General features: G+C 46.5%; 192 protein-coding genes and 1 pseudogene. 82 read left to right on the top strand and 111 right to left on the bottom strand.

Annotated features, from left to right (window positions below):
• Window positions 1–235 precede the first annotated feature (235 nt).
• A complete protein-coding gene (gene gspE, locus OKC24_RS06240; RefSeq protein ID WP_265464884.1) occupies window positions 236–1723 on the bottom strand; it encodes a type II secretion system ATPase GspE in 1488 nt (495 codons plus the stop codon).
• 100 nt (window positions 1724–1823) lie between these two features.
• On the opposite strand from gspE, the gene OKC24_RS06235 reads away from it, so the two are divergent.
• Window positions 1824–2645: a DUF432 domain-containing protein gene (locus OKC24_RS06235; protein WP_130143635.1), complete on the top strand. Its 822-nt coding sequence runs from the start codon at window positions 1824–1826 to the stop codon at window positions 2643–2645.
• 9 nt (window positions 2646–2654) lie between these two features.
• A complete protein-coding gene (locus tag OKC24_RS06230) occupies window positions 2655–3578 on the top strand; it encodes a mechanosensitive ion channel family protein (protein ID WP_131277742.1) in 924 nt (307 codons plus the stop codon).
• A 100-nt stretch (window positions 3579–3678) separates the two neighbouring features.
• Here the strand turns inward: OKC24_RS06230 and OKC24_RS06225 are convergent, their stop codons facing one another.
• Window positions 3679–6390, bottom strand: a complete 2712-nt coding sequence (locus tag OKC24_RS06225) for a DUF2339 domain-containing protein (RefSeq protein ID WP_130143636.1) — start codon at window positions 6388–6390, stop codon at window positions 3679–3681.
• A gap of 178 nt (window positions 6391–6568) precedes the next feature.
• Here OKC24_RS06225 and polA point away from each other — a divergent pair, with 178 nt between their 5' ends.
• On the top strand, window positions 6569–9334 hold the full coding sequence (polA, locus tag OKC24_RS06220) for a DNA polymerase I (RefSeq protein WP_265464883.1): 2766 nt from the start codon (window positions 6569–6571) through the stop codon (window positions 9332–9334).
• 146 nt (window positions 9335–9480) lie between these two features.
• Here the strand turns inward: polA and OKC24_RS06215 are convergent, their stop codons facing one another.
• Genes OKC24_RS06215 through ppx form a run of 5 tightly spaced genes read right to left on the bottom strand, consistent with a single transcriptional unit; the run spans window position 9481 to window position 14599 of the window.
• Window positions 9481–10050, bottom strand: a complete 570-nt coding sequence (locus OKC24_RS06215; protein WP_005007580.1) for a YggT family protein — start codon at window positions 10048–10050, stop codon at window positions 9481–9483.
• A 27-nt stretch (window positions 10051–10077) separates the two neighbouring features.
• The gene (proC, locus tag OKC24_RS06210; RefSeq protein WP_130143638.1) at window positions 10078–10908 is read right to left on the bottom strand and encodes a pyrroline-5-carboxylate reductase; all 831 of its coding nucleotides are present in this window, start codon (window positions 10906–10908) and stop codon (window positions 10078–10080) included.
• Window positions 10905–12284, bottom strand: coding sequence for a tRNA lysidine(34) synthetase TilS (tilS, locus tag OKC24_RS06205; protein ID WP_130143639.1), 1380 nt, complete (start codon window positions 12282–12284; stop codon window positions 10905–10907). Before tilS ends, proC begins: the two co-directional genes overlap by 4 nt.
• Entirely contained in the window at window positions 12221–13045 is an 825-nt protein-coding gene (locus OKC24_RS06200) for an acetyl-CoA carboxylase carboxyltransferase subunit alpha (protein ID WP_005007576.1), read from the bottom strand. The genes tilS and OKC24_RS06200 overlap by 64 nt, the downstream gene beginning before the upstream one ends.
• A 33-nt stretch (window positions 13046–13078) precedes the next feature.
• Window positions 13079–14599, bottom strand: a complete 1521-nt coding sequence (gene ppx, locus OKC24_RS06195) for an exopolyphosphatase (RefSeq protein WP_005007574.1) — start codon at window positions 14597–14599, stop codon at window positions 13079–13081.
• A gap of 264 nt (window positions 14600–14863) precedes the next feature.
• Here ppx and trxA point away from each other — a divergent pair, with 264 nt between their 5' ends.
• The 3 genes from trxA (at window position 14864) to OKC24_RS06180 (ending at window position 17461) form a co-directional block, all read left to right on the top strand.
• Entirely contained in the window at window positions 14864–15190 is a 327-nt protein-coding gene (trxA, locus tag OKC24_RS06190; RefSeq protein WP_005007571.1) for a thioredoxin, read from the top strand.
• A 327-nt stretch (window positions 15191–15517) separates the two neighbouring features.
• Window positions 15518–16786, top strand: coding sequence for a transcription termination factor Rho (rho, locus tag OKC24_RS06185; protein WP_005007569.1), 1269 nt, complete (start codon window positions 15518–15520; stop codon window positions 16784–16786).
• Window positions 16787–17197: 411 nt separating this feature from the next.
• Window positions 17198–17461 carry a hypothetical protein gene (locus OKC24_RS06180; RefSeq protein ID WP_130143640.1) on the top strand — a complete coding sequence of 88 codons (264 nt, stop codon included), beginning with the start codon at window positions 17198–17200 and terminating at the stop codon, window positions 17459–17461.
• 149 nt (window positions 17462–17610) lie between these two features.
• Here OKC24_RS06180 and OKC24_RS06175 read toward each other — a convergent pair whose 3' ends face one another.
• From OKC24_RS06175 to pheS, 3 genes are all read right to left on the bottom strand, one after another.
• Window positions 17611–17907 carry an integration host factor subunit alpha gene (locus OKC24_RS06175; RefSeq protein ID WP_005007563.1) on the bottom strand — a complete coding sequence of 99 codons (297 nt, stop codon included), beginning with the start codon at window positions 17905–17907 and terminating at the stop codon, window positions 17611–17613.
• Window positions 17904–20285, bottom strand: coding sequence for a phenylalanine--tRNA ligase subunit beta (pheT, locus tag OKC24_RS06170; protein WP_131277746.1), 2382 nt, complete (start codon window positions 20283–20285; stop codon window positions 17904–17906). Before pheT ends, OKC24_RS06175 begins: the two co-directional genes overlap by 4 nt.
• Window positions 20286–20427: 142 nt before the next feature.
• Entirely contained in the window at window positions 20428–21408 is a 981-nt protein-coding gene (gene pheS / locus OKC24_RS06165; protein ID WP_130143642.1) for a phenylalanine--tRNA ligase subunit alpha, read from the bottom strand.
• A gap of 158 nt (window positions 21409–21566) precedes the next feature.
• On the opposite strand from pheS, the gene OKC24_RS06160 reads away from it, so the two are divergent.
• Complete coding sequence (locus OKC24_RS06160; protein WP_130143643.1) at window positions 21567–22589, top strand: hypothetical protein; 1023 nt, start codon at window positions 21567–21569, stop codon at window positions 22587–22589.
• A gap of 49 nt (window positions 22590–22638) precedes the next feature.
• Here the strand turns inward: OKC24_RS06160 and OKC24_RS06155 are convergent, their stop codons facing one another.
• The 7 genes from OKC24_RS06155 to rpmI form a co-directional block, all read right to left on the bottom strand.
• Window positions 22639–22851 carry a hypothetical protein gene (locus OKC24_RS06155; protein ID WP_005007554.1) on the bottom strand — a complete coding sequence of 71 codons (213 nt, stop codon included), beginning with the start codon at window positions 22849–22851 and terminating at the stop codon, window positions 22639–22641.
• A 117-nt stretch (window positions 22852–22968) separates the two neighbouring features.
• Window positions 22969–23502 carry a P-loop NTPase family protein gene (locus OKC24_RS06150; RefSeq protein WP_171457681.1) on the bottom strand — a complete coding sequence of 178 codons (534 nt, stop codon included), beginning with the start codon at window positions 23500–23502 and terminating at the stop codon, window positions 22969–22971.
• Between the two features lie 95 nt (window positions 23503–23597).
• The gene (locus OKC24_RS06145; RefSeq protein ID WP_131277750.1) at window positions 23598–23975 is read right to left on the bottom strand and encodes a hypothetical protein; all 378 of its coding nucleotides are present in this window, start codon (window positions 23973–23975) and stop codon (window positions 23598–23600) included.
• A 169-nt stretch (window positions 23976–24144) separates the two neighbouring features.
• Complete coding sequence (locus OKC24_RS06140; RefSeq protein ID WP_252151935.1) at window positions 24145–25833, bottom strand: ShlB/FhaC/HecB family hemolysin secretion/activation protein; 1689 nt, start codon at window positions 25831–25833, stop codon at window positions 24145–24147.
• A 199-nt stretch (window positions 25834–26032) separates the two neighbouring features.
• Window positions 26033–29713, bottom strand: coding sequence for a YDG domain-containing protein (locus tag OKC24_RS06135; RefSeq protein WP_265464882.1), 3681 nt, complete (start codon window positions 29711–29713; stop codon window positions 26033–26035).
• 175 nt (window positions 29714–29888) lie between these two features.
• A complete protein-coding gene (gene rplT, locus OKC24_RS06130; RefSeq protein WP_004867327.1) occupies window positions 29889–30248 on the bottom strand; it encodes a 50S ribosomal protein L20 in 360 nt (119 codons plus the stop codon).
• Window positions 30249–30260: 12 nt separating this feature from the next.
• Window positions 30261–30455, bottom strand: a complete 195-nt coding sequence (gene rpmI / locus OKC24_RS06125; RefSeq protein WP_004278281.1) for a 50S ribosomal protein L35 — start codon at window positions 30453–30455, stop codon at window positions 30261–30263.
• 230 nt (window positions 30456–30685) lie between these two features.
• Between rpmI and OKC24_RS06120 the strand changes: the two genes are divergently transcribed.
• Both OKC24_RS06120 and OKC24_RS06115 read left to right on the top strand, forming a co-directional pair.
• Entirely contained in the window at window positions 30686–31939 is a 1254-nt protein-coding gene (locus OKC24_RS06120; RefSeq protein WP_131277754.1) for an MFS transporter, read from the top strand.
• Between the two features lie 101 nt (window positions 31940–32040).
• Complete coding sequence (locus OKC24_RS06115) at window positions 32041–32784, top strand: TonB family protein (RefSeq protein WP_130143647.1); 744 nt, start codon at window positions 32041–32043, stop codon at window positions 32782–32784.
• A gap of 59 nt (window positions 32785–32843) precedes the next feature.
• Here OKC24_RS06115 and OKC24_RS06110 read toward each other — a convergent pair whose 3' ends face one another.
• A complete protein-coding gene (locus OKC24_RS06110; protein WP_130143648.1) occupies window positions 32844–33266 on the bottom strand; it encodes a YqaA family protein in 423 nt (140 codons plus the stop codon).
• Between the two features lie 7 nt (window positions 33267–33273).
• Complete coding sequence (locus OKC24_RS06105; RefSeq protein WP_005007532.1) at window positions 33274–33585, bottom strand: hypothetical protein; 312 nt, start codon at window positions 33583–33585, stop codon at window positions 33274–33276.
• 270 nt (window positions 33586–33855) lie between these two features.
• Between OKC24_RS06105 and OKC24_RS06100 the strand changes: the two genes are divergently transcribed.
• Window positions 33856–34173: an energy transducer TonB gene (locus OKC24_RS06100; RefSeq protein WP_228257525.1), complete on the top strand. Its 318-nt coding sequence runs from the start codon at window positions 33856–33858 to the stop codon at window positions 34171–34173.
• Window positions 34174–34209: 36 nt separating this feature from the next.
• Here the strand turns inward: OKC24_RS06100 and OKC24_RS06095 are convergent, their stop codons facing one another.
• The gene (locus OKC24_RS06095) at window positions 34210–34827 is read right to left on the bottom strand and encodes a glutathione S-transferase N-terminal domain-containing protein (protein WP_005007528.1); all 618 of its coding nucleotides are present in this window, start codon (window positions 34825–34827) and stop codon (window positions 34210–34212) included.
• Between the two features lie 322 nt (window positions 34828–35149).
• On the opposite strand from OKC24_RS06095, the gene OKC24_RS06090 reads away from it, so the two are divergent.
• A complete protein-coding gene (locus OKC24_RS06090; RefSeq protein WP_130143649.1) occupies window positions 35150–35605 on the top strand; it encodes an Hsp20 family protein in 456 nt (151 codons plus the stop codon).
• Window positions 35606–35717: 112 nt separating this feature from the next.
• Here the strand turns inward: OKC24_RS06090 and infC are convergent, their stop codons facing one another.
• Together infC and thrS are read right to left on the bottom strand one after the other, a co-directional pair.
• Window positions 35718–36269, bottom strand: a complete 552-nt coding sequence (infC, locus tag OKC24_RS06085) for a translation initiation factor IF-3 (RefSeq protein WP_130143650.1) — start codon at window positions 36267–36269, stop codon at window positions 35718–35720.
• A gap of 5 nt (window positions 36270–36274) precedes the next feature.
• A complete protein-coding gene (gene thrS, locus OKC24_RS06080; protein WP_130143651.1) occupies window positions 36275–38197 on the bottom strand; it encodes a threonine--tRNA ligase in 1923 nt (640 codons plus the stop codon).
• Between the two features lie 870 nt (window positions 38198–39067).
• Here thrS and OKC24_RS06075 point away from each other — a divergent pair.
• Window positions 39068–40711 carry an acyl-CoA synthetase gene (locus tag OKC24_RS06075; RefSeq protein ID WP_130143652.1) on the top strand — a complete coding sequence of 548 codons (1644 nt, stop codon included), beginning with the start codon at window positions 39068–39070 and terminating at the stop codon, window positions 40709–40711.
• Window positions 40712–40804: 93 nt separating this feature from the next.
• Here the strand turns inward: OKC24_RS06075 and yjgA are convergent, their stop codons facing one another.
• The 9 genes from yjgA to mazG form a co-directional block, all read right to left on the bottom strand.
• Window positions 40805–41338 carry a ribosome biogenesis factor YjgA gene (gene yjgA, locus OKC24_RS06070; protein ID WP_005007519.1) on the bottom strand — a complete coding sequence of 178 codons (534 nt, stop codon included), beginning with the start codon at window positions 41336–41338 and terminating at the stop codon, window positions 40805–40807.
• A gap of 2 nt (window positions 41339–41340) precedes the next feature.
• The gene (locus tag OKC24_RS06065; protein WP_067666356.1) at window positions 41341–41610 is read right to left on the bottom strand and encodes an HPr family phosphocarrier protein; all 270 of its coding nucleotides are present in this window, start codon (window positions 41608–41610) and stop codon (window positions 41341–41343) included.
• Window positions 41607–42458 (bottom strand): RNase adapter RapZ, encoded by an 852-nt coding sequence (rapZ, locus tag OKC24_RS06060; protein ID WP_005007515.1) that lies wholly within the window; start codon window positions 42456–42458, stop codon window positions 41607–41609. The genes OKC24_RS06065 and rapZ overlap by 4 nt, the downstream gene beginning before the upstream one ends.
• Window positions 42459–42481: 23 nt before the next feature.
• Window positions 42482–43330 (bottom strand): pantoate--beta-alanine ligase, encoded by an 849-nt coding sequence (panC, locus tag OKC24_RS06055; RefSeq protein WP_130143653.1) that lies wholly within the window; start codon window positions 43328–43330, stop codon window positions 42482–42484.
• A gap of 3 nt (window positions 43331–43333) precedes the next feature.
• A complete protein-coding gene (gene panB, locus OKC24_RS06050; protein WP_130143654.1) occupies window positions 43334–44143 on the bottom strand; it encodes a 3-methyl-2-oxobutanoate hydroxymethyltransferase in 810 nt (269 codons plus the stop codon).
• A 43-nt stretch (window positions 44144–44186) separates the two neighbouring features.
• The gene (gene folK / locus OKC24_RS06045; protein WP_130143655.1) at window positions 44187–44675 is read right to left on the bottom strand and encodes a 2-amino-4-hydroxy-6-hydroxymethyldihydropteridine diphosphokinase; all 489 of its coding nucleotides are present in this window, start codon (window positions 44673–44675) and stop codon (window positions 44187–44189) included.
• Window positions 44672–46135 (bottom strand): polynucleotide adenylyltransferase PcnB, encoded by a 1464-nt coding sequence (pcnB, locus tag OKC24_RS06040; protein WP_130143656.1) that lies wholly within the window; start codon window positions 46133–46135, stop codon window positions 44672–44674. Before pcnB ends, folK begins: the two co-directional genes overlap by 4 nt.
• 145 nt (window positions 46136–46280) lie before the next feature.
• Window positions 46281–46706 (bottom strand): ComEA family DNA-binding protein, encoded by a 426-nt coding sequence (locus OKC24_RS06035; RefSeq protein WP_130143657.1) that lies wholly within the window; start codon window positions 46704–46706, stop codon window positions 46281–46283.
• On the bottom strand, window positions 46684–47478 hold the full coding sequence (gene mazG / locus OKC24_RS06030; RefSeq protein WP_130143658.1) for a nucleoside triphosphate pyrophosphohydrolase: 795 nt from the start codon (window positions 47476–47478) through the stop codon (window positions 46684–46686). Before mazG ends, OKC24_RS06035 begins: the two co-directional genes overlap by 23 nt.
• A gap of 112 nt (window positions 47479–47590) precedes the next feature.
• Here mazG and OKC24_RS06025 point away from each other — a divergent pair, with 112 nt between their 5' ends.
• On the top strand, window positions 47591–48361 hold the full coding sequence (locus OKC24_RS06025) for an SDR family oxidoreductase (RefSeq protein WP_131277756.1): 771 nt from the start codon (window positions 47591–47593) through the stop codon (window positions 48359–48361).
• 76 nt (window positions 48362–48437) lie between these two features.
• On the opposite strand, the gene der is transcribed toward OKC24_RS06025, so the two are convergent.
• The 20 genes from der to OKC24_RS05925 all read right to left on the bottom strand — a co-directional run bounded on the left by der (window position 48438) and on the right by OKC24_RS05925 (window position 69936).
• Window positions 48438–49847: a ribosome biogenesis GTPase Der gene (gene der, locus OKC24_RS06020; protein WP_005007489.1), complete on the bottom strand. Its 1410-nt coding sequence runs from the start codon at window positions 49845–49847 to the stop codon at window positions 48438–48440.
• 169 nt (window positions 49848–50016) lie between these two features.
• Entirely contained in the window at window positions 50017–51165 is a 1149-nt protein-coding gene (gene bamB, locus OKC24_RS06015) for an outer membrane protein assembly factor BamB (protein ID WP_005007487.1), read from the bottom strand.
• A complete protein-coding gene (locus OKC24_RS06010; RefSeq protein WP_130143661.1) occupies window positions 51162–51860 on the bottom strand; it encodes a YfgM family protein in 699 nt (232 codons plus the stop codon). Before OKC24_RS06010 ends, bamB begins: the two co-directional genes overlap by 4 nt.
• A gap of 30 nt (window positions 51861–51890) precedes the next feature.
• A complete protein-coding gene (gene hisS / locus OKC24_RS06005; protein WP_131276174.1) occupies window positions 51891–53186 on the bottom strand; it encodes a histidine--tRNA ligase in 1296 nt (431 codons plus the stop codon).
• The gene (ispG, locus tag OKC24_RS06000) at window positions 53183–54298 is read right to left on the bottom strand and encodes a flavodoxin-dependent (E)-4-hydroxy-3-methylbut-2-enyl-diphosphate synthase (protein WP_131276175.1); all 1116 of its coding nucleotides are present in this window, start codon (window positions 54296–54298) and stop codon (window positions 53183–53185) included. The genes hisS and ispG overlap by 4 nt, the downstream gene beginning before the upstream one ends.
• A gap of 22 nt (window positions 54299–54320) precedes the next feature.
• On the bottom strand, window positions 54321–55109 hold the full coding sequence (locus OKC24_RS05995) for a helix-turn-helix domain-containing protein (protein WP_131276176.1): 789 nt from the start codon (window positions 55107–55109) through the stop codon (window positions 54321–54323).
• The gene (pilW, locus tag OKC24_RS05990; RefSeq protein WP_131276177.1) at window positions 55100–55876 is read right to left on the bottom strand and encodes a type IV pilus biogenesis/stability protein PilW; all 777 of its coding nucleotides are present in this window, start codon (window positions 55874–55876) and stop codon (window positions 55100–55102) included. The genes OKC24_RS05995 and pilW overlap by 10 nt, the downstream gene beginning before the upstream one ends.
• Before the next feature lie 45 nt (window positions 55877–55921).
• Window positions 55922–57157 (bottom strand): dual-specificity RNA methyltransferase RlmN, encoded by a 1236-nt coding sequence (gene rlmN / locus OKC24_RS05985; protein ID WP_265464881.1) that lies wholly within the window; start codon window positions 57155–57157, stop codon window positions 55922–55924.
• A 123-nt stretch (window positions 57158–57280) separates the two neighbouring features.
• On the bottom strand, window positions 57281–57712 hold the full coding sequence (gene ndk, locus OKC24_RS05980) for a nucleoside-diphosphate kinase (RefSeq protein WP_004647460.1): 432 nt from the start codon (window positions 57710–57712) through the stop codon (window positions 57281–57283).
• Window positions 57713–57822: 110 nt separating this feature from the next.
• Window positions 57823–58023, bottom strand: coding sequence for a Fe-S cluster assembly protein IscX (iscX, locus tag OKC24_RS05975; RefSeq protein ID WP_005007475.1), 201 nt, complete (start codon window positions 58021–58023; stop codon window positions 57823–57825).
• Between the two features lie 87 nt (window positions 58024–58110).
• On the bottom strand, window positions 58111–58662 hold the full coding sequence (locus OKC24_RS05970; protein WP_286364035.1) for a phosphatase PAP2 family protein: 552 nt from the start codon (window positions 58660–58662) through the stop codon (window positions 58111–58113).
• Window positions 58663–58696: 34 nt separating this feature from the next.
• Window positions 58697–59971 (bottom strand): glycosyltransferase family 4 protein, encoded by a 1275-nt coding sequence (locus OKC24_RS05965; protein ID WP_265464880.1) that lies wholly within the window; start codon window positions 59969–59971, stop codon window positions 58697–58699.
• A 235-nt stretch (window positions 59972–60206) separates the two neighbouring features.
• Window positions 60207–60617, bottom strand: coding sequence for a hypothetical protein (locus tag OKC24_RS05960; protein WP_130143668.1), 411 nt, complete (start codon window positions 60615–60617; stop codon window positions 60207–60209).
• Window positions 60618–60627: 10 nt separating this feature from the next.
• On the bottom strand, window positions 60628–62907 hold the full coding sequence (locus tag OKC24_RS05955) for a fimbria/pilus outer membrane usher protein (RefSeq protein WP_228257526.1): 2280 nt from the start codon (window positions 62905–62907) through the stop codon (window positions 60628–60630).
• Between the two features lie 43 nt (window positions 62908–62950).
• The gene (locus OKC24_RS05950; protein WP_130143670.1) at window positions 62951–63655 is read right to left on the bottom strand and encodes a fimbrial biogenesis chaperone; all 705 of its coding nucleotides are present in this window, start codon (window positions 63653–63655) and stop codon (window positions 62951–62953) included.
• A gap of 122 nt (window positions 63656–63777) precedes the next feature.
• Complete coding sequence (locus tag OKC24_RS05945) at window positions 63778–64296, bottom strand: hypothetical protein (protein WP_005007452.1); 519 nt, start codon at window positions 64294–64296, stop codon at window positions 63778–63780.
• 962 nt (window positions 64297–65258) lie between these two features.
• A complete protein-coding gene (locus tag OKC24_RS05940; RefSeq protein WP_130143671.1) occupies window positions 65259–66086 on the bottom strand; it encodes an XAC2610-related protein in 828 nt (275 codons plus the stop codon).
• A 510-nt stretch (window positions 66087–66596) separates the two neighbouring features.
• A complete protein-coding gene (ilvC, locus tag OKC24_RS05935; protein WP_005007441.1) occupies window positions 66597–67613 on the bottom strand; it encodes a ketol-acid reductoisomerase in 1017 nt (338 codons plus the stop codon).
• A gap of 107 nt (window positions 67614–67720) precedes the next feature.
• Entirely contained in the window at window positions 67721–68212 is a 492-nt protein-coding gene (gene ilvN / locus OKC24_RS05930; protein WP_005007440.1) for an acetolactate synthase small subunit, read from the bottom strand.
• The gene (locus OKC24_RS05925; RefSeq protein WP_086212846.1) at window positions 68209–69936 is read right to left on the bottom strand and encodes an acetolactate synthase 3 large subunit; all 1728 of its coding nucleotides are present in this window, start codon (window positions 69934–69936) and stop codon (window positions 68209–68211) included. Before OKC24_RS05925 ends, ilvN begins: the two co-directional genes overlap by 4 nt.
• 711 nt (window positions 69937–70647) lie before the next feature.
• On the opposite strand from OKC24_RS05925, the gene OKC24_RS05920 reads away from it, so the two are divergent.
• From OKC24_RS05920 to holA, 4 genes are all read left to right on the top strand, one after another.
• Window positions 70648–70971 (top strand): DUF4124 domain-containing protein, encoded by a 324-nt coding sequence (locus OKC24_RS05920; protein ID WP_130143672.1) that lies wholly within the window; start codon window positions 70648–70650, stop codon window positions 70969–70971.
• A 131-nt stretch (window positions 70972–71102) separates the two neighbouring features.
• Window positions 71103–73724: a leucine--tRNA ligase gene (leuS, locus tag OKC24_RS05915; RefSeq protein WP_130143673.1), complete on the top strand. Its 2622-nt coding sequence runs from the start codon at window positions 71103–71105 to the stop codon at window positions 73722–73724.
• Between the two features lie 233 nt (window positions 73725–73957).
• On the top strand, window positions 73958–74491 hold the full coding sequence (locus OKC24_RS05910) for an LPS-assembly lipoprotein LptE (protein WP_130143674.1): 534 nt from the start codon (window positions 73958–73960) through the stop codon (window positions 74489–74491).
• 14 nt (window positions 74492–74505) lie between these two features.
• Window positions 74506–75504, top strand: coding sequence for a DNA polymerase III subunit delta (gene holA / locus OKC24_RS05905; RefSeq protein WP_265464879.1), 999 nt, complete (start codon window positions 74506–74508; stop codon window positions 75502–75504).
• On the opposite strand, the gene OKC24_RS05900 is transcribed toward holA, so the two are convergent.
• Complete coding sequence (locus OKC24_RS05900) at window positions 75501–75950, bottom strand: bacteriohemerythrin (protein WP_018572776.1); 450 nt, start codon at window positions 75948–75950, stop codon at window positions 75501–75503. The genes holA and OKC24_RS05900 overlap by 4 nt on opposite strands.
• Before the next feature lie 589 nt (window positions 75951–76539).
• Between OKC24_RS05900 and OKC24_RS05895 the strand changes: the two genes are divergently transcribed.
• Genes OKC24_RS05895 through OKC24_RS05885 form a run of 3 tightly spaced genes read left to right on the top strand, consistent with a single transcriptional unit; the run spans window position 76540 to window position 81273 of the window.
• Complete coding sequence (locus OKC24_RS05895; protein ID WP_130143675.1) at window positions 76540–77877, top strand: MacA family efflux pump subunit; 1338 nt, start codon at window positions 76540–76542, stop codon at window positions 77875–77877.
• A gap of 2 nt (window positions 77878–77879) precedes the next feature.
• Window positions 77880–79859, top strand: coding sequence for a MacB family efflux pump subunit (locus tag OKC24_RS05890; RefSeq protein ID WP_130143676.1), 1980 nt, complete (start codon window positions 77880–77882; stop codon window positions 79857–79859).
• A 10-nt stretch (window positions 79860–79869) separates the two neighbouring features.
• Window positions 79870–81273, top strand: a complete 1404-nt coding sequence (locus OKC24_RS05885) for an efflux transporter outer membrane subunit (protein WP_265464878.1) — start codon at window positions 79870–79872, stop codon at window positions 81271–81273.
• A gap of 108 nt (window positions 81274–81381) precedes the next feature.
• On the opposite strand, the gene OKC24_RS05880 is transcribed toward OKC24_RS05885, so the two are convergent.
• From OKC24_RS05880 to orn, 3 genes are all read right to left on the bottom strand, one after another.
• Window positions 81382–83202, bottom strand: a complete 1821-nt coding sequence (locus OKC24_RS05880; protein WP_130143678.1) for a tetratricopeptide repeat protein — start codon at window positions 83200–83202, stop codon at window positions 81382–81384.
• 112 nt (window positions 83203–83314) lie between these two features.
• A complete protein-coding gene (locus OKC24_RS05875; protein ID WP_130143679.1) occupies window positions 83315–84085 on the bottom strand; it encodes a tRNA threonylcarbamoyladenosine dehydratase in 771 nt (256 codons plus the stop codon).
• 151 nt (window positions 84086–84236) lie between these two features.
• Window positions 84237–84794, bottom strand: a complete 558-nt coding sequence (gene orn / locus OKC24_RS05870; protein WP_005007410.1) for an oligoribonuclease — start codon at window positions 84792–84794, stop codon at window positions 84237–84239.
• A 123-nt stretch (window positions 84795–84917) separates the two neighbouring features.
• On the opposite strand from orn, the gene rsgA reads away from it, so the two are divergent.
• The 4 genes from rsgA (at window position 84918) to secB (ending at window position 87251) form a co-directional block, all read left to right on the top strand.
• Window positions 84918–85976, top strand: coding sequence for a ribosome small subunit-dependent GTPase A (rsgA, locus tag OKC24_RS05865; protein ID WP_130143680.1), 1059 nt, complete (start codon window positions 84918–84920; stop codon window positions 85974–85976).
• A gap of 94 nt (window positions 85977–86070) precedes the next feature.
• A complete protein-coding gene (locus OKC24_RS05860; protein ID WP_130143681.1) occupies window positions 86071–86478 on the top strand; it encodes a rhodanese-like domain-containing protein in 408 nt (135 codons plus the stop codon).
• Window positions 86479–86497: 19 nt separating this feature from the next.
• Window positions 86498–86752, top strand: coding sequence for a glutaredoxin 3 (gene grxC / locus OKC24_RS05855; protein ID WP_005007405.1), 255 nt, complete (start codon window positions 86498–86500; stop codon window positions 86750–86752).
• A 40-nt stretch (window positions 86753–86792) separates the two neighbouring features.
• The gene (gene secB, locus OKC24_RS05850) at window positions 86793–87251 is read left to right on the top strand and encodes a protein-export chaperone SecB (protein ID WP_005007402.1); all 459 of its coding nucleotides are present in this window, start codon (window positions 86793–86795) and stop codon (window positions 87249–87251) included.
• A 193-nt stretch (window positions 87252–87444) separates the two neighbouring features.
• On the opposite strand, the gene OKC24_RS05845 is transcribed toward secB, so the two are convergent.
• The 5 genes from OKC24_RS05845 to OKC24_RS05825 form a co-directional block, all read right to left on the bottom strand.
• Entirely contained in the window at window positions 87445–88251 is an 807-nt protein-coding gene (locus tag OKC24_RS05845; protein WP_130143683.1) for an enoyl-ACP reductase FabI, read from the bottom strand.
• Window positions 88252–88353: 102 nt separating this feature from the next.
• Window positions 88354–89181: a TatD family hydrolase gene (locus OKC24_RS05840; protein ID WP_131276183.1), complete on the bottom strand. Its 828-nt coding sequence runs from the start codon at window positions 89179–89181 to the stop codon at window positions 88354–88356.
• Entirely contained in the window at window positions 89181–90125 is a 945-nt protein-coding gene (locus OKC24_RS05835; RefSeq protein ID WP_131276184.1) for an RsiV family protein, read from the bottom strand. The genes OKC24_RS05840 and OKC24_RS05835 overlap by 1 nt, the downstream gene beginning before the upstream one ends.
• A gap of 54 nt (window positions 90126–90179) precedes the next feature.
• Window positions 90180–91004, bottom strand: coding sequence for a hypothetical protein (locus tag OKC24_RS05830; RefSeq protein WP_130143686.1), 825 nt, complete (start codon window positions 91002–91004; stop codon window positions 90180–90182).
• Between the two features lie 96 nt (window positions 91005–91100).
• Window positions 91101–92693 carry a peptide chain release factor 3 gene (locus tag OKC24_RS05825; RefSeq protein WP_130143687.1) on the bottom strand — a complete coding sequence of 531 codons (1593 nt, stop codon included), beginning with the start codon at window positions 92691–92693 and terminating at the stop codon, window positions 91101–91103.
• A gap of 224 nt (window positions 92694–92917) precedes the next feature.
• Between OKC24_RS05825 and OKC24_RS05820 the strand changes: the two are divergent.
• Window positions 92918–93556, top strand: a pseudogene (locus tag OKC24_RS05820) (transposase).
• Between the two features lie 53 nt (window positions 93557–93609).
• Here OKC24_RS05820 and OKC24_RS05815 read toward each other — a convergent pair.
• Window positions 93610–95667 carry a putative bifunctional diguanylate cyclase/phosphodiesterase gene (locus OKC24_RS05815; protein WP_130143688.1) on the bottom strand — a complete coding sequence of 686 codons (2058 nt, stop codon included), beginning with the start codon at window positions 95665–95667 and terminating at the stop codon, window positions 93610–93612.
• A gap of 343 nt (window positions 95668–96010) precedes the next feature.
• Window positions 96011–98212: a carboxy terminal-processing peptidase gene (locus OKC24_RS05810; protein WP_131276185.1), complete on the bottom strand. Its 2202-nt coding sequence runs from the start codon at window positions 98210–98212 to the stop codon at window positions 96011–96013.
• Between the two features lie 199 nt (window positions 98213–98411).
• Between OKC24_RS05810 and nagZ the strand changes: the two genes are divergently transcribed.
• Window positions 98412–99437 carry a beta-N-acetylhexosaminidase gene (nagZ, locus tag OKC24_RS05805; protein ID WP_131276186.1) on the top strand — a complete coding sequence of 342 codons (1026 nt, stop codon included), beginning with the start codon at window positions 98412–98414 and terminating at the stop codon, window positions 99435–99437.
• A 144-nt stretch (window positions 99438–99581) separates the two neighbouring features.
• Window positions 99582–100454 carry a class I SAM-dependent methyltransferase gene (locus OKC24_RS05800; protein WP_130143692.1) on the top strand — a complete coding sequence of 291 codons (873 nt, stop codon included), beginning with the start codon at window positions 99582–99584 and terminating at the stop codon, window positions 100452–100454.
• A 28-nt stretch (window positions 100455–100482) separates the two neighbouring features.
• Here OKC24_RS05800 and OKC24_RS05795 read toward each other — a convergent pair whose 3' ends face one another.
• A complete protein-coding gene (locus OKC24_RS05795; RefSeq protein WP_130143693.1) occupies window positions 100483–101814 on the bottom strand; it encodes an alpha/beta fold hydrolase in 1332 nt (443 codons plus the stop codon).
• A gap of 303 nt (window positions 101815–102117) precedes the next feature.
• Between OKC24_RS05795 and OKC24_RS05790 the strand changes: the two genes are divergently transcribed.
• From OKC24_RS05790 to pta, 4 genes are all read left to right on the top strand, one after another.
• Entirely contained in the window at window positions 102118–103383 is a 1266-nt protein-coding gene (locus OKC24_RS05790; protein WP_131276187.1) for a glutamate-5-semialdehyde dehydrogenase, read from the top strand.
• A gap of 321 nt (window positions 103384–103704) precedes the next feature.
• Entirely contained in the window at window positions 103705–103860 is a 156-nt protein-coding gene (locus tag OKC24_RS05785) for a hypothetical protein (protein ID WP_165381086.1), read from the top strand.
• 320 nt (window positions 103861–104180) lie between these two features.
• Window positions 104181–105395 carry an acetate/propionate family kinase gene (locus OKC24_RS05780; protein ID WP_130143695.1) on the top strand — a complete coding sequence of 405 codons (1215 nt, stop codon included), beginning with the start codon at window positions 104181–104183 and terminating at the stop codon, window positions 105393–105395.
• 58 nt (window positions 105396–105453) lie between these two features.
• Window positions 105454–107595: a phosphate acetyltransferase gene (gene pta / locus OKC24_RS05775; protein ID WP_131276188.1), complete on the top strand. Its 2142-nt coding sequence runs from the start codon at window positions 105454–105456 to the stop codon at window positions 107593–107595.
• 812 nt (window positions 107596–108407) lie between these two features.
• Here pta and OKC24_RS05770 read toward each other — a convergent pair.
• On the bottom strand, window positions 108408–109019 hold the full coding sequence (locus tag OKC24_RS05770; RefSeq protein ID WP_130143697.1) for a class I SAM-dependent DNA methyltransferase: 612 nt from the start codon (window positions 109017–109019) through the stop codon (window positions 108408–108410).
• A gap of 347 nt (window positions 109020–109366) precedes the next feature.
• Here OKC24_RS05770 and OKC24_RS05765 point away from each other — a divergent pair, with 347 nt between their 5' ends.
• From OKC24_RS05765 to OKC24_RS05750, 4 genes are all read left to right on the top strand, one after another.
• Window positions 109367–109510, top strand: a complete 144-nt coding sequence (locus OKC24_RS05765) for a hypothetical protein (protein WP_165381088.1) — start codon at window positions 109367–109369, stop codon at window positions 109508–109510.
• Window positions 109511–109537: 27 nt separating this feature from the next.
• The gene (locus OKC24_RS05760) at window positions 109538–111064 is read left to right on the top strand and encodes a fumarate hydratase (RefSeq protein WP_130143698.1); all 1527 of its coding nucleotides are present in this window, start codon (window positions 109538–109540) and stop codon (window positions 111062–111064) included.
• Window positions 111065–111232: 168 nt separating this feature from the next.
• Window positions 111233–111508: a hypothetical protein gene (locus tag OKC24_RS05755; protein WP_228257527.1), complete on the top strand. Its 276-nt coding sequence runs from the start codon at window positions 111233–111235 to the stop codon at window positions 111506–111508.
• Window positions 111505–111618, top strand: coding sequence for a DUF2059 domain-containing protein (locus OKC24_RS05750; RefSeq protein ID WP_228257528.1), 114 nt, complete (start codon window positions 111505–111507; stop codon window positions 111616–111618). The genes OKC24_RS05755 and OKC24_RS05750 overlap by 4 nt, the downstream gene beginning before the upstream one ends.
• A 750-nt stretch (window positions 111619–112368) precedes the next feature.
• Here the strand turns inward: OKC24_RS05750 and OKC24_RS05745 are convergent.
• The 5 genes from OKC24_RS05745 to OKC24_RS05725 form a co-directional block, all read right to left on the bottom strand.
• Window positions 112369–113085, bottom strand: coding sequence for a DUF2846 domain-containing protein (locus OKC24_RS05745; protein WP_130143699.1), 717 nt, complete (start codon window positions 113083–113085; stop codon window positions 112369–112371).
• A gap of 163 nt (window positions 113086–113248) precedes the next feature.
• Window positions 113249–114562 carry an ATP-dependent protease ATP-binding subunit ClpX gene (clpX, locus tag OKC24_RS05740; RefSeq protein WP_005007363.1) on the bottom strand — a complete coding sequence of 438 codons (1314 nt, stop codon included), beginning with the start codon at window positions 114560–114562 and terminating at the stop codon, window positions 113249–113251.
• 29 nt (window positions 114563–114591) lie between these two features.
• Entirely contained in the window at window positions 114592–115197 is a 606-nt protein-coding gene (gene clpP / locus OKC24_RS05735) for an ATP-dependent Clp endopeptidase proteolytic subunit ClpP (protein WP_005007362.1), read from the bottom strand.
• 196 nt (window positions 115198–115393) lie between these two features.
• Entirely contained in the window at window positions 115394–116725 is a 1332-nt protein-coding gene (gene tig, locus OKC24_RS05730; protein WP_265464876.1) for a trigger factor, read from the bottom strand.
• Window positions 116726–116861: 136 nt separating this feature from the next.
• On the bottom strand, window positions 116862–116993 hold the full coding sequence (locus OKC24_RS05725; protein ID WP_265464875.1) for a hypothetical protein: 132 nt from the start codon (window positions 116991–116993) through the stop codon (window positions 116862–116864).
• 262 nt (window positions 116994–117255) lie between these two features.
• Here OKC24_RS05725 and OKC24_RS05720 point away from each other — a divergent pair, with 262 nt between their 5' ends.
• The 8 genes from OKC24_RS05720 (at window position 117256) to OKC24_RS05685 (ending at window position 128505) form a co-directional block, all read left to right on the top strand.
• Window positions 117256–119478 (top strand): TonB-dependent receptor, encoded by a 2223-nt coding sequence (locus OKC24_RS05720; RefSeq protein ID WP_131276191.1) that lies wholly within the window; start codon window positions 117256–117258, stop codon window positions 119476–119478.
• 438 nt (window positions 119479–119916) lie between these two features.
• Entirely contained in the window at window positions 119917–122220 is a 2304-nt protein-coding gene (locus tag OKC24_RS05715; protein ID WP_131276192.1) for a catecholate siderophore receptor Fiu, read from the top strand.
• A 92-nt stretch (window positions 122221–122312) separates the two neighbouring features.
• On the top strand, window positions 122313–122996 hold the full coding sequence (locus OKC24_RS05710; protein ID WP_130143703.1) for a Fe2+-dependent dioxygenase: 684 nt from the start codon (window positions 122313–122315) through the stop codon (window positions 122994–122996).
• Window positions 122993–124096 (top strand): alpha-hydroxy acid oxidase, encoded by a 1104-nt coding sequence (locus tag OKC24_RS05705; RefSeq protein WP_265464874.1) that lies wholly within the window; start codon window positions 122993–122995, stop codon window positions 124094–124096. Before OKC24_RS05710 ends, OKC24_RS05705 begins: the two co-directional genes overlap by 4 nt.
• A 267-nt stretch (window positions 124097–124363) precedes the next feature.
• On the top strand, window positions 124364–126061 hold the full coding sequence (gene leuA, locus OKC24_RS05700; RefSeq protein ID WP_131276193.1) for a 2-isopropylmalate synthase: 1698 nt from the start codon (window positions 124364–124366) through the stop codon (window positions 126059–126061).
• 103 nt (window positions 126062–126164) lie between these two features.
• Window positions 126165–127325, top strand: a complete 1161-nt coding sequence (metX, locus tag OKC24_RS05695) for a homoserine O-succinyltransferase MetX (protein WP_131276194.1) — start codon at window positions 126165–126167, stop codon at window positions 127323–127325.
• Complete coding sequence (gene metW, locus OKC24_RS05690; RefSeq protein ID WP_005007344.1) at window positions 127325–127918, top strand: methionine biosynthesis protein MetW; 594 nt, start codon at window positions 127325–127327, stop codon at window positions 127916–127918. The genes metX and metW overlap by 1 nt, the downstream gene beginning before the upstream one ends.
• Entirely contained in the window at window positions 127915–128505 is a 591-nt protein-coding gene (locus OKC24_RS05685) for a tetratricopeptide repeat protein (RefSeq protein WP_130143707.1), read from the top strand. The genes metW and OKC24_RS05685 overlap by 4 nt, the downstream gene beginning before the upstream one ends.
• A gap of 39 nt (window positions 128506–128544) precedes the next feature.
• On the opposite strand, the gene OKC24_RS05680 is transcribed toward OKC24_RS05685, so the two are convergent.
• The gene (locus OKC24_RS05680; RefSeq protein WP_228257529.1) at window positions 128545–129090 is read right to left on the bottom strand and encodes a GNAT family N-acetyltransferase; all 546 of its coding nucleotides are present in this window, start codon (window positions 129088–129090) and stop codon (window positions 128545–128547) included.
• A gap of 60 nt (window positions 129091–129150) precedes the next feature.
• Here OKC24_RS05680 and rdgB point away from each other — a divergent pair, with 60 nt between their 5' ends.
• On the top strand, window positions 129151–129774 hold the full coding sequence (gene rdgB, locus OKC24_RS05675) for an RdgB/HAM1 family non-canonical purine NTP pyrophosphatase (protein ID WP_131276196.1): 624 nt from the start codon (window positions 129151–129153) through the stop codon (window positions 129772–129774).
• A 257-nt stretch (window positions 129775–130031) separates the two neighbouring features.
• A complete protein-coding gene (locus OKC24_RS05670) occupies window positions 130032–130157 on the top strand; it encodes a hypothetical protein (RefSeq protein ID WP_265464873.1) in 126 nt (41 codons plus the stop codon).
• A 51-nt stretch (window positions 130158–130208) separates the two neighbouring features.
• Here OKC24_RS05670 and OKC24_RS05665 read toward each other — a convergent pair whose 3' ends face one another.
• Window positions 130209–131087, bottom strand: coding sequence for an AEC family transporter (locus OKC24_RS05665; RefSeq protein WP_131276197.1), 879 nt, complete (start codon window positions 131085–131087; stop codon window positions 130209–130211).
• A 183-nt stretch (window positions 131088–131270) separates the two neighbouring features.
• On the opposite strand from OKC24_RS05665, the gene tatA reads away from it, so the two are divergent.
• The 4 genes from tatA (at window position 131271) to OKC24_RS05645 (ending at window position 134889) form a co-directional block, all read left to right on the top strand.
• A complete protein-coding gene (tatA, locus tag OKC24_RS05660; protein WP_130143710.1) occupies window positions 131271–131489 on the top strand; it encodes a Sec-independent protein translocase subunit TatA in 219 nt (72 codons plus the stop codon).
• A 16-nt stretch (window positions 131490–131505) separates the two neighbouring features.
• A complete protein-coding gene (tatB, locus tag OKC24_RS05655) occupies window positions 131506–131940 on the top strand; it encodes a Sec-independent protein translocase protein TatB (protein ID WP_130143711.1) in 435 nt (144 codons plus the stop codon).
• Complete coding sequence (tatC, locus tag OKC24_RS05650) at window positions 131937–132719, top strand: twin-arginine translocase subunit TatC (RefSeq protein ID WP_130143712.1); 783 nt, start codon at window positions 131937–131939, stop codon at window positions 132717–132719. The genes tatB and tatC overlap by 4 nt, the downstream gene beginning before the upstream one ends.
• A 160-nt stretch (window positions 132720–132879) precedes the next feature.
• Window positions 132880–134889, top strand: coding sequence for a PhoX family protein (locus OKC24_RS05645; RefSeq protein ID WP_130143713.1), 2010 nt, complete (start codon window positions 132880–132882; stop codon window positions 134887–134889).
• Window positions 134890–134938: 49 nt separating this feature from the next.
• Here OKC24_RS05645 and OKC24_RS05640 read toward each other — a convergent pair whose 3' ends face one another.
• Window positions 134939–135718 carry an NRDE family protein gene (locus tag OKC24_RS05640; RefSeq protein WP_130143855.1) on the bottom strand — a complete coding sequence of 260 codons (780 nt, stop codon included), beginning with the start codon at window positions 135716–135718 and terminating at the stop codon, window positions 134939–134941.
• Window positions 135719–135811: 93 nt separating this feature from the next.
• Here OKC24_RS05640 and lgt point away from each other — a divergent pair, with 93 nt between their 5' ends.
• The 3 genes from lgt to OKC24_RS05625 all read left to right on the top strand — a co-directional run bounded on the left by lgt (window position 135812) and on the right by OKC24_RS05625 (window position 137515).
• Window positions 135812–136624: a prolipoprotein diacylglyceryl transferase gene (gene lgt / locus OKC24_RS05635; protein WP_005007317.1), complete on the top strand. Its 813-nt coding sequence runs from the start codon at window positions 135812–135814 to the stop codon at window positions 136622–136624.
• Window positions 136625–136751: 127 nt separating this feature from the next.
• Window positions 136752–137138 (top strand): hypothetical protein, encoded by a 387-nt coding sequence (locus OKC24_RS05630; protein WP_131276254.1) that lies wholly within the window; start codon window positions 136752–136754, stop codon window positions 137136–137138.
• On the top strand, window positions 137138–137515 hold the full coding sequence (locus OKC24_RS05625; RefSeq protein WP_131276198.1) for a hypothetical protein: 378 nt from the start codon (window positions 137138–137140) through the stop codon (window positions 137513–137515). The genes OKC24_RS05630 and OKC24_RS05625 overlap by 1 nt, the downstream gene beginning before the upstream one ends.
• 55 nt (window positions 137516–137570) lie before the next feature.
• Here the strand turns inward: OKC24_RS05625 and OKC24_RS05620 are convergent, their stop codons facing one another.
• Together OKC24_RS05620 and OKC24_RS05615 are read right to left on the bottom strand one after the other, a co-directional pair.
• Entirely contained in the window at window positions 137571–138095 is a 525-nt protein-coding gene (locus tag OKC24_RS05620) for a peptidoglycan amidohydrolase family protein (protein WP_131276199.1), read from the bottom strand.
• 203 nt (window positions 138096–138298) lie between these two features.
• Window positions 138299–138880, bottom strand: a complete 582-nt coding sequence (locus tag OKC24_RS05615) for a peptidoglycan amidohydrolase family protein (RefSeq protein ID WP_131276200.1) — start codon at window positions 138878–138880, stop codon at window positions 138299–138301.
• 315 nt (window positions 138881–139195) lie between these two features.
• Here OKC24_RS05615 and thyA point away from each other — a divergent pair, with 315 nt between their 5' ends.
• The 5 genes from thyA to msrA all read left to right on the top strand — a co-directional run bounded on the left by thyA (window position 139196) and on the right by msrA (window position 142922).
• Complete coding sequence (gene thyA / locus OKC24_RS05610; RefSeq protein WP_130143717.1) at window positions 139196–140038, top strand: thymidylate synthase; 843 nt, start codon at window positions 139196–139198, stop codon at window positions 140036–140038.
• A gap of 99 nt (window positions 140039–140137) precedes the next feature.
• Window positions 140138–140650, top strand: a complete 513-nt coding sequence (locus OKC24_RS05605) for a dihydrofolate reductase (RefSeq protein WP_130143718.1) — start codon at window positions 140138–140140, stop codon at window positions 140648–140650.
• A gap of 27 nt (window positions 140651–140677) precedes the next feature.
• Window positions 140678–141727 carry an Lnb N-terminal periplasmic domain-containing protein gene (locus OKC24_RS05600; RefSeq protein ID WP_130143719.1) on the top strand — a complete coding sequence of 350 codons (1050 nt, stop codon included), beginning with the start codon at window positions 140678–140680 and terminating at the stop codon, window positions 141725–141727.
• Window positions 141728–141830: 103 nt separating this feature from the next.
• A complete protein-coding gene (locus tag OKC24_RS05595) occupies window positions 141831–142286 on the top strand; it encodes an META domain-containing protein (protein WP_265464872.1) in 456 nt (151 codons plus the stop codon).
• A 111-nt stretch (window positions 142287–142397) separates the two neighbouring features.
• Window positions 142398–142922 carry a peptide-methionine (S)-S-oxide reductase MsrA gene (gene msrA, locus OKC24_RS05590; protein WP_131276202.1) on the top strand — a complete coding sequence of 175 codons (525 nt, stop codon included), beginning with the start codon at window positions 142398–142400 and terminating at the stop codon, window positions 142920–142922.
• A 64-nt stretch (window positions 142923–142986) separates the two neighbouring features.
• On the opposite strand, the gene OKC24_RS05585 is transcribed toward msrA, so the two are convergent.
• The 5 genes from OKC24_RS05585 to OKC24_RS05565 all read right to left on the bottom strand — a co-directional run bounded on the left by OKC24_RS05585 (window position 142987) and on the right by OKC24_RS05565 (window position 146823).
• Complete coding sequence (locus OKC24_RS05585) at window positions 142987–143391, bottom strand: ExbD/TolR family protein (protein WP_130143722.1); 405 nt, start codon at window positions 143389–143391, stop codon at window positions 142987–142989.
• Window positions 143391–144011 (bottom strand): MotA/TolQ/ExbB proton channel family protein, encoded by a 621-nt coding sequence (locus tag OKC24_RS05580; protein ID WP_130143723.1) that lies wholly within the window; start codon window positions 144009–144011, stop codon window positions 143391–143393. Before OKC24_RS05580 ends, OKC24_RS05585 begins: the two co-directional genes overlap by 1 nt.
• A 26-nt stretch (window positions 144012–144037) precedes the next feature.
• Window positions 144038–144802 carry a TonB family protein gene (locus OKC24_RS05575; RefSeq protein WP_130143724.1) on the bottom strand — a complete coding sequence of 255 codons (765 nt, stop codon included), beginning with the start codon at window positions 144800–144802 and terminating at the stop codon, window positions 144038–144040.
• 213 nt (window positions 144803–145015) lie between these two features.
• Window positions 145016–145882, bottom strand: coding sequence for a formyltetrahydrofolate deformylase (gene purU, locus OKC24_RS05570; RefSeq protein ID WP_130143725.1), 867 nt, complete (start codon window positions 145880–145882; stop codon window positions 145016–145018).
• Window positions 145883–146121: 239 nt separating this feature from the next.
• Window positions 146122–146823: a TetR/AcrR family transcriptional regulator gene (locus tag OKC24_RS05565; RefSeq protein WP_005007293.1), complete on the bottom strand. Its 702-nt coding sequence runs from the start codon at window positions 146821–146823 to the stop codon at window positions 146122–146124.
• Between the two features lie 115 nt (window positions 146824–146938).
• On the opposite strand from OKC24_RS05565, the gene OKC24_RS05560 reads away from it, so the two are divergent.
• The 5 genes from OKC24_RS05560 to OKC24_RS05540 all read left to right on the top strand — a co-directional run bounded on the left by OKC24_RS05560 (window position 146939) and on the right by OKC24_RS05540 (window position 151246).
• Complete coding sequence (locus OKC24_RS05560) at window positions 146939–148387, top strand: coniferyl aldehyde dehydrogenase (RefSeq protein ID WP_130143726.1); 1449 nt, start codon at window positions 146939–146941, stop codon at window positions 148385–148387.
• Window positions 148388–148547: 160 nt separating this feature from the next.
• A complete protein-coding gene (gene rpmB, locus OKC24_RS05555) occupies window positions 148548–148784 on the top strand; it encodes a 50S ribosomal protein L28 (RefSeq protein ID WP_000048256.1) in 237 nt (78 codons plus the stop codon).
• A gap of 12 nt (window positions 148785–148796) precedes the next feature.
• Complete coding sequence (gene rpmG, locus OKC24_RS05550) at window positions 148797–148952, top strand: 50S ribosomal protein L33 (RefSeq protein ID WP_003654787.1); 156 nt, start codon at window positions 148797–148799, stop codon at window positions 148950–148952.
• A gap of 138 nt (window positions 148953–149090) precedes the next feature.
• On the top strand, window positions 149091–150809 hold the full coding sequence (locus OKC24_RS05545; protein WP_130143727.1) for a cation:proton antiporter: 1719 nt from the start codon (window positions 149091–149093) through the stop codon (window positions 150807–150809).
• A 194-nt stretch (window positions 150810–151003) separates the two neighbouring features.
• Window positions 151004–151246 carry a hypothetical protein gene (locus OKC24_RS05540; RefSeq protein ID WP_130143728.1) on the top strand — a complete coding sequence of 81 codons (243 nt, stop codon included), beginning with the start codon at window positions 151004–151006 and terminating at the stop codon, window positions 151244–151246.
• Between the two features lie 72 nt (window positions 151247–151318).
• Here the strand turns inward: OKC24_RS05540 and OKC24_RS05535 are convergent, their stop codons facing one another.
• From OKC24_RS05535 to OKC24_RS05505, 7 genes are all read right to left on the bottom strand, one after another.
• A complete protein-coding gene (locus tag OKC24_RS05535; protein ID WP_005007287.1) occupies window positions 151319–151597 on the bottom strand; it encodes a hypothetical protein in 279 nt (92 codons plus the stop codon).
• Window positions 151598–151701: 104 nt separating this feature from the next.
• The gene (locus OKC24_RS05530; protein ID WP_005007284.1) at window positions 151702–152205 is read right to left on the bottom strand and encodes a DUF6586 family protein; all 504 of its coding nucleotides are present in this window, start codon (window positions 152203–152205) and stop codon (window positions 151702–151704) included.
• Window positions 152206–152280: 75 nt separating this feature from the next.
• Window positions 152281–152643 carry an ASCH domain-containing protein gene (locus OKC24_RS05525; RefSeq protein ID WP_130143729.1) on the bottom strand — a complete coding sequence of 121 codons (363 nt, stop codon included), beginning with the start codon at window positions 152641–152643 and terminating at the stop codon, window positions 152281–152283.
• A 98-nt stretch (window positions 152644–152741) separates the two neighbouring features.
• On the bottom strand, window positions 152742–152993 hold the full coding sequence (locus OKC24_RS05520) for an RNA recognition motif domain-containing protein (protein ID WP_265464871.1): 252 nt from the start codon (window positions 152991–152993) through the stop codon (window positions 152742–152744).
• A gap of 92 nt (window positions 152994–153085) precedes the next feature.
• Complete coding sequence (locus tag OKC24_RS05515) at window positions 153086–155074, bottom strand: ATP-dependent helicase (protein ID WP_265464870.1); 1989 nt, start codon at window positions 155072–155074, stop codon at window positions 153086–153088.
• 249 nt (window positions 155075–155323) lie between these two features.
• Window positions 155324–155653 carry a hypothetical protein gene (locus OKC24_RS05510; protein ID WP_130143732.1) on the bottom strand — a complete coding sequence of 110 codons (330 nt, stop codon included), beginning with the start codon at window positions 155651–155653 and terminating at the stop codon, window positions 155324–155326.
• A gap of 19 nt (window positions 155654–155672) precedes the next feature.
• Window positions 155673–156803, bottom strand: a complete 1131-nt coding sequence (locus OKC24_RS05505) for a glycerate kinase family protein (protein ID WP_131276203.1) — start codon at window positions 156801–156803, stop codon at window positions 155673–155675.
• A gap of 91 nt (window positions 156804–156894) precedes the next feature.
• Between OKC24_RS05505 and OKC24_RS05500 the strand changes: the two genes are divergently transcribed.
• Complete coding sequence (locus OKC24_RS05500; RefSeq protein ID WP_130143734.1) at window positions 156895–157344, top strand: carboxymuconolactone decarboxylase family protein; 450 nt, start codon at window positions 156895–156897, stop codon at window positions 157342–157344.
• An 80-nt stretch (window positions 157345–157424) separates the two neighbouring features.
• Here OKC24_RS05500 and OKC24_RS05495 read toward each other — a convergent pair whose 3' ends face one another.
• The 7 genes from OKC24_RS05495 to OKC24_RS05465 form a co-directional block, all read right to left on the bottom strand.
• Entirely contained in the window at window positions 157425–157994 is a 570-nt protein-coding gene (locus tag OKC24_RS05495) for an HdeD family acid-resistance protein (protein ID WP_130143735.1), read from the bottom strand.
• Window positions 157995–158134: 140 nt separating this feature from the next.
• Window positions 158135–158893 (bottom strand): hypothetical protein, encoded by a 759-nt coding sequence (locus tag OKC24_RS05490; protein ID WP_130143736.1) that lies wholly within the window; start codon window positions 158891–158893, stop codon window positions 158135–158137.
• A gap of 23 nt (window positions 158894–158916) precedes the next feature.
• A complete protein-coding gene (locus OKC24_RS05485) occupies window positions 158917–159369 on the bottom strand; it encodes an NUDIX hydrolase (RefSeq protein WP_005007268.1) in 453 nt (150 codons plus the stop codon).
• A 99-nt stretch (window positions 159370–159468) separates the two neighbouring features.
• Window positions 159469–162108, bottom strand: a complete 2640-nt coding sequence (topA, locus tag OKC24_RS05480; RefSeq protein WP_130143737.1) for a type I DNA topoisomerase — start codon at window positions 162106–162108, stop codon at window positions 159469–159471.
• A 37-nt stretch (window positions 162109–162145) separates the two neighbouring features.
• Window positions 162146–162595, bottom strand: a complete 450-nt coding sequence (locus tag OKC24_RS05475; protein WP_005007266.1) for an ammonium transporter — start codon at window positions 162593–162595, stop codon at window positions 162146–162148.
• A 71-nt stretch (window positions 162596–162666) separates the two neighbouring features.
• Window positions 162667–163662 carry a hypothetical protein gene (locus OKC24_RS05470; protein WP_130143857.1) on the bottom strand — a complete coding sequence of 332 codons (996 nt, stop codon included), beginning with the start codon at window positions 163660–163662 and terminating at the stop codon, window positions 162667–162669.
• A gap of 115 nt (window positions 163663–163777) precedes the next feature.
• On the bottom strand, window positions 163778–164023 hold the full coding sequence (locus OKC24_RS05465; protein WP_005007264.1) for a SlyX family protein: 246 nt from the start codon (window positions 164021–164023) through the stop codon (window positions 163778–163780).
• A 35-nt stretch (window positions 164024–164058) separates the two neighbouring features.
• Here OKC24_RS05465 and abc-f point away from each other — a divergent pair, with 35 nt between their 5' ends.
• The 4 genes from abc-f to OKC24_RS05445 all read left to right on the top strand — a co-directional run bounded on the left by abc-f (window position 164059) and on the right by OKC24_RS05445 (window position 169110).
• Window positions 164059–165957: a ribosomal protection-like ABC-F family protein gene (gene abc-f / locus OKC24_RS05460; protein ID WP_130143739.1), complete on the top strand. Its 1899-nt coding sequence runs from the start codon at window positions 164059–164061 to the stop codon at window positions 165955–165957.
• Window positions 165958–166165: 208 nt separating this feature from the next.
• Entirely contained in the window at window positions 166166–166927 is a 762-nt protein-coding gene (locus tag OKC24_RS05455; protein ID WP_130143740.1) for a 3-oxoacyl-ACP reductase, read from the top strand.
• Between the two features lie 89 nt (window positions 166928–167016).
• Complete coding sequence (locus OKC24_RS05450; protein ID WP_131276204.1) at window positions 167017–167952, top strand: LpxL/LpxP family acyltransferase; 936 nt, start codon at window positions 167017–167019, stop codon at window positions 167950–167952.
• Between the two features lie 51 nt (window positions 167953–168003).
• Window positions 168004–169110, top strand: a complete 1107-nt coding sequence (locus OKC24_RS05445; RefSeq protein ID WP_130143742.1) for a glycosyltransferase family 4 protein — start codon at window positions 168004–168006, stop codon at window positions 169108–169110.
• Window positions 169111–169216: 106 nt separating this feature from the next.
• Here the strand turns inward: OKC24_RS05445 and OKC24_RS05440 are convergent, their stop codons facing one another.
• Genes OKC24_RS05440 through OKC24_RS05430 form a run of 3 tightly spaced genes read right to left on the bottom strand, consistent with a single transcriptional unit; the run spans window position 169217 to window position 171023 of the window.
• A complete protein-coding gene (locus OKC24_RS05440; protein WP_130143743.1) occupies window positions 169217–169534 on the bottom strand; it encodes a hypothetical protein in 318 nt (105 codons plus the stop codon).
• A gap of 37 nt (window positions 169535–169571) precedes the next feature.
• Window positions 169572–169838 (bottom strand): hypothetical protein, encoded by a 267-nt coding sequence (locus OKC24_RS05435; RefSeq protein ID WP_131276205.1) that lies wholly within the window; start codon window positions 169836–169838, stop codon window positions 169572–169574.
• A gap of 57 nt (window positions 169839–169895) precedes the next feature.
• Window positions 169896–171023 (bottom strand): endonuclease/exonuclease/phosphatase family protein, encoded by a 1128-nt coding sequence (locus OKC24_RS05430; protein WP_131276206.1) that lies wholly within the window; start codon window positions 171021–171023, stop codon window positions 169896–169898.
• A gap of 185 nt (window positions 171024–171208) precedes the next feature.
• Between OKC24_RS05430 and asd the strand changes: the two genes are divergently transcribed.
• The 5 genes from asd (at window position 171209) to truA (ending at window position 177083) form a co-directional block, all read left to right on the top strand.
• A complete protein-coding gene (asd, locus tag OKC24_RS05425) occupies window positions 171209–172327 on the top strand; it encodes an aspartate-semialdehyde dehydrogenase (RefSeq protein WP_131276207.1) in 1119 nt (372 codons plus the stop codon).
• A gap of 161 nt (window positions 172328–172488) precedes the next feature.
• Window positions 172489–173892 (top strand): type IV pilus assembly protein FimV, encoded by a 1404-nt coding sequence (locus OKC24_RS05420; protein WP_130143747.1) that lies wholly within the window; start codon window positions 172489–172491, stop codon window positions 173890–173892.
• 69 nt (window positions 173893–173961) lie between these two features.
• Entirely contained in the window at window positions 173962–175254 is a 1293-nt protein-coding gene (fimV, locus tag OKC24_RS05415) for a T4P machinery localization factor FimV (RefSeq protein ID WP_130143748.1), read from the top strand.
• Window positions 175255–175300: 46 nt separating this feature from the next.
• Window positions 175301–176266, top strand: a complete 966-nt coding sequence (locus tag OKC24_RS05410) for an asparaginase domain-containing protein (RefSeq protein ID WP_130143858.1) — start codon at window positions 175301–175303, stop codon at window positions 176264–176266.
• Window positions 176267–176285: 19 nt separating this feature from the next.
• A complete protein-coding gene (gene truA / locus OKC24_RS05405; protein WP_130143749.1) occupies window positions 176286–177083 on the top strand; it encodes a tRNA pseudouridine(38-40) synthase TruA in 798 nt (265 codons plus the stop codon).
• Between the two features lie 149 nt (window positions 177084–177232).
• Here the strand turns inward: truA and OKC24_RS05400 are convergent, their stop codons facing one another.
• Window positions 177233–178240: an AraC family transcriptional regulator gene (locus tag OKC24_RS05400; protein ID WP_005007236.1), complete on the bottom strand. Its 1008-nt coding sequence runs from the start codon at window positions 178238–178240 to the stop codon at window positions 177233–177235.
• 231 nt (window positions 178241–178471) lie between these two features.
• Between OKC24_RS05400 and infA the strand changes: the two genes are divergently transcribed.
• Window positions 178472–178693 (top strand): translation initiation factor IF-1, encoded by a 222-nt coding sequence (gene infA / locus OKC24_RS05395; RefSeq protein ID WP_001284370.1) that lies wholly within the window; start codon window positions 178472–178474, stop codon window positions 178691–178693.
• Between the two features lie 62 nt (window positions 178694–178755).
• On the opposite strand, the gene OKC24_RS05390 is transcribed toward infA, so the two are convergent.
• Window positions 178756–179118, bottom strand: coding sequence for a lysozyme inhibitor LprI family protein (locus OKC24_RS05390; RefSeq protein ID WP_130143751.1), 363 nt, complete (start codon window positions 179116–179118; stop codon window positions 178756–178758).
• A 266-nt stretch (window positions 179119–179384) separates the two neighbouring features.
• On the opposite strand from OKC24_RS05390, the gene OKC24_RS05385 reads away from it, so the two are divergent.
• Window positions 179385–179789 carry a hypothetical protein gene (locus OKC24_RS05385; protein WP_130143752.1) on the top strand — a complete coding sequence of 135 codons (405 nt, stop codon included), beginning with the start codon at window positions 179385–179387 and terminating at the stop codon, window positions 179787–179789.
• A 130-nt stretch (window positions 179790–179919) separates the two neighbouring features.
• Here the strand turns inward: OKC24_RS05385 and leuB are convergent, their stop codons facing one another.
• From leuB to OKC24_RS05360, 5 genes are all read right to left on the bottom strand, one after another.
• Window positions 179920–180999, bottom strand: a complete 1080-nt coding sequence (leuB, locus tag OKC24_RS05380; RefSeq protein WP_130143753.1) for a 3-isopropylmalate dehydrogenase — start codon at window positions 180997–180999, stop codon at window positions 179920–179922.
• Between the two features lie 41 nt (window positions 181000–181040).
• The gene (locus tag OKC24_RS05375; RefSeq protein WP_130143754.1) at window positions 181041–181607 is read right to left on the bottom strand and encodes a hypothetical protein; all 567 of its coding nucleotides are present in this window, start codon (window positions 181605–181607) and stop codon (window positions 181041–181043) included.
• A 103-nt stretch (window positions 181608–181710) separates the two neighbouring features.
• Window positions 181711–182361: a 3-isopropylmalate dehydratase small subunit gene (gene leuD, locus OKC24_RS05370; RefSeq protein ID WP_130143755.1), complete on the bottom strand. Its 651-nt coding sequence runs from the start codon at window positions 182359–182361 to the stop codon at window positions 181711–181713.
• 25 nt (window positions 182362–182386) lie between these two features.
• Window positions 182387–183820, bottom strand: coding sequence for a 3-isopropylmalate dehydratase large subunit (gene leuC, locus OKC24_RS05365; RefSeq protein ID WP_130143859.1), 1434 nt, complete (start codon window positions 183818–183820; stop codon window positions 182387–182389).
• 609 nt (window positions 183821–184429) lie between these two features.
• The gene (locus OKC24_RS05360) at window positions 184430–184621 is read right to left on the bottom strand and encodes a hypothetical protein (protein ID WP_005007222.1); all 192 of its coding nucleotides are present in this window, start codon (window positions 184619–184621) and stop codon (window positions 184430–184432) included.
• A gap of 173 nt (window positions 184622–184794) precedes the next feature.
• Between OKC24_RS05360 and OKC24_RS05355 the strand changes: the two genes are divergently transcribed.
• Window positions 184795–185010: a DUF2061 domain-containing protein gene (locus OKC24_RS05355; protein ID WP_005007218.1), complete on the top strand. Its 216-nt coding sequence runs from the start codon at window positions 184795–184797 to the stop codon at window positions 185008–185010.
• A gap of 83 nt (window positions 185011–185093) precedes the next feature.
• Here OKC24_RS05355 and OKC24_RS05350 read toward each other — a convergent pair whose 3' ends face one another.
• Window positions 185094–185255 carry a hypothetical protein gene (locus tag OKC24_RS05350; protein WP_165381089.1) on the bottom strand — a complete coding sequence of 54 codons (162 nt, stop codon included), beginning with the start codon at window positions 185253–185255 and terminating at the stop codon, window positions 185094–185096.
• Between the two features lie 121 nt (window positions 185256–185376).
• Between OKC24_RS05350 and OKC24_RS05345 the strand changes: the two genes are divergently transcribed.
• Window positions 185377–186243, top strand: a complete 867-nt coding sequence (locus OKC24_RS05345; protein WP_130143756.1) for a LysR family transcriptional regulator — start codon at window positions 185377–185379, stop codon at window positions 186241–186243.
• Window positions 186244–186347: 104 nt separating this feature from the next.
• Here OKC24_RS05345 and OKC24_RS05340 read toward each other — a convergent pair whose 3' ends face one another.
• From OKC24_RS05340 to OKC24_RS05330, 3 genes are all read right to left on the bottom strand, one after another.
• On the bottom strand, window positions 186348–186590 hold the full coding sequence (locus tag OKC24_RS05340; RefSeq protein WP_005007213.1) for a DUF2789 family protein: 243 nt from the start codon (window positions 186588–186590) through the stop codon (window positions 186348–186350).
• A gap of 100 nt (window positions 186591–186690) precedes the next feature.
• Window positions 186691–187161 carry a DUF2628 domain-containing protein gene (locus OKC24_RS05335; RefSeq protein ID WP_130143757.1) on the bottom strand — a complete coding sequence of 157 codons (471 nt, stop codon included), beginning with the start codon at window positions 187159–187161 and terminating at the stop codon, window positions 186691–186693.
• Window positions 187162–187252: 91 nt separating this feature from the next.
• Entirely contained in the window at window positions 187253–187903 is a 651-nt protein-coding gene (locus OKC24_RS05330; protein ID WP_130143758.1) for an HAD family hydrolase, read from the bottom strand.
• Window positions 187904–188086: 183 nt separating this feature from the next.
• On the opposite strand from OKC24_RS05330, the gene OKC24_RS05325 reads away from it, so the two are divergent.
• From OKC24_RS05325 to OKC24_RS05315, 3 genes are all read left to right on the top strand, one after another.
• Window positions 188087–188566: an RNA pyrophosphohydrolase gene (locus tag OKC24_RS05325; RefSeq protein ID WP_005007208.1), complete on the top strand. Its 480-nt coding sequence runs from the start codon at window positions 188087–188089 to the stop codon at window positions 188564–188566.
• Between the two features lie 84 nt (window positions 188567–188650).
• A complete protein-coding gene (ptsP, locus tag OKC24_RS05320; RefSeq protein WP_131276209.1) occupies window positions 188651–190948 on the top strand; it encodes a phosphoenolpyruvate--protein phosphotransferase in 2298 nt (765 codons plus the stop codon).
• Between the two features lie 80 nt (window positions 190949–191028).
• The gene (locus tag OKC24_RS05315; protein ID WP_228257530.1) at window positions 191029–191481 is read left to right on the top strand and encodes a hypothetical protein; all 453 of its coding nucleotides are present in this window, start codon (window positions 191029–191031) and stop codon (window positions 191479–191481) included.
• 12 nt (window positions 191482–191493) lie between these two features.
• Here OKC24_RS05315 and OKC24_RS05310 read toward each other — a convergent pair whose 3' ends face one another.
• On the bottom strand, window positions 191494–191673 hold the full coding sequence (locus tag OKC24_RS05310) for a DUF7230 family protein (RefSeq protein WP_130143760.1): 180 nt from the start codon (window positions 191671–191673) through the stop codon (window positions 191494–191496).
• Between the two features lie 182 nt (window positions 191674–191855).
• A complete protein-coding gene (locus OKC24_RS05305) occupies window positions 191856–192470 on the bottom strand; it encodes a LysE family translocator (RefSeq protein ID WP_130143761.1) in 615 nt (204 codons plus the stop codon).
• Between the two features lie 150 nt (window positions 192471–192620).
• On the opposite strand from OKC24_RS05305, the gene OKC24_RS05300 reads away from it, so the two are divergent.
• Entirely contained in the window at window positions 192621–193073 is a 453-nt protein-coding gene (locus OKC24_RS05300) for an Lrp/AsnC family transcriptional regulator (protein WP_130143762.1), read from the top strand.
• A gap of 278 nt (window positions 193074–193351) precedes the next feature.
• The gene (locus tag OKC24_RS05295) at window positions 193352–194488 is read left to right on the top strand and encodes a DUF389 domain-containing protein (protein WP_130143763.1); all 1137 of its coding nucleotides are present in this window, start codon (window positions 193352–193354) and stop codon (window positions 194486–194488) included.
• Between the two features lie 5 nt (window positions 194489–194493).
• On the opposite strand, the gene OKC24_RS05290 is transcribed toward OKC24_RS05295, so the two are convergent.
• On the bottom strand, window positions 194494–196155 hold the full coding sequence (locus tag OKC24_RS05290) for an acyl-CoA dehydrogenase family protein (protein WP_131276210.1): 1662 nt from the start codon (window positions 196153–196155) through the stop codon (window positions 194494–194496).
• A 91-nt stretch (window positions 196156–196246) separates the two neighbouring features.
• On the opposite strand from OKC24_RS05290, the gene OKC24_RS05285 reads away from it, so the two are divergent.
• Window positions 196247–196888 carry a TetR/AcrR family transcriptional regulator gene (locus OKC24_RS05285; protein ID WP_265464869.1) on the top strand — a complete coding sequence of 214 codons (642 nt, stop codon included), beginning with the start codon at window positions 196247–196249 and terminating at the stop codon, window positions 196886–196888.
• Window positions 196889–197134: 246 nt separating this feature from the next.
• Here the strand turns inward: OKC24_RS05285 and OKC24_RS05280 are convergent, their stop codons facing one another.
• Entirely contained in the window at window positions 197135–197299 is a 165-nt protein-coding gene (locus OKC24_RS05280; RefSeq protein WP_165381092.1) for a hypothetical protein, read from the bottom strand.
• Between the last annotated feature and the right edge of the window lie 58 nt (window positions 197300–197357).

Genomic DNA, 197357 nt, shown 5'->3' with positions numbered 1-197357 from the left:
TTTTAAATGGTTTATCGCATAGACATTTTAATTGGTGAATAACATTAATTTTTTATTTAATATAATTCAATATCTTAATTATATGTGAAAAGCCCAAGAATGCGTATTTGAGCTTTTTTAATGATTTATCACGTTCCACGATTAATGCTTAATCAATGTTCCATGATTTTAATTAGGCTTGTTAAACAGCACGCTCTGCCATCAGCAATGAAAAAATAAAGTGATATTCCTTTCATCACTCCGCCGCTTCATTGGTCACACGCAACACTTCTTCCAGCGTTGTTTTTCCCTGCAATACTTTACGCAAGCCATCATCACGGATAGAACCAGATTGTTTGCGGGCATACGCTTCCACTTCAAACTCGGCTGCATTGCCATGAATTAAGCGGCGCATCGACTCATCCACAGGGACAATTTCATAAATCGCGGTACGGCCATTAAAGCCTGTATGCGAACAATGCTCACAGCCATTCGGCTGAGGCAACTTTAAGTGCGCGTCATGCTCAATATTGGCAAACAGCTGTTCTTCAAAATCATCCGCTTCATGCCAAGTTGCACAGTGTGAACACAAAGTCCTCACCAAACGCTGCGCAATCACTCCAATCAAAGAACTCGACAATAAAAATAGTTCAATGCCCATATCTTTTAAACGGGTCACTGCGCCTACCGCAGTATTGGTATGCAGGGTGGATAACACCAAATGGCCCGTCAGCGAAGCTTGAACTGCAATTTCCGCCGTTTCCAAATCTCGAATCTCACCGACCATCACCACATCTGGATCTTGACGCAGCATGGCTTTTAACGCACGGGCAAAAGTCATATCGACTTTGGTGTTGACCTGTGTCTGGCCAATGCCTTCCAGTTGATATTCAATTGGGTCTTCAGCTGTCAAGATATTTTTTGAGCCGTCATTTAAGTCTGATAAAGCCGCATACAGCGTGGTGGTCTTACCCGAACCCGTTGGGCCCGTCACCAAAATAATGCCGTGCGGACGGTGCACCAAAAGCTTAAGACGCTCATAGTCATTATTCATCAGGCCTAAATGCGTCATGTTTAAACGCCCCGCCTGCTTATCCAGCAAACGCATCACCACGCGCTCGCCATAAGACGACGGCAAGGTCGACACACGCACATCCACTTCACGGCCCGCTAAGCGCAGCGAAATACGGCCATCCTGCGGAATGCGCTTTTCAGCAATATCCAGTTTGGCCATGACTTTAATCCGCGACACCAGCAGCGGCGCCAATTCGCGGCGCGGCTGCACAATTTCACGCAGCTGACCATCGACCCGCAGGCGCACTGATAATTTTTTTTCAAAGGATTCAATGTGAATATCGGAGGCGCCAACACGGATGGCTTCGGATAGCAAGGCATTGATGAGGCGTACTATCGGCGCATCATCTTCCTGATCCATCAAATCTTCAGCTTCAGGCACAGAGTCTGCAAGGCTGAGTAAATCAGGATGATCTTCCAAGCCTGCTGCCACTTGCTGTGATTCCCCAGTATCCCCGGCAAAACTGGAACTCAGCAGCTGATGAAATTCCTGATCTGTGCACAGCTGATACTGCGCGGCATGCCCCAAAAACCGCCGCGCTTCCTGCAGCGCCAGCATAGGTGTGCTTTCACGCCGCACAATATAGGCTTGATCGCCTTCATAACGGAGCAATACGCCATGCCGCTTTGCAAAACTATAGGGTATTTGTAATTGTTTGAGTACTTGCATCAAAGTTTATAATGATGGAAAAAGTGTTTTGAGTGTACTCTAAGCACATGACAGCGTGAAGTCTGTTTTTTCAGCTTTTAATGATATAGGGAAAATTGCATTGTCTTTAATCAGTGATGTACTGCAAACGGAAACGCCTAAACTCAAGTGGTGGGGTGAGCATCATTTTGAGCTGCACCGCCCTAAAGCTTGGCAATTCGGCTCACTGCTGTTCCGCCTGACCCGCGGCCTGCAGGAATGGCGCCTGGAATACCATCGCCCGACGGTACAGTATGACTATGAACAGCAATGGCACCATATTGATGATCCTGAATTTGCTTTTCCGCCGCCGGTGCATATTGAACGCTATATGTTTAAAAATACGCATGAAAATATTCAGATTATGCCAAGGCTGGCCGACCGCTCCGTGGTGATCCGCCCAGTCGACCCGATTTATATCCCTGCCGGCCAGCGCGGTACGCTGTACATCAGCACGCCATTATGGATTGCGGGATTTGTGGAAGGCCAAAGAGACCCGCTGTTTGATATTCCTGTCATTTTGCCCAAAGACACATGGTTTGGCCCCAATAAGCGCATGGGTGAAATCTGCTATGCCACTGCAGTCGATGGACGCACAGAGCTGCATCAGCTGAAAGTCCGCGCCTTTCGCGCCATTACCCCGATTGAATTTCACAACACCAGCCATGAACAATTGCGCTTTGACCGCATGAATGTGCCGGTTCCCGCCTTGCCGCTGTTTTACAGTGAAAGTACTGGGCGCTTATGGACCTCGCAGATTAAAGTGCAGCATGAAGGGCCTGACCGACCGCCGCGTATCCGCATAGAAAACCGCACACCGCCGCATGCAGGGGAAGTGATGTATATGCATCCGCCGCGTGAAACGGCTGGGGCTTTATTTAACATGTTTGATTCATTTTTCTAAGAGGCAGCCATGGCGAATACCAGTATTTCTAGCGAAGTCACCAGCAGCCTCACGGGGATTGTGAAGAATCTGAACACTGACCGGATCACAGAGCTTTTGGTTGCCGTGATTTTGGCCTTGATTGGTTTTTTAATTGCGCGTTTTGTGTCCAACGCCTTTATCCGAACAATTGGCGTGCGCTTCAATGCACATCAGCGCTTGGTCTGGCGGCGCGGCATTTTTTATTTCATTTTCATTATCTTTATCATGGCCAGCTTGAAAGAAGCCGGCTTTAAGCTCAGTGTGTTTTTAGGCGCGGCGGGCATCCTGACGGTGGCTTTAGGTTTTGCCTCACAAACGTCCGCGTCCAACCTGATCAGCGGGATTTTCCTGATTGGCGAAGGCTCTTTTGAAATTGGCGATACCATTCAAATTACCCTGATCCGCGGCCATACCATTGAAGGTGAAGTCATCTCGATTGACTTGCTGTCCGTTAAGCTGCTGACGCAGGACAATGTCTATGTGCGCCTGCCGAATGAACAGCTGATCCGCGCGCCGGTGCATAATCTGTCAAAATTTCCGATACGGCGCATTCCCATTACACTGGCGATTAACTTCCATGAAGACATCATTAAAGTCCGCGAAGTGCTGCTGGATGTTGCTGGCAAATATCCGCTGGTGCTGGCTGACCCCAAACCTGCGGTCACGGTGACGGCATTCCGGGAATCATCAATTGAGCTTCTGTTTGCGGTATGGTGCCAGCAGGAGAACTTTCTAAGAGTGCGCGATGAAATGCAGGAACGCATCCGCAACGGCTTTTTGGATAATCAAATTGAAATTCCAGTACCGAAAATGGGCTTTGTTGACCACCCTGCTGTATCGCCTTTGCAAAATGAAGAGCTGGATCAATATGCTAATGCGCAAGAAATTAAGCGTGAACCGGACTTAAAATAGCGCGTCTGCTTTTCTGCGTTTAAATGGCAGGCATTCAAAAATCCAGCAGGATGAGGCAGGCGCTTTCCTTCGTGGAAAGCCGCATGCAATAAAAGAAAAATCAGCGCTTCTGCGCCTCTGGCATAGGCGCAATATAGGCAATTATCAGCATGACAAAACCTGCGCCTAAGAATGAAATGACCCGGCTCAGCGTGCCGATATGCGAAAGGTCAAACAGCACTAATTTTAAAGTGACCAAGACCAAAATACTGCCGCCAAAGATCCATAACGAACGTAAATGCCGTTTCGCTGCCGTCAGCATGCAGATGAAGGCTAAGCTGACCCACAGCAAAGTGAAACTCAGCTGCACCGTGGCATTTTCCCACATCTCCCAGACATTGTACGGCGTGCCCAGATACACATGCAGCGCGCGCAGCACCACATAGCTGCTGAGCCAAAGCAGCCCCAACATCATCAAAACGGCGCCTAAGCTTTTTTCCAAGCCTGCTTTCATCTGCACATTCAGCATCCAGATAAAACCCGCCTGCATCGCGATGCTGATTAAGTCAAAAGGATTCAGCACAGGCAGCAGATACAGCTGAAACGCCTGCTGGCTGAAAATCTGCGAAAAAATAATCCACAGCAGCATCAGCATCAGCGTATTTCGCGCCTGCCAGAACATTTTCCAATCGGGATTGGGCTGGCGATAACACCAAAGCGCAAACAGCAGCGGTAAAATCACCACACTTAAAAACGGCATGCTTGGTATTAACGTTAAGCTGGCGAACGCCAAACTGGCCAGCGCTCCTAAGCTGACCCACTCTTTTTCTGCTTTCACGCCCAGCATCGGGCGCAGCCACAGCAGAGTCAGCAGCGCGCCGCTCAAAGCAAACAGCAATCGGTCGGTCAGATTGTGCCACAGCAGCTTGCCGTCATGGCTTAAATCGACTGCCATATACAGCGCCAAGCCATACACAGGAATTAACCCAATCCATTTCGGCAGCAGCCATGACCATGCGGCGCCGCGGCGCAGCAGCCATTCATTGAAGATGCTGTAAAGCATGGCAATGCTCAGCAGGCAAATGAAGGCTTGGCTTGGACTGTCAATTTGCTCCAGCAGCAGCACGAACAGCATGACCGTAGCTGACAGCATCTGCATGCATTGAAAGGCAACCGCCGAACTGCTCAGCTGCTTCCGGAACTCAGCAGTGCTGTTCGCAATCAGCACCGTCAGCAGATAACTGATGCACAGCACCCAGTACACATTGCTTGGAAAAACGTTTTGCACTGAAAAATAGTACAGGCTGGAAAAACCCGCCATCATCATCAAGCCCATGCCGACATAACGGCTGAGCACAGAATGGCGGTACAGGCCATACGCAAAGACAGCGGCGCCTTCAACCGCCCAGCCCGCCACACTCCAGTGTTCGTACAGCAGTATCGGCGGAATGAATGCCATAAAGATCAGCATCAGACTGAAATAGCTTTGCGAAATAATGCGGATCGCCTGATGGCGCTTTGACAGCAGATATAAAACGCCATAGATTCCGGCAAAAATCAAACTGAAACCCGCCTGCCAGCGCTGTTCATCAAAATACATCAGATATAAAAAGCCATAACTGACAATCGGCGCGCCAAAAATCAGCGCCAGATCCAGTACCGGTTTCAATTGAAAACGCATCAGATTTTCTTGGGCCAGCAGCTGGCTGAAACGGAATCCGAGCCAAATAAAAATCGCCGCATGCGCATAAATTAAATAACTGAGTGCAGTTCTTTCCTGCTCTTCGCCTCGGTAAAAAGCATACGCGCCGCCCACCAGCACGGTCATTAAAAATGAAATCTGATTGAGAATTTTCCACGGCCTTAACGTGCTTAAAACCGCCACGGCTAAATTGATGCAAAGATAATAAGCAATCAGCTCAGCAGCGGTGGCATTGCGCACAGGCAGAGTAAAAGGCGCAATATAGGCGATCATCATCGCCATCAGCGCCAATTCAATACTTTGCTGTTTCAGGCTGAGCCAAATGGCGGGCAGAAGAATGGCGGCAAAGCACAGGCTGGCGATTGGCAAATTTGGAATGACCTGATTGTAATAGGCAAAAAATAAGGTCAGCGACAAGCTTGCCAGCCCCAAGCCCTCTAAAGCCAAAGCAAAACCCCGGTTGCGCTGCTTCAGCATATAGCCCAATAGCGTGATGCCGGCACTGACCGCCGCCACCAGCCATAATTTAACCGCAAGGCTGAGCTGCCAATGCTCAGTGGCAAAACGCAGCAGCAGGATCACCCCAATCACCAAAACAGCAATAGCGGCTTTTAATACCGGGTTGCCTTTAAACAGCCATTGCTGCAGCTGATCCATCAGACTGATGGAAACATCAGAGGCAATGAGCGCCTCAGATGGACTTGCTTCACCTGGACGCCGTGATTCCGCCTGCCGGCTCAGATCAGGCCTTGCGTGAAGTTGACGCTGCAGCGACAGCACATTGCGTTCCAGCCGCTTCAGCCAGCGCAGGAAAAAGAAAATCCAGGCAGAAATGCCTAATCCGGTTAAGATGCCAATATGGCCGATACCGCCGACCAGCGTCATGATCGAAGCGATATACAAAGGCACTTTTGACGTCGCTGCAAGCGGCAAGCCCGCTTCAGCCGCCAATTGGTCTGCCGGCTTTTGCAGGTCATCGACATAGTGCATCACGCTCACAGCAAATGCAAAACCGCATAAATAGCTGAAAATTTTCAGATCCGAAAACCAGCAGCCCACCCCGGCAATAATCAGCGCCATCAGCCAGATCATTCTGATTTCGTTATTTCTGTTCCGCTGTGCGTTCAGCATGCCTGCCCTTTTTTTTCAGTTTTAGCTGATGATACCGCAGCGGCCGGCAGAAGTTCCGCTGCTTTATCAGATTTTCGGTAACTGCTGCCAGACAATCACAGCGCCGCGCCATCATGCCTCAGCGCAGAGCGGAAAAATCACGTACAATAAAACCGTTATCTGGATTAGGAATTTTTCAATGCCGCCATTTGTCTTGGTCGATGGGTCATACTTTTTATTTCGCGCCTTTCACGCACTCCCCCCTTTAACCACGTCAACTGGATTGCATACCAATGCCATCCGCGGAGCCATTTCCGCCATTCAAAAGCTCATGCGCCGCACCCAGCCGACTCACATGGCGGTGATTTTTGATACGCCTGAACCGACGTTCCGCCATGAGCTTTCGCCCATCTATAAAGGCGACCGCCCAAGCATGCCGGAAGAGCTGGCAGAACAGATTCCTTACCTGCATGCGCTGATCCGCGCACTGGGCATTCCGCTGCATATGCTGCCGGGCGCAGAAGCCGATGATATTATCGGCACGCTGGCAAAACGCGCAGAAGCGCAAGGCCATCAGGTGCTGATTTCGACTGGCGATAAGGACATGGCGCAGCTGGTCACCGACAAAGTCACGCTGGAAGACAGCTTTAAAGACAAGCCTATGAATGTAAACGGCGTCTTTGAGAAATTCGGGGTTTGGCCCAACCAGATTATTGACTATCTGACCTTAATGGGCGATGCATCTGACGGCATCATGGGTGTTCCAGGCGTTGGCGCAAAAACAGCGGCAAAACTGCTGACCGAATACGGCTCAATTGGCGGCATTTTAGAGAATGTCGACAGCATTAAAGGCAAAGTCGGTCAAAATATTAAAGACAATGTGGAAGGGATTGCGCTGGACCATCAGCTGGCCAGCATCGTCTGTGATTTGGATATGAACCTGACTTATGATGACCTGAAATTAGCTGATCCAAATATCGAACAGCTGCGCAGCCTGTATACCGAATTAGAATTCCGCAATCAGCTGCAGTCTTTAGATCATCCCAATAATCCAAATGGCGCAGCGTATAAGCAGAATTCAAAAGCCATTCTTAAAGATGCCCATGCGGAAGAAAAAACGGTTACTGAAGATCAGGCGTCCATTACCAGCACCGATGATGTCTTGGGCCAAGCCAATTATCATACCGTTTTAGCGCAAATGGACTGGGACAATTTATTTAAACGCCTCAGCACCGAAAAGCGCTTTGCCTTTGATACGGAAACCACCAGCCTCGATTACCGCGTTGCGCAAATTGTCGGTTTCTCTGTGGCTTTTGATGCGCATGATGCCTATTACGTGCCGCTGGCGCATGATTATGAAGGCGCGCCTGAGCAGCTGAGCCGGGACCTTATTCTTGCGCAAATCAAGCCGATTTTAGAAGACAAATCGGTTGAAAAAATCGGCCATCATTTAAAATATGATGCGCACGTGCTGAAAAATCACGGCATTGAGTTGCAAGGCTGGTATTTCGATACCATGCTGGCCTCATATGTGCTCAACTCGGTTGCCACCCGCCACGGTATGGATGATGTTGCCCGCCTGTACTTAAGCCATTTAACCACAACGTTTGAGCAAGTGGCGGGCAAAGGCGCGAAACAGAAAAGCTTTAACCAGATTGAGCTGGAAACCGCTTCACACTATGCAGCCGAAGATGCACATGTGACTTACCGCCTGTATGAAGTGCTGGATGCCAAATTGCACAAGCATCCTGAACTGGTCAATATTCTGCACAATGTGGAAATGCCAGTGGCGCGTGTGCTGACCATGATGGAAGAGAACGGCATTGAGCTGAATCTGGACTTTCTGGATCAGCTGGGCAGCGAATTTGCCAAAACCATTCAGGATTTGGAAAATCAAATTACGGAACTGGCAGGCCAACCTTTCAATGTCAGCTCACCTAAACAAGTCGGCGAGATCCTGTTTGACAAGCTGGGCTTGAAAGGCGGCAAGAAAACCTCGACGGGCCAATACAGCACCAGTGAAAGCGTGCTGGAAAAAATAGAGCATCCAATTACCGATCTGATTCTGGAATACCGCGGCCTGTCTAAGCTGAAAAGCACCTATACCGACGGCCTGCTGAAGCAAGCCAATAATGAGACGCACCGCGTGCACACCAGCTACCATCAGGCGCTGACGGCCACCGGCCGTTTGTCATCAACCGATCCGAACCTGCAGAACATTCCTGTGCGTGAAGACATTGGCCGTCAAATCCGTAAAGCCTTCATTGCGCCGAAAGGCCGCGTACTGCTGGCCGCCGATTACTCGCAAATTGAATTGCGTTTAATGGCGCATTTTTCACAGGATGAAGCCTTGGTGGATGCCTTCAATCACGGTCAGGATGTGCATCGCCGCACAGCAGCGGAAGTTCTTGGCATTGCATTGGAAGATGTAACCGGCAATCAGCGCCGCCAAGCCAAAGCCGTCAATTTCGGCCTGCTCTACGGCATGTCTGAATTCGGCCTCACCCGCCAATTGGGCTTTAGCCGTGAAGAGTCACGCAGCTATATCGGCAAATACTTCCAGCGCTATCCTGGCGTGTTGGAATATATGGAGCGTACCCGCCAAGTGGCCCGTGAACAGGGTTTTGTCGAAACCATTTTAGGCCGCCGCCTGTATACGCCAGATATTATGGCCAGCAATAAAATGATCAAGCAAGGTGCAGAGCGCGCAGCGATTAATGCGCCGCTGCAAGGTTCGGCTGCAGACATCATTAAAATGGCCATGATTGAAGTGGAAAAAATGCTGCCAAAAGGCCAAGCCAAAATGCTGCTGCAGGTGCACGATGAATTGGTCTTTGAAGCCGATGAGGACATTGCGGATGATTTGGCAGTGAAACTGGCGGATGTTATGCAGTCTGTACTGAAAATTTCTGTGCCGCTGGTCGTAGAAGTCGGCAAAGGCAGCAACTGGGATGAGGCTCACTAAAGCACTTGCTCCTTCCTCCTCCCAGGAGGAAGGCTGGGATGGAGGTCATTTGCCTCCTAGAAGAAATATCAATGTCTTCACCTAAAAATTGCAGCCATAAAAAAGGACTCGTAATCGAGTCCTTTTTTACAATTGGGTTTCAGCACTTATAGGCCTGTCAGCAGCACAATCGCCACTTCTTTCATGATGGTTTCCGCCAGCAGCAAAGCAAAAATTGCGACAATCGGAGACAAATCAATCATGCCCATATTCGGCAGAATACGGCGGAATGGCGCCAGCAGCGGCTCTGCCAATTCTTGAACCACCTCAATATAAGGTGAACGCGATTGGCTGAACATCACCACCCAGCTCAAAATAATTGAAGCAAAAATCAAATAGCGGCAGAAGCGGATTAAGTCCTGAATCATGGTCACGAAGGTCATAATGATTAAATGCACAGGACTGTTAACGGATGCCCCGGACAAATGCATCACTCCAAACATTTTCAGAATATACAGCACCACCAATAAAATTAATGCCGCTGTATTCACCCGGCCTTTACCGACCGTCGGGAAAATCCGGCTGAACATATCTACAATTTTTGTGGCTTTCGCAGTAGAAAGCACCACAGGATTGTATGGACTTACTGCAGCCAATTGCATTAAAAACCGGAAGAAAACGAGCAAAATTGCGACGTTAATGATAATGCCAAAAATTAGCGCAGAATTTGCACCCATACTAGAACATTCCTAAATAAAAACGAATTACTTGATGCTGTCACTTAAATCTTGCGCAAGCTCTTGACTACGCTTTTGCGCAGCCGCCAAAGCCGCCTGAATATTTTGTGAGATATGCGCATGATCAAACACTTCAATCGCTGCTTGCGTTGTGCCATTTGGCGAAGTCACATTTTTGCGCAGTTCTGCTGGACTGCTGGAGCTGGTGATTGCCATTTGCGCTGCGCCCAAAGCGGTTTGCAAGGTCAGCGCTGTCGCCACTTTTTCATCCAGGCCCAAATTTTTGCCTGCACGGATCATGCTTTCCATCATATAAAAGAAATATGCTGGGCCTGAACCTGAAACAGCGGTAACCGCATCAATTTGCGCCTCAGATTTTACCCAAATTGTCAGGCCAGTTGAAGCCAAAACTTGGCTGGCCAGCTCACGGTCTTGCGCATCGACAGCATCATATGCAAACAATCCATGAGCGCCGGTCTGCACCAGAGCAGGCGTATTCGGCATGACGCGGACAATGCGGTCAGTTTCTAAAATTTTTGAAATTGTGGCAATTTCCGCGCCGGCCACAATCGAAATCACCAACTTGCCGTCAAGCAGGCCTTTTAACGGCTTTAAAATACTGGCAAAAACCTGCGGCTTCACCGCAAACAGCACAATATCAGCATCACGGATTGCCAGTGCATTGTCATCCGTCACATGCACATCTTTTTCAGCCAGCAATTCACGGACTTTCTCGACAGGATCTGAAACTGTAATGCGGGTTGCGGGCAGTCCGCGCGCAATTAAACCGCCGATTAAAGCTTGCGCCATATTGCCGCCGCCAATAAAAGTGATATTACAATTTAGAACTGCGCTCATGATGAAGATCCGCTCTTGCTGTTATCTGAAGAAACCAATTGGGGCAGCCATCCCGCCTGAATGCAATACGGTGACTCTGCCAGCCAAAAGCCTTTCGGCGTAAAAACGCCTAGCATAACATTATCTATGCTTAATATTTGAATTCGATGACGCAGCCAAGGAAAAATTTGCGCCTGCTGAATGGCTTTTTTTAAGGGCCATGACCCAGTACGCCCATGCAGATGAATTTTTTCGCCGCCCTGACGCTGAGTTAATGTCAGCTTCTGTTCCAACAAAGCAAAAGACAGGCCAAAGCCCTCTCCCGCCTGTATCTGAAAACAGCCTGACAGTGCCGTAAAACTGTTCGCTAATTGAATTTGAATGTGCTGCGGCTCAGCCTGCTCATATTCTGAGGAGAGATATTCCGCCGCAGCTAAACGGTACAGCCGCTTAGCGAAACGCACATAATAAAAACCATTCCAGTGCAAAGCCGCCTGTGAATCTACTTTCGATTCAATCACTTCATGCATTAAACGCTGCACCATATCAAAAGATGGCCGGTATTGCGCCTGCCCTCTCATCCATGCCGATAACAGCTGGCGCTGCCTAGGCGGCGCTAAAGCCTGCAGTTTTTCCAGCTGCAAAATGTCAGATGTTCCACATGAAACCAAATCAAAGGTCAGCACATCAGCCAAAATATCTTCTGCGTCCTGCATTAAATAGCTGCTGCGACTTAATGCCTGCTGCATTTTTGGAAAACGTGACTGCAGCACAGGCCATAGTTCTTCCCTGCTCCATGCACGGTCATATTCTGTATTAAAATTGGTGGGGTCCTGAATATTTTGCACATTCAATTCTGCCGCCCATTGGCAAATTTGCTCACGGGAAAGATTCAGCAACGGCCGCCAAATCGTCATCAGATCCCGCTGGTCGACCTGACGCATCGCCGCCAAGCCATGAATCCCTGCGCCGGACAGCAGCCGCAGCATTAACGTCTCGGCCTGATCCTGCTGATGATGCGCCAAGACCAATATGTCATGAGGCAGAAGATGTTGCTGATAAGCCTGATAACGCGCTGTACGCGCTTGGTTTTCTAAATTGCCTTCCGAAACATGCACCGCTTCTACAATACAAGGCACATTTAATGATGCGCAGGCTTGCGCCACAAATTGGCCCCAATCTGCACTATTTTCCTGCAGCTGGTGGTTAACATAAATAGCGCGGATTTTTTGCGGGTATAAAAAAGACATCAGGTGCAAAAGCAGCATGGAATCCATGCCGCCGCTGCACCCGATTAAGAAGGAAGCCTGATCAGAAAATACGTCTGACTGGCTTAAGCAGTCAGACCTAAATTGTCGCTGCCAAATTTCATTAAACGCTGATAGCGTGCTTCGCATCGTTCTTTTGCATCCATTGGCGTTAATTCATCTAAAGCCTGTTTCAGCACAGTTTTTAAACTCTGCATTACCTGTTCAGGATTCAAATGCGCGCCTTCGCCTTCATCTACCACATATTCAACAATGCCGATTTTTTGCAGCTTGTCAGCCGTCAATGCCAGCGCTTCACTGGCCTGTTCCGCCTTCTCTGCCGTTTTCCACAGAATTGAAGCGCAGCCTTCAGGAGAAATCACGGAGTAGATACTGTGCGACAGCATGACCACACGGTCTGCAACACCAATGCCCAATGCGCCGCCTGAACCGCCTTCACCTAAAACCGTAGCAATTACGGGAACTTTTAAGCTCGACATCTGTGCAAGGCTGGTCGCAATCGCTTCTGCCTGGCCGCGCTCTTCTGCGCCGACGCCAGGATATGCGCCCATCGTATCAATAAAGGTAAATACCGGCAGGTTAAAACGCTCCGCCATATCCATCAGGCGCTGCGCTTTGCGGTAGCCTTCAGGATTGCTCATGCCGAAGTTATGCTGCAGCTTTTCACGTGTGCTGCGGCCGCGGTGCTGGCCGACCACCATAACAGGCTGACCTTCAAAACGCGCTAAACCGCCCACCATTGCACCGTCATCGCCAAATAAGCGATCACCATGCAAAGCATCAAATTCAGTGAAGATCTCACTGACATAATCCAAATATTGCGGACGATCCGGATGACGTGCAATTTTAACTGTAGCCCATGCTTTAGATTGCGCTGCTTTATTTTTCATAGGTCGACCATTATCCCTGAATTAACCAATGTGTTAATCGATAAACTGTTCCGACTGAATATTCAACTCAATATCCCAATGCTTGAACTGCACTTGTTCATCATGCAAGTCCGCAACAAGCAATGGCCATTGTTTGGCATCGCCAGAAACGCTAAGCTGCCATTGTTGCGCATTCTCGGCGCTTAATTCAATGGCAGGAAGCATCTCATCGCTGCGGCTGTGATTCAGCAAAACTGCTAAACGAAGCAATAGACATAAGTGCACAAGTTTGCTACCGCCGACTTTCATCACATCCATGCGAGCATCGCTGCGCAGCTTGCGGCGGTGATGCGCCACCAAATGTGACAAATGGTTCTGATCAATTTGCGAGAAGCCGGGAATATCGGAATGCTGCAGCAAATATGCACCATGGCGGTGATAGCCACTGTGGCTGATCGCCAGGCCTATTTCGTGCAAATATGCAGCGCGGCGCAGCAAGTCACTGTCATCACTGTTTAAATTCAGCTTTTGCGCAACATTATCAAACAGCTGCTGTGCAGTCGCCACCACGCGTTCAGCCTGTTTGGAATCCGCATTGTAGCGGCCCAGCAAAGCATGCACCGAACGGTCTCGAACATCTTCATGCTGGAACCGGCCCAGCAGATCGTACATCACCCCTTCACGCAAAGCGCCATCAGAATACACCAGCTTATCTATGCCCAGTACATCAAATACCGTGCATAAAATGGCAATGCCCGCTGGCAAAACTGCCCGTCGGTCTTCTTTCAGCCCATCAAAATCCATTTCAGAAACATGCTTAAATTTAAGCAGTTTGTCTTTCAGTTTTTCTAAACCTTCACGGGTCAGCTCTTCCCGCTCATTGCTCCAGCCCATATTGACGGTAATTTGACGGCAGGCTTTTATTGTACCGCTGGAGCCGACGACCGTATCCCAGCCGGCTGCTTTATAAGTATTGGCAATTCCTGACAGCTCTTTGCGCGCCGAATTTACCGCCTTGTCAAAACTTTTCTGATTGATTTCACCATCAGCAAAAAATGCTTTGGTAAAGGCAACGCAGCCCATTTGCACCGATTCGGTATGAATCGGCTCAAATTCTTCACCGATAATCAGTTCGGTTGAACCGCCGCCGATGTCAATCACCAAGCGGCGGCCGCTGTTGGCCATAGTATGAGAAACACCTAAGTAAATTAGCCGCGCTTCTTCCCGGCCCGCAATGATTTCAATCGGCTTCGGTAAAATTTCTGCGGCTTTTTGAATAAAATCCTGCCCATTTTTGGCCTGACGCAGCGCATTCGTCGCCACAATGCGCAGGCGGTTCGGCTGTACTGAACCCAAACGGCCGACAAAGCGCGCCAAACACGCCAAGCCGCGCTGCTGAGCCGCTTCGGTTAAGTTTTTATTTTCATCCAAACCAGCCGCCAGCTGAACTTTTTCTGACATTGAAGCAACTTTTTTTACTTCACCATGGTCTACACGCGCGATCGCCAAGTGAAAGCTGTTTGACCCCATATCAATGGCGGCAAGCAATTCTTCATCAATCAAAAAATCAGACATGATTCAATACAAACCTATACAGAATTGTGCTTAGAGTAATTCACAACCATGCAATTTAAAAGCCATTTATGTACCCGCTTCGCAGACAAGCTGAATTTCAGGCATCGATGACAATTGTGTTATACGATCACAGCTATCGTGAGCATCAATTAGACAATTCCGCATTAAAAGCCGAAAATTTACATAACCCCCTACATTGTTCAGGATGGCTATGTAATACTTATAGTTATAGAGTCATCTTAAAATTATTTTGGAGCAACAGCCATGTCAGGCAATATTGTAAATACAACTGATGAAAACTTTGATGCAGACGTCCTGAAATCTGACGTGCCTGTATTGGTCGACTTTTGGGCAGGCTGGTGTGCGCCATGTAAAGCAATCGCGCCAGTTCTAGAAGTCCTCGCAACTGAATATGAAGGCAAAGTTAAAGTTGTTAAAGTAGATGTGACTTCTTGTGAAGCGACTGCTGTCAACTACAATATCCGCAACATTCCTGCTTTGCTGATGTTCAAAAACGGCGAAGTTGTTGCACAGCAAGTGGGCGCTGCGCCAAAATCAAAACTGACTGCTTTCATTGATGACAACATCTAATCCAAGCCCAGTTTAAATTGCAGAAAATGCGCTATTTTTATGGCGTATTTTTTTGCTGATAAATTGACAAACCTGTATTTCTCTCTTATATTGCTAACTCAAGAAATAAAGGATCTCAAATCCTGTCATTTTCTTACAAGACACAACACATAAGATCGCCGCCCGGCAATAGAAATTGTTTTTACACATTTTTCTTCAAACAATGAATCAGCTCTCTGAATTATTATTGTGCAAATACAATCGCGTAATCTAATTGTCTGCATGCGGCTCAATGTTGCTCCCTTTCCATCCCGTATACTAGAATTTTTGATTCTTATCTGACCTCCTATGAATTTAACCGAACTCAAGAAAAAACCGATTGGCGAACTCATCAAAATTGCCGAGTTTATGGGCCTTGAAGGAATGGCGCGTAACCGCAAGCAAGACATTATTTTTGCCATCTTAAAACGCCATGCAATGAATGGCGAAGAGATCTTTGGTGATGGCGTTTTGGAAATTCTGTCAGATGGCTTTGGCTTCCTACGCTCTGCAGCCGGCTCTTACCTTGCAGGCCCTGACGACATTTATGTCAGCCCTTCACAAATCCGCCGCTTCAACCTGCGTACAGGCGACACCATTACCGGCACCATCCGCCCGCCCAAAGAAGGCGAACGCTATTTTGCATTATTAAAAGTTAATCAAATTAACTACGACACTCCAGAAAACTCACGCAATAAGATTTTGTTTGAAAACTTAACACCGCTGTTCCCAACTGAACAATTGGTCATGGAGCTGGGCAACGGCACAACTGAAGACTTGACTGCGCGTGTAGTCGATTTAGTTGCACCGATCGGTAAAGGCCAGCGCTCTATTATTGTTGCGCCGCCAAAAGCCGGTAAAACCATGCTGCTGCAAAATATTGCGCAATCCATTGTGCGCAATAATCCAGAATGTTTCTTGATTGTTCTTCTGATTGACGAGCGTCCTGAAGAAGTGACCGAAATGGAGCGTACCGTACGCGGTGAAGTGATTGCCTCTACATTTGATGAATCGCCTGCCCGTCACGTGCAAGTCGCTGAAATGGTCATCGAAAAAGCGAAACGCTTAGTCGAGCACAAAAAAGACGTTGTGATCTTGCTCGATTCGATCACCCGTTTAGCGCGCGCTTACAACACCGTGATTCCATCTTCCGGCAAAGTACTGACAGGCGGTGTGGATGCCCATGCGCTTGAACGTCCTAAACGCTTCTTCGGTGCTGCGCGAAACATTGAAGAAGGCGGTTCATTGACCATCATTTCTACAGCCCTGATTGAAACAGGCAGTAAAATGGATGAGGTGATTTACGAAGAATTCAAAGGTACAGGCAACCAGGAAATCACCCTTGACCGCCGTATCGCTGAAAAACGCGTATTCCCGGCAATGAACATCAAGAAATCCGGCACTCGCCGTGAAGAACGCTTAATGTCAGAAGACAATCTGCGTAAAGTCTGGATTCTGCGCAAGCTGCTGCATACGCAAGATGAGCTGGCAGCCATGGAATTCCTGCTGGACCGCATGAAAGAAACCAAAACCAATGATGATTTCTTCGATCAAATGAAGCGTAAAGCGACGAATTGATTTCAGCAATCTTAAAAAGAGCCATCGATCACGATGGCTTTTTTATTTGGTTGACATGACTTACACAACAAAACAATTGCTGCCAGTTTCTGTTAACTTATTTTCAAGTAAATGATTATAAAAATATTTTGTTAAAAAACCCTAGTAGTTTTAGGGGCTTATTTAGTACTTATCCAATATATCCGCTCCCTTTGATTGTTATTTTCTGTTAAAAAAAGCCATTTTTTAACCATTTTTTCGCGTTTTGCCCCTATGAAGCAGTAGCAATTCAAAATGCGCAGTGATAGCATATTCGCATACCAGTTAGGCTGCATCTGCATTATTATTTACCTAAGAAAAATTAGGCATAATAAAAGCATAAAACAGTGCTAACTCAGGTTTTTTTTAATCTCATATTTAGAGAGTGATGCCATGTTATTCAAAAAAATCGCTATTGCTGCTGCAGTTGCTACTACTTTAGCTTTCGTTGGTTGTGCTAAAAAAACTGAAGAAGCTCCTGCTGCATCTGAAGCTGCTGCATCTGAAGTAGCTGCTGCTTCTGAAGCTGTTGACGCTGCTGCATCTGAAGCTTCTGCTGCTGCTTCTGAAGCTACTGTTGCTGCTTCTGAAGCTACTGTTGCTGCTTCTGAAGCTACTGCTGCTGCTTCTGAAGCTTCTGCTGCTACTGCTAAATAATCTAACGATTATTCAGTACAAAAAAGAGAGCCCTTGGCTCTCTTTTTTTTTGCCTGCTTTTCGCAATGCAGAACAATACAGCTAAAATAGCTCTGCTCAATAGCGACCAAAACCGCTCCGGTTTATTTAGATCAGCATAAAAAAGCAGATCAATCGATCTGCTCATTTCCTACGCGCTGACGGAACTTTTGTCCAGCGCGGAAGGTTACTACGCGGCGGGCAGAAATCGGAATTTCTTCACCCGTCTTCGGGTTGCGGCCTGGACGCTGGCGCTTGTCACGCAGTTCAAAGTTGCCAAACCCTGATAATTTCACTTGCTCCCCTGAGATCAGCGCTTGACTGATCTCTTCGAAGAACAACTCGACCATTTGTTTTGCTTCACGACGGTTTAAACTCGTGAGCTCACTTAAATGATCAGCCATTTCTGCTTTAGTTAGTGCTGTCATGAAGCCCTCAATGTCGCCTGATAAGTGTTTTCCAACACGTGTAGAATATTATCCATACCGGATTTGATTTCAGCATCTTCAAGTGTCCGCGCTGGATGCTGCCAAAGCAGTGCAAATGCCAGTGAGCGCTTGCCTTGTTCAACACCTTGGCCAGTGTACACATCAAATAGCCAGACAGAATCTAAAAGCTCTCCGCCAGTTTTTTCGATAAGCTGCTGAATTTCGCTAACATTAATCTTATCACTAATTAAAAGCGCAATATCACGTCTAACCGATGGAAAACGTGATAATTCTGTAAAATTAGATACATAAGTTTGCAAAACAGCCAGTTGATCCAATTCGGCAACCCAGGTCGTGCTTAAATCCAGCTCACTCTCTAAAGATGGATGCAAACGGCCTAGATAACCAATCGATTTCCCATTTGCTAAAATTTCAGCAGATTGGCCAGGATGCAGCCAAGCGCGCTCTGACCGTACAAATTCAACTTGCAACCGCCCAGCCGCCAGGACTTCTTCTACATCACCTTTAAAGTCAAAGAAATCCATTGGTGCAGCTTTGCCATGCCAAGATTCCGCAGAACGCGGGCCAGTTGCAATCATGGCAAAGGTTGGAATTTGTTTCAAATCATGAATGCTTGCAGCGCCTTGATAATCGAAGCGCAGACCCAGCTCAAAGAAGCGCACACGGCTTTGCTGACGGTTGACATTGTATTGAACACATGGAATCAAACTAGACAGCAGCGTCGAACGCATGACAGCTAAATCGCTTGAAATCGGATTGGCCAAAGCCAATGGCTGAACTTGAGGATTTAACTGCTTTTCCAGTTTCGCATCCGCAAAGCTGAAGCTGATCGCTTCCTGATAACCTAAAGTCACCACGGTTTGACGCAATTGCGCAAGCTCGAATTGATCCTGATATTTTGCCAGTTTCACATCAATCACAGGCAGGCTGATTTGAATATTGTCATAACCGTGAATACGGGCAACTTCTTCAATCAAGTCCTGATAAATCGCCATGTCATAACGGTGTGATGGCGGAATAACCGTCCATTCACCTTCCGATTTCACTGTGACGTCACAGCCTAAACGCGTTAAGGCATCAGTAATAAATGCAGCTTCAACGGTATAGCCTAACAGCTGATCCACCTGCGCCTGATTCAATTCAATCGCTTCACGTGTCGGCAGCAAATCCGCCCGTTCAGCCACCGTAATCGGACCAAACTCACCGCCCGCCAGCTCAGCAATCAACTGCGACGCACGGTGCATGGCAATGATCGGCAATTCAAAATCCACACCGCGTTCATAACGCTGTGACGCATCGGTGTGCAAGCCAAAGCTGCGCGCACGGCCTGCAATTGCGAGCGGTGCAAAGAATGCGGATTCAAGGAAAATTTCAGTGGTTTCATCGGTCACAGATGAAGACAAGCCACCCATGATGCCTGCAATAGCCAAGGCTTTTGCATCATCCGCAATCACCATCACTTTTTCGTTCAGTTCCACTTCTTGCTCATTCAGCAAAACCAATTTTTCATTGGCAGTGGCCTGACGCACATGTACGGAACCTTGAACCTTTCCGCCATCAAAGGCATGTAAAGGCTGCCCCAATTCCATCAATACATAATTGGTGATGTCGACAAGAATACTGTGCTGACGGATGCCTGAACGGACTAAAGCCTGTTCCATCCACTCAGGGGTCGCTGCTTTAGTGTTGACGTTTTTAATCACACGGCCCAAATAGCGCGGGCAGCCTGCTGTTGTAACGACAACTTGTTTCTGATCGGCAATGCTCGCAGCAACTTCTTTAATTTCAGGCGCTGTGACTGCCAATTGGTTAATCACCCCAATTTCACGCGCAATGCCGCGGATACTGAAACAGTCACCGCGGTTTGGCGTGATGCTGATATCGATCACATGATCATCAAGATTGAGGTATTCACGGATATTGGCGCCTACAGGCGCATCCGCAGGAAGTTCTAAAAGGCCATCAATTTTATCTTCAAGGTCAATTTCCGAAGCGCCGCACAGCATCCCTTGTGATTCAATACCGCGCAGTTTGCCTTTCTTGATTTTAAAATCACCTGGCAATACTGCACCAATGGTCGCTACAGGCGCTTTCATGCCTGCACGTACATTCGGTGCGCCGCACACAATCTGCAAAGGCTCAGCTGTACCGATATTCACGGTCGTTACACGCAAACGGTCTGCATCTGGATGCTGCTCTACCGTTAAGACTTCACCGACCACCACACCAGTAAATGGTTTAGCTGCAGGCGTTAAGTCATCCACTTCCAGACCCAGCATCGTCAGCTGGTCAGACAAGGTGTCGCTGTCGATGGCTGGGTTAACCCAAGTGCGAAGCCAATTTTCGCTAATTTTCATACATTCAATTCCTTAATCTCCCCTAGCCCCTCTTTTAAAAAGAGGGGAAACACATCCGCCGTTTTAAAGGCAGGAAAGTCCCCCTTTATCAAAGGGGGATTTAGGGGGATTCTACTTATTTCCAAATAACTGTTTAAATTGTTTAAGCAAATTGGCGTAAGAAACGCACATCATTCTGGTAGAACATCCGCAAGTCATTGATGCCATAGCGCAGCATCGCAAAACGTTCCACACCTAGGCCAAATGCAAAGCCTTTGTATTTTTCAGGATCAATGCCCGCAGCTTGCAGCACATTAGGATGCACCATGCCGCAGCCTAAAACTTCCAGCCATTTGCCGCGTTCATCCATAATATCCACTTCGGCGCTTGGCTCTGTGAATGGGAAATACGAAGGGCGGAAACGCACGGTTAAATCTTTTTCAAAGAACTCATTCAGCAAATTCACCAGCAGGCCTTTGAGTTCAGCAAAGCTGGTATTTTCCGCAACGTACAGACCTTCGATTTGATGGAACATCGGCGAATGAGTCTGATCCGAGTCGCAGCGGTAAACACGGCCTGGGCAGACAATGCGGATTGGCGGCTGGCTGGTTTCCATGGTGCGGATCTGCACACCTGATGTGTGCGTGCGAAGCAAATGATTCACATCAAAATAGAATGTATCATGCATGGCGCGCGCAGGATGGTGGCCCGGAATATTCAGCGCTTCAAAGTTGTGATAGTCGTCTTCAACTTCAGGACCCGTTGCCACAGTAAAGCCTGCTTTGGTAAAAAACTGGCAAATACGGTCTTGCACCTGTGTCACAGGGTGAATGCTGCCGATGGTTTGACCGCGGCCCGGCAAGGTAATATCAATGGTTTCACTTGCCAGCTTTTGTTCCAGCGCCGCTTTTTGTAATTGAGTTTGGCGTTCTGTTAAAGCAGCATTGATTGCTTCACGGACGGCATGAATGGCTGCGCCTTGAACTTTGCGCTCTTCAGGGTCCATTTTACCCAATGCTTTAGACTGTTCCGCGAGCTGGCTTTTTTTACCCGTAAATTGCACTCGAACTTGATCAAGTGCTGCAAGGTCTTGAGCTGCTGCAATCGCAGCGAGCGCTTCAGTGGTCAGGGCTTCCAGTGACATAGTAACTCTCAAAGCAACAATTTAGAAAAATATAAAAACCCCATATTCTAACAGTTTTTGAACGTTATGATGAAGCGCATTCACAAGTAAAAATTGCGATAGCATCCAGAATTAAAAAAAGTATAAGATAAGCGCAATATCAATGAGATCAAACAACTATGGCGCTCGATCAAATTTGGAAGCAGCAGCTGACTTTAGTGACGTATGGAAATGAGTTTTTAACCCAAAATTTAAGTTTTCAGCGTTGGGTGCAGCACGCAATTTTTGATCAGCACCGTTTTTTATTCCGTGATCTTATCTCTCAGCACCTGCTGGCGCAGCACTTTCAGATTTGGCTGGAAGGCTTAAAAAAACAAGGCATCCAGCGTATCAGCCTGCACAGCTCCGGCATTTTAAATGACGAACAGAATCCCAACAGCAATGTTGAACTTCTGCCGATTGCGCATTTTATTGTGAGCCATGAGGCAAATAAAAAGCAGGCATGGATTTTCGGTAAAGAATTAGCGGAATGGTACAGAGCAGACAATGACTATGAAGCCCCTGCCTCGCAGCAGCCCGGCCTGCGGCTGGAAACCTTTTGGCGCTTTGAACTGAATTCAAAATTAGCAAAACGCGTCGATGCGGATTTGCAGCAGCCCAATTGGGATGATATTCAGGCCTATACAGACAATGAATTGTTTGACAGCAAATTCGCGGCAGGCTTCAGCGAACCCGCGCATTTAGATTTACCGTATTACGGCAAGGCATTGCAAAACACTGAAACCGATTCAGTTCAATTGGCTTTGCTTCCTGCAGAATATCCAGCGGATTATGCCCATAGAACGCTGCGCCGCTTAGACGCTTTGGCAGAATTCATCCAAGCAAAAATCCAGCATCCCTATGATGAAAATGGCGAAGCGCTGAGCCCTGAAGAACAATTGAATCTGCGCCATTTTTCACAAAAACTGGATGATTTAAGCGCCAAATTTATTGTTAAAGCAGCGAATCATTATAAAACAGCCCGTTTAACAGCAAAGCAAGTCAGCTCACCATTTGACAGCAGCGCGGCGCCGCAGCTGCAAAGTTCAGCGGCAAAGCCAGCAGCCTCTCATGCAGAACACAAATCAGGGAAAAGCGGCGTATTTGCTTTAATTATTGTGACCATCCTGATCTGCCTCTTTGCCTACTATTTTGGCCTTTAAACGCTTAAAGCTGAAAAACGCCTGAATTCAGGCGCTTTTCATGACGGGCTTATGCTGTAATTAAATAATTAAAGGGCCGAATTTCAATTTGCACTTTGTGCTCATTGGCATGCTGATTGATATAGTGATTGACTGCAACCACCTCACCTTCCAGCTGAGCATCTGGGCCGTACATGATTTTCACGGATTCGCCTTTGCGCGGAATCATTTGCAATTCAAGCGTAATACTTCCCTGCTCCATACCTCTAATTTCTGCCAGCATCTTATTGTCCTTATCCGTTTGTTTTTCATTATTAAGCAGGCCAATAGCCACAGATTAAAGCATATTTATGTAACTTCAATTCGATCTTAAAGCTCATTTTCGGGAGCCGCATCTGCATCAAGGCAATTGCTGCAAGAATTGATCTATCTCTTTTTGACTTTTTAAATGAATCCAGCGGATACTTGAATACTCTGGCGCACTCATCATCTGCATATATTTTTTCCGGTTTCTGCGGTGCGTGGCAATCATCCACCGGACTACAGAATCACGCCCGAACATCCGCTGCAGGCTTTCCCGGTTATTCGAATTGGACCATAAGTCCTGCTTATGCCATGCACGCTGAACTGCGCGCTTGATCGAACGGTAGAGATTCACTGGAAACGGCAAGTCCAGCCAAATCACCGTATCAATTTCACTCCATTTCACAGGAATCGTCCGGGTATAGTTGCCATCTATCACATAGCCGTCTGCGGCTTTCTGCATTTCAGCTTCAATTTTGGCAAAGAAAATTTCATCCGGGCACTCTTGCCAGTCATCCAGCCAAAATAAATTATCCAGCTCAATATAATGCAGGCCCAGCCTTGCAGCCAATGCTCTGGAAAAGGTCGATTTTCCTGTGGCGGAGGTGCCGACAACATTAATTTTTTTCATTTCAGTCATATGCTGCGCTGCCTTAGAGCATGTTATTGATGCAGATCTCTTTTCAATTAATACACGATATTAAAGCTATTCACCATGCATAAAGCTTAATCGTCATAATCCAAAGCATCTTCATCTATATTGATAAAATCAGGCAGCGGGGTTTGCTCAAATTGCACAGCATGAATGCGCTCACATTTCAGAAGCGCAGCTTTAGCCACACGGTGCATGCCATCCATAACTTTGCCTTCTGCACATAAAATAATGGGATAACTTAAATCAGCTTTTTCAATCAATTGAATGTGATCAATAATTTGCTGTGTTGTGGGATGCGTATCTGGAAACCAATAGGCCTCGTTTAACTCCTGAATCTCGAATAAACACACATTTTTTATCTGAAAATTTGCACTTAGTTCTACCAGACGGTGAACGTTCCAGATGAAAGTGTCTTCACCGGCCTGACGAAAATGATATTGTTTTCGCATGTTGTTTGTTCCAGCTGCACGCTTTCCACAGGGTAGTATTCCATCACTTTAAAAGCTGTGCTGCTTCTTTTCAAATCATTAGAACAATAAAAAGACTGCCAGGCAGCCTTTTTAAAACATTGATTCAGACTTTCATGCTTCAGCCATCTTTTGATATACCGCAAATCAGTTAAAAGGTTTTTTGCCAGTTTAGCCAAAATTGATGATCATCACGCTGACTCAACTGCACTGGCGTATCCCCTAAAGCAAAACCAGCTAGCGCTTGGAAGCTTCCAGCAAAACGGTTATCCCATGTCAGCCCAGCTCCTGCGCTTCTCAAGGAGGCCGTATTCTTTTCAGTCGAACCTTCCCATGTTTGTGCATTTAACTTCAATTTTGCCATATCAAAAAACAGGGTTCCGTTCAGTTGATTCAGCGCATCAGACCATAAACCCTGCCTAAATTCTACACTCGACGCGATCCCCTGTGATGCTGAAAATACACTGCTTTTATAACCGCGCATAAAACTTGGACCTCCAACATAGTACGCTTCCGCACTGTCCAGATTGTCTGGACTGTAAAAGCCTTCAGCCGAAATATAGAGCTGATTGCTGCCGGTAATTTTCTGCAAGCGCGATCCTTTGACGAAGACACTGAGATAGTCGCCATCGGTTTTCCGAGTTAATGCATCAATAGCCTTAATATCTGCATTTCTTATCTGCAGCTGCCCAAAAGTTGCTGTTGCGGCCAGCTGATTCATTCCGATACCCAAAAACTCATCCAGAAACATATGCGTGAGCCCCAGCTGAAGACTGTCCATTTTACGGTGGTTCAGGCTTTCAGCGACCATCACGTCATCTTCAAGCTGCCTATTGGTATAAGCCAGTCTCAGTACAGTCTGCTCTCTTAATCTCTGTACAACTGATTGCTGTACCCAAAGCGAGGCTTCTTTTGCGCTCCCCTTATAGCCCAAATTTTTCAGATCTTTGCCCAATTCATAAGTCAAATAAGAATAGCTGCCCCCCAGCTGTGTACCCAACCCATACACCTGAGCCGTGTAGCCAATTTTTCCATAATTCATATGCTGACCGCTGCTCAAGGCATCTATGGAGAGCTGATCACCCAGCCCCAGCAGGCTGTTCACCCGCATACCGCCTGTGCCGCGTACTTTACCGGTATACTTTCCGCCCATATTATCCGCCCCAACATAGGCCTGATATTTTTGGATGGGCTCCAGATCTACCTTCAGCACTGTTTCATTTTTTGCCTGGCCTGCTGTAAATGCAAAACTGCTTTTCACGCCTTTCAATAAATCCAAACGCGATGCAATTTCTTCAAGCTGCCGGTCAGAAAATATTTGCCGGGGCTCGAGCGGTTCAATAATTGACTGGATCAGCCAAGGCTGGGTATTTGTATTATTCTGGATCTGCACGCCATTTAAGACAGCTTCAAGCACCTGAATAGTCACCTGCCCCTGATTCAGATTTTGTGCGGGCAAAAAAGCATAGCTATAGCTATATCCTCTGTCCGCATAATACTTGCTGATCTGATTCGCGGCCTGCTGCAATTCATTGAAAGATAGATTTTTAGCTTCATATGATGCAATTAACTGATGCAGCGTTGCCGTTGAAAATATACTGTTGCCCTGTATTACAAACTTTTGCACCATTACTGTCTGCTGCCCTTCAATAGCCACAGGGGCAACAGGAGCGGCAGGCAATGCAGCATTTTTTGTTTCAGGCAGCTGTAGGTTTTTCTGTTCCTGCAATAACTGGCCTGCATTTGGAATATTTTCTGCAAAACACAATTGCCCAGTCAGCAGCAAACAGCACCATAATAATGTCTTTGGCATATTGGCTGCCATTTGTTCCCTATTCATTTTTACCCCATAGCCTGTTCAAAGCAGGCTTTTAAATTTAAATCATTCAATAACTGAAATATGCACAGACAGCCGTTGCATGCAGAGGCTGCCTGTATAAGCCGGTTTCCCCATGTTGACTGCTTTCGGATGCATGCAGAAGATCCGTATCAGTCACCTTGGACAATCTTAAAACTCAAAGAATGTCTGCACCCTGCTATCAAAATACAGGCGCCCCAAAAACGCCTCTCAGCCCCTGATTGAGATCACTTTGCCTCCACTGAGAGCCACTGAATACATTCATCTCGCTTACGCCAGGTACGTCTCGGCTAAAAATTGTCGCACGCGTTGATGAGCCGAAAACGCCGCCATCACCGCCGCCAAATCCTAAAAATCCACCGCCATCGCCGCCGCCCAAAGATCCTGAATCAGATGAGCCAAAAACCTGTGCTATAAATGCTGGCGCAGATGAACCGCTGCCTAAAAAAATAGTCCCCAGCGGCCGTAAATCCCCTCCGACGGTGCGCACCTCAAATAAACTAGGGGCCTGTACAAAAATTCCCGAAACAAAAGGCGACTGGGATAATTCAATATTTGCCCGCACGATGGGCTGAAGATCCGCCAACTGATAGTTCTGAGCATCTGCCCCTGTCAATATAAGCTGTTGTATATTAACCTGTTTATTATTACCAGCAGTGCTGTCAACAAAGGCGCCTATCCCCTGCACACCAAGCTGATCACCTGCCAGCATCCCGCTCAGCACCGCATTGCCAGTATTCAGCGTGGCAGCCGTTGTCCCGTCATGCATTTTATTCTGCGCCTGAATTCCTTCCACTCCGGTGATCAGCGCTTTCATAATAGTGCCCTTCAGCGTATAAGGCTGGCTGACAAATGTATAATTTCCAGCATCCGCACCGGATAAAGCGAGGTTATGCAACGTGACTGTTTTATCCGCTCCGGCATTTTTATTGTCAAAATTTGCATCGGCAGTAATGCTTAACTGGTCTTGACCAATCCTGCCCAAATAAACGGCGTGATCGCTGTTTAGAACAGCCGCCGCTGTGCCGTCATAAACTTTATCCGCAACCTGAAGGCCTGCAATATTTTCAATCATCTTTTTAAAAATATTGGCTGAATCCGTTAATTGAGCGGCAAGCTGATAATTATCCGCATCAGCTCCTGTCAGCGTGACGTTCAATAAATTAACCGTTTTATCCTGTCCTGCATTTTTATCAGCAAATTCAGCGCGTCCAATCTGCACCGTTAAATCATCACTGCCAATCTTTCCAGTCAGCACGGCATTCGATGCATTGGTTTGGGCTTCTGTTGCACCATCATAGGTCTTGTCAACTGCAACATCTCTTATCTGCGTAATAGTGGCTTTATCAATGATGACATTGCCCTGTTCAAATGACAGGTCATAACCATTTTGCCCTGAATATAACCCGCTGATTGAAGAGGCATGCATACCTGCATTTTTACCGCCGCCGGCATATACAGCCGCGCCTAAAATTTTTGAACCGTCTGCCTGCTGCACTGAATTGGCATAGCTGCTGCCAGTTTGATTCACACCATTGTAAACACCTGCGTAATCATCCGCCTTCACCGCCAATGGTGTTAAAAAAGCTTTCAGTAGCGGGCCTGTCTGCCCCTCATAAATACGCCATGCTGTATTTTGACCAGCTGCATTACTGATGCTCCAGTCCAAATCTGCATATGTCTGTTTCAGTTTAATCTGCCCAGCGCTTAAAGCGCTTTCATTCCCCTGACGATCCCAAGCCGTTACAGAACCATCTGCCTGAGTAAAATAGGCGTTGCTTAATGTGCTGTCCCAATTATCGCCAATCAGTAAAGCGGCCCCATTATCCGACCTGACCTGAACATCGCTATAAACCTGATCGACAGTGCTGAAATAACTGCCTCCGGCCAAGCCGCCGATATAATTTCGGCCAGTCACTGTTCCTTGTACAAAGCTATTGCTGAGTGTCGAGTTGCTCATGCTGCCGATCAGTCCGCCAACAAACTCATCGCCTTGAACCACCGCATTGATTAAGCCGACATTGCGGATATCCGCACCCTCAATCTTGCCGAACATCCCCCAGCTGCTGCCTTGCCCATTGCCAACCACTGGCGCTTTAACCGTCAGATTCTCAATGACATGGCCTAAACCATCAAACAGTCCTGTAAATGGGCGGTTTCCTGTATTTGGGCCGCTGCCTTCAATCATTGTCCCGATGGGTGCAAAATTGCTGATGCTGCCCGCATTGATATTACTGCCCAAGGCATAATAACCCGACAGATTATTCTGCATATTCTGCAAGGCAGTGGCATCAGTAATAACCTGAAATTCTTTTAGATTGGCGGCGTCACTGCCGCGCTGAACACTGAAATTCAATCCCTGCTGCAGATGCACAGGCGCTTGAATAAAATAGCCCGCGTACGTTGGCTGATTTTGGCCAGAACTGGCACTGTAAACTTCGCCATTGCGCCCATCCGCGCTTTGCTGCCCGTATTTCAGCACCAGTTTGCCGCCTGCGCCCTGACCCGCATCAACGACATGATTGATATAAATATTGTTATCAGCATCGAGCGTCAGTGTCTTTCCACTGTCCCATTTGACAGCATCATTTATGGAAATGCTGCCCTGCCCCTGTGCATTTGTTGTCAGCGATGGATCTGCAGATGCTGTTGCTTCTGTATCTGTCGTCTGAATGGTGACATCGGTATTTTTCAGTGCTGCATTTAATGCCGCGCCTGTCATGTTGCCGCCTGCTGCAGCCACAATAAAGTCTACAGGGTCGATCAGCCATTTCCCCGCTTTTCCGCCTGCTTCTGCTTGAGTGCTTACATGCGCTGTATCGGCAATATTAACCGTTGCCGCAGAGGTTTCAATAAAACCGCCAGCCTGGCCATTTTTACCTTCGGAAACTAAGCTGCCCGAGATATTTGCAGCACCATTCGACACATCGCCTAAGAGTACAATTTCACCTTTAGCATTGGTTTCCAGACGGTTCGCCTGAATATAGCCGGTATGATTGACTACAGCCCTACCCAGCTGCAGCTCTGCTGCTGCAGTCAAATGCACAACACCGTTATCGGCAATAATGGCACCGCTATTTTCAACCAAGCCCTGCAAAGTGCCCTGATCGATGTCGTAGCTTATGAGCTGTCCATTTTGCAAGCTCACACGGACTTTATCCGCAGCCGTTAATTCAACTCGCCCATTTTCCGCGCTAATCGAACCTGTGTTTTTAACGATAGGCGCAATCAGCGCAACCGTTCCGCCATTTTGCGCTTGAATATTGCCATGGTTCTCGACTGAACCGCTTTTTCCGCTGCCTGTGAAAGTAAATTTACCGTCAAGTACATCCTGCTGCTGCAAATCCAGTGTAGAGGCGACAATCCCGCCAACATTGACCTGCGCTGTTTTAGAAAACACCACACCATTTGGGTTGATTAAAATGACCTGACCATTGGCATTCAGCCGCCCCATAATCTGACTGGCATTGTTGTCCAGTACACGGTTGACCGCAACAGAAGATTGATTCAGCTGATTGAAATTAACCGCTGCATTGCTGCCGATATTAAAAGTATTCCAGTTTGTTGCTAGATGCTGTGAATGCTGATTAATATTCAGAGTATTCCCTGCCTGAGTAAAATCAGCACTCCCGGATTTAATCTGCTGCCCTGCGGGCAAAGCATTATCATGGATCGCAGCAGACACACTCAGTGACAAAGTTAATGCCGCCACACCCGCAGCATATGCAACAGCATTTTTTTTTCTTCTTTTATCATATGCTGTTTTGACGCTGCTTGCGCCAGAATGGCTTTTTGCAAATTCTGACACGGCTTGCCAGCACTGCAGCCTCGCGTTCCATACGACTTTATACAATTTGTTCATATCAATCCCCAAATGAAATGCTTCAAAATCAAAAAAATGATTAAAACATGTACAGGGCAGCATAAAAATCACTGAAACTGGGGATTTTATTTAGGAGAAATGGCAGAAATAAATGATATGAAAGTCAAAAAAAAAGACCGCTAAAAGCGGTCTTTTTTTAATCATCTGCAGATGATTAAGCAGCTAATGCGCCTTTAGCTTTTTCAGCTAAAGCAGCAAATGCAACTGCGTCATGCATAGCGATGTCAGCAAGTACGCGACGGTCGATGATCACTTGAGCTTTTTTCAAGCCATCGATCATACGGCTGTACGACAAACCATTTTGACGAGCACCAGCATTGATACGCGCAATCCATAGAGCACGGAATTGACGTTTCTTTTGACGGCGGTCACGGTAAGCATATTGACCTGCTTTGATTACCGCTTGGAACGCTACACGATAAACACGTGAACGCGCGCCATAGTAACCTTTAGCACGAGCAAGAATTTTTTTATGACGGCGATGCGCCTGTACACCACGTTTTACACGAGCCATTTATAAATCTCCTTAGATGTATGGGCACATACGGCGAACTGAAGCAACGTCACTTACGTGAACCATTACACAGCCGCGTAATTGACGGATACGCTTAGCAGATTTTTTGGTCAAAATGTGGCGTTTGAACGCTTGTTTACGCTTAAAACCGTTTGCAGTCGCTTTAAAGCGTTTAGCTGCACCACGGCGAGTTTTCATCTTAGGCATAACAACCTCTTTTGAACACCTGTTCGGAACGTTTGCACCATTGCAAAACGACCTGCAGGTAAGGGAGCAAGTATTCTAAAGCATCTCCGGTTAAAACAAAAGCACCATCGAGAATTAAAATTTACCCATCCGCGCTTTAGCCTTATTCTCTATAAACTTTGCATGATGAAATGATAAGCACTCGCAAACATGACTTTATAATCAGCGCATCCTATAGAAAGAAAATGTTTATGAAGCCTGCACATGACGCCTTTGCAGCCCTGCGCTACCGTGATTTCTCCATAATCACCCTCAATCAGTTCTGCTTGACTTTGGCGATTTTAATTCAGGAAATCATTGTTGCTTACTCCCTATATCAAATTACCAAAGATCCGCTGACCCTCGGCTTAATTGGCCTGGCGGAAGCAATTCCGTTTATCGCGCTGTCTTTATTGGGCGGCTATTTTGCCGACCGTTTCAATAAGCAGACCATCATGAAAATCTGTTTATTCTTTGCCATTCCAATGCCGCTCATTTTATGGTCGCTCTTCCATGCTTACGGACAAGCGCATATCAGCATTTCATCATTGTCATGGGGAATCTATGCAGTAATTTTCGGGCTGGGTACCATTCGCGGCTTTTACAATCCATCCGCCACTTCGTTAAAGCCGTTTTTAATTCCGCGCGACCTGTACGCCAATGGCGCAACGTGGACCTCAATCGGCTGGCAAAGCGGCGTGATTATCGGCCCGATGCTGGGCGGGTTCATGCTGGCATATTTAGGCCGTGAAAGCAGCTTATTTGCGGTAGCCGGATTATTGGCGGCGTGCTTTGTGCTGATCAGTTTACTCAGCAAGCGCAGCTTCCCTAAAATTGAAACGGATAATCTTTGGGACAGCCTTGGCGACGGTTTCCGCTTTATCTGGAAAACCAAAATTGTCCTATGGTCTATTTCACTGGATCTGGCATCCGTCTTGTTTGGCGGGGTCATTGCCCTGTTGCCGATCTTTGCCGAAGACATTTTAAAAATCGGCCCAGAAGGTTTAGGCTATTTACGGGCAGCGCCGTCGATAGGCGCACTCCTCACCATGATTGCCTTAACTAAATTTCCGCCGACACAGCATGCCTGGCGCAATATGCTGCTGGCTGTAGCGGGTTTTGGCCTTTTCACTGTTTTATTCGCATTCTCCCATCACCTATGGCTGTCTTTATTCGCCTTAGCCATGACGGGCGCCTGCGACAGCATTTCCGTGGTGATCCGTCAAACTATTCTGCAGATCTATCCGCCGGAGAATATGCGCGGCCGTGTCGCCGCAGTGAACGGCATGTTTGTGTCCAGCAGCAACGAACTCGGCGCTTTTGAGTCTGGCCTTGCTGCCAAATATATGGGCACGATTACAGCAACACTTTTAGGCGGCTGCATGACCATGGCGGTCGTGGCTGTCAGCTGGGCAAAAACCAAAGACTTATTTAATATTGATATTGGCAAAGGTATAGAAAAATAAGCAATATTCGAGATTTAGACTTGCCAGTATTTCCAATTCAGGAAATACTGCGCTTCAATATTGACCATGAATCCTCTTTGAGTGATTGAAGCCTTTAACCTATGAAAAAAATTCTGTGCTTGTCTGTTTTGATGAGCTTGCCGCTAAGCGCAGCCTACAGCGCCTCACCTAAAAAAGTTCATCAGCTGCCCACACAAACGATTGATGTGCTGCCGGCGCATTTAACCACCCGCATTCAATGGTCGAAATTTCCGCAACCGAATTACAGCAATCAAGACTTAAATAAAAAGAACCGCGCTGCCATAATCCGTATTTTTGCCGATGCGCATGGTGAGGTTCAAGAGGCAACCGTAGAAGAAAGCACCGGCATCCAAAGCCTGGATCAGCTGCTGCTTCGCGCTGTCGAAAAAGCGGAAGTAAAGCCGCATATTGATGCAGATGGCAAGGCGGCTCCGCAAATTGGCTATCAGGCCTTTAATTTGAAGCTGACAGCTCAAGATGCAAAAAACTGTGACTTTGAGTTTAATTCAAAAGTTTGGCAAGCCCAGCAAAATGGCAAAAAAACTGCATTTCAATACGCTAAACAGCCGCCGCTTGAACTCAATACGGCGCAACTGAAAGAGCATGACCGTAAAATTAAATTCAGCTTTAAAACAGACAAACACGGCAGCGTGAAAAAAGTCAAAATTAAACAAGGTTCGGGGATTTATGCGCTGGATCAGCAAGTGATTCAAGCCGTGTCTGGCAGTCAAATCAAGGTGAAACGTACCGCCAGTACGCTATGGATGTATAAAAAATCCAGCTTTAAAGACGAAATCCAATTTAAGCTGAATGAATGTAAGTAAAATTCGCAGATTAAAAAAAACCGAAGGCTTATCCTTCGGTTTTTTATTGCTGACTGCATTCAAAATAAAGCGTACATGCCATAGATAAACAAATAGCGCCCTGTCTTCGCTACACTGACCAGCAGCAGAAAACGCCAGAAATTTTCTTTCAGCAGCCCTGCAATCAATGTAATCGGATCACCGATAATCGGAGTCCAGCTCAGCAGCAGAGACCAATAGCCGTATTTTTGATAGATTCCCTGCGCCTGCAGCATTTTTGCTTCAGAGACTGGAAACCATTTTTTATTTTTATAATGTTCAATTTTCAGCCCGAGCCACCAATTCACGCAAGAGCCTAGAATATTGCCCAGACTGGCAATCGCAATCAAGATAAGTGCGGCATATTCCCCCTGCACGAACGCCCCCAGTAAAACCGCTTCTGACTGCAAAGGCAGCAGCGTTGCTGCGCCAAATGCCGAGATAAACAGCAGATACAGCATCATGCGAAGCCTACTTTAGACCCAGCTGCTTTTTGGTTTTACGGTACTCCGCGGTTGACCAGAACACCATGGCTGCAATTGCTAAAACACGTGACCATGTATAACGCGAAACAATCGGCTGTATCAGCTCATTCAATAAAAGCTGATCTTTGGTATGCGCAGCTTCAGCTATTTTTTGAATATGCACCGCTTCGGCAATAAACAGCATCAAGCACAATGCAATACCAGCAATAACGGCGAAATATACCCGCGGGTTAGCTTCAACAATACGGGTGAGGTTTAAAAAGAAATTTTTCATCACGTTATCATCCAACTTAGCCATTCAAGATAAAGCTCCTTGAGGCAAGCCCGCATTCTAGCACAGCGTCCTGAATATGCTTTGGTTTGTTATTTTGATTGTGATTGGGCGCATACATTTATCTTAGCAGGGTGATGCTTTACATTCATTTTAAGCTCAGTTAACCTGTACAGAAATTTAGTGAATATATAATAAGTATTTGATAAAAAAATATTTTTATTGAGTTTTTTACTCTGCTTACACAGCCTAAACCTTACTCAGGCAAACAATCTCACTCATCCAGCCAAACAAGAAATGGCATCACGCAGCCCTGTGGGCTGGGCAAACAGACCCATCTTAAATATTAGCAATGATGATTTACAAAATCAAAATCGCAGCATAGCGTTTAAACTGTACGTTTTGGATACAGGAATCATCGTAAAAACTGAAGTGGTGCAAAGCTCAGGCTTAGCCGCTTTAGACCAAAAAGTAGAAAGAGCATTACTCAAGGCTAAATTCAAACCTTACATACAAAATGATACCGCTTATCCGTTTATAGCAGTCCAGCCCTTTTCATTTCAGGTCTTAGAAGACACCCTGCCTTGGTGGAAAAGGTTTTTCGGTCTTCATTAAAAATAATGAGCATGGCCGGCATGCTCAACCACTCATTTAGACTTTAATCGCCAGCGCTTTCTGCACTGCAGGGCGCGCAGTCATACGCTCAACATACTCTTTGACATACGGATAATCCTCCAGCTGGATTTGCTGCCATTCATAGCGCAGAATCCAAGGCAGAATCGCCATATCGGCAATTGAATATTCGCCTGCGACAAATTTCTGCCCAATGAGCTGATTATTCAAAACCTTGTATAAGCGCTTCGTTTCATTCACATAACGCTCAGTGGCATAGGGAATGCGTTCTGGCGCAAAACGGCTGAAATGATGGTTTTGACCCAGCATTGGCCCCAATCCGCCCATTTGCCACATCAGCCATTGCTCGACTTCAACCCGTTCAAACTCATCTTCAGGATAAAACAGCCCCGTTTTACGCCCCAAATACTGCAAAATCGCCCCTGATTCAAAGACTGAAATCGCTTCGCCCCGCGGCCCATCCTGATCCACAATCGCAGGGATTTTATTGTTCGGTGATATTTTCAGGAAATCAGGCTGAAACTGATCATTCTCCAAGATATTAATGGGAAAAATTTGATATTCGAGTCCCATTTCTTCTAAAGCAATGGTAATTTTATGCCCATTGGGGGTTCCCCAATAATACAAATCTATCATGTAAGAATCCTGTTGCTTTTCTCGTTTTAGTTTACATTGTCGAGTTTTCATACCGTTTATAGCATGCTTTCAGTAGAGAAACATTAAGTTAAACTGAAATTAGAATCTTAAAATATGCATAGCAGGCTTTATATCGTTAGATAAATTATCAAATAAAGAGAATAGAAAAAATCATTAAATTTTTCCTTGAAATTTTTCGAAGCATACCGATATAAAAAATACAGCAATAATTGGTTGATATTGCTGAGAGTACAACCAATGCCTAGATGGGCGCAGAGGTTGCTTATTCATATCACTTTTCTGAATGCAGGAGGTTTTATCAATGAGTAATTTAAGCTTAACTCCATTATTCCGCCGCAGTATCGGCTTTGACCGTTTAAACGATTTATTTGATCATGCGATGCTCAGTGAAACACCGCACTACCCAGCGTACAATATTGAAAAAACAGGCGATAATGATTACCGGATTGTCGTTTCTGCAGCCGGTTTTAATCAGGATGAACTGAGCATTCATTTAGAAAACCAAGTTCTGAGCATTTCTGGCCAACATTCGGATCAGGCCAAAGATGATACAGCTGAGTACTTGCATAAAGGCATTGCGCGCCGTTCATTTAAGCTGTCATTGCGCTTAGATGAGCACATTGAAGTTCAGCACGCTAATTTTGAAAATGGCTTGCTGACTATTGAATTGAAGCGGATTGTCCCAGAAGAAAAAATGCCTCGCCAAATTCCAATTGGCCAGAAGCTGTTAACAGCTGAACATGCCGCAAAAGAATAAAATGCTCAGAATCAGGCCACAGTTAAAAGCCCTTTGATGATGAAGGGCTTTTAACACAGCAAATATAAAAAAAGCACTGCGGATGCAGTGCTTTTTTTATGTCTATAGGCGCTTACTTTTTCTTTTTAGGTCCAAGCAGCATCCCCATTTGACGGCCTTCCATTTTCGGTGTTTGTTCAACAACACCGTATTCAGCCACGTCCGCTTCAATCTTTTGCAATTGAGCCAAACCTAACTGCTGGTGAGCCATCTCACGGCCGCGGAAACGAAGCGTGATTTTAACTTTGTTGCCTTCCTCAAGGAACTTGATGATGGCGCGGAGTTTTACGTTGTAATCACCGACATCCGTACCAGGGCGCAGCTTGATTTCCTTCACCTGTACTTGATGCTGTTTTTTCTTCGCTTCTTTCTGCTTTTGCTTCAGATCAAACAAATGCTTGTTGAAGTCCATAATCTTACAAACTGGCGGCTCAGCGTTTGCTACGATCTCTACAAGATCAAGCTCTACGCTTTCTGCTGCACGTAAGGCGTCAGCCAAGCTTACGATGCCTTTTTGCTCGCCATTTTCGTCTACAAGACGGACTTCTTTTGCACGAATTTCATCATTCAAGGCAGGACGGTTTGATTTGCTACCGCCCTGTTGATTACGGTCAGGCTGTTTAATCGCTGTTACTCCACAATGTACCGGCCGCGTTCGGCAACGGCTGCTTTTACCAAGTCAACGAAAGCATCGATTGACATAGTACCCAAATTTTTTCCAGAGCGGGTACGGACATTCACAGTACCTTCCTCTACTTCACGGTCTCCAAGTACCAGTAAGTAAGGAATACGCTCTAATGTGCGTTCACGAATCTTAAAGCCGATTTTCTCATTTCTCAAGTCTGAAATCGCGCGGATACCGCTTTCTTTAAGTTTAGCGACCACTGACTCACATGCTTCCGCCTGTGAATCGGTAATATTCATCACACATGCTTGAACAGGAGACAGCCAAGGCGGCATGAAACCCGCATAATGTTCAATTAGTATACCAATAAAACGCTCAAAGCTGCCAAGTATTGCGCGATGAAGCATTACAGGCTGATCGCGGTCATTGTCTTCAGTCACATAAGATGCATCTAGACGTTCTGGCAAGTTGAAGTCGCACTGGATTGTACCACATTGCCATACACGCCCTAAGCAGTCTTTCAAAGAGAATTCAATTTTCGGACCGTAGAACGCGCCTTCACCCGGCTGCAGCTCCCACTCCAGGCCTGCTGCATCTAAAGCGTCTGCTAAAGATTTTTCCGCCATATCCCAAAGCTTGTCATCACCTACACGCTTTTCTGGACGTGTCGACAATTTCATCTGCACTTCTTCAAAGCCGAAATCTTTATAAACATCTAAAGTCAGCTTAATGAAATCCGCAACTTCAGTGCCAATTTGCTCTTTAGTACAGAAGATATGCGCATCATCCTGAGTAAAGCCGCGGACACGCATAATGCCATGCAGTGAACCTGATGGTTCGTTACGGTGGCATGAACCGAATTCCGCCAAACGGATTGGCAAGTCGCGGTATGATTTCAAGCCTTGGTTGAACACTTGTACGTGACAAGGACAGTTCATCGGTTTGATTGCATAGTTGCGGCTTTCTGAATGCGTTGTGAACATGCCATCGGCATAATTGGCAGCATGGCCTGATTTTTCCCAAAGGGTGAAATCAACCACTTGCGGTGTGCGGATTTCAAGGTATCCATTGTCCTGCTGCACTTTACGCATGTACTGTTCAAGCACTTGGTAAATGGTCCAGCCATTTGGATGCCAGAACACCATACCCGGCGCTTCTTCCTGCATATGGAACAAATCAAGCGCTTTACCAATTCTGCGGTGGTCGCGTTTTTCAGCTTCTTCAATACGCTTTACGTATGCTGCCAGCTGTTTTTTGTCTGCCCACGCTGTACCGTAAATACGCTGCAGCTGTTCGTTTTTCGCATCACCGCGCCAGTAAGCGCCAGACATTTTAGTCAGTTTGAATGCTTTTAAGAATTTAGTATTGGGTACGTGCGGACCGCGGCACATATCCAAATAGTCTTGGTGATAGTACAAGCCCATTTCAGTTTCATCAGGCATGTCTTCAATCAGACGTAATTTATAATCTTCGCCACGCTTCGTGAATTCTGCAATCACTTCATCACGCGGAGTCATTTTTTTGATGACGTCATAATCTTGATCGATGAGCTTTTTCATACGCTCTTCGATGGCAGCCATATCTTCTGGTGTAAATGGCTTTTCACTGAAGATATCGTAATAGAAACCATCTTCAATGACAGGGCCAATTACCATTTTTGCTTGTGGGAACAATTGCTTAACTGCATGACCCACAAGGTGTGCACAAGAGTGACGAATGATGTGAACACCATCTTCATCTTTAGGCGTAATAATTTGCAGGGTTGCATCTTCTGTAATTAAGTCGCTAGCGTCGACAAGCTTGCCGTTTACTTTTCCGGCAACTGTATTTTTTGCAAGACCCGGACCGATGCTCAGTGCAACGTCCATCACAGATACGGCGTGATCAAATTGTTTTTGATCACCATTTGGCAAAGTGATAATTGGCATAAAAAATCCTTAAGGAGTGATGCCCCGTACCATGGAGCATATCACCGCGAGATTATGATCGAGGGAGAACCTCAAAAGATAAAAACGGTGGATAAATAAAAATCGCTTAGAATTTTACACTGCTTAGCTTGATGGATAAACCTTTTTGGCCGAAAAAAGATGCCGAACGTAAAATTGGCGGCTATTTGCGCAAAATAAGCCATATTTGGTAATAATTCGCCAAGAATAATATCAGCTGATTATTCTTGTTCGCATTGAGCATGGCAAATACTTTCTCTGCAGCAGGGCTCTTGTCATCAATAAACTGCCTGAAAAATCTCAAGCCGCCAGCTCCTGATGCAGCAACTCTTCTTTCTCAGCGCTCAATATCATGAACTGCCGTTCAATATGCAAATATAACGGCCATTTTAACATCAGCACATCTAAATGCAGTGCAGCGTGTAAATCAAGAGAGCCGCAGGAAAACGCAGATCAGGCTATTTTAAATCAACTTAAGCTGTTGATTATCCAAACCATTCAAACAACAGCGCCCATCTATAGCATAGCGGTTTCACCTATTCACCGTACAAAGCATGTGAAAAATATTCAGATCGCCGCGGAAACCGCATCAGCGCTTATTATCGGGTTGGGGAAACAGCCTCTTTCAATTGTCTGCAAAGCCGTTTTTTCGATCTAATTTATTTAGATCCGAAAATCAAATTTTAGAACTGCAGGGTTCACTTTCAGTATTTTTAACTTTTTAAATTTCAATATTTTCAGCATGTTACAAATTTAGTGCAAATACTCGACTAAAGCATTAATGCAAGTTAGCCTGAGACTGCATATTGTTGAGAAAATGACAAAAAGCAATACAGACAGGGAGTTTCTGAGATGGTTAGTGCATATGATGAGTTGCCACGGACACCGGCCAATTTTGTTGCCTTATCGCCGCTGCGCTATTTAGAGCGCGCGGCTTATATTTATCCGCACCAAGATGCCATTATCCATGGTTCGCGTCATATCAGCTGGCGGGAAACCTATCAGCGCTGCTGTCAATTTGCGCATCAGCTGCAGCAGCTGGGCATTGGTAAAAATGATACAGTATCGGTGCTTTTGCCCAATATTCCAGCTATGATTGAAGCGCACTTTGCTGTACCCATGGCAGGCGCTGTACTGAATACCATCAATACGCGTTTAGATGCAAAAACGATTGCATTTATGCTCGAACATGCTGAAACCAAAGTCTTATTGGTCGACCCTGAATTTGCAGCAGTTGCTCAAGAAGCGCTGGCTTTAGTCAAGCAGGATATTTTTGTCATCGATGTCGATGACGCCGAATACCAGGACAGCAGCCCTGCGCCAATCGGCAAAATCGAATATGAAACTTGGCTGGCAGACGGCAATCCGCATTTTGAATGGCACCTGCCACAAGATGAATGGGATGCCATCAGCCTAAACTACACATCGGGCACGACAGGCAACCCGAAAGGCGTAGTCTATCATCACCGCGGTGCCTACATTAATGCCGCCAGCAACATCATTGCCTGCGGCATGACGCCTCGCGCAACTTATTTATGGACGCTGCCGCTGTTCCACTGCAACGGCTGGTGCTTTGCATGGACTATGGCAGCCAATGGCGGCACCAATATCTGCCTGCGCAAAGTCGATCCTGAACTGATTTATAAACTGATTGCAGAACACAAAGTGGATTACTTCTGCGGCGCACCGATTGTATTGTCGATGCTGATCAATACGCCAGAAGAGAAAAAAGTCAAAATTGACCACCGCGTAGAAGTGATGGTGGCAGGCGCTGCGCCCCCAGCAGCCATCATTGAAGGCATGCGCAACATCGGCATTAATGTGACTCATGTCTACGGCTTAACGGAAACCTATGGCCCTTCTGCGCTGTGCGCGTCACAGGCAGGCTGGTCTGACCTGTCTATCCAAGAACAGGCGCAGCTGCATTCACGCCAAGGCGTGCCGTATCCGCTGCAGGACGGCATGAAGGTCATTGATCCTGAAACCATGCTGCCTGTACCGCATGACGGCAAAACCATGGGGGAAATTATGTTCCGCGGCAATATTGTCATGAAAGGCTATCTGAAAAACCCAGAGGCCACCGCAGAAGCCTTTGCCGGCGGCTGGTTCCATACAGGCGATTTGGCTGTTTGCCAGCCGGACGGCTATGCCAAAATTACTGACCGCTCTAAAGATGTGATTATTTCCGGCGGTGAAAATATTTCGTCCCTTGAAGTTGAAGAAGTTCTGTATCAGCATCCTGCAATATTAACCGCAGCCGTCGTGGCTAAGCCCGATCCGCGCTGGCAGGAAGTGCCGTGCGCCTTTATCGAGCTAAAGGCTGGCAAAGAGGCAACACCGGAAGAAATCATTGAATTCTGCAAACAGCATTTAGCCCGTTTTAAAGTCCCCAAAGATGTCATCATTACTGAAATCCCCAAAACATCGACGGGCAAACTGCAGAAATTCATTTTGCGCGACTGGGCCAAAGAGCGCGCAACAGGCGAGTTTAGCTAAACTGCCCTCTGCTCCGGCACTTGCGCAAAAAAGAAAGGCAAGGCAATAAAAAAAACGGCTCTTAGGAGCCGTTTTTTGCTTTGTCATAAGCAATCAATTATCTGAAATCAATGCCACTTGCTGTAAATAGTTAAACATATTCAACTTAGATGCCTTCACCGCTTCTTCTGGCGCTTGATTTTTAAGATCACGGTGCACACGGAGATAATGCTGGCGCAAAGTATGGCGTTCAGTCGCATTATACGTTTTGGTAAATTCATTAATCGCAGGGTCGCCATCTTTAATAATGCGCTCGACCCAGCGCTGCAGCTGCGCTGTTTTTTTCAGCCCTTGTTTTGGGGTTAAATATGACAAAATGACCGTTTCATTTTCATTACGCAACAGTTTACCAATACGTAAAAATTGACGGCGGCGCGCTTCATGTGAGCTAATCTGCTGCACATCAAGCAGCGCTTCAATTAAACGCTCTTCAACAGGCAAATTTTTAATTTGCTTCGCACTTAGCTCAGCCAGCTGTGAACCTAAAGCAGCCATACGCTGAACAGCCTTTTTCTGTTCGGTTTTACTTGCACGTCCTTCTAAAGAATCAAAATCTTCATCAGTTAAGCTCTTCGATCGACTTGCCACGATTAATCTGCCTCGTAAAATTTCGCTGCGAACAGTGCCTGAACTTCAGATAAAGCTTTTTCTTCATCTGCGCCCTCAATCACTATCCGTAAAGTTGTGCCCTTGCCTGCACCAAGCATAAGCAGGGACATAATATTTTTTGCATCTACCAATTTATCACCTTTGCCGATCTGAATCGATGAGCTGAATTTGGTGGTGACTTCAATCAGTTTGCCAGACGCACGCGCATGTAAACCTAGTTTATTAATTACGTCAACAGTTGTGTCTATCATGACCAGTGCTTCATTTCTCTATGTAAGACCTGAATAGACCATTTTGCCTCAAGGGCTTTTTTTAGTCTATCCACAATATAAACAGAACGATGCTGGCCGCCAGTACATCCGATTGAGACCGTCATATAATGGCGGTGACCCTCCGAAAATGCCGGCAGCCATTTGTCCAAAAAGTGATAAATGTCCTGAAACATTTCTTCAGTTTGCGGACTCTGTTCTAAAAATTTCTGTACAGGCTCATCCAGACCTGAATATTTTCTTAATTCTAAATCCCAATGCGGGTTCGGCAGATGGCGCACATCAAAGACGTAATCTGCATCCAGCGGTATGCCATGCTTAAAGCCAAAAGACTGCAAAATTAAAATCAGGTTGTCGGCCTGCCCCAGCTTCGTCAGCAGGACATGCTTTAAATCATGCACACTTTTATCGGTGGTATCAATATGCACAGTCGAGCGCAGCTGAATCGGCAGCAGCAGCGATTTTTCTTCCTGTATGCATTCATTCAGGCTTTTAAAGCGGCTGGATAAGGGATGCGGGCGGCGCGAAGCGCTGAAACGTGAAATCAGTTCCTGATCCCGCGTGGTCAGGTAAATAATATCGACTGAACCATGGCGCTGCAGTTCATGGAAGACCTGATCAAACTCCTGCAGGTCAGCCCGCGTGCTGCGCACATCCACCCCTAAAGCCAGCTGTTCAAGGTTATTTTCCTTGTCCAGCTTTTCCACAATTTCCGGCAGCAGCGCCAAAGGCAAATTATCTATACAGTAATAGCCAAGATCTTCAAGCACCTGCAATGCAGAGCTTTTTCCAGAACCAGATTGACCTGTAACAATTAAAATGCGTTTCATTGCATGACTGCCCTTTTATAGCGCTAAGACGCAGTATATTTTACCTGCAGGTTGTCGATGAGGCGGGTTGCACCTAATTTTGCTGCCACAAACAGCACAAGATCTTCATTAAATTGTTCAACTTTTTGAAGTTCTGTGGTGCGGGCTTCTACATAGTCCACAACAAAACCGGCGCCTGTCAATGCCGATTTCATATCTTCTAGCACTTTAGGCAATGCATCCCCAGACAGCAGCGCCTGTTCCGCAGCCTTCAAATTTTTATAGATCGCCGGCGCAGCGGCGCGGTTTTCCGCGCTTAAATAGCCATTGCGCGAACTGAGCGCCAAACCGTCTTCCGCTCGGGTAATCGGCACGCCAATCACTTCCAGCGGAATATTCAAATCACGGACAAACTGCCGGATGACCGCCAGCTGCTGATAATCTTTTTGGCCAAAGAAAGCATAGTTCGGCTGCACAATATTAAACAGTTTGGTCACCACCACCGCAACGCCATCAAAATGGCCGGGGCGCTGCAAACCGCATAAATCATTCGTGATATCGCTGACTGAAATATTGGTCAAGCGCGGCTTGCTGCCATACATTTGTTCAACGGTTGGCGCAAATACAATGTCACAGCCCACGTCTGCCAATAACCGCTGATCCTGCTCTAAAGTCCGCGGATAATTATCAAAATCTTCGTTTGGGCCAAATTGAATTGGATTGACAAAAATGCTGACCACAACAATATCGCAAAGCTTGCGCGCTTCACGCACGAGGTTTAAGTGGCCTTCATGCAAATTGCCCATCGTTGGAACAAAACCAATAATTTTCCGGGCTGCGCGCGCTGGATTCAATGACGCAGCTAAACCTTGAATCGTTGTTTCAGTTTTCATATCTCAGAGCTCAATTTGAAAAGTGTGTTCTACGGCAGGGAATGATCCATCCTGCACTGCGGCGTGATAGGCTTTAAATGCATCTAAAATTGCAGTTTCACCCGCCTGTTCTTTCATAAAATTGCGGACGAATTTAGCCACATGGCTAAAGTTCAGCCCCAGCATGTCCTGCACCACCAGCACTTGGCCATCTGTTTCTGCTCCAGCGCCGATGCCGATCACCGGCGTATTCGGGAACAAATTGCTGATCTCTTTGCCAACCTGCGCTGGAACACATTCCAGCAGCAGTACGGCAGCTCCGGCATCAACTACAGCTTTACAGTCTGCAATCAGCTGATCGGCTGCGGCCCGAGTGCGCGCCTGCACTTTATAGCCGCCAAAGACATGCACTGACTGCGGCGTTAAGCCTAAATGCACACAGACAGGAATGCCATTCCGGGTCAGCACCTGCACAGTTTCAGCCAGCCATTCTCCGCCTTCCAGCTTCACCATATGCGCGCCCGCCTGCATGATGGTTTTAGAGCTGCTCAATGCATCGTTCAGGGTGGCATAACTCATAAACGGCAAATCCGTTAAAATGAACGCATGCGAGTTGCCGCGGCGCACTGCGGCAGTATGATATGCCATATCGCTGACATTCACAGGCAGTGTCGAATCACAGCCTTGAATGGTCATGCCTAAAGAATCGCCGACCAAAATAGTATCAATTTCAGCGACTTCCATGGCTTTCGCCATGCTTGCATCATAGCAAGTCAGGCAGGAGAATTTGCGGCCTTCCACTTTAAATTTTCTTAAGTCACTTAGACTAATCATCTAGAGGTTCCTCTGATGGCCCTATCTCAGAGCCATTAAACATTTAAATCTTTGCCCAATTTCCAGTAGCCAGCACATCGAGCGCCGGATGCTCTAAAATCGGCAAATCTTTTAATAATTGTCCTTTCAGCTGCAATCCTGCATCCAAGTCCAACAGTGGGATCAAAACAAAATCACGCTCCATGACGCCTGCATGCGGCACGGTCAGGCGTTCATTTTGAATCTGCTCCTGTCCATAAATCAGCAAATCTAAATCCAGTGTGCGCTCCCCCCAATGGCGAAGGCGTACACGCCCAGATTCCTGTTCAAAGCGCTGCAGCTCATCCAGCAGGGCCAATGGAGCTAAATCGGTTGTCAGCTGCACCACGGCATTTAAGTAATTCGGCTGATCCTGCGGCCCCATCGGCGGGCTTTGATACAGTTTAGAGGTTTTCACAGCGCCTAAGGCGGCCAGCTTATGGACGGCTTCAGCCATAATTTGCAATGAATCACCTAAATTGCTGCCTAAACCAATATAAGTCACTATGCTCATTGAGTCGGCCCAAAAACCACTTGGCTTAAATCACGCTGCACACGCTTACGCTTTAAGATCGGGTGATCTGCGCTAATGCCTTCCGCAACCTCCGCTGCCGGCTGGCGGCGTGAATCTGAGGCTGACTTGGCTTTTCTGGCGCGGCGGCTGCGCGGCTCAGGCTCATTGACCAAAGGCTCAATCTCTGCCTGCTGAATAGATGCAGTTTTGATTTCTTCTGCAGGCGCCCGAGACACTTTGCGGCGGCTCTTGGCGCGCTGACGGTTATAATCTGCAATTGCGCGCTCGCGCTCATCCACAGACAAGGTTTGATAGTTTTCCCACCAAATCCCCATGCCTTGGGTATCGTTATCACCAGATTTTTCACGCAGCAATAAAAAGTCAAAGCCGGCGCGGAAACGCGCATGGCTGGACAAAGCTTCAATCTGCTGCGGCTTAGGGTTCAGCAAACGGGTTTGCATTTCCCAGACTTCACGGATAAATGTTTCGGCAAAACGCGGAATGATCGTGCGTGTCGCTTGGCGCTTCAACACATCTAAACCCGCTTGCGCGCGGGCTTCTGCCGCAACAACGCCCTTGCTTAAGTAGAAGTCACAGCGTTCAAGAAAAGGCTTCCACAGCAGCACTGCATAGAAAAATGCGGGATTGATGGTTTTACCAATCGAAATCCGCTGATCGGTATTTTTAGCGGCGCGCTCAATAAACGGCGTAATTTCCGGCGTAATTTCCGCAAACAGCTGGCGCCAAATGCCAAAATCAATCAGCATCGGCATCACCCGGTTTAAATGCCCCATGGTGAACAGTTTTTGCGATTCATCATATAAACGGTGCGGTGATACATCGCGCAGCAGCAGCGTGATTTCAGGCGTAAAAATGTTGAGTATTTTTTCATCAATACTGAAATTCAGCTTAGCCGCAAAGCGCAGCGTCCGCAGCATGCGCACAGGATCTTCCTCAAAACGCTGCAGTGGATCGCCCAGCAAACGCAATGTTTTGTGTTTGATGTCGTCAACCGCATTGCAGAAATCCAGCACTTCATTTTTACGCGGCTGGTAATACAAAGCATTGATCGAAAAATCACGGCGGGCAAAATCCTGTTCGATGGTGCCCCAGTTGTTGTCCCGCAAAATCATGCCTGCAGCGGAAGTCACTTCTTTTTTAGGCGGCGCACGGAAGGTTGCCACTTCAATCAGTTCACGGCCAGAATAGACATGAGCAAGCTCAAAACGGCGGCCGATGATGCGGCAGCGACGTCCGAAAACTTCTTTCACCTGAGATGGAGTAGCATTGGTGACAGCATCATAATCCTTTGGATTTAGCCCCAACATTAAGTCGCGTACACCGCCGCCGACGATATAAGCTTCATAGCCTGCCTTAGTTAAGGCATCAATCACATCCAATATGGAAGAAGGTAATTGTGCAGTTGATAAACCGCATTTTGACGCGCGCAAAGTTTGCAAAAGACGCTGTCTCCTACGTCTAAACGTAATATCTTAAGATGTCGCTAATCATATCTCTAACACAATCAAAGGGCAATTTGATTCTCCCGATACACATTGCCTAACTCAGCTGCCTTTCGCACTTTTTTCATCTTCCCGCGCTGTTTTACAAGGCAAGGCGCTCTTTATTTTTGCTGAAAATAGCCGGGCCAATGCCTTTGACCTCCTGAATTTCCTCAATACTTTTAAATTTTCCATTTTTATTGCGGTAATCCACAATTGCTTCTGCTTTCTTTTGACCAATGCCGCTGAGCTGCTGAAATTGCTCGGCGCTGGCGGAATTCAGCCTGATTTTTTGACTCGCGCTGTTAGACGCCGCACTGAGCGCAGGCTTGGATAAATAATAATTTTTAGATGCGGACGCTGAAGAATGGCTGACTGATGCACTTTTAAGCTGGCTGTCCTGTGTTTGCTGGTCCGATTTCCATTGCTGATACGCGGCATTTGACGGCGCCGCTGCGCTAGCCCAAGCAATGCTGATAGTAACTAGCAGGATAAAGAGCTGAAATTTATTCAAGTTGCGGTTTTTCATATAAAGCCTGTTGTTTAAATTGTTGTTTTGCCTGCTCCCAAAGCTGATCCATCTCAGCCAATGACAGGTCTTCTATATTTTTATTCTGCAATGCTGCCTGCGTTTCAATGTAGGCAAAACGGGTGCGGAATTTATGGACAGTGCCCAATAACGCCATTTCACTCGAGATGCTGAGTTTACGGCCAATATTCACCAGAGAAAATAAGCAATCACCAAACTCTTCCATAATTTCGTCGGAATTCTGATTTTTAAGCGCCTGTTTAAATTCAGCAAGTTCCTCTTCTAATTTGCTATAGGCATCTTCAGATGTGGCAAAATCAAAGCCAATTTTAGCCGCATTTTTTTGAATTTCTTCCGCCTGCTGCAAGGCAGGGCCATGCTTAATCTGATCTAAACGTGACTGAGCTTTACCCGTTTTTTCTTTGCGCTTAATGTCCTGCCACAACACAGCCACATCATCAGCGCTTAATTGTGAAAACTGTTCGGCTTGAAACACATGGGGGTGCCGGCGAACCAATTTACCGCAAATGGCCTGTACCACATCCTGAAAATCAAATGCGCCCTGCTCACTGTACATTTGAGACTGAAACACCACCTGCAGCAGCAAATCCCCCAGCTCATCACGCACATCTTCCGCTTTGCCATCACGCACAGCTGCTTCGACTTCATAGGCTTCTTCTATGGCATAACGCGTTAAAGACTCAGGCGTCTGCTGCTGATCCCAAGGACATTTTTCACGTAATTCACGCATGATGCTCAACAGCTGTTCCATAATCTGCCTCTTTATTTAATTTAGATTTCTGCTCGATTGCATCTTTTCCCCCCCAATAATTTGGTATGCTCAAAATCAATATAAGGAAGAAAAAGACAGGGAGAAGAATAACATGCCGAGCATCTTGATTAGCGGCGCAGGCCAAGGCATTGGCGCTGCAGCAGCCAAATTATTTTACCAGCAGGGCTATAAAGTCGGTATTTATGACATTAATGCAGTGCAAGCGCAGAAACTGGCGCAACAGCTGGGCGAGAATGCCAAAGCAGGACTGCTGGATGTTGCCAACATGGAACACTGGAAAAATGCCCTGACAGAATTTACACAATGGGCCGGTGAGCTGAATGTTTTGGTGAATAATGCCGGCATTCTCTATTCAGGCGCTTTTGAGCATACCGATATCGCCTCGCATCACCGCACCATTGATATTAATGTAAAAGGGGTGATAAACGGCTGCTATGCGTCTTTGCCTTATTTGCAAAAAGCGGCGTTTGCACGGGTGATTAACTTATCTTCCGCCTCTGCCATTTATGGCCAAGCCGACTTGGCCACGTATTCCGCCAGTAAATTTGCTGTGCGCGGCCTAACGGAAAGCCTGGATATTGAATGGCAAAAATACGGCATACGGGTGCTGGATGTTATGCCGCTGTTTGTGCAAACCGCGATGGTGAAAGAAATGGATGCAGAAAGCATCCGTAAAATGGGGGTAAATTTGACGCCTAATGATGTCGCCGAGCAAATTTTGAGTTTGGCGACACTTAAAGCCCATGCCTTTACTCCAACACATCGCGCCGTGGGTTTCAAAACAAAGGTTCTGTTTAATTTATCTAAAATCAGCCCTCAGTTTGTAAACCGCTTAAGCAATTTATGGATTGCTCAAAAATAATCGGCCTTAGAAAAGTAGTTCAATCCACCAAATAAAAAACCGCCATATGGCGGTTTTTTATCAACACTGAATAAGATTAGCGTTTAAATTTCTTCTCCGCTTTTTTGAACTTCTGTACATAACGGCGCTTACGGGCAGCTGTGCGTTCATCCATTTGCGATTTACGGCCTTCAAATGGGTTTTCGGAGGTCTTAAATTCAATACGGACCGGCGTGCCTTCAAGCTTGTACACTTTACGGAACACGTTTTCTAAATAACGGCGGTAATCCGCAGGGGTTTTATCCACCTTGTTGCCGTGCACTACAATTGTTGGCGGATTTTGCCCGCCAATATGCGCATAGCGCATTTTAATGCGGCGGCCGCCCACCATTGGCGGCTGATGCGCTTCTGTCGCATCACTTAAAATTTGGGTAATTTTTGCAGGTGAAACTTTCAAATGCGAAGAGTCATAAGCGCGGTGGATTGATGGATAAAGATCGCCAACCCCAGTGCCATGCAATGCAGAAATCAAATGAATTTTTGCCCAGGGAATAAAATCAAAGCGGCGTTCCACATCCAGCTTGCATTGCTTGCGGTCGTACTCGGTCATGTTGTCCCATTTATTGACTGCAATCACCATCGCGCGGCCGGCTTCCAGCGCATAGCCAATCAAATGCAGATCCTGTTCAACAATCCCGTCACGGGCATCAACCACAACCACAACCACATGCGCATCTTTCATGGCTTGCAGTGTTTTCACAATTGAGAATTTCTCAATCATTTCATCTACTTTGCCTTTACGGCGCACGCCAGCGGTATCAATCAGCGTATATTTACGCCCATCCCGCTCAAAGGGGATATACACAGAGTCACGGGTAGTGCCAGGCTGGTCAAATGCAACCACACGCTCTTCGCCAAGCAAGCGGTTAACTAAGGTCGATTTACCCACATTTGGACGGCCGATAATCGCCAAACGCAGACCGGTATCCCGGTCATGCAGTTCAGGATTCTCGTCTTCCGGCACAGAAGCAAGCACTTCTTCCAGCATTTGCTGTACACCGCGGCCATGACTGGCTGCGACTTGCAACGGCTCACCCATGCCAAGCTTGTAAAATTCAACCAATGCCGCTTCCGCATGCACGCCATCCACTTTGTTGGCAACCAGAAATACCTTTTTGCCGAGTGTGCGCAAATCACGGGCAATCTGCTCATCAGACGCCAGCAATCCTGCACGGGCATCCACAACAAACATAATCATGTCTGCTTCATGGATGGCTGTTTTGGACTGCTCGGCCATGTACGAATCAATACCGCCTTCTGTTTCACCGATACCGCCAGTATCAACTACAATGAAGGATTTATTTTGGTAAGTCGCATCGCCATATTTACGGTCACGTGTCAGACCGGCAAAGTCAGCAACGAGCGCATCCCGGCTCTTGGTGATCTGGTTAAACAACGTTGATTTTCCGACGTTCGGACGACCAATGAGCGCAATTACGGGTTTCATAGATTAACCTTTATTCAAGATCAGCCAGTTTGGTCTGGTCTGAACATCAGAAAGTATTGGAAGAATAAGGATTAGGACAAATGCCTAAATAAAAACACGGGGCATTGACTGTTCAATCCCCCGCGTTCAAAAAATTCGGTTGCACTTATTTTAACATAAGCTGCAAAAATTAACGATTCTGCCAAACACTCATTGCACCTTTACGTGTTGACACATAAAGCTGATTATCAATGACACGCAGCGTGCGCACTTCACCGCTGGTTTTGGAACGGCCAATGATTGCACCGGTGCTTGGGTCAATTAGATGCAGTACGCCATCCAAATCACCAACCACCAAATCATTGCCCAGCATCACTGGGTTGCTCAGCTGACGGTTCAGCAGCTGGTCATTTTCCCACAGCTTGTTGCCGGTGGTAATTTCATAAGCTGTAATCTTACCATCAGTTTGCGCAACAAACACCCCATTGCCTTTCACTTCCGGGCGCTGAATGCTGCTGGCATCCTCACTCCATACAACCTGCTGTGAAGCCAGGTCCAGTACCGTCACTTGTCCCTGATAGCTGGTGGTGACAACAAACTGGCCGGCTACAGCTGGCTCACCGTCAATATCAATCAAGCGCTGAATATCTGAACGGCCTTCTGAAACAGCAACACGGCGCTGCATCTTAGGCGTGCCGCTAATAGCATCAATGGCATAAATATAAGCATTTGCAGAAGCAATCAGCACATTGCGCGCATCTAAAGCAACAGGCGCTGCCTGACCGCGCAAGCTGAACTGTACATTCGGCAGATTATAGGTCCACGCCTGTTTGCCGGTTTCCACTTCATGCGCAAACACAGTCCCGTCATTCGCAACAGTAATAACACGGCCAGCATGAATCAGTGATGGCGCAAGAATAGCGCCAGACAGCTGCGCTGTCCATTTAGTTTCACCCGTTGCCTGATCTAAAGCGAACAATTGGCCTTTTGGGCTGCCGACAACCACTAAGCCGTCTTTCGCTTCCACACCCGAGCTTAAGCCCTGTTTTGAAATTTTCTTTTGCCAAAGTCGCTGCTTGCCTTGGAAGGCCTCGACTTCACCGTTTGGATTGATTACAAAAATAACGCCATGATCTACATCTAAACGCATGCGCAAGGGATCTGCTTCATCCGTCGAAGCCACATTTTGAGAAAATACAGGAACCAGTGTTTTCGCCTGTTCAAGTTTCGGCAGCGGACTCGGCTTTGCCTCTTCGACTTTAACGCCTTTATTTGCACAGCCTGCAAGCGCCAGCGTTAAAACTGTCAGTGCACACGCAATTTTGTATTGTCTATTCATTCAGTTTCTTCCACTTGGGTCTCTAAAATCGGGCGTTCGATTTCAGGATCATCGACTAAAACGCCTACACTTTCGAGTTTAATTTGTAAAATTTGACGTTCTTCTTTACGTTCAACCAATGCATCCCATGCACTTTGATATACTTTTTTTGCATTTTCAATATCATTTTTGGCAACATACACATCACCGCGCGCTTCATCAGCCGTCGCTTTAAATGCAGGATCTGTTACTGCTTCTAATGTTTTCAGCGCTTCATCATATTTCTTTTGCGCCAGCTGCGCATAAGCCAAGCGCAGTTTTACAATTTGAATCAAGCCGTCATCGCCGGCTTTGACGTTTTCAACTTTCTTCAAGGCTTTTTCAGCGCTGGCGTAATCAGCTTTATCATAGGCCAATTTAGCCATGACCAGTTGCGCCTGAATCGCTTGAGGAGAATCTGGAGCTTCTTTCATGATGCTGTCCGCAGATGTGGACAGCTGCGAAAATGCATCGCCCTGCGCTGATTTAGCGCTGTCCATCAACTGCTGCACTTTAGCCGTCGCCGTCTGTGACTCAGCCAAAGTTTTCTTCTGCCAATATTCCCATCCGAAAAAGGCAATCAACGCAATTAAAATCCCGCTAATAATGGCCGAACCATATTTTTTAGAGAAAGATTTTAAATTATCAAGTTGTTCATCATCACTTAATGCGTTCATTTGTCGATCCTTTTCCTTATGTTTTCTGACTTATTTTGAAGAAAGTTTTTCAATAATAAACGGCACAAAACCGCCTACCGCAACTTCAGCCTGTTCTGCCGTCGCCAATTCTTTAACCAGAATTTGCTGCGCTTCCTGTTCACGCTCACCAAAGATGACTGCAAACAAAGCGCCAGCCTGATCCGCTTTTTTCATTTGCGACTTCATTGACCCCTGTGAACCGACTTTGAGGCGGATGGCGCTGTTTGCATTTTCAAGCTGGTCACGGATCTGTTCTGCCAATACCAGCGCTTTGCCTTGCGTAGCCGGATCAGACACCAAGAAGATTTCACAGTCACGCACTGGCGCATGGTCTTCCACTTGTTCAAGAAGCAGCAGCAAACGCTCCATGCCCATCGCAAAACCAACTGCAGGCACAGTTTGATCCGCCTTTCCTTTGAGCTGGCCAACCAAGCCGTCATAACGGCCTCCAGCACAGACAGTGCCTTGTGAGCCCAGCAATGTTGTGGTCCATTCAAATACTGTTTTATTGTAATAATCTAAACCGCGGACCAGTTTTTGATTAATCACAAATTTAACGCCTGCAGCCGTTAAAAATTGCTGCAATTGGGCAAAATGCGCGAGGGTTTCTTCACCCATAAAGTCGTGAAGTTTCGGTGCATTTTCTAGAATATTTTGTGTTTTAGCATCTTTAGAATCCAAAATACGCAGTGGATTTGTGGTCAAACGGCGCTGTGAATCTTCATCTAAATCAGCTTTGTGTGATTCTAAAAATTCAACCAAAGCTGCACGGTAAGCTGCGCGCTCATCCGACTCACCCAAAGTATTCAGCTCAAGCTGCACTTTGTCGGCAACACCCATACGCTTCCATAGACGCGCTGTCATCAAAATCAGTTCTGCATCCTGATCTGGAGTAGACACACCAAATGTTTCCACACCAAACTGATGGAACTGGCGGTAACGGCCTTTCTGCGGCTTTTCATAGCGGAACATCGGCCCGACATACCAGACACGCGGCGCCGCGCCGCGCAGTAAGTTATGCTCCAGCATTGCGCGTACACAGCCAGCTGTGCCTTCTGGGCGCAAAGTCAAAGACTCAGGCGGATTGCCCTTATCTAAGAAGGTATACATTTCTTTTTCAACGATATCCGTTGCATCACCGATAGAGCGCTTAAACAGATTGGTCTGTTCAACAATCGGCAAGCGGATTTGCTGATAGCCGTAAGCATCCATTAATGATGCTAAATGCTGCTCAAGACGTCTCCACGCAGGTGTTTGCGTAGGGAGGATATCGTTAAAACCTTTAATTGCGACAATTGAACTCATGATTTACTGCGTATAATTTCTTTAGATTTTGCTTCTTCAAGCGCCTTAACTCGTTGACGAACCATCGTTTCGATTTCATCAACCAACTGATTTGTGTCAATTAAATGACTTTTCTCGCCATTACGATACACGAGAGAACGCGGACTTGCACCTACCACGCCGATATCGGCTTCTTTGGCCTCGCCCGGACCATTCACTTTGCAGCCAATCACTGAGACATCCATGGGCGTGCGCACATCTTCCAAACGCTCTTCCAAGGCTTGCATCACTTTAATGACATTAAATTCCTGACGTGAGCAGCTTGGGCAGGCAATAAAGTTAATGCCATTTGAACGCAGTCCCAGTGATTTTAAAATATCAAAACCGATTTTAACTTCTTCTTCCGGCTCGGCCGCAAGCGAGATGCGCATGGTATCGCCTATGCCTTCCATCAACAGGCCGCCTAAAGCGATGGCAGACTTCACGGAACCTGTACGGTAAACACCAGCCTCAGTCACTCCCAAATGCAGTGGATTATCAATTTGCGCCGACAGCAAGCGATAGGCATCCATGGTTAAAAATACATTCGATGCTTTGACTGAAATCTTAAACTCCTGAAAACCCAAGCGGTCGAGAATATCAATATGGCGCATGGCGGATTCCAGCAATGCCTGTCCTGTCGGCTCGCCATATTTTTTCTGAATATCTTTTTCTAGAGAGCCCGCGTTCACGCCAATCCGCATAGAAATATCATTATGGCGGGCAGCGGCCACCACTTCGCGGATTTTCGCTTCAGAACCAATATTGCCGGGGTTGATACGCAAGCAATCTGCACCCAAGTCTGCAACACGCAGTGCAATTTTATAGTCGAAGTGAATGTCTGCAACTAACGGTACAGTGACACGTTTGCGAATCTCGCCAAAAGCTTCAGCCGCTTCCATACTCGGTACAGAAACACGCATGATATCTGCACCGACATCAGCGCAGCGCTGAATTTGCGCTACGGTCGCATCAACATCGCAGGTTTCTGTATTGGTCATGCTTTGAATGCTGATCGGAGCATCACCGCCCACATATACAGAACCGACACGGATTTTTCGAGTTGGACGGCGTTGAATTGGATTTACAATCATTATTTCACTCTACCCCTAGCCATTAACGAGATAAACGGAAGTCAGCTTTGCCGTTTACGGTATATGGCGACAATGAAATACTTTCATTATTTAAACTTAATGACACAGCTTCCGCATCATCCAGACGGATTTGAAATGGCGCTTCGCCATTTAAACTCAACACAGAAGCTTGACGGCCAGTTGCCAGCACTTTACCCGTAGAATCGACAATATTCACCGATGTTGGACGGCTAAATGTCAAACTGAGCTGATCACCTGAAACTGCTGCTGTACCATCGACATTTAAAACCTGTACTTCTGGCACTGCAGGCTCTGAAGCATTTTCAACATCTGAACTGCCTGACATGTTCTGAACAAAAGAGATAATACCTGCCAGCACTGCAATCGCAACTAGCACTATAAGTCCTCGCTTGATCCATTTACGGTTGCGGTCACGGTTTGAACCTGGAAGCTTACCCATGATTTTAATTGGAGAATTATTCAGGGCATGATTTGGCATCAAGCCAGTATCATTGGCGTAGATATCGTCAAAACGCTGAATAATACTGGTGGCATCCACTTTCAAGTATTTGGCATAGGTGCGGTAATAACCTTTAATAAAGGTCGCTTCTGGCAATGATTTATAATCATCCTGCTCAAGTGCAGTCAGCGTTTTCACTGGAATATTCAGCTCAGTGACCACTTGGCTCAACTCAAGCTTTTGCGCAATACGAATCTGACGCAAGTACTCACCTGGACGCTGAACATTTCCTAACGCATTGGGAGCTGCGCTCGAAGGATTCGATTGCGGTGAATTAGGATTTACTTCCATACGGCCTCAGTACTGTACTGTAATTGCAAATAACGCTGGTATTCAGGGCTTTCCGGGTAAAGCGCGCGAAGCTGATTTACCAGCACCTGCATCCCCATTTTGTCCCCATTCGCACGTGCGATGCGCATACCAAGCCAAAGCGCTCGAGCGCCTTGGTTCTGCTGCCCCACTGCACGTACGAACTGTTCATACATTTGCGTTGCGGCAGCGGTTTGCTGGTTCAAATAAAAAATTTCCGCCAACTCTAGCATTGAAACATAAGAATCACGATTGGCTTGCAAAGCCTGTTTGAATGTTTTTTCTGCATTCGCAACATCGCCCAGTTTCAAGTAAATTCGGCCTGCGTTTTCAAGCGATCTGGAGCGCTGATCATAGCCTAATGTGGCGCCAGCAATGATCAATTGCTCGAGCGCCTCATTATAACGTCCAACTTGATATAAATACGTACCATAGTTGTTACGCGCCTGCGCATTTTTTGGCTCCAGAGAAATGGCACGCCGGAAATAACCATCGGCTTTTTCCAAATTCAGCTTGCTGCCTTCCTGCTGTAATAAAACGCCCATCATCATATTGGCTTGCGCATCCCGCGGATTCGTTTCCAATGATTGATCCAGAGCACGCTTGGCAGCATCCAAATCTCCAGATTTAATATACTCTACAGCCAATTGAGTACGCACTTTGGCTGCTTTTTCCGGATCTTTTTTTCCCAGAGAATCTGGTGTCTGACATGCAGTCAGCACTGCTGCCGACAGGCAGAAAGATGTCATCAAAGCAAATTTATACGTAAAGGTTCTCAATTGACGGCCTCTTTATTATCCTTGCGAACGCAGAATCTCATTTTGCTGCGCCACTTTTTTCTTCCACTGTTCTGCACGGCGGGTACGGTCTGCAACTTGCCCCACAAGCTGTCCGCACGCAGCATCAATATCATCGCCGCGTGTCTGACGAATCGTACACACAAAACCTGCATCAGACAAAGTTTTTTGGAAAGAAATAATCCGGTTGCGGCTCGAGCGACCATACGGCGCATGCGGAAATGGATTAAATGGAATTAAATTAATTTTGCTTGGCAGGTTTTTCAGCAGCTTAATCATTTGCTGCGCATGTTCAGGATGGTCATTGACGCCATCCAGCATCACATATTCAATGGTAACGTGTTTGCGTGAACTTTCGTTGCCATCTTTTTCGATATAACGCTTGCAAGCAGCAATCAATTGTTCTAACGGATACTTTTTATTGATTGGCACCAGCTTATTGCGCAGCTCGTCATTTGGCGCATGCAATGAAATGGCCAAAGCCACATCTATGTCTTTAACCATCTGGTCGATTTTAGGCACTACACCCGAAGTCGATAACGTTACACGGCGTTTTGACATGCCATAAGCAAAGTCATCCAACATGGTACGCATAGAGTTCAATACTGCATCATAGTTGAGCAATGGCTCACCCATGCCCATCATGACCACATTGGTCACCGAACGTTCGCGTTCGAGTACAGGCACATCTTCCATATAAGAATAGTTGGCCATCCACAACTGGCCAATAATTTCAGCTTGGTTCAAATCACGCTGAAAACCTTGTTTGCCCGTCGAACAGAATGAACAGTCCAGCGCACAGCCTACTTGTGAGGAAATGCATAAGGTACAGCGCAAGCCGCTGCGATGCTCAGCTGGAATCAGCACAGTCTCAACCAATGAACCTTCGCCATCGCCAACACGGAATACCCACTTGCGGGTGCCGTCTTTGGAATAATTTTTATGCACCACTTCCGGCGCTTTAATTTCACAAATTTTTTCTAATTTTTCACGCAACTTGCCAGAAATATTGGTCATTTCAGCAAAATCAGTCACGAAGAACTGATGAATCCATTTCATCACCTGTCCTGCACGGAATTTTTTCTCGCCCATGTCTTCGAAGAATTTTTCCATTTGCGGACGCGACATGCCGAGTAAATTCACTTTCTCCACAGCATTTTGCTGCGCAGGAGCGGATGGAGATTGCTGCTGTTCAGCCGAAACCGCAGAGACAGCGACTACTTCAGTACTCATGTGTAATTACCTAAACCATGTCTAAAGATGAAAGGAGAAGCTCAATAAACGAGCAAAGTTTTATTCAAGGAATAAAAAAACCAGATAAGCATGATAACACTTATCTGGCTTGAATACTTCGAATTAACGAGTACGCGGAGCAATCTCAGTTTGAGCGAAGAAGTAGTTCACTTCACGGTCAGCAGATGCTACAGAGTCAGAACCGTGAGCAGCGTTTTCGTCGATGCTTACAGCGAAGTCAGCGCGGATAGTGCCTGGAGCAGCTTCTTTAGGGTTAGTTGCGCCAAGGATGTCACGGTGAGCAAGAACTGCATTTTCGCCTTCAAGAACAGAAACAACCACTGGGCCAGAAGTCATGAATGCAACTAGGTCAGCAAAGAAACCGCGCTCTTTGTGCTCAGCATAGAAGCCTTCAGCTTCAGCTTGAGTCAAGTGTTTCATTTTAGTTGCAACGATTTGAAGACCCGCTTTTTCAAAACGAGCAAAAATGTCGCCGATGTGGTTTTTAGCAACTGCGTCTGGTTTAACGATAGATAAAGTACGTTCGATAGCCATGATAGGCTCCTTAAGTCATAATGTTGACAGGAAAATTTGGCGCATTATACCGAATAATGCGCTATTTTCTGCTTTTCAAATGTAAAAAAATTGCTTTTTTCGATGAGCCCCTAGCTGGCTTCATCAATCCAAGCCATTTGAATCGCTTCCAGCAAACCTTCTGTTGATTTATCCGGGTTGTCTGAAAAATCAGGCAAAGCGCACACCCAAGCATGCAGATCTGTAAAGCGGATCCATTGCGGATCCACATCCGGATGCGCTTCATAAAGCTCAATCGCGATGTCAATGGTATCTGTCCAGCGTAAACCCATGGGTCTTCCTAACATCTTTAAATGATGCCGTACTTTAACAAAATTTTCGAAAACTGCACCACCTTCAAAATGCATTCATGCCATTTTTTATAGCGCAATATTGCACAGCGGCGCGCTGAGAACGATGACGCTGGCAACCGCTCCGCCAATCATGGCGCCAACCGCGACATCGCTTGGATAATGCAGCCCCAGCACCATGCGGGACAGCGCCACCAGCACCGTGAAAGGCAGCATTAAAACCAGCAGAATCGGCTGCACATAACCCAAAACCGTCGTCGTCATCACCGCATGCAGCGTATGGCCGGAAGGAAAGCTGAAATGATCCAGCGGGCGCTCGCCCAAACGAATCACCTGATGCACTTGATAAGGCCGCGGACGCACTGTTTTCTTTTTTAACAGTTTATAAATACTGGTTCCGACTGAACCGCCCAGCATTAAATACAGCATTTGCAGTCCATACATCAGCCCTTGCAGTATCCACACGGCAGCCAGCATAACATACCAGAACATGCCATCCCCCAGACGGCTGATGATTTTAAAAAATTGCGCCACCCGTTCTGAACGGGAAAAAGTATTGAGATAAATACAGCCTTTTAAATCGAGATCAAGCATTCTTATTTTTGCATTTTTAAGTTTCACTGTTCTCTCCTCGAGTGCTTTGGCTTGGCTTAAATCATTGCAGGATCGCCTTTGCCGCTGAATACAGCGCCTGTTCGAATTGCTGAACTGGATATTGCCAGCCAATATCCTGAATATCCTCTCTTGCTTTCAACCCCATGCGCTTCAGCGCCTGCCTGTCAGGCAATTGGTGAATGCGCTGGATAAATGCAGCCGTATCGCCTAATTTGCACAGCCATCCCGTCTGCTGGCGCACGTGCTGCTGTGCGCAGGCATAATCATAGGCAATAACGGGCAAACCGCTTGCCATCGCTTCCAATACCACATTGCCAAAGGTTTCGACCTGGCTGGCAAAAACAAAAACATCTGCACTGGCATAGGCTTCCGACAACTTTGCATCACTTAAGCTGCCGGTAAAAATCACTTGCGCCGCAGGATTTAAACGCTGCAATTTTTGACGCTCAGGACCATCTCCTACAATTACCAACACCGTTTTCTGCCTGCTGATTTTTTGCATTGCAGTAAATGCATTGACAATCACATGCACTTCTTTTTCAGGCGACAGCCTGCCGACATACAGCAGCACCTTGGTCTGTTCATCTGCGCCCCACTGCTGGCGCAGCTGAGATGAAGCGTGCTTAGGATGAAAACAATCTACATCCACCCCGCGGCCAACCACAGCCATTGGGCAGCGCACCCCTAAACCTAGCAAAGATTGTGCCGTATCTTTGCTTGGCACACAGGTCAATTGTGTATTGTTATGAAACCAGCATAGATAGTGCTGAATCGGCTTCAGTAAGAATGCCAAATCGAAGAACCGGCTAAAATCATGGAATGCTGAATGAAAACCGCTGGACACTGGGATGTTCCTAACTTTTGCCGCTTGCAGCGCCGCTAAACCCAGCGGCCCTTCCGTGACAATATGCACCACATCAGGCGAAAACTCACTGATGGCGCTGGATACTTTTAAAAACTGCGGCCAGCCAAATTTGAGAGAAGGATAACGCGGAATAGCCTGCGCCACCACCAAACATTCCTTATTCGGTGAAAAATGACCGCTGTCCCGTTTCTGCTGCGGACGGATTAAAAGAATTTTATGCCCCTGCTGCTGCAGGCCTTTGCATAATTGCAGCAAAGATAAGGCGACACCGTTAATTTCAGGCGGCCATGTTTCAGTTACGACAGCTATTTTAAGCCGCGGCCGCACCAGATCATTCAGCACGCGGTGCTCATTTTGAATATATTGCGTATTTTTATTCTTAAAATAGAATTTAAAATTTTCTGGAACGTCTTGTTGTTTTAAATGACCGAATGCAGATAGCTGTTCCATATCTTACCTATCATTTGAGTTTTACCCCAAGTATAGGAAGCGTTTCTTTCAATTTAATGATGTTTCGATGACAGTTCCAATATGGTTTGACGGCGCAAAAATGCTCCTCAATTAAAATTCCGTATAGCGCTCCTTAAAAAAACAGCCGCCCCGCATAGGCATAGGCGACTGCTGATCACTAGGGCTAGATCAAAAGAGGAACCTTACCGCAGATCAAACCAATATAAACAGTTTCTTAAAAAATTAAGCTGATATATAAATCATCCGTATAGTCGCCCGCCGGCGTCATAGCGTTTGGCCGCTCAATCAACTGAACAGTGACAGTATACTGATCAGAGCCTGATTGACTCATAGGTGCCCCCCAGCGGGAACCAGAACCTCCTGAAATATTCATCTGCGTTTGCAAACGCCCTAAACGGCCATTGGTTAAATAGCTTCTGCCCGATACGCCCTCAGCATTGCGCGTTCTAAACTGAATCGCATATTTCAAATCACAATTCACCTTAAAAGATAGCGCTGACCGTGTTTGCGACGTTGCATTCAGCTGAAGCTGACTCGAACTCATTCGATCAATTTGGCATTGCTGGGCATGACTGCTTGCAGCAATCACCAGCCCAGCCAAACCTAATAAATATTTAATGTTCATCACGCACTCCTTACTTACAGACAACACGCAACGGTTGAGAACTTGCTTCTGCCTCTTTCGCCTCCTTCTCAGTAATATTCACATCAAATGAACAAGTTGCGTTATCGCCATATAGAACTGACATTGTATGGGTTCCAGCAGTCATGCCATATACAGTCACCGATGCATCCGATGTAATTGGATATACATCCCCATTCGCTAAATGAAGTTCAGAACCCGGTTTAAAGTTTGCGCCATTGATATCTTGCGGATGCAGCGTCAGGATAAACGTATGCTGAATTGGAAAATCAACCACATAGCCGCGCTGATTTAGTGTCGTTAATGGTTTAGATGAAACCTCATATTTTTCTTCTATTGGCAGCTGATTTTCATCAAAACCAATATCATATTTAATATAAGGAACAATATCATGCACAAAGGCATAGCCTTTCTTATTGGTTTTTTCCACGTGGTTTAATGCGCTTAATACATCAATATCTGAGTAATTGCCCACCTTAACCAAAGCAAATGCATTATTAATGGATTTCGTAAAATTAACTTGCCCATCCAAAAATGCGATTGCTCCGCTGTATCCTATGGTTGAATCTGTTGCATGTTCATACTGATAATGCTGAATGCTGAGGTCGCCCGCGCGGGTTTTTGCAACCACGTTCAAACTGGCAATATTTTCATCCTGACGGCGGTTGGCGCCAATGGCATAATCCAAGCCAACTTGGCGCCCGCTGTCATGCACATATTGCACACTGGCATTATTATTCTCTGATGCATAGTTCAAATAGACTTTATTTCGGGTATCAAAATTATAAGTTATGTTTAAAATACCGCCGCTGTCCTTAATCGCACCAAAGCGTTCAAAGTAGCCTAATCCGAACGAAATATTATTCCCTATTTGCCTGTTAAAACCGATATTGAAAATTTTGTCGTCATTAAAGGGGTTGCTGCCGCCCTGATAATATTTTTGCTCTGCATAACTCATGTTTATATTTTGAAGAAAAGGCACTTCGCTAAAGGTGACATAGGCAAAGTTTTCAAATTTAGGCACTGCATTATCCTGCAGCGGATCATCCCCGACATATCTAAAATTATCTTCGGCATATTTGGAGCTGATCCCCAAGGACATCCGGCTGAATTCTTTACTTAAAGACAGGCCATATAAAAATCTTGAACCGTCATTGGAATGCGCATTGATAGCAAGGGCGTCTAAAACCACAAAATACGGCAATCCTTGTGTCCAAGTGATACCCGTATTTTGCAAATCCTGCGTATATGAGATATTGGTGCCCAAAGAGGTGGTTTCACTTAGCCCTCTGCGGTAGTAAAGATTAGCTAGAAAATCCCGATAATCATTGCTTGAGGTGTAATAGTTATAGCGAAGTTTTCCTAAAGCGATATTGTATTCACTCAGCCCTTTACGCAGCAGTTTATTATTAATGAGGATGGGCAATGTCCTAACGCTTCGATTGCCCAGCACATCCTCAACAACAATCTGCGCATTGCCGGTGTAGTTGATCTGTGAACCCGTCTGCAGTACATAATCACCGGGACTGACCTTTTGATTATATATTTTCACACCATTCATATACAGCTCTACAGTGGATGGCAATCTTGCTGTACCTTGCAATTGCGGCGTATTCCAATAAACAAAGCCAGGGCGTTCTAAATAATTTGTGCCCCAGTTAATCCCGGCAAACCGCAGCGAATTGAAAAATGGATTAGAAACTGTGGTTGCATCACCTAAAGTTAATTTGGTGAGCTTATCTGGAAAATCAAAATCGAGGCTGGTGCCGATACGCACGGTTTTTTCATTCATCGCCTCGCTGTTATACAGCATTGAATTTTTAAAAAACCAATAGTCCTTAAAAATACCAAGATCGACCAGTCCATTATATCCAGTCAAAAACTCAGAATTGTTATATTGCACTTCATAATTAATGAACCCACCGAAGTTAGCCTTTTCCGGCCGGTCAAATTCATAAAGCCCGTAACGGCTAGTTAAAAAAAACTGACTGGGGATGGTCAGCTTAATCGCCTGGCTTTCTTCATCAAAATCAGCTTTCAATTGGTCATTTGAGACTAAACAGAAGTCATTGGCGCCGTCCAGATGGCTCAACAATTTAGCATCCACATTGCGTTCAGTCAGCAAGGCGCATTCAATATAATAATTTGCATCCCGCTTAATTAATGTTGCATCTATATTTTGATTAAGATTATTTATCCATAAATTGGCAATAAATTTTTCAGATGGCAAATCACCGGCATGAGCGCTGACTACCAAAAAAAAATTAACCATGACTATTATTTTTTTATTTATAGCCATATTGATTCTCCCAATATTAGTTAAATAATTTCATCTCAACTGCTTTTTTCGAGTTATTTGTTTCTAGTACTACGCTATATTTTTTTGGATCTGTTAAATTGATATTTTTTAAATCATAAAATATTTTGTGCTTAGCCAGCACATAAGCCATTGTATCGTTGTTGAAAATTACTTTTCTTTGCTCATCCAACAGTTTCAGATTAGTCACTTGCACATGGGAATTTGCAAGGTTATTTAAAATCAGGTGCCCATTTTTTACCTCAAAATTAACTTTAAGATTATCCTGCTTGCCCACAAACAAGGGTAAATTAAAGTTAACTAAAAATTTCACCATCATTTGATTGCCCACTGGGGTAATTTCATCGATGATAATCCGCCATGCCTGCTCCTCTGCCACATTTAAACCTTGAGCAGCTGACGGTGTAAAACCGACCCGTATCGCTTGTTTTTTATTCGGCTGTAAAATAAAATTTTTAGGATTGATAATAATATTATTATCAGGTTCCAGGACGTTTTCACCCTGTTCTGTTTGCGTCCACTTAAATACCTTGACTTCAAAAACCCGCTTCTCTGTTTCATCAACAGATTCCAAAGTCAGTGTTGTCGATTTCAGCTTATTCGGGTTGTCTATAAACATCTGTACAGGCGAGACTGAAACCCCAGCAAAAGCTTTGATGGCAAACAACAGCGATGTCATAAAAACCAATAAATTTTTTTTCATTATTTCGCTCTTTTTTTTAATTGTAATCAATCTGACTCATTGCTGGCAACAAGTCAGATTTTGCATTCTGCTTTATTATTTATACTGTACTAAAACTTACTGTGTTCAGTAAATAGCCACTTTTAGTAATATACACGGATTTTGTATGTATCAGTGTAATCACCAGCAGCTGCGGTTGCTGGAACAGCAACTTTGGTGCGCGCTGTCACAGTGAAATTATCAACTGACATGCCTGCATAGTTATTGTTACCCCAAGTTGGAGCAGCTGGGCCGGCACTGCCTGAAGTTTTCGCAGTCGTAATCACTGTGTCAATTGTATTGCTGCCATTCTTCACAAACGTATTGTTGCTGGTATTGGCATTTGCTGTGGTTAAGTTCAAAATATAATGCGTATTTGTGGTTACGCTATAGCTTGAAGTCACATTGCTTGCATCTGTTTTTAACACCAGATCTTTCGGATCAGAAATAGTGCATTTTTTAGGCACGGTTAATTTAATTGGAATATCTCGGCTGCAGCCTAGATCAGTACAGCCCTGCCAGCGATCGTTATCGCCGCCTTTAGCAGCATCATCTGCAAAAGCGCCTGCTGAACATGCACCTAGTACTAATGCTGCTAGAGCAGCTTGTGTCATTTTATTCATGATGGATTCTCCATAAATTTATTATCTAGCCACCGCTTATTCGAATAGGATTGTTTAGCGATACTGATCATTAAGTCATTTAATCTAATCAATCTTCATTTCTTCCAAGGGCATAACCATTGTTCAACAAAATTTATAAAAAATAATTTATATTGCATTTTTCACACAATGTGTGAAATTCATCACACTTTTATAAAAATAGTGTGGTAATTTTCATGTTTATTATAGATTTATGAATTTGTTTCGCAATATTTCGATCAAAAGCTTGATAAAAAAAAGAATGCGCAAATGTTTTATTGATTTTTTCGGCGCCTAAATAGATGTTATTTCATTAATAAGTTTTTCCATTTAAATTACATTAAATTACATTAAACCCCGATTTTTCTTCATTTTTCGCTTATTCACATTTATTTTACTTTACTATTCATCTATTATTTTAAACATTTCCTATCATGTATTAAATGTTGATAAGTTTAATAAATACGAATACCCAAAATTAGGGATTGTTTATTGAACAAAACTTGATATTTTTAGACCAAAGAATACACAATATGTCACAAATTTACAAAATTATTTGAAGTCTTTCAAACACCACATAAAAAACAAACACAGAGAAATTTTAAAAGCCGCCTTTCATTTAAGTGAAAAATACTGCATTTATTTACTATCAACAGCACGCTTGGCTTATTTTTTCCCTTCCCGCCTCAAACAGCTATTCTCTAATCTTCAGCGCTTGCATTTAAATACCCCGCTGTACTGCAGTCATTTTAAGCAAGCACAACCATTGACTCTTGCTAGCCTCAATAAATTTCGTACCCTACAAAAGCCGATACGATCAAAATCCCCCTGCATGTTCACCCTTATGACAATAAAAAACGCAGATTTGAACTGACAAATCTGCGTTTTACAAAAAAAAGCATGAAAATCAAGCAATACAACTTTAACTCACACAGGATTCCATCTTATTCTTGAATACGGTTCAATAGGCCATTTTGCACTTGATACAACTGGGCATTTCCAAAATCTATCTGCTGCTTTTCGCCATGCAATGCAGGAAAGCCAACTATTTTTTCTAACTGCGGTGAGCGCTGAAATTGCTTGGTTTTTGGATTATACATCCAATAAATAAAGCGCTTATCCTCAACTTTCCGGCTGTCAGAAGTATCCGCCAGCACAACATCATAATAGCCATCAAAATTAACATCCAGAAAGCCAATACTGCCTGCATAGGCCGTAAATCCCGTTAAACTCTGCATCACAGAATTATTGGCTTTATTAATAATATCCAGCCGCTTTAAAGCTTTGCCATAGGGCTGACTTTCACCTTCGGCGCCATAAAATTTAAATACAATGATCGGCTTATCAGCCGCCTTGAATGCTGGCTCAAAGTGTATAGCGGCATTTTCTGTTTCATCTGATGATGTTAGTACAGATGTCATTAAACCCGTATTGGCGTCCAGCTTGCCACTCAATTCATATTTGGGCGCAGACTCATCCATGCTGTCTACGCTGACTGATTTAAGATTCAGCTGATCCCCTTTTTGATTTCCCTTAAAAGCAATGCTTTTAGTTTCCGCCAAATCTTTCAGCACCCCATGCGGATTCCATATGCCCGCATATAAATCTAAAAAGTAACGCCCATCGGTTGATCGCAGCATTCTCTGCATAGATACCCGGACACCGCCAATTGATTTCAGCTGTTCATTGCCTGATGGAACAGCAGGGCTCTCGGCGGAACTCAGGCTTGAAAAAGCTAATGCAGCAATACACAGGAGAGTTTTTTTATTCATTGCGGAGCTACACTCAAAAAAAGAATGATTTATGAGTAATGTATCACAACATTTTTACAACAGCGTAAAGCGCTTTTTATGAGTTTTGCAGCAAAAGCATAGCGGTTCGACTTATATTTTTTTTCAAGCATCCATTTTCAACGTCCGTGCAATACCTTGCAGTTCTAAATGCATAAAATCCGCCAATTCAAAATTGCAGATTACACAAAGCATTCTGCGAGATTTTCAGCTCTTAAAGAGAAATGCCGTACCGTAAAAGCTGATTGAATCCTCCAAATCTGATGCATCTAAACCTTAAGCTTCCAATAGCTTCAAGCCCTCATCAACATCCACATGTTGATAAGAAACGTTCTTTTTACAGTTTTAAAATCAACTCAATCAAGAACTGCATTTTTTTCTTGGTCTAAAATCCTGCCCGCTTGACTCTTTTAAGGTACGTAATTTTGTTCTTTTCATCCCTATAAAAAAACCCACTCAATCGAGTGGGTTTTTTTAAAAGAAAACTAAAACTTAGTTTTTTTCTTTATCTACGATTTTGTTCGCTTGAATCCAAGGCATCATTGCACGCAGCTTGTTACCAGTTACTTCGATACCGTGAGCAGCATTTTGACGGCGGCGCGCAGTCATCGATGGGTAGTTCAACGCACCTTCTTGAATGAACATCTTCGCATATTCACCAGATTGAATACGTTTAAGCGCATTGCGCATTGCTTCACGAGACTGTTCATTGATCACTTCAGTACCCGTTACATATTCACCGTACTCAGCATTATTAGAAACTGAGTAGTTCATGTCCGCGATACCGCCTTCGAACATCAAATCAACGATTAACTTAAGTTCATGCAAGCATTCGAAATAAGCCATTTCTGGTGCATAACCAGCTTCAACCAAAGTTTCAAAGCCCATTTTAACCAATTCAACCGCGCCGCCGCAAAGAACTGCTTGCTCACCGAATAAGTCAGTTTCAGTTTCTTCACGGAACGAAGTTTCGATGATGCCTGTACGGCCGCCGCCTACGCCTGAAGCATAAGAAAGTGCAACGTTACGCGCATTACCAGAAGCATCTTGATGAATCGCGATTAAGTCAGGAACACCTGAACCGCGCTGGTATTCAGAACGCACTGTGTGGCCAGGCGCTTTCGGAGCAACCATAATTACATCTAAGTCAGCGCGCGGCACAACTTGGTTATAAAGAATAGAGAAACCGTGAGCAAATGCTAACGTTGCGCCTTCTTTAATGTTTGGTTCGATCACGTCGCGGTAAAGCTGAGATTGGAACTCATCTGGAGTCAAAATCATTACCACATCAGCTTGCGCGACAGCAGCAGGAACTTCAGCAACTTTAAGACCTGAATTCTCAGCTTTTTTCCAAGAAGCAGAATTAGCGCGCAAACCTACAGTTACGTCTACGCCGGAATCTTTAAGGTTAAGCGCATGTGCATGACCTTGAGAACCGTAACCAATAATCGCTACTTTTTTACCTTGGATGATGGATAAGTCTGTGTCTTTATCATAAAAAATTTGCATTGCTGTCTCCGCTTAAATGCTTTGTTTCCTGACTTAATAAGTGAGTTCTTATTTTCACTCAATTAAGTTCCTCTCTCTAAAACAAGAGAGGATGTATTTGTTAAAAATTAGATTGTTAAAACTTTTTCGCCGCGTGCGATACCAGATACGCCTGAACGAACGACTTCCAGAATGGTATTTTCAGCCAAGGCATCAATAAAGCCATCAATTTTTTCAGTCGTACCCGCAATCTGGATGGTATACGTCGTCGGCGTTACATCGACAACTTGCGCACGGAAAATATCCGCTGTGCGTTTAATTTCTGCACGTGCTGCGCCTAAAGCTTTCACTTTAATCAGCATCAGCTCGCGCTCAATGTGCGCGCCTTCAGACAAATCAACCACTTTTACCACTTCAACCAACTTATTCAGCTGCTTGGTAATCTGTTCAATTTTGTGGTCATCGCCGTAAGTGGTCAGCGTAAGACGAGATAATGTCGGATCTTCAGTCGGTGCAACATTTAAAGTCTCAATGTTGTAATTGCGCTGAGAAAACAGGCCAACCAAACGGGAAAGCGCGCCAGCTTCGTTTTCTACGAGTACAGAGATAATGTGTCTCATTGTGTACGCTCCCCTTTGCCTAACCACATATCCTTCATTGACTGACCAGCAATCAGCATTGGATATACATGCTCTGAACGGTCAACCATCACGTTAATAAATACGCACTTGTCATTGATCGCCATGGCTTCAGCCAACTTAGACTCAAGCTCATCCGCATGGTCAATTTGAATACCAACGTGACCATAAGCTTCCATCAGTTTTGCAAAGTCAGGCAATGACTCTACATAAGAACTTGAATGGCGGCCTTCGTAGTTCATATCCTGCCATTGTTTTACCATGCCAAGCGCACGGTTGTTTAAGCACAAGATTTTCACATTCAAGCCATACTGCTTACAGGTAGACAGCTCTTGAATACACATCTGGATTGAAGCTTCGCCAGTGATACACACTACTTGCTGATCCGGGAACGCAAGCTTGGCTGCCATCGCATATGGCAAGCCCACACCCATCGTACCTAGGCCACCTGAGTTGATCCATTGACGTGGACGCGTATATTTATAGTACAGCGCGCCAAACATTTGATGCTGGCCAACGTCTGAAGTAATAATCGCTTGGCTATTGGTAATTTTGTCTAAAGCGGCAACGACTTGCTGCGGCTTCATTGTACCGTCAGTCGTTTTCTCATACTTCAAGCCATGAACTTGACGCCATTCATCAATTTGCTTCCACCAATCCGCAATGATTTCTGGATTTGGCTTAGATACATTCAACTGTTTCAATTGCGCCAGCATTTCCTGCAATACAGGTTCTACCGCGCCCACAATTGGGATGTGCGCCATGATGGTTTTCGAAATTGTCGCAGGATCAATGTCAATATGAATGACTTTAGCGTTTGGACAGAATTTCGCAGGGTTGTTAGTTACACGGTCATCAAAACGCGCGCCGATACACAGAATCACATCTGCATTGTGCATCGTCATGTTGGCTTCGTATGTACCATGCATGCCCAGCATACCGATAAATTGCGGATCATTGCCCGGGAACGCGCCTAGGCCCATCAAAGTATTTGTTACTGGGTAACCTAGCAAATGCGCAAGTTCAGTCAATTGCTCAGAAGCATTGCCCTGAACCACACCGCCGCCTGAATATATAACAGGACGCTTCGCGTTAATCAGCTCATCAATCGCTTTGCGGATTTGGCCTGAATGACCGCGGTGAGGCGGCTGGTATGAGCGCATCTTCACTTTTTCAGGATATTCGTAAGCGAATTTTTCTGCAGGATTGGTTGCATCTTTAGGAATATCAACAACAACAGGTCCTGGACGGCCTGAAGAGGCAATGTAAAATGCTTTTTTGATAATTGCAGGAATTTCACTTGCATGGCGGACTTGGAAGCTGTGCTTCACGATTGGACGTGAAATGCCGACCATATCTGTTTCCTGAAACGCATCTTCACCAATTAAATGCGAAGCAACCTGACCAGACAAAATCACCATCGGGATTGAGTCCATATAAGCTGTTGCGATAGGAGTTACAGTATTTGTTGCGCCTGGGCCTGATGTGACAAGCACCACACCAGTTTTACCTGTCACGCGTGAGTATGCATCTGCCATATGTCCGGCAGCTTGCTCGTGGCGCACGAGGTAATGGTTAATTCGTTCTTGTTGAAATAGCGCATCGTAAATATGCAGTACTGCGCCGCCTGGGTATCCAAAAACATGCTCAACGCCTTCGTCCGCCAATGCGCGAACGAGCATTTCACCACCAGATAAAAGTTCCAACGTGATTCACCCTAATCTTTTTTTCGCCGCCAAATGAGAGACACCTGGGACGCTTCATTCATTAACTGTCTGCACTGTTATAGCACACATAATTCATAGTTTTCATGGCAATAGGAAAAATTTGCGATCTGACTGCTGTTTGAGCAATATGAGATCTAAAACCTGCTGGGATAAGCATGTTTTATTCACTTTGTTCAGCTTCTCGGCTAGAGAAGTTGTCCATTGCATGACATGACACTTATTCGAAGGGTGATCGACTAAGGCATTTAAAACTAAAACAGCATTTTTGTTGTTTCGACTATTAAAGTCAAGTTTAAAAATTAGCTTTTTTCTGTTTATTTACAGACCGTTTATTTTTTAAGCTTTGGATAATCTGCCAGCGCCGCTTTTATTTTTAGCTTTTTAAGAAGAAAACGCCAAATGATTAAATTATTTTATATATTAGATAAATATATTTAATCAATATAAGCCGGTGAAACGGCCCGCTTAACGTATTCGCGCGAGACCTGAAGCTAACCTGCAGGAATTCCTGGCTGATTTTTAGCCGCATTCTGCAATTTCTGCAATTTCTGCAGCACAGCATTCTATCTGCGCCATTTATCCCAGCCGCTTCAAAAATTGATAGCATCAAAGTAAAAAAAAGCGCAAAATTTTATTTTTTAATGCAGGCTAAAACTGCATTTTGGATACAGTCAAGGAAAAGAATTCATCATGAAAATGACTTTTTTAAAATTGGGGAATGCACTTGCAGCACTTGTGCTGATTTTCACCGCACAAAGCAGTTTTGCACAGAATTTTTATAAATGGGTGGATGCTAAAGGTTCGACGCATTACACCGCCACTCCGCCGCCAAAATCGGCCAGTAAAAAAGGGAAAGTTGAAACCTACGGCTGGAAAAATTCATCAGCTGCGCCTGCTGCACATAATGAAGCCAGTCCTGCCGCAGAAGCGGCAGTAAAAGAAGCTGAAAAAGCGGCCCAAGAAAATAAGCCTGCAAATATTCCTCAAATTCCTGCTGAAGAGATGCCAAAGTAGTTTTCTGAATTTAATTCCGCCGCAAGCTGCAGCCCCAATCGCAGAAAAGCATGGCGCAAAATTCACTTTTCAATGCATTTTGCGCTATGCTGTACCACACAGTTTTTTAACCATTACGCTCAAATACATTTATGACTACTCATATTGACCCTGAATATCAAGCAAGTGCGATTGAGCCCCAAGTCCAGAAAGACTGGGAAGATCGCAAATCGTTTAAAGTTGCAGACACGGTAGAAGGCCCTCATCGTTATATCCTCTCGATGTTTCCTTATCCAAGCGGCAAACTGCATATGGGTCATGTGCGTAACTACACCATTGGCGATGTCATCAGCCGTTTCCACCGCCTCAAAGGTGAAACAGTCCTGCAACCGATGGGCTGGGATGCTTTCGGTCTGCCTGCTGAAAACGCGGCGATTGCCCATCAAGTTGCACCAGCAAAATGGACATTTGAAAACATTGCCTATATGCGTGACCAATTGAAAAAATTGGGGCTTTCAGTCGACTGGGATCGTGAATTTGCGACTTGTACTCCTGAGTACTATCACTGGGAACAATGGTTATTTGTTCAGCTGTATAAAAAAGGTCTGATCTACCGCAAACTGTCTACAGTGAATTGGGATCCAGTGGATCAAACCGTTCTGGCCAATGAGCAAGTTGAAAATGGTCGCGGCTGGCGCTCTGGCGCATTGGTTGAAAAACGTGATATTCCAATGTATTACTTCCGCATCACTGACTATGCTCAAGAACTATTAGACGATTTAGACACTTTAAAAGATGGCTGGCCGCAGCAAGTCTTGACCATGCAGCGCAACTGGATTGGCCGTTCACAAGGGATGGAAATCACTTTCCCTTCAGCAAATCCTGAAGTTTATGCAGATGGTTTAACGGTGTATACCACACGTGCGGATACCCTAATGGGTGTGACTTATGTTGCGGTTGCTGCGGAACATCCATTGGCTATGAAAGCGGCTGAAAGCAATGAAACTTTAAAAGCCTTCATTGAAGAATGCCGCATGGGTTCTGTGGCAGAAGCTGACCTTGCCACTGCTGAAAAGAAAGGCATGGCAACTGGCCTTTCTGTGAAGCATCCTGTGACAGGTGAAGAAGTGCCAGTCTGGATCGCCAACTACGTGTTAATGTCTTACGGTTCAGGCGCAGTGATGGCTGTACCTGCACACGATGAGCGTGATTTTGAATTTGCCAATAAATACAATTTGCCAATCCAGCAAGTGATTGATGCTAAAGGCGCTGATGATGCTGAGTATTCTGCAACTGAATGGCAAGAATGGTACGGTTCTAAAGAAGGCAAATTGGTCAATTCAGGCGAATTTGACGGTCTAGAGTTCCAAGCTGCATTTGATGCATTCCTGGCTAAATTAGAACCACAAGGCTTGGCAAACGCTAAAGTTCAATTCCGCTTACGTGACTGGGGCGTTTCCCGTCAGCGTTACTGGGGTTGTCCAATTCCAATGATCAACTGCGATAAGTGCGGCCAAGTGCCAGTGCCAGAAGAACAGCTTCCTGTTGTACTTCCGACTGACGTCGTTCCTGATGGTTCAGGCAACCCATTGAATAAAATGCCTGAATTCTATCAGACGACTTGTCCATGCTGCGGCGGCGATGCACGCCGTGAAACCGATACTTTGGATACGTTCGTAGAGTCTTCTTGGTATTATGCACGTTACGCGTCACCTGACTTTACCGGCGGTTTAGTTAAACCTGAAGCAGCCCAATCATGGTTGCCGGTGAATCAATATATCGGCGGTGTAGAACATGCGATTCTGCATTTGCTTTATGCACGCTTCTTCCACAAATTGATGCGTGATGAAGGCGTAGTGCAAGGCAATGAACCATTCACCAACCTTTTAACTCAAGGTATGGTGCTTGCAGATACCTTCTATCGTGAAGCTGAATCAGGCAAGAAAACTTGGTTTAACCCTGCCGATATCGAACTTGAACATGATGAAAAAGGCCGTGTTCTTTCTGCAAAATATACAGGCGATGGTCAAGAAGTTGTCGTTGGCGGTCAGGAAAAAATGTCGAAATCGAAAAATAACGGTATCGACCCGCAAGCGATTATTGATCAGTACGGCGCAGATACGGCGCGTGTATTTATGATGTTCGCTGCGCCGCCTGATCAGTCACTTGAATGGTCAGATGCCGGTGTTGAAGGCTCTAACCGTTTCTTGAAGCGGGTATGGCGTTTAGTTTCTGGCTTCCTTGAAAAAGGCAACCAAGCATCTGCGATTGATGTGATTCAGCTTTCAACTGAAGCGCAAGACCTGCGTCGCAAAACACACGAAACCATTCAAAAAGTGGGTGATGATATTGAACGCCGCCATGCATTCAATACCGCCATTGCCGCAATGATGGAATTGCTGAATGCAAACAACAAGTTTGAAGCAAAAAATGACAATGATGTTGCGGTTGCCCGCGAATCAATTATCACTTTGCTGACTTTGCTTGCGCCTTTTGCACCGCATTTAAGTCAGACTTTATTGGCTCAATTCAATATCGATTTAACTTCAGTGCTGTTCCCGGCTGTGGATGCGTCTGCGTTAACGCGCAATACGCAAACCATCGTGGTTCAAGTCAACGGCAAACTGCGCGGCAAATTGGAAGTATCAGTTGATGCCTCTAAAGATGACATCTTGGCGCAGGCGAAAGCACTGCCTGAAGTGCAGCAATTCTTGACGGGTCCAACCAAGAAAGAAATTGTGGTGCCGAATAAATTAGTGAATTTGGTGGTTTAAAATCCTTACGCCCCTTCTCCCTATGGGAGAAGGCTGGGATGAGGGTTGTTAAATCAATTAACCTCTCCCTAACCCTCTCCTAAAAGGAGAGGGAACTTAAAGAATAAAACAATTCCCAAACAAAGCCCGTTGCCAGTCAGCGGGCTTTGACTTTACAATCCCATGCATTGAACAAAACAATATTCATCTCAAAACTGCCTATAAGTTTGAGAAAACCTATCAGAGGATACCGCATGCATTTGGTTCAACGCGCTGCAGCAATCGTATTAACCTTGGGTCTAGGTGCAGGCTTGACGGGCTGCGGCTTCCATTTAAAAGGCACCAATCCTAATGTTGCGCCGGTCACTTATGCCAACATGAAACTGGCTTTGCCCAAAGATACAGAAGAACTTGAAGAAAAATTGAATATTTACTTAGGCGCTGCCGGAGTTAAAATCAATAACGACGCGCAGGCCTATACGCTGCGCGTACTGGACTATACGCCGCGCCGCATGGAGCTGAATGGCAAGCTGGTTGAAACACTGCTCCGCCTGAGTGTCACTTTCCGCATTGAAGATGCGCAAGGCAACCCGGTCACTGAACCGCGCACGGTTATGGCGACACGCACCTATCAATATGATGTCGCAACAGTGAATACTGACGATCAGGAACAGAAATTCCTGAATCAGGTGATCATTGATGATGTGGCTCAGCAAATTGCCCGCCAAATTGCATCGAACCGCCTGCCGCTGGCAATTCAGCGCACAGCAGCGCCAGCTGCCAAATAAGCTGAACTGTATTTATGAAGCTCGATTACCTGCAAGCGCTTAAGCGTGTCGATGAAGCCCGCGGCGCATGGGTGCTGCATGGTCAGGAACCGCTGCTGGAACAGAATCTGATTGATGCATTCCGCGCCAGCTGGCACAAGCAGGATATCGAACGTCAGCGCTATGACATCAGCAGCGTCAGTGACTGGAAAACCGTGTTTAATGCGCTGAACAGCCTATCGCTGTTTTCCAGCCAGCTGGCCATTGAAGTTCATGGCAGCATTAAGCCTGATGCCAACGGCCTCAAAGAGCTGAAAAGCTATATTCAGCACAATGAGCACAACCTACTGCTGGTTGTGATGCCCAAACAGGATGCCAGCAGCCTGAAAACGGCATTTTTTCAAGTCATTGACGCCAATGGTGTGAATGTCGCGCTCACGGCAAACTATCCCAAAGACCGTCAGCAAATTTTAGCTGCCGAAGCGCAAAAGCTCGGGATCAAGCTGGCCAATGATGCATGGCAATGGCTGGAACAGCATCATGAACATAACCTGCTGGCGGCTAAAAACAGCCTGATGCGGGTCAGTGACACATTTTCAGATATCGAGATCATTCAAATTGATCATCTGTATTCTTGCCTGCAGGATCAGTCCCGCTACACAACTTATGATATGAATGACGCGCTGCTGCAGGGAAACTTGGCGCAGGCTGTTAAAATTTTTCAGTACCTGATCGCTTCTGGCGAACCGATGTCACTCATCCTGTGGAGCATCAGTAAAGAAATGCGCCTGCTGATGGCGCTGTTTGAGCAGCCGCAAAATGCATTGCAGCTGGGTATTTGGAAAACCAAAATCAGCCTGTATCAGCAGGCATTGCGCCGCTTGGATGCCAATGTTTTCTTGACTTGGCCAGCCCTGCTGCTGCGCATTGATGCCTCCATCAAAGGCCTAGGCGATGAAAACCCTGAACATTTGGTGCTGCAAGCGATTGCCAGTCTATGCGGCAAAACGTTATTCGCACCGTCAATGGCTTAACTGAAGAAACGCGAAAACCAGCTTTTGCCTTTTTTCTGTTCCTGCGCACGCAAGTAGTGCAGCATATTGTCTCGCACACTATCCACATAGTCCTGATCATCATGCTGAATATGGTTAATCAGCCACTTTGACAATAAGCGGTACAAGTCATTTTCGATCGATTCCCCAAGCTCAAATTTTTGACGGTAATCATTCAGCCGCTTGACAAATAATTCGTGAATGCCTCTGTGGGAGGGCAAATACTGATAATGCACTTGCTCCAGTAAATTTTCTTCAAAGCTGAAATGCGATTGCGTATAGTCAATCAGATCGTTTAAGACCTCTCTGATCTTATCGCGCTCTCCGCTGACTCTAATTTGATCCAAAGCATTAATATAATCTAAAATTTGGCGATGCTGATGATCAATCACATCGATGCCGATATTATAACTGTCATTCCACTCCATCATTTACCCCTTATACATTTCCATATTCAAGAAATATTTCCTGCACAATCGTTATGCAAATCTTTCTTATTTTAATCCCATAATTTTTTTATGGGATTTGATCTTACAATTTTTTATTCTTGAAAGCTATAGAGATAAGATATAATTTTCAAACTCCTTCAACTGGATTAAGCGCCAGATTTTTCGCCATAAATTCAACAACAAAACCCCGAATACAAAATAGTTTGAGCACCAGCCATTCAACACAATCAGAATTTTTTGTTCTGAATTTAACTTCCGCCTCAACAGCACTCCCTATCGCAGATACCGGTTCATCACAGTTTTTCTGCCTGCTTTCACAATCAGGCTCAAGCAGCCATTCATAATGGTCTGATGATGCTTCCAGAGAAGTTCTTCTAAATTTTCTGGCATTTCTATTGTGCGGTCAGCAACCATGCAAAAAAAGTGAGAAAAACGATCTTAACAAGGGCTTTACCAATTCAATTCGCTCCTTAAAATAATAATCATTTCTGTTTGGAATAAAAAATTCACGGTTTATCCGCATTTCGAACTTATAATCTAAAAATTACACTTTTCATGCCTGTCCCATATGCCAAAAATAAAACCAACCAAAATTATGCTTGCGATTGTCTGCACTCTGGCTGTTGCCCTCACCGCCTGGTATTTTTTAAAGCCCAAGCAGGAACAGCCGCAATACATCACCGCTGAAGTTTCCCGTGCTGATTTAGAAAACTCGGTATTGGCGACAGGTGTTCTTGAAGCGGCCAAAATGGTCAGCGTCGGCGCGCAGGTCTCTGGGCAGGTTAAAAAGATGTATGTGCAGCTGGGTGACCAAGTCAAGCAGGGCCAAGTGATCGCGCAAATTGACTCTGTCCGCCAAACCAATGATTTAAAAACCGCTGAAGCCAGCATTAAAAATCAGCAGGCGCAGCTGGCTGTAAAAAATGCCAACTTAGCCAAAGTCGAAGCTGAATATAACCGCCAAAAAGCCATGTATGCGCAAGATGCGACCTCACGCGCTGAATTGGAATCGGCCTTAGCCAGCTTTAAAACTGCACAGGCCGATATTGATGCCATTAACGCGCAAATCGAACAGTCGCGCCTGACTTTGGCCACAGCAAAAGAAGATTTAGGCTACACCCAGATTGTAGCGCCTATGGATGGCACAATTGTGGCGATTGTGACTGAAGAAGGCCAAACCGTGAACGCCAATCAAAGCGCGCCAACCATCGTTAAATTAGCAAAATTAAACGATATGACCATCAAGGCTGAAATTTCAGAAGCCGATGTTATGAAAGTTGAAAAAGGCCAGCGTGTATATTTCACCACCTTAGGCGACAGTGAAACCAAACATTATGCAGCTTTGCGCCAAGTTGAACCTGCACCCTCTTCAATCAACAATGAAACCAGCAACAGTTCAACCTCTTCTTCCAGCACAGCGGTGTACTACAACGCTTTGTTTGATGTGCCAAATGAAGACGGCAAACTGCGTATTGATATGACTGCGCAGGTTTACATTATTTTAGACGAAGCGAAAAATGCGCTGACGATTCCAGCCGCAGCCATTCAAGCATCCAACCGTCCTGACCGCAAAAATAAAAGCAGCGCAGGCGGTGATAACGCAGCCAGCCAAGCTGCGGCCAGCAATGATCCGGCTAAAGCCAGCCGCCCAAAACGCTTAGAACTGTCTGATACAGAAAAAGCCTTAATCCAGCAAGGCAAAGCCTCTATGGCGATGGTGCGTGTGGTTCAGGCGGACGGCTCAGCAAAACCTCAGCCGGTGCTCATCGGCTTAAATAACCGTGTTACTGCGCAAGTGCTGAAAGGCCTGAAGCTAGGTGAAAAGGTGGTGATCGCCGATGGTTCAGACACCAGCAATGATTCTGCAAAACGCAGCAACCGCAACGCCGGCCCAATGAGAATGTAATCATGAGTCAACATCAGCAGCCTCTGCTTGAGGTGAAAGATCTGACTCGTGAATTCCCCGCAGGGGAAAGCACGGTTCAAATCTTAAAAGGCATAAATTTAGCAATTTATCCTGGCGAATTAGTCGCGATTGTCGGCCAGTCCGGTTCAGGAAAATCGACCTTAATGAATATTCTCGGCTGCCTGGATCAGCCGTCCAGCGGCAGCTATAAAGTTAAAGGCCGTGAAACCCGCCAGCTTGAACCCGATGAACTGGCGCAATTGCGCCGTGAGTACTTTGGCTTTATTTTCCAGCGCTATCATCTGCTTGGCGATTTAAACGCGGCCGGCAACGTAGAAGTGCCTGCGGTTTATGCAGGTGTGGATGCGGCTGAACGCCAGCAGCGCGCCAAAGACCTGCTGACCGACTTAGGGCTAGCTGAAAAGACCCAAAACCGCCCCAGCCAGCTGTCAGGCGGCCAGCAGCAGCGGGTTTCCATTGCCCGCGCGCTGATGAATGGCGGCGATGTCATCTTAGCCGATGAACCCACAGGCGCATTGGACAAAAACAGCGGCATTGAAGTGATGCGCATTTTGCGCGAGCTGAATGCCAAAGGCCATACCATTATTTTGGTCACGCATGATCACAATGTGGCAAAAAATGCGACACGGATTATTGAGATCAGTGACGGCAACATTATTTCCGACCTGCCGAATGTGCCTGAAACGGATGATGAGCCTTTAGAAAAGCAGGAATTGCAGCCGGCCATCAAAAAAAGAACGCCGGCATGGCGTTCTGCAGCTGACCGGTTAAGCGAAGCCTTCCGCATGGCGCTTTTGGCCATGAATGCGCACCGCATGCGTACGTTCCTGACCATGCTGGGGATAATTATCGGCATTGCTTCGGTGGTCTCAGTTGTGGCGCTGGGCAATGGCTCGCAAAAGCAAATTCTAGAAAATATCAGCAGCCTCGGTACCAATACCATTACGGTGTACCAAGGGCGCGGCTTTGGCGATAACTCACGCTCGGCTCAAGTGAAAACTTTGGTTCCCGCCGATGCCACCGCCCTGTCTGAACAGCCCTATGTAGACGGTGTCAGCCCAACCGTCAGCAGCAGTGTTACTTCGCGTTTTAAAGATACCGAAGCCTCTGCAACGGTAAATGGCGTCAGCGCAGATTACTTTTATGTTAAAGGCTTGACCTTTGCTTCCGGTCAGCCTTTTGATCAAGAAAGCGTTACTGAGCAGTCTCAGGATGTGGTGATTGATGACAATACCAAAAAAACATTTTTCAGTGACGGAACCAACCCAGTCGGGCAAGTCATTCTGCTGGGCAGCGTCCCGAGCCGCATTATCGGGGTCGTAGAAGCACAAACCGGCATGATGGGCGGCAATGACAGCTTAAATGTCTATCTGCCTTACTCTACTGTGATGAGCCGCATGCTGGGGCAGGCCAATGTGCGCAGCATCATTGTGCGGGTGAAGGATGAATATCCGAGCGCAGCCGCTGAAAATGCTATTTTGAACCTGCTGGTGCAGCGACATGGCGCACAAGACGTGTTTACCCAAAACTCTGACAGCATCCGCGAAACCATTCAGCAAACCACGCAAACCATGACGCTGCTGGTCTCTGCCATTGCAGTGATCTCACTTGTAGTCGGCGGGATTGGCGTGATGAATATTATGCTGGTTTCCGTAACTGAACGCACACAGGAAATTGGGGTGCGCATGGCGGTTGGCGCGCGTCAAAGCGACATTTTGCAGCAGTTCTTAATTGAAGCGGTTCTTGTCTGTATTCTGGGCGGCATCTTAGGCGTTTTGCTGTCTTTAGGCATTGGGCAAATTATCAGTCATTTTGCCGGAGATACCTTCCAGATGGCCTATTCGACCACATCAATTGCCGCAGCCTTTGTCTGCTCAAGCATGATCGGCATCGTATTCGGATTCATTCCCGCACGCAACGCCGCGCAGCTGAATCCTGTCGATGCCCTGTCTAGAGAATAAGGAAAAAAATATGCAATTGAATTTAACTAAACTTGCAAGCGCCTTGGTTCTCAGCAGCAGCCTTGCCGGCTGTGCCGCTATGGTTCGCACGCCATACGAGCAGCCGGCAGTCAATATACCCAGCAGCTTTCAAAACAGCAAAGCTGCGAATCAAAAAATTCATGCAGATGCTTATGCTGATCAATGGTGGACATTATTTAATGATGCGCAGCTCAATCAGCTGATCAGCCAAGTACTGGATGCTAATACGGATTTGGCAGTTGCCGGCATCAACCTCCGCCAAGCGCGCCTGCAAGCGGGTTTAGCGCAAGATAAGCAGGGCCCGCGCGTCAGCTCAAGCGCATCGGCTGGACATAGCTTTGACTTAAAATCCGGCGATGACTCATCTAAGGGGCTATCGCTCAGTGCCGGCGTCAGCTATGAATTAGATTTATTCGGCAAACTGTCCAGCCAAACCGAAGCCGCCAAATGGGAAGCCTTAGCAACCGAACAGGATTTGCAGGCTACCGCGCAAAGCTTAATTGCCACAGCTGCCAATTTATATTGGCAGCTGGGTTATCTGAATGAACGCTACATTGTGGCGCAGCAGAATTTGGCCAGCACACAGAAAACTTATGACCTAGTCAAAGTTCAGTATAAAGCCGGCGCGGTTTCAGGCTTGGATCTTGCCTCTGCAGAACAGTCTGTACAAAGCCAAAAAGCGGCTTTAAGCCAAATTGAACAGCAGAAGGTTGAAACGCGGACTGCGCTTGCAGTCCTGCTGCACGAACCCATACAGCAGCTGAACATTGCTGAGCCGCAGCGCCTGCCGCGCATTGCCATGCCGAATATTACGGCGGGCCTGCCGGCAGATCTGCTGTCACGCCGTCCAGACTTGCAGGCCAGTGAACTGCGCCTGCGCAAAACTTTAGCCAATAAAGACGCCACGAAAGCCAGCTATTACCCATCGATCAGCCTGACGGGCACTTTAGGCTCTTCCAGCACCTCATTGACGCAATTATTGCAAAATCCAGCCTTGGCCTTGGGCGCCAGCCTCAGCCTGCCATTTTTGCAATACAATGACATGAAGAAAGATTTGGCAATCAGCGACTTGGACTATGAGAAAGCCATTATTCAATACCGCCAAACCTTATATCAGGCTTTTGCCGATGTAGAAAATGCCTTGTCCAACCGCACTGAATTAAACAAGCGGGTTGCGTTTGAAGAACGCAATGTGCAACTGGCGGAAAAAACGGAACGTTTGACGGAAGTGCGTTACCGCAATGGCGCGATTGCATTGAAAAATTTAATTGATGCTCAGAAAACGACGCGGGACGCCCGCCTGTCTTTGGTTCAAGCCAAGCAAAGCCAATACAATGCCTATGTGACATTGATGCAGGCTTTGGGCGGCAGTCCAATTAAGCCGCGGCCTTGATGCACTAAGTTCCATGTAAAAAGCCCTGCGGGGCTTTTTATTTGCCTTATTTAAACTCAATAAAAAACGCCGGACTTTAGGCGCCGGCGCGTTGCAGTCAGCCGGTAATTACAGCACTGGGCGCTGCTCTAAATAATCGTCAATATCCTCTAAGCGTTCGATACTTTTCTCATGCCCCATCACGCTGCCTTTTTCCAGCCAGCTGCGGGCCAGCTGAATATTGCGTTCTGCCCCTAAACCATGCGTATACAGATGCGCCAAATTGACATAAGCATCAGGATTCAGCAGATTCGCCGCCTGCTGATAAAATTCCAAGGCTTGCGTTAAGTCCCGTGACAGCAGCGTGCCTTGCTCATGCAGCTCACCGCATAAATTCAAGGCTGCCGCATTGCCCTGCTGAGCGGATGCCTGCAAATACTGCAGTGCCTGCGGCTGGCTGCGCTTCCGGTCCGCCGAATTATTTTCGGCAAACAGTGCCTGCGCCATGAAATATTGCGCCTCCGCATGTCCAGAATCAGCCGCCTGCTGCAAATAATACTGCGCCTCAACCTCATCGCTCACATCAGCAAATACATGGCCTGAATAAATTTGATAAACATAGAACTGGGCGGCGGCATGGCCTTGTTCCGACGCTGACATTAAATAATTTAAAGCGCGTTCATGGGTTGGCAGCGGATAAGTGGGCTGGCTATAAAACAGGCCGATGGCATACAGCATGTCGGCATCGGTCTGCGGCTTAAAATTCCAGGCCTGCTGCGCCGCTTTTTGAATCAGCTGCCTAGCCTGCACAGCATCGCATTGTGCGCCACGGCCTGTAAAATAGCACAGCCCCATGCCAAATAAACTGTTGGCGTGTGTTTCACGCTGTTCTGCATATCGGTACAGTTCCAAAGCCTTTTCCGGCGCATCCGCCACTAAGTAATGTTCAAAATACAAGGCGGCAATTTGACGCAGCGCAAAAGCATTGCCCTCATTGGCCGCCTCGGACCAAAAGCGGAAGCCTAATGTTTCCTGATGCTCCACATACCAGCCATGAAAATGCGCCGCGCCTAAAATGGCTTTGGCTTGCGCATTTTTATGCACTTTGGCCTGATCTAAAAGCTCATGATAAACCCGCTGGCGCTGATCGGCATCGATTACCCCTCTTAGCACCGCAAGCTGATATTCAGCCAGCCCTTGAGCATCCCCCAGCAGCAGGCAGCGTTTGGTAAATTGCATAGCCTTGTGCAGGTCTTTTTGCAGAATTTCACCTTGCTGATAATGCAGGGCCAGCTCCTGATTCGCTTTCAAATGATCTTGATGCGCGGCTTGAAATAAGTAAGAGATTCCCAAGCTTAAATTCAGATGCTCTGCATCCGTTAAATAATACTGCGCCAATTGATACTGTGAACCGGCATGCCCCGCCTCTGCATTTTGCGTGAGCAGTTTAAATTTCTGCTGCAGTGAAGCCTGCTGATCTTCTGCCCCAAGTTCAGCGATCCGGTACTGTGCCTCCATATTGCCACGCGCAACCGCATGGCGGTACCAATACAGGGCTTTTTCAGAATCTTGCTGCTCGAAAATTTGCCCTAGCTGATAGGCGGCTTCATCACCGCCTAATTTAAAGGATTTTTCCAGCAGGCTGATGCCGCTTTGCATATCCTTCGCCCGGCCTTGGCCATTGACGTGCATTAAGCCCATTTGCATATAGGCTTGCGGCAATTCATGCTGCTTTACGAGCTCACTGTAGAGCTGATAAGCGCGCGCATAATCCGGCTGCGCTGAATCCGAGCTTAAGCGCGCAGCATACTTCATCTGCGCATCTATTTGCTCCACCCACAAGTCGCTCTGCCCTGCATGCGCCTGATCGCGCTTGACAGGGTCCGGACGCTTCCACATCCAAAATGCCAGCGCGCCAATCCCCAAGATCAATATTAAGAAAAACCACATAGCCGCCCCATACGGTTAATTTTTATTTTAAATACTGTTATTTATTCTAAAGGCAACCATCAAAAAAAGCACCGTAATTGGTGCTTTAGTTTGCTTCAGAATGCGCGCTGTTTCAAAGTTTCGGACGCTTTGCATCAAGTTTTTTCAGCACTTCAGAAACAGCGATCATGGCAAAGCTTGAGGTCACCACCACGGCAGAACCGTAGCCCCCGCAGCGCAGGCCAGCGCTTGGGCAGACATCTGCGCTGGAAAATGGGTTATCAATCGAATATACACAGGTAATGCCGAATTTTTCTTTCGGCTTTTTGCAAATGCCTTTGCTGCGCAATTGCGCGCGCAGCTTCGCTAGCATTGGATCCTGTTCAGTTTTCGACAAATCCGCAACACGGATTTTAAGCGGATCAATTTTGCCGCCGGCGCCGCCTGATACAATCAGCGGAATTTTATTAAAGCGGCAATGCAGCATCAGCGCCAATTTGGCTTTAACATCGTCAATGCAGTCTAAAATCAGATCCGGCGCTGCGGCTAAAAGCTCTTTGACATTGTCTGGCGTTAAATAGTCATCAATCAGATTGATTTTAATTTTAGGATTGATGGAACGGCAGCGTTCCGCCATCACTTCAATTTTTTCCATACCCAGTGTCGATGTCATCGCTGGCAGCTGACGGTTAATATTGGATGCCGCCACCACATCCATATCCACCAGTGTCAGCTCGCCAACACCTGTGCGCGCCAAGGCTTCAACAGCCCAGGAACCGACGCCGCCAATGCCGATGACCATGACATGGCTGTTTTCATAATGACTGAAGCTGTCGTCTCCATAAATTTTGGCAACCCCCGCAAAGCGGCGTTCATATTCATCTTCCTGGAGCAAATCAGTCATTCTTCAGCTTAATCTTAAATCTGGACAAGGCGCCATTTTAGCAAATTCAGCGCTGAAATGTAGCGCTCTGCATATAATGTCCAAGCTATAAAAAAGAGGCAGGACGCCTCTTTTTTAGAATTTCTTAATCTTTCTTTTCTGAATAAAGATCTTAGTCGTTATTCATAATAAAGAAGTATTCACGGTAATATTTTAATTCTGCAATAGAATCACGGATATCATCCATCGCCAAATGCGACGCATTTTTCTTTAAGCCGCTCATAATTTCAGGGCGCCAGCGTTTTGCCAACTCTTTAACGCTCGACACATCTAAATTCCGATAATGGAAGAACTGTTCCAATTCAGGCATCAAGCGGTGCATGAAGCGGCGGTCTTGGCAAATTGAGTTGCCGCACATTGGCGACACTTTGGGATTAATCCATTTTTTTAAGAATTCAATGGTCTGCTGTTCTGCATCCTGAGCCGTCAATTTGCTGCGGCGCACACGTTCAATTAAGCCGGATTGGCCATGCTGGCGGGTGTTCCACTCATCCATCGCATTGAGGATTAAAGGTGACTGATGGATCGCCAGCACTGGGCCTTCCGCCAAAATATTGAGCTTGTCATCGGTTACAATCGTTGCAATTTCAATAATTTGATCATTATCGGTATCCAGACCTGTCATTTCAAGGTCAATCCAAATCAGGCGGGTATCCGGTGTGCTGCTCATAAATGTGCAATCTTATTAGGCTGTAAAGCGGCTATAGTAGCAAATTTCTTGCCCCCGCGCTGTAAATAGACCCCGCTTCATGCTATTTTTGCCTTCTAGATTTTATGGTTTTTTAGGATATGAATGGCTTTAATTCGTAAGCGCCGCCTTACCGAGCAGCAGCAGCGCCGCATTCAAAAACAGCACCAATCCCGTCAGGAAGAAATCGATACCTCGAATGATCTTGAAGGATTAGTCGTTCAGCATTATGGACGCCAGCTGGAAGTTCAAGCACTGTCTGTTCCAGAGGCGCATCCTAAAAAGCCTGCGGTTTCTGCGGGAGAACCTGAACCGTTTTGGAAACCTATTGAACTGGGCAGTGTTTGGCGCTGCCATACCCGCACCAATTTAGAAGCGCTGGTGACCGGTGACCGCGTGAAATGGCAGGCCGATCCGAATACCGGTTTGGGCATTATTACCGCCATTCACCCGCGCCAATCATTGCTGACCCGCCCTGACCGTTACCACAAAGTTAAGCCGGTCGCCGCCAATGTCAGCCTGATTGTGATTGTTTTTGCCTCTTTTCCTGAAGTTGCGCCCAGCCTGATTGACCGCTATTTAGTCGCCTGCGCCGATGCGGATATTCCAGCCTTGCTGGTCTTGAATAAAATGGATCTGGTTAAAGCTGATGATCCGATTTTAGATCTTGTTCAGGAATATAAAGACCTGGGCTATGAAGTGATGCAAACCCAGTCTTCGGGTGATGTTTCTGCATTGTCTCAGCGTTTGGCGGGGGAAACCGTGGCCTTTGTCGGCCAATCCGGTGTCGGCAAAAGCTCGCTGATCAATACCATTGTTCCTGACGCTGCGCAAAAAACCAATGTCATTTCAGAAAACTCGGCATTAGGCCAGCACACCACAACCTCTACCCGCCTCATCGCCTTTGGTGAAAATGCCGCGCTGATTGACTCTCCCGGGATTCGTGAATTTGGCTTGTGGCATTTGACCACAGAAAGTGTTCAGAATGGCTTTACCGAAATTGCCAATTTGGTGGGTTATTGCCAATTCCGCAACTGCACCCATAAGCATGAAAAACAGTGCGCCCTGCGCGAAGCTGCATCTAAAGGCGAAATTCTGCCGCGCCGCTTAGACAGCTATTTACGCTTAATTGATGAAATAGCGGAAGCGCAGCAAAAAAATTAGTTTTTATTCTGTACGGCCCTTGAAGCGGTGATTTTGATCACCATATTTATCAGCTATACTCTTGGCAGTTTTTTGAATTGTGATTAGGTGACTTGTGGAACGTTGGTTCGAATTTATGGGGAATCACCCCTTCTTATTTGGCACACTTGCTGTATTGGTGGTGCTGTTCTTCCTGTTAGAAGGTCAGCGCAATGGCCGCAAAATTTCACCGCAGTCTTTAGGAATTTTGGCTAAAGCAAAAAATGCCATGCTGATTGATTTGCGTGATGCAAAAGATTTCCGCGAAGGCCACATCAGTGGCAGCCGCAACATTCCTTACAGCCAAATTACCAAGCATCTGGACGAACTGAAAAACTCAGAGCGCCCACTGGTATTTATCTGCAATTTAGGTCAAGTCGCAGGTTCTGCTTTACAGCAGGTCGGTCATGCCGATGCTTACCGCTTAGACGGCGGCATCAGCAACTGGAAAGCGCAAGGCTTGCCACTGGTAAAAGCGAAATAATTGTTTAAGGAGATTTTGAATGGCTGAAGTAACGATTTATTCTACTGCTGTTTGTCCATACTGCATTCGTGCAAAACAGCTTCTTGAGCGTAAAGGCGTAACTTTTAAAGAAGTTAATTTATCCAATGAAGCGCCTGAAGTGCGTGTGGAATTGATGCAGCGCACCAAGCACCGCACCGTGCCGCAAATTTTCATTGGCGAACAATTTATTGGCGGTTTTGATCAGCTTTACGCATTAGAACGTGAAGGCAAACTCGACGATTTACTGGCTTAACAGCCAAACAACATCACATCTTCATATTAAGGATTACAGAATGAGTGAAGAACAACAAGCTCAACCGCAACTTGCTTTAGAGCGTATTTATACTAAAGATATTTCTTTTGAAGTGCCTGGGGCTCAAGTATTTACCAAAGAATGGCAGCCGGAACTGAACATTAATTTGTCCTCTTCTGCTGAAAAAGTTGACCCGACTCACTTTGAAGTGTCTTTAAAAGTTGTGGTGCAAGCGAACAATGCAGGCGAAACTGCATTTATCGTTGATGTCACTCAATCTGGCATTTTCCTGATTGATGCTGTAGAAGAAGAGCGCCTGCCTTACATCCTTGGCGCTTACTGCCCGAACATTCTGTTCCCATTCCTGCGTGAAGCGGTGAATGACATGGTCACTAAAGGCAGCTTCCCGCAATTGCTTTTGACCCCAATCAATTTTGATGCAGAATTTGAAGCGAATTTAGAACGCGCGCAAGCCTCTGCTGTGGAAGGTCAGGCTTAAACGCTTGTCTTTCAGCAATAAAAAAGACCGCCATTGCGGTCTTTTTTATTGCCCTATGCTTTTCTCCTTCTCCCTTTGGGAGAAGGTCGGGATGAGGAGGGAAAAATATCATCCCCTCCCCCAGAGGGCGAGGGATTTGATTCAATTGAAGAAGAATCCCTCCCAGCCTCCCTTTAAAAAAGGGAGGAGCAAATTATTCCGCATCCAGCATCAGATCAGCGCTCATGCCCACAGTATTGAAACCGGCATCGACATACATGATTTCACCGGTAATGCCGTTTGCCCAAGGTGAACACAGGAACAGCGCGGCATTGCCGACATCTTCAATCGTGACATTGCGTTTCAGCGGCGCAACTTTCTCATTTAAATCCAGCATTTTGCGGAATGATTTAATGCCTGACGCCGCCAATGTACGGATTGGGCCTGCAGAAATTGCATTCACGCGGATGCCTTCAGCACCCAAGCTCGACGCTAAGTAACGCACACCCGCTTCCAAAGAAGCTTTCGCCATGCCCATAACGTTGTAGTTTGGCATAACGCGCTCTGAACCTTGATAAGTCAGCGTCAACAGGCAGCCTTGACGCGCCACCAATAAAGGCTTCGCGGCGCGCGCCATCGCAACAAAGCTGTAGGCGCTAATGTCATGCGCGATGTTGAAACCTTCGCGGTCAGTAATCTCAGTGAAGTCGCCGTCTAAAGTATGCGCAGGCGCAAAACCGATAGAATGCACCACACCGTCTAAGCCATCCCAGTGCTTAGCCAGTTCTGCAAATGCGGCCTCAATTTCTGCATCCACAGCCACATCACAAGGGAAAACTAAAGTTGAACCGAATTGTTCAGCAAAATCATCGACACGTTTTTTTAATTTTTCATTCGGATAAGTAAATGCCAGTTCAGCGCCTTCACGGTGCAGTGCTTGAGCGATACCGAATGCAATAGATAATTTGCTTGCAATGCCGGCAATTAAAAAGCGCTTACCCGCCAATAGTCCTTGTGCCATGTGAATCTCACTCGATAAAATTTAACAGCATAATGCCAAGTCTGGAGCATTTTAGAAATTGCATAATGCGCCTTTTTTACAGCAATTCGAAAATCGCCTGATTTATATTTTCAAATGCAGTGCATCCAGCGTATTGCGCCACATTTTCCGCGCCAGATCATCTTCATCCGCCTGCAGGCTCTGCGCCAGCCCCTGCAGCACATAGGGCAAATTCACCGGTGTATTTCGTGTGCGCTGCCCGCTGCCGTGCTGACAGCATAGCGGGGGCATATCAGGGCAATCGGTTTCCAGCACCAAATGTTCAGCGCCGACGGCCTGAACGACGGTATGCAGTTTTCTGGCATTCGGATTGGTAATCTGTCCAGTTACGCCAATTTTAAATCCCAGCTTAATAAAGGCTTTGGCTTCTTCTACCCCGCCGCTGAACGCATGCGCAATGCCGCCCAAGCTAAACTGCTGTGCTTTCAAAATTTTCAGCGTTTCTGCATGGGACTTTCGAATATGCAATAACACAGGCTTGTGATACTGCTTTGCCAGCTCCAGCTGCTCAGCAAAAAAATGCCGCTGTTTGGCAACAGCATCGGGCTGTTTATGCTGCGGCAGAAAAGTATCTAAACCGATTTCTCCAATCGCCGCACAGTTTTCAGATTGCAGAATCCGCTCTAAATCCAGCAAATGCGGCTCTTGGTGCTGTTCGATATAAAACGGATGCAGGCCGGGCGCCAATTCACTTCTTGGCGCGTTCTTTAAGCTATTGAGAAAATGATGCGTCTGAATTAAATCCTGAAATCGGTTCTGCACAAAGCCAATCAGCACCAAACGCTCTACGCCTGCCTGTTTGGCCGCATGCGCCAATTCTTCCCGGTCGGGATCAAAATCGGGAACGTCAAAATGGGTATGCGTATCAAATAAGGCAGAACGGCTGCGCATTAAGATTTCGCTTTGGCTTCAGAAGCTGGCGCTTCAGCTGCTGCCGGCAAATATTGCGGCTTCAAAATGCCTTGCAGCTGATCATAAGGAAGAGTTAAGCGCGGCAGCCCCACGACATACGGCCCAATTTCATATTCCGCATATTGCAGAATTAAGCCATCTTTGCCCAAGAAATAATTGTCTGACAGTTTAAATTTCCAAGCCTGTTCATATTCATCAACACTGTCCGCCAGCTTTGAATCCATCACCCATGTTTTAAAAGCTTCATGCGCTTTCTTCTGCAATGCGGCTTTTTGTTTCGCGGCTATAATGTCATCCAGTTTGACCAGTTTCTGGGTTTTGAGATCGAAATTATAATACTGCTGTGAAGATGAGCCGTGCGCACCGCCCAAATAGCTGCTGCTGTTCAGCACGACGGTCGCCAATGGCTGCCCTGCATTCAGAATTTTCGGCTTAACCATCAAGCTGATTTTCTGCGCTGAATTTAAGTCTTTCAGCTCTTGATCCAATTTAATAAAGGCCTGCATATAAGGCGCTGCCTGCTTCTCCAGTTTTACTTTTGGCGTTTCGACCTGCGCCAATTGCGACTTGGCTTCAGACGCAGCGCTGGCTTCACTGGCTGCTGTTTGCGCTTTGTCCTGAGCGGGCGCCACAGACAGAATCAAGCCCAGCTGCTTTAATATTTCATCATCAATGTAGTGATCAATAAAGCTTTGGTTGCTGCTGAGCCGTTCAACTGAAATTTCAGGACAGCTGTTGCCGTCACAATCCGGCATGTTCAAACTGAGTTTTTCAGAATCGCCAATCAGTTTCATGCTTTGATCCGGCGCTTCTGTTTTCGGTTTTTCTTCTGGCTGCGGTTCAGCTTTCTGCGGCTGGCAAGCGCTCAGCGCAACAGCGGAAGCCAAAATACTCATCGCCCAAATTTTTTTATGCTTTAACATGAATGAAGTGTCTCTCTTATCTGACTGACCGGCATCATTCTTCAATGCCTGACATTAAAACATATGCTGATATACGTCAGCTTTCAAGACCTGCTGTGTTTGTTGTTTGCTTAAGTAAATATCCAGCTGCTTGCCGTCTTTGACAATTTCATGCGTGCGGTAATGCAGGCCAATCCCCTCCTGATCGAAAAACCAGTCAGACTGCCCCCAATACAGCTTTTTCGGCGCCGCTGAGCGGACAGCCGCATCCTGATCTTTCAGCCATTTGGCATATGCCTCCTGCACAATCGCATTCATTTTCGCCTGTTTTTGAGCATCCATAATGTCCAGCAGGGCTAAACTTTTCTGGGTATTGCGGTCCGCAACAAAAAAGTAATGGCGGTCTTTCACTTTGACATTTTCCTGCGCAGTATCCACACCAACCTGCAGCAGCACATATTGATTGCGCTGATACGGAATGCGGGTGTACATGGTTAAGGAATAAGGCCGGTTGGCTTTAAATTCATCTTGCCATGCATCTGATTTTTTCACATACGCATTGATTGCCTGCTGCAGGCTCATGCTCTGCTTCAGCCCGATCTGATCCTGCACCACCAGCGCCTGATTGCGTTCAATCCATGTATTCAGCCACGCATCTGCGGTTTGAACCGTTTGTATATCCAGATCAATACAGCTTTTATTTTCACAAAAAGGCAGCGCAATTTTTGCAGGCTGTTCCTGAATATTTAAATAGGGCAATACTTCCGCTTTTTCAGGCGCAAAAACTGATGCTTTTTTTTCAGATTCGGGCTGCTGCGGTTTTTTAGCATCATCACAGGCGCTCAGCAGCAGGGTCATGCCAAGCAGTGAAAGTGTTACTGCATCCTTGATGATATTCATAATGCTGAGAGGTGAAGGCTTAAAATTAAAATCAATTTATCACAAAATAAAACAGCTTCACGTGAAGCTGTTTTATTTTTCTGTCCGATTGGAGACTTAGTGCTCGCGGGTGTTGCGGAACTGGATGTCAGGATAGCGCTCCTGCATCAGTTGCAAATTTACGCGGCTCGGCGCAAGGTAGGTCAAATGGCCGCCGCCGTCAACCGACAGCTGATCATGCGCTTTTTTCTTAAATTCATTAAATTTCTTGTCGTCATCGCAAGACACCCAGCGCACAGTATTGATGCTGACTGGCTCATAAATGCAATCGACTTTATATTCTTCTTTTAGGCGGTACGCCACAACTTCGAACTGCAGCACACCTACCGCGCCCACAATTAAGTCGTTGCTGTTCTGCGGCATGAATACCTGTGTGGCGCCTTCTTCCGACAGCTCTTTTAAGCCTTTTTGCAGCTGCTTGGATTTCAATGGATCCTTTAAGCGCACACGGCGGAACATTTCGGGCGCAAAGTGCGGAATGCCGGTAAAGTGAAGCTTTTCGCCTGCGGTAAAAGTATCTCCAATCTGAATCGTGCCGTGGTTGTGCAAGCCAATAATATCGCCTGGCCATGCTTCTTCCAGATGCTGACGGTCGCCCGCCAGAAATGTTAATGCATCACTGATGCGCACGTCTTTATCAATACGCACATGCTTCATTTTCATGCCTTTTTCATATTTGCCTGAACAAATCCGCATGAATGCAATACGGTCACGGTGCTTCGGATCCATATTGGCCTGAATTTTAAAGATAAATCCAGTAAAGCCCTCTTCAGTCGCTTCAACTGTGCGCGCTTCTGTCGGATGCGCTTTCGGTTCTGGCGCATACTTTGAAAATGCATCCAGCACGTGATCTACACCAAAGTTGCCCAATGCCGTACCAAACAGTACAGGCGTTTGACGGCCTGCCAAAAATTCTGTGCGGTCTAAAGGCTCATTGGCCATTTGCACCAATTCCAAAGACTCTTCGAAGGCTGCCCATGCCAGCTCACCGACTTTTTCACGCAAGTCCGGATAGTCATAGCCATCACGCACTTCAATATCGGTAATGGTTGAACCAAAACCTGCTTTATATACGTAAAATTTTTCTTCAATTAAATTGAATACACCGGCAAAGTCGCGGCCAGTACCCAGCGGCCACGTTAAAGGCACGCATTTAATTTTCAGGACATTCTCAATTTCATCCAAAAGCTCTAACGGCTCACGGATTTCACGGTCCATTTTATTGACAAATGAAATGATCGGCGTGTCGCGCATGCGGCAGACTTCCATCAGCTTCACCGTACGGTCTTCGACACCTTTCGCGCCGTCAATCACCATTAATGCAGAATCGACCGCAGTTAATGTCCGGTATGTATCTTCCGAGAAATCTTCATGCCCTGGGGTATCGAGCAGATTGATCATTTTGTCTTTAAACGGGAACTGCATGACCGAGGTGGTAATCGAAATGCCCCGTTCTTTTTCCATTTCCATCCAGTCCGATGTTGCTGCGCGGTCTGACTTGCGGCTTTTCACCATACCGGCAACCTGAATCGCCTGTCCCCATAACAGCAGTTTTTCTGTCATGGTGGTTTTACCGGCATCGGGGTGGGAAATAATAGCGAATGTACGGCGCTGAGCGACCTGCGCCGCTAATTCTTGTTTAAAACTCATGGAAAGACACCTGCTGCAGACACGCAGCGCAAAAGACCAGATCTGATCAATTTAAAAATTGGCGATATTGTAGCAGATTTATTAATAATATTGAGTAAAACACATTTATAGCGCCTTACTCATCAACTGCCTTCTAACCACGACTTTGCATTGGATATTCGTGTTCCCAAGGGCCTTGCTGCTCAACCCTGCGCTACTAGTCTGTGCCGTTCTATAATTTCTGAATGAATAAATCTGCATCTACAATTTATCTCGCTCTTAATTGACCCGCTTAAGCCAAGCTTTGATTAATCGTGGAAACATATCAATTTGGTTTAATCCGAAGACTAAGTGGTATGCACAACCACAAGGCAAAAAGGTCGAAATCAAACCTACTCCGATACAGCAATTCAATGCTGTTTAATGATCAAATCTCTATTTCGATGCTCTTTGCGCATGGTTATAGGCTTTGTTCAAAGCATAATTAAACTTTACAGATTAGATTGGACAGCGCCAGATTCCCCCTCCCTTTGCCGGAAAACAAAAACATATCAATATTGCAATTAACCATCAAAAAAGTAGAGGTGAACTTCATCTATGCGTAGATATGAAACAGCACTGCTTCGCAAAGTTTAAAATTTCTGAGTAAAGGAAAGTGGAAATATAAGAGGCCTTAATCTGAATACCGTTGCCAAGGGCGAAAGCTACATCTTGGTATCGATGCTGAAACCATGCAAATACACGCAGTTCAGCGCATCAAATTATTAGGCGATAAACTGAGTGCAAGGAGCTTTCAAAGCTAAGTCAATGAGATTCATGCACGTGCAATAGTCCAAAATAAATTCACTGAACTAGGTGAACTTCATACCCTAGTTACCACTTAAATTTGAGTAATATTTACTCTTAAACCATTGTGCAACTATGACTTTTTCTGAATTTAAAGGTATTCCGACGCTTCTAAGCGCACGACTCCCACAGGCAGCCCCAGAAGATAGCCCTGCAGCTGCTGACAGCCCAAACGGGTCAGAATCTCAGCTTGCAGCGGGGTTTCAACGCCCTCTGCTGTCACCACCAGCCCAAGCTTAATCGCCAGCTGAATGATACTTTCCAAAATCATTTCTTCTTTAGAATTCGGCGTTAAATCATAAATAAATTCTTTATCAATTTTCAGTTCGTCCACTGGCAAATTCTTCAGATATAAAAAGCTGGAATGCCCCGTGCCAAAATCATCAATTGCCAGTTTGATTCCCATTTGACGCAAGCGCTCCAAGGTCCGGATGCTATTTTCAATATGGTGCATTGCCGTCGATTCTGTAATTTCAATCATCAAATAGCTGGAGTCGACTTTATACTTGCTCAGCAGGGCATCCAAGGTTGCAAACAGGTATTTATGTTCAAACTGAATGGCGGATAAATTGACAGAAATCGGTAAAAAATGCGGATGCGTATGTTCCCAGGCTTTAATTTGCTTGCATGCCTCTTCCAGCGCCCAATAGCCCATCCGGATAATCAGCCCAGTCTTTTCCGCCCCGCGAATAAACATATTCGGCGTCAGCATGCCGAGGCTCGGATGCTTCCAGCGGATCAGCGCCTCTACGCCGCAAATCCCGCGTTCGCAGGCCTTAAATTTTGGCTGATAAAACAACACAAATTGCTGATCTTCTACCGCTTTATACAGGTCATTAATCAGCTTGGTTTGACTCTTGGCTTCATTTTGATCTGAACTGTAGCAAAATAAGGAAAAGGTGTTCCGCCCCTGATCTTTGGATGTCAGCATAGCGGCATCCGCATTGATCAGCAGATCCTGCAAATTACTGCCATGCTCAGGGTACATGGCAATGCCGATACTGCCGGATACATTGATTTCTTTGCCCGCAATTAAAAAACTGTCCTGTATCAATTCCAAAATTTTCTCTGCAACTGCAGATGCCTTCTCCGAGGTCGCGCTTTCCAGCACCATCAAAAATTCATCACCGCCAATACGCAAAAGCTTTGAATGCTCATCTAAAAGGCGGTGCAAACGATTGGCCAGCTGAATCAGCAGCTGATCTCCCACATGATGCCCAAATACATCATTCACCGCCTTAAAGCGGTCTAAATCGATATAAAGAAAAGCAATCTGATCCTTTTGATAGCGCTGATCGGTAAACAAAAAATGCGCATACTCAGCAAGAAACAGCCGGTTTGGCAGTTTAGTTAAATTATCCTGGACAGCTAAATTGGCCAGCTCCCGATTGGCTTTGGTCAGCTGCCGGCTGCGCTCTTCTAAGCGGCGCTCAAGCATCGCCACGCAAAATGCAACGCCTAAAATCAGACAGGTCATAAAGATAACGGTCAACAGCTGCAGATCAAAGCCTGTCGCCTGCTCTACATGCGCTGCAGGATTTACGGGAATGAAACTCATGGCAGCCATGCCGGTATAATGCATAACCACAATGGTCATCGTTAAAGTAAATGCAATTGCGAACTTCAATGCCATTCTAAAGTGGCGTGCGTGCTTATTGCGGAAAGCCAGCAAAAAGGCAATCCATGAACCGCCTATCGCGATCAGTATTGAGCAAATAGCCAAGACAGGTTCATAGCGGACTTCATAACCTTGTATATTCAAAGCCAGCATGCCCGTATAGTGCATGCCTGAAATGCCCAGCCCCATCAAGACAGCGCCTAAAGTCAAACGGAATAACGGCAGGGTAAAACGGGTGGTCAGCCAAATAGCAAAAACCGATGCGGCAAAGGCGATTAAATACGAAGCGAGGCTTAAGCCTAAATGAAAAGATTGCATGCCGGGCATTTGGCTTGCCATGATGGCCACAAAATGCATGCACCAAATCGCCGCCCCCAAAAGCGCGCCGCTGCAAATTAAAATCAGCCATTCATATTTAGGCCGGGAGCCGCGGAATAATGTCTGTTCTACAGAAACAGCAAAATAACATGCCAGCAATGCAACGATAGCCGAGACCAATACAAGACTGTAATCATAATGTACATGCGTCATAAAGAAGATTCCGCACAAGCCTTTACTGTTATTTTGTTCAATTTAAATGACCGGTATTTTTAGGTTGATTGCCTTAAAAAATAAAAAAAAGTTATCGGCAAAAAATAATTAACCTAGAATCTTATACTCTCATGCTTAGGTCAAGTATTTCTTCCATGTTTTGCAGAGGCTGGTCAGTTTTATAAAAAAAACTTCCATATCAATCACTAAAACACAAAAAACGTAGCAATATTCCCGATTCATCTGCCCTATCCTGAGCTGATTTTTTTGCTCAAAAATAACGCCGGTATAAAAAAACCAGCTCGCCAAAGCGTGCTGGTTTTCAAAAAATTCAAAGATGGCGTTAAGGCGCTGCTTTTGCCGCACCTTGAAGCTTTGCATAGTCTAAAAGCACACTCGCCGCCTCATTCACAAAAGCTTCATCTTCCGGCAATGCAGGACGCTGATTCGCTTTCATTTTCGCGCGGGTTTCCACCAGCGCATCCATTGACGCCTGATAGCTTTCCCAATTGCTGAACGGTTTTAGGCCGGTTGCTTTACGGCGTTCATTTTCTGATGCCAGCGTTTTTTGCTCCATGTCCAGCAATTCCGCTTTGCGCTTTTGCAGATCCAGCACGACCTGCTTCTGCTCATCAGCTTTTTTCGCCAGCGCCGTCCGCTGTTCCAGATACTTAAACTGAGGATTTAGGCTGACGCGCTGCTGCGATGATTTCACCAGATCCGGCACATAATTCTGAATCGAGCCTTCGCGCTTAAACGGTGCTGTCGGAATCGTATCCCATTTCAAGGCATTTTTCGATTTCCGTTCGCCAAATTCGTCATTGTAAATGTCGACCAGCTTAATGTCCGGCACCACGCCTTTGTTTTGCGTGCTGCCGCCTGTGACACGGTAGAATTTACGCTGCGTCAATGTCGCCTGCCCATAAGCCAAGCTATCCAGCTGCACTTGCGCTGTTCCTTTACCCGTCGTGGTGCTGCCAATGACAATGCCGCGTTCATAATCCTGAATCGCCGCAGAATAAATTTCACTGGCCGACGCCGATGCCAAGTTAATCAATACCGCCAATGGGCCAGCATAAGTTTGCGCGCCGCCGTCATCATCTTCTAAGACACTGACCGTGCCGTTCCCATCACGTATCTGAACTGCCGGGCCGGATTTAATCACTTGCCCCAGCATGCGCACCACTTCATCCAGCGAACCGCCGGGATTATTGCGCAAGTCCACAATAATCCCTTCCACATTTTGCGCCGCCAGTGATTTCAGCGCTTTGTTGGTGTCCTCCGAAACTGAGCGGTATTCCGCGCCTGCGCGGCGCGCACGGTAATTCAGATAGAAGGATGGAATTTCCAAAACGCCGAATTTGTATTTTTTGCCGTCACGTTCAATTTCCACAGTCCGTGAGCGCACACCGGCGTCTTCTTCTTGAATCACATCACGGACGATGGTCACATTGCGCGCCTGGCTCATCGATGCGCCGGCTCCAAGTAAGCGCAGAGTGACTTTAGTGCCGCGCTTGCCGCGGATTAAGCCAACAATTTCGTTGCTCGGCCAGCCAATGACATCCACCATCTTGTCGCCGTCCTGCGCCACGCCAATGATGCGGTCACCCGCTTTCACCTGGCCTGACTTGCTGGCTGGGCCGCCCTCTACAATGGTTTCAATTTTGGTGTAGTCTTCATTGCCGCGGTCCGGACGGATGGATACGCCGACACCTTCCAGCTGCAGCGTGGTTTGACGGTTCAGCTCCATGGCATCCACGGGCGGGAAATAATTGCTGTGCGGATCATAAGTCAGCATCATAGCATTCAGCGTTTTATCCAGCACATCATCGCTCTTCAAGCGGCTGACGCGCTCCAGCTGGCGGGTAAAGCGCTTGGTCAGTGTTTGAACCGGCGTTAAATCTTCTGGACCAGTCAAATCCTGCCCATTGGCTAATCCAGGATCATCTTTCAGCGCTTTTTGCTTCGCCTGCTCTTCCTGTTTACTGATGTTTAAATTGATCAGCTGCGACACCAGCATTTTATTCCAATGCGCGCGCTGCTCCGCTTCAGATTTAAAGAACGGGGCTTTTTCACGGTCCGTTTCAATAAATGCATTCGGCTGATTCAAATTCTGCGGTTTTTTCAGTTCCGCCAGCATATGGCTATAAAACTGCTTTAAACGTGCACGGTACTGCGCGTGAATTTCATATGGACCGGACAAATTGCCTGCTTTCAAATTTGCGCCAAAATTTGCACCGAAACGCTTTTTATAATCATTCACTTCAGAGGCTAGAAACAGCGTATGTTCAGGATCGAGGCTGTCGATATAAAAATCTAAAATCCTGCTTGAGGTATTCGCATCCAGCCGCTGATTTAGATAATGCTGGCGATCCACCAAGGTTGCCAATTGACGGGAAACCAAAGCTTGCTCTTGTGAAGGCTGAATCGTATTTGAAGCAGCGGTTGCCGCAGTTTCCGCAGCAATTGCCTCATTTACAACATGAGTAAAAAATAAACCGCCCGTTGCTAAGGCAACGGCGCAAGCGATACTTTGAAGTTTCATAAATATGTCGTACTTCCTTGGTCTTCTAACCAAATTGCCGTGTCATTTTTTGACTTGAGCTGAATATTTTCAAAATCTTAAATGACTTAATCTGTTTATGTCGTGTAGTTTTATCATAATCTGTGCTGACAAAGTGTAGCAAAACATTGCAGAATTCAGGTATTGTTTTTCCCTAGAAATTCCAACACGGAGCCCAAATATGATTGGCGCATTAATGCTCGACATTGCTGGCACAGAACTTAATCAAGAAGATATTGAACTATTGCAGGCTCCGCAAGTCGGCGGCATGATTTTATTTGGCCGAAATATCGAATCGCCAGAACAAGTGCGCGCTTTAACCGATCATATGCGCCAAATCCGTCCTGATATATTAATCGCCGTTGATCAGGAAGGCGGACGCGTACAGCGCTTAAAAAGCGGCTTTACCCTGCTGCCTGCTATGGGCAAGTTTGGCGAACTTTACTTAAGCCAGCCTGAAAAAGCAGCTGAACTGGCAGAGCAATGCGGCTGGCTGATGGCTTCTGAAGTTTTAGCGGTCGGCATTGATTTCAGTTTTGCTCCAGTTTTAGACCTGAATGACATCAGCGATGTGATTGGCGACCGTAGCTTTGCCAAAAATATGCAGGATATTATTCCGCTGGCCAGCGCTTTCCTGAAAGGCATGAAACGCGCGGGCATGGCATCCACCGGCAAGCATTTCCCCGGACACGGCTCAGTCAAAGCGGATTCGCATGTGGCCGCGGCCGTCGACTCGCGCAGCTATGATGAAATTTACCAAAAAGACATGCAAAGCTTTATTCAGCTGATGCCGCAGCTGGATGCCCTGATGCCTGCGCATGTTATTTACGATCAGATTGATCCCAATCCTGCAGGATTTTCCCCGTATTGGATTCAGCAGGTGCTGCGCAGCGAATTGAAATTTGACGGTGTCTTGTTCTCTGATGATCTCAGCATGCAGGCGGCCTGTGTAGCTGGAGGCGCAGATGCCCGCATACAAGCGGCATTAAATGCGGGCTGTGACATGGGCTTGGTGTGCAATAACCGTGAATCCGCCTGCACCGCCTTAGAAGGCATTGCCAATCTGCCAATGCCGAATCAGCAGCGACTGGAGCGCATGCGCGGTCAAATTCCTGCATTGAACGTTGGCCAGCAGCTGGACTTAGGTCAAGATTGGGCGCGGACCCGTGACCGCATTTTAGAGTTCAAAGGCCAGTTCAGCGCTTAAAGCGGCAGCGCGTTAAAATTCATTAAAAGGAACACGACATCGTGTTCCTTTTTGATTATGATGATCAAAACAGCAGGCATACTGCAGCACAATGAAAATTAAAAAAATCCAAAGGATTAAAAGAATATCTAAGGCTTAATGGTTATGGCTCAAAATTTATCTGAACATCGGCACATTTCATTTACCGCACATTATACCGGCTATATCTGGTACAGCATGGGCATTTCCCATCCTGTATTTGCCACGGGCAAGGGCAAGTTTTTGGCCAAAATCCTGCATCCGCTGGAAAGCTGGGCCGAAAAACATGTCGGCGGCAGCATGCGCACCACGCTCAAACAGCGCCACAGCATCATTGATCGGCAGCTGACCGATTTAATACAGCAGCGCCCGGATGTGCAAATTTTAGAAATCGCCAGCGGCTTATCGCCGCGCAGCTGGAACTTCCGGCAAAAATTTCCCAATATTCACTACCGCGAACTGGATTTGCCCGAAATGGCAAAAATTAAAACCCGCGCGCTGCAGCAGCTGGATGCTCAAGCGCCGGAAGTACTGACCGCCGACATTTTCACGCAGGATTTTGAAAAAATTTTTCTAGGCTTTGACACCAGCCGCCCGCTGGCGATTATCAGCGAGGGGCTGATCAATTATTTTGACAAATCCATGCTGAATAAACTGCTGCAGGGCATTACCGAATATGGACAGGACTTTACAGAGATGCATTACCTGACCGATATTTACCCAGAACCCGTCAAAAATAAATTGGCGAATTTTATTTGGACCAGCAGCAAGCTGCTGAAAGTCATGTCACGCAGCTCATTTACTTTTCATTTTATCAACCCTTCAGAAATTCAAACCTTTTTTTGCAATGCCGGATTCAGCCTAGTCGATGTGATTCAGCCGACCGCATTTTTTCAAAATAATGCTGACAGCAATCTGATTTCATTCCAAAATCCAGAGGAACACGGCGGTGATTTAGTCTGGGTCATTCATGCAGCCGTAAAAAAACAGCGTTCATAACGCTGTTTTTTATCTAGATAAGGAAGATTTAAACCGCTTCCAGCAAATGCATCTGTTCTTTTTGCCACTGTACAAAGCGCAGCAGGCGCTCTGCAACATCAAAACTGCCATGCTTAAATAAAGCGCGCAATTGCGCTCCAGAACTTTCAAAAATCAGGCATTCAATCTTAAACTCACCCTCTTGATCCCGCAGATGCAGCGCCAAATCCCGCGGATATTGCGCAGCCTGTGCTGCGGCTGCATCATTCTCGACACTCAACAGCACGCCGAAATAGTTCAAATCTGAAATTTCAGCACTCATGCTTAAATCGGAATGGCGGTGGCTTAATTGTGTAGAGGCATCCCGCACTTCAATGCGCTGTTCTCCGCGCCGTTCTATATTTGCCATCTGCTCACGGCTCATGGGCAGAATGCCATCCAGATTTTGAATGGACTCGCCGCGCAAATAGGTAGCGAATAAATTCATGGTTTCTTTGCGGCGCTGCAGCTGCGGCACATGGTCTGCATTGGCAATCATCGCAAACTGCATATTCGGGCACTGCAGCGCAAAATTGGCATTTTCATGCGGCAGCGTAAAACTGTCATACTGGCCGCAGGCAACCAGCACATCGCACGCTGGAATCGGCACATTGGTCAGGCGCAGCAAGCGGTTGCAATTGATGTCATAGCGCTCCTGCTCTGTCGCGGTAAACTCAGCCATCTGGCGGAAGAATAAACGCTTGGCCGTCGGCGACATGCGGGTCAGATCCATTTTGGCATGATTGACCAGATACAGAATCACCGCCTGGCCAAATTCGTCCATGCGCTGCTCTTTCATTAAATATAATGATTCTTCCAGCAGCATGCGCCAGCTTTTGCGGGTTTTCTGCATCACGCCCATCAAAATCATGCGCTCAATCAATTCTGGACGCTGATGCGCTAAACAGGATGCCACCACTGACCCCAAAGACATGCCCAAAACTGCAACTTTCTGCAGGCCGACCAGGTCCAGCCAAGTTCCCAGCATGCCGGCTAAATCTTCCAGCTCTAAGACGCCTGCTGAAACACCGCTGTCGACATTGCTGATTTGCTGATTGGCGCCCATAGACGGCAAGTCAATGAGAACAATCGGCCCGGCAGCGAAGAGCTGTTCAACACAATATTTATAGGAATTGAAATTTTGAAATGCCCCGCCAATAATCACCATTGGGGTCATATGCAAGGTTTCTGGCCGGGCGATTGCCATATATTCAACTTTCCAGCCATTGATCCATGTCGTTCGAGCTGGCTGTTTAAAGCTGTCTCGATCATACAGGTCAAAAAAACTGTACTGCGTGTTTCCGCCGTGTACTTCCTGATCCATTTGGATAATGGAATTCATATTCCCTCCTCCATCCTTGCCTTATTTTTATTGTGCAAGAAAAAATAATCAGAGCTGCCTGCAGCAAGCATCCTGCTCTTTTGTCTTTATTTGTATGACGTCAATGTCAGTATCGTTTCATTCTATACAGGAGATGATTTTACACGCAACTGCTATTGCAGCCACTCATCCGCTTTCTGCATGAAAACAATTGCAAAATGTGAATGCGCTTTTTAAATAAGATCTAAATATCAGCGCAAACGCTTCATTGTCCAGTGAGAGGCTGTTAATATCAAATGGAAATTTCTAAGTGATCAAACCGCTATGCAACAGTCTATTGAACAATACATGCAAACGGTAGGACAACAGGCACGCCAAGCATCTCGCGTGTTAGCCAGTGCTTCTACTGAATCCAAAAACAATGCGCTTTCCGCTATCTATACGGCTTTGCAAAACAGCGAAGAGGCCATTTTAGCAGCCAACCAGATGGATATGGCGAAAGCGCACAGCAATCATTTGGACAGCGCTCTGCTTGATCGCTTAGAATTGACCCCCGCACGCTTTAAAGGCATGCTGCAGGGCTTGAAAGATGTAATCAGCCTAAAAGACCCCATTGGCGAAATTACCGATATGGCATACCGCCCCACTGGCATTCAGCTGGGCAAAATGCGCGTGCCTTTAGGCGTAGTCGGCATGATTTATGAATCGCGCCCGAACGTGACTTTAGAAGCAGCATCGCTGGCGCTGAAATCAGGCAATGCCATTATTCTGCGCGGCGGATCAGAAGCGCTGGAATCCAACCAAGCGATTGCCGCCGCTATTCAGCATGGCTTAAAAGCATCCGGCTTGCCTGAAAATTCAGTTCAGGTGATTAATACCGCTGACCGCGCGGCAGTCGGCCAGCTGATCACCATGCCTGAATATGTGGATGTGATTGTGCCCCGCGGCGGCAAAAGCCTGATTGAGCGCATTACAGAAGAAGCGCGTGTGCCGGTGATTAAGCATTTAGACGGCAACTGCCATGTCTATGTCGAAGCGCAGGCAGATTTACAGAAGGCGCTGCCGATTGCGCTGAATGCCAAAACGCACCGCTATGGCGTCTGCAATGCCATGGAAACATTATTGGTTGATGAAAAAGTTGCAGAAGAATTCCTGCCGAGCATTGCCGAGCTGTACGCAGAGAAACAAGTTGAACTGCGCGGCTGCGCTGAAACCCGACGCATTTTAGGCGGACATGTGGTTACAGCTACGGAAGAAGACTGGTACACCGAATATTTGGGCCCAATTTTAGCCATTAAAGTCGTCAGCGGCATAGATGAAGCCATCGATCATATCAACAAATACGGCTCGCACCATACCGATGCCATCATCACTGAAAACTACAGCTTAGCGCGCAAGTTCCTGGCTGCAGTGGATTCCAGCTCAGTGATGATCAACGCCTCTACCCGCTTTGCGGACGGTTTTGAATATGGCCTAGGCGCAGAAATCGGGATTTCTACAGACAAAATCCATGCCCGCGGCCCTGTAGGGCTAGAAGGCCTCACCTCTCAGAAATGGATCGTGTTTGGCGACGGTCAAATCCGCCATTAAGTGCCGATTTTGATCCTGAATAAAATATCAATACAAGCCCCGCCTGCGGGGCTTTATTTTTTATCAAACAGCCGTCCTCGGGCAAAACATCATGGCTGCAGGAATATCGGCAAAAATCTGCTGCCATTAAAATCAGAAGAATAATTCAGGATTGGCTCTGTTTGATTGCTTAATGTCAGCAGCTTTGTCCTGACTCTTGGCATCTCATGCGCACTGATTCATGAAGCATGGGCCAAATACACCCAATTTTCCGGCATATTGGCCAAAACCTCTTCAGGCATCCGTATTTAGGATATGGAGAATCTATTACGCCGCTCAACAATGCAGGCAGTGACAAAAAAGCAGATTGGACGGATGCAAGAACGCTGGGTGCTGGAAACTGACCGCACAGCGATTGCAATGCGGCAAGGCTTGGCATGGATGATGCCTGTTTTCTTTATGGTCGCGCTGATTGCCTATGTCATTGTCCGCTGGTGACAAATTAAGTATCAAAAACCATAATTTTTGTATGGTTTTTATTAATACGGCAGATCGGTATGTTATGGTATTTATGCACAGTTCAAAGCATTTGATCTTATAGGAGTATTTCATTAATAAATGAAAACTATGAACTGATAAATTTTAATTATTATTAGCAAATGGGTCGATAGTGCTTAAGTCTAATCTCCTAAAGTCTATCTAGGACAGAAAAACAACCCGTGTTAAAACATTATTACTGATCTAAATTGCACCAAAAAAGCACTGCGTTCAGATCACAGCATGGATAAGTACTTTAATTAGAATTCGGGTAAAAAAACGTGTCTACATCAGTATTAGTAATTAACTGCGGTTCATCTTCAATTAAATATGCGTTGGTTTCTGAACGTCGTGAAGACCGTATCTTTGGCTTGGCTGAGAACTTAGGCTCAGCTGAAGCCCGAATTAAAGGCATTACCACTGGCGGTGCCGAGCTTGAGCTGTCTATTCCAAATGCCGACCATGAAAAAGCGCTGGAAATTATTTTAGAACGCTTATCGCATCATAACCCGCAAGCCATTGGCCACCGTGTTGTTCACGGCGGCACATTGACTAAAGCGGAATTGTTGACGCCTGAAATTATTGAACGCATCCGCGAAGCAACGCCGCTTGCCCCGCTGCACAACCCGGCGCATTTAGTCGGGATTGACGCCACGATGCGCCTGTTCCCGCAGTTGCCGCAAGTTGCCGTTTTTGATACCGCATTCCATCAAACCATGCCTTCGCATGCTTACCGCTATGCGCTGCCTAAATTCTTATACACCATGCACAATGTGCGCCGTTACGGTTTCCACGGCACCAGCCATGCCTATGTTTCAGAGCGCGGCTCTGAACTGGCGGGCAGCTTTAAGCAAGGCGGCTGGCTGACTGCGCATTTAGGCAACGGCAGCTCGACTTGCGCAATTTGGAACGGCCAGTCCGTAGATACCTCAATGGGCTTAACGCCGCTGGAAGGCGTTGTGATGGGCACCCGCAGCGGTGATGTCGATCCAAGCATTCACAGTTTCTTAGCCTCAAACTTAGGCTGGGATATTTATAAAATTGATAAAATGCTGAACAGCCAGTCTGGCCTGCTGGGCCTGTCGGACTTGTCCAATGACATGCGCACCCTGATCGAAGCGTCTGATCAGGGCAATGAAGATGCCGCGCTGGCGATTGAAGTGTTCTGCTACCGCTTAGCCAAATCTTTAGCAGCCCTCAGCTGCGGCCTGCCGCGCATTGACGGCCTGTTCTTCACTGGCGGCATTGGCGAAAACTCAGCGCTGATCCGTGAAAAAACTTTAGCGTATTTGCCGCACTTCGGCTTCAACTTAAGCAAAGACAAAAATGACAGCTTGAAACGCGGTACTGAAGGCCGTATCGATGCTGGCGCTGGCCCGCAAATTTGGGTTGTTCCAACGGATGAAGAAGGCCGCATTGCCAAAGAAACGCAGCACGTTGTAGAAGAGGCAGCCTCTGCAAAAAAGTCTGAAGCGGAGGAAGAGGCTGTTGCTTAAGCAGCAGCCTCCAGCACGCTGTCGCGTTTAATCTTTTATTTTTTAGTTTAGATAGCTTATGAAAACAATTTTACTCGTGCCAACTGGAGAAAGCGTCGGTTTAACCTCTGCATGCTTAGGCTTAATTTATGCATTGGAATGCCAAGGCATTAAAGCCGGTTTTTTAAAACCGTTTTCTCAAGAAACTCATTCCGCAGCGGACCGCACCACAGCGCTGTACCGTCATTTATTCAACAATGAAACCGTTGAGCCGATCAGCCATGCCGCCGTTTGCCGCCGCTTGAGCCAAGACGAAAATGACGAACTGCTTGAAGATGCTGTCCGCCTGCACCGTGAAATTGCTAAAAAGCATGACCTGATTATTGTTGAAGGGCTGGTGCCGACCAGCCGTGATGCTTTTGCCTCTGAATTGAATGCTGATCTGGCGAAAGCGCTGGATGCCAAAGTGGTCATTGTCAGCACAGCGGATATCCGCAATCCGGAAGCGACAGCAGAAAGAATTGAGACTCAAGTCCGCAATTTTGGCGGGGCCAGCAATGACCGCACAGCAGGTGTCCTGTTCATGCGGACCAAAGGCTTACCCGAAGATTCTGCGCAAGTGCCTGTGACCATTGACCCAAGCCTGCGCTTGATCAGTGACACCGCTCAATTTTCCGTACAGCTGCAAAAGCAGAATGCCAGCATTGGTTCTGAAAATTTCCCCGTCATTGGCTTAGTGCCGTTCAGCAACACGCTGAGCGTACCGCGCATGTCAGATTTAGCTGCGCATATCTCTGCGCACTGGATCAATGAAGGCGATGCGAAACAGCGCCGCGTCCTGCACAGCAGCCTGATTGCATCAAACATTGAGCATGAACTGCATAAATTTATTGCAGGCGAACTGATCATCAGCGCCTCTGACCGTATTGATGTATTGCTTGCCAGCAGCTTGGCCAGCAGCAATGGTATTCCGCTGGCAGGCTTAGTATTAACTGAACACCATCAGCCAAATGAACACGTGCTGAACTTCTGCCAAACGGCGATTAAGCAAGGCCTGCCGATTATCCACACACCGCTCAGCACCTTTGAAACAGCTCAGGAGCTGGCGAATCTCAGCAATGAAATTCCAGTGGATGATACCGAACGCGCAGAACAAGTGACCCGTTTTGTTTCCAGCCACCTCAATCCTGAATGGATTACCCAGCTGATCAATGGCTCATATAAGCCGCGCTTATCACCTTCTGCCTTCCGTCACGAACTGGTGCAAAAATCCATAGCGGCCAAAAAACGCATTGTCCTGCCGGAAGGCGATGAACCGCGTACTATTCAGGCGGCGGCAATTTGCCAGTCACGCGGCATTGCGCAGTGTATTCTGCTGGCAAAACCGGAAGCAGTCGTTGAAGTCGCGAAAGCGCGCGGCATTGAACTGCCATATGACTTGGAAATTATTGATCCTGACCTGATCCGCGACAACTATGTCGCAAAAATGGTTGAACTGCGCAAAGGCAAAATCAATGAGCTGCAAGCGCGTGAGCAGCTGCAGGATACGGTTGTGCTTGGCACCATGATGCTGGCGCTGGATCAAGTGGATGGTTTGGTATCAGGTGCTGTGCATACCACAGCCAATACGGTTCGCCCCGCATTCCAGCTGATTAAAACGGCGCCGGATTACTCTTTAGTATCTTCCGTGTTCTTTATGCTGCTGCCGGATGAAGTGTATGTGTACGGCGACTGCGCAATCAATCCAGATCCGTCTGCAGAAGAGCTGGCCGAAATCGCAATCCAGTCCGCAGACTCTGCCAAAGCCTTTGGCATTGACCCGCGCATTGCCATGATTTCCTACTCGACGGGCACATCAGGCGCGGGCGCAGAAGTTGAAAAAGTTGCAGAAGCCACCCGCATTGCGCAAGAACGCCGTCCAGACTTATTGATTGACGGCCCATTGCAATACGATGCCGCCTCAGTAGAAAGTGTCGGCCGTTCAAAAGCGCCGGATTCAAAAGTGGCTGGCCGCGCTAATGTATTTATTTTCCCAGACTTGAATACCGGCAATACCACATACAAAGCTGTTCAGCGCTCTGCCGATGTGGTGAGTGTTGGCCCGATGCTGCAAGGCTTGAATAAGCCAGTAAATGACTTGTCGCGCGGCGCTTTAGTCGATGACATTGTATTTACCATTGCATTGACGGCAATTCAGTCTGAACAGCAGGCTGTGCAATAATTTAAAACTGATTCATCATCTTTACAGTTGATACTCAGCGCCATCCAATCGGAAGATTGGGTGGTTTTTTTATTTCCAGAAAAATCATCTGGTCTAAAAAATAAAGTTTTCAAATCATTCATCTCCAATGCAATTCATTCTTAGGGTGATTTACCTTTGAACAGCAAGAGAAATAAAGCAACAAAAGCAAAACTATAAAACTTAACTTATAAAAACACTAAATGAGATCGAATGCGTATTGCTGGAAGCGATGAAAGTTGGAGGATTGTGGCACATCACTGCCTGTATCTATTGAAATAGCTCCACATTACACCCGAAGATGACTCAAACTAATGGAGGAGCCAATTTAATAAAGCGTTTAATTGTCGCACATGCCTCAAACAAGCGGCGCGAAATGCTTGAAACCAATCCAAACCATTTTTTAAGACAAATGTTGGTTGAGGACATTTATTCAAATCTGCCGAGAGAGCGCATAAATGTGCTGAGTATCAATATCCAGTCTCATGCACCTCATCAAGCCAAATGAAAGATCATCATTCCATATCATCGCAATGGTCAAAAATTACAATTTTATACACCTATTTTATCCTGCTCTTCCACTGAGCACGCTACCAGTCCACTATTATTTAAAGCATTTTGGCAAAGTCTAGATGACTTTAATTCTCCAACCAATACGCTGCGGCATTATGTTACGTCAAAACAATTGATTTAGTGCTCAGAGATCCATTCAAAATCAATTTGATAAATAAAAAATTGATGCAAAGAATGAAATTAAGTGTGAGCAGCTTCACACGTAATTTTATCAAAACCCATTAAATCTTCCGCGCCAGCCACACCGTATGCCCAGCACAATCAGCATCTTCCGCCACCATCTTCAGCACTTCAAAACCATGCGCTGCCAATAAGTCCCTATACTCATCCTGAGACAAACTGGCATGGTATAAAGCGTCGCCAAACATCTCACCAATGGCCTCGCCGGCTGCTGGGCCGCTCGTAAACATCAGCACAGTTCCTTTGGCAGAACATTCTGCAAATTGCGTGAACATCTGACGCTGATCATCCGGCGTTAAGTGAAAGAAGCTGTCCCACGCCAAAACACCCTGAAATACCCGATCCAATTGCACAGCGCGCATATCCGCCAAATGCCATATATGCGCAGGAAAGTTCTGCCGCGCCATCTCAATCATCACGTCTGAGCTGTCTACACCCATGATGCAATGCCCTTGCTGAATTAAATAATCTGCAATCGGTTTGCCTGAACCGCAGCCTAAATCTAAAATTTCTGCCTGTTGCGGCAGCAATGCTAAAAACTGATCCAGCCAGCCTTTTTCGTATAGATGCTGCCCGCGCAATGCTGTCCATGCACGGCCATGTTTTTTATAAATTTCGATAATATTGCTGGCAAGCTGAGACTGATTGTCCATATTAAAGATCTATGCATGTTTAAAATCAGTATAAGAGTAAAGAGATTTTTTATTGTTAAAGTTAAGAAATTTCAGGCATAAAAAAAGAAGATAAAAGCGTTATGCCTGATCTTCTTTCTGTCCATATATCCACGTTGCGGCAATATAAATTGAAAAGCCGACAACCATCAACACACTGCTTATTGTCATCTGAATGACCTGCTGTTTGAGTTGTGACAATTATGCGAAATTTTTATGACAGTTATGTGACAAATACAAAACATTCCATTAATTTAAATTTACAATAAATATCAAATACTTATTTAAAATAAACACATTATTTCCTGTGCATTCACCGCCTAGGTTTCATGAAAGACGATCATGAAGTGCCGTATTTGAAGCAGTTGCTGCCGCTGCGCCGCCATACGGCTGCACAGATATTAAACTTTCGCCCAAAGCCCGCGCAAAACGCCCACAACCTGTGCATTTTGCCTTATAATTTAGCCCGCTAGCTATCAGCCCGCTCAAGAGATATTTGTATGACAACTATTATCAAGCAAGATGACTTGATCACATCGGTAAAAGATGCGCTTCAGTTTATTTCTTACTATCACCCGCAAGACTTTATCCAAGCGATGAGCCGCGCGTATGACCGTGAAGAAAACAAAGCCGCAAAAGATGCGATTGCGCAAATCTTAATTAACTCGCGTATGTGTGCAGAAGGACACCGTCCGATCTGTCAAGATACCGGTATCGTCAACGTATTCGTTGAAGTGGGCATGGACGTTAAATTTGATTTAACGATGAGCTTAGACGACGCGATTAACGAAGGTGTACGCCAAGGCTACTTAGAAAACTCAAATATCCTGCGCGCATCTGTACTTGCAGACCCTGCTTTTGGCCGTAAAAACACCAAAGACAACACCCCTGCTGTGATCTATCACAAGCTTGTTCCAGGCAACAAAGTAGACATCACTGTAGCGGCTAAGGGCGGCGGTTCAGAAAACAAATCTAAACTGGCCATGCTCAATCCATCAGACTCAATCGTGGATTGGGTACTGAAAACTGTACCAACAATGGGTGCAGGCTGGTGTCCACCAGGTATGCTGGGTATCGGTATCGGCGGCACAGCAGAAAAAGCCATGATGCTTGCGAAAGAAGCATTGATGGAAGAGCTGGACATGGACGAACTTCTTCGCCGCGGCCCGCAAAGCAAACTTGAAGAACTCCGTATCGAAATCTTCGAAAAAGTAAATGCGCTTGGTATTGGCGCTCAAGGTCTAGGCGGTTTAACCACAGTTCTAGACATCAAAATCAAAGATTACCCATGTCACGCTGCAGGCAAACCTGTTGGTATGATTCCAAACTGCGCTGCAACTCGTCATGCACACTTCACACTTGATGGTTCTGGTATTGCCCACATTATGGCGCCAAAACTTGAAGACTACCCGGAAGTAACTTGGGATTCTTCAACATCTAAACGTGTTGATTTAGACAGCCTCACTCAGGAAGAAATGAACGCTTGGCAGCCAGGCGACACTTTGCTTCTTAACGGCACAATTTATACCGGCCGTGATGCTGCGCACAAACGCATGGTAGACATGCTGAACAATGGTGAAGAACTTCCTGTAGATCTTAAAGGCAAGTTCATTTACTACGTCGGCCCAGTTGATCCTGTAGGTGATGAAGTAGTTGGACCTGCGGGTCCGACAACTGCAACACGCATGGACAAATTCACACGTCAAGTGCTTGAAGCAACAGGCCTTTACGGCATGATTGGCAAAGCGGACCGCGGCCCTGCAGCGGTTGAAGCCATTAAAGACAATAAAGCGACTTACCTGATGGCTGTCGGCGGCGCTGCATACTTAGTATCTAAAGCGATCCGTGAAGCTGAAGTGGTTGCGTTTGCTGATTTAGGCATGGAAGCAATCTACAAATTTGTCGTGAAAGACATGCCTGTATCGGTTGCTGTAGATGTCAACGGTACGTCTATTCACGCCACTGCGCCAAAAATCTGGCAAGCGAAAATCGGTAAAATTCCAGTAGTTGATGCTGCTGCAGGCTAAACAGCCAGGCATAAAAAAGCACCCAAACGGGTGCTTTTTTACATTATGTCGTTTAATTCTGTGTGCCAATTTAAAGACCTGATAAAATTTTCTACTCAATAAAAATATGCCAGAAAGCAGCCTTAAAAATAAATAGCGAAAATCATATGAAATTTTATTTTCAAAGCCGTGCCCTTTTCTTCAGCTGCCTGCCGCTGCTCAGCCCAGCAGCGCTTGCCCAGCCAGTACAAGACCACATTAAACCGCTTAATTGAATTATCCAACTTAAACAGCATGATTATACAGTCCAGCCGCGATATGCACCCGATCTTTGACACACAGGCTGAAGACATTCTCAAAGCCAATCTAGCGGTCTCTACACTGAATCAGCAGCAAAAAAATGTGGCGCTCAAATTCAGGCGACCAATGAATCTATTGTCAGTGATCCGCAATTTTTACACATGATCTGCAAAAATTTTCAGAAGGCATTCACCGAAGGAGAAGCTCAAGCCTATATCGCTTTTTTGAGCACGCCAATGGGGCAATCTATCGATAAAAAAGCACCGGCTTGTTGAACAGCATTCTGCATGAAACCATGACGCTGAACGCCGCCATTCTGAATGACAGCCAGCAAAGCTTGAATGAAAAGCTTGCCAGCATTCTCCTGCCGCTGCTGCTAAGCAATTAAATGCTCCGAGAAAACAGCCCCGTGCATTTTGCTATGCCCCGCGCAAAATCTGCTCAATTAAAGCGATGAATTTCAAATAACAGCCTTCACGCTATCGATGCATACCCAAAGAACTATCTTCGCTTGCTGCTTAAAAACTATCTTAAAAACAGCTTCTGCATCAACAGAGAAATTAGGCCAGTTAAAAAATGATGAACATTCGCTGATAGGCAAACTGCATTATAAAGAGAATTCAATGCAATCTTTCCTAGATCAGCAAGCAGAAAACATGCCCAGATGCAGGCTTAAAAAACTCAGCTGACCACATCAAAGAAAGAACTTGCCGTTTTAAAATCCATCAAATTCTAAAAGAACCCATAACCACGCATTGAGAACACCCAAGAGGCTAAAAGAAATCGAACCAATTAATGCTTAAACCGTTACAGCAAAAAAAATCCAACCGGTTATAAGCTATTTAACAACAATTAGGTGCTTTTCATTCAACGGAAACATGAAAAGCGTCAGGCCCGTTTGATTCAAAACGCTAGAGTATCCGTGCAAGAATTACCGCCGGCTAGAAAATCAAAAATTGAGCGAACAAGTCAATCAAGCTCTTCTTAAAGAAAAAGAAAGAGCAGAGCTCCTTCTCTTTCTCAAATCACCAGGTCAGCGGATTCCAAAGCTTAAACGGCTTCACCAGCTGCACATCCGTCGAAGGATCATACTTGGTGCGCTTGATTTTCTGCGCGCTTCTTCGCATCTTTCCGTTCTGCTGATTTTCTGCAACAAAGTTGTAGCTGGCCGATTTCATCTCAGTAAACGCAATCTCATTTCTGCCCACAGCATCAGGCATCAAGATCAAAGGCCCGGACACGGCATGCCTTGTAGTTAGATTTTCTTCATCATATTTCAGAAAATAAGACTGGCCGGCTTCTACGGTAAAATCCAAATATTTCGGCTTTTGAAAATGGTTAATCCCTAAAGGGCGGCTGCTGGATAAACGGTATCGGCCTGCCGGCAATTCAACCCAATAATAATGATTATTCAGCAGGCTAGGAATGCGCTCACTGTTCAAAAACAGGCTGCTGGCGACTATTTCCTGCCTGTTCCATTTGCTGTCAGGACGGTACAAATACACCAATGCGGCCTGTTCATGCTGCGGCTGAACAGGCTGAAAATGACTGCCCTGCGTTTGATTGACCCAGCCGCCAATCGTAAAAGCCCCTATGCGGTACTGTTCCATAATGCCCGGCTCATGCTCAAACTTGACATCCTTCAATGTAGAAGCCAAATGCGGCTCCTGTTCAAGAGATGATTTTCCATGACAGCCCAGCAGCATCATGCTGCTCAATATTGCAATACATACACCACGCATGACTATCCCTCACTGCGTCTTTTCTTATTTTCAATCATTGTTTTAAATTTCAAACTGCTGGCCATCCCAGCCATCTAGCTGAGATTAACATTCAGCTTTATTTTTGGAAATAAAAAACGCGCGCAAATCTTAGATTTGCGCGCGTTTCTGACGAAATGCGGTTTTATGCAGATTTTGAATCAATCACTTTCAAATCTGCTTTTGACGCGGTTTCTTCATTTTGTTCTTTAGGCTGGCGCTCTGCTTTAAACTCAGGTTTCGCCTCACCATTAATCGCCGCTTCAGTCACAACAACTGTACCGACATCTGTACGGCTAGGTAAATCGTACATAGTTTCCAGCAGTGAATTTTCTAAAATAGACCGTAAGCCACGTGCACCCGTATTGCGGTCCAGTGCTTTCTTCGCGACTGCGCGCAAAGCATCTTTTTCAAAGACCAAGTCCACATTTTCCATGCTGAACAGGTATTCATACTGACGGGTTAACGCATTTTTCGGCTCAGTCAGAATCTGCATCAAAGCATCTTCATCCAGCTCATCCAAGGTTGCAATCACCGGCAAACGGCCAATGAACTCTGGGATTAAGCCAAATTTCACCAAATCAGTCGCTTCAACCTGACGGAACAAGTCAGACAGTTTTTTCGTCTCGTCTTTCTTGCGCACTTCAGCAGTAAAGCCAATACCGCCTTTTTCCTGACGCTGCTGCACAATTTTCTCTAGGCCAGAGAATGCGCCGCCGCAGATAAATAGGATATTAGACGTATCAATTTGAATGAATTCCTGCTGCGGATGCTTGCGGCCGCCCTGCGGCGGAATTGATGCAACCGTGCCTTCAATCATTTTCAGCAAAGCTTGCTGCACGCCTTCACCCGATACATCACGGGTAATCGACGGGTTTTCTGATTTGCGGGTAATTTTGTCAATTTCATCGATATAGATAATGCCCTTTTGCGCTTTTTCTACATCGTAATCCGCTTTTTGAAGGAGTTTTTGAACAATGTTCTCAACATCTTCACCCACATAGCCCGCTTCGGTAAGCGTAGTTGCATCCGCCATGGCGAACGGAACATCTAAGAGACGCGCAAGTGTTTGAGCCAGCAAGGTTTTACCTGAACCTGTCGGCCCCACCAGCATGATGTTGCTTTTTGAAATCTCAACACCGTCTTCCGGTTTTTTACCGCTGGTACTGACTTTTAAACGCTTGTAATGGTTATACACCGCAACCGAAAGTGTTTTCTTCGCAACGTCTTGGCCAATCACATACTGGTCAAGCGCCGCGCGGATTTCATGCGGTTTTGGCAATGGGCGGGTTGCCCAGTCGCTGGATTCAACTTGCTGGCTGGTTTGCACCAAGTCTAGGCATACGTCCACACATTCATTACAGATGTACGCGTCCTCACCTGCAATCAGTTTCCCGACTTCAGACTGCGTTTTACCGCAAAATGAACAATGCTTTTGTCCTTGAGGATGTTCGGACATATTCACTCCAATATATAAATCTTTAAAACTTATGGACGTTTAGATAAAACTTCGTCCACAAGACCGTAATCTTTTGCCTGCTGCGCAGTCATAAAGTTGTCACGGTCGGTATCTTTTGCCACACGTTCAAAGTCTTGACCGCTGTGTTCCGCCATTAAGCGGTTTAAGCGCTCTTTAATGAACAGGATTTCGCGCGCATGGATTTCAATATCCGATGCCTGGCCGCGGAAACCGCCCAAAGGCTGGTGAATCATCACGCGGGCATTTTCAAGGCAATAGCGCTTGCCTTTCGCGCCGGCATTCAGCAGGAAAGCGCCCATTGATGCCGCTTGGCCCATGCAGTAAGTCACAACATCTGGCTTAATAAACTGCATGGTATCGTAAATTGCCATACCGGCAGTTACTGAACCGCCTGGTGAGTTGATATAGAGATGAATATCTTTATCTGGGTTTTCGGCTTCTAAAAACAGCATTTGCGCAACAATTAAGTTCGCCATGTTGTCTTCAACTTCACCGGTTAAGAAAATGACGCGTTCACGCAAAAGGCGTGAATAAATATCAAAAGAACGCTCGCCGCGAGAAGATTGCTCTACCACCATCGGCACTAGCGCGTTTTCAATTGTTGGAACATACATACGTTTATTTATTCCTAAATTTTTTGTGACTCAACCCATAATTCACAATATGAGGGATATTTGCTGAAATTGCAAAAGGTTCCCAAGTAAATAACAGATATTTTTTGCATAAGCTTTGTGAATTCAGGACAATTTTTTATTATGCCGCACCGATAAAAAAAGGCGCCGAAAGCGCCTTTTTTTACTAAGCTAAGAATTAGCCTTGCTGACGAGCTTGCTGCTCTTTCAATAAGTCTTCATAGCTAACAGTAGTGTCAGTTACTTTAGCAGACGCCAAAATATGATCGACAACATGGTCTTCTAAAATGACTGATTCGATTTGAGCGCGCTGCTGTTTATCGTTGTTGAAGTATTCAATAACTTCTTGAGGATCTTCGTAAGAAGACGCCATGTCTTCGATATACGCATCAACACGCGCCTGATCAACTTCAAGTTTAGCATCAGCCAATACTTTGCTGACCAATACGCCCAGCTTAACTGATTTTTCAGCTTGTTCTTTGAACAGATCATCTGGAAGCATGCTGCTGTCAAATGCTTTAGCGCCTTGAGCACCAAACTGCTGCGTGAACTGCTGAATCATTTGCTGACGCTGACGGTCAATTTCTTGAGCCAGCATTGCTTCTGGAAGTTCAACTTCGTTTGCAGCGACAAGCGCATCGAAAGCAGCGCCTTTCACTTGATTGCGCAGGCCGTTTTTCACTTCACGTTCCATGTTTTTGCGAACGTCAGCTTTTAATTTTTCGATGCCTTCTTCTTCAGTCAAACCGAAAACTTTTAAGAATTCAGCATCAATTTCTGGAAGTTTTTGTTTTTCAACAAGCTTCACAGTAATTTTGAATTGCGCAGATTTACCCGCCAAGTTTTCAGCTTGGTAATCTTCAGGGAAAGTTACATCAATAACTTTCTCTTCGCCTTTCTTCATGCCAACGATGCCGTCTTCGAAGCCCGGGATCATGCGGCCAGAACCTAAAACAAGTTTAAAGTCTTCTGCAGAACCGCCTTCAAATTTTTCGCCGTCAACAGAACCTTCAAAATCAAAAGTTACCTGCATGTCTTTTTTAGCCATGCCTTTTGTTTCAGCCCAAGAAGCGCGCTGCTTTTGAAGGTTTTCGATCATTTGATCAACGTCTTTGTCATTCACTTCAGCTGATTTGCGTTCAACTTCCAAGCCTTCGAATTTAACGTCAACTTCTGGATAAACTTCAACAGTTGCTTGATAAACTAAAGCATCATCTTTCATTTCAGTTGAGTCAATGTTCGGCATGCCGACAGCATTGATTTTTTCTTGCTGAATTGCTTCGAATACTGTGTCGCGGATGATGTCGTTGACAACTTCTTGATAGATGCCCGCACCGTATTCACGGCGGACAACGTTTACAGGCACTTTGCCTGGACGGAAGCCGTTGATCTTCACAGTTTTGGCAGTGCGTTTCAAACGAGCTTCAAATTGCTCGTTAATACGGCTCGTCGGTACAGATACATTTAAACGACGGGCAACGCCCGAAACCGCTTCAGAAGTTACTTGCATGGCTTCCTCGATATTTTGTTAATAAACAGTTTTAAAAAAAGTGCCATATTATATGACAACATTTAAAGATATACAAAATAGCATTATAGCACCTATTTTTCTTATATTTTTTCTGCACTGGCACAAGCCTTGAAATTCATACGCGGACTGCGCTGCGGCTCATCTTATTCATCTTGTTTGGAGTTTTAAAACGGTGCATCAAATGGCGGCGCTGAAATTCTGATTTTGCCTGTTCTGCATTGCCGCTGCCGCCGGCAATCAGCAACAAAGCGAAACAAATAATCCATCAACCCTGCACAATCCTTACGGCTATCGGATTAAATGCTGAATACTTTTTAGCGCCGCGCCTCCTTTTAAATAAAATATTTCAAGTAAAAACAGCTGTTTATTATTTTTCCATCATTAGAATCATTAATTTTAACATTTAATATCAACACATTGATTGACAATTACAATGTCATAAAGATGCAATACATAATAAGAATTATTATTATTCGCATACAAATTCACAACGCATCCTCAGGTTTGAAATGGCCTTCATCAAAACACGTAAGAAAATTGTATCCTCTGCGATTGCTTCATCACTGTCTATGATTGCAGTCAATGCATTCGCTCAGGAACAAGTCACTCAGCTTCCGACAATTAATCAAGAAGTTGCAGCTGAACAACAACAAAGCTTAAAAGTAGACAAATCTGCAAACGCAAAATATGTTGCTCCTTTATTGGATACACCAAAATCTGTTTCGGTGATTTCTAAGCAGCTGATTGAAGATACTCAAGTCACGACTCTGAGCGATGCTTTACGTACTGTGCCGGGCATTACCCTGGGCGCAGGTGAAGGCGGCAACCCGAATGGCGACCGTCCATTTATCCGCGGCTACAGCTCTGAAAGCTCAATGTATGTGGACGGTATCCGCAGTGCATCTTCGCAAAACCGTGAAATGTTTGCAGTAGAGCAAGTTGAAGTCACCAAAGGCTCTGCTTCTGCTTTAGGCGGTGCTGGTAGTGCTGGCGGCAGTATCAACATGATTTCTAAAGTGGCTAAAAAAGGCGACTTCTTGGAAGGCTCTGTTGGCGCAGGCACAGATAACTATCAGCGCATTACGCTAGACGGCAACAAAGATTTTGGCAACGGCATTGCTGCCCGTGTTGCAATCATGGGCCACCACAATGAAAAAGCCGGCCAAGCTGACGGCGCTGAATATGCCCGCGTTGGTATTGCGCCAAGCATTACTTTTGGTCTAGACACTCCGACCCGCGCAACTTTAAGCTACTACTACCTAAAATCTGATGATACCCCTGATTCAGGTGTTCCTTATTGGACAGACGGCAAAGCTGCCGGTAAACCGCTGGATGTAAAACAAGGCGTTTATTATGGTTTGTTAGACCGTGATTTCCAGAAGCAGGAAAACCAAATTGGCACAATCAAGCTTGAACATGACCTTGCTGACAACTTAACCATCAGCAATACTGCGGTTTACAGCAACTCTAAAAATGATTATTTATGGACGCAGCCAGACGACTCAAAAGGCAACATTGCAAATGATAAAGTCTGGCGCCGTGTGAACTCACGGATTACAGATACCAATACTTTTACTGACCAATTGGCTTTAACGGGCAAATTTAATACAGGTTCAATCAAACACAGCTTTAATGCAGGTGCTGAATATTCAGATCAAGAATCTGATAAAGGCAGCTATAACATTTCATACCCTGGCTATGCAGGCACTACTACAACAGGCTTCAATAGCAACTGTGCTATAAATGATGCATGGTGTACTTCTTCTACAAATCCAAATTCAAAAGACAAATGGCTAGGCAGTATTGCAGCAAACAAGGCGATAACAACGACAACTGCTCAAACCACTTCAGTTTATCTATTAGACAGCATTGAATTTAATCCGCAATGGCTATTAGATTTGGGTCTGCGTTGGGATAAGTTCGAAACTGAATTAAAAACCAATGCCACAGGCGCTAAAATTGAAAGCGATACGGACTTTTTCTCTTATCAAGCAGGCTTAACCTTTAAACCGGCAGAAAATGGCAGCATTTATGCAAGTTTCGCAACTTCAGCCAATCCCGTGGGTGTCGATGCCGGTGATGGTTCTGAAACAGCTGTTACTGCTGTCAACAAGGATCTAGATCCTGAAGAAAGCCGTACATTTGAGATTGGTACAAAGTGGGATTTGTTTAACGACAAATTAAACTTAACCGCAGCGATTTTCCGTACAGAAAAGCAAAATACCCGCATCTCACTTGATGCAAACACTACAACCAATGGCGGCGCAAGCAAAGTTGACGGTTTTGAACTGGGCTTAAACGGCAATATTACTGACAAATGGGCAGTTTCTGCAGGCTATACGTACCTTGACAGCGAATCCACTAAAAACGGTGTCAGCTGCCGCGGTACGACATGTACAGACCAAACTGTTTATAACGGCAATGTAATGCCGAACGTTGCGAAAAACTCTGCAACACTGTGGACGACGTATCAAGTAATGCCTCAATTAACGTTGGGCGCTGGCGCGATTGCCATGGACAAAGTCTATGGTGATTTAGCCAATACCAAATGGGTACCAGGCTATGTTCGCTACGACGCTATGGCGCGCTATAACGTGAACAAAAACGTTGATTTACAGTTAAATGTGAACAACTTATCTGATGAGCGCTACTTTACTAAAGCTTATGCATCTCACTATGCAACTGAAGCTGAAGGCCGCAACGCAGTATTGTCTGTGAACTTCAAATACTAATCAAAGCTGGATCCCATAATTAATTATGGGAGTTCTTTTAAATAGCCTCTTCATCGAGGCTATTTTTATGCGCAGCGTTTTGCTGTGCAGCTTTAAAGCTCCAGCTTGCCGAAAAAAACGGCGCACAGAAATAAAGAAATCCTCCCTTCTGCTTTCCGAGAAAGCCAAACACTTTCAAAAAAATTTATCTTTTAGTAAAAAACCGATAAAAATCATCACCAAACAGGCTTTTTTTAATTGTTTTTACAAATAGCCTTTCTTTATTTAAACATTTTTTTCGAATAAAAATAAATGATTTTAATATTGTTAATGATAACTATTATCAATAGAATTCACTCACAATTGTTACAGGCCATAACAATTCATCCATTGTTGCTTCATGGAGTTGTGAACATCGATGCAGCAATGGTTCTTTCCTTACGATTTCAGGACTTCACCATGGCACAGATTAAAAGCCGCAAACACAGTAAAACTGTATCTCTCGTTGCTCTGGCAGCAACATTGCCGCTGACTGCGCATGCCGCTGACTCAGAACAGCAGTCAACGCGCCTTCCAACCATTCAGGTGGAAGCTGCCGCTGACAACGCTTATAAAAAAGATACGTTAAGCTCGGCTAAGTTCACTCAGCCTGTTCTGAATACGACGCAAACTGTTGCCATTATTCCTGAAAAAGTATTAAAAGAACAAAATGCCACCACTCTGACTGAAGCATTGCGCAACGTTCCCGGTGTAGGCACTTTTTCTTTGGGTGAAAATGGCCGAATGAATACGGGTGATGCCGTCACTATGCGCGGTTTTGACACGGCCAACAGTATTTTTATTGACGGCGTGCGTGACCTGGGCAACGTGACGCGGGATATGTTCAACTATGAGCAAATCGAAGTATTTAAAGGCCCTGCCGGCACCGATAATGGCCGTACGGCTGCATCCGGTTCTATCAACCTTTCAACTAAACATGCAAATCTTGAAGATTCAAACAGTGCAACTCTAGGCTTTGGTTCAGATGATTACTACCGTGCAACTGCAGACCTGAATAAAAAAATTAATGAAACCACGGCCATCCGCTTGAATGCGATGGGGGAAAACTCCGACGGCATTGGCCGTGACGGCGTGGAAAATAAAAAATGGGCCATCGCCTCTTCTTTAGGCTTTGGCTTAGGCACAGACTTGCGGGTATTTTTAGATTATTTACATACCGAACAGGACAACAAGCTGGATGGCGGCATCCCGACTGTGAGCCTTCCCGGTTTTGATGCCAATAAAAGCACTAATGCAGCGATTAAAAGTTTAGCCAATTATCTGAACAGCCATAAAGTGGATACGTCCAATTACTATGGCGCTCCGGAAGACTTTGATGATGTTTCCGCAGATATGGCAACCGCCCGTATTGAATATGATATCTCCGAAAAAACCAAGCTGGCCAATACCGCGCGCTGGGGTAAAACCGAGCACCAGTACCTAAGCACCTTCTCAGGCAATGCGTACACCACGACCAATCCTGCAGATCCGAATGATGCATCCGCCATGCGTGTTTCAGGCAGCGCGAACAACGGCGATACTGAAAATGAAATCATCACGAATCAAACCAGCTTAGTCACAAGCTTCAACACGGGCCGGCTCAAACATGATGTCAGTACAGGGGTTGAATTTACTCGTGAAGAAATGAAAACCCGAGGCTGGACGGCGACTGTCACTGGAACAAACTCACTGTATAACCCGCAAGGCACCGTACATACCGCGCTCGTCCGCAACACCAACGGCAATGGTGATTCTGAAGGCCAGATGGATACTTATTCTATCTTTGCCTTTGACACCATTGCAATTTCACCGAAATTTTCAGTAAATGGCGGCATCCGCTTAGACCGCTATAAACTTGATTCTGATTCTTTTGTGAATACAGCAGCATCAGGCCAGCCGGCAAAATATGAAGCGGTTAACCTAAAAGATGACGGCAATCTATTTAACTGGAAAGTCGGCGCGCTTTACAAGCCAATGCCGAACGGCAGCCTGTATGCCAACTATGCAGTTCAGCAGCAGGCTCCTGGCACAATTACCGGCGGTGACGGCATTGGCAATGCAAACGTTTTTGCACCGTCAGGATCTGCCAGCAGCAATAACAACTTAGAACTCGATCCGCAAGAAATCAATACTGTCGAAGTGGGCGCAAAATGGGAGTTCTTTGACAGCCGCTTGCTGTTGACAGGTGCGCTTTTCCAAACTGAGCTGACGAATGAACTGGAAAAAGACGGCGAACTCTATTACCAGACCGGTGAAAAGACCGTTAAAGGCGTTGAACTCGGCGTGATCGGCAGCTTAAATGACCATTGGCAAGTCACTGCCGGCTATACCCATCAAAAAACAGACATCAAAAATGTAACTCAAGCGGCCAGCAGCCAATTGGTTTCTGCAGATGGTTCAAGCAATATGCCATTTACGCCATCTGATGCATTCACAATGTGGACAACCTACAGCATGGACAAATGGAGCATTGGCAGCGGCGCACGCTATAATGGCGAAATGACCAAAAGCAAAGACGGCAATACAGTTGGGCCTTCAGTGATTCCAGACTATTGGGTTTTTGATTCAATGATCGGTTATCAAGCCACCCCAAATGTCGGCATCCAGCTGAACATCAACAACCTGTTTGATGAAGACTACATTTCCAGCATTAACCGCGGCGGCTTGCGCTATATTGCTGGCGCTGAACGCAATTACCGCTTAACGTTCAACTTTAAATTCTAAGTCAAGAAGAATAAAAAAAGGCCTTAATCTTGTATTAGGGCTTTTTTTATTTATGCTTATATCACACGCAATTTATCCATCAGGCCACTGCTATGCTGCTCCATGTTCCGAATGTCCTTAGCAAAGAACAAGTCCAATCTATCCGCCAAGCCATGGAACAGGATAACCAGTGGGTATCCGGCAAAAAGACCGCCGGCGGCCAGGCGCAGCAGATTAAGAATAACCTGCAGATCAATTTAGACAGTCCGCTGTATCAGGAACTGAATCAGTTTATCCTGCAGCAGATTAAGCACAGCGCCCTGATTCAATCCTTTGCCTTGCCCAAGGACATCCTGCCGCCGCTTTTCAACTGCTATCAGGACACAGGGCATTATGGCAATCATGTCGACAATGCTGTTCACTTCTATGCAGAAAAGAATAAAGCCGTGCGGACCGATGTCTCCATGACCATATTCCTGTCAGAACCCGATGAATACGAAGGCGGAGAACTGGTGATTGAAGACACTTACGGCGCGCATGAAGTCAAGCTGGATGCCGGCGATGCCATTGTTTACCCGGCCACCAGCCTGCACCGCGTTGAACCGGTCACGCAAGGCGCGCGCATCGCATCATTTACTTGGATTCAAAGCATGGTGAAAGATGACTGGCAGCGTTCCATGCTGTTTAATTTAGATATGACCATTATTCAGCTGCGTCAAAAATTGGGCGACTGCGAAGAAACCGTCAATTTGACCAGCCATTATCATAACTTATTGCGCCAATGGGCTGACCTATGAACCAGACTACCATTCTCCCGCCGCTGAATCAAATTCCGCCTTACCTGCAAACCATTGCCGACTATGAACAGGAAGCGCAGAAACATTTGCCGGATATGGTCTGGCAGTATCTGCAAGGCGGTGCAATGAATGAAGCCAGTGTGCGCAATAACTTAGATCAATTTGCGCACATCCATTTATGGCCGCGCATGCTTCGAGACTTAACGCAAGGCGGCACGGAATGCAAAATTCTAGGGCAAACCTTTCCGCATCCAATTTTCTTAGCGCCGATTGGCCATCAGCAGCAGTTCCATCCCGATGCAGAAGCAGCTTGCGCGCTGGCCGCTGAAGTGCTGGGCAGCAATATGGTGCTGAGCAATTTCAGCAATACCGATATGCGCGCACTGAAAGCTGAAAACCCTTACAAATGGTTTCAGCTGTATTGGCAAGGTGATCGGGAAAAATCACGGGCCTTGGTCCAGCTGGCGGAAGCGCAGAATTTTAAAGCCATTGTGATGACAGTAGATTCACCGCACACCGGCATCCGCGACCGTGAACGCAGCGTCTTTTTCCATCTGCCTGAAGGCATGCAGCATCCGCATACGCCTGCGCACATTCCCCTGCCCGCACTCAAACAAGGCGATCATCCTGTTTTTAAGGGCCTGATGAAAATCGCGCCGACCTGGGATGACATTGCTTGGCTGGCGCAGCAGACCTCATTGCCCGTCATTTTAAAAGGCATTCTGCATCCGCAGGACGCTAAGCTGGCGATTCAGCACGGGGCGCAAGGCATCATTGTCTCCAATCACGGCGGGCGGGTTTTAGATACCTGCATCCCCCCGCTGACCGCTTTGCAGCTGATCAAAAAAGCCGTGCCGGCCGATTTCCCGCTGCTGTATGACGGCGGCATCCGCCGCGGCTCAGATGTGTTTAAAGCCATTGCTTTGGGCGCCTCTGCAGTGCTGATTGGCCGTCCAGCCATTTACGGCTTGGCCAGCGCCGGCGCATTGGGTGTCGCGCATGTCATTAAAATATTGAAAGAAGAATTTGAAATTACAATGGCGCTGATGGGAACAGCGGCCGTAAATCAAATCAATGAAGAATATATTTTTCAAAAATAACCAAATAACAGGAAAATATTTTCTTCATTTATCCTTATAGTGCAAAAATAGGAAATTATTTCCGGAATAAGTGCCTTAAGATTTAGTTATAGATTTGCAAGAACTGCGGCACAGCTAAGCCTCTAGAATCCCAAAAGGTTTTTTAATGCTTTAGGCTAAGCCCTCCGAATTCAGACTTGTAAATGGATACAATAGACACAATCTATAATAGTAGCCGTTGCTGTTTTCACGACCTGACACAATCGATGCTACACAAGGAGTTCCCTCATGATGTTGGCTGATCCAAGCAAAAAATACCGCCGTATGTACCAGCGCGTCGACTTACCTGACCGCCAATGGCCAAATAACGAAATCAATCAAGCGCCAATTTGGATGAGCACCGACCTTCGTGACGGCAACCAAGCTATTTTTGAACCGATGAACATTGAGCAAAAATTCAAAATGTTCCAAATGCTGGTGAAAATCGGCTTTAAGCATATTGAAATCGGCTTTCCTTCCGCATCGCAAATCGACTTTGATTTCACCCGCTTATTAATTGAAGGCGGCCATATTCCAGATGACGTCTACATCGAAGTTTTGGTGCAGGCGCGTGATCATTTGATTCAGCGCACTTTTGAATCTTTGCAGGGCGCTAAGCGCGCCATTGTGCATATCTATAACTCGAATTCTCCGACATTCCGCCAAAAAGTCTTGAATGTCGATGTGGCTGGCGCGAAACAGTTGGCCATCAATGCCGCGCAAAAAGTGAAAGAATATGCGGCCAAGCAGCCTGAAACTAAATTCATTTTCCAGTACAGCCCGGAATGCTTCTCTGCCACTGAATTGGAAGTGGCTAAAGATGTCTGCGATGCAGTGACTGAAATTTGGGAAGCTTCGCCAGACAACAAAGTCATTTTGAACTTGCCTGCAACCGTTGAAGTCTCTGGCCCGCATATCTATGCCGACCAGATTGAATGGATGCACCGCAACATTCAGCGCCGTGACGGCGTAATCATTTCAGTGCACTGCCACAATGACCGCGGCTGCGGCATTGCAGCCTCTGAATTGGCCATTATGGCTGGCGCAGACCGTGTAGAAGGCTGTGTCTTCGGCAACGGCGAACGCACCGGCAACGTAGACGTGGCAGCCATTGCCTTGAACATGTACACCCAAGGCGTGGCGCCTAACTTAGACTTCTCCAACATCAATGAAATCATTGCCACTGTTGAAGAATGCACAGGCTTGCCGGTGCACCCGCGCCATCCTTATGCAGGCGACTTGGTCTTCACTGCTTTCTCCGGCTCGCATCAGGACGCGATTAAAAAAGGCTTTGAATTCCAAAAAGACCAAGAAATTTGGGATATGCCTTACTTGCCGATCGACCCGAAAGATTTGGGCCGCGACTATGATGCGGTCATCCGCGTAAACTCTCAGTCAGGCAAAGGCGGCATCGCCTACTTATTGGAATCGAACTACAACGTCGTGTTGCCGCGCCGCATCCAAATTGAATTCTCGCAAATTGTGCAACAAGTGGCGGATGAAGAAGGTGTGGAAGTCTCCGCGCAGCAAATTTGGACATTGTTCAAAGATACCTATGTGGCGGCGAAAGATATTCATTACTCAGCGAAAAATTACAAATTGTCAGATGACAACGGCAATCAGGTGATTGAGCTTGATGTGGAAATCAACGGTGAAACTCAGCGCTTGCGCGGTGAAGGCAATGGTCCGATTTCGGCCATCTTGAATGCCTTGCAATTGCCAATTGATGTCTTGAATTATGAAGAGCGCAGCATCAGTTCTGGCGCGCATGCCAAAGCTTTGGCCTTGATTGAGCTTCAAGTGAAAGGCACAGGCAAATCTGCATTCGGCGCTGGCGTGCATGACAACATTGTCACCTCATCGATTGAAGCGATTATTGCCAGCACCAACCGCTTAATTGAACAAGGCGTGTTAAGCACTGAACAAGTGATGGCCGCGGCAGTTTAATTTAATCAGATCAAATCTTATCTGATAAAAAAACTTTAGAAAGGATACCCCAAGTGGTATCCTTTTATTTATTAATCCCAAAGATTTAAGGCGAATATTTCCTGTGTCTTTTCCAGCTGACTCAGTGGGCTTAGTTACCCCGCAAAAGTTTTCTTTTGAAGAGCCGTTAGAGCTCGAATGCGATCGGATTCTTCCGCGCTTTGAACTGATGGTGGAAACTTACGGCGAACTGAATGCCGATAAGTCGAATGCTATTTTGATTTGCCATGCGCTGTCTGGCCATCATCACGCAGCGGGCTATCATCAAGAAGATGATAAAAAACCGGGCTGGTGGGATGCCTGCATTGGCCCAGGCAAAGCCATTGATACCTCAAAGTTCTTTGTCGTTGCGCTGAATAATATTGGCGGCTGCAGCGGTTCTACAGGACCAACCTCTCCCAACCCTGAAAATGACAACCGGCCTTATGGCCCTGATTTCCCATTGGTCACAGTGCGGGATTGGGTCAAAACTCAAGCCATGCTGTCCGACCGGATGGGCATTGCGCAATGGTATGCCGTGATTGGCGGCTCTTTGGGCGGCATGCAGGCACTGCAGTGGTCGGTGGATTATCCTGACCGCCTGCAAAAATGCGTGATTATTGCCAGTGCGCCAAAATTGTCTGCGCAGAATATTGCCTTTAATGAAGTGGCGCGCCAGTCCATTTTGTCTGACCCAGACTTTCACAACGGCCGCTATTTAGAAAATGACAGCTACCCAAAACGCGGGCTGATTTTGGCGCGCATGGTCGGCCATATTACGTATTTATCTGAAGAAGCCATGAAGCAGAAATTTGGCCGTGACCTAAAATCGGGCAAATTCATGTATGGTTTTGATGTCGAATTTCAGGTCGAAAGCTATTTGCGCTATCAAGGCGAGCAGTTTAGCCGCAACTTTGACGCCAACACTTATTTAATTATGACCAAAGCTTTGGACTATTTTGATCCCTCCCGCGAGTATCAGCAGTCATTGAAAAAAGCGATGGAAAATACAAAATGTAAGTTCTTAGTCGTTTCATTTACGACGGATTGGCGCTTCACGCCACAGCGCTCTCAGGAGATTGTGGATGCCCTGATCAGCAGCCATAAGCCAGTCAGTTATTTAGACATTAATGCAGAACAGGGTCACGATTCATTCTTGTTCCCTATTCCTTTATATATCAAATCCTTACGTGCATTTTTAGGCGGTGAAGAACACCTCAAAGCGACACCGAAGGAGGCTGTTTAATGCGTATCGATCATCAACTGGCTGAGAAATGGATCAAGCCCGATTCTAAGGTTTTAGACTTAGGCTGCGGCGACGGTGAACTGCTGGCGCATATGAGCCAAAAGCATAATATCCGCGCTTACGGCTTAGAACTTGATCAAGAAAAGATTGCAATTGCCATCAGTCGCGGGTTAAATATTATTCAGCAGGACTTAAATTTAGGTTTAAGCCGTTTTGCCGACCAGTCTTTTGACTATGTGGTGATGGCGCAAGCTTTGCAAGCTGTAGATGCGCCTGACGTCTTATTAAGAGACATGGTGCGTGTGGGGAAACAGGCGATTATTACTTTTCCGAACTTCGCGTATTGGAAGACCCGCTCTTTCTTGGCGTTAAAAGGGAAAATGCCTGTTTCAGAAGCTTTACCCTATATGTGGTATAACACCCCAAATATTCATTTATGTACATTCCGTGATTTTGAAGCGCTGTGTGCAGAGAATAATATCCGGATTATTAACCGACTTGCCGTGAATGGGGATCAGCAAGGCAGTTTACTCAGTAAACATATCCCGAATCTGTTTGGTGAAGTCGCAATTTATCGAGTGAGCGCTTTATGAAAAAATTATTATTAGGTTCAACATTGCTGGCTGGACTGTTTTGTGTCCAAGCCCATGCAGACTATGTTGCTCCAGCGCCATCTGTTGCGAGTCAAGCTGCGCAGTATTCTGTGATGGACATTAACAGCCTGACCAAAGCGGCTAAGGCAGGTCAAGCTGGCGCGCAATTCTATTTAGGCACAAAATATCAATACGGCAAAGATGTTGCTAAAGATGAACATCAAGCCTTCGCTTGGTTTAAAGCGGCGGCTGATCAAGGCCTTTCCGCTGCTCAGCTGAACGTTGGCCGCATGCTGGCAGACGGCATGGGTACGAAAAGAGACGAAGCGCTTGCCCGCCAATACTTTGAAAAAGCTGCCAGCCGCGGTGACAACCGCGCCAGCTTCAATTTGGCAATGATGGAAGAGCAGAAGAAAAACTTTGTTGGCGCTTACCAATGGTATGAGCTGTCTACCCGTGACGGCATGCTGGATAATAAAGTGATTAGCCTGTCTGAAGGCAAGAAAACTGCTTTGGCCGCCAACTTAACGCAAGACCAGATCCGTCAGGCGCGTGACCGTGCTGACAAATGGATTCAAGCACAGTAATTCTGCCTGATTCTAAAAGCACCTTCGGGTGCTTTTTTATTAAATGAAATTTTCTTGAAGACACGATATGGCGAATACCTTACGCATTTGAATAAATCGCAGACCATTTGTCTCAATTACAGCAGATATATTTTGAAAACCGAGCTTTTCATAGACCTGTTGCGCTGCATAGCTTGAATTAACTGTCATCAATAAAATCCCCTGCTGCTTTGCTTCAATAAATTGCCAAAGCTTCCTGCCAATGCCTTGTTGCCGCATGTTCTGCATAGTAAAAAAATGGATCAGGTGGCTGGATGTATCCGAAGTATGTTTATAAGCAATGACCGCAAGAATGCGCTGATCCTGTGTATAAACATAATAATGCACCGAGCTATTTAAAATCAGTGCTTCCACTGCCTGTAAGCTGAGCTTATCCCTGCCCGGTTGGTTCAGCGCAAAATCATCAATATAGGGATCAATCAAGGCCGCGATTGCGGTTGAATCTTCAATTTTTGCATGGCGTATCATTATTAGATCCTGCTTTTTATGTAATTCGTGTTTTCTCAATACTGCGCTCGGATAGAGAAATCTAAATAGTGAATTCATCCCCAAATCAAAAATAAGTTAACATACAGCATTCTTTATCTTCAGCATAGGCACAATACAATGTCTTCAACAGATTGGCTATCCCAAGGCACGCTTGTGTTAGCAAGCAACAACAAAGGCAAGATTGCCGAATTTGAAAAAATGTTTGCAGAACTGAAGCTTCCTGTTGAAGTGATTCCTCAAGGTAAACTGAATATTGAAGACGCTATTGAAGATGGCTTAAGCTTTGTCGAAAATGCCATCATTAAAGCCCGCCATGCTTCTAAAATTTCCGGCAAGCCTGCGATTGCCGATGACTCAGGCATTTGCGTACCCGTATTAGGCGGTGCGCCAGGCATTTACTCTGCACGCTTTGCAGGGGAACATGGCAATGATGCGGCCAATAATGAAAAACTGCTGCACAAGCTGAAACCGCTGCGTAATAACGGTGAAGCCATTGAAGGCATGTTTGTTTGCGTACTCGCTTTGGTGCAGCATGCTGAAGACCCGCTCCCGCAAATTTTCCAAGGCATTTGGCAAGGTGAGCTATTAGAACAAGCTCGCGGCGAGAATGGTTTTGGCTATGACCCGCTGTTTTGGCTGCCTGAACTGAATGTCTCCAGCGCGGAATTGTCAAAAGAAGAAAAAAACAAAATCAGCCACCGCGGCCAGGCGATGAAACTGTTTAAAGACAGCTTGAAATAAGCACTGCAGGAGGTAATATATTTTCAGTGATTACCTCCTAACCACTTAAATCTAATTACTTTAATAATAAAAAAGAGAATGATATGGCGCTGTCCCCGCTTAGAGTCACTTGCCCCGAATGTCAGCATACATTTACAGAAACACCGACTCGATCCTTTTTGGGATTTCAAAAAATCAGCTGTCCTTCATGCCAAGAAAAAGTGACCTTCCCCTTAACATCTGGCTTTCGCACAACCTATCGGGTTTTATTCATATTAATGATCTTGATACTGCTTGCCAGCCTTTTGCAAGGTCAAATGGGTTTCCCAGGCATCATTGGTATCGCAATCTATTATGCCTTATTCCGTGATTGGCAGATCCGCAAAGAGCTCAGCTTCAACTAAATGCGCCGCAACACTGGCTTTGCTAATCATGATTTTGATAGCGCTGGGCAGTTAAAATTGCATAAAAAGATGCAGTAAAAAGCCATAGATTAAAATAATCATGGCGCTGGCGATTGTCCCCGAAGCAATATATTTGGCCGAATGCCCCGTACCTTGATAATGCGTTTCCAGCGCTACAATATTGGCTGCGGGCGGCAGGCAAAAGAACATAAAAATCACTGCATACGTCAGCTGCACATGCGGAATCGGCAGCAGCACATACGCCCCCAAGCACAATATTGCCGCCAGCAGCATGCGGCTGAAAATCAGCATCAAGCTACGCCTTAAATCCTGCCAGCTAATGCGCACTTTGCTCAGCCACATGCCCAAGACGCACATGCCTGAAAAAGTCACCAGCACTTTATTCAGGGCATAGCCCCACTGTACGGCAGGGTGATGTTCAAAAGCGCTGAAATCCCACATTGATAAAACAGCGGCTAGGCTCAAGGCAATCACTGGCGGCGACAGCAGCACATTTTTGATAATAAAACGGATATCCTGTTTAGCCGTGCTGACCGCCATTACAGCGCAAATATTGCCAAAAAGTGAGCCGCCGATATACAGCGCAACAATGGTCGCGCTGGCTTTGGGGCCAAACACCGCCAAAGCAAAGGGAAAACCCAGCCAAGCGCCATTTAAATAGCTGAAGCACAGTGCACGGAGCTTTTCTTTACTGAAGCAGTAGAACAGGCTGTAGAAAATCAGCGAGGCGGCAAAACTGAAGCCGATTAGCCATAAACTGCCCTGCTGATAAAACACCATGTTGTAAACAATCACGGTAGGAATCAACAGCCGCGCCAGCAAAGAGGCCAAAAAGGATCTGTAGGGTTTCAGCGCCTCGGCGCCAAAAAAACCGATAAGAAAAGAAATAAGCGGGAGTATCAGCGCCATGGCTATCGCAATTGCATTGGGCAGAAAAGCTAGATGCTAACACACTCTACCCTTAGTGCGGGCAAGCCAAGAACGCTTTACCCCATTGGACAAAGGCAGTTGTCTTAAAACTGCAATATAGATGTCACATGCGTGTCACTCAGAGCTGTTGAAATCATCTAAAAATAAACAGAGGAAAATCTCATGGCAGGACTATCGATTTGGCATGTGCTGATTTTTGCAATTGTGGTGATTTTATTGTTTGGCACATCCAAATTAAAAAACTTGGGCAAAGATGTTGGCGGCGCAGTCAAAGACTTTAAAAAATCGGTGCGTGATGAAGACGCTGAACAAGCGGCCTTAAAAGAACCGCGCACCATTGATGCCCAAATCAAAAGCGCTGAAAGCTCCGTTAAAAGCTAAATGTGAGTGCTGATTCATGCTGAACATTGGAATGACTGAACTGCTGTGCTTTGCCATTATTGCCCTGCTGGTGCTTGGCCCAGAAAAGCTGCCGGAAGGCGCGCGGTTTGCAGCCAAATGGTATGGCAAATTTAAGCGCCTGATCAGCAGTGTTCAAAATGAAGTGGACCGTGAACTGCGCTTGTCTGAATTTCGGGCAGAAGTACAAAAAGAAATTGAACGCATGACCGAACTGGAACGGCGCATGCAGCAGCAAATTGATGCCTTGCGCAGCCCGCCCTCTGAGCCAGCGCAGCAGACATTCAGCACTGCATCGCACAATCATTATCAGCCTTTAGACACGCCTGCGCTTTTTCCCTATTCCTGCAGCCATATTCAGCAAAACCTCCCCCATTTGCTGAATATGCAGGAGTCTCAACTTTCCCCTGTTAAATTGAAGATTGCTGTATGAATGAACTGCCTGCCGTTTCTGTCAAAACAGAAGCTGAACAGCTGGAGCAAATGCCCGTCATGCAGCATCTGATCGTGCTGCGCCAATACCTTTTTAAAATTGTCGGCGTGACCATTGCGCTTTTTTTCTGCCTGCTGCCATTCCGCAATTATACTTATCAATTGCTGTCTGACCCGCTTAGGCAGCAGCTGCCTGCAACATCATCAATGATTGCAACGGATGTCACCGCCACCTTTATGGCGCCATTTAAACTGAATTTATTTGTCGCCTTGATGCTGGCGATGCCCTTTATTATTTATCAGCTGTGGTCTTTTATACGGCCTGCGCTGTATGAAAAAGAGCGTTTTTTAGCCATTCCATTGTTGGCGGGCAGCATCGCGCTGTTTTATCTCGGCATCGCCTTTGCCTACTTTATTACCCTGCCGGCAATTTTGCATTTCTTTATCAGTGTCTCGCCTGAAACCGTTGCGCCGATGACTGACATCAACAGCTATCTCAGTTTCTGCCTTAAGCTGTTTTTGGTGTTTGGCTTAACGTTTGAAATCCCCATCATTACGCTGGTGCTGATTTTAATCGGCGCGGTCAGCACACAAAGCCTGGTGGAGAAACGGCGCTTTATTGTGGTGGGATGTTTCTTTGTCGCCATGTTTGCTACGCCGCCCGATGCGCTTTCGATGATCATGCTGGCTGTGCCGATGTGGATGCTGTTTGAAATCGGCCTGCTGCTTGGCAAGCTGCTGGAAAAGCGCAAATCTAAAACAGAAGACAGATCTGCTTAACAATACATCCGCTTTCAAAAAGCCCTGAGTTTCAGGGCTTTTTTTATTGATCTCGGCAAACAGCCTCTGTCGTCAAACTGTCTAAAAAGTGTAAAGAATCTGTCATTTCTGCTTCATAGAATCATTAGCGACTTAAAAACAATTAACGTACGGATTTCTTATGACAGCCACTTCTACTCAGCCAAGCCGCCGTGACCTGCTTAAATGGTTTGCAGGCATTCCTTTTTTACCTTTAGGCGCTATGGGTACAGCAGCAGCTCTTGCTGGCTGCAATGACAGCAGCGATGATGCTGTCATTCCGCCAACCGCGAAACCGCTGAATTTTAAAAGTGCAAAATTCACCCCAATGGCTTCACCGACAACAGTGGCTGACATGGCGCAAACCTCTGTTAAATCAGGTTTAACCATTACTTGGGAAGATAACACCACCTCAGAATACAAACTGGGCTATCAAGAGTTTTTCCAAACAGGTAAAGAAGTTGACAGCTTAAAAGGCGGTAAAATCATTGCTGGCGGCTATTTTGATGCCAAAGGCCAGCCGATTTACGATACCACCCGCCAATATTTTTCAAACTGCCCAGACGGCTCATCTTTAATTCATTTAGACGGCGCACAGGTCGCAGGTGTTGATCATCCAGTATTTTTTGTAGTGCAGTTTGAATATTCATCTCTAAGTTTAAATGGTGAAGATCCATATGGCATTTTACCTTCGCCAATTGCCATTTTGACCTTAGATCAAAATCAAAAAACAGGTCAGTTAGACTTTAAAAAATACTATAACGTCGATACCTTAGCTGCGCACGGTCTGTGGATTACTTGCGGCGCCAGCTTATCACCGTGGAATACCCATCTGTCCAGCGAAGAGTATGAGCCAGATGCGTTTGGACAAGGCATTGGCCAGTCCTTCAAAATGTTAACAGGCTACAGCAAAAAATTCTTTGGCGATGAAACTACCGCCAAAGCCTATAACTACGGGCACTTGCCAGAAGTGATTGTGAATAAAGACGGCAGTGGCAGCTTGGTGAAGCATTTCTGTCTAGGCCGTATTTCACATGAATTGATTCAAGTGATGCCTGACAATAAAACTGTACTGATGGGCGATGACTACACCAATGGCGGTTTGTTCATGTTCATTGCTGATCAAGAAAAAGACCTGTCTGCGGGTACGCTGTATGTGGCGAAATATACGTCATTGCTTTCAGAATCCAGTACAGGGCAAATTAAATGGATTGAGCTGGGCCATGCGACCAGCGCAGAAATCGAAGCTTTGGTAAACACAGCGAATATCCAGCCAACCGACATCATGGAAAGCTACCGTGATGACGATACGGCTAAGCCTTCAGATTTGAGCGGATTTACACCGATCATCCTCAGCAAAGTGAAGCTTTGGGTTAAGTTGAAAGCAGGTCAGGAAAAAGCCGCAGCCTTTTTGGAAACCCACCGCTATGCAGCGCTGATGGGCGGCAGCATGGCCTTTACCAAAATGGAAGGCACCACCGTCAATGCCAAAGATAAAGTCGCTTATTCAGCATTGGCCAACATTCAAGATTCCATGGTAGAAGGCACTGCAAGCTACACGGCATCAAACAATGTAAAATTCAGCAAATTGACCGCTGGCGGCATTCTGGCTCATGATATGGCAGGCGGTCAAAACACCACGACAGGCAAAGCCATTAACAGTGAATGGGTACCGTATCAATCTAAACTGCTGTTGGCTGGTACAGACATTACGATGGACAGCTTAGGCAATACAGCCGATCTGAACAAAATTGCCAGCCCAGACAATTTGAAGTACTCAGAAACCTTCCGTACCCTGTTCATTGGCGAAGACAGTGGCAGCCACTTGAACAATTACTTGTGGGCATATAATGTCGACAGCAAATCGCTCGACCGTATTCTTGCCACACCAGCAGGAGCTGAATCCACTGGCTTGCACGCAGTCGACTCAGTCAATGGCTGGACGTATATCATGAGCAACTTCCAGCATCCAGGGGATGAATGGAACCGCTTCTATAAGACAGACAGCACTGGCGCACACATTGCGGGCTTAACTGAAAGCATGCAAAAAGAATTAGATACGGCAATCAACAAAAACTATAACAATAAGTTCAGCGCATCGGTGGGCTATATCACAGCAGATCCAGTCAGCCCGTCAATCGTGAAAAAATAAGCGCGGCTGAAATGAGCTAAAAAAATACCTGCCGCCAAGGCGGGTATTTTTATGCAATCGGCAATTCAACTGCAATAATTTCATTTTGTGCAGGGCCCTGCTGGGTTTTTTCCTGCCACAGCCACTGCCGGCCTTTCATTCTAAGAAAATTGGAACAGCGGGTGCCGTAAATTGGACTTTGAATAAATGTGGAAGACAGCAGTTCTTCCATCTCTGCATGAATGCCTGTATTGGGCAGCAAGTCTGGAATGACTTTGCGCTCATCTTCCAAAATATCCCAGACTGCAGATTCTAAATCGCCTTCTGGCATATGCGCCTGCTGCAGCATCGGCAAAAACTCTTGGCTAAACCGCTTGCGCAGATGTCTGGTCTTTTCCCAATGCTCCGTCATTAATCCATTCGATGCCACATAAACCCCTTTGGCCAGCACCTGCGGCGCCTCTCCCCGGTTGCTCATATATACGGCTTGATGCTGATTGCCCACAAATAAATTAAAGCCTGCATAATCGCATTGGCGCTGCTCCAATGCTTGCGCAAAACGGATAGGCGTTTGATCGGATTCCAAAAAGGCTTGAATTAAATGCCCGCGCGAAGTGGGATATTCGCTTTTATCAGCACCATCGCGGAAATTGGTGATAATCGCCCAGCGCCCGGCCTTCGTCACCCCCATCCATGTGCCGCCAGACTGCAAGTCCTGCCCGGCCAAAATCGGACTGGCATCCCATTGCTTCAAGGCTGCGGACGGGCGCTGGTAAAACTCATCACGGTTGGAAATCAGGCATAACGGTGTATCTTCCAGGACTTGCCAAGCAAATGCCACAATGCACATAAATGTCACTCGATATCTTTACACATTGAATGTACAACATTTTTCATCACTTTCAGCTAAAATCTGTGCAAAACATAATGACAAGGAGCAGCAATGCTGACCTACCCGAATATTGACCCCGTCGCGGTATCGCTGGGGCCGCTGCAAGTCCACTGGTACGGACTGATGTACTTATTGGCCTTTTTATTCGCTTGGGGCCTCGCCACCCACCGCGCCAAACAGCGCGACGGCTGGAACTCGGAAATGGTCTCTGACCTGATTTTCTACGGTGCGCTGGGTGTCGTGGTGGGCGGACGAGTCGGCTATGTCTTCTTTTACGGATTTGACCAGTTTCTGGCCAATCCTTTATGGCTGTTCCAAGTCTGGACAGGCGGCATGAGTTTCCACGGTGGCTTCTTGGGTGTCATGATTGCCATGCTGCTGTGGTGCAAAAAATACAAAATGACCTGGTTTCAGACCTTGGACTTTATTGCGCCCTGCGTACCGACAGGTTTGATGTTTGGCCGGATCGGCAACTTTATTGGCGGCGAACTGTATGGCCGTCCCGTGGCGGACCCCAACTTTGCATTCGGCATGATTTTCCCGACCGACCCGCTGCAGCTGGTGCGCCATCCATCACAAATCTATCAGGCGCTGTGTGAAGGCTTGATTTTATTTATTGTGCTGTGGTGGTTCAGCTCGAAACCGCGCCCGCGCTATGCGGTGTCTGCCCTGTTCTTAATCGGCTACGGCATTGCGCGCTTTGTAGTGGAATTCTTCCGTGAACCCGACAATGGCCTGCTGTTTATCGGCTGGATGAGCAAGGGCCAATTCCTCACTGTGCCGATGATTTTGATCGGCCTGTGGATGATGTGGTACGCCTATCAGAAAAAAATTTACGACTGGGGCCCACTCAAAAACAGCTGATGCCAACAACCGTATAAAAATGAGCGCGAAATTGACGCGGGGGCAAATGCCCCGCTTTTTTTGCACTGCATTTTCCCAGCTGTTCTATGCTACAGTTTCAGCATTCAAATTACAGACCGCAATGCGCATGCTTGAGTTTTGGTTCAATCCTAAAATTTCCGTCCTGAAAAAAATAATGATCTTTGCCGTGATTGCTGCGGCTACAGCGGCACTGTATTGGATGGAACCACTGAAACCGGACGCCATTTTAATGTTTCTGGGCACGGGCATTATTTTCCTGATTTGCCGCTACTGCAAAATCCATTTCGCCTACCGTAAACCGGCAGGACTGCTGTACCGCCTGCTGACGTGGATTCCCATTGCCTTGCTGCTGGCGCTGATTTTCATGCATATGCAAGAAGGCGAAATTTTAATACCCGGGGCGCAAGGCATCGGCTTTATGGCGCTGTCGATCTGCATTTTTTCACCGCTGGCGCTGCTGAATCAGCATCAGCCCAAGAATGACGCAGAGTAATGCTGAATTTCTGGTATTCCGAACGCTGCACGCGGCAAATGAAATTGATTGCCGTCATCGCAGCCTGCCTGATCATCACCTTCAGCAGCCAGATTTTCAAGCTTAGCCCCGCATTTATCGGCATCAGCCTCGGCATTGGCTTGCTGATGTATGTACTGTACAGCGTGATGCCGGCGCACGCTGGCACGGGCATACAGAAATGGCGGCATTTCGCGCAAAAAATTTCCTATCTGCTGCTGATCATTTTGTTTTCCTGCCTGCCAAGAACCGGCAACAGGACAGAGATGCTGATGCAGATTCTGCAGTGCATCGGCTTTTGCGCCATTGGCCTATTTTTAGTCTCTATCTACGAAAACCGCGCCAAACGCTTTGAATAGCGCGGCGCGGTTTTTAAGTCTTTTTATTTTGCCAGCGCGCTGCAAGCGCTGAGCCTTACTGGCCTAAACGGTAGTATTCATAATGCACATTGGGATCTTTATACACGGCATGTGTGCGCTGCTGGAAATCAGATACCCAATTTGAGCCGTTATACGCGGCAATATGCCCATAGACATGATTATGCGTACGGTCAATGATATAAATATCGCCTTTTTGCGGACGGTCAAAAGCCTGATTGATTTTTTGGTAGCCGATTTTTCTTAAAGTGCCGCCCCAATCCGCAGCTGCCACTGGGTGGCTGTTAAATTTGGCGCCCGCTGATTCCAAGGCCAGGCGCACGCTCTTCGCGCATTTCTGACTGCTGGTTTGCGCAGTAACGCCACGCAACCGCTGAGCGAACTTATCAATATCGATACGCTGACCGTTATTCGCGCCAAATACGCTTTTCGGCTTGGCATTGCGGCTAGAGGCTTGATACGAAGCGTTCTTAACATTTTTGCCGTGCTGTGAACGGATCACGATTTCTGCTTTCACTGGGCTATGCGCGTTCTGCATGTCCACGCTTTGATCATAAACCATTCTTACAACAACCTCCTCTGCAATCAAAATTGATTACGTTTACATATTTTAACCGTAGGGGATGGTACGCCTAGATGAGAATAATTTCACATAAAAAATGTAATAAAATTTTATCAAACGCAGCATTGATGCTTCAAATGCTTATTTTTATATCAATTTTTAGGAAAATTTACCGTCTGCACTGGCGAAAATTAAATGCTGCATCATAAGCCTAAGCGGTAATATTCATACTTTAATCCGGTCTCTTTATACACATCGTAACTTTTCTGCTTAAAGTCAGAGACCCATTCAGAACCGCTAAATCCAGCGATATGGCCATACACATGCTTGTTCGTACGCCGGATAATATAAATATCCCCTTCCTGCGGATTGTCGAATTCAGGCTGAATTTGCTTATAGCCAATTTTCGTCAGCGTGTTTCCCCAATCTGAGGCTGCCACTGGATGGCTGCCAAACACGGCGCCAGCACTTTGCAGCGCCATGCGGATGCTGCGCGCGCAGCGTTTTGAGCTGACATGCGCCTTAATGCTGTCCAGCGTTTGAACAAATTTATCTAAGTGAATGACGGAAGCATTGTCTGAATTTGAATTAAAATCCCCTGTAAAGCCTTCCGCCTCTACATCCTCTGTATTTAAGCTTGCTGTTGGACTGGGTTGCATCACATCGGGATCTAAGCTGATACGGCTCGGATGATATTTATGGCTGCCCTGATTCCGCAGTGTGATCTGCACGGGTTCAGGGTAAATACTTTGATGAATTTCAGTATGATGCATATCTACGAGCATGCGTGTTCCTCTAATTCCCTGTAAAGAATGTTCTGGCTGGCGCTCCAGCAGCAGCGCTTTGGACGGATTAGATACTAAAAAACCAAACTTAAAACTTCTTTATATAAATGTAATTAATTCTTTGAAACGTCTTTGCAAGGCGATTTTTTTGCAGCCCTTCATTTCTCGCATCCGGCAAGCCGGCTGTATAGGCAGGCCCTATTTTATGCATGCAGCTAAATCCGCTGACGCTTGCTTGACGATGCTTAACAGTTTTATCTGCAGCTAAAAACAGCTAATATGTGCGGCCAGCAAAACAATTTTCATGAGAGTGATATGCGCCAATATTTAGACCTTTTACAGCACATTCTTGACAACGGCGGTGACAAAGGTGACCGTACCGGTACGGGAACCCGCTCTGTATTCGGTCACCAAATGCGCTTTGACCTTTCCAAAGGCTTTCCTTTGCTCACCACCAAAAAAGTCCACTTCCGCTCTATTGCGATTGAACTGCTGTGGTTTCTAAAAGGAGACACCCATGTTAAATATTTGCAGGACAATAAAGTTACGATTTGGGATGAATGGTCTACGGCAGAGCAAACCGCGCGTTTTGGCCGCCCCGAAGGCGAATTAGGGCCTGTTTACGGTCATCAATGGCGTAATTTCGGCGCAACCAAAAATGCAGACGGCACATTCAATCAAGACGGTTTTGACCAGATTCAGTGGCTGGTCAATGAAATTAAAGCCAATCCCAATTCCCGCCGCTTAATTGTTTCCGGCTGGAACCCGAATGAAGCCGGGAACGTGGCCTTGCCGCCCTGCCACACCTTATTCCAATTTTTTGTGCAGAATGGCAAATTGTCTTGCCAGCTGTATCAGCGCAGCGCAGATGTGTTCCTCGGCGTACCGTTCAATATTGCCAGCTATGCCCTGCTGACGCACATGATTGCGCAGGTCTGCGGCCTGGGTGTCGGTGATTTTGTCTGGACAGGCGGCGATACGCATTTATACGCCAACCATTTTGAACAGGCCAAGCTGCAGCTGAGCCGTGAACCGATGGCGCTGTGCCAATTGAAATTGAATCCTAAAATTCACGACCTGTTCGATTTTAAATTTGAAGATATTGAAATTGCAGGTTATGAATCCCATCCCGGCATTAAAGCGCCTGTAGCCGTTTAATTACGGCCGCATTGCCAAAAAAATAAAATCCCGCTTTGCGAAAAGCGGGATTTTGCATTTTAATAGAGGCAATTTTTACTGTTTTTTGAGTAGTGCGCTATGGCGTTCCAAAATTTAGAAGTTGTACACGTCGTCGCTATGGATCAGCAGCATTGCATTGGCAAAGGCAATGACCTGCCTTGGCACATTTCAGCAGACCTGAAGCATTTTAAAGAAATCACCCAAGGCGGTGTGGTGGTCATGGGCCGCAAGACTTTAGAGTCAATGGGCCGCACGCTGCCAAAGCGTGTGAACTGGGTGATCACCCGTGATGCGGACTGGTCTTATGCGGGCGCAAAAGTGGCGCACAGCATTGAAGAAGCTTTAGCCCTGTCTGCGCAAGATGTCAAAGCCTCGGAAAAACCGGAAAGCATTTTTATTATCGGCGGCGGTGAAATTTTCAAGCAAACCCTTGATATTGCAGACCGTTTGGAATTAACGCATGTTGAGCTGGATGTGCAGGGCGATGCGCACTATCCTGAAATTCCGGACAGCTTTAAAAAAGTTCAGGCAGAGCAGCATATTGACGACAAAACAGGGATTGCGTTTGAGTTTGCAACATACCGAAAATAAACAATAATTCATTAGAAACAGCTGAATATGCACAACATTGGCAAAACAGAATTCATCAGAGCTTTGGGAGTCGGCGCACTGCACGCCCTCTTCAGCTTATTTGTCATTCTGTCTTCCATTTGGCTGTGCATGGCGCTGTGGATTCAAGAGCCCTTCAGCTGGCTTTGGAGCCGCATACTGATTGGCGCTTGGATTGCCTTTGCGCTCAGCATCCTTGGCATTTACGCCGCCCAGCCTTTTTTCAGCCGCAAAAAAGACGTCATTATTTATATTCTGGGCTTCCTCTGCAGCCTGCTTTGGTATTTTGGTCTGGAGGCTCAGCAAGACCGGGCATGGGCGCCAGAAGTGGCTAAAATGCTGCATTATGAACAACAGGGCGATCTCATTACCCTGCATAATGTCCGCAATTTCGACTGGCATCCTGACGGCAGCTACACAGAGCACTGGGAAACCCGCCAATTTGACCTGAATCAGATTACTGGGGTCAACATCATTACCTCGTACTGGATGGGGCCCAAAATTGCCCATACCTTGGTCAGTTTTGATTTTGCCAATAACCGGCCGCTGACCTTTTCCATTGAAATCCGCAAAGAAAAAGATGAGAAATTTTCAGCCATTGGCGGTTTTTTCCGTAAATACGAACTCAGCCTAGTCGCCTCTGATGAAAAGGATCTGATTTATACCCGCAGCAATATCCGCGGTGAGCAGGTCTACTTTTTTCCAGTGAACATGCCCAAAGCTGAACGCATGGCGCTTTTTAAAGAGTATCTGCATAAGGCAGACGAGCTGGCCAAACATCCGAAATGGTATAATACCTTAACCAGCAACTGCACAACGCTGGTCTTTGATATGGTGCAGGCAGTGTCGCCGCAAGAGCTCCCAGCCGATTACCGCTTACTCGCCTCCGGCTATCTGCCCAATTATCTTTACGATTTGCACGCCATTTCAGCGCAATGGGATCTGCATACATGGTATCAGCGCGCGCATATCAATCCTCGAGTCAGCGGATATCAGCACATCAGCAGTGCAGATTACTCATATTTGATCCGCAAAGGCTTACCGCATCCAGCAGAATAAGCGCTGCATGGCAGATTAAAATAAACATACAAATACGGCTGGAGCTTTAACTAAATATTTGTTTATATACAACTATGCCTATTTAAAACAAGAGAACCCCATAATGTTAAAAAATCTTCTTTTAGTGGCGGCGCTCGGTTCAGCGGCCGCCTTTACTGGATGTGAAAGCATGCAGACTTCTCCGCATATGACCGAAAATTTGCAGCTTCTGCAAAATAGAACATGGATCGCTACACAAATTGGCGGCACTGCCATTAAAACAGCGCCAAATGCCCAAAATATTCCAAGCATTCAGTTTGATGAAGCCTCTAAGCGTGTTTCAGGCTCTGACGGCTGCAACCGCATTATGGGCGCGTACACGGCTGGCAATGACACGCTGCTGCTCAGCCAGTTAGCAAGCACCCGCATGGCGTGCATCAACAACGGCAATATTGACCAGAAATACAATGAAGCGCTGTCTAAAGTGACGCATTACCAAGTGTTTGGCAAAACCTTGAAACTGCTGGACCGCCACGGCAACCTGCTGATTCAGTTTGAAAGCGCAGTGCGGCCCCGCTGATCCGAATCAAAGCCTGCTTATGCAGGCTTTTTCTTTGCCCGGCATGCAGCCAGCATTGCAGCTGAACAAAATGCCCTTATATATTCATTAACATTCAAATAGGAAATGATTATGCAGCATGCATTATTTGGCGGCGGCTGTTTCTGGTGCACGGAAGCTGTGTTCCTGCAGCTGAAAGGCGTCAGCGCTGTCACCAGCGGCTATGCGGGCGGACACGTTCAGCAGCCGACCTATGAACAGATCTGCAATGGCGATACCCAGCATGCCGAAGTGATTATGATTGACTATGATGAAGCCCAGATCAGCTTCACTCAGCTGCTGGATGTCTTCTTTGCAACCCATGATCCAACCACGCTCAACCGCCAAGGCAATGATGTCGGCACGCAGTACCGCTCCGTAATTTATTATTTGAATGAAGAGCAGCGCGCGCAGGCGCAGCAGCGGATAGATGCCCTGAAAGCGGACGGCTTGGACATTGTCACAGAGCTGAGCCCTGCGCCGGTTTTCTATCCTGCTGAAGACTATCATCAGAATTTCTTTGCCCGCAATCCATCACAAGGCTACTGCAATTTTGCCATTCCGCCGAAACTGATGAAGCTACGCAGCAAGTTCCAAGACTTGCTGAAAGAGGAATAAGCGGCTTTCCATATTAGAAATAAAAAAAGTGGCTCAATGGCCACTTTTTTTATTTCTGAATCAATCAATTATCTGTTGCAAATGCAATATCGCTGAGGCCGGCTTCGCTCGCGCGGGACATCACTTGCGCTACAGTGTCATAGCGTGATTCTTTGTCTGCTTTTAAAATCACTGTCGGCTGACGCGGCGCTTTACCCGCTTCTGCAAAGCGCTGTTCCAGCTCTGCCAGTGTAATCACTTGATCATCCCAAGCGACATCACCGTTCGCATTGATGCTGACTTGCACCTTTTGCGGCGGCAAATCCACAATATCCGCAGTGGTTTTTGGCAAGGTTAATGGAATTGATGGGTTGGCAACGGTCGCAGTCACCAAAAAGATGATCATCAATACCAGCATAATATCGATGAGCGGAATGAGGTTCATCTCATTCATGCCAGCATCGTTGTCTTCACCCAATTGAAAAGCCATTAAGCTTGACCTCCAACTAAACCTTCCTGAGCTGTTTTCACTTCAGCTTTTTTTGCAGATTCCTGCTGCAGCATGGTATCAATCAGCAAGCCATGCGCTTGATCTTGCAATTCATTGGTCAGCGTGCGGTTAAAGCGCACTGCAATGTTGTAAGCCAATACCGCAGGAATCGCGACAGCCAAACCCAAGCCAGTCATAATCAGCGCTTCACCAACCGGTGTGGCTACTTGCGCTAAGCCGGCCTGGCCGCTCTTGCCTACAGCAACCAAGGCATGGAAAATGCCCCATACGGTGCCAAATAAGCCCACAAACGGCGCTAATGACGCAATTGTTCCGAGAACAGATATGCCTTTTTCAGCATTGGCTTTTTCAGCCGCAATTTGACGCAGCAGCGCCTGCTCAGCAACAGCTTTACGCTGTTCAAAGCTCAATGGCGACAATTTCGCTTTTAATGCATTCACTGCATCTGAAAGGCGGTTATACGCCACTTGCTTCAATTGGCGCGTGCCCATAATGCGCAAGGCAAAAATAGTCCACGTCACAATCGACATCGCCAGCAGGACAAAATACAGTGTTTTGCTGACTGCATCGGCATGCTGCCAATAAACTGAAAAGTTCATATTCGAACTCCTAAAGGGTTAGCCGGTTATTTAAGCTGGAAATCGAATGGCTGTTCCACTTTTGTTGGATAGGCCACCCCATTTTCAATATATTTAGTCAGCTGCGCGCGTTTTACAGCAGCCGTTACTTTGCGGTCCACTGCTGCGCCGCAGCTGGAATTCTTCGCCGTTACTGCAATCACTTTACCATCTTCATTGGCTGAGATCGCCACCATCATTGAGCATGATGATTTCAGCTCGCCTGGGGAAAACCGCACGCTTGGCGCTTTCAGCCAAGATACGCCTCCGCCCAGTGAAACGCTTTTAGGCGCTGGCGGCGCTGCAGGCGCCGGCGGAACTGGCGGCGCAGATTTCACTACAGGCGCCGGCTCTGGCACAGGGCGTTTAGTTTCTGAAACTGTTGCGGATACCACTGGACTTGGCTTAGGCGTTTCTACTGGCTTTACTGCCGGTTTTGGCGCATCCGCTTTTTTCACCTGCTGCACTTTTTCCACTTTTTTAGGCGGTGGCGGCAAAGGCTTGTCTACAATTTTGACCTCTTTCGGCTTCGGCGGCTCTTTCTTCGGTTCCGGCGGCTTCGGCTTAGGAGGCAGTGGCTTAGGCGCTTCTTCCAATTTGACAAAACGGACTTGAATCGGGTCTTTTTCTACAGGCTTGAGTTCAGGAGTCTTCATATGGCTGACCCCCCACAGTACACCGGCATGTCCAATCACGACCGCTGCCAGTGCAGTAATCACTTTCTTTTTCATTGGATTCGGAGCTGGCATCATGGGAGCAGAAGATTGACTCATTAAAATCAGTTACCTTGAAGAAGCAGTGCGCTGTTCATTCCAATTTGCAATTCAGTTCATTGGATAGCGCAATAAAGTGGCACAATGATAAATGAGAAGTGTTTTCATTTGCAACTATTAATTTGCCTATTTTTATGGCTTTTTCAAATGCACATTGCGCCATAAAAAAAGGCATACTTTTAGTATGCCTTTTTAAATCCAAAATTCAATACCTTATTGGAACACGACTGTTTTATTGCCATCGACAATGATGCGGTCTTCCAAATGCCATTTCACAGCGCGCGCCAATACATTGCGTTCAACGTCCTGACCCAGTTCCCGCAGCTGCTCAACCGTAAAGTCATGGCTGACGCGCTCTACATCCTGTTCAATGATTGGACCTTGGTCCAGCTCTGCAGTCACATAATGCGCTGTTGCGCCAATCAGTTTCACGCCTTTCTCATGCGCCTGCTTATAGGGGTTAGCGCCCACAAAAGCCGGCAGGAATGAGTGGTGAATATTGATAATTTTCATTTCCCATTTGCGCACAAACTCTTCATCTAGAATCTGCATGTAGCGCGCTAAAACCAGCAAATCATTGCCTTGCATCATGTCATCAATTTGCGCATAGGCTTCGCGCTTATTTTCTTTGGTAACGGGCACAACTTCAAAGGGAATGCCAAAGTTTTCTACCGCTTCACGCAGCGTTTCATGGTTGGAGACCACTTTGGTAATTTCGCATGGCAGGCCGCCGCGCGAATGGCGCCATAACAGCTCAAGCAGCGCATGGTCCACTTTAGAGACTAAAATGCCGACTTTTTTCACATCACTGACCAGCGCTAAGCGCCAGTGCATGGCGTAACGGGCTGCAACATTATTTTCAAAAGTCTGCAGCAAATTGTCTTTGCGGCTTTGCAGACTGTCTAATTCGAACTCAACACGCATGAAATAGCGCCCGCCCTGAGCTTCAGTCGCGTATTGATCAAGTGCGGTAATATTTGCTCCATGATGATACAAAAAGCTCGATACAGCTTGCACAATACCCGGCTTATCTTCGCAGGTAATGAGCAAGCGTGCAGTATTTGCAGTCGACATATTCATTTTGATGTGTATCGCTAAATATAATTAATAAAAAATAAGCCAAGTATTCTAACCCGTTTTAGAGCCAGACTAAATAGGAGCTGCAAAACATTCATTTCAGTTGCCGGTCTAAATGCCTTTACTCATAAATTCGGCACAACCTGTCTTTCTGAGCCCAGATACCAAGGCATAAAAATACCGCCCTTATCTAGGAGCGGTATTTTGCTCATGCAGGAAGTTCAGCCTGCTGAAAAAAAAGCTTATTCGCTATCCGATGATTTATGTGAAGACAGGCTGGCAAACAGTTCTGACTCCCCCATCGTTTCCAGCAAATGCTCATACGTTTGACGGCTTTCACCGCGCAAATAGGCGCCTTCCAAAAACACCATCTGACGCAGCGCCTGCCAGACCCATTTTTCTTCCAAATGATTGGAATCGGTAATATGGCCCGACATATACAGAAAGTTGGTCCAGTTGGTCAGCACAATCCACAAGTTAATAACCAAGGCTTCAATTTCAGAATCCGTCATTTCCATGAGGCCGGCTTCAACGAAAGCTCTGTAAATTTTCTGGCCCTGCTGCATCACCTGGCCGGCAAAGCGCGGATACATCTTGCGGAAATCAACATTATTCTCCACTAAATGATAGACGTCACGGTGCAAAAAGCGGTAAGCCCACAGCTGGCTGCTCAGGACTTGAAAATAGCGGATTTTGTCATTGGCATCCAGCGGGCGGTCATCCGGCAGCGCGAGCATTTCCAAAGTTTCCTTTTGGTACTGCTCCATCAGCTCTTTAATAATTTCGCTTTTATTTCGAAAATGATAATACAGATTCCCAGGGCTCATCCCCAATTCAGCTGCAATATGATTGGTCGTAACAGAACGTTCGCCGCGCTCATTAAACAGCAGCAGGCTGAGCTGCAAAATACGTTCTTTTGTTTTCAGCGTCTTAGTCTGGGACATCCTAAAATAACCATGAGTTCAATGTGTTATATAACGAACACATAAAGTAACTTGACTATTTAGAGCATTTACTCTAAAAATAATTTAATCGCTTATTTAAAAATGGCAGCGCGGTATGAACAGTCAAACAAAAACAACTTCTATGACACCACATTCATTTGAAATTCAGCACTTGAATGAAGTGCTGGAACAGCAAAAACACGCTTATTTGCGCTACCCTCTGCCAACAGCAAAAGAGCGCATTGACCGTTTAGCAAGGCTTAAGCGTATCTTAGTTAAGTACCAAGATCAATTTGCTGAAGCAATTAATCAAGATTACGGCAACCGTTCCATCAGTGAAACTAAAATCGGCGAGCTGCTGACGTGCCTGGAACACATCAAATATTACAGCAAGCATTTAACTGACTGGATGAAGCCATCCAAGCGCCATGTCGGCATTATTCATCAGCCTGCGAAAGCATGGGTGCAGTATCAGCCTCTGGGCGTTGTCGGCATTATCACACCGTGGAACTATCCTTTGCTGCTGTCTATCGGCCCATTGATTTGCGCTTTGGCTGCCGGCAACCACGCCATGATTAAAATTTCCAGCTCATCGGCCGCATTTGGCGCAGTGCTGGAAAAAGCCTTGGCCGAGGCATTCCCGCTCGAACTGGTTGCTGTTGTGAATGGCGGCGGCGCCATTTCAGATGCATTCAGCCATCTGGCGTTTGACAAAATGATTTTCACTGGTTCAACCAATGTCGGCAAAACCGTGATGGCGGCCGCTTCTGAAAATCTGGTTCCGGTGATTTTGGAGCTGGGCGGAAAATCGCCGGTTCTGGTGCATCCATCCATTGACTTGCAGGATGTGGCCGAACGCTTGGCTGTCGGTAAACTGTGGAATGCGGGCCAAACCTGCGTCGCGCCAGATTACCTGTTTTTGCCGCGCGGTAAAACTGCAGAATTTATAGACCGCTTTAAAGCTTGCGCTGAAAGCATGTACCCGCGCTTTGCTGACAATCAGGACTATACCTCGATTATTAATGATAAGCAGTATAACCGCCTGCAAGGCTATTTAGATGATGCCCGCGAACAGGGCGCGCAGATCATTGAAATTAATCCTCAGCATGAAGATATGGCGGCTGTGCGCAAAATTGCGCCAACGCTGCTGACGGGCATCCGTCCGGATATGCAAATCATGCAGCATGAAATCTTCGGGCCGATCCTTCCAATCATGGAATATGATCAAATAGACGATGTTATTGAGTTTATTAATAGCCGTCCGCGTCCACTTGCTTTATACTACTTCGACTTTGATCAGGCGCGTGCAGATTATGTCGCACAGCGTACTCATTCAGGGCATTTCGGACAAAACACGGTTTTGACCCATGTCGCGCAAGACGATTTACCATTTGGTGGCGTTGGCGCATCTGGCATGGGGAAATATCATGGTCCAGAAGGTTTCTTCAGTTTGTCGCATGAACGGTCAGTGATGTCGAATCCCAAGTTATACAGCTTGAAATTCATTCTTCCGCCGTTTAACAAGCCAATTCACAAGTTGATTTCAAAGACCCTTCTTCGCTAAATGATCAAGGCATGACCTATCGCACGGGTTCATGCCTAGTTTTAATGAAAATCGCTTGTCTTTTAAGCGCATTTTTGGTATAAAACGCCCCTTGAATGATTTCATCCGTTTACTTAATAACTAGCCGCACAATCGGTGCTGTCTAGCAATGGAGTTCACCATGTCTAAGGTTTGCCAAGTTACCGGCAAGCGTCCAGTCGTTGGCAACAACGTCTCGCACGCCAATAACAAAACCAAACGCCGGTTCGAGCCGAACCTGCATCACCACCGTTTCTGGTTAGAAAGCGAAAAACGTTTCGTACGTCTTCGTCTAACTACAAAAGGTATGCGTATTATCGACAAATTGGGCATTGAGAAGGTTGTTGCTGACCTGCGTGCTCAAGGTCAAAAGATCTAAGGAGTCTGAACCATGCGTGATAAAATTCGCCTAGTTTCTACTGCTGGTACAGGTTATTTCTATACCACAACTAAGAACAAACGTACTATGCCGGAAAAAATGGAAATCAAAAAATTTGATCCAAAAATCCGTCAACACGTAATCTTCAAAGAAGCTAAAATTAAATAATTTTAGCTTCTTGAAAAAAACGGCCTATTCAGGCCGTTTTTTTTGCATTCTTTTTGTTCCGCTTGCTACACTTTCTTATATTTTGGCATTTTTTGTGCTTATTTTGATTGCCCTTAACTTTGGCTTAAGGAGTTTTTAGTGCCTCATGATGTAGAACTCATAATATTACTTGCCGTCGGCTTTGGCTTGGCTTTAGTTTTTGGCTATGGCGCCGCCCGTTTGCGGCTTCCTCCCCTGATCGGCTATTTAATCGCCGGCATCATTATCAGCCCGAATACCCCAGGGATTGAAGCAGACATTCATCTTGCCAATCAGCTGGCTGAACTCGGCGTAATGTTTTTGATGTTTGGCGTCGGCATGCATTTTTCTTTAAATGATTTGATGCAAGTCCGCAGAATTGCCCTGCCGGGCGCAATCCTGCAAATTGCCGTCGCCACGCTGCTGGGAATGGGCGTGTCCATGATGTGGGGCTGGAGTTTCGGCTCCGCGCTGGTTTTTGGCCTGAGCTTATCCTGCGCCAGCACTGTGGTCTTACTGAAAGCTTTAGGCGACCGGGGGCTATTGAATTCCGTCAACGGCAAAATTGCTGTCGGCTGGCTGCTGGTTGAAGACTTGGTGATGGTTTTAGCTTTAGTGCTTCTGCCCGCAACGGCTGTGCTTTTAGGCGGACAGGCGCTGGAAGGCGCCGGCAGCGATGACAATATCTGGCTGACACTCGGCACGACGCTGCTGAAAGTCGCCGGCTTTATTGCCTTTATGCTGATTATCGGCAAACGCCTTGTACCGATCATTATGCAGATTGTCGCGCGCTTAGGTTCACGCGAGCTGTTTACGCTGACTGTGGTCGCCGCCGCAGTGTCGATTGCCTTTGGCGCATACAAAATTTTCGGCGTATCCATGGCTTTGGGCGCATTCTTTGCGGGCATGGTGGTGAAAGAGTCTGACTTCAGCCATCGCGCAGAAGAAGAAACCCTGCCTTTGCGTGAAATTTTTGCCATTTTGTTCTTTGTTTCTGTCGGCATGCTGTTTGATCCGCGCATTTTGATCGAGCAGCCGCTGCATGTTCTGGCGGTCGTTGCCATCATTATGATTGGCAAAACCATCGCGGCCATGGCATTGGTGCTGTTTTTCCGCTATCCGATCAATACTGCGCTGACCGTCGGCGCAAGCCTGGCGCAAATTGGCGAGTTCTCCTTCATTTTAGCGGCGCTCGGAGTTTCACTGAATTTACTGTCTATTGATGGACAAAATTTGATTTTGGCTGGCGCGCTGATTTCAATCACACTGAACTCTTTTGTATTTTCAGCCGTCGAACCGATTCAGAAATGGATTCGTGAGCGCTCGAATTTGGCCCGCTTGCTGGAACGCAGCGGTGACCCATTAGCCATGCTTCCAGATGAGGTCTCACAAGACTACCTGCGCGATCAGGTGGTGATTGTCGGCCATGGTGAAGTTGGCCGCCGTATAACCCGCAGCCTCATGGAAGAGAGCATTAAAGTGGTGATTGCGGAAGAAAACCGGGAAATTGTCGAAAATCTGCGGGAAAAAGGCATTGCGGCCGTGTGCGGCATGGCGACTGAGCCGAGTGTGCTCATTCAGGCGCATATTCAGCATGCCCGCTTGCTGGTGCTGTCCCCTATGGATATTTTAGACATCCATAAAATTGTCGATATTGCCAAAACCTTAAATCCCCAAATTCAAGTTTTGGTGTGTGCAGAAAGCAAAGAAGAAGCTGAAGTGATCCGCAGGGAAAATATTGGCGAAGTCTATTTTGCCAAAGAAGAAATGGCGAAGAATATGAGCAATCATATTTTGAACCAAATTCAGATTGCGCATCATGAAGCGCCAACGCATTAATCCTTTAAAATGCGGTGCCAATAAGGCTGTGCTGTTAAGCATCAGCCTTATTTTTTTATCTGAGATTGGCTGGTACCTGCCAGCCCACAGCGTCTGAATTCATTCACGTAAAATGCAAAATATTGAATTTATTTTATAATTCAATACAATCAATAAAAAAATGCAGCATATTCAGTGCGCTCAAGAGAGAAAAAATGTTCATTATGTATCTGGGGTTTGCCGTTATTCTGATCGGTTCCATTGGCTTTTTAATTGCCGCTTTTAAAAACAGCATTTTATGGGGACTCGGCTGCCTGCTGTTTTCACCAATATCCATCGTATTTTTAATTTTGTACTGGCAAGATGCCAAAAATCCATTTTTCTTGCAGCTGATCGGTATTTTGATTGTTTTTTTAGGGTCGATGTTTATTTCGCCTGCGCAAATTAGCGGTGCTTAACGCTGAGTTTTTTGTTCAACCATAATAAAAAACGCGCCAAAGGCGCGTTTTTTTCAAAATTCTTTAAAATCATCAACTCATAAACTGCGGTTTTTCATCCACGACTTCAGCTTGCCATTCATTGACTTGTTTTTCCAGCAGACTGAACAAGGCTGCCTGAATCATATGCTGTGCAACCACAGGAGTTTCCTCCCCCAATAATGCTTTCACTTCTTCATTAAAATGAATTGTGACCAAGGGCTCTTTGTCAGACCCAGCATTACGCAATGCCAATTCACCGCCTTCCAGCTGAACCAGTTCCAAAACCGCTTCCTGATTTCCAAATAATTCTTTCAATTGTTCTATAGACATAGTTCCTCCATGTGCAACATGGTGGCAAAGGCACAAGCGCCTTGCATTGCTTAGACTAATATATATCGGGACCGATTATTGAAATTCAAGCGCCAAGCATCGGATTAAAATTCAACCATCTCGTTTCTAAAGCCGTCTATCAGCTGAGTCAATTCACGATGCCATTCGCGCAGAATTTTTGTATCCGGCAGCCATGCTTGCGGTGTTTGCGTGACTTTAATGATGAGATTAGAAGAGGTTTCATCTTCCGGTTCCGGCGCCGTCGGTTCCGGCGCATACTGGCACATCCGATATGCGCGCTTCAATTCAGCGATAAAGCCCCGCTGCGCCAACTGCTGCATGACGGTGACTTCAGGAGACACCTGGCCTTTGGCTGCCATATGCTCTTCAATCGATTTGAGCGTCGGCGCAGCGTCATTCAGGCGGTAATAGCGCACCAGCTCCTGTAAAAACGCCAAAACAGCGCCCTGCAGATGAAAGACAGCCGATTCACGCAATGCCTGCGCTTGCTGAACATGGTCAACCTGCTCAGCCTGCTGGCAGGCAAGGCGGGCAAAATACAGTTTCTGATTGGTGCGGTCAGCATGAAAACGGGCAACGCGGGACATGGTTCAATTTCCTAAATTTTGGCTTTGAGTCTGCTCTTTAGCTTAATCGCAATATTCTGCAATTCACAATAAATATTACGGATGATCGATGTCAACTAAATAGATTTTACGCTTAGCGGGCACGGCTATTGGCAAATCAATTGGCCGGACATTGTCCAGCACCCATGCAGAATAGCCATCAGCCCAATAGCTTGCGCAAGCCGCCTCGAACTCATCCTTGCGCCAGGGATGCACATCAATAATATCCGCAATAGCGACTGCCAAGCCCTGTTCTTCATCGCCATCATGATGCAGATAGTTTTGATTTTCGACAATGACGACATCTTTTAACGGCAGCTGCTCAGGAGTCCATGATCGGACCTCCAGTGTTTTTATGCCTTGTGCAATACGCATGCCGTTCGGGGCAACAATCGACAGCGCCAAGTATGCTGATGTCATGACTTCAGTTTAAACATAATGTCCGGCCTGCAGCGCAGCAAATGCTGTGTTAATGAATGCCTGCATAAAAAAGGAGCATTGCCTGCTCCTTTTTAAATTTACGCGTTCGGCTTGTCTTCCGCGGCTTTCACGCGAATGCCCATGCCTTTCACTTTTAGCGTATTCAAGCCCTTAATCGCTTTGATCGCTTCCCGGCCATTCGGCATTTCAACAAAGCCGAACCCTTTAGACTTTCCGGTTTCCTTATTCATTACAACAGCAGCAGATTCCACTTTGCCGAATGGCTTAAACAGCTCCGCCAATTCAGCCTCTGTAATTGAGCGCTCTAAGTTACGTACTAAAATATTCATTCATTTTTCCAAATAGGCTGCATCATCAAAAAGCATTTGCCTATTTCTTGCTTTTTGAACTTGCGTGCAAAATATCACGTCAATGAGTCATTTTAATCGAGATCGATGCCAAAATCTAAATTAATCGACTTGCGTTCAATTAAAGCGCTTTTCACGGTTTGTTCACGCGGCCTGTAATGCGTCTCAGAAGTGCATAAATTGCGGGTTAAATCATTCAGGAAATAACTTTGCACGGTGCGGCCCTGCTCATCGACCGTATCGCGCGCCCATATATTTAAATTCTGCTTGGTTAAAATCAGCTCGTTCTGCGCACGGGTCAGCGCGACATACAGTACGCGCCGTTCTTCTTCAACATCATCAAAATTGCCCTGCACGCGCGCATGCGGATACTGCCCCGCAGAGACATTGGCCACGTAGCAGACTTTCTGCTCGGTTCCCTTGGCGGAATGGATGGTAATCAGCGTGACCACATCATCTTCAGACTGGCGCTCAATCTCGCTGATCGACACCGGATCAAGCACGTATTCTTCAAGGAATTCAGCCAACTGGCCATGCTTGGACGCCAGCTGCTTCACCAGTTCAAAATCGCCTTGGCGGCGGTGCCAGTCTTTTTTATAGTTTTCAGCCAGCTGTTCTTCTATCGCCTGAATCGCAAGGCTGACGCATTCTTTCACTTCGTGGCGAATCACCATCATCTGCTTCATCATCAGAATGGCCTGATCTGGCACCTTGCCAAATTTTTCCAATTTCTGAGCAATGGCATCCATTTCCGGTTCCTGCAGCAGCTGATGCGACAGTTTGCTCGCACCCACATCGCCCACACCATTCCACAAGGTCAAAAAGCGCATCCACGCAATATCATCCATGGGATTAGCCACCACGCGCAGCAGGCTGAGCAGATCTTTTACATGCGCTGTTTCTAAGAGTTTCATGCCGCCAATAAAGCGGTAAGGCACATTGCCCGCAATACAGGCAGCTTCAATATGGCGCGCGGCAAAGCTTGAACGCACCAGCACCATATGTTCATTCCATTTGGCGCCTTGCAGATAGTGGCGTTCCTTAATATCAACCGCAATCCATTTGGCTTCATCAAATTCATTGGGGAAAATATGCATTTTCGGCTTAATACCGTCGCCGCGGTATGCATCCAAACGCTTGTCATATTTGATTGGGCTTTGATCCAGCAGCCAATTCGACAGGTCTAAAATTTCCTGTGTTGAACGGTAATTTTTTTCCAATTTAAAGATCTGCGCATTGGGCACACGATCTTTAAAATGATGGATATTTTCAAAGTCTGCCCCGCGGAATCCATAAATCGATTGCGCATCATCGCCCACACAGAACAGATGCACTTTGTCTTTCAGCGGCTCCAGCAGCGCCCATTGCAGAGGGTTGGTATCCTGCATTTCATCAACCAGCATGTGCTGGCAAATAGACGCAACATAGTCGACCAAGCCTTCCGATTGCGCTAAAGCCGAGGCCACCACCGCCAAAATATCGTCATAGTCCAGAAAGCTGCGGCCGCGCTTGCGCTTCTCATATTCTTTCATGATCTCAGCAATTTCATCTTTCATGTCCAAAAATTCAGGCAGCTGTTTTTCCAGCGCCAAACTGAGTTTTTGACGGGTATTGCGCGCAAAAGAATACAGGTCACAGAGTTCTTTCGGTTTCGGCAGCTGATTTGGATTATTTTTATCGTCTTTACCGCGAATCAGGCGAAACAGCATCATCTGATCATCACGATCAATGATTGAGAACTGATCTAGGCCGAAGGCATTGGGAATGCGGCGCAGCAGGTACATGCAGAAGGTATGAAAGGTCGAAGCACGCAAACCTTTGGCTTGGTCGCCCAGCGCCAACTCTACCCGCGCTACAATTTCGCTGGCAGCACGGCGGGTAAAGGTGAGAATTTGAATTTGGTTGGCTGGCACACCTTGATCAATAAGATACGCAGCACGCGCCACAATGGTTTTAGTTTTGCCGCAGCCTGCACCAGCCAAAACCAGACTGTGCTGGGTTTCTGTAATGGCGGCTTGTCGTTGTTGAGGATTTAATTCATCAATCAGGCTGGCTAAACTCATGGTGTCTCATCGCGCTAGGGAGATGGCTAGTTTAACAGAGCTGGCTGCAGAAAACTTGATGAACCAAGCTCAACAGATATCTCAACACAAAGCGCAATCGCTGTATAAGGCGGCTGAAGTTCAACTCAGACTTCGAACAATAAAAATTCGCTCAAAAGATATAAGCACATAACAATTTACATCCACTCACTCTGCCTTCGGATTTCATGATCATTAAGCACACCCTGTATTTTCAATGTGTACAAAAGTCTATCGATATACCCTGATGGTTTTTGCATCTACAACCTCATACCTCAACCCCAATTTTTGCGTAGTGACATCGAGGTAGCTTAGAAAATTTTGATCTCGTAAATTAATAGGAAAACTCCTGTCTTTATCCACGTTTTGATCAATCATGACTTTAATGCCTTTTTCATGCTGAATAAGGTTTGCGGCCGTTTGAATTGAATTTTCTTTAAAGCGAAAAGAAGTTTTATTTCCTTGTTTTAACTGCACTTTGACATCATGTATAACGTCTGCCTGAGCAAAGCCAAAGCTTTGCACACCGAATATCACAGCTAAAAAGATTATTTTTTTCATATTTGATTTACATCCCTTATTATTTCAATCGTTCAGCTATATTTTCACAAGCCTTCTGCAAATTACTTTCAGCATTGTCCAAAGCATCCTGCATAGTACAGTCTGGCGGGTTAATTCCAATGATCTGGTCAAAGCCTAAATTGTATAGCTCATCAAAACCCTCACCCAATAATCCTGCAAAAGCAATTACAGGCTTATTCAACTGTTTTGCCAGCTTCGCAACACCATAAGGCGTTTTGCCAAACTGCGTTTGAAAATCAATTTTGCCTTCACCCGTCAGCACATAATCCGCCCGTGCAATTTTTTCCGCCAAATGACACTGTTCAATGACTAATTCCACACCAGAACGAATATTTGCCCCCGTAAAAGCCAGCAGGCCAAATCCCAAACCGCCTGCAGCGCCCGCACCTGCCATATGCTGATATGAAGCGCCAATTGCTGTTTCAACGATATCGGCAAAATAGCTAAGGTTGCGATCTAAGATTTGCACCATCTCATCATTTGCGCCTTTTTGCGGCCCAAACACATAAGATGCGCCATTTGACCCGCAGAGCGGGTTATTCACATCACTGGCAATTATGATCTCTGTTTGCTTTAAACGCGCATCTAAGCCGATTAAATCGATGTTCTGGACACGATTTAAGCTGCCGCCGCAAGCAGGTACAATATTTCCAAGTACATCTAGAAATTTTGCACCCAGCGCCTCTGCCATACCTGCACCGCCATCATTGGTCACACTGCCGCCCAAACCCAGTATGATTTTAGCCACACCTAGTTCCAGTGCTTGCTTAATCATCTCACCCGTACCAAAGGTTGAGGTCTTTAATGGATTACGCTGTTCGGGCGCTAATAAATCAATGCCATTGGCTTTGGCCATTTCGATGACTGCGGTTTTCGCCCCGTCGACTAAGCCAAAATAGGTTTTGATCTGCTGATGCGGCAAAGGGCCTGTCACTTCACATGCAATGCGCTCACCGGCTAAAGCCGCAATCAAGGCATCCACAGTGCCCTCACCGCCGTCTGCCATAGGCACATGAATGCACTGCGCATCAGACATAGCCCGTAAAATACCGCGCTGCATCGAAGCGCACGCCTGTTCAGCTGTCATGCTTTCCTTAAATGAATCGGGGGCAAGGATAAATGTTTTCATACGATATTTTTTAATAAGCGGCATTCAGTTAAGCATGTTTTAACGCAATTTTCCTTTAGACTAAATAAAATTTAGTGTCAGAAGAAAGATCATGTCTCGAATCAATCTAGGCCAATCCGCCCCCGATTTATACAAAAAAGTTGCAGAGCTGGACGACTTGGCTATGCAAAAAATTCAAGAAGCGCAGCTTAGCGAAGGCTTTGCGCATCTGCTCAAACTGCGCGCATCGCAAATCAACCAATGCGCTTTTTGCATCCGCCTGCATACGCAGGATGCGCTCAAAACAGGGGAAACGGCCGAACGTATTGCACTGCTCAGCGCATGGCGTGAAACTGAATATTACGATCAGGCTGAAGGCGCTGCGCTCAGCTTGATGGAAGCCATTACTTTAGTTGCTGAAGGTCAAGTGCCTGATGAAGTTTATGAAGATGCCCTGCCTTTTTTGACCGATGCGCAAATCAGCGCAGTGGAATGGCTGGCGGTTGTCATTAACGCATGGAACCGGATTGCCGTCAGCAGCCGCTACAGCGTCAAACCTTAAGGCTGAAAAGGCTGCAATAGAAAATGCCCAAGTCATCAACTTGGGCATTTTTTTTATCAATCAATGCTCAAACCAAAGCATCAATCCGCAGAGCTTTTAGGGATTTCGTGTTTAATATAAGATGCAAAACTGAGATAGTTAATACCTTGAAATAGAATGTCCATCGCTAGGAATAAACCTAACACCCAGAACGGCGCATCGGGTGATTTTAAAATCATGACGCCGGCAGCTAAGGTCAATAGGCCTGAAAATAATGTCCAGCCCCAGCCCGGCAATCCTCGAAATAAAATGGCGTTAAAAATACGAATCACACCCGCAATAATCAAAATAATCGCCAAAATATTAGTGAGCACAATCGCAGTTTTTACCGGGGTGCTAAACGCATAATACCCGGCAACCAAATACAATACGCCAAACAGCGCCCAAAACCACCGAAAGCCGCCCTCAAAAATTTTAAAGGCTGCGAGCAAGTGCAATATGCCGCCGATCATCATTAATATGCCGAAGATAAATATAGCGGATAAAGTGGCAAAAGGAAGAGACGCCAGCAACACAATACCAAAAATGGTCAATAAAATACCTAAGCCAATGTACCACTTACGGTTTTGATGCAGCTGGCTACGGATCAAATCATTTCCTACAGTTTTCATACTTATTCTCAAGTTTTAATAGGGATGATTTTGTTTTAACATGATTTATTGACGATCTAAAGCCCAAAAGGTTAGTCAAAATGTAGCAATTTAAGCGCCTTAATTTGTGGATAACTTTTGAGTTATCCGCAGAAGTCCGCTTATTTGACCCAGCCTATTTCAGCCGCCGTTTGTGCATTGATTAGTGTCTGTTCCAAACTATCAGGCATCTTGCTCTTGGTTTGGGAGACTGGTATATGCCCGGCCATCAGTTCTGCTTTGGCTTGCGGAAACAATGGCTTCTGATCTGGAAAAGCATAGCCGATTGGATAGATTGGCTGCCCTGTCGCTATCTCATATTTATCGGTAGCGCCAAAGGCATGCAGCAGCTCATGCACCAGCACAATTTTATTCTGCGCCGCCTGCTTTTTGGATGCGAATAAATTGACCGAGCCAATCCGGCCATTTTCCAGCGCTGTCGAATGCTTCAGTTCACGGGTCTTCGCAGGGTCATAATAATTTAAAAACAGGGTCAGGCTCGGTGCGCCATCCGCCTTTTGATGCTGCTGCCACGCGTAATAGCGGAATTTTAAACTCCATAGGACGACATCCCACAATCGGGCCTGATCGGGCACCTTCGGCGGCAATACTTTCAGCTCCCGCCCAATATTGAAATAAAAATAAATCGGCTGACCGCGGTACTGCTGCGCATATTCTTGCAGGTACGCTTGCGCACCCTGAAAATCCTGCACGCTAAGCTTTTGAATATACCGCTGCGTGCTGGGTAAGCCATCTGCATTAATCGGATGCAGCAGCACAAAAACCGGCTTGCGCCAATCCTGGTTTTTATCTTTCCATGCATTGACGGCAACGATCAGCAAAATAACCAGCAGACACAAAATCCGAATTTTTTTCCACATAGCTGAAACTCTGATCTATTTATTTAATAAGTATTTATTTTCAATAATGCAGAGGGCTGCCGATTTACAAAATTTTCCCAAAGATACTGGTAAAGTAAGCGCTGCCCGCCAAATTCAGCCTTTTCAACAGCTTCATCTAAGCTGAACCAGCCATATTCTGTATGTTCATCATTTAAAACCACGGCTTGCTGTTTATCGCAATAAACAGCAAATACAGGGATCAGCTCAATCACATTGGCGCTGGCTTCATAAAACTGCTCCAGATAATCCGCACTGTACAGCTGCTGAACCTGAATGCCTGTTTCTTCGCAAATTTCACGGACAATAGCCTGGCTAGCTGTTTCACCTGATTCTATTTTTCCGGCAATGTGGCTCCAAAACCGGCCTTTGACCCGCTTCATCAATAAAATTTTGAACTGGCCGTCAAACTCAGAAAGCAGCACGGCAGAAACAACAATTGAGCGGATTGGAATCATCAGCATCCCCATCAAATATAATCAATTTTATCAGCGGTAAATTTCCGCCATCCTATAAAAAATGCCGGCATCCGCCAGCATTTTGTCACATCTTAAGCTTTAAGCTTCAACCCATTTGCCGTCTTGGTAAACCAAAGACCACTTGGTTTGCTTGCCTTCCGGCGTTTCCGAACCAATGTATTGCGCCTGATTTTTCCGGCTGAATTTCACTAATGTTGGATTGCCTTCCGGGTCTTGATCCGGCGCCTGCAAAATAAATTGATATTTTGGATCCAGCTGCTCTGCAACACTGCGCAGTTCCGCTACTTTTGGCGCGCGCGTTTCACGGATTTTCGGGAACTTGCTGGCGGCTAAAAACAGCCCTGCTGCGCCGTCACGCAGCACAAAGAAGTCATCATGCTTCGCTGAACGCAAATGTTCCATTTTAATCGGGTCTACACGCGGCGGCGCAGGCTGGCCATTCTTCAAGACTTTACGGGTATTGTCACAGCTCATGCACGCGAAATAAGGGCCAAAGCGGCCAGTCTTCAGCTGCATTTCACCCTCGCATTTATCGCAAGGAATGGTTGGGCCATCATAGCCCTTAATCTTAAACTCACCTTCTTCAACTTCAAAACCGCTGCAGTCCGGGTTGTTGCCGCAGATATGCAGTTTTCGGCCGCCATCGATCACATAGCTGTCCATTGCGGTGCCGCAGATTGGGCAGCGCTTTTTCGACATCAAATCTGCCGTTTCAGCACTGTCATCATCAGAAAGCGCAGCCAAAGACTCCACAGGCGTTAAGTTCAGCGTGCCTTTACAGCGCTCTTTCGGCGGCAGGTTATAGCCTGAACAGCCCAGGAATACGCCGGTTGTCCCCGTACGGATCTGCATTGGACGGTCGCATTCTTTACAGTGCACATCCGCCACTTCGACCGGCAGGTTGCGGCGCATGCCGCTTTCACCCTGCGCATTGGTCAGGCGCTGCTTGAAATCGCCATAGAAGCTGTTCAGCAATTCTTTCCAATTGCGCTCACCTTCCGCCACTTTATCCAGCTGGCCTTCGAGGTCTGCGGTAAAGTCATAGTTCATCAGGTTGTTGAAGCTTTCATCGAGACGGTCTGTCACGATTTCGCCCATTTTCTCTGCATACAGGCGGCGGTTTCCCAGTTTCACATAACCGCGGTCTTGAATCGTCGAGATGATGGCAGCATAGGTCGAAGGACGGCCAATGCCTTTTTTCTCAAGCTCTTTCACCAAAGAAGCTTCGGTAAAGCGCGCAGGCGGTTTGGTAAAGTGCTGAGAAGGATCAAGCTTTTCAAGCTTCAACACTTCACCCACTTTCACCGCAGGCAATAATACATCATCATCTGACTTGTTTTGACCGCGGACTTTAGTGAAGCCGTCAAAGACCAAGGTACGGCCTTTGGCTTTCAGCTCTACGCCGTTCGCATTGACTAAAATCGTTGAAGACAGGTATTCAGCAGGCGTCATCTGGCACGCGACGAATTGACGCCAAATCAGGTCATACAAACGCTGCGCATCACGTTCCACACCCACTAAGCTGTCGCCTTTTAAAGCCACATTTGACGGACGAATCGCTTCATGGGCTTCTTGCGCACCCGCTTTGTTGCCATAGCGGTTCGGCTTGGCAGGCAGATACTTCGCGCCAAACTCAGTCTCAATATGATGACGCACCATATTCACGGCATCGTCGCTCAGGAAGGTCGAGTCGGTACGCATATAGGTGATGAAACCCGCTTCATACAAACGCTGCGCCAGCATCATGGTTTTCTTCACAGAAAAACCTAAACGGGTGCTCGCCGCCTGCTGCAGGGTTGAGGTGATATACGGCGCGCTCGGATTAACCTTGGTCGGCTTATCTTCACGTGCTGCAACGGTATAGTCCGCATCTTTAATCAGATTCAATAAAGCATCAGTTTCGGCTTTGTTGTGCAGCTTTAATGTTTTGCCGTTTTGCTTCACCGCTTCAAGACGGATGTCATCTTTTTTCGATTTCGTGTCTGCAAAAACTTGCCAGTATTCTTCTGGAATAAACGCGCGGATTTCACGCTCGCGCTCAACCACCAGCTTCACCGCAACGGACTGAACCCGGCCAGCCGATAAGCCGCGGGCAATTTTCTCCCACAGCAAAGGAGAAATCATAAAGCCCACAACACGGTCCAGGAAACGGCGCGCCTGCTGGGCATTGACTTTGTTGGTATCTAAACGCGATGGATGCTTAAAGGCTTCCTGAATGGCATTTTTGGTAATTTCGTTAAACACCACACGCTGATAGCGTGAATCATCACCGCCAATGACTTCTTTTAAATGCCATGCAATCGCTTCCCCTTCACGGTCCAAATCCGTTGCGAGATAAACCTCATCGACCTGCGAAGCAAGCTTTTTCAGTTCCGAAACCACATTTTCTTTGCCCGGCAGCACTTCATAATGCGCTTTCCAGTCATTTTCGGGATCTATACCCATGCGGTTTACTAATGCGGACTGGGCTTTTTCAGCCTTCTGCGCATCGGTCAGTTTGGTGCGGGCTGCAGGTTTCTTTTCTGCCGTTTTGCTTGAACCGCCTGTAGGCAAATCACGAACATGGCCAACCGACGACTTTACAATGTAGTCTGAACCAAGGTATTTATTGATTGTTTTCGCTTTTGCAGGCGACTCCACAATCACTAAGGCACGTTTTTTTCCAGCATCAGTTTTTGCTGCCGCGCTTTTGGATGTGGACCGAGGAGCGTTCGCCATAATTAACCGTTAATCCTGTTTTTTAATGGGTCTAAAATTAAAGTTCAGCCAAAGAATTCAAATAGGCTTTGATGTCATCCAGCTGGGTGGCTCTCAAATCGGATTCTTCGTCCCAATAGAGTCCTACACAGTTTGCCTGCATATCAATAGCATAAATGCCCTTTAATGCAATGGGCAAATCTTTAAACTTGTCATCACCATGCACCAGCTGCAATTTTTGATCTGCTACGCGCGCGCGCATTAATGGCAAGCGGGCTTCTGGAAGCAGAATGCTGTAATACGCCACCATGCTGGCGCGCTTTTCAGAAACCATTGGAATTTTTGTCCAGTCCGGCGCAACCACTAAACGCGGATGCAAACCCATCTTGCGCGCTTTATCACGCATGATGCCTAACGCCTTTTCTCTCGGGCTGACGCGAAGTCCTAAAATAGAGCCCAAAACAAAAAGAATGATGAAACCAATGACCCAAATACCCGTGTTTTCCATAGTACAACCTTAATGTTCCTTTATTAGAGTTGCATAAGCGCAATATAAAAGGCAAGTTGTGGCGACAAAAATTAATTCAAGAACATCTCGTGGCTATAGAGCACTTCGTGACCATTCCAATAAATATAGCCTTTATCAATCAACTCTTTCAGCAGCAGGCGAATGTCTGATTTTGGAAACAGCTGTTCCAGCAGGTCCCGCAGCGCATAAATATCTTTAGGTTTTTCCTGTTTTAATTCATGCAGTTTCTTAATCACTTCCAGCTGCACAGGATCAACTTTCTGAAAATTGGCATATAAATTCTGCTGCGGATTCTGCACTGCAGGCTCTGCCTCATCCGCGCTGCGCTGCGGTAAATTCAGCTGGGCAAAAGCATCCTGCATATTGTGCTGCAATGGCGCAGCATCTGCGTCTAAATTTAACTGCGCCCAGTGTTTGAGGACTTTTTTGCGGAAATTTACATGACCGTCATCGCGCTTCACAATTTTCAAGTTGATCAGCATGCCGACCACCTGCTGCGCATTTTCCGGCAGCAGCTGCAGAATATTCGCCACCGAATTTTTTAACGATTCCAGAGTATTTGGCTTTCCAGCGGCCTGAACCATGGCATCACAATATTTTTTCACCATTTGCAGATGCGGCGTGGCTTTAATTGTATGCAAACTTGGGATTTTATATTTCGGGCGCTCAGATGCCGCCTGCTGTTCAGGCTGAATCTGAATCAGGCTGCAGCTGATATTGGAACCTTGCATCATTTCCAGCAGCATCTTGCTGCCTGCCGCTGCAGAAATGACTTCAACATGAGTGTCCGCATCCAGAAGCACCATTAACTGCCCGACTACTACTGCATATTCAAATTCTTTCTGCGGGGCTTCCGGAGTATCTAAAATGACGATTTGACCGCTGCTGATCCAGCTGGAAAATTCCGTTAAATCTTCCAAAGCATATTCAAATTTCCCTTGGCAATTAAATAAATACAGCACAGGATAGTGTTCAGTCACATCTCTCAGCAATTGCGCTGTCGGCATATTGTTTTCAAGATCGAGCAGTACGGCTTTAGCGGTCATAAAGGGAGAACTGTTTGGCAGATAGCGGTTGCTGTGCATTACAGCGGTTCGATGTAAAAAGGTCAATAACTAAAAGGCTTTTTCCAGTCATTCTCCAATGAACCAAGGCCTGCAATCAATAATGCGGCGGGCGGTTGGTCATGGGATCAAAAGCCGCAATGCCTTCAGATAAGTCGGCAGATTCTATGCGCTGGTAAATCAGCTGCATTTGCGCCCTTAAATCAGCAATTTCAATGCTCTGGCGCGCAACCTGATCATTCAGCTGATCAACTAAATCATCTAAAAATGCAATTCGGACTTGCAAATCTTCAATGGGTGCGGACAATGGCGCTTGATTATCAATATTTTGTTGTTTAGACACTTCAAGTCCTCATTTGAGATTTTTCAGGAAACATTATGGCCTATATTACTTTAAGGGATGTCCAACTTGCGTTTGGTGGACCGGCCCTGCTCGACGGCGCGAACTTTTCATTAGAGCGCGGTGAACGGGTGTGTTTAATTGGCCGTAATGGTGAAGGCAAGTCTACTTTACTTAAACTGATTGAGGGAAGCTTATTGCCTGATTCAGGCGAAGTTTCGCTGCAAAACGGTATCACCATTTCCATGCTGGCGCAGGACGTGCCGATGGACTCGGGCAAAGTCGCGGATATTGTGGCCGATGGCGCAGGCGAAGCCGCCGAAGTGCTCAGAGCCTATCATGAAGCCAGTGACGCTTGCGTATTGGGTGATATGGACGCCTGCGACCGCATGGGTGAGCTGCAGCACAAACTAGATCAGCTGGATGGCTGGGCTTTAGAAACTAAAGTGAACTCGATCTTAAGCAAAATGGGCCTAGACCCGGATGCCGATTTGGCCGATTTATCCGGTGGCCGTAAGCGCCGTGTGCTGCTTGCTCGAGCTCTCCTTACCCAACCCGATGTACTATTACTGGACGAACCAACCAACCATTTGGACGTTGAAAGTATTGAATGGCTCGAGAAGTTTTTACTCGATCAAAATAATTTAACTTTACTGTTCATCTCGCATGACCGTTCATTTGTGGACAGCATTGCGACTCGAATTGTAGAACTCGACCGCGGCACCCTGCGCAGCTATGAAGGCAACTACTCACGTTACCTTGAGCTGAAAGCGCAGCAAATGGAAGCGGAGGAGAAGCAGAATGCGCTGTTTGATAAACGCTTGGCTGAAGAAGAAGTGTGGATTCGCCAAGGCATTAAAGCGCGCCGTACCCGTAATGAAGGCCGTGTACGCGCCTTAAAAGAATTGCGTGAACAGTCGAAAGCGCGTCGTTCGCAGCAAGGCAAAGTCAGCATGGCAACACAGGACGCCAGCCGTTCAGGTAAAGTGGTCTTTGAAATTGAAAACTTAAGCGTTCGCTTTGGCCATGGTGCGCCGATCATCAAAGACTTCTCTGCATTGGTGCTGCGCGGTGACCGTATTGGTCTTGTCGGTGACAACGGTGTCGGTAAAACTACCCTTATTAAAGCCATTTTAGGCGAACAGGAACATACCGGTACGGTGAAAACCGGTACGCAATTGGAAGTGGCCTACTTCGACCAATTGCGTAATGCTCTCGACCTTGAAAAATCAGTCAAAGATAATGTGTCAGAAGGTTCTGACCATGTCGATGTGAATGGCAACCGCCGCCACATTTATAGCTATTTGCAAGATTTCCTGTTCTCACCAGAACGTGCGCGCACACCAGTCAAAGCCCTTTCAGGCGGTGAGCGCAACCGTATCCTGTTAGCCAAGCTGCTGCTGAAGCCGTCCAACTTAATCGTGATGGACGAACCCACCAATGACTTGGATATGGTGACACTAGAGCTGCTAGAAGAAATGTTGTCTGACTACAAAGGTACCTTACTGCTTATTTCGCATGACCGTGCCTTTATGGATAACGTGGTAACCTCAACTTGGGTGTTCGATGGTAAAGGCAATATCGATGAATACATCGGTGGTTACCAAGATTACTTACAACAGCGACCAGACCAAACTGCGGTTGATCAAAAAAGTGCTGTGAAAAAAGCAGCGGCGAAAGCTGAAGCAAACGCAGCGCCTGCTAAAAAAGTCAAGCTCAGCTATAAAGATCAGCGCGCTTTGGATCAGCTGCCTGCTGAAATAGAAGCGCTGGAAAAAGAACAGGCGCAGCTGTCAGAAAAATTGGCCGACGGCTCCTGGTTTATCACGGATGCAGGCGCGGCAGCGAAAGCCTCGCAGCGCCTTGCAGAAATTGATGATCAAATGCTGGAAAAAATGGAACGGCTGGAAGAACTTGAAAATATGGCCAAAGGCTAAATTTCCCCCGCAAAAAAGCCGTCACTTTGACGGCTTTTTTGACTTTGAGTTTTTAACCGCTTTGCTTGCAGCTGCTGCACTCTCCGCTTCCGCAGCCCCTTCTTCCGCAGAAAGGTGAAGATCATTTACAGCACTTAAATTTTCATTTGGCATTTGTTTTTAAAGCTTGCTAAGGTTTCAAATAAATCGTTTATTCGGGCTTATAGAGATGCAAATTCATGACCAAGTGGTCTTAGTCACAGGCGGCGCTCGCGGTTTGGGCTTGGCCATCAGCCAAGGCTTAATTGCTGAAGGCGCGCGCGTCGTGGTGAATTACCACGCCAGCAAAGCCCAAGCGGAACAATTAGCCCAGCAGCACCCGCAGCAAGTCTTTGCCTGCCAAGCCGATGTCACCGATAAAGCACAGGTATTGCGCCTATTTGCCGCTGCAAAAAATCATTTTGGCGCCGCCATCACCTCGGTGGTGAATAATGCCCTGATCCGCTTCGAATTCAATGGCGATGCCCGCCCCAAAGTCGAAGACCTGACCGCTGAAACCATGCTGCAGCAGTTTGATGGCGCTGTGCTGGCCGCCATCAATACGACACAGGCCGCTTTGGATGATATGAAACAGGCTGGATTCGGGCGCATTATCAATATCGGCACCAACTTGGTTCAGAACCCCGTTGTGCCTTACCATGACTACACCGCAGCCAAAGCGGCGCTCTTGGCGTTTACCCGCACCGCAGCGCAGGACTTGGGGCAGTTCGGCATTAATGTCAATATGCTGTCGGGCGGCCTGCTGCAGGCCACGGATGCCAGCAAAGCCACTCCGGATGCGGTATTTGAGATGATTGCGGCCGCTACCCCGCTGCGCCGCGTCACGACGCCTGAAGAATTTGCATCCGCCATCATGATGTTCCTGTCGCCCTATTCACGCGCGGTCACAGGCCAAAACTTAATTGTGGATGGCGGTTTAGTCAAAGGCTAAGCCGGGCGCCCAGTTCTGCCTGAACTTTCTTTTTTATTTCAGCTTCATGCTAGACTGTGCCTTATTTTTAAAAATTTGATTTAGTGCTTATGAGTCAAAAGCCAGATTATCAGCCCGGCGCCTTTCAATGGTCCTTTCTATTGCCGCAATATTGGGGCATTTGGATCGGCATTGTTTTCCTGATGATTTTAGCGCTTTTGCCGTGGGCGCTGCAGTACCGCCTGGCTGTCTTCTTGGGCGAGACGGCTTTTAAGCATTTAAAATCACGCCGAAAAACCGCAGCCCGCAATCTTGAAGTATGCTTTCCTGAATGGTCTGCAGCGCAAGTACAGGACAACACCCGCCAAGTTTTTATTGACCAGATGATTGGCATCTTTGAAACCTTGAATGCCTGGTATTGCCCGTATTGGTTTAAAGGCCGCTTCAGCATCGAAGGCTTAGAGCATCTTCAAAAGGCGCAGGCAGAAGGTCAAGGTGTGTTATTGCTAGGCACACATTCAACGCTTCTTGATGCGGGCGGTTATCTCTGTGATCAGTTTTTCAAATTAGGCGTGGTCTACCGCCCGCAAAACAATCCGCTCTTGGACATGCTGATTTACCGCTGCCGCGCAACCATTTATGAACATCAAATTGATCATGATGATATGCGCGGGCTGATTCGCCAGTTAAAAAATGGCCACGCCATCTGGTATAGCCCCGATCAGGACTTCGGTTTAAAGCAAGGCGTGATGGCGCCATTTTTTGGCGTACCTGCAGCCACGGTGACTGCGCACCGCCGTTTAATGAAAATCTCGAAAGCCGTAGCGGTTCCCCTCTATTTTTACCGCGATGGCGATATTAAAGACCCGCGCTACCATGTCCGCCTTGAGCCCGCTTTAGATCACTTCCCCAGCGAAGATGAAGTTGCCGATGCGATACGCGTCAATAAAATCATCGAAAACCAGCTGCGGATTGCGCCGACGCAATACATGTGGTTTCACCGCCGCTTTAAAACCCGCCCAGAAGGCTTTGATGAAATTTACTGAGTTTTACTCAACACACTCATAGTCCTGACAAAAAACAGAGAGAGACACGCAATGAAAGTGATGCAGCTTTTGCCTGAACTGAACAGCGGCGGTGTGGAACGCGGCACTTTAGAAATTGCCCGCGCGCTGATTGCCGATGGCCATGAGTCCTTGGTGGTATCGAACGGCGGACGCATGGTGGCTCAGCTGGAAGCTGAGGGCTCAACCCACTTAACCCTGCCTATCCATAAAAAAGCGCTGTCCTCTCTTTGGCAAATCCGCCCGCTGCGCAAACTGATTGCGCAGCATCAGCCGGATATCCTGCACGTGCGCTCACGAGTTCCGGCATGGCTGGCGCACTTTGCGCTCAACGGCATGCCAGCAAATCAGCGCCCGCATCTCATCAGTACAGTACATGGCTTTTACTCCATTAACCGCTACAGTCAAATTATGACCCAAGCGGAAAAAGTCATTGCGGTATCCGACAGCGTGGTGCAATACATCAAGGACAACTACAGAAACTGCCCGCCAGAAGATATTGTGCGCATTTACCGCGGCATTGACCCGCAGGCATTTCCGCACGGCTATCAGCCATCCACGCAATGGCTCAATCAGACTTTTAAAGATTTTCCAGAATTGGAAAACAAATTCCTGATCTGCCTGCCTGGCCGCATTACCCGCCTGAAAGGCCATGAAACCTTAATTGCCTTGATGCAGCAATTGCATCCGCACTACCCGCAGCTGCATGCTGTCGTCATCGGCGGCGCTGACCCGAAAAAGGCGGCCTATTTAAAAGAAATGCATGACAGCATTCAGGCCAAAGGCCTGAGTGATAAAATTACCTTCACCGGCCACCGTTCCGATATCCGCGAATGGCTGGCTTTGAGTAATGCTGTGCTGTCCTTGTCTAATCAGGCGGAAACTTTTGGCCGCACCGCCTTAGAAGCGCTGTCAGTAGGCACACCCGTGATTGGCTGGAACCGCGGCGGTGTTGCAGAAATTTTATCCCATATTTATCCGCAAGGCTTAATTGCAGTTGACGATCAAAGCGCTTTGCTCAGCGCGGTGAAACAGCATATTGATGCGCCGCAGCAGGTTGCCCCCGTCAGCATGTTCAGCTTAAAAGACATGTGTGATCAGACGCTTGCGCTGTACAAACAAGTATCCGGCAAAGATTAAAAGCAGGGAAGCCCGGGGCAGCGCTTAAATCAAGTGCTGCCTTTCCATTCTGACCGGCGTCTCTCAGGCAATGAACAGACTTTCCGCTCAGCATTTTGACCGGATTTCACCCCTTCCATACCCGATATTTCGCCATCAGCCAAATCAGCAGCGGCATCAAAATCATATTCACAATATCACGCAAGCTGGAGCCTACCTTCCAATAGCCTCTGTCTAAAATATCGTGGCGCGCGCCGAACAGCTCGAATGCAACGGCGGCAAGAATCACAGCCCATACAGCATAATTGGATTTCAATTGGCGCTGATGAAAAAAGGCGATCAAGAAAAACAGCAGCGCACCCAGATAAATCAGCAAAGCATCATGGGACAACTGTGTCCATTGAAGAAAGGCGGTGCACCATTCATAAAGCATGGAGGTGCTCATAAAACTCTCTTATTTTTTCATTTCGTTGTTCTGCGCCCTACTCTAAAATGCCGGGCGCCAAATGCAAAGCAAAAAATGCGACCTGCAGATAGACCAAACCCGAGTTCTGCATCCTGCAAAACTCGGGTTGATGAGGTTGTGCTTTCACAAGTCTTATTATTCTTTTCGGGTGGCTTTCCTTTCCTGCATCATATCCATGATGATTGCCATCGGCGCAGTCTTCCTTAGCGGGATAATCCGTTCCCTGTTCCATTTGCCGATGAATGTAGGATAGGCGGTTTTCTAAAGCTTGCCTATGCGCCATCAGCCGAAATCAATGTAAGCTATTTCTTACACTTTTCTCTTAAAATCGCAGAGCCGCTCAAGGCGCCTTCGTGCCGTCCTTATAGTCCTGCGCAATGTCATCGGTCACTATTTTTTCCTCTTTCTCCGCTTTTTCAATACCTGCCTGTATCGCCTCCTGCGCTTCCCGTTCATCCGCATCGCTTTGCTCCAGCTCTTGCTGTATCTGTGCAAACACACGGCCGGTTTGCAGTGAGACATATACAGGAAAATGATCTGAACCTACGTGAGCTAAGCGCTTCATTTTGACCAAAGCAAAATCGGTGCTGTGAAATATATGATCCAGCGACCAGCGCAATACAGGGTAATCCGCATGAAAGGTATTCACGAAATACCGCCCCACCCTTGGGTCCAGCAGGCCGCTGATGCGCTGAAAAAGGCGTGTGGTGCGCGACCACGCTACATCATTTAAGTCCCCCATCACAATGCAGCTTTCATCCAGATCTTTGATCTGGTCGCCGACGATCAGTAGCTCAGCATCGCGCAGGGTGGAATCCTTTGCTTCTGTTGGGCTGGGCGGCTTCGGGTGCAGGCAGTACAGCTGTACAGTCTCGCCGGAACGCAAAGTCACAGCGGTATGGATAGACGGGATCTCATCGCTTAAAATGAATTTGACCTGCGTGCCATGCAGCGGCAGCCGGCTGAATAAATGCATGCCGTACAGATTATTCAGCGGCACTGCAACGCGGTAGGGATAGTCATCTCCCAGCGCGCTCAAGGCCTGTTCCCAGCGGAGGTCCGACTCTAAAGTCAGCACTAGGTCCGGCTGATATTTTTCAACTTCAGCAAGCAGCAAATGATATTGATGATTGGGCGTTAACACATTAGAGACAATCACAGAGATTTGCCGCTCAGGATTCAGCTGATGCCCGCGGACTTTCTTGACCTGCTTTTTCCAAAGAACAGTATAGGGCAGCACCATTTTCAGCTGAAAAGCAAGCGCGGCGATCAGCCCGACTAACAGGATTTCACGCCAGATATCCCAAGGTTCAGGCCAAAACAGCATCAGTATCAGTGCAAGCATGCCCAGCGCCAAAATCTGCAGCCGCGGGAAATCCGCGCCGCGGAACCACCATTCATCGCGGCGGATCAATGACCAGGCGCTGAGCCAAATTACAAGCGCTGACAGCACTTCCACCCAAATCATTGGCGCCTCCGTTTTATATTCTTAATTTTTTATTGATTCATAAATTTATATCAATTTTGCATGTAACATAAACAAGATATATTGCACAATATAATTGCTGTTTTCATTCTGTAGCGCTTGCAGTTGCGCGCTCTTTTGATACACTCGAACCCCCTTTTATTTTTAACGCACCGAGGCAAAGTGACATGAAAGTAGGTCTGGTCGGTTGGCGCGGGATGGTTGGTTCCGTCCTGATGCAACGTATGGTTGAAGAAAATGATTTTGCTCATTTTGAGCCATTTTATTTTTCTACCAGTAATGCTGGCGGTGAAGCGCCTGCGTTTGGCGGCAAGACCGCCCCAGCACTTATGGATGCGTCAGACATTAGCAGTCTGAAGCAAATGGATGTCATTATTACCTGCCAAGGCGGTGACTATACCACTGACGTTTTCCCTAAATTAAAAGCGGAAGGCTGGAACGGTTACTGGATTGACGCTGCATCTACATTGCGCATGGATGATGAAGCGATCATCGTGCTTGACCCAGTGAACATGAACGTCATTAAAGACGGCTTAGTCAAAGGCACGAAAACTTTCGTGGGCGGCAACTGCACAGTCTCTTTAATGCTGATGGGCCTAGGCGGTTTATTCCAAAACAATTTGGTGGAATGGGCAACCTCAATGACCTATCAAGCTGCATCGGGTGCAGGCGCGCAAAACATGCGTGAACTGATCTCCGGCATGGGTTATTTATATAACAACACTAAAGATTTGCTGGATGATCCGCGTTCTCCAATTTTAGACATCGACTCTAAAATTGCGCAATTGCAGCGTGGCGAAGGCTTCCCTTCCGCAAACTTTGGCGTGCCTTTAGCGGGATCTCTCATCCCGTACATCGACAAGCAGCTGGAAAGCGGCCAGTCGAAAGAAGAATGGAAAGGTCAGGTTGAAACCAACAAGATTCTTGGCAATCAGCAGATCGTGCCTATTGATGGCCACTGCGTGCGTATCGGCGCAATGCGCTGCCATTCGCAAGCCCTGACTTTAAAGCTGAAAAAAGACGTTCCGCTGGATGAAATCGAAGATATGTTACGCAGCGCGAACCAGTGGGCAAAAGTGATTCCAAATACCCGTGAAGCATCCATGACGGATCTGACGCCAGTTGCAGTCACTGGCACCTTGTCTGTTCCAGTGGGCCGCCTGCGCAAGCTGAACATGGGTAAAGAGTATCTGGGCGCCTTCACGGTCGGCGACCAATTGCTTTGGGGCGCGGCTGAACCGCTGCGCCGCATGCTGCGCATTTTAATCGACTATAAGAATGCCTGATTTTACATGATGAGCATCATGTACCTAATCTGAAAATATAAAAAGCCGATCTCAATTGATCGGCTTTTTTGTGTAGCAGTCTTGTAATTATTTTACAATTCTTCAACATGCCGTTAATCTATCATTTTCGCTATGCGGCATCGCCTGAGCTAAAGATTAAGATGAATGTATATAACAAATTAAAGATCGCCATTTTAGCCATAATTGCATCGCAGAACATTCATGCGATGACACTTGACCCGATTCAAATTCAGTCGGCACCTGGGGAACTCCTGTATGCGGAAATCAATTTCCGCAATGCGGATCCGAACGCGTCTATTCGCGCCGGCTTAGCGTCTGCCGAAGACTTAATTGCAATAGGTGCCGGGCATCAGCCTCCGGGCCATTTGAATTTCTTTACCCGCAAAGACAGTTCTGGTTCGGGCGTGATTACCATTACATCATCGCGGCCGCTGACCGATGCTGAACTGAATATTATCGTCAAAATCAGTGAAGGCAATTCTTCACGGTTGCAGCATATCAAAACACCGCTTAAGCGCAGCATGCCAATCAGCCAGCAAATGAATGCTGCGCGCAACGAACGTACCCTTGCACCGGTAATCATCAGCAATGAGCGCGACATTGCGCTGAATTTGCCTGTCAGCGCCCAATATGCCGCGCTTAAGCCGAATACCGCCGGAAAATCAAAAGAAACCCTTCTTTCTTTAAGTTCATCGCTGCCGCCGAGCATGGATAAAAATAGCGCTTCAGCGCCGTTTTCCGCACCCTCGATAAACGCTGCACCTGTGCCGCAGCCTGCAGTATCCGCTGAAGCCGCGCCTGCAGCCTTGGCGTCAAATAATGCCAATGTGCATGCAGCACAGCAAGGCAAAGCTATGCAAAAGCAAGTCTCCAATGACCCGCTGGTTCAAAAATATGCGGCGGAACAGCAGGCTGCACAACTCAAAGCTCCTGCAACAGCGGTAAAAAGCCCGCAAGACGCTGCACATGCGCCGTCCGTAAAACCAGCACCGCAACCTGCTGCGCAAAAATATGTAGTTCAATCGAATGAGTCCCTCTGGGGCATTGCTTCACGTATCGCATCCACTGAAAACCGTCCTGTGGGCGACGTGATGAAGCAAATTAAAGCCAACAATGCACATGCGTTCATTCAGGGTGATTCCAACCGGCTGAAACGAGGCGCAGCTTTGAATTTGAATGGAGCTGCCCTTTCAAAGGAACGTCAGAAAATTTCCGCAGCCGCGCTGGAACAGATGCCGTCCACGCAATCCGGCAAGACCAAATACCGCCTGAATGAAGCGGAAATGAGCCTGGTAGCGGAGAAAACGCAAGATTCAGCGCATGCTTCTGCAAATAAAAGCACAGAAAAAAATCAAACTTCGAACGAGTTATCATTAAAAGTTATGACATCTCGTGAAAAAACCGTTAAATTACAGAGAAACGTAACCCAATTAGAATTGGCGCTAAATCAAAAGGATCATAGAATTCAATTATTAAACACTCGTCTTGCGCAGCTTGAGCAACAGCTGAAAGCACGCCAGGCAGAGAAAAAGCCAATCAACTAAAAAGTTACATATGATGATTTAAAAGGATGAGCGCACTTTCTCTGCGCCCTATCCCCAAGGGGTAATAACATGCTGTATGTGATTCCATTTGTGATCTTGCTGATCGTTTTGGTGGTATTAAAAAAACGTCAAGACGCACAGGGTTCTGAAAAATCCACTGCAACCACGGCAACACAAAAAAGCAAGGCGAAAAAAGCCAGCTCATCAGCTAAAGTTGCCCCAAATAAGACACAGGCTGTTCAAGATTCAGTAGTCGAAAAAAAGCAGACTACGCCGCTGTCTGCGGAAACCCGCAATAAAATTGAAAGCTTGATTCAAGAGCGCAATTTCTTCTCTGCAGAAGCGCAAATTAATCAGGTGCTGAAAAGAGACAACTCGCAGCATGAGCTGTATTTGTATCTTTTGGATATTCATATTCTGCAAAAAGATGAATTCGCCATCAGCCAGCTGCTCAATCATGTGCGCTCATTAGAGCTGGATGATATTTTAGCGCAGGCGGAAGCGAAAAAAGCCGAATTTGACAAATCACAGCATAAGTCGGATGAAGCGATTGCCTTTGTCAGCCCAACGATTAATCCAGAACCTGCCGCTGCAGCGCCAAAAGCGCAAAATACTGCTGATTTTGATGCATTAATGGCTGGATCTGCCGCACCTGCTGAACCTAAAGCAGATCTCGCTTTTGAACAGCTTGAGCCACCAACAGCGCCAAAGCCAGTGCAGCAGGCCGCTGAAGAGATTCAACCCTTAGAGTTTAATCTCTCTTTTGATAGCGCGCCTAAGGCCGCAACTCCGGCGCAAGAGCCTGCGCCATCTATCGATTTTGGCTCTTTCTCTTTAGAAGAGGCGGCGCCTGCGGCCAAAGCCAAACCGGAAGCGCCTGCCCAAGAAGAAATTCAACCTCTAGATTTCTCCTTAAATTTAGCGCCTGCAGCCAAAACTGAACCGGAAGCGCCTGCTCAAGCAGAAATTCAGCCTTTAGATTTCTCATTCTCCGTGGATGCGCCGCTGCCGGTCGAAAAGCCTGAAAACGCATCGCCGCTGAGTTTTGACCTGAATTCATTGGATGCAGCAGCTGCAGAAACACCTGCTGCTGCAAAGCCTGCACAGACAGGCGTGAATTTTGATATCAGCAGCGTCAGCTCTCCATCAGCAGCGCCTGCTGACAGCAGCGACCCGCTGATTCAATCCTTCCCAGCATTGGCTGAAAGCAATGACATTGAGGTTAATCTTGAACTTGCCCAGCAATATATCAAACTCGGCGCTTTCGATGCTGCCCGTGAACTGCTGGCAGAAAAAGAAACCGAATATTCAACTGAGCAGCGCCAGCAGGCAGATCTGTTACTGAATCAAATCGCATCTTAACCCGATTCGATTTAAACTAAAGCAGTCATCCTTGACTGCTTTTTTTATGATGAAAAAAATAGCCTTGATCTACATGGGCGGCACCTTTGGCTGTATTGGTGAACCGCTAAGCCCAATGCCTGCGGAGCAGTTTATCCCCAAGCTGCAGCATATTCTGCCTCTGCATCTTGAAATTGACTGCTTTACTGCGCCCGTTATACGGGACAGCAGCGCGTGCATTGCCAGTGACTGGCTGCAGCTGCTGGAACAGGTTCAGCACTTACAGCTACAGCAGTATCAGCATTTTGTGATTATTCATGGCACAGATACCCTAAGCTACGCCAGCGCCGTCTTATCCCGCTTTATGGGCCAATTGGCGCATGTCGTGCTGACCGGCAGTCAATACCCGCTGCTGAATGCACAAGGATCTGACAGCCGTAAATTTACGGATGCGATTGATAACCTGAACTTTGCACTGGACTCGGCAGTACAAGCGCCGCCTGGCGTCTACTTAGCATTTCATCATCAATTGATTCATGCATCAACTTCCTTAAAAATGCATACCACGGCCCTCAACGCTTTTGCAGGCTCAACAGAAGACAATGAATGCCATGCCGATTGGCAACCGCTGGCAGTGCATGAACCGCTGATAAAAAAAGCGCGCCATTTTAACTGCATGAGCCTGATGATGCAGCCCATAGCGCCTGAACTGCTCTTTGCCAATCTGCAGGCAATTGCCTCCAAACCGCCGCATGTCCTTATTTTGCAAGGCTTTGGCACAGGCAACATTGCCGTCAGCCCAGACATCATCGCGCTATTGCAAGCGCTGAGGCAGCAAGGATGCGCAGTCATTGTCACCACACAAGTGCCCTTTGGCGGAATAGATCAGCGCTATGCCGTCAGCCAATGGATTACTGACGCCAAAATTTTAATCAGCAATTGCAGCAGCCATGCAGATCTTTATGCAAAAGCGTTAAAAATGTATTTACAATACGATGCTGTAGACCAATGGCTTGTACATTGGCAGGACTGAACAATACTCTGAGGTAAATATGCAGCGTTTTGCAATTGGTATAGAATTTTGCGGCGTACATTACAGAGGCTGGCAAACTCAGCAGCCGGGCGTGCCCAGTGTGCAAGAAACACTTGAAAACATCCTCAGCCAAATCGCAAATGAACCCATTGCAATACATGGCGCTGGACGTACTGATGCGGGCGTGCATGCCACTAATATGGTCGCCCATTTTGATACCGAAGCCATCCGCCCGCTTCGGGGCTGGATGATGGGCGCCAACAGCATCCTGCCAAAAGACATTTCCATTCAATGGATTAAGGAAATGGAGTCAGACTTCCATGCGCGCTTTAAGGCGCAGGCGCGGCGTTACCGCTATGTGGTCTACAACAATCCGCAGCGGCCAGCTTTATTGCATAAACAGGTGACGCACGTGTATGCCCCGCTGGATGTAGATAAAATGATTCAGGCAGCGAAAAAGTTTGAAGGCACGCATAATTTTGAAAGCTTCCGAGCTGCTGCCTGCCAATCCAATCAGCCGGTGCGCCATGTTAGCCACTGCCGTTTAATCCGCCACGGCTGCTATTTGGTTTTGGACATTCAGGCGGACGGCTTTTTGCATCATATGGTGCGCAACATCATGGGATGCCTGCTGGAAATTGGTCAGGGCATGTATGAAGTTGACCATATTGACGAAATTTTTGCAGCAAAAGACCGTAAAGCCGCCGGCGTGACAGCAGCGCCGGATGGGCTGTATTTCATTCATGCCGATTACCCGGAACAGTTTGAGCTGCCGAAAGCGCCACTGGGGCCGCATTGGCTGAATATGCCTGAGTAAAAAATCCCTCCCAGCCTCCCCTTTCATAAAGGGAGGAGCAATCCCTCATCTTAAAACGTGGGTTTAGAAAAGCCCCATTTTTTAAATAAGAGGAACTCCCCTCCTTTGTTAAAGGAGGGGTTGGAGGAGGATTCTATCGAAGAACAACCTTAACGCTGCTTGCGCTTACGATATTCCACTGGGGTTTCATTGGTCCAGCGCTTAAAGGCGCGGTAGAAAGTGCTTGGCTCAGAGAATCCGGTTAAATATACAATCCGCTCTACACTTTCAGCAGTATTGGCCAAAAGTTTTTTCGCCAAACGGCAGCGGTAGTCAGACAGAATCTGCTGAAAACTGGTATTTGCTTCAGACAGTTGAGTGCGCAAGCGCCGCGGCGTAATATTCAGCTGGGCAGCCACAGTTTCCAGCGTGGTTTCTCCGCTTTCCAGCGTTGAACCAATCGCGCGGCGGACCTCTCCAACCAAATCATAACGCGCCAACTCCTGCAGCTTTTCAATTGCCAGCTGTTCGTGCAGTTGCAGCAATTCAGGCTCGGCCTGCCATAATGGATAATCCAAAATCGCTGGATCAAAGTAAAGGCGGGTTTCTTTTTGCCCCAAGCTCACTGGACATTCATACACCCGGAAATATTCATCATCCGGCGCGCCTTGACTGAAGTTAAAGTCAATATAAATCGGCTGAAAGCGACCTTCCGTAATAAATTTAAAAAACCGCAGTACACCAGACATTGCGCATTCAGAAAAATGGCGGTTGACCAGATTTTCCGCCCAAGGCTGTACGCCGTTGGTCAAATAGCAGCGGTCATCTTCAATCACTAATTTAGCATGGAATGCATCGCTGATCAGACGCTGATAAGCCAAAGCGCGCTTTAGGCCTTCACCGAAATTTTCAGATGAAATAAACAAATGTTCAATCACCTGGCCGCGGTAAAGCGGCAAATGTTCTCCCAAATGCAGGCCAATGTCTGAATCCTTGCTGACTTCTTCAGCAGCGACCCAAAAAGCATATTGCGCATTTAAAGGCGTGCGGTCATTGGCTTCCACCTGCCCTAAAGCCACACCTGCTTTTGTTAATATTTCTTCTGTTGGCAAACCGGCTCGACGAATCGCCTGGTAACCCAATCGCAGTACTACGGATGCATCGGTTAGCTGACCCACTCAAAAACCTTCCTTGTATGTACTTCATTTATACCTAAAAAGATTCAAATTAGATTAACTGTGATTGACCAAACTGACAACATGCTGGAGTGCTTTTTTGAAGAAAAATTTTAACCGCAGTGTTCGCCTATTTAAATGGCAGATGATTATTCTGACGCCCATTTCATCTTGTTTTTAGCAAAAAAATTGACTATAATTTGCGCCTTTCCAATTTATTCATTCAGGTAGGCTATGGCCAATAAAGAGGAACTCATCGAGTTCGAAGGCGTTGTCACCGAGACGCTTCCTAATACTATGTTCCGTGTACGTTTAGAAAACGGTCATGAAGTGATTGCCCACATCTCTGGCAAAATGCGTAAACACTATATCCGCATTTTGACTGGCGACAGTGTAAAAGTTGAAATGACACCTTATGACTTGACTAAGGGTCGTATCACTTACCGTGCGCGTTAAGTTTTAGCGAAAGCGGAAAAGCCACTGCATCAGTGGCTTTTTTTTATCGCCGCATTTTTAATTCAATACAGCGTATTGGTTTTACAGCCTATCGCCGCGCATTCGCGCAGCCGTTCGCGCAGCCAGTTATTGCGCTCTTGAGTCGTGTTCAGCCTGCACTGCACATCAATTCCTGTGTCTGTTGTACACTGCGCATCCCTTTCGCTGATCCATGCCAGCTGTGATTTTTTCAGAATTTTTTTCTGACTTTCCGACAGCTTGCCCCGCAAAGCCTGATAGTTTTTATTCAGCTCCGCATCTGCGCTCGCATACAGCTTATTGGTACAATACACATCATCATAAGTGTTTCTCGCCTGTTCGCAGTTATCCGCAAATGCCGCGCCAGTTATCCACAAGCTGCCCAGCAGCAAAGCTATTCTTTTCATGTTCTGCATCCTCTATTTCTTATTATTGCAGCCCGCTTAAAAATATGACGGACGCGTCCTGCATATTTTTAAGCGAATACACCCTGCAGAAAATTAAAAAGTGTTAACTTCACACCATAATGAGGCTAACGCCCTCTGATTGAAAGCAGGCATATGGCCTCAGGTCAGCCATATCGCCGGCAATCGTCTGAATTACCGTGTATCAAATCACAACACTAAAAGATCCAGCTTCTGCCTAAAATGAATTTATTTGCTGGAGCAATCTTATGAAACTTCAGTTATCTTTTCTGCTACTGACAGTACTGTCCGCGCTTTATGGATGCATGTCCAGCCCAACGATGAATGCCTCACAGCGTGAAGCCTATCTGCAGCAGTTCATTGGCTTAAGCAGTGACCAAATCCGCAGCCAGCTGGATTTAAGCCGTATCGGCTATCAGCAGGCCGGCGCTCCCGTTCTCAGCGGAAATACCTTAACCTATAGCGCTGCGCGCGCTGTCAGCATTCCAGTGCCTATGGCGCAAAACCCGGCCATGGGCCTAGGCGCCGGTTCCGCAGTCCCAATCCCGAGCACAGCCGCCGACCGCTATGATGTGAATTTAAGCTGTCAAATCCGTTTTCAGCTGAAACAGAATATCGCTCAAGCTGTTTATTTGACAGGGCGGACTTGTTAGTTCGCCGCGCTGCATAGAATCAATAAAATACTGAAAGTTGAGTTTTGCATTCATGGATTTTAGCGTGATCCAAATGGTCTGCATAAAAAACGCAGCCAAAAGGCTGCGTTTCTATAGTGCTCAGCAAGGCTTAGTCCAATGCAGCGACAACCGCTTGGCCCATTTCCACCGTACCTACTTTATTCATGCCTTCAGACATAATGTCTGCTGTACGCAGGCCTTGATCCAAGACATTGCCTACAGCATCTTCAATCGCTTTGGCAGCCGCTTCTGCACGGAAAGTATAGCGGAGCATCATCGCAACAGACAGAATCGTCGCTAATGGATTCGCCAGGTTTTGACCGGCGATATCCGGCGCTGAACCATGGCATGGCTCGTACATGCCTTTGCCGTTTTCATCCAAAGAAGCTGAAGGAAGCATGCCGATAGAACCTGTCAGCATGGCAGCTTCATCAGACAGAATATCGCCGAATAAGTTAGAGGTTACAATCACGTCAAACTGCTTCGGCGCGCGCACCAATTGCATTGCCGCATTGTCGACATACATATGCGACAAGTTGATTTCAGGATATTGCGCCTCTTTCATTGCCGTTACGGTTTGTTTCCACAATTCAGTCACTTCAAGCACATTGGCTTTATCCACTGAGCAGACTTTGCCGCCGCGCAAATTGGCCATTTCAAAAGCGACTTTGGCAATGCGCTTAATTTCAGACTCTGAATATACATCTGTGTTGAAACCTTGCTTTTCGCCATTCTCCAATTCGCGGATACCGCGAGGCTGGCCAAAGTAAATGCCGCCCGTCAATTCACGGACAATCAAAATATCCAGACCCGCAACAATTTCAGGCTTTAAACTGGAAGCATCAGCCAGCTGCGGATATAAAATTGCTGGACGCAAGTTTGCGAACAGATTCAATTCACTGCGCAATTTCAGCAAGCCGCGCTCTGGACGGATTGAGCGCTCAATCGTATCCCATTTTGGACCGCCCACGGCGCCCAGCAGAATCGCATCGGCTTTTTTCGCCTGTTCGGAAGTTACATCTGGGTACGGCGAACCATGCTCATCAATTGCGGCGCCGCCCAGCAAACCTTGTTCCCAAGTCAAATCCAAATTGAATTTCTCATTTACGCGGGCCAACACCTGCTCTGCAGCTTTTACAATTTCAGGGCCAATGCCGTCGCCAGCTAAAATCAAGATTTGTTTTGACATGAGGGATTCCATTTATGAAGTCAGTATAAACCGACAAGTATTTACAATTTTTTCTCTACAAACTCGCCAAGCCCATTCAGGACATTGTACGGCTTACAGAAACGTCGAATAATTTTTTGTTCCTGCACTAAATCCACACAGAGCGGCTCTGGCGCAGAAGCGTTCAGCAGACTGCTGGGCTGTTTGCTGCGGTTTCTGTACATTTTAAAGGTATAGCGCTGCTGAGCTTTAAACTTGTGAATCACATGCAGGCTTTCCGCTTTCTCCTGAGAAATTGGATAAAAGCGAATAACCAATTCATGCGATCCAGCGGGCACTGAAAGATACAAAGCATTTGGATCTTTCAGTTTTTTATCCTGCTTAAGGCGTAAAAGACCGGACTTTATGGCAGATTTTTCCAAACGCTGATTTTCGGCATTCAAAATGCGAATTTGATCATAACGTTCAAACTCACAATCTTCCGTGCCTGCACAATAAATCTGCGCATGGCTTTTTGTACCTTCTGTTTCTTTCACTTTGTTTAATTGTGCAGTATCTATACTCTGACATGCCGTTAATGCGGCAGCCAAAGCCCCGAGCAAAGCAAATCGTCCCAAAAGCTTATTCATGACCCGAATCCAACCTGACAAAATTTGGCAAAATATGACTTTAATTATTCACCGATATTAACAAGTCTTCGTCGGCATGACTATAGCTCCATGCAACAATGGTTTAGCCCTGAATTTCCGCAAAAACCCAAGGGCGGGCCTGCTTGGTTTTTTCTTCATAAGCGCGGATATCATCCGCTGCCTGCAAAGTCAAACCAATATCATCCAAGCCGTTTAACAGGCAATGCTTGCGGAATGGATCCACTTCAAATTTGAACGCTTCACCATTTGGCGTACGCACTTCCTGCGCGGCCAAATCAATCGTGAGCTGGTAGCCTTCGCTTGCCGCACACTCTTTGAATAGCTGATCAACAATCGCTTCAGGCAAGATCACCGGCAGCATGCCGTTTTTAAAACTGTTATTGAAAAAAATGTCCGCATAGCTCGGCGCAATTACCGTACGGAAACCGTATTCTTCCAATGCCCACGGCGCATGCTCACGGCTTGAACCGCAGCCAAAATTAGCGCGGGAAATTAAGATCGTTGCGCCTTGGTAACGCGGCTGATTCAAAGCAAAATCCGGGTTTTTAGGGCGTTTTGAATTGTCCTGGCCTAAAAAGCCTTCATCCAGATAGCGCAGTTCATCAAATAAATTGTCGCCAAAACCCGTGCGTTTAATGGACTTCAAAAACTGTTTTGGAATAATTAAATCGGTATCGACATTGGCACGGTCTAATGGTGCAACAATACCTTGTTCAACGGTATATTTTTTCATTTTGAATTGCTCCTCTTCGCCCGTATTAGAATGAACGCACATCAACAAAATGGCCTGCAATTGCCGCTGCAGCCGCCATGGCAGGGCTCACCAAGTGCGTCCGGCCGCCGTTGCCTTGACGGCCTTCGAAGTTGCGGTTTGAGGTTGATGCGCAGTGCTCGCCCGGCTGCAATTTGTCGGCATTCATCGCCAAACACATCGAACAGCCCGGTTCACGCCATTCAAAACCGGCTTCAATTAAGATTTTATCCAAGCCTTCCGCTTCGGCCTGCGCTTTCACCAAGCCCGACCCTGGAACCACCATGGCTTGCTTAATGCTTGAAGCAACTTTTTTGCCTTTCGCCACTTCAGCCGCAGCGCGGATATCTTCAATACGCGAGTTGGTGCAAGAGCCGATAAATACGCGGTCCAACTGAATATCCGCCAATGCCTGGCCTGCAGTTAAGCCCATATACTGATAAGCGCGTGTCCAGTCATTGCGCTGCACGTCATCTTTAGCCTGCTCTAAGGTCGGCACAGCCTGAGACACCGGAATCACCATTTCAGGAGAAGTGCCCCAAGACACTTGCGGCTCAATCTCTTCACCCTGCAGCACCACAACGGTGTCAAAGTAAGCGCCTTCATCTGAATGCAGCGTATTCCAGTATTCCACAGCAGTATCCCACTGTTCGCCTGTTGGCGCATACGGACGGCCTTTGACATATTCAATGGTCTTGTCATCAACAGCGACCATGCCTACGCGCGCGCCGCCTTCAATGGCCATATTGCAAACCGTCATGCGGCCTTCAATGGACATATCCCGGAACACTTGGCCGCCAAATTCAATGGCATGACCGGTGCCGCCCGCGGTGCCGATTTTGCCGATAATGGCTAAAACTACATCTTTGGATGTCACGCCTTGGCCTAATCTGCCGTCAACACGCACCAGCATGTTCTTCATTTTCTTTTGCACTAAGCACTGGGTCGCCAATACATGTTCAACTTCTGAAGTGCCGATGCCGTGCGCCAAGCAGCCGAATGCGCCATGCGTTGCAGTATGCGAATCGCCGCACACTACGGTCATGCCCGGCAAAGTCAAGCCTTGCTCTGGACCCACCACATGCGCAATGCCCTGACGCACATCATTAATATCGAACTGCACCACATTGAAGGTTTTGCAGTTGTCATCCAAGGTTTGCACCTGAATGCGTGAAGTATCATCTTCAATGCCGGCAATGCCTTCAGAACGCTCTTTTTTCGAGGTCGGCACATTATGGTCTGGCGTGGCCACATTCGCGCTTAAGCGCCACGGCTTGCGGCCGGCCAATTGCAGACCTTCAAAGGCTTGCGGAGAGGTCACTTCATGCAATAAATGACGGTCGATATACAAAAGTGAAGAGCCATCATCTCGTTGTTTTACTAAATGGTCATCCCACAATTTGTCATATAATGTTTTAGCTTTTGGGGTTTCGCCTGCCATGTCGATATGCTCCACTGGACTGGGTAATTCTGTCATTAAATTAATTATAACTGCGTTTTTACATAAATCTAATTTATCATTTTTATTAATTTAAAAACTTTTTAGAATTAATCAAGGATAGAAAAAGCGCGGATGCTGAATGATTTTTTCATCAACCCTTCTTAAGAGCGTCCATGACCATACAGGCCTCAAACGCCTCACAATACTTTGGCAAGTCCGTTGCGCGTCCTCAGCTGAGCACATAGCATATCCGTGGTTCTGAAAAACCCAATCAGTTAAAGCCCTATTGCCCTGACTGTGGATCAGATCCACAGCCGTCCTCATCAGCGGATAATCCGGGCCATTTCGGTTCCTTCAAGCATCTTTATCAGCAGCTCATCCCGATAGGCCAAAACTGATCGCGATGCATTTCATGGCTGATTGTCCCTCAATTTGCAAACCGTCATCAACGGCTATTCAGCTGTATTCTGTCCAGTTTTACAGCTGAACTATGCAGCCGCACAGATTTTGAGGCCAAATTTCCCCTGCACAGCGCCCATGCCGTGCGTCAACAGCCAAAACGCATCAGAATGCAGCGCATTGCCCCAGACAGCCGCCGCACAATCTGCATTAAGCCGATGAATCTTCTTGATGCTGCGCCAGCTGCTCAATGGCTCGGATGAGTTCAGCTTTGGCTGCGCCGCATTCAGCAGCAGCCCTGTTTTCATCATCTTCATCATCTGCGATTTCATAGATTGCGCAGCGCCGTTCCACGGTTCCTTCAAAAATATCCAGAAGGTTTTTTATATGTTTAATGTCCATTGCATTCACCTTGCAGGAAATGTATCTGACCGAGATACCCTTTCCCCTTAATTCCAAAGGTTCAATTTATAATTTGCAAAAGCGATGCTAAAGAAAACAAAATCCGCTTTTACTTATTAAATGATAATCATTATTATTAAAGCATTCTAAGGCAAAGATTGAGAGGCTCTCCCATGGCGAACATTCAAAGGTTTGTTGACTGCAACCAAAAAACCTTAAAAAAGACGTTCAGTTACTACATTATGCACATCACCGTGGCAATGCTGGTAGGCTACTTTGTAACAGGCAGTTTAACGATGGCCATTGCATTAAGCTTATTGGAACCCACTGTTCAGGCGGTGGCTTTCTTCTTCCACGAAAAAGTGTGGGAAAAAAAATCAGCCCAGTAAAATCAGTGAATGGCTCACTGATCTCTGAGCGGCGCTGCTCTAAAACAGCCTGCGGGCAGTTTGGCTTGGGCCCATTCATCATTTTAGATTTCGGAACTTTCACGGTTCAGATGCATGCAAGACATCGCGCTGCTGTTCGCCTTTAAACGGTTCATCGCTGCAATTTCAAAGCCCCCAAAGAGGTCAAATTTCGTGAGGAACTGAATGCCGCGCTTCCGCTCAGCGGAAACATCACCGCCCGCCATTTAAGCTTTTTTGATAAATGCCTACTACTATTAGACCAATAGATACAACTTTTTCTTTGATTAATTCTTAAAATTTCTGAATAATAAAATTACCATAAAAAATCTTTATAGGTAATTTAAGATGAATCTCGCCGCCTTTGAAGCCTTTGTTAAAGTCATGGAAACAGGATCGATTTCTTTGGCCGCCGATCAGCTTTTTATTACCCAGCCCGCAGTCACCAAACGCATTCACAGCCTGGAAGAATATTTTGGCGTGAAACTGTTTGAATCTGCAGGCCGCGGTGTTCAGGCAACCCATGCTTCACATTCCCTGCTGCCAAAAGTCAAAAGCTGGCTGAACGAGCTTGGCGACATTCACAACACCTTGAGCCATGAGCAAGGCCAAGTGCAGGGCAAGCTGAAAATCGGCACCAGCCATCATATTGGCCTGCATCATTTGCCAAGCCATTTGCGCAGCTATGTGCAGCAGTTCCCTGAGGTCACTTTAGATGTGCATTTCGTCGATTCTGAACAGGCGCATGAACAAGTGCTTGCCGGCGATTTAGAACTGGCTTTTCTGACCTTGCCGCCGCAGCTGGATGAACGCCTGAAATATGTCACCATTTGGAATGACCCTTTGGTCTTTGCTGCGTCCCCCTTTCATCCCTTAGCGCAGAAGCAGAATCTCAGTCTGGAAGATTTAATTCAATATCCTAGCCTGCTGCCTGCATCGCAAACCTATACCAGCCAAATCACCTTGGCCGAATTTGAAAAGCAGGGCGTCAAGCCTAAAATCACCATGAGCAATAACCCGCTGGAATCCATCCGCATGCTGGTTTCGATTGGCTTAGGCTGGTCGGTGCTGCCCAAAACACTGCTGAATCAGGATTTAAAACAGCTGGATATTCCGCTGGAAATGAACCGCCAGCTGGGCATGGTATGGCATCCTGCTCGCACACAGTCCAAAGCCGCCGAAGCGCTGGTCAATATTATGAAGCAGCTGCCCTAGCATCAGTTTCTCAATGCATCAAAAAACCGCCAAACTGGCGGTTTTTTGCATCCTGAAGAGCAAGGCTGCCCGCATTCAGCAGCGCAGCCTTCTTTTATACGCCATTATTTTTCAACAGAGTCTTCATGCAAAGATTCGTTCAGCTGATCCACAGTAATGGCCCAGCTGCCGTCAGATTTTATTTTTTCCGCTAAAAACTGGCGCTGCCCCTCTGTCCAATAATCCGCTTCTGTAATTTTGGTCTGCGGATTCAGCTGATGGGTGGCAATAAACAGCGCAATTGCCTCTTCACTCGAATCCAAGCCCAGCTGCTCAAAAAGGTTGGTCATTCTTGGACGTACACTCATTGCTTGTCTCCTTATTGATTACTCATAGTCGCTTGACAATTTTTTTCTCATTAAGGGTATAGCATGGAAGCCCACAGCACTCAATTGCTTAAATTGGCGCTTAATATTTCAAAAACGGCGTGGTCAGCATCATCACCAAGCCAATCTGGGTAAACAGCCACAGCAGCGGCATGCTCAGCGCAGTCCCGCCTGCTTCTGCAAAGACCTTTTCACTGTATTGGGCATTCTGCAGGTAAGCTTTGACTTTCCCTGCGGCGAATTCCGCATATAAGCGCTTGCCGATGCAGCCCAAGACCAGATTAGGCATCAGCCCCAGCCACACCGCATATTGCGCGCTCACGCCAATAATCTGTGAAATCACGCCAAAAAATAAGCTGCAAGCCAGCGCCAAGAAAAAGTACGCATACATTTTCCGGTACAGCAGCCAGTAAATGCCAAAGATCAAGCCAGCCCAGCTGAAAGCGGCGGTTTGGCCCTGCGGAAGATTTAAATAAGACTGCGCGCGCGGACCCATGAACAGCGCTAATAACTCTGCCTGAGAACGTACTGGGGTGGATAATTCACTTGTCATCTGCAATTTAATCTTGAGTTGTTTTCATTGAAAAGCAGCATTCCAAAATGCTGCATCACGTCATTTATCTGCCCGGTTAAAGCAATAAATCTTAAATTGACCAGTCTTGAATCGCCCAGCCCTGTTCTTTGGCCAATATTTCAAGCCGGTCATCTGGATTCACGGCAATGGCATGGTCTGCATATTCCAGCAAAAACCGGTCATTGATGGAATCTGAATAGGCCCAGGACTCAGTGACATCGCGGCCTTCCAGCCATTGATCCAAACGCGCCAGCTTGCCTTTCTGATAGCAGGGAATATTCACCACTTTGCCGGTGTATTTGCCTTCAATCACTTCAGCATTGGTGGCAATAATTTCGCTAATGCCGAACTCGCGGAAAATCGGCGCCGTAATAAAATCCGAAGTTGCGGTAATCCCAACTAAAGCATGGCCCGCCTCTTGATGGCGCTGAATGGCTTTAAAGCCTTCGGGACGCATTTGCGGACGAATGACCTTCTGCATAAAGCGCTCATGCAATTCAGTTAAATAGGCATTGTCGTGCTGGGTCAAAAACTCAAAAACAAATTCATTATAGGCAATCGGATCAAGCTGGCCAGCTTTGTAATCGTCATAAAATTTATCGTTCATGGCGCGATGGCGAATTGGATCTACCAAGCCTTCATTGACTAGAAACTCCCCCCAAGAATGGTCAGAATCTGTATTTAATAAGGTGTGGTCTAAGTCAAACAGCGCCAATTTCATGAAAATACTCGTAAAAGCTTAAATTTAAGAAAAAATTTGTAAATCTATCTCCGCTAGTCGATAGAAATTCGTTAAGATCATATCAATTTTAACATTATTTACACTTTGCTTTTTCCGAGTTGGATGCAGAAATAACAATCCCCGGAGGCAAAGCTATAAATTACACAATATTTAGGTAGCCAAATGATCGACTCAGAAGGTTTCCGACCCAATGTCGGGATCATTTTGGCAAACGAATCTGGTCAAGTTTTATGGGCAAAACGCATTGGTCACAATGCATGGCAATTTCCGCAAGGAGGTATTCAGTATGGTGAAACCCCCGAACAGGCACTTTTTCGTGAACTGAGAGAAGAAGTTGGCTTATTGCCCGAACATGTCCAGATTATCGCGCAAACTAAAGGTTGGCTGCGTTACCGTTTGCCGAATCGATATATACGCCCAGACTCTGACCCCGTATGTATAGGTCAAAAACAGAAGTGGTTTTTGCTGAAATTGACTGCTTCAGCACAGCATATTCAGCTGGATCTCTCCGATCCGCCTGAATTTGACCAATGGCAATGGGTGAGTTATTGGTACCCGCTGGGCCAAGTGGTCAATTTTAAGCGCGATGTTTACCGCAAAGCGATGATGGAGCTGTGCAATCAGCTGCCGCAAAAACCTTAAAAATTGCAGAAAAATGCAGATTTTTGAGAGAACTATTGTTATAAATTAAGTCATATTGAACGGAACATTTTAGGAGCAGACACGATGTCGAATATGCAGCTGGATACCTTAAGACGCATTGTCCAAGAGATTAATGCGTCCACCAGCCTGCATGAATCCTTAGACATCATGGTCAAGCAGGTGGCCGAGGCCATGCAGGTCGATGTCTGTTCCATTTACCTGCTGGATGAGCGCAACCACCGCTACCTGCTCATGGCCTCAAAAGGGCTGAATGCCGAATCTGTCGGCAATGTTTCCCTGCATACCAGTGAAGGCCTGGTCGGCTTGGTCGGCCAGCGCGAGGAAATTGTCAACTTAGACAATGCGCCGAAACATGAACGCTTTATGTACCTGCCGGAAACTGGGGAAGAAATTTACAATTCTTTCCTCGGCGTTCCCGTCATGTACCGCCGCAAAGTGATGGGTGTGCTGGTGGTTCAAAATAAAGAGTCACAGGATTTCAGTGAAGCCGCCGAATCCTTTTTGGTCACCCTGTGCGCACAGCTGTCAGGCGTCATTGCGCATGCGCATGCCGTCGGCAATATTGATGTTTTCCGCAAGCCGAATAATTTGCCTGCGTATAAAACCTTTCAGGGCGTTTCCGGCTCTGGCGGCATTGCGCTTGGCCGCGCGGTTATTCTCTATCCGCCAGCAGACTTAGCCGCAGTGCCAGACCGCGAAGCGGATGACATCAGTGAAGAACTGGAGCTGCTGGACAATGCCCTGAATTCAGTACGGCTGGAAATTCAGTCTCTGGATGACAAAATGCAGGATGCCCTTATGGCGGAAGAGCGCGCCTTATTCAGTGTGTTCTTGCGCATGCTGGATGAAAACGCACTGCCTGCAGAAATTAAATCAGAAATCCGTGACGGCAATTGGGCGCAAGGCGCTGTGCGCAATGTCATTGATAAGCACATCGCGCTGTTTGCGCAAATGGAGGATGACTACCTGCGTGAGCGCGTATCAGACCTGAAAGATTTAGGCCGCCGCATTTTAGCCTTCCTGCAGGAAGCCGATGCCAGCCACCGCGAAATTACCAATGAAAGCATCCTGATTGGCGATGAAATTTCTACGGCCGCGCTGGTGGAATTGCCGGTCGACAAGATCGCCGCCATTGTCACCACTGAAGGCGCAATGAATTCGCATATGGTGATTGTAGCGCGGGCGCTTGGCATTCCAACAGTCGTTGGCGTCACTGAACTGCCGATCAATACCCTTGATGATGTCGAGATGATTGTCGATGCGCACCAAGGCCGTGTTTTCATTAACCCGCCGCGCCGCCTGCGCACCCGCTATAAAGAGATTCAAAAAGAAGAAGAGCAGCTCGCCAAAGATCTGAAACAGTACGAAACTAAAGATGCCGTCACGCCTGACGGTGTTGCGGTGAAACTGTACGTGAATACCGGCCTGATGATTGATGTGGTGCGCGGGGTTCAGCGCGGCGCCAAAGGGGTTGGCCTGTACCGTTCTGAAATTCCATTTATGCTCCGTGACCGTTTTCCAGGCGAAGAAGAGCAGCGCCTGATTTACCGCCAGCAGCTGAGCCACTTTGCCAATAAGCCCGTAGTGATGCGCACACTGGATATCGGCGCAGATAAAGACCTGCCGTATTTCTCGATTGAAGAAGAAAACTCAGCCTTGGGCTGGCGCGGCATCCGCTTTACACTGGATCATCCTGAAATTTTTTCTTCGCAGATCCGCGCCATGCTCAAAGCCAGCATTGGCCTGAATAATTTGCATATTCTGTTGCCGATGGTGACCAGCGTCAGCGAAGTGGAAGAAGCGCTCTACCTGCTGGACCGTGACTGGCAGGCGGTGCAGGAAGAAGAACAGGTGAAAATCAACAAGCCTAAAATCGGCATCATGGTCGAAGTGCCAAGCGTGCTGCTGCAGATTGAAGAATTTTCTGAACTGGTGGATTTTTTCTCGGTCGGTTCCAACGATTTGACCCAATATCTGCTGGCGGTTGACCGCAACAACCCGCGTGTCGCCAACGTCTATTCACACTTGCATCCCGCTGTTTTGCGCGCGCTGGCACGCTTAGTGCAAGAATGCCATAAATATGACAAACCCATCAGCATCTGCGGAGAAATGGCAGGCGATCCGCTGTCTGCGGTGCTGCTGATGGCGATGGGCTTCAATACCCTGTCGATGAGTTCAAGCAACATTTTACGGGTGCGTAAAGCGATTTGCCATGTGCCGATGACTGAAGCGCAGGAACAGCTGGAACATGTGCTGAACATGAGCAATCCGCTGATGGTGAAAAGCTGGATGGAGTATTACTTTAAAACGCATGGCCTGGCGGATATGGTCAAAGCATCTACGCGTATTGTGAGCGCCTGACTTCAGCGCTCAAAACTTGTTTTAACCGCGCCGCTTTGGCTGAGTTTAAAAACGAAGCGGTTTAATCAGCAGTGACGGCAGTGATCTATTGTTTACTGCCGGTTGATGAGGTGCATATGGATTTTATTCTGTTTCTTGTCTTTGCCGGGATCATCTTTTTAATCACCGCTAAGCCGTTTCGACAACTCAAATCTAGACCGCAGGCGCCAGTACAGAAAATCAAAGCGGCTGCGGTTCGAAATTCCAGTCATAGCCCTGCACGGGCAGCCATTCCAGCGCTTTTAGGCATTGAAATTACCAGCATTCAGCAGCGGCGCTTAGGCAAGAATGATCCATCGGTACAGGCAGCCAGCCGCGCAAAACGGCAGGATACGCATGCTGCAGCGCCGTCATTCTTCGAGCAAATGGGGGAAAAGATTGAAAAAGCCGTGCTTAACATGAATGAAACTGCACAGCAAAGAACTGCAGCCGCGCCGTTAAAGAAAGAAGATTTAGCGACTATCTTGAATGATTTATTTTCTAATAAAAAATAACTGTATTTGCAGTTAAGCCGCCATTAAAAAAGGGAGATAATCATCTGAATATCTCCCTTTTTTGTGCTTGTCATAGCCTCGTTTTGCATTTTTCTTTCGGTCTACAAAGACTTGGCTTTGGTTGACTTCATGCATGTGTTTAGCCACGAAGTTGTGAATCACAACTTTTGGCTCAGCTTTCTTCTTTGCCATTTTTTTCACCTTGTTGATGTGATTATCTCGCTGATGCGATAGAAATTTTACGCCTTTTTGAATGTATTACAAGCGATTTTGCTGAACTTCTATACCCAACATCTGCTACTTTTCAATTCAATTTCAGATCAAAGCAATGCTTTATTTTGCATTGCTTTTGATCGATATCCTTGAAATGTCGCTTAGACATAAAACTGTTCTAACAATAAAATCATCGCAATTAACATCATCAATCCCCCTGATACTCGACTAACCACCCTCGCGGCTTGTGGGCGCGTCCCCAAAACTTTTTGCGCACTAAATCCCACCAAGAAATAAACAGCCGCACAACTCATAAGGTGAATTGCCGCCAATAAAATAATTTGAGACGTAGGCGAAAAAGCCGCTTGCGGGTCGATAAAGGGCGGCAATAAAGCCAAAAATAGCAGCAGCACTTTCGGGTTTAAGCCACTCAAATAAACCCCTCGAAAGTACCATGACTTTGAAGATGCGATGGCAATCTGATCGCTGCTAATACTCGCAGGACGCATCGACAGGCTCAGCCCCATCCACAGCAAATAAACAGCCCCAACACCCGTGAGCACTTGAAGCAATACGGGCTGACTGGTCACCAATGTGCCCACACCCGCCGCAACAATCAGTGCCGCCATCAAATGCCCTGTTAATAACCCGGTCACCGCAGGCAAGACTCTTTTGCCCTGTATCCCCGATGAAATGGCATAGGCCCAATCTATACCTGGGGTCATCACAAACAGGATCGAAACACCCCAAAATGCAATTAAAATATTCAGTGACATCCCTTTCCTCTCTTATCCATCACCGTTTTGAGGTTTAACCCAATCAAAACATGATCTGTATCAAATAATTTTGAAAGGATATCCTTTAGGCTCTAAAATGTGCTTTCAAATATTTGTGCAATAACGCCTAAAAAGGGGAGATTCTTCCACATGGATAAAATTGATAAGAAGATTCTTGCTGAACTGCAAGCCGATGGTCGTTTATCTGTCACGGAACTGGCCCATAAGGTAGGGCTTAGCCTCTCTCCCTGTCACCGCAGAGTCAAAGCCTTAGAAGATGCAGGTATTATCAAAGGCTATCGCGCACAGTTGGATATCTCCCAGCTTGGCTTGAATTTCTCCACCATTGTTTTTGTGACGCTCAAAAATGGCGATAAAGATTCGGTGCTCAGTCTTGAAGAAGCAATTCTTAAGGTTCCGCAAATTGTGAAAGCGCAGCGGCTTTTTGGCGACCCGGACTACTTGCTGCATGTCGTGACCTATGATTTGGAAAGCTATCAAAAACTCTATGATGAGTACTTGTCAGCGCTGCCCAATGTGCAACGTCTCATCTCGACCATGGTGATGAAAAATATTATTTCCAATCGTAGCGTTTTGTTCTAAAAGCACATGTTCTAAGGTCAGCTAAACATCTGTAATTGATCTGTCTTTTTCTGGATGACATCGCGATTTCAAGCAGATCTGTCCTGCTCTGAATTAAGAAACCTTTGTTACTGAGTAATGTTCAGCAAGATCGATAAGCCTCGCTTCTATAAAAGAAGTCGCTAAAATATGGTCTGAATTTAAACGCGAATCATATTATTCCTCGCCATTTTTTGTTTGCTTACACTGATAAAAGCGCTAGATTAAATCTTAATCACATACAAAATAAGAGCATCGCCATGCCACTCGAAAAAGACAAAGATGCAACCATTGTGGTCAAAGATACGCCTGACCAAGAAAAGTATGAGTTTCTAAAAGAAAAAATTCGTTATAAGCAGGCCTTGCGCGAAAATTCCAAAAAAATTGATCATCAAAAAGTCCGCTTGAATATCCAAGCCGATGCTCTACCAAGTAAAACCTTTTTCATTATGAATGCCTTGGCTGCCGTCATTGCGGGCTACGGACTGCTGTCCAACTCAGCTGCGGTAGTAATTGGCGCGATGCTGGTGGCGATGATGTTAGGCCCCATTTCAGGTATCGCTTTGGCTTTAATTGATAACCGCTGGCTGCTGTTTAAAACCGCGTTGTTGACCTTGCTGCTTGGCGTTGCCATGATTTATAGCATTGGGATCGTGATCGGTTTAGTAAACTATGACCTGCCCATGACCAATGAAATTCTATCGCGCACGCAGCCAACCATTTTAGATTTGATGATTGCTTTAGCAGGCGGTGCCGCAGGTGCTTTTGCCTCGGTATCCCCTCGCCTGTCTGTGGCCGTGGTGGGCGTCGCTGTTGCGACAGCCTTAGTTCCGCCCTTGGTGGCCAGCGGGATTTTATTTGCGCATATGGAATGGAAAAACTCAGCCAATGCATTTTTACTGGCGGTGACCAATATCTTCGCCATTCAGATTAGCTCATCTTTAGTCCTTTGGATTGCAGGCTTTAGACGCGGTTCCACCGAAGAAGTGCAGAGTAATGTCAAAGAATTTCTCAAACGTAATGCTGTTAGCTTAATGTTCTTGGCGCTTTTAGGGATTTATCTCTCACTCAACTTTTATGCGCTGCTCAATACGCGGCTGTATGAGAGCAGTACCGAGGCGACCATTAGTACTGAGCTGAACCATGCCAATAATATTATTGATACCATCCAATACGATAAAAGAGATGATTTCACTTTAGTCCGCGTCTCTATCCGTGGAGATATTCCGCCTAGCCCAGCGCAAATTGCAGCACTCAATCAAAAGCTATTGCCAGACTTGAACGATAACCCAAGCATTGTTCAAGTCCGCTTTATTCCGATTGATATTATTCAGGCTGAAGACAGCCCCAACGTCCAACTGGAACAAGATGAGGCGCAAAAGCTTTCCGTACAATAACGGGCTTAAGCCGCAAATGCTCTATGCAGCAGTCGTTCTACGTCGGGTTGTTTCATCTCAAGCATCCCGACAACCCGACCATGAAATGAACTATAACGGCTTTGAATAAAGCCATCCGCCACATAGTCTGGTGCATGCCGTTTCAGCAGGACTGCTTGTGCCAAAATCACTAAACGGCTGACCAAACTGCGGCCCATAAACTGCAGATCTTCTGGCGATTGCTGGAACAGTCTGAATAGATTTTGCAGCTCAGTTTGCAGCGTTGCATCCGTACTTGCAGTTGAAGCAAGGTCTTTAAAGAGCACTTCAATCGATTCAGAATCACGCCCAATGGCGCGCAGCACATCCAGGCACATGACATTGCCTGAACCCTCCCAAATGGTATTAACTGGCGCTTCTTTGAAAATGCGCGCCATGATGCCGTTGTCGACATAGCCATTGCCGCCAAAGACTTCCATCATTTCTCCCGTCAGCTCAACCGCCCGTTTGCAAATCCAGAACTTGGCTGCTGGAGTCATGATGCGTTTCCATGCCACAGACAGTGCATCATCCGATTCATAGCACTGCGCCAAATGAAAACTGAGCTGTGCCGCGGCTTCACTCTCTAAAGCTAAATCGACCAAAACTGCACGCATGAGGGGCTGATCAATCAAATGCTTACCAAAGGCTTTGCGTTGACGGGTATAGGCAATGCATTGCACCAAAGCCTGACGCAGCATGGCACTGCTGCCCACTGCACAAGTCAGACGGGTGTAGTTTGCCATTTCTATAATAGTGGGAATGCCACGCCCTGCCTCACCCATCATAATAGCCCAGGCATTTTTAAATTCGACTTCAGAACTGGAATTGCTGCGGTTGCCGACTTTCTCTTTCAGGCGCTGTATGTGTATTTGATTTTTGGTTCCGTCTTCCAGCCAGCGCGGCACAAAGAAACAGGCCAAACCCTCCTGCTCGGTTTTCGCCACCACCAAATGCGCATCACACATCGGCGCAGAGAAAAACCATTTATGCCCTGTGAGCAAATAGGCTTTGCCGCGGCCTGACTCAGCGACAGGAATAGCAATCGTTTCATTGGCACGCACATCCGAACCGCCCTGCTTTTCGGTCATACCCATGCCCAGCCAAATCGATTTTTTCTGGCTGATCGGCACATCACGTTCATCGTATTCAGTCGAAAGCAGTTTCTCTCCAATTTTGGCCCACAGTTCAGGTTCGCGTTGAATCAGTGGAATGCTGCCTAAGGTCATCGAATTTGGACATAAGTTGCCGCACTCCACCTGCCCAGCAAGATAAAAACGGGCTGCCCAATCCACCCATTTCGTATTGGAGTTCGGATGATTAAATGGATGTGCATGGGTATCAAACTGGCGGTTAAGGCCCATCCATTTATGCCATGAAGGATGAAATTCGATAAAGTCTTTACGGCGGCCTCGGGCATCAAAGGCATGTAAAATTGGCGTATGCTGATTGGCTAAAGCGCCATGCAGATAATATTCACTTGAACCTGCGACCTTGCCCATTTCACATAGCGTGGCCTGATCATGGCTGCCGCAGCATTTTAAAATTTCGTGTAAAACCGTATCGCTTGAAAATAGATTGTAGTTTTCCAATTCATCAAATTGGTTGCTGATTTGATGTGTCATCCATGTCTGTTCTAATGTATTCATCGTCTATAGTTTCCGCTTGTTCTTCTCGGGTTTTCATTTCAGTATAGATAAAATTTAAAGCATGGACGTTCGGCTTTTAAAGCTTGAAAATATGAAAAAATCAGCCATTCAAATACGGCGTAAACCGCGTCAATCACGCGCCAAACTGACTCAAGAAGCATTGCAGGAAAGTTTTGTTCGGCTTTTGCATGAATGCCCTGCCAGCCAAATTACTATTCGGGAAATTACCGACCTTGCAGGCGTCGGCTTGGGGACCTTTTATGAGTATTTTTCCAAGAAGGAAGATTTGGTTGCATTGACCATTCATCAGCATGTAAAAAGTAATGCGGAGCAGCTAAAAAGTTATGCACAAAGCCTGATCAAGTTATCCACAGATTTGGATTTTCAGGAGTATTTAGAGCAAATCATTCATTTTCAAATTAAGCAAATTCAAGCACAGCAGTTTTTATGGTCGCAGGTGTTTTTGCTGGAACGGCAGATTTCAGATATTGAAAGCTACCGTAAGAGTTATGCCATGATGGTACAGATGTGGCAGAGCATTCTTGAGCCGTTTATACAGGATGATGAACAGCTCAAACAAATGGCTTTAAATATGCAACGGGTGTGTTATGGCTTTGTGTCGCAAACTTTGTTGGTTGAGCCTGAGTTTGAGGAGTGGGATGCGCTTGAAAAAGATATTGTTCAAAGTAAACTTTCCCCCATCATTTTGCGTTTACCTTTAAGCTTTAAATAATTGATATACATAATAATATTAAAATTAGGTTCGTATAAGCTCTATTATGTTAGATAGCTAGTATAGCGATTATATTTTTTACTCAAATTGAGATAAAAAATAATCTTGTAAATATTTAATTGGTTTACCCTCATAGAGCAAAGAAAAATTACCATCGTGCTCTGCTAAACTTGAGCTGCCATCAATAACACCTAATACATTACTAATTGAATCAATCATTACTTGTCGTAAGATTGGGAAAAAAATTCACTTATGTTCGTCTGGTAAAGTATTAAAAAAGCTTATTGCATCAATAAAATAAGGATCTTTTATTTCTGATGGTGAGTAGTCGGTGAACAATCCCTTATAGATTTCTAGGTTTTCATTAATAATTTCTTTTTTGAGCAGCTTAGCTAATTCCTTTGAGTCCATACATTTCCCTTTATTTTATGTTATTCACCAATTAAAATGTCTATGCGATAAACCATTT

Origin of the sequence: Acinetobacter entericus, assembly GCF_026168575.1 — a bacterium.
Lineage (GTDB): Bacteria > Pseudomonadota > Gammaproteobacteria > Pseudomonadales > Moraxellaceae > Acinetobacter > Acinetobacter bouvetii.
Note: the sequence above shows the minus strand (reverse complement) of the source record. Positions and strands in the feature narration are given on the sequence as shown.

Bases quoted from the DNA above. Each gene is read 5' to 3' on its own strand.
- OKC24_RS05770 (WP_130143697.1), bottom strand. From the start codon at position 109,019: ATGGACAATCAGTCTCAGCTTGCCAGCAATATTATCGAAATTTATAAA.
- OKC24_RS06230 (WP_131277742.1), top strand. From the start codon at position 2,655: ATGGCGAATACCAGTATTTCTAGCGAAGTCACCAGCAGCCTCACGGGG.
- OKC24_RS05580 (WP_130143723.1), bottom strand. From the start codon at position 144,011: ATGAACTTTTCAGTTTATTGGCAGCATGCCGATGCAGTCAGCAAAACA.
- OKC24_RS06095 (WP_005007528.1), bottom strand. From the start codon at position 34,827: ATGATAGATTTGTATTATTGGGGAACCCCCAATGGGCATAAAATTACC.
- OKC24_RS05445 (WP_130143742.1), top strand. From the start codon at position 168,004: ATGAAAGTGATGCAGCTTTTGCCTGAACTGAACAGCGGCGGTGTGGAA.
- OKC24_RS05815 (WP_130143688.1), bottom strand. From the start codon at position 95,667: ATGACGCATGTACATTATGATTACAGTCTTGTATTGGTCTCGGCTATC.
- OKC24_RS05450 (WP_131276204.1), top strand. From the start codon at position 167,017: ATGAGTCAAAAGCCAGATTATCAGCCCGGCGCCTTTCAATGGTCCTTT.
- OKC24_RS05825 (WP_130143687.1), bottom strand. From the start codon at position 92,693: ATGAGTTTTAAACAAGAATTAGCGGCGCAGGTCGCTCAGCGCCGTACA.
- ispG (WP_131276175.1), bottom strand. From the start codon at position 54,298: ATGATTGTAAATCCAATTCAACGCCGTCCAACTCGAAAAATCCGTGTC.
- panB (WP_130143654.1), bottom strand. From the start codon at position 44,143: ATGATTAGTCTAAGTGACTTAAGAAAATTTAAAGTGGAAGGCCGCAAA.
- OKC24_RS05495 (WP_130143735.1), bottom strand. From the start codon at position 157,994: ATGAAAACTGTAGGAAATGATTTGATCCGTAGCCAGCTGCATCAAAAC.
- OKC24_RS05965 (WP_265464880.1), bottom strand. From the start codon at position 59,971: ATGGAACAGCTATCTGCATTCGGTCATTTAAAACAACAAGACGTTCCA.
- OKC24_RS05810 (WP_131276185.1), bottom strand. From the start codon at position 98,212: ATGAAACTTCAAAGTATCGCTTGCGCCGTTGCCTTAGCAACGGGCGGT.
- rpmG (WP_003654787.1), top strand. From the start codon at position 148,797: ATGCGTGATAAAATTCGCCTAGTTTCTACTGCTGGTACAGGTTATTTC.
- OKC24_RS05530 (WP_005007284.1), bottom strand. From the start codon at position 152,205: ATGTCCCGCGTTGCCCGTTTTCATGCTGACCGCACCAATCAGAAACTG.
- OKC24_RS05685 (WP_130143707.1), top strand. From the start codon at position 127,915: ATGAAAAAATTATTATTAGGTTCAACATTGCTGGCTGGACTGTTTTGT.
- OKC24_RS06160 (WP_130143643.1), top strand. From the start codon at position 21,567: ATGGCGCTCGATCAAATTTGGAAGCAGCAGCTGACTTTAGTGACGTAT.
- OKC24_RS05440 (WP_130143743.1), bottom strand. From the start codon at position 169,534: ATGAGCACCTCCATGCTTTATGAATGGTGCACCGCCTTTCTTCAATGG.
- truA (WP_130143749.1), top strand. From the start codon at position 176,286: ATGCAGCGTTTTGCAATTGGTATAGAATTTTGCGGCGTACATTACAGA.
- OKC24_RS05375 (WP_130143754.1), bottom strand. From the start codon at position 181,607: ATGAATAAGCTTTTGGGACGATTTGCTTTGCTCGGGGCTTTGGCTGCC.
- topA (WP_130143737.1), bottom strand. From the start codon at position 162,108: ATGGCGAACGCTCCTCGGTCCACATCCAAAAGCGCGGCAGCAAAAACT.
- OKC24_RS05875 (WP_130143679.1), bottom strand. From the start codon at position 84,085: ATGACTGATTTGCTCCAGGAAGATGAATATGAACGCCGCTTTGCGGGG.
- OKC24_RS06025 (WP_131277756.1), top strand. From the start codon at position 47,591: ATGCCGAGCATCTTGATTAGCGGCGCAGGCCAAGGCATTGGCGCTGCA.
- OKC24_RS06115 (WP_130143647.1), top strand. From the start codon at position 32,041: ATGAAAAAAATTCTGTGCTTGTCTGTTTTGATGAGCTTGCCGCTAAGC.
- OKC24_RS05615 (WP_131276200.1), bottom strand. From the start codon at position 138,880: ATGCTCGTAGATATGCATCATACTGAAATTCATCAAAGTATTTACCCT.
- OKC24_RS06150 (WP_171457681.1), bottom strand. From the start codon at position 23,502: ATGAAAAAAATTAATGTTGTCGGCACCTCCGCCACAGGAAAATCGACC.
- leuC (WP_130143859.1), bottom strand. From the start codon at position 183,820: ATGGCAGGCGAAACCCCAAAAGCTAAAACATTATATGACAAATTGTGG.
- OKC24_RS06215 (WP_005007580.1), bottom strand. From the start codon at position 10,050: ATGGGTGCAAATTCTGCGCTAATTTTTGGCATTATCATTAACGTCGCA.
- OKC24_RS05455 (WP_130143740.1), top strand. From the start codon at position 166,166: ATGCAAATTCATGACCAAGTGGTCTTAGTCACAGGCGGCGCTCGCGGT.
- OKC24_RS05750 (WP_228257528.1), top strand. From the start codon at position 111,505: ATGATCTGCAAAAATTTTCAGAAGGCATTCACCGAAGGAGAAGCTCAA.
- bamB (WP_005007487.1), bottom strand. From the start codon at position 51,165: ATGAATAGACAATACAAAATTGCGTGTGCACTGACAGTTTTAACGCTG.
- OKC24_RS05645 (WP_130143713.1), top strand. From the start codon at position 132,880: ATGACAGCCACTTCTACTCAGCCAAGCCGCCGTGACCTGCTTAAATGG.
- OKC24_RS05385 (WP_130143752.1), top strand. From the start codon at position 179,385: ATGAAACTTCAGTTATCTTTTCTGCTACTGACAGTACTGTCCGCGCTT.
- leuS (WP_130143673.1), top strand. From the start codon at position 71,103: ATGACTACTCATATTGACCCTGAATATCAAGCAAGTGCGATTGAGCCC.
- OKC24_RS06100 (WP_228257525.1), top strand. From the start codon at position 33,856: ATGGCATCACGCAGCCCTGTGGGCTGGGCAAACAGACCCATCTTAAAT.
- OKC24_RS05290 (WP_131276210.1), bottom strand. From the start codon at position 196,155: ATGAATACATTAGAACAGACATGGATGACACATCAAATCAGCAACCAA.
- hisS (WP_131276174.1), bottom strand. From the start codon at position 53,186: ATGAGTTCAATTGTCGCAATTAAAGGTTTTAACGATATCCTCCCTACG.
- OKC24_RS05350 (WP_165381089.1), bottom strand. From the start codon at position 185,255: ATGGCGGGCGGTGATGTTTCCGCTGAGCGGAAGCGCGGCATTCAGTTC.
- nagZ (WP_131276186.1), top strand. From the start codon at position 98,412: ATGATTGGCGCATTAATGCTCGACATTGCTGGCACAGAACTTAATCAA.
- rplT (WP_004867327.1), bottom strand. From the start codon at position 30,248: ATGGCTCGTGTAAAACGTGGTGTACAGGCGCATCGCCGTCATAAAAAA.
- OKC24_RS05840 (WP_131276183.1), bottom strand. From the start codon at position 89,181: ATGCGCAGCCGTTCTGCCTTATTTGATACGCATACCCATTTTGACGTT.
- metW (WP_005007344.1), top strand. From the start codon at position 127,325: ATGCGTATCGATCATCAACTGGCTGAGAAATGGATCAAGCCCGATTCT.
- OKC24_RS05790 (WP_131276187.1), top strand. From the start codon at position 102,118: ATGCAACAGTCTATTGAACAATACATGCAAACGGTAGGACAACAGGCA.
- OKC24_RS05500 (WP_130143734.1), top strand. From the start codon at position 156,895: ATGTCTCGAATCAATCTAGGCCAATCCGCCCCCGATTTATACAAAAAA.
- OKC24_RS05720 (WP_131276191.1), top strand. From the start codon at position 117,256: ATGGCCTTCATCAAAACACGTAAGAAAATTGTATCCTCTGCGATTGCT.
- polA (WP_265464883.1), top strand. From the start codon at position 6,569: ATGCCGCCATTTGTCTTGGTCGATGGGTCATACTTTTTATTTCGCGCC.
- OKC24_RS05830 (WP_130143686.1), bottom strand. From the start codon at position 91,004: ATGAATATCATCAAGGATGCAGTAACACTTTCACTGCTTGGCATGACC.
- OKC24_RS05535 (WP_005007287.1), bottom strand. From the start codon at position 151,597: ATGTCTATAGAACAATTGAAAGAATTATTTGGAAATCAGGAAGCGGTT.
- OKC24_RS05585 (WP_130143722.1), bottom strand. From the start codon at position 143,391: ATGGCTTTTCAATTGGGTGAAGACAACGATGCTGGCATGAATGAGATG.
- OKC24_RS05285 (WP_265464869.1), top strand. From the start codon at position 196,247: ATGAAAAAATCAGCCATTCAAATACGGCGTAAACCGCGTCAATCACGC.
- leuB (WP_130143753.1), bottom strand. From the start codon at position 180,999: ATGTCAAAACAAATCTTGATTTTAGCTGGCGACGGCATTGGCCCTGAA.
- OKC24_RS05765 (WP_165381088.1), top strand. From the start codon at position 109,367: ATGAAAGACGATCATGAAGTGCCGTATTTGAAGCAGTTGCTGCCGCTG.
- OKC24_RS05410 (WP_130143858.1), top strand. From the start codon at position 175,301: ATGATGAAAAAAATAGCCTTGATCTACATGGGCGGCACCTTTGGCTGT.
- clpP (WP_005007362.1), bottom strand. From the start codon at position 115,197: ATGTATGTTCCAACAATTGAAAACGCGCTAGTGCCGATGGTGGTAGAG.
- tig (WP_265464876.1), bottom strand. From the start codon at position 116,725: ATGCAAGTAACTTCTGAAGCGGTTTCGGGCGTTGCCCGTCGTTTAAAT.
- rdgB (WP_131276196.1), top strand. From the start codon at position 129,151: ATGTCTTCAACAGATTGGCTATCCCAAGGCACGCTTGTGTTAGCAAGC.
- OKC24_RS05945 (WP_005007452.1), bottom strand. From the start codon at position 64,296: ATGAATAAAATGACACAAGCTGCTCTAGCAGCATTAGTACTAGGTGCA.
- OKC24_RS05605 (WP_130143718.1), top strand. From the start codon at position 140,138: ATGGCGTTCCAAAATTTAGAAGTTGTACACGTCGTCGCTATGGATCAG.
- OKC24_RS05360 (WP_005007222.1), bottom strand. From the start codon at position 184,621: ATGGACATTAAACATATAAAAAACCTTCTGGATATTTTTGAAGGAACC.
- OKC24_RS06105 (WP_005007532.1), bottom strand. From the start codon at position 33,585: ATGGCTAAGTTGGATGATAACGTGATGAAAAATTTCTTTTTAAACCTC.
- ppx (WP_005007574.1), bottom strand. From the start codon at position 14,599: ATGTCTGATTTTTTGATTGATGAAGAATTGCTTGCCGCCATTGATATG.
- tatC (WP_130143712.1), top strand. From the start codon at position 131,937: ATGAATGAACTGCCTGCCGTTTCTGTCAAAACAGAAGCTGAACAGCTG.
- OKC24_RS05595 (WP_265464872.1), top strand. From the start codon at position 141,831: ATGTTAAAAAATCTTCTTTTAGTGGCGGCGCTCGGTTCAGCGGCCGCC.
- proC (WP_130143638.1), bottom strand. From the start codon at position 10,908: ATGAGCGCAGTTCTAAATTGTAATATCACTTTTATTGGCGGCGGCAAT.
- OKC24_RS05745 (WP_130143699.1), bottom strand. From the start codon at position 113,085: ATGCGTGGTGTATGTATTGCAATATTGAGCAGCATGATGCTGCTGGGC.
- OKC24_RS05340 (WP_005007213.1), bottom strand. From the start codon at position 186,590: ATGAGTGTACGTCCAAGAATGACCAACCTTTTTGAGCAGCTGGGCTTG.
- OKC24_RS06180 (WP_130143640.1), top strand. From the start codon at position 17,198: ATGTTATTCAAAAAAATCGCTATTGCTGCTGCAGTTGCTACTACTTTA.
- OKC24_RS05485 (WP_005007268.1), bottom strand. From the start codon at position 159,369: ATGATTCCAATCCGCTCAATTGTTGTTTCTGCCGTGCTGCTTTCTGAG.
- ndk (WP_004647460.1), bottom strand. From the start codon at position 57,712: ATGGCTATCGAACGTACTTTATCTATCGTTAAACCAGACGCAGTTGCT.
- OKC24_RS05630 (WP_131276254.1), top strand. From the start codon at position 136,752: ATGCTTGAGTTTTGGTTCAATCCTAAAATTTCCGTCCTGAAAAAAATA.
- OKC24_RS05335 (WP_130143757.1), bottom strand. From the start codon at position 187,161: ATGACAAGTGAATTATCCACCCCAGTACGTTCTCAGGCAGAGTTATTA.
- OKC24_RS05325 (WP_005007208.1), top strand. From the start codon at position 188,087: ATGATCGACTCAGAAGGTTTCCGACCCAATGTCGGGATCATTTTGGCA.
- OKC24_RS05620 (WP_131276199.1), bottom strand. From the start codon at position 138,095: ATGGTTTATGATCAAAGCGTGGACATGCAGAACGCGCATAGCCCAGTG.
- OKC24_RS05995 (WP_131276176.1), bottom strand. From the start codon at position 55,109: ATGGAAGTAAATCCTAATTCACCGCAATCGAATCCTTCGAGCGCAGCT.
- thyA (WP_130143717.1), top strand. From the start codon at position 139,196: ATGCGCCAATATTTAGACCTTTTACAGCACATTCTTGACAACGGCGGT.
- holA (WP_265464879.1), top strand. From the start codon at position 74,506: ATGAAGCTCGATTACCTGCAAGCGCTTAAGCGTGTCGATGAAGCCCGC.
- OKC24_RS05640 (WP_130143855.1), bottom strand. From the start codon at position 135,718: ATGTGCATTGTGGCATTTGCTTGGCAAGTCCTGGAAGATACACCGTTA.
- OKC24_RS05665 (WP_131276197.1), bottom strand. From the start codon at position 131,087: ATGGCGCTGATACTCCCGCTTATTTCTTTTCTTATCGGTTTTTTTGGC.
- lgt (WP_005007317.1), top strand. From the start codon at position 135,812: ATGCTGACCTACCCGAATATTGACCCCGTCGCGGTATCGCTGGGGCCG.
- OKC24_RS05525 (WP_130143729.1), bottom strand. From the start codon at position 152,643: ATGACATCAGCATACTTGGCGCTGTCGATTGTTGCCCCGAACGGCATG.
- OKC24_RS05795 (WP_130143693.1), bottom strand. From the start codon at position 101,814: ATGAATTCCATTATCCAAATGGATCAGGAAGTACACGGCGGAAACACG.
- OKC24_RS05940 (WP_130143671.1), bottom strand. From the start codon at position 66,086: ATGAATAAAAAAACTCTCCTGTGTATTGCTGCATTAGCTTTTTCAAGC.
- rsgA (WP_130143680.1), top strand. From the start codon at position 84,918: ATGGCTTTAATTCGTAAGCGCCGCCTTACCGAGCAGCAGCAGCGCCGC.
- infA (WP_001284370.1), top strand. From the start codon at position 178,472: ATGGCCAATAAAGAGGAACTCATCGAGTTCGAAGGCGTTGTCACCGAG.
- rho (WP_005007569.1), top strand. From the start codon at position 15,518: ATGAATTTAACCGAACTCAAGAAAAAACCGATTGGCGAACTCATCAAA.
- OKC24_RS06140 (WP_252151935.1), bottom strand. From the start codon at position 25,833: ATGAATAGGGAACAAATGGCAGCCAATATGCCAAAGACATTATTATGG.
- OKC24_RS05355 (WP_005007218.1), top strand. From the start codon at position 184,795: ATGGCGAACATTCAAAGGTTTGTTGACTGCAACCAAAAAACCTTAAAA.
- OKC24_RS05600 (WP_130143719.1), top strand. From the start codon at position 140,678: ATGCACAACATTGGCAAAACAGAATTCATCAGAGCTTTGGGAGTCGGC.
- OKC24_RS06075 (WP_130143652.1), top strand. From the start codon at position 39,068: ATGGTTAGTGCATATGATGAGTTGCCACGGACACCGGCCAATTTTGTT.
- pheT (WP_131277746.1), bottom strand. From the start codon at position 20,285: ATGAAAATTAGCGAAAATTGGCTTCGCACTTGGGTTAACCCAGCCATC.
- OKC24_RS05345 (WP_130143756.1), top strand. From the start codon at position 185,377: ATGAATCTCGCCGCCTTTGAAGCCTTTGTTAAAGTCATGGAAACAGGA.
- OKC24_RS06175 (WP_005007563.1), bottom strand. From the start codon at position 17,907: ATGACAGCACTAACTAAAGCAGAAATGGCTGATCATTTAAGTGAGCTC.
- clpX (WP_005007363.1), bottom strand. From the start codon at position 114,562: ATGTCCGAACATCCTCAAGGACAAAAGCATTGTTCATTTTGCGGTAAA.
- folK (WP_130143655.1), bottom strand. From the start codon at position 44,675: ATGAGCATAGTGACTTATATTGGTTTAGGCAGCAATTTAGGTGATTCA.
- OKC24_RS05520 (WP_265464871.1), bottom strand. From the start codon at position 152,993: ATGAATATTTTAGTACGTAACTTAGAGCGCTCAATTACAGAGGCTGAA.
- OKC24_RS05950 (WP_130143670.1), bottom strand. From the start codon at position 63,655: ATGAAAAAAAATTTATTGGTTTTTATGACATCGCTGTTGTTTGCCATC.
- OKC24_RS05310 (WP_130143760.1), bottom strand. From the start codon at position 191,673: ATGGCAAAGAAGAAAGCTGAGCCAAAAGTTGTGATTCACAACTTCGTG.
- OKC24_RS05880 (WP_130143678.1), bottom strand. From the start codon at position 83,202: ATGTGGTTTTTCTTAATATTGATCTTGGGGATTGGCGCGCTGGCATTT.
- OKC24_RS05835 (WP_131276184.1), bottom strand. From the start codon at position 90,125: ATGTTAAAGCATAAAAAAATTTGGGCGATGAGTATTTTGGCTTCCGCT.
- pheS (WP_130143642.1), bottom strand. From the start codon at position 21,408: ATGTCACTGGAAGCCCTGACCACTGAAGCGCTCGCTGCGATTGCAGCA.
- OKC24_RS05470 (WP_130143857.1), bottom strand. From the start codon at position 163,662: ATGACCGCTAAAGCCGTACTGCTCGATCTTGAAAACAATATGCCGACA.
- OKC24_RS05785 (WP_165381086.1), top strand. From the start codon at position 103,705: ATGCAGGCAGTGACAAAAAAGCAGATTGGACGGATGCAAGAACGCTGG.
- tilS (WP_130143639.1), bottom strand. From the start codon at position 12,284: ATGCGAAGCACGCTATCAGCGTTTAATGAAATTTGGCAGCGACAATTT.
- abc-f (WP_130143739.1), top strand. From the start codon at position 164,059: ATGGCCTATATTACTTTAAGGGATGTCCAACTTGCGTTTGGTGGACCG.
- OKC24_RS05960 (WP_130143668.1), bottom strand. From the start codon at position 60,617: ATGAACATTAAATATTTATTAGGTTTGGCTGGGCTGGTGATTGCTGCA.
- OKC24_RS05305 (WP_130143761.1), bottom strand. From the start codon at position 192,470: ATGTCACTGAATATTTTAATTGCATTTTGGGGTGTTTCGATCCTGTTT.
- rlmN (WP_265464881.1), bottom strand. From the start codon at position 57,157: ATGAGTACTGAAGTAGTCGCTGTCTCTGCGGTTTCGGCTGAACAGCAG.
- pta (WP_131276188.1), top strand. From the start codon at position 105,454: ATGAAAACAATTTTACTCGTGCCAACTGGAGAAAGCGTCGGTTTAACC.
- OKC24_RS06120 (WP_131277754.1), top strand. From the start codon at position 30,686: ATGAAGCCTGCACATGACGCCTTTGCAGCCCTGCGCTACCGTGATTTC.
- OKC24_RS05575 (WP_130143724.1), bottom strand. From the start codon at position 144,802: ATGAGTCAATCTTCTGCTCCCATGATGCCAGCTCCGAATCCAATGAAA.
- OKC24_RS05910 (WP_130143674.1), top strand. From the start codon at position 73,958: ATGCATTTGGTTCAACGCGCTGCAGCAATCGTATTAACCTTGGGTCTA.
- OKC24_RS06065 (WP_067666356.1), bottom strand. From the start codon at position 41,610: ATGATAGACACAACTGTTGACGTAATTAATAAACTAGGTTTACATGCG.
- purU (WP_130143725.1), bottom strand. From the start codon at position 145,882: ATGAATATGTCGACTGCAAATACTGCACGCTTGCTCATTACCTGCGAA.
- OKC24_RS06035 (WP_130143657.1), bottom strand. From the start codon at position 46,706: ATGAAAAACCGCAACTTGAATAAATTTCAGCTCTTTATCCTGCTAGTT.
- OKC24_RS05300 (WP_130143762.1), top strand. From the start codon at position 192,621: ATGGATAAAATTGATAAGAAGATTCTTGCTGAACTGCAAGCCGATGGT.
- OKC24_RS05510 (WP_130143732.1), bottom strand. From the start codon at position 155,653: ATGAAAAAAATAATCTTTTTAGCTGTGATATTCGGTGTGCAAAGCTTT.
- mazG (WP_130143658.1), bottom strand. From the start codon at position 47,478: ATGGAACAGCTGTTGAGCATCATGCGTGAATTACGTGAAAAATGTCCT.
- orn (WP_005007410.1), bottom strand. From the start codon at position 84,794: ATGAGCAGCACACCGGATACCCGCCTGATTTGGATTGACCTTGAAATG.
- OKC24_RS05670 (WP_265464873.1), top strand. From the start codon at position 130,032: ATGATCTTGATACTGCTTGCCAGCCTTTTGCAAGGTCAAATGGGTTTC.
- OKC24_RS05565 (WP_005007293.1), bottom strand. From the start codon at position 146,823: ATGTCCCAGACTAAGACGCTGAAAACAAAAGAACGTATTTTGCAGCTC.
- fimV (WP_130143748.1), top strand. From the start codon at position 173,962: ATGCTGTATGTGATTCCATTTGTGATCTTGCTGATCGTTTTGGTGGTA.
- OKC24_RS06110 (WP_130143648.1), bottom strand. From the start codon at position 33,266: ATGATGCTGTATCTGCTGTTTATCTCGGCATTTGGCGCAGCAACGCTG.
- rpmI (WP_004278281.1), bottom strand. From the start codon at position 30,455: ATGCCTAAGATGAAAACTCGCCGTGGTGCAGCTAAACGCTTTAAAGCG.
- OKC24_RS05895 (WP_130143675.1), top strand. From the start codon at position 76,540: ATGCCAAAAATAAAACCAACCAAAATTATGCTTGCGATTGTCTGCACT.
- rapZ (WP_005007515.1), bottom strand. From the start codon at position 42,458: ATGAAACGCATTTTAATTGTTACAGGTCAATCTGGTTCTGGAAAAAGC.
- msrA (WP_131276202.1), top strand. From the start codon at position 142,398: ATGCAGCATGCATTATTTGGCGGCGGCTGTTTCTGGTGCACGGAAGCT.
- OKC24_RS05475 (WP_005007266.1), bottom strand. From the start codon at position 162,595: ATGGAAAACACGGGTATTTGGGTCATTGGTTTCATCATTCTTTTTGTT.
- OKC24_RS05680 (WP_228257529.1), bottom strand. From the start codon at position 129,090: ATGAATTCACTATTTAGATTTCTCTATCCGAGCGCAGTATTGAGAAAA.
- OKC24_RS05560 (WP_130143726.1), top strand. From the start codon at position 146,939: ATGAACAGTCAAACAAAAACAACTTCTATGACACCACATTCATTTGAA.
- gspE (WP_265464884.1), bottom strand. From the start codon at position 1,723: ATGCAAGTACTCAAACAATTACAAATACCCTATAGTTTTGCAAAGCGG.
- OKC24_RS05890 (WP_130143676.1), top strand. From the start codon at position 77,880: ATGAGTCAACATCAGCAGCCTCTGCTTGAGGTGAAAGATCTGACTCGT.
- OKC24_RS06090 (WP_130143649.1), top strand. From the start codon at position 35,150: ATGAGTAATTTAAGCTTAACTCCATTATTCCGCCGCAGTATCGGCTTT.
- OKC24_RS05625 (WP_131276198.1), top strand. From the start codon at position 137,138: ATGCTGAATTTCTGGTATTCCGAACGCTGCACGCGGCAAATGAAATTG.
- thrS (WP_130143651.1), bottom strand. From the start codon at position 38,197: ATGCCAATTATCACTTTGCCAAATGGTGATCAAAAACAATTTGATCAC.
- OKC24_RS05295 (WP_130143763.1), top strand. From the start codon at position 193,352: ATGCCACTCGAAAAAGACAAAGATGCAACCATTGTGGTCAAAGATACG.
- trxA (WP_005007571.1), top strand. From the start codon at position 14,864: ATGTCAGGCAATATTGTAAATACAACTGATGAAAACTTTGATGCAGAC.
- OKC24_RS05330 (WP_130143758.1), bottom strand. From the start codon at position 187,903: ATGAAATTGGCGCTGTTTGACTTAGACCACACCTTATTAAATACAGAT.
- asd (WP_131276207.1), top strand. From the start codon at position 171,209: ATGAAAGTAGGTCTGGTCGGTTGGCGCGGGATGGTTGGTTCCGTCCTG.
- OKC24_RS05760 (WP_130143698.1), top strand. From the start codon at position 109,538: ATGACAACTATTATCAAGCAAGATGACTTGATCACATCGGTAAAAGAT.
- tatA (WP_130143710.1), top strand. From the start codon at position 131,271: ATGGCAGGACTATCGATTTGGCATGTGCTGATTTTTGCAATTGTGGTG.
- ilvC (WP_005007441.1), bottom strand. From the start codon at position 67,613: ATGCAAATTTTTTATGATAAAGACACAGACTTATCCATCATCCAAGGT.
- OKC24_RS06010 (WP_130143661.1), bottom strand. From the start codon at position 51,860: ATGAACGCATTAAGTGATGATGAACAACTTGATAATTTAAAATCTTTC.
- secB (WP_005007402.1), top strand. From the start codon at position 86,793: ATGAGTGAAGAACAACAAGCTCAACCGCAACTTGCTTTAGAGCGTATT.
- OKC24_RS05900 (WP_018572776.1), bottom strand. From the start codon at position 75,950: ATGGAGTGGAATGACAGTTATAATATCGGCATCGATGTGATTGATCAT.
- OKC24_RS06155 (WP_005007554.1), bottom strand. From the start codon at position 22,851: ATGCTGGCAGAAATTAGAGGTATGGAGCAGGGAAGTATTACGCTTGAA.
- OKC24_RS05490 (WP_130143736.1), bottom strand. From the start codon at position 158,893: ATGTGGAAAAAAATTCGGATTTTGTGTCTGCTGGTTATTTTGCTGATC.
- OKC24_RS05920 (WP_130143672.1), top strand. From the start codon at position 70,648: ATGAAAATGACTTTTTTAAAATTGGGGAATGCACTTGCAGCACTTGTG.
- OKC24_RS05390 (WP_130143751.1), bottom strand. From the start codon at position 179,118: ATGAAAAGAATAGCTTTGCTGCTGGGCAGCTTGTGGATAACTGGCGCG.
- OKC24_RS05505 (WP_131276203.1), bottom strand. From the start codon at position 156,803: ATGAAAACATTTATCCTTGCCCCCGATTCATTTAAGGAAAGCATGACA.
- OKC24_RS05705 (WP_265464874.1), top strand. From the start codon at position 122,993: ATGAACCAGACTACCATTCTCCCGCCGCTGAATCAAATTCCGCCTTAC.
- leuA (WP_131276193.1), top strand. From the start codon at position 124,364: ATGATGTTGGCTGATCCAAGCAAAAAATACCGCCGTATGTACCAGCGC.
- OKC24_RS05885 (WP_265464878.1), top strand. From the start codon at position 79,870: ATGCAATTGAATTTAACTAAACTTGCAAGCGCCTTGGTTCTCAGCAGC.
- OKC24_RS05280 (WP_165381092.1), bottom strand. From the start codon at position 197,299: ATGGACTCAAAGGAATTAGCTAAGCTGCTCAAAAAAGAAATTATTAAT.
- pilW (WP_131276177.1), bottom strand. From the start codon at position 55,876: ATGACATCTTTCTGCCTGTCGGCAGCAGTGCTGACTGCATGTCAGACA.
- rpmB (WP_000048256.1), top strand. From the start codon at position 148,548: ATGTCTAAGGTTTGCCAAGTTACCGGCAAGCGTCCAGTCGTTGGCAAC.
- OKC24_RS05715 (WP_131276192.1), top strand. From the start codon at position 119,917: ATGGCACAGATTAAAAGCCGCAAACACAGTAAAACTGTATCTCTCGTT.
- OKC24_RS05430 (WP_131276206.1), bottom strand. From the start codon at position 171,023: ATGATTTGGGTGGAAGTGCTGTCAGCGCTTGTAATTTGGCTCAGCGCC.
- panC (WP_130143653.1), bottom strand. From the start codon at position 43,330: ATGAAAACTGAAACAACGATTCAAGGTTTAGCTGCGTCATTGAATCCA.
- OKC24_RS05845 (WP_130143683.1), bottom strand. From the start codon at position 88,251: ATGGCACAAGGACTATTGGCGGGTAAGCGCTTTTTAATTGCCGGCATT.
- OKC24_RS06135 (WP_265464882.1), bottom strand. From the start codon at position 29,713: ATGAACAAATTGTATAAAGTCGTATGGAACGCGAGGCTGCAGTGCTGG.
- tatB (WP_130143711.1), top strand. From the start codon at position 131,506: ATGCTGAACATTGGAATGACTGAACTGCTGTGCTTTGCCATTATTGCC.
- OKC24_RS06200 (WP_005007576.1), bottom strand. From the start codon at position 13,045: ATGAAAAATAAAGCAGCGCAATCTAAAGCATGGGCTACAGTTAAAATT.
- OKC24_RS05435 (WP_131276205.1), bottom strand. From the start codon at position 169,838: ATGGCGCATAGGCAAGCTTTAGAAAACCGCCTATCCTACATTCATCGG.
- OKC24_RS06145 (WP_131277750.1), bottom strand. From the start codon at position 23,975: ATGCGAAAACAATATCATTTTCGTCAGGCCGGTGAAGACACTTTCATC.
- ilvN (WP_005007440.1), bottom strand. From the start codon at position 68,212: ATGAGACACATTATCTCTGTACTCGTAGAAAACGAAGCTGGCGCGCTT.
- OKC24_RS06225 (WP_130143636.1), bottom strand. From the start codon at position 6,390: ATGCTGAACGCACAGCGGAACAGAAATAACGAAATCAGAATGATCTGG.
- OKC24_RS05540 (WP_130143728.1), top strand. From the start codon at position 151,004: ATGTTCATTATGTATCTGGGGTTTGCCGTTATTCTGATCGGTTCCATT.
- OKC24_RS05955 (WP_228257526.1), bottom strand. From the start codon at position 62,907: ATGGTTAATTTTTTTTTGGTAGTCAGCGCTCATGCCGGTGATTTGCCA.
- OKC24_RS05420 (WP_130143747.1), top strand. From the start codon at position 172,489: ATGAATGTATATAACAAATTAAAGATCGCCATTTTAGCCATAATTGCA.
- leuD (WP_130143755.1), bottom strand. From the start codon at position 182,361: ATGAAAAAATATACCGTTGAACAAGGTATTGTTGCACCATTAGACCGT.
- iscX (WP_005007475.1), bottom strand. From the start codon at position 58,023: ATGGGTTTACGCTGGACAGATACCATTGACATCGCGATTGAGCTTTAT.
- OKC24_RS05515 (WP_265464870.1), bottom strand. From the start codon at position 155,074: ATGAGTTTAGCCAGCCTGATTGATGAATTAAATCCTCAACAACGACAA.
- OKC24_RS05800 (WP_130143692.1), top strand. From the start codon at position 99,582: ATGGCTCAAAATTTATCTGAACATCGGCACATTTCATTTACCGCACAT.
- ptsP (WP_131276209.1), top strand. From the start codon at position 188,651: ATGTCGAATATGCAGCTGGATACCTTAAGACGCATTGTCCAAGAGATT.
- der (WP_005007489.1), bottom strand. From the start codon at position 49,847: ATGAAACCCGTAATTGCGCTCATTGGTCGTCCGAACGTCGGAAAATCA.
- grxC (WP_005007405.1), top strand. From the start codon at position 86,498: ATGGCTGAAGTAACGATTTATTCTACTGCTGTTTGTCCATACTGCATT.
- OKC24_RS05710 (WP_130143703.1), top strand. From the start codon at position 122,313: ATGCTGCTCCATGTTCCGAATGTCCTTAGCAAAGAACAAGTCCAATCT.